A 228942-nucleotide genomic window follows, 5' to 3' on the forward strand; every position below is an offset into this window, starting at 1 on the left:
GGTGCGCGAGAACACGCCATTGTTCCCGACGGTCCCGGTGGCCTGGACCGCCTGGCCGGCGAGGTTGCCGGCCAGGAGCTGTGCGCCGGCATTGATGACCCAGTCCGCGTCGAGCTTATGCTCGACGCGCAACTGGCCGAGCGCGTTGTCGTTGCGGAACGGCGGCAGGCCCGGCTCGCCGATGTAGCGGCTGCGCGGCACCGCCCGCAGGTCGCCGCGCAACGGCACGATGCCGCGGTCGAAGATCTGGCTGCCGCTGATGAACTCGCCTTCCAGCGTCACCGTGGTGTCGGCATTCGGCTTCCAAGCGATGACGGGGGCGAGGTAGGTGCGGTCGCCGTGGACGAAATCGCGGAAGCTGCCGTTGTCCTCGACCGCGCCGGTGAGGCGGGCGAGCACCGTGCCGCCCTCGTCGAGGGCGCCGGTGGCGTCGAAGGTGCTGCGCTTGGCGTTGTAGCTGCCGAATTGCGTGCCGATCGTGAGCGAGCGCTCAGGCGTCGGCTGCTTCGTCACGATGTTGAAGGTGCCGCCGGGATCGCCGCGGCCATAGAGGAAGGCCGAGGGGCCTTTCAGCACCTCGATCCGCTCGATCGACACGATGTCGGGCGAGTTCGGGTAGCCGCGGTTGATCGGGAAGCCGTTGCGGTAATACTCGCCGGTGGCAAAGCCCCGGATGGTGAACTCGGTGAGGCCGAGGCCGCCGAAATTGTTCGCGCGGCCGACGCCGGCGAGATCGAGCGCGGTGTCGATCCGCGTCGCCGCCGCATCCTCGAGAACCTGCCGCGGCACCGGCACGACGGTCTGGGGCACCTCGCGCAGCGGCGTGTCGGTGCGGGTCGCGCTGACCGTGTTGCGGGCGAGATACCCTTCGGTTTTCAAAGGGCGGCCGCCGCTGCCGGCGACCGAGATCTCGTCGAGCTGGATTTCGGGCGAGACGTCGGCGGCAGCCTGTGCCCGCGCCGCCTGGGGCATCAGGGACAGGCTCTGCATGGCACAGGTCATCGACAGGGCGGCCGCAACGGCGGCACCGCCCCGGAAAGCTTTCACAGTCACGGTCGGGATCTACACGAATAGCTACGCTTGGGCTGGCCCTACGGCATGAGACACCGACCGTCAACGTTCAGACACGATGAGACAGATACTCCACTTGTGGAGAAACAAATCTTCATTTGAATAAATACAAACACATCCGGGCACCCGGTCAGGCGAGCGCCCGCTCCGCCGCCGCGGCCAGCGCCTGCACGCCGAGCACCAGGTCCTCTTCCTTCGTGTCCTCGGCCCAGTGATGGCTGATGCCGCCGATCGAGGGCACGAACAGCATCGCGGCGGGCATCATCTTGGCGACGTTCTGGGCGTCGTGGCCGGCGCCCGAGGGCATCGTCTGCCAGTTGCCCGGGCACAGGGCCTCGGCCGCCTCCGAGAGCGCGCCCATCAGGCCGGGATCGCACAGGGCCGGGCTGTTGCGGGAGATCGCGTGCAGGGTCGCGGTGCAGCGCTCGCGCCGGTTGCTCTCGCGGATCAGCGCCCGCAGGGTCGCCTCCATCCGCTCCAGCACCGCCACCGACACGTCGCGGAACTGGAACAGGATCTCGGCCCGGCCCGGGATGATGCTCGGCGCGCCGGGATCGAGGGTGATCCGGCCGGTGGTCCAGGTGCTGCGCTCGCCGCAGACCTGCGGGAAGGCGTCGTCGATGGCGGCGAGCAGGCGCACGGCGGTGAGGCCCGCATCCCGGCGCTCCGCCATGGTCGTGCCGCCGGCATGGTCCTGCGCGCCCTCGATCACGATCCGCCACTGCCAGATCGCCACGATGCCGGTGACGATGCCGAGGCGCCGGCCGACCGCTTCGAGCTGGGTGCCCTGCTCGATATGCATCTCCAGGAAGCCGCGGTAGCGCCCCGGCTCCAGCTGCATCCGTGGCAGGCCGGCGAGACCGGCCGCTTCAAGCGCCTCGCGCAAGGGGGTACCGTCGGTGCGGTTGCGGCTGCCGTCGATCTCGGCCTCGGTGACCTCGCCGATGGCGGAGCGGCTGCCGAGAAAGCCGACGTCGAAATGCCCCTCCTCGTCGGCGAAGGCGCAGACATCGACCGGCAGCCCGGCCCGGGCGAGGGCGATCCCCGCCACCACGCCGAGCGCCCCGTCGAGCCAGCCGGCCTCGTTCTGGCTCTCGATGTGGCTGCCGACGAGGAGATGCGGCCCCGCCCCCGGATGACGGCCGAGCACGGTGCCGACGCCGTCGATCGCGGGTCGAAGGCCGCATTCCTCCAGGCGCCGCATCAGCCAGCGCCGGGATTCCATGTCCTGCGGGGAATAGGTCGGACGGTGCACGCCGGTGCGGAAGCGGCCGATGGCCCGCAGGTCGTGGAGATCCGTGAGGAAGGCCTGCGTGTCGATCGTCCGCATGTGTCTCGCAGCCATGGGTTACCGCGCCAGAGGCCCGGGGCTCTGCACGGATCGCGTGAGGCACGATCCGTACCATGACACCGGCGAGCCAAGCCATAACAAGCAGGACGGTCCGGTGCGCGCCTCCCTCGCCACCCGTCGGGCCCGGGGATCGGCGTGCCTGCACGGCCGATGAACGAGGCGGAGCCTCGCCATTCAGCCGTCCTCCGTCATGGGGACGCGGGGGGACTTCTCGAGAGGTCCAAACGCGATGAACACGTCTTTCGGTCTCGTAGCGGCGACAGCCCTCGTGCTCGGCGCCATCTCGATCTCGCCGGCATCGGCTCATGGCGGGCATCATCATGGCGGGCATCATCATGGCGGCCCGCACGGCCACCACCATCGCGGCCATGGTGGGCATCACCATCATGGCGGCGGCGGTCACCACCCTCACCGCGGCGGCGGCTGGCACGGTTCGCACTGGCATGGACCGCACTGGAGCGGGCGCCCGATCATCGCGCGGGGTGGTCCCCGGCGCGTCCTTGTGGCGGGGTCCTATCCCGTCTACGGCCGGCCCGTGGGCTATGGACCCGGCTGCACGACCACCCGGCGCGTCGGGCCGACACCGTGGGGATGGCACAAGGTCGTGACAACCCGGACCTGCCTCGTCCCGTAGGGCAGCGTCCGATCGCAGCGCGATCGGACGAGGCTCACGCCGCGCCGATCACGGCAAAAAGAAGGCCCGCCGAGGCGGACCTTGGTCTCAGTTCACGCCCGGGAACCACGCGGCAGCGGACCGGGTTTGTCCTGTGCAGGGCGGTGGCGATGCCGCTGCGCTGCTCGCGCCCTCCTCGGGCGTTTCCTCCCTAGACTCGGGCCGCCTTCTCGCAGGGCGGCCTTTTTTCGTCCAGGATTGTTAACCTAACTCGAATCAGAGCCTTGGGTTGCATCCTCCATTGGCGGCCTGCCCTCAGCCGAAAGGCGTTCCGCCCGGGAAGCGCGAGGCCTTACGCCGTCGCCCACTCGTCCTTCGCCTCGGCCTTCGTGCGGTTGAGGCGCACCTGCCCATCCTCGATGCCGGCGATCGAATCCACATGGATGAAGTGGTGGTGGCCGCCGGCCTCCGGGTCGGTCTTCGTCAGCTTGATCCGCTGCCCGTCAAGGTGATCGATGGTGCCGACATGACCGCCGTCGGAACCGACGACCGGCATGTGCTCCTTGATGCGGCTCGTATCGATCATCGCGGCTTTCCTTCTGGTGCGGCGATCAACGAGGATACAGGGGGCGGGTTCCGGCCGTCCCGGGAGGCGGCGAGGCCTCCCGGGACGGCGCGGGATCAGGCGCCCGGCGCCACGGCCTTCCCGTCCTGCCGCCGCCACAGCTTGAGCGGGTTGGCATCCTTCAGGGCGGCGGGCAGCAGGGACTCGGGCAGGTCCTGGTAGCTCACCGGGCGCAGGAAGCGATGGATCGCCAGGCTGCCGACCGAGGTGGTGCGGCCGTCCGAGGTCGCCGGGTACGGCCCGCCATGCACCATGGCATGGCCGACCTCGACGCCGGTGCCGAAGCCGTTGACCAGGATGCGCCCGACCCGGCGCTCCAGCACCGGCAGCAGCGCCCGGGCCGCGTCGTGGTCGGCCTCGTCGAGGTGGATTGCCGCCGTCAGCTGGCCCTCCAGCCGCTCCAGGACCGCCTTGATCGTCGCGAGGTCGGGGCAGCGCACCACCAGCGAGGCGGCGCCGAACACCTCCTCGGCCAGGGTATGGTCGGCGAGGAAAGCGTCCGCGGTCGTCGAGAACAAGGCCGCCTGGCCCTGGTGGGTGCCTCCGGCAAGCCCCCGGGCGAGCGTGGCCACGGCCGGGTTGGCCTCGAGCGCCGCGACGCCGGCGCAATAGGCCTTGTGGATGCCGGGCGTCAGCATCGTGGCGGCCTGGACTTCCTTGAGGGCGGCGGAGGCCGCCTCGACGAAGCCGTCGAGACCGGCACCCTCGACCGCCAGGATCAGGCCCGGATTGGTGCAGAACTGGCCCGAACCGAGGGTGAGCGAGCCGACGAAGGCGCGGCCGATGTCGCGGCCCCGTGCCTCCAGAGCCGCCGGCAGCAGGACGACCGGGTTGATGCTGCTCATCTCGGCATAGACCGGGATCGGCACCGGGCGAGCGGCGGCGGCCTGCATCAGCGCGACGCCGCCGCGGCGCGAGCCGGTGAAGCCGACCGCCGCGATGCGCGGATCGGCGACCAGCGCCTGGCCGACCGCGATGCCGGCATCGAGGAGAAGCGAGAACACGCCCTCGGGCAACCCGCATTGCTTGACCGCCGCCTGCACCGCGCGGCCGACCAGCTCCGAGGTGCCCGGATGGGCCGGATGGGCCTTGGCCACCACCGGGCAGCCGGCGGCGAGCGCGGAGGCCGTGTCGCCGCCCGCGACCGAGAAGGCGAGCGGGAAGTTCGAGGCGCCGAACACCGCGACCGGGCCGACGGCGATCTGGCGCAGGCGCAGGTCCGGGCGCGGCAGCGGCTTGCGCTCGGGTTGCGCCGGGTCGACCCTGGCCTCCAGGAAGCCGCCGTCGCGCACCACGCCGGCGAACATCTTCAGCTGCCCGACGGTGCGCCCGCGCTCGCCCTCCAACCGGGCGCGGGGCAGGCCGCTCTCGGCCATGCAGCGCACGATCAAGTCGTCGCCGACGCCCAGGATGGCCTCGGCCACCGCTTCGAGGAAGCGGGCGCGGTCCTCCAGCGACGTCTCGCGGTAGGTGTCGAAGGCCGCGGCGGCGAGTACGCAGGCCCGCTCCACGTCGGCCGGGGTCGCCGAGGCGAAGGCCGGCTCCAGGCTGTTGCCGGTGGCGGCCTCGACGGCCCGGAAGGTCTCGCCCTCGCCCCGGCGGGCGGCGGCGCCGATCAGGTTCTCTCCGGTGATGGGCATGGGTCGCGTCCTCTCCTGTATTTGCGGTGTTGAGCGGGCTTATGCCCCGGCGGGCGGCGGGTGATCCACCGGGCAGGCTGGAAAAACCGGTCTCGTGAGGAGATTCCGCGAGAAAAATCCGCGTCGTCCGCGCTGCGACCGTCTGTCCGGGGCGCTTGCCGTCGGCCCCTGCGGGCCGATGTGCCCCCGACCGGCATCCGGTCGATGCCGGGACGAAGGACGCGATGCAGATTCATCTCGACGCCGTCGGCGGAGTGGCCGGCGACATGTTCGCGGCGGCGCTCCTCGACGCCTTTCCGGAGCACGAGGCGGGGGTGCGCGAGAGCGTGGCGCGGGCAAGCCGCGGCCGCACGACTTGCGCGCTCCTCGCCCATGGCGACGGCGTGCTCCAGGGCCGGCGCTTCGCGGTCACCGTCCCCGAGGGCGAGGCGCCCGACCGGCCGGCGGACGCGGACGATCACGGCCATCGTCACGGCGACCATCACCACGATCACCCTCATCACCCCGACGACCATCACGGCCATCACCATCACGGCCATCACCATCACGGCGGCCACCCCGCGCACCGGCACTGGTCCGCGATCCGCCGCGACCTGGAGGCGAGCGGGCTGTCTCCGGCATCACTCGCCCACGCTCTCGCGATCTTCGGGCACCTGGCCGAGGCCGAGGCGCGGGTGCATGGCATCCCGGTCGAGGACGTGGCGTTCCACGAGGTCGGGGCCTGGGATTCGATCGCCGACATCGTGGCGGCGGCGCACCTGATCGACGCGATCGGCGCCACCCGCTGGTCGGTCTCGGCGCTGCCGCTCGGCTCCGGCCGGGTGCGGACCCAGCACGGGCCCCTGCCGGTCCCGGCGCCCGCCACCGCGCTCCTGCTCGAAGGCTTCCTCACCCTCGACGACGGCGTGCCGGGCGAGCGCGTGACCCCGACGGGGGCGGCGATCCTGCGCCATCTCTGCGAAGGCCAGCCCAGGACGAGCGGCCCGCGCCGGCTCCTGCGCAGCGGGCTCGGCTTCGGCACCAAGGTGCTGCCGGGCCTGAGCAACGTGCTGCGGGTGCTCGCCTTCGAGGAACAGGGCGAGACGGGTTCTTCCGGTCACCGGGAGCTCGGCATCATCGAGTTCGAGGTCGACGACCAGTCGGCGGAAGACCTCGCCATGGGACTCGACCGGCTGCGGGCGCACGACAAAATCTTCGACGTCGTGCAGATGCCGGTCTTCGGCAAGAAGGGCCGGATGATGACCCATATCCGGGCGCTCGCCCGGGCCGACGCGATCGAGGAGGCGATCGAGGCCTGCTTTCGCGAGACCACGACGATCGGGCTACGCCATCACACCGTCTCGGGCACCGCGCTCAGGCGGCGCCTCGACAGCGTCGAGGTTGGGGGCAAGACGGTCAGGGTGAAGAGCGTCGCGCGGCCGGGCGGGCGCACCGCCAAGGCGGAATCCGACGATGCCTTGGCGACGGAGGGCCACGCAGCCCGCCAGTCCCTGCGCCGCGAGGCCGAGCGTCGGGCCTTGTCGCTGCCGGAGGACGAGCGATGAGCCCGCCCCTCGAAACCGTCCTGTCCGGCCTCGGGCCCATCGCCGTCGCGGTGAGCGGCGGGGTCGACAGCCTGACGCTGGCGACGATCGCGCATCGCACCAGCCCTGAGCCGCCCCTGATGGTCCATGCCGTCTCCCCCGCCGTGCCGGGCGAGGCGACCGCGCGGGTGCGGGCGGAGGCCGCCCGCGAGGGCTGGGCCTTGCGGGTGATCGAGGCCGGCGAGTTCGCCGACCCGGCCTATCGCGAGAATCCGGTGAACCGCTGTTTCTTCTGCAAGACCAATCTCTACGGGGCGATCCGGCGCGTCACCGAGCGCCAGATCGTGTCCGGCGCCAATCTCGACGATCTCGGCGAGTACCGCCCCGGCCTCGACGCCGCCCGGGAGCACGGGGTGCGCCACCCCTTCGTCGAAGCCGGGTTCAGCAAGGCGATGGTGCGGGCGCTCGCCCGCGACCTGGGCCTCGGCGCGGTGGCGGAACTGCCCGCCGCCCCCTGCCTGTCGAGCCGGGTCGAGACCGGCATCCGCATCGAACCCGAGACCCTGGCCTTCATCCACGCCGTCGAGCGGCTGGTGGGCGAAGACCTGACGGTCACGGGGGCGAAGAGCGCCGTGCGCTGCCGGGTGCGCGCCGCGGGCATCGTGGTGGAACTCGACGCGCAGAGCCTCGCCGGCCTGACCGAGCCGGCACGAAGCGATCTCGGCCGCCGCATCGCCGCCCGCGCCCCGGCTCGGCTCGCCGCGGCGCCGATCTCCTTCGCACCCTACCGCACCGGCAGCGCCTTTCTGGTCGGAGGGCCGGCGCGGTGAACCTGAGCGACGAATTCACCCTCGACTTCGCCCGCAACGAACGGATCGGCCTCGACGAGGCGGTCTTCGCCGCCGGCAAGTCGCCGGCCCAGATCGACGCCATCCTGGCCGCCGCCGACGAGCGCGGCGCGCGCTTTCTCGTCACCCGCCTCGACCCGGAGCGCCATGTGGCGCTGACCTACCGCGACCGGCTCGATTACTGCCCGGTCTCGCGCACCGCCTTCTTCGGCGCGGCGAGGCCCGTCGTGGGCCCTTCCCGCATCGCCATCGTGGCGGCCGGCACCTCGGACGTGCCGGTGGCCCGCGAGGCCGAGCGGACGCTGGCCTATCAGGGCCATGCCACCACGCTGATCGCCGATGTCGGCGTCGCCGGCTTGTGGCGGCTGACCCGGCGGATCGAGGAGATCCGGGCCCATCCGGTCGTCATCTGCGCCGCCGGCATGGATGCGGCCCTGCCGAGCGTGCTCGGCGGCCTCGTCGCCGGGGCGGTGATCGCGGTGCCGACCTCGGTCGGCTACGGCGTGGCGCAAGGCGGGCGCGCCGCCCTCGACGCGGTGCTGGCGAGCTGCGCCCCCGGCATCGCGGTCGTCAACATCGACAACGGCTACGGCGCGGCCTGCGCGGCGATGCGCCTGCTCCACGCGGCACACCGGCTCGCGGAGGCCTCCCGATGACCCTTATCTCAGGAGAATCGCCATGGAACGTCGCAGCTTCCTGCAAGGCGCCGCCCTCGGGGCCGGTCTCGCCGTCTCCGGCAGCGCGGGGGCGGCTGTGAACAACGCCCCGCCCCCTCCCCTGCCGGGCACCCGGCCCGCCGACCCGGCCGATCTGCCGCTGGTCACCGATCCGGGCGAGCGCCGGGGCGAGATGCTCTACCGTCCCTTCGGACGCACGGGCGAAACGATCTCCGCCATCGGCATGGGCGGCTTCCATCTCGGCAAGAGCGCGGTGACCGATGCCGAGGCGACGCGGCTGATGCATGAGGGCATCGACCGCGGCATCACCTTCATGGACAATTGCTGGGACTACAACGAGGGCCGCTCGGAGGAGCGGATGGGCATCGCCCTCGAGCAGGACGGGTATCGCAACAAGGTCTTCCTGATGTCCAAGATGGACGGGCGGACCAAGCAGGAAGCCATGAAGCAGATCGACCAGTCGCTGCGCCGCCTGCGCACCGACCGGATCGACCTCGTCCAGCATCACGAGATCCTGCGCTACGACGACCCCGATCGGGTCTTCGCCGAGGGCGGCGCCATGGAGGCGTTCGTCGAGGCCAAAAAAGCCGGCAAGCTGCGCTATATCGGCTTCACCGGCCACAAGGACCCGCGCATCCACCTCCAGATGCTCGAAGTGGCGGCCGAGCGCGGCTTCCACTTCGATTCCGTGCAGATGCCGCTCAACGTGATGGACGCGCATTTCCGCAGCTTCGGCCACCTCGTGCTGCCCTATCTGGTGCAGAACGGCATCGCGGCGCTCGCCATGAAGACCTTCGGCGACGGGGTGATCCTGAAGAGCGATGCGCCGATCAAGCCGATCGAGTACCTGCACTTCTCGCTGAATCTGCAGACCTCGGTGGTCATCACCGGCATCCAGAACCAGCGCGACCTCGACCAGGCCTTCGAGGCGGTGAAGACCTTCACGCCGATGGACAAGGCGACGGTGGCGGAACTCCTGTCCCGCAGCCGCCCCTACGCGCTCGAGGGCAAGTACGAGCTGTTCAAGACGAGCGCCACCTTCGACGGCACCGCCAAGAACGCCGCCTGGCTCGGCGAGGACGTGCCGGGGGTGAAGACGCTGGCGCCCACCATGGAGTGAGTTCAGGCGCCGGGATGACGCAACCATGACGGCGGCTGGTGCGTTGCACTTGGCATTTTCCCCAGCGGCGAGACCTTGCCCGAGCGCAAGGCCTTGCCGGCCAGAGGCTGCGTCATGAGCGGCTGTCCCGCCCCCCGCCGAACTCCACGCCCTCGACGGCGGCCAGTGACTCGCCGATCGAGTGGTCCGCGGCGACGGGCTATGCGGGGCATGACCGATTGTGAGATGAATCGAATCGGCGTTGCATCACCCGCCGACATAGACGATATTGGTGTTCGTTGCACAGAAAAATAAAATCGCGATAACCATTATGTCGTCAATTATTCACACAAAAGTCGATTGACCACAACAATATGTATATACTATTTTACTTCGTTAAATTTTTTTACAGGCATTATGCAATGTAGCGCATAGTCCATGTTCCCATAAACAAGTAATCGCGACTTAAATCTTGCCCTTCATCTCGGAGCATGTCATCAGATGCGCTACGCAGCTGCACTCGCGTGCCTTCTATCGATGCCGCTTACAGGTTGCGACAAAATTTCGGCTCTGCTTGGGAAAAAGATCGATCCAGGCTGGAAAACGATTGATAAGGCCGATCTCCGCAAAAAATTTGACGCCAAGCTGGTCGAAGATTTTGACTCTATAAAAGATTTCAATGCCGCGGCAGTCGTACCGACATCTCTCATCGTACCTACTTTAGAAGAACAAATCAATTCGATGAAAGGCGTCAAATCTGCTCGTGTCGTCGTGGAAAAAGATTTGATTACATCAAAATTTCATTTCGAACTGAAATCCTCCAATTCGGAGATCGAAGCATCCGGCCTGGATATCATCAAAAGCTATCGCGTCGAGGGCAATGCAGAACTGGCTGCAACTCCAATCTTGGATGTCAAAAACAATCAAGTAAGACTCGCATTCGCGTTCACCGCATTCGATATTCGCGCCGCGGAACTCGGCACTTTCGGAGTTCCGGACCGATTCAATGCGGCACTCCAAACCCTGGTAAGACGCTACCTGACAAAAATTAATGGAATTTTGAACGCCGATTGCGCTGAATCAACAGCCAAAAAGGTGATCGAGGGCCCAAAATGTATCACGATCTTTAATCCGGTTATCGTAAGCGAAATAGATCTTGAAGAAGCTGTCAAGAGCGATAAAAATTTGCAGAACGTGTCATCATCGAAAGTTGATTTGTCCGTCATCGCCAAGGCAGGCCTCGCTACCATGACCGAGAACGGACTGTTTGTGCTTGCAACGCTATCTGGAAGAAATTTCGACACCAGTCACAAAATCACAACGCCTCCCCGTATCCGCGATGCGACTGACGCCAAATCGTTTATTTTCGATCAAGCGAAAACTCTTACCGATCAAAGCGGCACGCTTCGTCCGGCGATCGGCATCAAGACATATTTGCTCGCTCGTGCCATCGATCGTCTATCGTCAGCATCTCACGCCAGTTTTCAAGCGACATTTGAAATGCCGACACAAAAATTCGGGACTGAAATTCGCCTCGCCAAGAAACCGGAATTCGCCTGCGATCGTCTGGATTGCAGTCAGAAAAGATGCACCAAGCCGAATTGCCATAACAAAACCGAAAAAACATGCATAAATGCAGGGGGTGACATTGCCAAAGCTCTCAATAAAACTTGCAAAGAAGTCGTAAACGTTGTTTGTGATGGTGGAAGAGCAGCATCAGATCTAATATGCAATACGATACAGGTACTCGATAAGGCGTCTTGTGATATGGGCGAGGTTCTCAAAAAGGCTGGATGTGAAACCAACAAAATATTTGTCGACAAGGCACTCGGGAGCATCGGCAGGATTTCCGGAGACTATCGTGTGAACGGGCAATACATGGTTGCACTGAACAATAGCGTCACCGATCAGGATCTTTCGACCATCAACACACTCATCGTCGCGAAAGCAAACGGCCAAGCGTCAGGATCACTCAAATTTGCCCCGACAGGCTCCGGCCACCTGCTCGTCTGCATCTCACAATGGAAAGAGGCTTACAAGGTCAATGTAAACATACCAGAGACGAAACAATCGATCCTGTCTCATCGCGAATCCGTCTCATATGTCAATGGTAAAGGTCTGGTGATGAGATATTCAGTCGATCCCTTCGAGATAGTTGGCAAAGTCAGTCCGTCGCCATTTGATGCCGTATTCAACCAGCACCCACATCTGCGCCTCAACTGTCAGCTGCCGTCGACAATCGGAGATTTGGCAAAGGTTGTGAAAATCGTTGATCCGGACAGCAAATTGATTCCAGATGAACTCAATCAAGCCGTGACCGGCAATATCACGCGAAAAATCGAAAAAATAAAAATCGACATACCCATTCCGGACCAAAATTTGAGATTATTTGGGAAAGATATCCGCTTGCAAGCCAGCATGCCAAAAAATTATCTTGTTTTCACCGCCGCGACGCGATAAATCGATCCATAATTATATCTCGATCAGGCAGCATTGCCGTGCCTTGACACAGACGGAATCACTGTGGCGATCCAAGTCCTGTATTCGCTTTCACGAAACCACCTCAGAAGGCAGCTATGACAATTCCTCGTTTCACACGCAATCAGTGGATTGCGATCGGTGTTTTACTGATCGTCGGCGTGCTCGCATCGTTGAAATTCACGGATTGGTGGGAAGGCCACGCCGTAGAAATATCACTATCGAACGAAGGAGATAAAACTATTTTTGCTTATATAGACAATACAGGGCGCCATGGTACCACGACCAAGGTCGAACGAATCCAAACCAGTAAGGGTCAACAGACACCAGAGGGGCTTATGATCAGGCCACACCAGACACGGTCCTTCGGCACTGCCGTCGGGTTGGGCGATTCGCCCACTCTTCACATTCTTCCAGTAGGCGAGGCTTCTGTCGCCGATAGTGACCGGATCAACGATTGCGCTTTCGATACATTGCGCCTGGATAAAATCAAGATCCCCGATCGGCATATCAAAATAAGATGGAACGGCAAGGAGTGTGAGCCCCAGCAATAGTAGACGATCGGCATCGTGCAAGTTTCACGACATTCATGACGTTCGAACAACATCATCCTTGTCTGAAAAAAATTGCAACGATCGACGAAGTACGACTAGAAGGAGAGTATAGGTTGCGGCGGCGGCCATCAGGATGGCCGCCGCCGTGAGGCAGGAGATGGCCTCGGCCGCCCCGCCTCACCCCGCCCGCACCCCCGCCGCGATCTCCCGCACCGCGTCCCACGCCATCATCACGTCCGCCCGCGTCGTCGTGGTCTGGCCGACCTGGAAGCGGATGACGAAGCGGTTCGCGTGGCGGGTCTGGGTCAGATAGGTGCGGCCGTCGTCGTTGATCCGCTCCAGGAGGCGGGCGTTCAGCGCGTCGAGGTCATCGGCCCAAGCCGGCGCGTAGCGGAAGCTGAACAGCGACAGGACCGGGGCCGAGGTCAGCTCGAAGTCGGGATCGGCGTCGATGATCTCCGCCAGCTCCCGCGCCCAGGCGACATGGGCGCGGATCATGTCCTGCAACGCCTCGACGCCGTAGGAGCGGATCACGAACCACAGCTTCAGGGCCCGGAAGCGGCGCCCGAGGGGAATCGACCACTCATTGTAATCGACGACGCCGTCGCGGCCGAGCGTGCGCAGATAGGAGGGGCGAAGGCCCAGCGTGTCGGTGAGCGCCTTCGGGTCACGCACGAAATGGGCCGAGCAGTCGAAATGGGTGAACAGCCACTTGTGCGGGTTGAACACCAGACTGTCGGCCAGCTCCGCGCCGCGCATCAGGTCGCGGAATTCGGGGCAGATCATCGCGCTGCCGGCCCAGGCGGCATCGACGTGGAGAAACACCCCATGCCGGCGCGCCACCGCGGCGACCGCCTCGATCGGATCGCAGGCGCCGATGCCGGTGCCGCCGAGACACGCGACGATGGCGGCAGGCCTCAGCCCCGCCTCGCGGTCGGCTCGGATCGCCGCGTCGAGGGCGTCCGGGTCCATGCCGTGGAGGGCCCCCGAGACCGGGATCCGCACCAGGTTGGCGTCGCCGATGCCGGCGATGCGCACCGCCTTGTCGACCGAGGAATGCACCTGCTCGGAGGCGTAGACCCGCAACACCGGCCCGCCGGCGAGGCCGTTCGCGTTGCCGGTGAAGTCCAGCGCCCGCTCCCGGGCGGTGAGGAGGGCGGCGAGCGTCGCGCCCGATGCCGAATCCTGGATCACGCCGGAGAAGGCTTCCGGCAGGCCGATCATCTGGCGCAGCCAGTCCATCACCCGGGTCTCGAGCTCGGTCGCCGCCGGCGAGGTCTGCCAGAGCATGCATTGCGCGGCGAGCGCCGCGGTGACGAACTCCGCCACCAGGGAGGGCGGGCTGGCATTGGCCGGGAAATAGGCGAAGAAGCGCGGATGCTGCCAATGGGTCATGCCCGGCATCACCACCCGGTCGAGGTCGGAAAAGATCGCCTTCATCGGCTCGCCCGCCTTGGGCGGGGCCTCGGGCAGCTGGCGGAAGATCTCGCCCGGCGCCACTTGGGCCCGCACCGGCCGCTCGCCGACGCCTGACAGGTAATCCACCGACCAGTCGGCGGCCCGGCGCGCCCAGGCTCGAAACGTCTCGTCGTCCATGGCGTCGGCACTCCCTCCCGCCGGCCCGGTCTTCCGGTGCCCGGCCGGCTGTCTAGCAGCTTTCGGCCGGAGCGCCTTCCCGTCCAGGCCGGCCATCGCGGACTGGGCCATGGGGCGGTGGACATCGGATCCGACAATCGATCCCAGCCTCTGGGACACTTGAGGGCACGGTCGAAGCATGTCACGATCAATCGAGACCATACTATTTGCGGTTGTTTAACCAATTTCAGGTTGCGCGAGGTGCGGCACATCTTTTGAATGCAGGATCATGGTGAATCGCGCGGAACAATTCTTCGGTATAGGGAATTGCCGGCATTCGCGTCGATATCTCCCAAGCCGTCATGTCAGCTCACAGCGGGAAGAATCCAGAGGAGCACGATGTTCGGGCGAGGCACCCAGACGAGACCGGCCGGCACGCTGACGAAGCGCCATCTCCGCGTGCAGAGCGACGGGCTCGATCAGGATGGCTGCCTGATCTATCTCGGCGATCAGTTGGTCTCGCTGCTGATCCGCCTGCAGCCCGGCACCGCCGCCGCGCCGGAGCAGCGCCACAAGTGGCGCGTGGCGGAGACCTACGGCCCCGGCGAGGCGCTGGCCCGCGCGCCGCTCTTCGACACACCCGACGCGGTGATCGACTGGATCGCCCGCCGTCTGCCGCACCCGGCCCCAGCTCCCTGGCTGGACGCGCATCTGCTGCCGTGAGGCTCGCGCCCGGGAGCACCGATTCTGTTGCAGGACTTGCTCTGTCGCAGGACTTGCTCTGTCGCAGGACTTGGCAGCCCGACGGCGGACGCCCCGCCGAAAACTGTCATCCGGGCGCCATGGTCCCTAAGGTAAGCGTCCGGTTTGATTCGTGATGTGCGCCGAGGATGCCCGATGACACAGCCGTCGCTGAACCGATCGCAGCAGGCCGAGGCATCCGAGGATGCCGGCTCGAACCCGAGCGCCAACCCGACCCTCGGCGCGATCGTGGCCCGGCGCTTCGACCGGCGCGAGATTCTTCGCGGGGGGGTGACGGGAGGTTTGGCCGCGAGTCTCGCCGTCTCGGCGATCTCCGCGACCCTGGCACCCCGGGCGGTCGCGGCGGCAGCCTCCGAGACCTTCCCGTTCCGCGAATTGCCGGCCGGCGCCGACGAGCGCCACCACGTGGCGGACGGCCACGACGCCGAGGTGCTGATCCGCTGGGGCGATCCGGTCCTGCCCGGCGCGCCGGCCTTCGACCCGCACAGGCAGTCGGCCGCCGCGCAAGGCATGCAATTCGGCTACAACAACGACTTCCTGGGGTTCTTCCCGCTGCCGGGCGCGGGCGATCCCGCCGGCCACGGCCTCCTCGTCGTCAACCACGAATACACCAACGAGGAGCTGATGTTCCCCGGCCTCGGCCGGCAGGACGGCAAGGCGGCGTTCGCCGGCATGAACCGCGACCTCGTCGACATCGAGATGGCGGCCCATGGCGGCTCGGTGATCGAGGTCAAGCGCGAGGACGGGCGCTGGCGCGTGGTGCCGAACTCCCGCTACGCCCGCCGCATCACCGCCATGACCCCGATGCGGCTCGCCGGCCCAGCCGCCGGCTCGGCCCGCCTGCGCACCGGCGCCGACCCGGAGGGGAAGACGGTCTTGGGCATGCTCAACAACTGTGCCGGCGGCGTCACGCCCTGGGGCACGTGGCTGACCTGCGAGGAGAACATCAACTACTACTTCCAGGGCCGCCTGCCGGAGGGCTCGGCGGAAGCCAAGATCGAGGCCAGGAACCACAAGCGCCTCGGGATGCCGGGCAACCTCTACGGCTGGGCCCGCTTCCACGACCGGTTCGACCTGGGCAAGGAGCCCAACGAGCCGAACCGCTTCGGCTGGGTGGTCGAGATCGATCCGTTCGATCCGACGAGCGTGCCGGTGAAGCGCACCGCCATGGGCCGCTTCAAGCACGAGGGCGCCGCCGGGGCCTTGGCCAGGGACGGCCGCTACGTCGTGTTCCAGGGCGACGACGAGCGCTTCGACTACGTCTACCGCTTCGTCACGACGGACGCGGTGGATACGGCGAACAAGGCGGCCAACCGCGACATCCTCGACCACGGCACGCTGTCGGTCGCCCGCTTCGACGCGGATGGGCGCGGCACCTGGCTGCCGATCGTGTTCGGCGAGGGCCCGCTGACGCCGGAGAACGGGTTTCGCGACCAGGCCGACGTGCTGATCGAGACCCGCCGGGCCGCCGATCTGCTCGGCGCCACCAAGATGGACCGGCCGGAGGACGTCGAGGCGAACGTCAAGACCGGCAAGGTCTACGTGATGCTGACCAACAACACCCGCCGCAAGGCCGACCAGGTCGACGCGGCCAATCCGCGGCCGGACAACCGCTTCGGCCACATCGTCGAATTGTCGCCCGAGGGCGGCGACTTCGGGGCGAAGGACTTCGCCTGGGAGGTGCTGGTGCGCTGCGGCGACCCGTCGGTCGCGGCAATCGGCGCCACCTTCTCGTCGGCGACGACGAAGGACGGCTGGTTCGGTATGCCGGACAATTGCGCCGTCGACGGAGAGGGCCGCCTCTGGGTCGCCACGGACGGCAACTCGCCGTCGAAGACCGGTCGCGCCGACGGCATCTGGGCGATGGAAACGGACGGAGCCCGCCGCGGCACCGCCAAGCACTTCTTCCAGGTGCCGCTGGGGGCCGAGATGTGCGGCCCCTACTTCACCCCCGACGACACCACCTTCTTCGTCGCCGTGCAGCATCCCGGCGAGGCCGACGAGGAGGACCCGACCGCGCAGCCGGCCACTTTCGAGAACCCGGCGACCCGCTGGCCCGATTTCGACCCCGCCCTGCCGCCGCGCCCGGCCGTGGTGGCGATCACGAAAAGGGGTGGGGGACGCGTGGGGACTTAAACCCCCTCCCCCTCGGCGGCTCGGCAGAACTGCATGGCGCAGTTCTGCTGAGCTTCCAGCTTTGGCATCATTTTTGTTGCCGAACCGGTGACCACTTCGGCGAACGATGCCTATGCCACCACCAGGCCCCGCCCCGACCGGGCCCGCATCACCGCGAGCCCGCCCAGGCTCACCACCAGGACCGCCGCCGCGTAGAGGTCGGCGGTGGCGGCAAAGCCGAGGGTGCGGGCGAGGAATCCGGCGCCGACCGCCGGCAGGCTGAAGGCGAGGTAGCTCTGGACGTAGAAGGCGGCGAGCAGCCCGGCGCGCTCGTCGGGCTCGGCGAGCGGCATGATCGTGCCGAGGCAGCCGAGGAAGCTGGCGCCGAAGCCGCTTCCGGTGACGAGGGTCGCGAGGATCAGCACCGGCACGCTCGCCGCGTGGATGCCGGCGACGACCCCGACGACGCCGAGAGCCGTGGTGAGCACCCCGAAGGTCAGGTTGGCCTGCGGCGCCGCCGTGCGGCGCAGGAGCACCGAGACCGCGCCGGCCACCATCAGGGCGGTGACGACCGAACCGCCGGTGAGCGGCGCGCCGCTGCCGGTGGCCGCCGCGACCACCGAGGGCACCAGCGAGAGGTAGAAGCCGCCGAGCGTCCAGTTGGCGAGGTTGATCGGCGTCACCAGCACCAAGGGCCGCCGGATCCGGGACGGGACGGCCATGCGGGGCTTGAGCGAGGCGAGGGCGCCGGGCCGCGTCGCGGCGCTCTCAGGGATGGACCACACCGCCAGCGCCAGCCCGGCGAAGATGCAGAGCAGGAGGCCGTAGACGAGGTGCAGCGGCAGCGGCGCATACTGGATCAGCGCGCTGGTGCCGATCGCGCCCACAGCCATGCCGGCGAGCGGCGCCACGGCATTGACGATCGGCCCGCGGGTGCGGTCCACATCGACGAGGGCGGCGCCCAGCGACGCGGCGGCGATGCCGGTGGCGAGCCCCTGGGTGATCCGGGCGACGACGAGCCAGCCGGCCCCGTTCCCGACCAGCAGGAACAGGCCCATCGCTGCCGCCTCGAGCCAGAGCGCCCCGGCAATCACCGGGCGGCGCCCGAGATGGTCGGAGAGCGAGCCGGCGACGAGAAGCGCCTTCAGCAGGGCGACCGCGTAGACCGCGAAGACCAGGGTGACGAAGACCGGCGAGAGCGCCAGGGTCTCCTGGTAGATCCGGTAGAGCGGCGTCGGGGCCGCCGCGGCGGCGAAGAACGCGCCCAGCGTCATGGCGTGGACCGTGAGCGGGTCGACCCGCCGGGATCCTTGACCTTCGCGCATCGTCATGCCCCTAAAGCAAATCCGTTGCGTTAAGAGTTAGCGCTCCGGCGGGCTAAAAGCAAATTCTTTGCGTTTGGAGGGTGGGATGGCGGAGCGGGAGGGAGGGCCGCGCCCGGGCGGGCGCAGCGCACGGGTCCAAGCCTCGGTCCATCGTGCCACGCGGGATCTCCTTGCCCGGATGGACCGCGCCGCGGTGACGATCCCGCTGGTCGCCGCGGAGGCCGGCGTCACGCCCTCGACGATCTACCGGCGCTGGGGCGAGTTGAACGACCTGCTCGCCGACGTGGCGGTCGAGCGGCTGCGGCCGGACATGGTGCCGGTCGAGACCGGCAGCGGCCGCGGCGACCTCCTGGCCTGGGCCGAGCAATATGCCGAGGAGATGGCCTCGCAGCTCGGCCGCGAGATGATCCGCGACGTGCTCGCCGCCGATGGCGAGGCCGGCCCCCGGCGCTGCTGCGGCTATGCCCGGCAGCAGATCGCCGTCATCGCCGAGCGCGCGGCGGCGCGGGGCGAGGCGTTTCCGGATCTCGACAGGGTGCTGGACCGGGTCATCGCGCCGATTCTCTTCCGCATCCTGTTCGACGAGGCGCTGGTGGCGGATCGGGTGGGGGCGTTGGTGGAGAATGCGTTTTCCGCCGGTGCCTGGACGGATATGGCGCGTATTTCTCCTCTCCCCGCGGGCGGGGAGAGGGCTGCTGACCCCTCGTCGGGTCAGCAGCAAGCGCAGGCGCAGCCGGAGCGAGGGTGAGGGGGTGTTTCCGGAGGAGCCACATTCGGCACTTCCCCCTCACCCCCGCCCTGCGGGCTCGCTGCGAACCCGACAAGGGGTTCGCAGCCCTCTCCCCGCCCGCGGGGAGAGGAGGGCACCTGCGCTTTACTCGTATCGAATCACATCACGCCGACCGCGCCTCATCCCCGCCCACCCGCCCCGGCCACATCCGCCCCATCACCTCGTCGCGGCGGATCCAGGCGTGCCAGGCCACGGCGAGGACATGAAGGCCGAGCACGATCCCGAGCCCCCAGGCGATCCAGTAATGCGCGCCGTAGCCCGCCTGCGACAAAGCCTTGTCGACCGGCACGAGGCGCGGGAACGAGAAGACGCCGAACCACGGCAGGCCGTAGCCGCCCGCCGCCGAATAGACGTAGCCGCTGACGGGCAAGAGCAGCATCAGGGCGTAGAGGGTCAGATGCGCCAGCGTCGCGGCGATGTGGGCGTGGCGCGACGGCGGCGCACGATAGGCCGGCTCGCCGGCGACGAGCCGCCAGACGAAGCGGAGCGGCAGGAGCAGCAGCACCGTCAGGCCGATCGACTTGTGGATGTCGAGGATCTCGCGCCGCGGCGAGGTGCCGGGCACCTGCCAGGCGGCGTAGATGCCAAGCCCGAGCGCCACCACGATCAGCGCCGCCATGAGCCAGTGGAAGCCGCGCTGGACGCGGTCGTAGTGGTAAGGTCGACCGGTCCGGGCCATCATCCGCATCCATCGTCACGATAAGGCCTGGCTTTCGCCGGGGATTGGGACGCGAGCGCGGCGGGTTCGTGTCTGAACGGTCGCTGGCGCGCGGTTGCAACGGCGTGCCCCTCGGGACATATCAGGAACACACCCAGGAGGCCGGCGCGCGGCCTTCAGCCCCGGAGATCAGCCGCCGATGGCGAAGAACCACCAGACCTTCGCCTGCCAGTCCTGCGGCGCGGTCTACAATCGCTGGCGCGGCCGCTGCGAGGCCTGCAACGGCTGGAACACGATCGTCGAGGAGACCGGCGCGGCAAGCCCGGTCTCCGGCCCGGTCGCGACCCGGCCGAGCCGGGCGCGGGGACGCATCTTCCCGCTCGAAGGGCTGACCGGCGAGGTCAAGGAGGCGCCGCGCACCTCGTCGGGCATCGCCGAGCTCGACCGGGTGACGGGCGGCGGCTTCGTGCGCGGCTCGGTGATCCTGCTCGGCGGCGATCCCGGCATCGGCAAGTCGACGCTGCTGATGCAGGCTTCCGCCGCGCTGGCGAAACGGGGTGAGCGCGTCGCCTACATCTCGGGCGAGGAGGCGGTGGGCCAGGTGCGCCTGCGGGCCGAGCGGCTGGGTCTCGCGAGCGCCCCCGTCGAACTCGCCGCCGAGACCAATGTCGAGGACATCGTCGCCACCTTGAGCCAGGGCAAGCCGCCGGCGCTGGCGATCATCGACTCGATCCAGACGATGTGGACCGAGACGGTCGAATCGGCCCCCGGCACGGTGACCCAGGTGCGCGGCTCGGCCCAGAGCCTGATCCGCTTCGCCAAGACCTCCGGCACCGCCGTGATCCTGGTCGGCCACGTCACCAAGGACGGGCAGATCGCCGGCCCCCGCGTCGTCGAGCACATGGTCGATGCGGTGGCCTCGTTCGAAGGCGACCAGGGCCACCATTTCCGCATCCTGCGCGCGGTCAAGAACCGCTTCGGCCCCACCGACGAGATCGGGGTGTTCGAGATGACCGACGGGGGCTTGGCCGAGGTGCCGAACCCCTCCGCCCTCTTTCTCGCCGGGCGCGACCTTGCGGCGCCGGGCACCGCGGTCTTCGCCGGGATGGAGGGCACGCGGCCGCTCCTCGTCGAGATCCAGGCCCTGGTGGCGCCGTCCGCACTCGGCATGCCGCGGCGCGCGGTGGTCGGCTGGGACCCGAACCGCCTGTCGATGGTGCTGGCGGTGCTGGAGGCCCATGGCGGCATCCGCTTGGGTGGCCACGACGTCTATCTCAACGTCGCGGGGGGGTTACGCATCAGCGAACCCGCCGCCGACCTCGCGGTGGCCGCCGCCCTGGTCTCCTCGCTCTCGGGCTCGGCCCTGCCGTCGGACGCGGTGTATTTCGGCGAGGTCGGCTTGTCGGGGGCGATCCGGCCGGTGGCGCAGGCGCCCGCGCGGCTGAAGGAGGCGCAGAAGCTGGGCTTTGCCAAGGCGCTGATGCCACAAGGTCGAGAGGGAATCGGCCGCGACGGCACCGGCCGCGACGGATCGGGAACAGGGTTTCCGGCGGAATCCTTGCGCCACATCGCCGACCTCGTGGCGGGCGTCGCCGCCAGCGGCAAGCCGGTCCGGGGCGGGCGGCGCCAGCAGCAGCGCATGCCGGCCTATGACGACGAGGATGTTTGAGAACCTGCCCATTGCCGAGATGAGGTCGCGGGTGGAAGAACCGGTCGATCGGTCCGAACGGGCCCCGCCTCGCGTCACGGCACAGGCCCTGCCGAGGGCAGGGTGACGGATCGGCTCGGGCAGCGTATACAACCCCGGCGGTGAAGGGCAGCCGCGACCCGAGCCAACGCGCACGCCCCCGAACCTGTTCCTGCCGATGCCGTTCTCCGTTCTCGATCTCGTCGTGCTGGGTGTCGTCGTCATCTCCGCGTTGCTCGCGGCGGTGCGGGGCTTCACGCGCGAGGTGCTGGCGATCGTGGCCTGGGTCGCGGCGGCCGGCCTCGCCTGGTACCTGCACCCGCTGCTGCTGCCGACCGTGAAGCAGCATGTCTCCAGCGACACCGTCTCGCTGGTGGCATCGATCGCCGCGATCTTCCTCGTCACCCTGCTGGTGGTCTCGGTGATCACCGTGAAGATCTCGGACCTGATCCTCGATTCGCGCATCGGCGCGGTCGACCGCAGCCTCGGCCTCGCCTTCGGGGCGGCCCGCGGCTTCCTGATCTGCGTCATCGGCTGGGTGTTCCTGGCCTGGCTGGTCCAGGGCAAGGTGCCGGACTGGGCCCAGCAGGCCCGCAGCCGCGAGATCCTGGAGAATAGCGGCCAGAAGCTGGTGGCGATGCTGCCGGACAATCCGGAAGGCCTGCTCAAGCAGTTCCGCAAGCCCAAGCCCGAGACCGATCCGGGCACCGACGCGCCGGCCGAGGCCGATGCCCCGCCCCAGCGCCGGACCGATGCCAGCCCGCGCCGCTGAAGCCGGGCCACGGACCGTTCACCAGGATGTTGCAAGGGCGCCCGACCGGCGCCCTTTGCATGTGAGGTAGGCCGCGCAACGCAGGTTTGACGCCTTGGTTCCGCCGAAGGCAGCGTTTACATAGCCGGCGGTGAGGCAAACGATCGGACGCGACGCTTCGGATGCGGGCGGCCCGAAACCTGCCTCCCGGGGTGAATCAGGCCCGCGCGCGGATGGTGTCGGTGCGCGGGGTCGGCGAGGCGAGGCCGTGCGGTGACCGGCCACCAGGGGCTTCTCATCATGTCAGCACGCAGCGAAACCTTCCGGGGTGCTCCCGGGGCGAACGAGGCGTTCGGCGGCGATCTCGACCTCGACGGCGATACCTTACGCGAGGAATGCGGGGTCTTCGGCATCTACGGCCATCCCGATGCCTCGGCGATCGTCGCGCTCGGTCTGCACGCCCTGCAGCATCGCGGCCAGGAGGCGGCCGGCATCGTGTCGTTCGACGGCCGGGTGTTCCATTCCGAGCGCCGCATGGGCCTCGTCGGCGATTCGTTCTCCGACCTCGCCACGATCGAGCGCCTGAAGGGCGAGACCGCGATCGGCCACGTCCGCTACTCGACCACCGGCGAGACGATCCTGCGCAACGTGCAGCCGCTCTTCGCCGAGCTCGAGACCGGCGGGCTCTCGGTCGCCCATAACGGCAACCTGACCAACGGCCTCTTGCTGCGCCGGCAACTCGTGCGCGACGGCGCCATCTGCCAGTCGACCTCCGATACGGAAGCGATCCTCCACCTCGTCGCCCGCTCGCGCCATGTCCGCATCGTCGACCGGGTGATGGATGCCCTGCGCCAGATCGAGGGCGCCTACGCCCTCGTGATGATGACCAACAAGAAGCTGATCGGCGCCCGCGATCCCCTCGGCATCCGCCCGCTGGTGCTCGGCGAACTCGACGGCCGCTACATCCTGGCCTCCGAGACCTGTGCCCTCGACATCATTGGCGCCCGCTTCGTGCGCGACGTCGAGAACGGCGAGATGGTGGTGATCTCGGAAGAGGGCATCGAGTCGATCCGCTTCGCCCGGGCGCAACCCTTGCGTCCCTGTATCTTCGAGTACATCTACTTCGCCCGTCCCGATTCGGTCGTCAACGGCAAGAACGTCTACTCGGTGCGCAAGAACATCGGCGTCGAGCTGGCGAAGGAATCGCCGGCCGAGGCCGATATCATCATCCCGGTGCCGGATTCCGGCGTGCCGGCGGCGCTCGGCTACGCCCAGCAGACCGGGCTGCCCTACGAGCTCGGGATCATCCGCAACCACTATGTCGGCCGCACCTTCATCCAGCCGACCCAGTCGGTGCGCGAGCTCGGCGTGCGGATGAAGCACTCGGCCAACCGCGCGGCGGTCGAGGGCAAGCGGATCGTGCTCGTCGACGACAGCCTGGTGCGCGGCACCACCTCGGTGAAGATCGTCCGGATGATGCGCGAGGCCGGCGCCCGCGAGGTGCATTTCCGCATCGCCTCGCCGCCGATCACCCATCCCGACTTCTACGGCATCGACACGCCGGAGAAGGAGAAGCTGCTCGCTGCCACCCACGACCTGGAGAGCATGCGCCAGTATATCGGCGCCGACTCGCTCGCCTTCCTGTCGATCGAGGGGCTGTACCGGGCGATGGGCGAGGAGGGCCGCAACGCCTCCTGCCCGCAATACACCGACCATTGCTTCACTGGCGATTACCCAACGGCGCTGACCGACCTCGCGGTCGCCTCGCCGCGCCGGATGGCGATCCTCGCCGAGGCCGACTGAGCCCAAGGCCCGCTGACCCGATGTCCGACACCCTCCTCCCCCCAAAACCCCTCGCCGACCGCATCGCGGTCGTTACCGGGGCCTCGCGCGGCATCGGCCGCGCGGCGGCCCTGGCGCTGGCCGCGGCCGGCGCCCACGTGATCGCGGTCGCCCGCACGCAAGGCGCCCTCGAGGATCTCGACGATGCCGTGCGGGCGGCGGGCGGCTCCGCCACCCTCGTCCCCCTGGACCTGTGCGACTACGACGCCATCGACCGCCTCGGCGCCGCGATCCACGAGCGCTGGGGCCGGCTCGACGTGCTCGTCGGCAATGCCGGCGTGCTCGGCAAGCTGATGCCGCTCGGGCACGTCGACCCGAAGGTCTGGTCGAGCGTCATGGACGTGAACGTCACGGCGAACTGGCGCCTGATCCGCTCCCTCGACCCGCTGCTGCGCCGCTCCGATGCCGGGCGGGCGGTGTTCGTCACCTCCGGCGCGGCCTCGTCGTGCCGGGCCTATTGGGGCCCCTACGCGGTGTCGAAGGCGGCGCTGGAAGCCCTGGTGCGGACCTACGCGGCTGAGACCGAGACGACGCCGGTGCGGGCGATGCTGCTCAATCCCGGCCCCCTGCGCACCGCGATGCGCAAGGCCGCGATGCCGGGCGAGGATCCGGAGACCCTGCGCACCCCGGAGGACCTGGCGCCCCACATCGTGCGGCTCGCGAGCCCGGACTGGACCGAGAGCGGGACGATCTTCGACTTCCCGACCGGCCGGGTGCTGACGCCGCAGAAGCCGGCCTGAGCCAAAAGCCGCCGCGTGTCGTCACGACCGGCATCGCCGTCCGGGACGACACTCCCTCGGCGGTCGGGCGCGCGCCTGTCCCGTCGGGCGGGCCCGCCTCGTCTCGACACGGACAGGCCTGCGGCGGGATTGCGCATTTTATGCTCGCCGCAGAAGCATCAAGGATCGTCTGAACATTCATCGCTCATTGCAAAATTCGAGATGCGGACTCTCGTGCTGTCTCGGCCGTTTCGGTCGTTGCGGCAGCGAAATTTAACACTGAATTAGGGGCCCTCCGCCCAACTCGGATACTGGGAAAACCTCATCACACTGGGCCCATCGGGGCCCGGCCGCAGACGGGACGGCCAGCCGTGACCGCAAGCACCGACGTCATGTACCGGCTGCTCGTCCAGGGCGTGACGGATTACGCGATCTTCATGCTCGATCCGGATGGGATCGTGGCGAACTGGAACGCCGGGGCGGAACGCACCAAGGGGTATACCGGCGACGAGATCGTCGGACGGCACTTCGCATGCCTCTACACCCCGGAGGATCGGGCGGCGGGATTGCCCGAGGCCGGCCTGCACGAGGCCCGGGAGACCGGACGCTTCGAGACCGAGGGCTGGCGCCTGCGCCGCGACGGCACCCGGTTCTGGGCCTTCGTCGTCATCGACGCGATCCGCGACGAGGACGGTCGCCTCCTCGGCTTCGCCAAGATCACCCGCGACCGCACCGACAAGCGGGCGCAGGAACTGCAACTCCTGGAGGCCAAGGAAGTCGCCGAGCGCCACCGCGACCACCTGGCCGCGACGACGGCCTTCCTCGACAGCGTGGTCGCCACCATCCCGTCGAGCGTCGTCGTGCAGGACGCGGCGACGGGACTGATCCGGCTCGCCAACCGCCAGGCGGAGCTTCTGCTCTGCGGCTGCACCGGCGAGCTGGTCGGCCGGCCGGCGGAGGCGGTGCTGCCGGCCACCCTCGCCGCACTGCTGAAGACCGCCCTCGCGGCCGCCGGCAGCCCGTCCGCCTCCGCCGTCACCCTCGAGGCGCCGGTCACGACCGCCTGGGGCTCGCGCACGCTCCGGATGCGCGCCCTGGCGATCGCCGGGACCGGCGAGCAGCCGCTCCACGGCCTGCTCATCGCCGAGGACGTCAGCGAGGCGCATGCCGCGAGCGTGCGGATCCACCATCTCGCCCATCACGACGCGCTGACCGGCCTGCCCAACCGCGAGCTGTTCCGGCAGCGGCTCGACGAGGCCCTGGCCGCCTACGGCGCAGCGGGCAAGGACGCGGCGGGAACCGGCACGGCGGTGCTGTGCCTCGACCTCGACGACCTCAAGTGCATCAACGACACCCTCGGCCATCCGGTCGGCGACCAGCTGCTGCGCGCCGTCGCCAGGCGCATCCAGGAGGCCTTGCGCCCGGGCGACACCCTGGCGCGCCTCGGCGGCGATGAGTTCGCGGTCGTCGCCCCACTCCTCGCGGCGGAAGCGGAGGCGGAGGCCCTGGCCGAGCGCCTGATCGCGGCGATGCGCGAGCCGATCGAGATCGACGGCCAGCGGATCGAGGCCGGCCTCAGCATCGGCCTCGCCCTCGCGCCTGCCGACGCCGACGGCGCCGACGGGCTCCTGCGCAGCGCCGACCTCGCGCTCGACGAGGCGAAGCGCACGGGCGGCGGCCGGTCCGTGCGCTTCCACGGTGCGCTCGCGGCCGCGGCCCGCTACCGCCGCCTGATCGAGACCGACCTGCGGGGGGCGATCACCCGGCGCGAGCTCGGCCTTCACTACCAGCCGATCGTCCGGGCGGAGGACGGCGCGACCGTCGGGTACGAGGCACTCCTGCGCTGGCACCACCCGTTACGCGGCCCGATCTCGCCCCTCGACTTCATCCCGGTCGCCGAGGAGACCGGGATGATCCACGAGATCGGTGCCTTCGTGCTGCACGAGGCGTGCCGGGAGGCGAGCTGCTGGACGAGCGGCCGCAGCGTCGCCGTCAACCTGTCGCCGGTGCAGTTCCGAAACGCGGCGCTGGCGGCGCAGGTCGCCTCGGCGCTCGCCGCCTCCGGCCTGCCCGCCGCCCGGCTCGAGCTGGAGATCACCGAATCGGTCCTGCTCGACGCCTCGTCGAACAACCTGGCGCTGCTGGGACAGCTCAAGCAGCTCGGGACGCGGATCGCGCTCGACGATTTCGGTACCGGCTATTCGTCCCTGAGCTACCTGTGCGCGTTCCGGTTCGACAAGATCAAGATCGACCGGACCTTCGTGCGCGAGCTCTGCGACAGCCGCGAGGCCCTGGCGGTGGTGCAGGCGATCACCGGGCTCAGCCGCAGCCTCGGCATCGCCACCACGGCGGAGGGCGTCGAGACGCCCGAGCAGGCCGCCTGCCTGCACCGGGAGGGCTGCACCCAGCTCCAGGGCTACCTGTACGGCAAGCCGATGCCGGCGAGCGCGCTGCCGGAGGGCGCGGAGGCCGGCATTCCCTGATCGTGAGCCCCCGCCCTTCGGCCGGCTGGCCCTCCGCCCGGCGGGCGGGCTATCAGGGGGCCGGGTTGCGGGGCCGGGGAGGGTCGAGGCCGATGATCGACGTGCGGGCGATGTGCGCCATCGGGCAGCGGGGCCAGCTCGGCCTCCACGGGCGGCTGCCCTGGGAGGGCAACGCCGATCCGCTCTACGTCGAGGACGTGACGCGCTTCTTCGCCGTGACGCAGGGGCACGTGCTGATCGCCGGGCCGAAGACCATCGAGGCGGTGCCGGACTTCGCCTACCAGGACCGCACCATCGCGATCATCCGCTCGCACGAGGACCCGCGGGCGGTGCTGGCGCGCTATCCCGGCCGGCGCATCTATGTCGGCGGCGGCATCGCGGTCTGGAACGTCTATGCGCCGTTCATCCAGCAATGGGACATCACCCGCCTGCCCTATGACGGCGAGGCCGACCGCTGGTTCGATCCGGCCTGGTTGGTGGGGCGGGGGCGGGACTGAGCCGGGAGCCGCCGGTCGGCGCGGGCATGGTGGGCGGAGGGAGAGGTCGGATGAGCGTCTGGCGCCCCGAGGCGCGGATCCGGTTCAAGGCTCTGGGCCTGCCCCGGCGCGGCGACCGCCTGCTCGCCGCGGAAGTCTCGAACGACGACGGCAGCCTCAAGGGCGTCCGGCCGCTCGGCGGCGGCGTCGCGTTCGGGGAGACGGCGCAGGCCGCCGTCATCCGGGAATTCCGGGAAGAGCTCGGCCTCGACGTGGAGACCGTCGGGCCGCCCGTCTTCCTGGAGAGCATCTACACCCATCACGGGCATGTCGGCCACGAGATCGTCGCCCTGTTCGAGATCCGCCTGCCCGAGGGATGCTTGTCCGACATGGAGCCCATCGCGTTTCGCGAAGACGACGGCGAGCCGTGCCGCGCCGCGTGGTTCGCCATCGATGCGCTCGATCGTCCGGGCGGCCTGCCCTTGTATCCGGCGGGATTGAAGGAGCGGCTGATCCGCATGCGGTAGCCCCGATCGCGCGCTACGGCTTTCCCCGGACAGCCCCGCCCATCCCGGGCCATCAGGCCATGAAGGCCGCCGCCTCGTCGCGCGTGCACAGGTGGACCTTCGTGCCGGCAAAGGCATCATGAATCCGCCGGTGGCCGGTGAACGACGAGGAGGTGGTCCGGGCCCAATAGTCCTGCGCCCAGGCCAGCAGGTCCCTCTGGTCGTCCAGTGTCATGCCGCGCCGCAGGCCGCGGGCGAGCAGGCCGTCCCGGCACGCCTCCCACGGGAGATCGAGCCAGACCAGCGTCGTCGCCCGCGCCAGGGCGACCTGGGACAGCCAGCCGTAGACGCCCTCGACGATCCAGGCCTCGGTCGCCGCGATCCCGGCGACGCGCGCCCTGGCCTCGTCCTCGTCGCGCTTGCCTCCGTCGGGATGCCAGTGGACGAGATCGAGGTCGTGGACCGGCACGGACAGGGCCGTGCCCAGGCGCGCGGCCAGAGTGCTCTTGCCCGAGCCGCTATTGCCGATGACGACCCACCGGACGGGGAGAGGAGGAACCATTCCCCACTCTCGCACCGCCATATCCGGGTTTCCACCGTCGCCCGCCGACGGGCGAGGTCAGGCGGCGGCCGCGACGGCGGCGGCGAAGTCGCGGTAGCCGTGCAGCGGGCGCCCCAGCAGCGCGGTCAGGCGCTCGCGGTCGCCCGCCTCCGGAATCATCCCGTCGGCCTGGAAGCGCTCGGCCATCAGGCGCATGTCGAAGGCCATCCAGGGCGGCATGACGGCCCGCAGGTTCCGCTCGAACCCGGCCGTGTCGTCGCCGCCATAGGCGATCGGGCGGCCGAGCACCTCCGACCAGAGTCCCGCGACGTTCGGCCCGGTCAGCGTCTCGGGCCCGACGAGGGTGAGGCGGTCGAGCGGCCCCGCACCCTGCTCGCGGCGGATCAGCGCCAGGGCCGCGATCTCGCCGATGTCGCGCGCGTCGATCATCGCCAGGCCCTTGTGGCCGAGCGGCATCGGGTAGACCCCGTGCTGCAGCACCATGTCGGCCACCGTGCGGTCGTTGTCGATGAAGTAGGCCGGGCGCAGGATGGTGGCCTCGAACCCCCGTCCCTCGGACACCATGCCCTCGATCATCCGCTCGACGGCGAACTTGCCGGCGAAATGGGGCACGTTCACGAACCGATCGCTGTGGATGACCGACAGGTAGACCACCCGCCGGATGCCCGCCTCGCGGGCGAGGTTGAGGGCGACCAGCGCCTGCGTGACCTCGTCGGGCACCACCGCGTTGAGCAGGAACAGGGTGGAGACGCCCGACAGCGCGCTGCGCATCGCATCGATGTCGAGGAAGTCACCCTTCGCCACCGCGACGCCGGGCGGGAGATCGGCCTTCGCGGGGTCGCGGACGAGGGCGCGGACATCGGCGCCGCGTTGCGCCAGTTGCCGGACCACGTGGCGGCCGACCGTGCCGGTGGCGCCCGTCACCAGGATCGTCATGGGATTGCTCCGCATTCGTCGTTGAACACCGCCGGAGGATGAGCGATCCGTATCCGAGCCGATAGGCGTCCGATCTGGACGCACCGTCTCGCTGGTGGAACGGATGGACCTGCTCGCCCTTGCCGACTTCACCCTCGTCGCCCGCCATGGCGGATTCGGGCGGGCCGCCCGCGCCTCCGGCCGGCCGAAGGCGACCCTGTCGCGCCGGGTCGCGGAGCTGGAGGCCGACCTCGCCTTGCGCCTGTTCGAGCGCGGCGCCCGGGTGCTGACGCTGACCGAGGAGGGGCGCGCCCTCCACGAGCGAGCCGGCGCCCTCCTGACCGAAATCGACGAGGCCGCGGCGGCGATCGCGGCCGGCGGGGCCCGGGCCCGGGGCCGGCTGCGGATCAGCGCGCCGCTGCTGTTCTCGCAGATCGCCATGGGCAAGGTGGCGGCGGGCTTCGCGCTGAAATACCCGGAGGTCCGCCTCAGCGTGACGACCGAGGACCGAGCCGTCGACATGGTCGAGGAGGGCTACGACCTGGTGATCCGGGTCAACCCGGTCCCGGAGGAGGCCCTGGTCGGCCGGATCTTCCTGCGCGACCGGATGGTGGTGGCGGCGAGCCCCGGCCTTACCCGCCCGGCGCAAGGGGACTACGCCCCGGCGGTGGTGCGGTCGGAGGAGCGGGCCGTCTGGACCCTGGCGGATGGCGCATCGCTCGCCGTCGCGCCCGTGCTGGTCCTGTCGTCGCTGGTGATGATCCGCGACGCGGTTCGCACCGGCCTCGGCGCGGCGCGCCTGCCGGTCTCCCTCGTCGCCCACGACCTCGCCGCCGGCCGGCTGGTCTCCTGGGGCGACGTGGCGGGATCGGACATCGCGCTCTGGGCGCTCTACCCGTCGCGCCGGCTCCTCAGCGCCCGGGTCTGCGCCTTCCTGGATCACCTGCGGGAGACGTTTCCGACCGGGGAGCCGGAGGAGCTGGCGGCGTACGTGGCGGAATGAGTCGCCCTCGCGCCGCCTGCTTCCGCCGGGGTTCGAACCTCGTCAGCGTGACCTTGCGGCGGGCTGTCGAGGGCAGGAAGCGGGTATGATACGCTTTCCGATTGATCGCTTCGCGATGCGGAAAGCGGCTTCGCTCAGGCGCCGCGCGGGCTGATGATACGAAATCCGGAAGTGATCTTCCGGATTTCGTATGATACCTACGGTCGTTGGAAACGACCTTTGGTTCCGTTCTCGAATTCTCGCCAAGCCTTTGCCTTGGTGTCGAAAATTCGAGATGGGTCAATGGCCCCGTCGATCTCGGGCTTGCCCGAGATCGAATCGATGCGTCAGCGTCTTGGGCCATTGGTATGAGGGCATTGGCCACGCTCGCAACGTGTGACCTACGAGCGTCGCGCCTTCCCGGCTGGAGCCGCTTCGACCGGCTGCTGTTTGCTCGACTGTTCCACCCGGCGCGGCAGATCGCGCAGGAGCGCGGTACGCCGATACGGCGTGAGCTTCCGCCACGCCTTGATCTCCGGCACGGTTCGGCCACAGCCCAGGCACCAGCCGGTCTTTCCATCCCACGCGCACACCCCGACGCAGGGGTCGTCCTTCTTCATGCCAGGGGCCTCCATGCCCCGGTCGCGCAATTCGTGCTCGACACGCTATAGGGTACCCCCCTATATATCCACCCAGAAGCGAAAGCTGCCCCCATGGCCCACACGATCAAGGAAAAGACCAAGCTGCTGGCGCGGGTGCGCCGCATCAAAGGACAGGCGGAGGCGGTCGAGCGCGCCCTGGAGGCCGAGCTGGGCTGCGCCGATGTGCTGATGCTGGTCGCCTCGATGCGCGGGGCTATCAATGGGCTGACTGCCGAGCTGATGGAAGACCATATCCGCCACCACGTCGTGAACCCGGACAACGAGCCGGACGCCGACCGCGCCAGGGGTGCGGCCGAGCTGATCGAGGTGGTGAAGACCTACCTCAAGTAACGAAAGCCCGTGCCATGACCCCTTTGACCGACCTGCTTCAGCAGGGGACGGCGCACGCGTGGCTGTTCGCGCCGACCGCGATCCTGCTTGGTGCGCTGCACGGCCTCGAACCCGGCCACTCCAAGACGATGATGGCTGCCTTCATCATCGCCGTGCGCGGGACGGTCATGCAGGCGGTCTTGCTGGGGTTGGCGGCAACGCTCTCGCACACGGCGGTCGTGTGGGCGATCGCGCTCGGCGGCCAGTCTTTCGGCCAGCAATATGCCGGAGAGGCGAGCGAGCCGTACTTCCAACTGGCGTCGGCCGTCTTGATCGTCGGCGTCGCCCTCTGGATGGCGTGGCGCACGTGGAGCGGGCAGCACCGCGACCATCATCACCATGACGAGAGGCACCACATCACAACCCGGGAAGGGCTGTTGACGCTGGAGGTGTTCGAGGACGGCGTGCCGCCGCGCTGGCGTCTCCGCAGCGAGCGCGGTCCACTGCCGGAGGCCGAGGCGGCGGGCATCGTCACTCGGCGCCCGGATGGAACTCGGCAGACCTTCGGCTTCGTGCGCAACGACGACTTTCTCGAAAGCCTGGAGGAAATCCCGGAGCCGCACGCCTTCACGGCCCGGCTCCACCTCGAACTACCGGCTGGAGTGGAAAACCATGAGGTTGCGTTCGAGGAGCACGACCACATGAACCTCGGCACCGAGGACGACGCCCACGCCCGCGCCCATGCCGACGACATCCGGCGTCGCTTCGCGGGCCGCACCGTGACCACCGGACAGATCGTCATGTTCGGCCTGACCGGCGGCCTGATCCCGTGCCCGGCCGCGGTCACGGTGCTGCTGTTGTGCATCCAACTCAAGCAGTTGAGCCTCGGCTTCGCCCTGGTGGCGTGCTTCAGCATCGGGCTGGCACTCACGATGGTCTCGGCGGGCGTCCTGGCGGCGCTGAGCGTCGAGCACGTCGCCTCGCGCTGGTCAGGGTTCGGCAGCTTCGCCCGACAGGCCCCCTATGCCTCGGCCGTACTGATCGTGCTGGTCGGTCTGTATACCGGCTGGACCGGCTGGCAGGGCATTCAGCACCGCTCGGTGGACCACGCAGCCCGGATCGACATCACTCACAGCCCTTAAGTATTGGAAGTGGCTTCGGCTTGAATTTATGCAACGATTTGAGTTTATTTAACGACCGAGTTGCAATCTCGAAGCTCCTTAGATTGTTGATTTTGCCGCATTTCATACGACGACACCCGGATTCTGCTGCACGGTCCTGGGATGACATCGAGGGTGTCGGCACCGCCGAGAGCAGCGATGCCGCTTCCGGCCGCCTACCGCACCGCCAGCACCTCCACCGGCGGCTCCCGCCCGTCGGTGAAGATACCGGCGGTGAGCGGGCCGCCGAACACCGCGCCCGTATCGAGGTTGGTGCGGTGGACCAGCAGTTCCGGCCGGCCGTCCCGCGTCGGGGTGTGGCCGTGCACGACGTGGCGGCCGAAATCGTGGTCCGAGGACAGGAACGGCTCGCGCATCCACAGCCGGGTCTCGCGGTCGCTCTCCTCGGCGCCCCGGGCCGGGTCGAGGCCGCCATGGACGTACCAGCGCCGCGCGTCGCCGTGCAGGGTCGGCAGGGCGGCGATCCAGGCGACGATCTCGGCCGGCAGGTCGCAGGGCTGCGTGACGCCGTAGGAGGCGAGTGTCGGGCCGGCGCCGTTGAGCCGCCACAGGTCGAGGTTCGTACCCGCGGCAGCGTCGAGCAGCATCGCCTCGTGGTTGCCCATCAGGCAGGTCACCGCCTCCGGCTCGCCGGCCTGGAGGTCACGCAGGATCGCGATGACCTCGGCGCTGTCGGGCCCGCGGTCGACGGCGTCGCCGAGGAAGACCAGGCGGCGCGGGCGCCCGGCGCGGTGCTCCTCGATCCGGGCGAGCAGGCGGGCCAGGAGATCCGCGCGGCCGTGGATGTCGCCGATCGCGTAAGTGAGCATGGCCGTCCCTCCCTCACGGGCGGCCGCTTCCCCGTCAGGCGACCGCTTGCTGGCGGGCGATCCCCTGGACCGGCCGGATCGCCCGCACCGCCTCGGAATCCAGGTAGCGCAGGGTGTCGGAGAAGCCCATCGGCCGGTGGAAATGGTAGCCCTGCATCAGCACGAAGCCGAGCCCTTCGAGCAGGCGGGCCTGCTCGGGTGTCTCGATCCCCTCCACCACACAGTCGAGCTTCAGGTTGCGGGCGAGCGCGGCGATCGACGTGACGATGTCGCGGCTGGCCGGATCGGTGGTGACCTCGCTGATGAAGCTGCGGTCGATCTTGAGCTTGTCGAGGGGCAGGCGGTGGACGTAGCTCAGGGACGAGTAGCCGGTGCCGAAATCGTCGAGCGCGATGGCGATGCCGGTGGCCTTCAGGGTCTCGAGTACGGTCTGGGCCTGCGCCACGTCCTGGATCAGCGCGGTCTCGGTCACCTCCAGGATCACCCGCTCCGGCTCCAGTCCGCTCGCCCGGATGGCCGCGACGAGGCCTGCGGCGGCCTGCGGCGAGGCGATATCCGCCATCGACAGGTTGAAGGACAGGGCGAGCCGGTCCGGCCAGGCCCGGGCGGCGGCCAGCGCCTGGCCGAACAGCACCGCGGTGATGCGGGTGATCAGGCCCGAGCGCTCGGCGATCGGCACGAACACCGCAGGCGAGACCGGGCCGAGCTCCGGGCTGGTCCAGCGCGCCAGCGCCTCGAACGCCACGGTGCGGCCGCGCCGCACGTCGACGATCGGCTGGAAGACCAGGCTCATCTCGCGGGACAGGTCGGCGTGGCGCAGCGCCTGCTCGATCACGCTCTGGGTGCGCAGGAGCCGCTCGTGCTCCTCGGTGAACAGCACGGCGGCGCCGCGGCTCTGCGCCTTGGCGTAGTACAGGGCGTAATCGGCCCGCTCGACCAGCTGGGCCGCCTTGTGGCCCGCCTCCGGATAGGCGGCAAAGCCGATCGACGCGCCGATCTGGGCGCTGCCGCCGTTCGGCAGCCGGAACGGCGCCGCGAGCGCACCGCAGATCGCCTCGCCCGTCGTCGCGAGCGCCGCGGTGCCGCGCAGGACGAGGCCGAACTCGTCGCCGCCGATGCGTGCCACCACGCCGGCCTCACCCACCACGTCCCGCACGCGCCGGGCGACCTCCTGCAGCACGGCATCACCCGCGCCGTGCCCGTGGGCGTCGTTCACCGGCTTGAACCCGTCGAGATCGATCAGGCCGACGACGAACGGCCCAGCCCCCGCCTCCGCCTCAGCCACGGCCTGGTCCAGGGAGGCGAAGAAGCTGCGGCGGTTGGGCAGCTCGGTGAGCACGTCGAGATTGGCGAGCCGCAGGTTCTCCCGGCTCAGGCGCCCGAGCTCGACCTGCTGTCCGATCAGGCGGGTGAAGTCGCGGTAATAGGTGAGGATCACGAAGGCCAGAGCGGCGCTGACGATCACCAGGTTAAGGCCGATCGCCCGCATGACCTGGTTGTCGAGGCTGCTGACGTGGAGGCAGAAGAGAATCGTGACGATCGCCGTCACCAGCAGGGCCGCCGCGCGCAGCTGCGCCAGGCAGAACACGCAGGCGATTGTGGTGGTGCCGACATAGAACAGCATGTGGGCCCGGGCGTAGGCGTCGCCGTACCCGAAGAGCGCGCAGCCCCAGGCCATGAAGCCGACCGCGAGAACGCCCGCGAGGACGACCGTGAGCCACAGCCTGGCGGCGAGCCGGGTCTCGTCGATCGGCTGCCGGGCCCGGCGCAGCCACAGCCCGAGCCGCAAGGCGCACACGGCCAGGAGGGCACCCAGCGGATAGAGGGTGAGCCGGTCCGGCGCCGCGCCGAGATAGGTGACCGCCAGGGCCGTCGAGTTGATCGCCAGGATGACGTAGAGCAGCGGAACCTGGCTGTGCAGGGCCTGCATCTGCGCCCGCATCAGGTCGGAATTCCCGGTATCGACCCGGAACAGGTCGACGATGGTCTTCATCCTGCGCACTGCGCGTCCACCCCGTCCGGTTCAGCCGATCATGGCACCGCGATCTCGCCCAAGAATCACGGCCGCTTGAATCAAAGGTTACCTTCCTGTCCCAGACCAGCAGATGACGGTTAGTCCCGGGTAAAAATCTCCGCCCTGTGGCCCGCCGGACAGGGTCGGCGCGTGTCACGGGACACGCCTCGTCCCCGAGGCTCGACTTACAACGGCGGATATTTGAGCGAATCCTATCATCGACGCCGCAGTCATGCGATGGAAGTTGCGTCAGAGCCGGCAATCTGCCTCCGGGCCGAGGGGCGCACCGCTCCGGCGGCACGGCTTCCCCCGCGACACGATGCCGTCGCGCCCGCTTCTCCCCGGCTTTGCCTCGCGGGCCCGGTTGCGGTTTAACCCCGGGATGCGGGCCGGTCGCGGCACTCTCTCGACGGCGGTCCTCGGCAGCGACGGGAGACGCGATCCCTTGACCGACAGAGCCTACGCCCTCTTCCTCGATTTCGACGGGACGCTCGTCGAGATCGCCCCCCGCCCCGACGGCGTCGTGGTCCCGCCCGCCCTGCCGCCGGGCCTGGCGCGGCTGCGCGGCCGCCTCGGCGGCGCGCTGGCGCTGGTGACCGGGCGGCCGATCGCCACCGTCGACGGTTTCCTGGACCCGGAGCGTTTCGACGTCGCCGGCCTGCACGGGGTCGAGATGCGCCGCGACGGGCAGGTGGTCGGCGGCGATCCGGCGGCGCATCCGGCTCTGCGGGCGGGCGTCGAGACCTTGCAGCGGGCGGTGGCCGATCTCGACGGCGTGCTGATCGAGGACAAGGGTTGCTCGGTCGCGGTGCATTGGCGGCTCGCGAACGAGGCCGATGCCGTCCGGGCGCAATCGGCCGCGTCCTCCATCGCGGGCATCCTCGGCGAGGCCTACCGGCTGCAGCAGGGCAAGGCGGTGGCCGAGATCCTGCCCGCCAGCGCCACCAAGGGCCACGCCATCCGGGCCTTCCTGCGCGAGGCGCCCTATGCCGGCCGCCGGGCGATCTTCATCGGCGACGACCTCACCGACGAGAAGGCCTTCGTGCCGGTGAACGAGGATGGCGGGATCACGATCCGGGTCGGGCCCGGCGACACGGTCGCCCGCCACCGGGTGGCCGATCCGGCCGCTGTGCGGGACCTGCTCATGGGCTGGGCCGAGGGCGGGACGATCGATCCCGGATCGCTGCCGCCGGCCTGACGCCCTGTCCCTCGACGCCGCAATGCCCTAACTCGAGTCCCGACGTCACGCACAGGAACGATCCCGTCGATGCGCCGTTCGCCCTTCTTCCTTGTCGGAGCCCTCACGATCGCCATGACCGCTTCAGCCTCCGCCGCTTCGTTCTCCACCACCCCGTCCGGCCTTCAGGTCAAGGACGACGTGGTCGGCACCGGCCCCCAGCCGAAGACCGGCCAGACCGTCAACGTCCACTATACCGGCTGGCTCTACCAGGACGGCAAGAAGGGCGCGAAGTTCGACAGCTCCCTCGACCGCAAGCAGCCGCTGAGCTTCGCGGTCGGCACCGGCCAGGTCATCAAGGGCTGGGACGAGGGATTGTCGACCATGAAGGTCGGCGGCAAGCGCACCCTGATCATCCCGCCCGAGCTCGGCTACGGCGCCCGCGGCGCCGGCGGCGTGATCCCGCCGAACGCCACGCTGATGTTCGACGTGGAGCTGCTCGGCGTTCGCTGACGCCTGCAAGCGTCATCCCGGGGCCGCGAAAGCGGAACCCGGGATGACAAGGACAGGATGTCGTTTTGCGGGCCAGGACACGCGTCTAGACTTCCAGCCACTCCCGCCGCACCGCCTCGTTGGCCGAGAGCGCGGCCGGCGTGCCCTCGAACACGACGTGGCCGTGACCCATCACGTAGAGGCGCTGCGACAGCTTGAGGGCGATGGTCAGCTTCTGCTCGACCAGCAGCACCGAGACGCCGCGGGCCGCGATCTCGCCGATCATCTCGGCGACGCGGGCGACCATCTGGGGCGACAGCCCTTCCGTCGGCTCGTCGATCATGATGAGATCCGGATCGCCCATCAGGGTGCGGCAGATCGTGAGCATCTGCTGCTCGCCGCCCGAGAGCACGCCGCCGGGCGTGTCGATCCGCTCCTCCAGCCGCGGAAACAGCCGGAAGATGTCGGCATAGGACCAGCGCCCGCCGCGCTTACCGCCCTTCTCGCCGAGCGCCAGGTTCTGCCGCACCGTGAGCTTGGGGAAGATCGCCCGCTCCTCCGGCACGTAGCCGAGACCCCTTCGGGCGACCGCGTAGGGCTTGAGACCCGCGATGGCTTGCCCCTTGAAGCGGATCTGGCCGCGGGGCGGCACGTCGCCCATGATCGCCTTGAGGGTGGTGGAGCGCCCGACGCCGTTGCGGCCGAGAATCGACACGATCTCGCCGGCCCCGACCGAAAAACTCACCCCCTGGAGGATGTGGCTCTTGCCGTAATAGGCGTGCAGGTCCTCGACCTCGAGGAGGGCGGGAGCGGCCCCGACGGCGGGCATCGCGAGGGCGGCGCTCACGCGGCCTCCTCCCCGGTGGCGACGCCGAGATAGGCTTCCTGCACGGCGCGGTTCTCCCTGATGCGGGCGGGCGTGTCGGTGGCGATGATCCGGCCGTAGACCAGGACCGAGATGCGGTCGGCGAGCCCGAACACCACCGCCATGTCGTGCTCGACCATCAGGAGCGTGCGGCCCGTCGTGACCTCGCGGATCAGCTGGGTCGCGTGCTCGCTCTCGCTGTGGCTCATTCCGGCCATCGGCTCGTCGAGGAGGATGACCTTGGCGTCGCTGGCGATCGCGATGCCGATCTCGAGCGCCCGCTGGTCGGCGTAAGCCAGCAATCCCGCCGCCACGGCGGCGCGGTGGCCGAGGCGGATGCGCGAGAGGATCTCCTCCGTGCGCTCGGCGACGCCCGGCAGCCCCTCGACCCCGCGCCAGAAGGACGGGCCGTGGCCCATCGCCCTCAAGACCGCGCAGCGCACGTTCTCCCACACGCTGAGCTTGGGGAAGATGTTGGTGACCTGGAAGCTGCGGGCGAGGCCGGCCCGGTTGATCGCCGCCGGGCGCCAGCCGGTGATGTCGCGGCCCTCCAGCTTGATCGTGCCGCTCGTCGGCGCGAAGCGGCCGCTGATCAGGTGGAACAGGGTCGACTTGCCGGCGCCGTTCGGCCCGATGATGGCGTGGCGCTCGCCCACCGGCACCGAGAGGTCGACGCCGTTGATGATCTTGGCCGGGCCGAAGCTCTTGTGGAGGCCGGACAACTCGATCGCGGGGGCGCTCATGCGAGTTTCTCCTTCGCGGCATCGGAGGCCTCGTGCCAGGCCGCATTCACCCGCGGCAGCACGGCCCGCAAGGCGAGGCCGCCGCCGACCGCCATCGCGCCGGCGACGATCCAGGGCAGGATGTGGGCGGCGTCGAAGGAGATGCCGATGAGGCTCATCTCGGTGCCGTCGCTCGCCTTGACCAGTATCCGGAACGCCATCTCGATCAGCGCGATCGACCCCGCGAGCAGGAGCAGGAAGGGCCCGAGGGCCAGGAGGTAGGCCGGCAGGAGGCGATGCGCGGTGCCGGCGCGGATCAGCGGACCGTGCATCAGGGCGAGGCCCGCGATGCCGCCGGGGGCGAACATCACGATGGCGATGAACAGGAGCCCGAAATAGAGCTGCCAGACCTCCGTCAGGTCGCTGAGCGAGACCTGGAGCAGCGTCACCACCACGGCACCGACGACCGGGCCGATGAAGGTACCGATGCCGCCGATGAAGGTCGCGAGCAAGACCACGCCCGATTGGTGCACGCCGAGATAGGCCGAGTTGGCGATCTCGAAATTGATCGCCGCGAGCGCCCCCGCCACGCCCGCGAACATTGCCGAGAGGCAGAAGGCGGTGATGCGGATCGCCTGCGGCTCGTAGCCCAGGAACTCGACCCGCTCCGGGTTCTCCCGCACGGCGTTGCACAGGCGCCCGAGCGGCGTGCGGGTGATGGCGTACATCGCGAGCGCGCAGATCAGGCACCAGGCGGCGATCAGGTAATAGACCTGGATCTGCGGCCCGAAGCTGAGGTCGAACAGCCGTAGCATCTTGGTGCGGTTGGCGGTGATGCCCTCCTCGCCGCCGAAGAAGCTGTGCAGGATGTGCGAGCCCGACGAGACCAGTTCGGCGATGCCGAGCGAGATCATGGCGAACACGGTGCCGGCGCGCTTCGTCGAGATCGCCCCGAACAGGATCCCGAAGGCGAGGCCGGCGAGCCCGCCCACCACCGGCATCAGCGGCAGGGGCACCGGCAGGCGTAAACCGGCGACGAGGTTCATCGCGTGGACGGTGAAGAAGGCGCCTAAGCCGTAATAGACCGCGTGCCCGAAGGACAGGAGCCCGGTCTGGCCGAGCAGCATGTTGTAGGATAGCGAGAACACCACCATGATGCCCATCAGGCTCATCATGGTCAGCGCGGTGCCGCTGGTGAAGACGAGCGGTGCGGCGACCAGGATCGCTCCGGCGAGGAGCCAGGGCAGCCCTTGCGCGGCGAGGCTCAGGCCCTTGGGGCGGATCGACGGGCGGCGGCCGGCCTGCGTCCAGTCGCCGGACGGCGCGATGTCGGCGAGGTCGCTCATGCTTCGCGGTTCCCGAGCAGGCCGGTCGGCCGCGCGATCAGCACGAGGACCAGCAGGAGATAGGGGATGATCGGCCCGATCTGGGCGATCGTCACGGTCCACAGATCGCCGAGCACGCCGCCGGACGGCGCGGCGTCGATGCCCAGTGATTGCAGGACGCTGGCGACCGAGACGTCGAGCGAGATCGCGAAGGTCTGGACCAGCCCGATCAGGAGCGAGGCCACGAAGGCGCCGGTCAGGGAGCCGAGGCCCCCGACCACCACGACCACGAACAGGATCGGCCCGAGCAGGCCCGCCATGTTGGCCTGGGTGACCAGGGCCGGCCCGGCGATGACGCCCGCCACCGCGGCCAAGCCCGTGCCGACGCCGAAGACCAGCATGAACACCTTCGGCACGTCGTGGCCGAGCATCGCCACCATGTTGGGATGGGTCAGCGCCGCCTGGATGATCAGCCCGACCCGGGTGCGGGTGAGCGCGACCAAGAGGGCGACGAAGATCACCACCGAGATCACCAGCATGAACAGCTTGTAGGCCGGGTAGTTGGTGCCGAACACCGTGAAGGCCGGGAAGTCGAGCACGGCCGGCACCCGGTAATCGACCGGCAGCTTGCCCCACACCATCTGCACCACCTCCTCGATCACGTAGGCGAGGCCGAAGGTGAAGAGCAGTTCCGGGACGTGGCCGTGGCGGTGGACGTTGCGCAGGCCGTAGCGCTCGACGAGCGCGCCGATCCCGCCGACCACGACCGGCGCGGCGACGAGGCCGATCCAGAACCCGGTGAACTTGCTGATCTGGTAGCCGAAGAAGGCGCCCAGCATGTAGAAGCTGGCATGCGCGAAGTTGAGCACGCCCATCATGCTGAAGATCAGGGTCAGGCCGCTCGCCATCAGGAAGAGCAGCATCCCGTAGAGCACGCCGTTCAGCGTCGAGATGATGACGAGTTCGAGCACGCGGGGTCTCCTGCCGGTGCGGGATGCCGAAAGGGCGGGTGCAGGGCGGGAGGCACCCGCCGGACTCATGCCGACGGCCCGAGATGCTGACGCATCAGGCTGCCTATTCATCTCCAATTTTCGATACCCAGCCAAGGCTTGGCGAAAACTAGCGAATGGGACCACCGTCCACGACAGCGCGGTCTGGCTGACGTACCTGTGACTCCCACCCAGAACCTCATCCTGAGGTGTCAGCCTATTGAAGATCGGCTGACCTCGAAGGAGGGCTCCAGAAGTCTCCGAGCGAACTGGAGCCCTCCTTCGAGGCCGCTACGCGGCACCTCAGGATGAGGTCGTGGCTTGGGAAAGCGTAAGTTGTACAGGGCTTTCGAGTCCCCCGCCGGATCGGGGCGCCCTGCCTTTCGCCTCAGCTCGGCCGATCCATCTTGCAGGTGGTCGGCAGCAGGGTGTCCTTCGCCTCGACCACGCCGTCGCCGGTCCAGCCCCAGCCGGTATTCTCGCTGTCGAGAACCTTCGACGTATCGACCGGGCCGAAGCGCGAGATGTAGATCGGCTGGAAGATCTGGTGGTCGTCCGGACGGATGAAGCTGTCCTTGCCGTAGAGCGTGTCGTTGTGGATCGCATCCATCGCCTTGGCGATGGCCTTGGGATCGGTCGACTTGGCGGTGAGCGTCGCCTTCGACAGCACGTTCATCAGGTTGACGACCCGCGCATAGGTCAGCTCCTGGCCGGTCTTGGCGCGGAAGGCGGTCTCGAAGTCGTGCGCGGGCTTGTAGTCGATGTTGGCGTAGCCCTCGGAGATCTGGAAGACGTGATCGGGGAGGTTCGCCTGCTTGATCGCCGTCGGCCCGCCGCTGCCGCCGCCGTAATAGGTGTAGAAGTTGGCCTGCAAGCCGGCATCGCCGGCGGCCTTCAGCAGCAGCGCCATGTCCTGCGCCCAGTTGCCGGTGATCACCGAATCGGCACCCGAGGCCTTGATCTTGGCGATGTAGGGCGAGAAGTCGTTGACCTTCTGGAGCGGCGCCACCTCGTCGCCGACGATCTGGATGTCGGGCCGCTTCTCCTTCAGCATCGCCCGGGCCGCGGCGCGCACCGCCTGGCCGTGCGAGTAGTCCTGGTTGATCAGGTAGACCTTCTTGATCTCCGGCTTGCCCTTGATGTAGTTGGTCAGGGCCGCCATCTTGATGTCGGAATTGGCGTCGAAGCGGAAGTGCCAGTAATTACACTTGGCGTTGGTCAGCGACGGATCGACCGCTGCGTAGTTGAGATACAGGATTTCCTTACCGGGATTGCGGTCGTTGTACTTGCCGACGAAGTCGATCAGCGCGGCTCCGACCGAGGAGCCGTTGCCCTGCACCACCACGCGGGCGCCGGAATCGATCGCCTTCTGGAGCTGTACGATGCTCTCCTGCGGGTTGAGCTTGTTGTCGTAGCCCATCACCTCGAGCTTGAGGTCGGAGTTCTTGGCGTTGAGCTGGTCGGCCATGAACTGGAAGGTCTTCAGCCCGGCCTCGCCGGTGCTGGCCCCGCCGCCGGAGAGCGGATCGACGAAGGCGATCTTCAGGCTCATCGGCGCGGCGAGCGCAGTCGAGGCCGCCAGGGCCATGAGGCCGGCGGCCGTGATGCGCGCGAGGGTCTTGACCAAGGCGTCCTCCTGGAATGGCGTTCCCGTGTTCTTGCAGCGCGCCGTATTCGGCGTCGCCCGGGGGCCTTCGCCCCCTTGGTCCGACAGTGCCTCCCCATCCGGGACCGGTCAAGACGCGAAATGACGATCCGCATCGCGAAACATGTTGCCGAGCCGGCGCCGGATCGTCACCCTATGGCAGCCCGGGGCGGGATCCGCAGAACAGGGCGTGGGAGGGAGGCGGCAGCATGGCACAGGCGGTGGCGGCGCGCGCCGGCGCGATCACGCAGGACACGGTCGCCGAAAATGCGATCGCCAAAAGCTCGATCGTACAGAACGCAGCGGAGCCGGAGGACGGCGACCGGCAATTCGTCACCGCGCTCGCTCGCGGGCTCCAGGTCCTGCGCGCCTTCCGGGACGCGGCCGAGATGCTGGGCAACCGCGAGATCGCCTCCCGCACCGGCCTGCCGAAGCCTACCGTCTCGCGCCTGACCCACACGCTGCTCGCCCTCGGCTACCTGGTGCACGACCCGGAGGACGAGCGCTACGGCCTCGGGCCCGCGGTGCTGGCGCTGAGCTCCGCCTTCCTGCGCCAGAATTCCTTCCCCCAGATGGTGAAGCCGTTCCTGCAGGACCTCGCCACCGCCGTGCAGGCGCACGTGGCGCTCGGCCTCCTCGACGGGCTGTCGAGCGTCTACGTCCAGCTCTGGCGCGGCGAGGGCCAGCGCATCGTGCTGTCGAGCGAGGTCGGCTACCGCCTGCCGCTCGCCCGCAGCGCCATGGGCATGGCGACCCTGTCGAGCCTCGACGAGGCGGAGCGCACCGCGCTCATGACCCGCCTGCGCCGCGACGGCGCCGAGGCGGGCAAGCTGGAGCAGACCTATCGCCGCTGCGCCGCCGAGATCGCCCAGCACGGCTTCTGCGTCGGCATCGGCATCTGGCACCAGGACATCAACGCCGTCGCCGCCCCGATCCAGGCCCCGGGCGGGCGGGGTCATTTCGCCCTCAACATCAGCGGCCCGGCCTTCCTGCTCACCGAGGAGGTGCTGCGCAAGGATACCGGGCCGAAGCTGGTGGAGACGGTCGAGCGGATGCGCGCGCTGGGCATCGTCGATTGACGGCTCACCCCTCCTCCAGCCCGGAAAACCACGCCGCGTAGGGCGTGTTGCGGGCGAGGTGCCGGGTGTAGTCCGGCGCCCCGTCGGTCCACCAGGGAGGCCCTCGCTCGCCCAGCCCATGCTTGGCCGCATCGACCGCCGCGCGGGCCGCCGCCAGGGCAGCGCCCCCCTCCCCCTTGGCGTCGCGCACCGCGCGGCGCGCCCGCATCAGGTCCTGCACCAGGGCCTCGCGGCGCTCCGCCGGCAGATCCGGGTCGGAGCGGCGCCACAGCCGCCCGCGTACCACGATGTAGCGCCCGTCCGGCGTGGTCGGGACAGTCTTGGTGGTCGGAACAGTCTTGCGCCCCGTCACGGTAAGATCGCCGCTCGCCCGGCCCCTCTTGAGGCGGCGTTAAACCTTCGCGCGCAACTTCGTCGCGGGAAGCGGGAGTCAGTCCTCCTGCCTGGGGGCGCCATGCATATCGTCGTCGTCGATCCGAGCCGGGTGGTGCTCAAGGTCATCAGCGGGCTCCTGACGCCCCGCGGCCATACCGTGGACACCTTCACGGATTCGCGCGAAGCGCTCGATTTCGTCACCGACAACGCGTCGGTCACCGCCTTGATCACCAGCCTCGAGGTCCGCCCCCTCGGCGGCCTGGAGCTGTGCTGGTCGGCCCGGCTCCTCGCGGATGCGCATCGGCCGCTCTACATCATCACCATGTCGTCGGCCCGCAACGCCCGCAACCTGTCGGAGGCGCTGGACAGCGGCTCGGACGACTTCATCGACAAGCCGCCGAGCCCGGAGGAGCTCTATGCCCGCCTGCGCGCCGCCGAGCGGATGACCGGGATGCAGCGCGAGCTGATTCGCCTCGCCGAGACCGACGCGCTGACCGGGCTCCTCAACCGCCGCGCCTTCCTGCAGCGGGTCGGCGACATGACCGACCGGGCCGGCGCCCACGGCCGGGTGGGGATGGTCGTGGTCGATATCGACCACTTCAAGACAATCAACGACCAGCACGGCCACGATGTCGGCGACACGGCGATCCGGGGCGTCGCCGCGGAGATGCTGACGGAGGCCGGCGGCATCGCCGGGCGCCTCGGCGGCGAGGAATTCGCCGTGGCCCTGCCGGGGCGCACCCTGGAGGAGGCCGAGGCCGCCGCCGGGCGCCTGCGGCTGCGCTGCACACAGCTGCGCTTCAAGGGCCAGCGCGGCCCGGTGCAGCTCACCGCGAGCTTCGGCGTCAGCGCCTGGTCCGAGGGCGAGACCGTCGGCGGGCTACTCAAGCGCGCCGACATCGCCCTCTACGAGGCCAAGAGCACCGGCCGCAACCGGGTGGTCTCGGCGGCCACCGACCTGATCCTGGCGCGGGCGGGATGAGACCGGCCCTCCGGAGATCAAGGGACAATCCGTCCTCCGCGCCCGACCAGGTCCGCACGCCTCGAAGAGGCGACGCCTCGACATACCTGGCCGGCCTGCGCGGAGGTCGATAAATCTCGACGAAGTCACCAGACACCGAATCCTGGACGATATATTATGAAATATCGTCCAGGCATTCGAGCGCGATGTCAGCCGCTATCTTGAGGTTCTTGTCGTTCGTCCGGGCCGACAAGTCTTGGAGGCGTTGCCTCGACGCCTGGACGGCATCATCAGTCGTTTCCGTGATTCGCCCGCTCTCCAGAAACACCAGCGCTTCGCCTTGCGCCTCGAGGGAGCCCTCTTCTATGATCGTCACGATCAGGTCGAGCGGAAGAATTGCTTCGATATTGTTGAGCGCGAAAAGCAGAGACCCTGACATCTTGAGCATGCCTGGCCTTTCGAGCAGTCGAATGATAATTTGATCGGCGCCCCTGCCAATCAAATCAGTCAGGAGTAGCGCCGCCGCATTGCGGACCTTGCTCGAATCCGTCCTGTTCAGGACATCCGCCACGAGATTGGCCAGATCGCTCTTGTCATCGTCACCGGCGAAGCGAGCGTTGCGCAACGCATGAACGACGAGATCGTCACCTTCAAGGCGAGGATGACCGGGCTCTCGACGTGCATTATCGATCAGGAAGGCGAGATTCATGTTCACATCTCACTTCGCTTTCGGACGACCAAGCTGCACCCATTCGTCGTATAACTCGCGCACCTCATCGACAGTGCCGAAGTCACGTCCACTGCCCCCCGTCCGGCCCTTCTCCTTGCGATGATACCAGTTCCAGAACCCTGGATCGTCGACACCGAAGAGCCGGTCACGCGCAGATTTCTTGCCGCCGCGGAAACGGGCGCTCTTGTCTTCCCCCATGACGTGCGCAACCAGCGGTTCCCCATTCACACCCGAACGGCGCTGACCCTCATTAACGTGCGTCCGGTTTCGTTTTGCGAGCCGGCCTTTCGCAACGGCCGTGCGGCGCGCGCCGGGTCGGCCCGGCGAGCGGGAAGGCCCGAAGACGCCTCCGCGTGTCGCGTCCCGGCCTGACCCATTGCGGGAAAATACCGAGGCCCGCGTTCCAAACTGGTCCGGCCCTTTCGTCCCCGCAGCCCTGGTCTCCGACCCCGTCCGGCCAGGGTTTTGCGACATCCTGACGCGGAGTCGGTCTACCTAGGCATTCCGCCCCTCGGGCGGGCCATGCCGAGGCCGGGGAGTCCATCCCCGCCCCGCTCTCCCCCCGCCGGAGTGGAACGCGGCTTGATCCGTCTCCTCCATGGGCACCGCGCCTGTATCGCGCTGGGACGGAGGCAAACGGCATGAGTGACGCCGTCAGGGTTCTGATCATCAACGAGCCGTCGGATCTCGGCGCCGCCTTCCGGGCGACGCTGGAACACAGCCCGGCCTTGCTCACGGTGGGCGAGGAAGAGCTGGAGGATGCGGGCACGACCTGCGTCGTCCTGGCCTTCGCGCCGGAATACGGCCCGGAGGCCGTGGCTTCCTTGCGCGAGCGGGCGCCGGAGGCCCGGATCCTGGTGGCGTTCAAGGCCGCGGACGCCGCCGAGATCGGCCGGCTCGCGACTGCGGGCGCCGACGCCTTCGTGGCCCGCGGCAGCACCCCGCAGGATATCTGCGCGACGATCCTGGCGCTCGCCCACGGCCTGCCGCTGCACGAGGGCGAGGCGGAAGCGCCGGCCCCGGAAGCCGCGGCCGAGAGCCTGGGCCTCACCCCGCGGGAGGCCGAGGTGCTGCGCTTCCTCTCCGCCGGCTTCAGCAACAAGGAGGTGGCGCGCCGCCTCACGGTCAGCGTGCGCACCGTCGAGACCCACCGGCTCAACCTGCGCCGCAAGACCAAGACCGGCCGGCTCAAGGACCTGGTGCAGCTCGCCCGGCAGATCGGCCTGGCGCCGGTGCTGGAGGGCGAAGCCCGGCCCCTGCGGCGCATCGCCCACGAGGCGCACCGCGTCGTCCCTCACTGAGGGGCGGCGCGGGATCGGGCGGTCCTTGAGCGACCGCCATCGTCGGACTTGTCCTGCCGGCCGGATCAGGCGGCCTTGCGGGCCCCTGCCTTGCCGGACCGGGTCTTTTCGAATCGCCGGGACTTTTCGGATGGCGATGAGCCGCCCTTGATCGAACGCCCGGTCGCGGGTTCCGCTTTCCTCGTGCCGGCCTTGGCGCGCCCCTTCTTCGCCTCCCGCTCAACCCGGGCCAGGCGGCCCTGGAGCAGGCCGAGCACCGCCGTCTCTTCCGGCCGCAAGGAGGCGATCTCGTCGCGGAGCGCCGCCTGGACCTCGTCCTTGACCTGGAGCAGCAGCTCGCCGTCGAGGTAGCAGCCGAGGATCTCGGGGTGGACGTAGCACTTGCGGCAGATGGTCGGCGTGTTGCCGAGCCGCTCCGCCACCCGCTCGATCGCCGCGCGCACGTTGCGCTTGGCCTTGGCCTCGCTGTCGAAGGCCTCGAACTCGCGCAGAGCCATGGCGGCGAGCACCGTGCCGGACCAAGTCCGAAAGTCCTTGGCGGTGATGTCGCGCCCGGTGATCTCGCGCAGGTAGGCGTTCACGTCGGCCGAAGTCACGTCCCGCTGCACCCCGTCCTCGTCGAGATACTGGAACAGCTCCTGGCCCGGCAGGTCCTGGCAGGCCTTCACGATCTTCGCCACCCTTCGGTCGTGGACGGCGAGTTCCCAGACCTTGTTGCTCTTGCCCTTGAAGCGGAACGTGAGTTCCTTGCCCTCCACCTTGACGTGCGGGTCGCGCAGGGTGGTGAGGCCGTAGCTCTTGTTCTGCTTGGCGTAGTCATCGTTGCCGACCCGGATCAAGGTGGTCTCCAGCAGGTGAACCACCGTGGCCAGCACCTTCTCGCGCGGCAGCCCGCGCCGGCCCATATGCTCCTGCACCGTCGCGCGGATGCCGGGCAGCACCTCCGCGAAGGTCATCATGTGGGCGAACTTGGTGCTGTCCCGCGCCTGGCGGAACTCGGGATGGTAGCGGTACTGCTTGCGGCCGCGAGCGTCACGCCCGGTCGCCTGGATGTGGCCGTTGGCGTGGCGGCAGATCCACACGTCGGTATAGGCCGGCGGGATCGCCAGGGCCTTGATGCGCGCCAGCGCCTTCTGGTCCTGCACCTTCGCGCCCTTGGCATCGACGTAGGTGAAGCCGCGCCCGTTGCGCTTGCGGCGATAGCCGGGCTCCTCGTCGCTCACGTAGCGCAGGCCCGCCTCGCGGGCGGCGTCGCGGGTGTCGACGCGATCCTCGGCGGCCGATTCCGCCCTCTCGGCATCCGACAGCATGGGTATCACGACCTCGCGCGGTTCAAGTCGATCTCAACTGGCGCTCGGCCGTCCCGGTTCCTGCCGTCACGGGGCATGACAGGCCGCGGTATCCCGGCGCGGCGCCAGCCTGTAGGGAGGGGGCTCGACGAGCGGGAGGGACCGGGTGCAGCCACAGGACGCGAGCCGGGAGAACAAGCGGGCGCACATCGCCTTCGTGGTCACCGAGGACTGGTTCTTCGCCTCGCACTTCCTGCCGATGGCCCGCGCGGCGGTGGCGGCCGGCCACCCGGTCTCAGTCGTTACCCGGGTGCGGGCGCATCGCGACGTCATTGCGGCGACGGGCGCCCGGGTGGTGGAACTCGAGGCCGAGCGATCGAGCCTGAACCCGATGGCGGCGGGCTATGCCGCCGGCCAGCTCGCCGCGATCCTGAAGGCCCTCCAGGCCGACATCGTCCATTGCATCGCGTTGCGCGGCATCCTGGTCGGCGGCGCGGCGGCCGTGCTCGCCGGCATCCCGTCCCGGGTCTACGCGCTCACCGGCCTCGGGCTGATCGGGGCCCGGCAGGATCGGACCGGGCGCCTCGCCCGCGCCGCCCTGCGGCTCCTGATCCGCGGTCCCCTGGAGACGGCGCGCACCCGCTACCTGTTCGAGAATCCGGACGATGCGCGGCTGCTCGGCCTCGATCCCGAAAGCCCTCGCGTGATGATCATCGGCGGGGCCGGGATCGACCCGGAGGCGTGGGTGCCGAAACCCCTGCCGCCGCAAGGCCCGTTGCGGATCGTGCTGACCGCCCGGATGCTGTGGTCGAAGGGGGTCGATACCGCGGTGGAAGCCGCCCGCCTCGCGAGGGCGAAGGGCGCAAACCTGGACTTGTCGCTCTATGGCGCCCCCGACCCGTCGAACCGCCGCGCGATCCCCGAGGCGACCCTGCGCGACTGGTCGCGGGACGGGATCACCTGGCACGGCGCCACCGGCGACGTCGCCGCAGCCTTGAGCCAGGCCCACGTCGCCTGCCTGCCGTCCCGCGGCGGCGAGGGGCTGCCGCGGGCGCTCCTCGAAGCTGCGGCGAGCGGCCGGGCGATCCTCACCACCGACGTGCCGGGCTGCCGGACCCTGGTGCGGGACGGGATCGAGGGGCTGGTCGTGCCGCCGGACGATCCACACGCGCTCGCCGCCGCCATGGTGCGGCTTGCCGCCGATCCCGCTCTCGTCGCCCGGATGGGCGCGGCGGCACGGACCCGCATCGTCGAGGGCGGCTTCACCGAGGCGGCGGTGACGGGGCGGGTGTTGCGGCTCTACGCGGACCTCGCCTGATGGACCCCCTCGCCTTCATCCGCACTCACACGGCGCTGCGCCCGGTGCCGCACGCCCCGGCGATCCGCCTGCACGTCGCCGACGAGGCGACGGAATTGTGGGGCCGGACCGAGGAGGAACTGGGCGAGATCGGCCTGCCGCCGCCGTTCTGGGCCTTCGCCTGGGCCGGAGGCCAGGCGCTCGCGGCCTACGTGCTGGAGCACCCCGAGACGGTCGCGGGCGCCCGGGTGCTCGATTTCGCTTCCGGCTCCGGCCTCGTCGCCATCGCGGCCGCCATGGCGGGCGCAACATCCATCGCGGCGAGCGACCTCGATCCCTTCGCCCTGGCGGCGATCGGCCTCAACGCGGCCGAGAACGGCGTCGCGGATCGGATCACCGCGATAAGCGCCGACCTGATCGGCCGCGACGACGGCTGGGATTGCGTGCTCGCCGCCGACATCTTCTACGAACGCGACCTCGCCGCGCGGGTCGGCGACTGGCTCTCGGGACTTCACGCCCGCGGCGCCCGGGTGCTGCTCGGCGATCCCGGCCGGGCCTACCTGCCGAAGGACCGGCTGGAGAACGTGGCGACCTATGAAGTGCCGGTGACGCGGGCGCTGGAGGATTCCGAGATCAAGCGGACGGGGGTGTGGCGGTTCCGGGGGTGAAGGTGGCGTGACCCCGCCGATCCCCGGTTGTCCCGCTCGGCTAGGGCAGCGCCCGATCGCGCTGCGACGCGGTACACGACACTGGCGCAAAGTCCGCGATCGTCAGGCTTTTCCCATCTGCAACCTCATCCTGAGGTGTCAGTCCATCCTTGATGGACTGACCTCGAAGGAGGGCTCCATAAGTCTGTGCGATCCCTGGAGCCCTCCTTCGAGGTCAGCCGATTTTCAATCGGCTAACACCTCAGGATGAGGTCGTGGGCGGGAAGGGCATGCGACGCTGGGAGCAGATTCTATCGCGTAGTGTGGCGCCGCAATCGTAGTTCTGCCCCAGATCTTTGAGCGTGCCGCATTTTCTGCGATACGCCGGTATTTACTTCGTCGAAAAATGCATCAAGCCGCCCGGACCTCGCCCAGGAAGCCGCGGACGGCACGGCTGAGCCCGTCGGACCGTACCGCGAGGGTGCGCGCGGCGCCGAGAACCTGCGCAGCGGCCGATCCGGTCTCGCTGGCGCCGGCCCGCACCGATTCGATATGGCCCGTGACCTGCCGGGTCCCCTGCGCGGCCTCCTGGACGTTCCGGGCGATCTCGCGCGTGGCCGCACCCTGCTCCTCGATCGCCGAGGCGATGTGGGTGGCGATGCCGGACATGTCGTCGATCGTGCCGCTCACGCCCTGGACGGCCTCCACCGCGCCGCGGGTGGCGGACTGGATCGCCCCGATCCGGGCGGTGATCTCCTGGGTCGCCCGGGCCGTCTGCTCGGCCAGCGTCTTGACCTCGGCGGCCACCACCGCGAATCCGCGCCCGGCTTCGCCGGCCCGGGCCGCCTCGATGGTGGCGTTGAGCGCCAGCAGGTTGGTCTGGCTTGCCACCCCCGAGATCAGGCCCGCCGCCGCGCCGATCCGGTCGGCGCTGTCCGACAGTTCCCGGATGATGGTGCCCGTCTCCCGTGCGCGCGCAATGGCGGAGGCGGCGATCCCGACCGAATGCGTCACCTGCCCGCTGATCTCCTGCACGGAGGCCGCCATCTCCTCGGTCGCACCCGCGACCTGCTGCACGTTGCCCGACGTCTGCTCGGCGGCCACCGCGACATGGGCCGCGAGCGTGTTGGTCTGCGCGGCGATCTCCGTCATCGATGCCGCGGTGGCCTCCATCTCGGTCGCGGCGGCCGCCAGTTCCTCGGTGAGCGCGCCGGCCTCGGCCTCGAAGCCGCGGGTGATCCGATCGAGGATCTCGGCCCGGCGCATCTTGAGGGCATCGGCCTCGGCCTGCAGGGCGGCCAGCCGCCGGGCCTCGATGCTCGACTCCTTGAACACCTGCACGGCATCGGCGATCTGGCCGATCTCGTTCGGCTCGCCCTGATGCGGTATCGTGACTGCAAGATCACCGGCCGCGAGTTGCCGCATCGGCTCCAGGATGGCGCGGACGCTGGCCGAGATGCTGCGCACGATCAGCGTCCCCAGCGAGGCGGCGAGCACCAAGGCAACGACACCGATCGCCAACATCATCCGCTCGGCGCCGGATGCGGTGACCTCTCCTTGGGCGACCGCCTTCTCGCCGTTGTCGTTGTTGAGGGCGACGATCTTCTCGAGCGCCTCCGAGGCCGCCTTGATGTGAGGACGGACGTTGGTGAGGTTCTCGCGCAACGCCAGATCCTTGCGCCCCGTCCGCGAATGTTCCAGCACGGCCGGGATGGCCGCGAGATAGTTCTTCCATTCGCGATCGAACACCGCGAAGAGCTCACGCTCCTTCGGGCCGTCGATCAGCGGCTCGTAGTGGCGCATCGCTGCGACCACGGCCTCGGTCTTCTTCGACAGGGCCTCTTCCTCGGTCCGCATCCGCGCGGCTTCGGCGTAGAGGATGTGGTTGACGACGCTGACGCGCGCATCGATCACGTTGCCGCGCAGCTCGCCGGCATACCGCACGCTGGGCAGCGTGTTCTTGCCGAGACGGCTCTGCTCGCCGGCAAGCGTGCCGACGGCATGCAGGCCCACGCCGCTCACGACGAGCAGGCAGACGATGAGCAGGGCGAGGGCGCCGGCAATCCGGTGCTTGATCGAGAGTGTCGCGAACCAGGAGGCCATTGACCGAGCGCAGCTCCGGGGAGGAGCCGCGAGAATGAATGGCCGGCTATAAATTTTCGCTAAGCCGCAGCTTATCGGCGAAGACCGTGAGACATCGGCGAAGCAACCCACGATTGTCTCAACGTCAGACGCACCGCGATGAGTCGCGAAATCCGCTGTCGCGTGCGCACCAATTCATCGTGGGCTGTCGAGTCGAGCGGGATTGGATCCCGATGTCCACGCCCGGGCGGAGGGCCCGTGTCGTCTCCCCGCCCCCTTCCGGCCCCTCGCACCGGGTCACACCGATCGGGGTCTGGCCCGACGTCCCACCTCGTCCTGCGCCGACACGGCGGCGCAGGGTGAAGACCGTCAATGGGCCGCCGGCTGCTTTGCCCTCGCGACGATCTGCGTCGGGTTGACGAAGCGCAAAGCGATCACCAGCCAGACCAGCGTCACCGCCATGTAGACCACCGCCATGGCGTCGATCGACTGCCCGGCCCGCACGCCGGCGGCGAAGACCGCGTAGTAGAGCGCCACCACCAGCGTCTGGCTCGTCGGCCCGGCGACCAGGAAGGTGAGTTCGAACATCGCGATCGTGCGGACCAGCACCAGCAGCAGGGCGGCGAGGATGCCGGGGATGAGGAGCGGCAGCAGCACCCGCAGGAAGAGCTGGCCCGTGCCGGCGCCGAAGACCCGGGCCGCCGCCTCGATGCGCGGGTCGATCTGCTCGATGAACGGGATCATCACCAGCACCACGAAGGGCACGCTCGGCACGAGGTTGGCCAGGACCACGCCCCAGAGCGTGCCGGCGAGCCCCGCCCGGTAGAGCACGGTGGCGAGCGGGATGCCGTAGGTGATCGGCGGGACCAGCAGCGGCAGCAGGAAGACCAGCATCACCAGCCGCTTGCCCGGAAAGTCGCGCCGCGCCAGCGCGTAGGCCGCCGTGACCCCGAGGAGCCCGGAGAGACAAACCACCAGGAACACCACCTGGAGGGTCACCACCAGCACGTCGCCGAGCTGGAACTCGTCCCAGGCCGAGGCGTACCAGCGGGTGGTGAGGCCGAGCGGCAGCCAGGTTCCGAGCCAGCGCGTGGCGAAGGAGTTGAGCACGACCGCGGCGATCATCGCCATGAGGTTGAGGCAGAACAGCAGCGTGACGGCCCAGACCGCCATCCGCCACAGGCGCGAGACGAGGCCGGTGTCGCGGATCATCCCTTGGTGCCTCCGACCGGGCCGGTATAGAGGAGCGTGCGGCCCCAGAGCAGCAGGCCGACGATGGCGAGCTGCACCGCCGCCATGACCATCGCGATCGCCGAGGCGAGCGAATAATCGTATTCCTCGAACGCCGCCTGGTAGGCTGCGATCGAGATCACCCGCGTCGCGCCCGCCGGCGCCCCGAGCAGCACCGCGGACGGGAAGACGGAGAAGGCCTGGACGAAGGACAGGCAGAAGGTCACGGCAAGTCCCGGCAGGATCAGCGGCAGGATCACCGTCCGGAAGCGCTGCCAGGCATTGGCGCCGTGGGTCGCCGCGGCCTGCTCCAGCGCCGGATCGATGCCGGTGACGGAGGAGAGCGTCAGCAGGAAGGCGAACGGGAAGCCGGTGATGAGGAGCGAGGCGAACACGCCCCAGTAATTGTTGGTGAGCTTGAGCGGGCTCCCGATCACCCCGAGCCAGACGAGGCTGCGGTTGAACCAGCCCTGCGGCCCGAGGAAGTTGAGCAGGCCCTCCGCCACCAGCACGGTGCCGAGCGTGATCGGCAGGACCAGGATGGTGGTGAGGAGCCGCTGGCTGCGCATCAGCCGCACGCGCAAGGCGATGGGCACCGCGAGCACGAGATTGAGCACAGTGACAGGGATCGCGAGGCGCAAGGTGGCGCCGATCGTGTCGTAGAGGAACGGGTCGGAGAAGAAGCGGGCATAGTTCGCCCACCACGCCCCGGCCTTCGGCTGCAACGACAGCACCAGCCCATAGGCGAAGGGATAGACGAACAGGCCGAGGATCGTCAGCAGCGCCGGCAGCACCAGGAGCGTGGTGCCGTCGAGGCCGCGGGCGGCCAGCCGCACCGAGAGCGGCGGCGCCTCCTCGCGGGCCGGCGCGGTCTTGGGAAGCGAGGTTTTGGGAAGCGAGGCCGAGGTCACGCCGCCTCCCCGGGAAAGACCAGGACCCGCGGCGAGGCGGCGGCAAAGCACAGGGTCTCGTCCTGCGACACCAATCGGTCGGAGCGGAAGAACAGCTCGGTCCCGTCCTGCGCCACGGCGGTGCCGAAGAAGGCCCGCCCGCGATATTCGACGCTGGCGACACGGGCCGGCAGGCCGTCGGCCGCGATCGTCAGGTCCTCCGGGCGGATCGCCGCGACCGCGGGGGCGCCGGGGCTCAAAGCGTCCCGCAGGGTACCGGCGAGGCGGGTGCCGCAGATCTCGACCTCGGCCCGGTCGCCGCTGACCGCGACCGCGCGCCCGCGCAGGCGATTGCGAAAACCCATGAAGTCGGCGACGTCCGGGTGGCTCGGCCGCTCGTAGAGGTCTTCCGGCGTGCCGACCTGGCGGATGCGCCCGTCGCGCATCACCACGACCCGGTCGGCCATCGACAGGGCCTCGTCCTGGTCGTGGGTGACGTAGATCGTGGTCGAGCCGATGGCGTCGTGGATGCGGCGGATCTCGGCCCGCATCTCCAGTCGCAGCTTGGCATCGAGATTCGACAGCGGCTCGTCCATCAGCACCACCGGCGGCTCGATCACGATCGCCCGGGCGATGGCGACGCGCTGCTGCTGGCCGCCGGACATCTGGCCCGGGAGCTTGGCGGCCTGCGATTGCAGCCGCACCAGGGCCAGCGCATCCTCGACCCGGCGCGCGGCCTCTTGGCCCTTGATGCCCCGCATGGCGAGGCCAAAGCCGACATTCTTCGCCACGGTCATGTGCGGGAACAGCGCGTAGCTCTGGAACACCATGCCGAAGCCGCGCTCCTCGGGCTTCAGCCGGTCGATGCGGCGCTCGCCGAGATGGATCGACCCGCCGGTGAGCGGCAGGAGCCCGGCGATGCAGTTGAGCGCCGTCGACTTGCCGCAGCCCGACGGGCCGAGGAGCGCGATGAACTCGCCGCCCCGGATCGTCAGGTCGAGCCCGTCGAGGGCGGTCATCGCGCCGAACCGGCGGCTCAGGCCGCTCAAGCACAGGTCCTGCGGCGCCTCGTGATGGCGTGCCATCGGTGTCCTCTCCTGCCGCGTCGCCTCTTTGCGGGCGACCATTGCGGCGTTAGAGCATTTCCCGACGAAGCGGAGACTGGCTCGTCATAGAAAATGCGGCAAAATAGAATATATAGAGTAGCGACCAATCGCAACGCCACTGTACACGACGGGACGGTTCATGTGCGGCACCGGCCTTATCCCACCCGCAACCTCATCCTGAGGTGTTAGTCGATCTTCGATCGACTGACCTCGAAGGAGGGCTCCAGAAGTCTCCGAGCCAACTGGAGCCCTCCTTCGAGGTCAGTCCATCTCTGATGGACTGACACCTCAGGATGAGGTTGCGGGTGGCATAAGGCCGGACGCTGTCGTGTATCGGGCATGGCTCACCGCTTCTTGCCGGAGCCGACCTGCTCGTCCCAGCGGCGGAAGGCCACCACCATCCTGTCGGCGTCGAGCGGCATCTCGATCGGGTGGTCGGCGATCATCCGGTCGTATTCGGGCCGGCCGAAGTCCTTGATCGCCGCGCGGCTCTCCGGCGGGGCCATGTCGAGGGTGACGCCCTTCACGGCAGGGCCCGGATAGAAGTAGCCCTCGTCGTAGGTATAGGCCTGCTGCGCCGGCTGGAGCAGGAAGGCCATCAGGTCGAGGATGACCGCGAGCTTCTCCTCGGGCACGCCCTTCGGCACCGCCATGTAATGGGCGTCCGCCACCCAGCGGAAATCCTTCAGCGTCCCGACCTTGGCCTCGGCCGGCACCACGCCGAGCACGCGGGGGTTGATGTCCCAGCCGGTGGTCGACACGATGATGTCGCGGCTGCCCTCGCCCAGTTCCTTCATCGTCTGCGAGGTGCCGCCCGGGTAGTAGTCGACCGTCTCGCCGATCGCCTTCAGGTAGTCCCAGGTCTTGTCCCAGCCCTTGTCCGGGTCCTTGGGGTCCTTGTCGCCGAGGATGTAGGGCAGGCCCATGATCCAGGTGCGACCGGGACCGGAATTGGCCGGACGGGCATACATGAACTTGCCCTTGTTCTGGCGCGCCCAGGCCAGAAGCTCCTCGGCGCTCGTCGGCACCGTCTTCACCCGCTCGGGCATGTACTCGATCAGCGGGCCCGACGGGTACCAGGCGACGCACAGGCCCTGGCCCTGCGCCAGGCCGTTCAGCCTGAGCGCGGCGGGCTGATAGATGTCGGCGGGCTTCGGCAACTGGCCGGCATAGGGCTTCAGGTCGATCCACAGCGTCTGCTCGATGCCGGCGGCGATGCCGTCGGTGCCGGTGAGCACGAGGTCGATGTCGACCCGGCCGGCGGCCTGCTGGGCCTTCAGCTTCGAGGGCAGTTCCGGCGCCGGTGCCTTGGTGAAGGCGAAGCGCGAGACGATGCCGGGCTTTGCCCGGCGATAGGCCTCGATCGCCTTCTGGGTGAGCGCCAGGTTGCCCGCGACATCCACCACCGTGACGACGACGGGCGAGGTCGGCAGGGCGAGGTTCGCCCAGGCGCGCCCGCCGAGGACGAGCCCCGCCCCGGCCGCGAGCCCCGCGACCGCATTGCGGCGTGTGATCGTCATGTTTCCCCCGTTTTGCTGCCTGCGGGCTCTGCCGGCCCTTGAGCGACGACGGATCGCTCCATACTTTCATCCATTGGTGCACTAATATTTTAGGGCGTCAAGTCTGCCGTTGCGACAGGTCGCCGGGCTCCGCGCCGCGTTGCGCCATCGACCGGGGGGACAGTGGACCGGATCGCCACTGCGCGGGCGGCCCATCCGGCGAGGCGCCGCGCATCGCCCCCGTGAGCGACCGCGCGATCACCATTGCTCCTTCGTAACCGAATCGCTAAGCTTGCCTCCGACGGTTCCCTCCGGGGATCAAAAGGGAACGCGGTGAGGGTGACGAGCCCGAAGCCGCGGCTGCCCCCGCAACTGTAAGCGGCGAGCCTTCCATCACCTTACGTCACTGGGGATCCTCGACGCTCCCTGGGAAGACGATGGCAGGCGCTGACCCGTGAGCCAGGAGACCTGCCGTCAGCCGTGGTCACACGCGAGCACGTCGGGCGGGGTGTCCTGATGGGTGTCGAGGCGAGAGGCGAGGAGCCTTCGCCCCGCTGTCGTTCGCGGTGACGTGCCACAGCCTCGCGCCGTCCCGCCATGCTCGCTCCCCTCCCCTCCCGATCCGCCGACAGGACGCGCGCAATGCGTCCTGCAGATCGTCCGGGAGAGTGGAAATGTAACTTTATAACGTTACATTTTTTGCGAGACCGGCTACGGACGGGGCGCCATCCTGCCCTGGACTCTTCCATGCCCGCGCTCCGCGCCCGTCGCTCCACCGCCCTCGCCGCCACCGTCCTGCTCGTTGCCGCCCCTGCTTGCGCCGAGGAGATCAGCCTCGACCGCATCGACGTCGCGGGGGGCCGCAACCGCGAGGAGGCCGCGCCCGGCCTCAACCTCGCGACGCCGTCGCGCTCGGGGTCCCGCCTCGGCCTCACCCCGCTCGAGACCCCGGCGAGCCTCGACATCATCAGCGGCGAGACCGTCCGGGCCCGGGGCCAGAACACCGTCGAGGAGGCGGTGACCCAGAACGCCGTCGGCATCACCAGCATCGCGGCGCCCGGCAACGGCAACCTCGCCTTCACGGCGAGGGGCTTCGCCGGGGCCGGCTCGGTGCAGCAGCTCTACGACGGCACGCGGCTCTATGTCGGGGCCGGTACGGTCACCTTCCCGTTCGACACCTGGTCGGCGGAGCGGATCGAGGTCCTGCGCGGCCCGGCCTCGGTGCTCTACGGCGAGGGCGCGATCGGCGGCATCATCAACGTGGTGCCGAAGAAGCCGGTCTTCACGCCCATCGGCGAGGCGCGGGCGGCGATCGGCTCGGACGGCCTGGCACGCCTCGCCCTCGACAGCGGCGGGCCGGTCGGCGAGAACCTGGCCTACCGGTTCAATCTCAGCGGCAACTGGGCCGACGGCTGGGTGAAGCCCGACGGCGATTTCCGCAATCTCGCCCTCTCGGCCGCGGTGACCTGGCGGGCGGCGCCCGACCTGAGCGTCACGCTCTCGCACGACCTCGGTTATAACGAGCCGACCCGCTACTGGGGCTCGCCGCTCGTCGGCGGCCGGGTACCCGACCGCTTGCGCTTCACCAACTACAACATCCGGGATTCGCAGATCGCCTGGTTCGACAACTGGACGCAGTTGCGCACCGAGTGGAACCCGACTCCCGACATCACGATCCGCAACACCGCCTACCGCCTCTCGACCGAGCGGCATTGGCGCGACGTCGAGCAATATACCTACCAGCCGGCGACCGGCCTGATCCAGCGCAGCGACTATATCGAGATCTTCCATCACGAGGAGCAGATCGGCAACCGCCTCGATGCCACGTTCCGCGGCAGCCTGTTCGGGTTCAAGACGTCGACGGTCCTGGGCTTCGACGTCAACCACGTCGATTTCCGCCGCGACAGCAACTCCCCCTTCGACGGCGAGAGCGTCGTCGATCCGTACAATTTCGCCCAAGGGCGCTTCATCAACCTCACGGGCACCCGCACCGACATCGTCTCGCGCACCCGCCAGGCCTCGGTCTTCGCCGAGAACCGGCTGGAGCTGACGCCACAATTCGCCCTGGTCACGGGGGTCCGCTACGACGCCCCCCGGGTGGCGGTGAACCGGCCGCTCGCGTCGACCGCCTTCGAGAAGACCTTCGATTCCGTCAGCACCCGCGTCGCCGCCGTCTACAATCCGACGCCCGACCTCGCCCTCTACGCGCAATACGCCACCGCCGCCGATCCCCTCGGCAGCCTGATCACCACCAGCGTGGCGCAATCGCAGTTCCAGCTCGCCACCGGCGAACAGGTCGAGGCCGGCGCCAAGGGCCTGTTCGACAATGGCCGCGGCGAGTGGACCTTCGCCGCCTACCACATCCGCAAGGACAACCTGCTGACCCCGATCCCCGACCGGCCGACGGAGGTGGCCCAGGTCGGCAGCCAGTCGTCCCGCGGCGTCGAGGTCGCCTTCGCCTACCAATTGTCCGATGCGTGGCGCATCGAGGCCAACACCGCCCTGCTGCGGGCCCGCTACGACAACTTCGCCCAGACGATCAACGGCGCCGCGGTGTCGTTTACCGGCAACGTCCCGGTCGACGTGCCCCAGCGCGTCACCAATGTCTGGCTGGCCTACGCCTTCGCGCCGGGCTGGGTGGCGCGGCTCGGCGTCAACGATGTCGGGCCGGTCTTCAGCGACTTCGCCAATACGGTGAAGCGGCCGGGCTACACGCTCCTCAACGCCACCCTCGACTGGCAGGTGACGCCGACCTCGCGCCTGTCGCTGCGCGGCTACAACCTCACCGACCAGCTCTACGCGATCTCGGGCAACACCAATTCCTGGCTGCTCGGCCGCCCGCGCTCGGTCGAGCTCGCCTATCACGTCACGTTCTGATGAAAGGTGTCGTCAAGCGCCTGAAGCGATGGCTGCATCTCGGCCATCGCTGGCTCGGCATCGCGACCGCGCTCTTCATCGTCACCTGGTTCGTCTCCGGGCTGGTGATGCTGGCCGTCGGCTTCCCCACCCTCACCGAGGCGGAGCGGGTCGCGGCCTTGGGGACGCTCCGCCTCGACGCCGTGCGGCTGACGCCGCAGGGTGCGCTGGAGCGGTCGGGGAGCCCGCGCTTTCCCGCCCGCCTCACCCTGGCGATGCGGGGATCCGAGCCCGCCTACTGGATCACGCAAGGAGACGGGCGGCGCCAGGCGCTCTCGGCGGTGACCGGCGAACCGTTCCCGCCCCTCACCGGGGAGGCTGCGGCGGCGCTCGCCGCCACCCATCCGGCTTCCCGCCACACGGTCGATCTCGGCCTCGTCACCCGCGACCAGTGGACGGTGACGGCGCGCTTCGATCCGCTGCGGCCGTTCCGCCTCGTGGGCTTAAGCGACGCGGCCGGGACCGAGCTGTACCTCTCCGCGGCCACGGGGGAGCTCGCCCTCGACACCACCCGGACCGAGCGGGTGTGGAACTGGGCCGGCGCCGTGACCCACTGGATCTACCTCACGCCGCTGCGGGCGCGGGCGGGGCTGTGGCAGGACGTGGTGCTGTGGGTCTCAGGCATCGCCCTCGCCGGGGGAGTGAGCGGCTACGTGCTGGGCTTCGTCCGGCTGATGCGCGGCCGACTCACGCCGTATCGCGGCTGGGCCGCCTGGCACCACCTCGTCGGCGTGGCGGGCGGCCTCGTCGTCGTCACCTTCCTGCTCAGCGGCTGGCTGTCGATGAACCCGCGCGGCTGGTTCGGGCCCCGCGCGCCCGACGCCGCCATGCTGGCGGCCTATGCAGGGCAGACGGCCCCCGTCTTCCCCGCTCGGACCGACGCCCTCGCGGGAGCGCCCGCCGGCACCGCCGCGCTCGATTTCGCCTGGATCGGCGGAAAACCCATCGTCGTCGCCACCGGCCCGGGCGGCGCGGCCCCGTGCTGCGGCACCGCCCCGACGCCGGACGCGATCGTGGCGGCGGCCCGCGCGATGCTGCCGGGGGCGGCGTTGCGCTCCGTGACCCGGCTCGAGGCGCCGGATGCCTACTGGTACGACCGCCACGGCGCCCCGCCCCTGCCGGTCCTGCGGCTCGCCTTCGACGATCCGGCCGGAACCTGGTTCCACATCGATCCCGCCACCGGCACGATCCTGGGGCGGACCGACCGCAGCGGGCGGACGAACCGCTGGCTGTTCGATGCCCTCCACACCCTCGATGCCGGCCCCCTGGCGCAACACCCGGCCCTGCGGCTGACGGTGATCGTCGCCTTCAGCGCCCTCGGCCTGGTGGTGTCGGGAAGCGGCGCGGTTCTCGGCTGGCGCCGCCTGCGCCGCGGTTGAGCAGGACAGGTTTTCCCGTCGGTCCGTCGTGAGTGGAAACAAAAAATCTCGTGTCCGGCACGAGACCGGCGGCAACACCGCCCCAATTCGGCCGCGTCGGCTCGACCCGAGATCGCCTCGCGACGCCGGTTTCACTGACATGTCGTTCTGAAGTTCATCGAATACGTTGCCTCATCTCGCGGCGGCGTCCGCGAAGACGGAACCGGGACGGAAAGCGGCGGCGTCGCGGATCAGCAGGACGCCCCGGCGGCCCCGATGATCGAATTGAGCACGATTGACTACGTTAACCGAGTGACGTTTAGGTATGGTCGCGCTGGAACCGCCACGACTCGACCTGCAACGCCGACGGAAAAACTGCAACTTAAACCACCTCCGGTTGTGATTTCGTGGGTCGTCTTCCACCGATCTCGATCTCCGGACATTTCGACATGCAGGCCGTGCATCCGTCACGCTCATAGGCCATGCTGTCATTCGGATTATACGGCAGGAAAACGAGACGATCTGACAAGCAATCCGGTAGTCGATGCGCTTTCCATTGAAGCTATACCATTGCGGCGGCGCGCAAAAGAGTCGGAATGGCAGCCCGTGATTTAGATACCGATAACTTTCGGGTTGCATAGTGCCAGGGACCGAAGCCGCTGGACGAGCCGGGATGGCCCTGCACCTCAAGCAATTTCCCAGATTCCTGGCGGAGCGCCGCGGGCCGGTGATCATCGGCCTGATCGTGGTGGTGGTGCTGTGGATCGGCGTGGCGGCCAAGCACGAGAACGACGTCAGGGGCGCGCTGCAGGATTCCGAGCGCACCACGCACAATTTCGCGATGGTGTTCGAGGAGAACGTGCTGCGCTCGATCGGCGAGATCGACAAGTCGCTGCTCTACATGCGCCGCAGCATCGAGAACCGCGCCGGCAAGGAGGATTATGCGACGATCGTCAACACGACCGATCTCCTGAGCGAGATCATCGTGCAGGTGGCGATCATCGGGCCGGACGGGGTGATGCGGGCGTCCAATGCCGGGCCGCAGCCGCCGCCGGCGACCGATCTCAGCGACCGCGAGCATTTCCGCATCCACGTCGAGACCTCCGACGACGTGCTCTACATCAGCCGCCCGGTGATCGGGCGGGCGAGCGGCCGGGTCTCGGTGCAGATCAGCCGCCGCTTCCGCGGGCCGGACGGGGAGTTCGGCGGCGTGGTGGTGGCCTCGCTCAACCCGAGCCACCTGACCCGGTTCTACGACAAGATCGACCTCGGCACCCCGGCCTCGATCTCGCTCATCGGCAGCGACGGGGTGGTGCGCTCCAGCGGCGGCGTCGGCGGCGGCTTCGGGGTCGGCGCCGACCTGACGCGGACCGAGACCTACCGCAAGATCCGCTCCGGCCGGTCCGGCACCTTCACCCTCACCATGCCGGACGGTGCCGAGAGCCGGCTGGTGACGATCCGCAAGGTGCGCGAGCATCCCCTCTGGGTGAGCGTCAGCGTGCCGGAGAGCGAGATCTACAAGGATTCCCGCGCCACCCTGCGGATGGACGCCCTGACGGCGGCCATTCTGACGCTGCTCGTCGGGATCGCGGTCGAGAAGCTCCTGCGCATCGAGGCCAAGCGCTCCGAGGCCGAGGCCCGGGTGGTGCGGCTCGCCTCCCTCGATCCCCTGACCGACCTGCCGAACCGCCGGGTGTTCCGCGCCTCCCTCGAGGCGATGGCGGAGACGGCGCGGGCGACGCCGGAGGCGACCTTCGCGGTGATGTTCCTCGACCTCGACCGCTTCAAGATCGTCAACGACACCCTCGGCCACAAGGTCGGCGATCACCTGCTCCAGGCGGTGGGCGACCGGCTCGCCGCCGTGCTCGCCCCCGGCCAGCTTCTCGCCCGCCTCGGCGGCGACGAGTTCGCCCTGCTGGTGCCCCGCGCCGGCGGCCGGGACGCGATCGAGGCTCTGGCGCGGCGCATCGCTGCGGCGGTGCTGCCGCCCTTCGAGATCGGCAGTCACCAGATCCGCTCCAGCGTCAGCATCGGCATCGCGGTCGGGCCCGCGGATGGCGGATCCGCCGACGACCTCCTGATCGCCGCCGACCTCGCGCTCTACGCCGTGAAGGGGGGCAAGCGCGGCACCTTCCGGTTCTACGACCGGCAGATGAGCGAGGGGCTGGAGGAACGGCGCCAGATCGAGGCCGACCTGCGCCGGGCGATCGAGCGGGGGGAGCTGGAGCTGCACTACCAGCCCTCCGTCACCCTCAAGAGCGGCGAGATCGCCGGGTTCGAGGCGCTGGCGCGCTGGCGCCATCCGGAGCGGGGCAACGTGCCGCCCTCGCTGTTCATCGCGATCGCCGAGGAATGCGGCCTGATCCACGCGCTCGGCGAGTGGTCCCTGGAGGAGGCCTGCCGCCAGGCCGCGACCTGGCCCGAGCGGCTGAAGATCGCCGTCAACCTGTCGCCGGTGCAGTTCTCGGGGCCGGACCTCGTCGGGATGGTGCGCGGGGTGCTGGAGCGGACCGGCCTGCCGGCCCACCGCCTCGAACTCGAGATCACCGAGCAGATGCTGCTCGACAGCGGCGAGGCGACGCTCGCCATCCTGCGCGAGCTCAAGGCGCTGGGCCTGCACGTGGCGATGGACGATTTCGGCACCGGTTATTCCTCGCTCAACTACCTGCGGAGCTTCCCCTTCGACCGCATCAAGGTCGACCGCAGCTTCGTCACCGGGCTCGGCACGGCTGCGCAGAACGCCGCGATCGTCCGCGCCGTCATCGACATCGCCCGGGTGCTCGGCATGCGCACCACCGCCGAGGGCATCGAGACCGCCGACCAGCAGCGGGTCCTGGCGCTGCTGGGCTGCGACGAGGTCCAGGGCTACCTGTTCAGCCGCCCGGTGCCCGCCGCGGAGGTGCGTACACTGATCGGCCGCTGGTGCCCCGAGAACCGAAAGGCCAAGACGTTGGCGGCGTGATCGGCCGCGCCTCGGCAGACTTGCGTTGGCAAGCCGACGCGTCGTCCGCTTGGAGTCTGTTTGAGCGGGATTTTCTACTCAAGGCTTGAGACGATCGAGGCTGTCCTAACCTCCCACCTCATCCTGAGGTGCGACCAACGGGAGCCTCGAAGGAGGGCTCCAGGGATCGCGAGACTTCGGGAGCCCTCCTTCGAGGTCAGTCGATCTTCGATCGACCAACTCCTCAGGATGAGGTGATCGGGCAGGATATCCCGTGTCATACGAAATCCGGAAGATCACTTCCGGATTTCGTATCACCAGCCCGCGCGGCGCGTGAGCGAAGCCGATTTCCGCATCGCGAAGCGATCAGTCGGAAATCGTATCAGTTCGTCACCGGCTTCGCGGTCCCTTGCGGATGAAACATATGGCAGAGTGGACTTGCCGTCGGCGGAGAGATCGGTTCGTCTTTGGTGTGCCAGACCCCGCGTATCAGTTGGATCCGGGCTCCTCTTCAGTCCCCTCGCTTGCGTCACGGGCCGGTCCTCGGGCCAGCCCCGGAGCGCGTCATTTAGATTTGATCTCACGGGAGCCTGCGCCGGCGGCCTGACGGCAAGGAGATCGTGATGGAGGTCCTCTACCCCCGCTGCGCCGCCCTCGATGTTCACAAGGACACCGTCGTCGCAGCCATCCGTCTGGCCGAGAGCAGCGAGGTTCAGCGTGAGGTGCGTACGTTTGCCACCACCACGCCCGCTCTGCTCGACCTCTCCGCCTGGCTCGACGAGCACGCCTGCACCCATGTCGCCATGGAGGCGACCGGCATCTACTGGCGCCCGGTCTGGCAGGTCCTCGACGCCGACAGCCGCACCCTGATCCTGGCCAATGCCGCCCATGTCAAGAACGTGCCCGGCCGCAAGACCGACGTCGCCGACGCGGTTTGGCTCTCCGACCTGCTCGCCCACGGCCTGATCCGCGCCAGCTTCGTGCCCGAGGCCCAGACCCAGGCGATGCGCGACCTGCTGCGCACCCGCAAGCAACTGGTCCGCGAGCAGGCCAGCCACGTCCAGCGCATCCAGAAGACCCTCGAGGAGGCCAACCTCAAGCTCGCCTCGGTGCTCACCGATATCATGGGCCAGTCCGGTCGCGCCGTGCTCGACGCGCTGGTCAAGGGCGAGCGCGATCCGGCTGGGCTGCAGGCGCTGGTCAGCCCACGGGTGAAGGCGGCGCCCGAGGCGATCCGGGCCGCGCTCACGGGCCGGATCGGGGATCACCACCGTTTCCTGCTCGGTGTGCATCTACGCCAGTACGACGGGTTGGGGCGAGCGATCGCGGAGATCGACGCGCAGGTGGAGCGCGACCTCGGCCCTTTCCGGGAAGCGGTGAAGCTGCTGGTGACGATCCCGGGCATCAGTGACCTCACCGCGCAGGTGATCCTCTCCGAGATCGGCCCCGACATGAGCCGCTTCCCGACCGCCGGCCATCTGATCTCCTGGGCCGGGCTGTGCCCGAGGAACGACGAGAGCGCGGGCAAGCGGCGCTCGACGCGGCTGCGCAAGGGCGCGCCCTGGCTCAAGACGGCCTTGGTGCAGGCCGCCTGGGCCGGAGTGCGCAAGAAGGCGAGCTACATCAGGGCGCAGTTCCAGCGCTTGCGCGGCCGGCGCGGCCCCAAGAAGGCGATCTGCGCGGTCGCCGCTTCGATGTTGACCGCGATCTATCACATGCTCAAGGCCGGCACGGCTTACGTCGATCCCGGGCCTGATCACGGCCGCAAGGCGGCCCCGACCATCCGCGCCAAGGCGCTCGTGCGGCAGATCGAGCGCCTCGGATTTGCGTGCGAAATCAAACCCGTAGAGCCAGTTTCTATTTAGCTATCGGTTTCACGAAGCAAAATCTGATCCGGTAGGCTCTTAGGTTTTTGCCGTGGCAAAGATTTTTGTCGCAAAACCGGCCACCACTTTTGCGAAGTCTGCTCAGGCGGCGACCGTCACCAGGGTCGCCGCATCGAGGTCGAAGCTCCCGTCCGGGCCGATGGCGAAATACGCCCTGACGATGTCGGGTGCGCGATCCTGCAGCGAGCGGATCGCCTCGGCGTGGAGCACGGGCGTCCGCGTCCGGGCCGTCCACATCGAAAACTCCATCCGCAGCCGCCGCATCGTGACGCCCTCGACGGCCAGGCCGGCGCGCGCCAGGGCCGAGATCAGCTCGGCCGTGGTGGCGTTGCGGACATGCGAGGCGTCCCGCAAGAGTTCGATCGCCTGCAGGTGGCTGTCGAGGACGCGGTCGGCGGGCGCGACCGTGTCGATCAGCACGGCCCGGCCGCCGGGCTTGAGGACGCGGCGCGCCTCCCGCAAACCGGCCTCCAGATCCTGCCAGTGATGCGCGCTGAAGCGGCTCAGGACGAGGTCGAACGAGGCCGCCTCGAAGGGCAGCGCCTCCGCCGCGGCCTGCCGGACGGCGATGTTGGCCAGGCCGCGCTCCGCCGCCGTGGCGGCGACGGCGTCCAGCATGGCCCGGGTGATGTCGCACGCGACCACCTCGGCGACGTGGGGCGCCGCGCGGTAGCTGACATGGCCGCCGCCGCAGCCCAGATCGAGCACCCGTGCGGTGCTGAGGCCCCGGACGATCTCCTCCACCTGGTCGAGGTCGGCCCCGGCTTTGTGAACCGCGCTGGCGACGTAGTCCGAGGCCCGGACACCATATTCCTGTGCGACGAAGGCGTGCTGCGTTGTCATCGATGGGCTCCGCTGGGTGTGCTCCGCTGTGGCGCCGTCACCCTGATCCCACTGCCATGCTGGTACAAGTTGGCTGGATATCCTGGTATGTCCGGCACCCGCATGACCCTGCCCGTCGACCAGCGGCGCCTCCTCGGTGCCTTCCTGCGCGCCCGCCGCGAGGCGCTGGCGCCCGCCGCGATCGGGCAGCCGACCGGCCGTCGGCGCACGCCCGGCCTGCGGCGCGAGGAGGTGGCGCAGCTCAGCGGGCTGAGCACGACCTGGTACACCTGGGTCGAGCAGGGGCGCGACATCGCCCTGTCGGCTCAAGCGCTCGCCCGGCTGGCGGAGGCGCTTCGCCTCAACCCGGCGGAGCGCGCCTACCTGTTCGAGCTGACCCGGCGGCGCGACCCCGCCGCGCCCGTCGCCGCGCCGGTGCCGGACGCCGCGCCGCCCGAGTTGCTGGATGCGCTTCATGCCCTGTCGGCGCCGGCCTATCTCCTCGACCGGCTCTGGCAGGCGCGCGGCTGGAACGCGGCCGCAGGCCGCCTGTTCGCCCCCTGGTTCGACAGCGGCGAGCCCTGCCTGCTGCGGTTCGTGTTCCTGCACGCGGCGGCGCGCCGCTTCATCGAGGACTGGGAGAACCGCGCCCGCCGTCTGCTCGCCGAGTTCCGGGCCGATACCGGGCACAACCCGGACGATCCCGCGATGGACGCCCTCGTCCGCGACCTGCGCCGGCGCAGTGCCGAGTTCACGACGTTCTGGAACGAGCATGCGGTGCTGGCGCGGGAAGGGGGTCTGCGGACATTCGACCACCCGCAGGACGGCATCCTGCGCTACGAACAGGTCACCTTCGTTCCCGCGAGCCAGCCGGATCACAAGCTGGTCGTGCTGTTACCGCGGTAGCCCGAGAACCGCTGAGGCGCGCGGCCGATTGATATGCCGGGGACAAAACCCGACCAGCATGACCAAGCGGAAGACCGTGTGCACCCCCCAGTGGACGGCGGATGATGATTGCGTTCTGCGAAGATTTCCCCTAGCGGGGCCGCATGAGTCTTACCCGTCCGACGATGATCGTTCGACGCCGACGCCGCCTTAGAGTCTGTCCGGGAAGAATTTGTTTTTTCGGAGCGCGTTGCGGTTCGCGCCGACAGGCGTATGCTTGAGCGATGTGGACGCCTGAGAACCGCCAGCGGTACGACCGCAGCAAGCTTCGCTATCCCACTGATTTGACGGATGAGGAATGGGCGCTTGTTGCTCCCCTTCTCCCACCGGCTCGACGCGGGGGAAACAAACGAACGGTTGATCTGCGCGAGGTGGTCAACGGCTTGATGTATGTCCTTGGAACGGGGTGCCAATGGCGCGCTATCCCAAAAGATCTACCGCCTCGCTCGACGGTGCATGGCTACTTCGATTTATGGGATTACGACGGAACTCTCCTGCGCATCCATCACACCCTCTACGTTCTCTGCCGCGAACAGGCAGGACGTGAGGCCAGCCCAACGGCAGCGATCATTGACAGCCAGAGCGTCAAGAGCGCGGAAAAAGGGGGCGCACGATCGACCCGTCCGGCTATGATGCGGGCAAGAAGATCAAAGGCAAGAAGCGCCATCTCCTCGTCGATACGCAAGGTCTGCTGATGCATGCTCTGGTGCATCCGGCCGACGTGCAGGATCGTGATGGCGGCGTATGGGTCATGGCGACGCTGTTTAGTCTCTACCCGTTCCTGCTGAAGCTGTATGCAGATGGCGGCTACCAGGGGCCGGTGTTCCGGGAGGCGTTGGAACGGGTCTGCCGGTCTGTGACGGTGGAAATCGTCAAGCGGTCGGATCAGGCGGTCGGGTTCGAGGTCCTGCCCAAGCGCTGGATCGTGGAGCGGACGATTGGTTGGCTCAATCGCTGCCGGCGGCTGGCGAAGGATTGGGAGTGCCGCACCCGCAAGGCGCTGGCTTTCCTGCGCCTTGCTTCCATCCGCATCATGCTCAGAAAACTCTGCCAACAATCAGCATGATCCCGGACAGACACTTAGGCCCTAGGCGGGCCCTCACGCGCGGATGGCCCGCCACCACATACCGTTGTTGATTGGATCACGAATGATCAACCATATTGTCCGTGAGCGCAATGCCATGATCGCCGCCATGAAGCCTGAGCTTGACGAAGGCACCTACTTCTTCTGCTCGACCAGAGATAGCCTTATCATCGAGAGATGCGCAGGAAAGGCCCTCATGATCTTCGTCGAGAAGGAGGGAGTGACGCTTCTTCTCAAACGAACCGACGCCGAGGCGCATGGGTTCGGCACCCATCTACCGATGAGCCGAATCGTGCTTGAAGTTTTTTCCGCTTTGGACGGCGTTGGGCTGACCGCGGCAGTGGCCTCAACGCTCGCCGACGAGGGTATTTCTTGCAACGTCGTAGCGGCCTATCACCACGATCATGTCTTTGTCCCTCAAGAGAGCGCGGAAGCAGCGCTCAACGCACTCAAGTCGAGGCAGCAACAGGCCAAGAACGAAGTCGACTAGACAACATTTGTGAACCACCCCCAACAGCCCTTTACCCAGTCAAGCTGTGGGCTCTACCCTTTAAGGGCAGAGCCCCCTCAACCCGCAAAATCCCGTGACAGCCCCAGCGCCACCGGCCTGTGCAACCGATGGACCTCCGGGCGGGCAAGCCGCACCGGCCCCCCATCGCGCCCGCGCATCCAGGCCCCGACCCAGGCCGGCATCCGCGTCGCGTGCCCCCGCCGCATCAAGGTCTCGTGCCACAGGAGCAGGGCGCCGGCCGCCACCACGATCACGCCGCCGATGACGAGGTGCGAATTCGGGACCTCGCCGAAGGCGAGGTAGCCGAGCCCCATGCCCCAGACCAGCATCAGGTAGTAGAACGGCGACACCGCGGTGGCCGGCGCCGCGGCGAGGGCCCGGGTCCAGAGATATTGCGCGCCGACATTCGAGGCGCCGAGCAGCCCGAACAGGACGGCGTCCGTCCCGCCCGGCCAGCGGAAGCCGAAGACCAGCAGCAGCGAATGGGCCGCCGCCATCACGGCCATCTGCCAGATCAGCAGGGTCGAGGCCTTCTCGGTCTTGGCCATGCCGCGCACCGCCACCGTGACGGTGCCGTACATCACGGCGTTGCCCAGCGCGAACAACGCCCCGACCTGGAGCGAATCGGCGCCCGGATTGGTCACCACCAGCACGCCGAGGAAGCCCACCAGCAGCACGCCCCAGCGCACCGGGTCCGACGCCTCCTTGTGCCAGAGGATCGCGACCACGGCCGCGAAGAGCGGCGCCGAGAAGCCGATCGCCGTGACGCCGGCGAGCGGCATCAGCCCGAGGGCGAGCACCGTCAGCGTCTGGGAGATCGCCTGCGACAGCCCGCGGCCGAGATGGGCGCCGGGCCGCTTCGTGCGGAACACCCCGAGCCCCGTCACCGGCAGCATCACGGCGCCGACCAGCCCGAAGGCGATCGAGGAGCGCAGGAACATCACCTCGCCGACCGGGTAATGGGCGACGAGGTGCTTGGAGAACGCGTTCGACAGGGTCAGCAGCACAGTCGCGCCGATCATCAGCGCGATGCCGAGAGGGATGTTGTCGGCCGGGCGTGCGGCCTCCACCGGCGGCCGAACGGCCGCCGACGCGCGAGCGGCGCTCTGCATGACGATCTCCGGGGCAGTCAGGCGGGTCAGGCGGCCGGTCCGGCCTCCGGCGCGGCGGTGATGAACCAGGGCTTCACCCCGACGCCGCGCCGCAACGAGTACATGTAGAAGATCGGCATGGTCGCCGGGAACAGGTCGCGGAACTCGCTGCCGTTGAAGGTGACGAACACCGCTTCCGGGAAGGCCGCCGCCACGGCGCGCTTCTCGACCATGTTCATGCGGTGATAGTCGAGGGCGCCCTGCTCGGTGGAGCCCTCGCCGCGATACCACTTGGCCGCGCAGGCGATCAGGCTCGCCAGGATCGCGCCGGAGGGCTCCTCCTCGGGCGTGTCCGCCCCGATCTCCCGGGCGAAGGCGACGACGTCGCTGAGCCGGGTGCTGGCGAAGCCGCGGGCTTGCGCTGCGGCATCGATGGCGCCGAAATAGGCATCCGCCGCCTCGGCCGGGTGCCCGTTCAGCGCCGCATGGGTGTCGGTGAAGATCAGCCGGAAGATTGCGCCCGGCGCATGGGCCTGGCGCACCCGCTCGGCGAGCTGGCCGAGATAGTCGAGGCAGGCGAGATCCGGCGCGGCGATCTCGGTCCGCGGGCCCTTGCCCCAGTACAGCACGAATTCGAGCGGCCGCCCGTCCCGCATCGCCGCCTCGACCGCCGGCACCAGCCGCTCGGGATTGCCGGGTTGCTCACGCTTGAACGCCCAGGTGTTGAACGACTTGATGATCAACTCTGGATTGATTTTTCCGGCGGATTTTCCGCCTTTCTGGATTTTATTCCGCGCCGACCCGAAGTCGAGCGGCAGCGGCGCAGCTTCAAGAACGCCAACGTCGCTGGGATAGGCCGATTGCATGTCCTTCACCCCTGTCTCGCTTCGCAACGTAAAGCCGCAAGTAAACTTTTCTAGCTTCCACGCGACGACGACCCGCTCATCGTCCCGTGGCGCGCGATAAAGGGGTTAACGACTTACTAAAGTCAATCGAGAATCAACGGCGAGTTAATTCGATCACAGCGAAATTCAGCATTTTACGCGCGCGGCGGATCGGGGCGGGATAGCCCATGCGGGAGAGGCGGAGAGGGGCTCCGCGCGCCTTGCGCCGCCGCCGCTTTGGACGCGATCTTGCCTTGATGGAGCGGCGTCCCCGTCCGGGGCGCGCAGGCGGGAGGCGCGCGAGACGGCTCATGGACCTCGACAGCATCACGGAGGTGGTGGCGCCCCGCAGCCGCGCCGCCCTGCCGGCCTGGCGGCCCGGAGATTCCTGGCTCGCCGGCGGGACCTGGCTCTTCTCCGAGCCGCAGGAGGGGATAGGCCGGCTGGTCGATCTGCCGTCCCTCGGCTGGGAGCCCCATGCGGTGACGGAGCAGGGCCTCACGCTCGCCGCGACCTGCACCATCGCGGCCCTCGACCGGATCGAACTGCCGGCCCCTTACGCCGCAGCACCCCTGATCGGCCTTTGCTGCCGGGCGCTCCTCGGCTCGTTCAAGGTCTGGAACGCCGCGACCGTCGGCGGCAACGTCTGCCTGGCGCTCCCCGCCGGGCCGATGATCGCGCTCGCGGTCGCCCTCGACGGCATCGGCCTGATCTGGACGCCGGAAGGCGGCGAGAGAACCTTGCCCATCCGCGACCTGGTGCGCGGGCCGCAAGACACGGCGCTCGAAACCGGCGAGATCCTGCGGGAGATCACCCTGCCGGCGGCGGCCTTGTGCCGTCGCGCTGCCTTCCGGCGCCTGTCCTTGAGCCCCAACGGCCGCTCCGGGGCGCTGACCATCGCCACCCTGGACGCCTCGGGCGCCTTCGCCCTCACGGTGACGGCGGCGACGCGGCGCCCGGTCAGGATCGACCTGGGCAGCCTGCCGGAGGCCGGGGAACTGGCGGCGGCCCTCGCCGCCGCGATCCCGGACGGGCTCTGGTACGACGACGTCCACGGTGCGCCGGACTGGCGCCGCCACGTCACCGGGCTTCTGGCCGAGGAGGCCCGGGCCGAGCTCGCGGGAGGCGGCGCATGAAACCGGCGAGCGTGAGATTGACGGTCAACGGAACGGTCCACGAGGCCGCGCCCCGCGCCGGGCAGTGCCTGCGCACGTTCTTGCGCGAACTCGGCTGGTTCGGGGTCAAGAAGGGCTGCGACGCCGGCGATTGCGGCGCCTGCACGGTGCATGTCGACGGCGAGCCGCTGCATGCCTGCCTGGTGCCGGCCTTCCGGGCGGCGGACCGGAGCATCACCACGATCGAGGGGCTGGCCGGCCCCTGCGCGCCGGGGGACGGCGTGCCCGGCACCCTCCACCCGGTCCAGGCGGCCTTCGTCGCCGCGCAAGGCTTCCAGTGCGGCTTCTGCACCTCCGGGATGGTGATGACGGCCGCCGCCCTCGACCAGGGCCAGCGGCGGGACCTGCCGGCGGCGCTGAAGGGCAATCTCTGCCGCTGCACCGGCTACCGGTCGATCGCCGACGCGATCGAAGGCCTCGACGGCCAAGTCCCGGCGCCCTGCCCGGCCCCCCGCGAGCACAGCCCGCCGGCTCCCGCCAGCGCCGCCATCGTCAGCGGCCGGGCGCGCTACACCCTCGACCTCACTGTTGCCGGCGCCCTGCATCTCAAGGTGCTGCGCTCGCCCCACGCCCATGCGCGGGTGCTGCGCATCGACGCGGCGGCCGCGCTCGCCCTGCCCGGGGTGGTGCGGGTGCTGACCCACGCGGACGCACCGGACCGGCTCTTCTCCACCGCCCGGCACCAGAACCCCGCCGACGATGCCAGCGACACGCGGGTGCTCGATTCGGTGATGCGCTTCGTCGGCCAGCGCGTCGCGGCGGTGGTCGCCGAGAGCGAGGCGGCGGCGGAGGCCGGCTGCCGGGCGCTCGTCGTCGACTACGAGGTGCTGCCGGCCTGCCTCGATCCCGAGCAGGCGCTGGAGCCCGACGCACCGCTCGTCCACGGCCTGCGCCCCACAGGCGAGGACGCGCCGCCGCTCCATCCCCATCCCAACCTCGCCGCCGAGGCGCATGGCGAGATCGGCGACGTGGCGGCCGGCCTTGCCGCGGCGGACGTGGTGCACGAGGGCACCTACCGCTCGCAGCGGATCCAGCACGCGCATCTGGAAACCCATGCGGCGATCGGCTGGCGCGATCCCGATGGACGCCTCGTCATCCGCTCCAGCACCCAGGTGCCGTTCCTCACCCGCGACGCGCTCTGCGCCTTGTTCGATCTCCCGCGCGATGCGGTCCGGGTCGAGTGCGGCCGCGTCGGCGGCGGCTTCGGCGGCAAGCAGGAGATGCTGACCGAGGATCTGGTGGCGCTCGCGGTGCTCGCCACCGGCCGGCCGGTGCGCTGGGAATTGACCCGCACCGAGCAGTTCACCGCCACCACCACCCGCCACCCGATGCGGGTGCGGGTGCGCCTCGGCGCGCGGGCCGACGGCACCCTGACGGCGATCGACCTCCAGGTGCTGTCGAATACCGGCGCCTACGGCAACCATGCCGGCGGCGTGCTGCATCACGGCTGCAACGAGGTGATCGCGGTCTATCGCTGCGCCAACAAGCGGGTCGCGGGCTATGCCGTCCACACTCACACCCTGCCGGCGGGGGCATTCCGCGGCTACGGGTTGAGCCAGACCATCTTCGCGGTCGAATCCGCCATGGACGAGCTCGCTCGCGCCTTGACGCTCGATCCGTTCGAGCTGCGGCGGCGCAACGTGGTGCGGCCCGGCGACCCGATGGTCTCGACGAGCCTCGAACCGCACGACGTGCAATACGGCAGCTACGGCCTCGACCAATGCCTCGACGCGGTGTCGGCGGCCCTGGCCGAGCCCCCTCCCCCCGCCCCGCCGGGCTGGCGCACGGGCTCCGGCATGGCGCTGTCGATGATCGACACCATCCCGCCGCGGGGCCACTTCGCCGAGGCCCGGATCGCGCTCGGCGAGGACGGGGCCTACGCCTTGCGCGTCGGCACGGTCGAGTTCGGCAACGGCACCTCGACGGTTCATGGCCAGATCGCCGCCGAGGCCTTGAGCACCACCCCGGACCGGATCGCCCTGCGCCAGGGCGACAGCGACGCGGTCGGGCACGATACCGGCGCCTATGGCAGCACCGGCATCGTGGTGGCGGGCCAGGCGACCTTGCGGGCCGCGCAAGGCCTGGCCGACATCCTGCGCCGGCGCGCCGCCGCCCGGTTCGGGCTCGATCCCGCCGCCTGCCGCCTCGACGGCGACGCGGTCACGGCGGGAGAGGCGCGGGTCCCCCTCGCCGATCTCGGCCCGGCGGAGGCGATCGGCCATGCCGACGGCAGCCCGCGCTCGGTGGCGTTCAACGTCCAGGGCTTCCAGGTCGCGGTGCATCCGGGAACCGGCGAACTGCGCATCCTGCGGAGCGTCCACGCCGCCGATGCGGGCCGGGTGATGAACCCGGCGCAGTGCCGCGGCCAGGTCGAGGGCGGCGTCGCCCAGGCGCTCGGCGCGGCGCTCTACGAGGACCTGGCGATCGACGGCGAGGGCCGGGTCGCGACCCCGTCCTTCCGCACCTACCACATCCCGGCCATCGCCGACGTGCCCCGCACCGAGGTGATCTTCGCCGCCACCCACGACGCGGTCGGGCCGCTCGGCGCCAAGTCGATGAGCGAGAGCCCGTTCAACCCCGTCGCGGCGGCTCTGGCCAACGCCATCCGGGACGCGACCGGCGCGCGGCTGACCGCGACGCCCTTCGCGCCCGACCGGATCTACCGACAGATCAGAGAGAGCGACGAGGAGCAGCGATGGACATGAAGCGCGACGCCGGCCTGACCCGGCCCCCGGGTTTCCTGGAGCGCACCTTCGCGCTCTCGGCCCACGGCACCACCGTGCGCACGGAGCTGCTCGCCGGGCTCACCACCTTCCTGACGATGGCCTACATCGTCTTCGTCAATCCCAACATCCTGGGCGATGCCGGGATGCCCAAGGGGGCGGTGTTCGTCGCGACCTGCCTCGTCGCGGCGATCGGCTCCCTGGTGATGGCGTTCTACGCCAACTACCCGATCGCGCTGGCGCCGGGCATGGGGCTCAACGCCTACTTCGCCTATGTGGTGGTGCTCCAGATGGGCTACACCTGGCAGGCGGCGCTCGGCGCGGTGTTCATCTCCGGCCTGTGCTTCATGGTCGTCACGCTGACGGGGCTGCGACGGATCATCGTCGAGGGCATTCCCCGCTCGATGCGCATCGCGATCACGGTCGGCATCGGGCTCTTCCTCGCGATCATCGCGCTGAAGAGCGCCGGCGTGGTGACGGCGAGCCCCGCGACCTTCGTGACGCTGGGCGACCTGCACAAGCCGAGCACGGTGCTGGCGGTGCTGGGCTTCCTGATCGTCGCGGTGCTCTCGGTGCGCAAGGTGCGCGGCGCGCTGCTTGCCGGCATCCTGACCGTGACGGCGTTGAGCTTCATCGTCGCCGACAACACCTTCCAGGGTGTGGCCTCGCTGCCGCCCTCGATCGCCCCGACCCTGTTCGCCCTCGACATCAAGGGCGCGCTGTCGGGCGGCCTGCTCAACGTGATCCTGGTGTTCTTCCTCGTCGAATTGTTCGATGCCACCGGCACGCTGATGGGCGTCGCCAACCGGGCGGGGCTGCTGACCGAGGGCAAGATGGAGCGCCTCGACAAGGCGTTGATGGCGGATTCCTCGTCGATCTTCGTCGGCTCGCTGCTCGGCACGTCGAGCACGACCGCCTATCTCGAGAGCGCGTCCGGCGTCGAGGAGGGCGGGCGCACCGGGCTCACCGCCGCCACGGTGGCGGTTTTGTTCCTGGCCTGCCTGTTCTTCGCGCCCCTCGCCGGCTCGGTCCCGGCCTATGCCACGGCGCCGGCCCTGTTCTACGTCGCCTGCCTGATGCTGCACGAGCTGGTCGATCTCGACTGGGACGACCTGACCGAGGTGCTGCCGGCCTGCGTCACGGCGCTGCTGATGCCCTTCACCTACTCGATCGCCAACGGCGTCGCCTTCGGCTTCATCACCTACGCGGTGATCAAGCTGCTCACCGGGCGGTTCCGGGACGTGAAGCCGGTGGTGTGGGTGATCGCCGCGGTGTTCCTGTTCAAGTTCGTGGCGACCGGCAGCGCGCACTGACGAGCGCGACGCCCTGAACCCTCCCCCCTCTGCGGGGGAGGGTGGCCTGCGGAGCAGGCCGGGAGAGGGGAACCACGCTTCCGGAGAGGTCGCGACCATAGTGACGGACGCCACCTGGATCAGCGTCGCGCTGCCCCTCTCGGCGGGACTTCGTCCCGCTGCGCTCACTCCGTTCGCCACCCTCCCCCGCAGAGGGGGGGAGGGTTCCCGCGCTTGACTGAAAGCCCCTTCAGTACTTCCGGACCAGGCTCACCAGCCGGCCCTGGATCCGCACCCGGTCGGGCCCGAGCACGCGGGTCTCGTAGGCCGGGTTGGCGGCCTCGAGCGCGATCGAGGAGCCGCGGCGGCGCAGGCGCTTGAGCGTGGCCTCCTCGTCGTCGATCAGCGCGACGATGATGTCGCCGGTATTGGCGGTCTCCTGGCGGCGGATCACCACCAGGTCGCCGTCGAGGATGCCGGCCTCGATCATCGAATCGCCGCGCACCTCCAGGGCGTAATGCTCGCCGCTGGCCAGGAAGTCCGGCGACATCGCCACCGTGCGGCTCTGGCTCTGGATCGCCGAGATCGGCGTACCGGCGGCGATCCGGCCCATCACCGGCACGCTGACCGAGTGGCCGTTCTCGTCCGACGCCGTCGCCATCGCGGGGATACCGGCCTGCCGCTTCGGCTCGTGAGCGCGCCCGCCCTCGACCACGCTGGGATTGAACCGCACCACCTCGGCCCCGGCGGCCGGTGCGGCCTGCGCCGGTCCCGTCACCGTGTCGGGCAGGCGGATCACCTCGATCGCCCGGGCCCGGTTCGGCAGGCGGCGCAGGAAGCCCCGCTCCTCCAGGGCCGTGATCAGGCGGTGGATGCCCGATTTCGACTTGAGATCGAGGGCGTCCTTCATCTCGTCGAAGGACGGGGGCACGCCCGTCTCGCGCATTCTCTGCTGAATGAAGCGGAGCAGGTCCAACTGCTTACGCGTGAGCATGTGACACTCTCATCCCCGCGCTGCCGCGCTCCGGAAACAAATCGCGAACATGGTAAGCGTTCCGCAAGTGTTCCGCAAGCGGCTTCGAAAAAGCGGCGCGAGGGCGCAGCAACCGGGGTGATAGACGGGGATGTCACGGGTCGATCGGACGATGAGGCACGTTCCGCGCGGGGTTCGACCGGCGCGGGACTGTCCGCCGCGCCGGTCCGGGCCTGCGCCTCAGCCCCGCCCCTTGCGGCCCTTGTATTTCGGCTTCTGACCAGGAAACCCTTGCGTCGAGCGGCCGGTCGGGCGCTCGGCGTAGGTGAACGGCACCTCGCGGTCGGTGCCCGGGCCCATGTCGTCGAGGTCGGGCTGGCGGATGCGGGTGCCTTCGTCCGAGACGCCCTTGCCGCCCGGACCGTAGCCGAGCGGTTCCGCACCCCGGCGCTTGCGCTTGGCGCCGAAGCGGCCGGCCTCGCGCTCGACATCGGCCTGCTCGGCCATCGGGTCGTCGGCGATGGCGAGTTCGGTCGCCTGGAGGCGCTTGAGCTCGTCGCGAAGCCGCGCCGCCTCCTCGAAGTCGAGATCGGCGGCGGCCGCCCGCATCCTTTTCTCGAGGTCGGCCATCACCGCCTTGAGGTTGTGGCCGACCGTGACGGCGGATTTCGCCAGCCCCGTATCGACCTGGACGTGGTCGCGCTCGTAGACGCTCTCCAGGATGTCGGAGATGTTGCGCTTCACGCTCTGGGGCGTGATGCCGTGCTCCTCGTTATAGGCGAGCTGCTTCTTGCGCCGGCGCTCGGTCTCGGCCATCGCCCGCTCCATCGAGCCGGTGATGTGGTCGGCGTAGAGGATGCAGCGGGCGTCGGCGTTGCGGGCGGCCCGCCCGATGGTCTGGATCAGCGAGGTCTCGGAGCGCAGGAAGCCTTCCTTGTCGGCGTCGAGGATGCCGACGAGGGCGCATTCCGGGATGTCGAGGCCCTCGCGCAGGAGGTTGATGCCGATCAGAACGTCGAAGGCGCCGAGCCGCAGGTCGCGGATGATCTCGATCCGCTCCAGCGTGTCGATGTCGGAATGCATGTAGCGCACCCGCACGCCGTTCTCGTGCAGGTACTCGGTCAGGTCCTCGGCCATGCGCTTGGTCAGCGTCGTCACCAGCGTGCGGTAGCCGGCGGCCGCCACCTCCTTCACCTCGCCGAGCAGGTCGTCGACCTGCGAGCGGGCCGGGCGTACCTCGATCACCGGATCGACGAGGCCGGTCGGGCGGATGACCTGCTCGGCGAAGACGCCGCCGGTCTGCTCCAGCTCCCACTTCGCCGGCGTCGCCGAGACGTGGATCGATTGCGGGCGCATCGCGTCCCATTCCTCGAACCGCAAGGGGCGGTTGTCGAGGCAGGAGGGCAGCCGGAAGCCGTACTCGGCGAGCGTCGCCTTGCGGCGGAAGTCGCCCCGGTACATGCCGCCGATCTGCGAGACCGTGACGTGGCTCTCGTCGGTGAAGACCAGGGCGTTGTCGGGCAGGTACTCGAACAGGGTCGGTGGCGGCTCGCCGGGCTTGCGGCCGGTGAGGTAGCGCGAATAGTTCTCGATGCCGTTGCAGGCGCCGGTTGCCTCGATCATCTCGAGGTCGAAGGTGCAGCGCTGCTCCAGGCGCTGGGCCTCGATCAGCCGGCCCATCCGGGTCAGCTCCTCGACCCGCCACTTCAGCTCGTCCTTGATGCCCTTGACCGCCTGCTGGAGGGTCGGGCGCGGCGTCACGTAGTGGCTGTTGGCGTAGACCTTGACGAACTTGAGCGTGTTGAGGGTCTTGCCGGTGAGCGGATCGAACTCGGAGATCGACTCGATCTCGTCGCCGAACAGGCCGATGCGCCAGCCGCGATCCTCCAAGTGGGCCGGCCACAGCTCGATCACGTCGCCCCGCACCCGGAAGGTGCCGCGCGCGAAGTCGGACTGGATGCGCTTGTATTGCAGGGCCACGAGGTCGGCGACGAGCTGGCGCTGCTCGATCTTCTCGCCGAGGCTGACGGTGAACGACATCGCCGTATAGGTCTCGACCGAGCCGATGCCGTAGATGCACGAGACCGAGGCGACGATGATGACGTCGTCGCGCTCCAGCAGCGCCCGGGTCGCCGAGTGGCGCATCCGGTCGATCTGCTCGTTGATCGACGATTCCTTCTCGATGAAGGTGTCGGAGCGCGCGACGTAGGCCTCGGGCTGGTAATAGTCGTAGTAGGAAACGAAATATTCGACGGCGTTGTCGGGGAAGAAGCTCTTGAACTCGCCGTAGAGCTGCGCCGCCAGGGTCTTGTTGGGGGCGAGGATCAGGGCCGGGCGCTGGGTCTCCTCGATGACCTTGGCCATCGTGAAGGTTTTTCCCGAGCCCGTCACGCCGAGGAGCACCTGGTCGCGCTCCTGGCCCTGGATGCCGGCCACCAGCTCGGCGATGGCGCGGGGCTGGTCGCCGGCCGGGGTGAACTCGGAATTCAGCCGGAACGGGACGCCGCCCTCGGATTTCTGCGGCCGCTCGGGCCGGTGAGGGCGCCACAGCTCGCCGTTCTTGAACAGCGGGTTGCCCTCGGTGAGGAGCTTGGTCAGGGCGTCGACCGTCGCCGAGACGCCCTCGGCGGCAAGCGACCCGCGCTCCTCCACCGCCTCGCCGTCCGGCTCGCGCAGGCCCAGCGCCTGGGCCAGCGCCGGCTCGACGTCGGCGGCGTCGCCATGGGCGAAGGCGGCCTGCGGCGCCTCGCCGAAGCCCTCCGGGGTCGCCCCCTCTCGCTGCCTGGCCTTGTGCCCGGCCTTGCGGGCGGGCTCCGGAGAGGGCTCGGTCGCGACCGCGGCTTTGCGCGGGCGGCCGCGCTTCGGCGGTTCGGGCGGCGGCGGCGGCGCGACGGCGGGCAGGCGGTCGCGGTTCAGCGCCGGGTTCAGCAGCTCGGCGAGGAACGGGTCGAGCGGCTTCAACTCGGGCTTCGAGGCCTTGCCGGTCGACAGGCGGGGCTTCTTCGGGGCGGGCATACCCCCGATATGGCAAGCCATGCCGGGGCCGGAAAGGGCCCGCATCACCGCAGCCCGCGCACCGCCCCTCGAATCGGAGGAGCCTGGATCACCGCACCTTGGCGACCGCGATCGTGTCGCCCTCGACGAGCAGGAAGCCGATACCGGCCCGGCGCAGGGCCTCGACCGCGGCGTGGCGGCTGCGGGCCGCCGGCCCCTCGCTCCCGTCCTCCAGGCGCCGGATGGTCGAGAGCGAGAGGCCGCTGGCCTCGGCGAGGTCGGCCATCGACCAGTCGAGCAGGCCGCGGGCGGCGCGCAGATGCGCGCCCTGGACGGCCTGTTCCAGGCCGCGCCGCGCCAGCCCGGTCGGCACCGGCCGGATCCCGTCGACCCGCGAATTCAGGCTGGCCCAGGTCTCGATCCGCCCTTCGGCGTCGCGCACCGGGACGAACACGCCCCGGAACCAGCCGCTCTCGCCGTCGGCCAGGGCCAGGGGGTTCTCGGCCACGAAGGGCAGCCCGGTCCGGATCCGCGCCAGGATGGTGTCGTAGGCTCTCGAGCGCTCCTGCGGCACCAGGATCCGGGTCCAGTCGTCGTGGAAGTCCTGCTGGGTCAGGCCGGTGAGGGTCAGGAGTTCGCGCGAGGCGATGCGGAACGTGTCCGAGTAGGGCGAGGCGTGCATCCAGGCCTGCGCCTGCTCGAACAGGGCCCGTCGGCGACGCTGCTCCTCGCGGTGCAGCAGGGCCAGGCGCTCGGTATCGGTCACGTCCAGCACCACCCCGGCCACCGCGCGCGGTCGCCCGTCCGGGGTGAAATAGGCCGTGCCGCGATTGGCCAGCACCCGCAGCGACCCGTCCGGCCGGATCACCCGGACCGTGTGGTCGTTGAAGGCCCCATCCCGCATCACCTGGGCGTTGTTCTCGATCGCCGGCCGGTCCTCCGGATGGACGAGGCTCAGGAACAGGTCGTAATCCGGCCGCACCGCACCGGGCTCGAAGCCGAGCAGCCGGAACAGGCCCGGGGACCAGCAATGCTCGTCCGTGGCGAAGGTCCAGGTCCAGCTGCCGGTCAGTCCGTGCGCCTCGACGAGGCGGAGGAAATCCTGGTCCGGGACGGTCGGCGGGCAGGCCGGGACGGGACCGGCCGGCAGGCCGTGCGGCGGCACGCGCCGGCTCATGACAGCCTCGCGGGCACCGGGCCGGCCTCCGGCCACGGGGTGTCGCACATCCCGGGCAGCGGATCGTCGGCTCCGAGCGGGGCGGGCAGGTCGCGGTCCCAGGGCGGATCGGCGAAACGGGCCGCCACGAACGCGACCAGGGCCCGGACCTTGGCGGGCGGGCGGCGCCGCGAGGGCATGACCGCGTGGATCGGCAGGGATGGGATGGCACCGAGATCGAGCGCCAGCAGGCTGCCGCAGCGGAGCGCCTCGCCGACCAGGAAGGTCGGCTGGTAGATCACCCCGAGCCCGGCGGCGGCGGCGGCCACCAGGGCGGCACCGTTCGAGGCGCGCAAGCTCCCCGCGACCGCGACCGTGGCGCCCTCGAAGCGCCAGCCGTCGCTGCTCGCCAGGGTGTAGCCGAGGCAGTTATGGGCGGAGAGGTCCTCGGGGCGCCGTGGCCGGCCTCTTGCCGCCAGGTAGGACGGCGCGGCGCAGACCCGCATCCGGCACGGGGCGAGCGCCCGGGCGACCAGGCTCGAATCGCGCAGGTGGCCGATCCGCAGGGCGAGATCCCAGCCCTCCTCGATCAGGTCGACCGGCCGGTCGTTGAGGCCGAGCTCGACGGTCAGCGACGGGTGGGCCTGCCCGAACTCCGCGAGGGCGGGGGCGACCTGCAGCACCCCGAACGAGACCGGCACGTTGAGCCGTAGGGTGCCGCGGGGCTCCGCCGCCTCGGCCCCGGCCGCCGCCTCGGCCTCGTCGATCTCGGCGAGGATGCGCTCGCAGGCCTCCAGGTAGTGCCGGCCGGCCTCGGTCAGGGTCAGGCGGCGGGTGGTGCGGTGCAGAAGCCGGGCACCGAGCCGGTCCTCGAGGGCGGCGACGTGCTTGGTCACCCCGCTCTGCGACAGGCCGAGCGCCCGCGCGGCGGCCGAGAAGCTGCCGGCGGCGGCGACGCGCACGAAGATCTGCATTCCGGTCAGCCGGTCGGGCACGGCTCGGTCTCACTCTGGACGTGTGAAGTGATGCTACGGGATGCCGGATTTCCGGACATTCTCAAAGGGTGCAATCTGCGCAAGCCGCACGGACGGCCTGCAAGTGGCGGACCGCACGGGGCGGGCCGCCGGAGGAGTGGAGCATGACCGGACCGATCGACCCGCGCACCCGCATCGGGCACGTCCACCTGCGGGTGGCCGACCTCGACCGGGCCCTCGGCTTCTATTGCGGGGTGCTCGGCTTCACGCTGATGCAGCGCTACGGCACCCAGGCGGCCTTCGTGTCGGCGGGAGGCTACCACCACCATATCGGGCTCAACACCTGGGACAGCGCCGGCGGCTTGCCCCCGCCGGCCGGCAGCACCGGACTCTACCACGTGGCGATCCTCTACCCGACCCGGGCGGCCCTCGCCGACGCCCTCGCGCGGCTCGACGCCGCCGGCATCCCGCTCACCGGCGCCAGCGACCACGGCGTCAGCGAGGCGCTCTACCTCGACGATCCGGACCGCAACGGGGTGGAACTGTACCGCGACCGGCCCGAGGGCGAGTGGCCGCGGGACGCGGCGGGGGGCCTGCAGATGGTCACCCGCCGCCTCGACCTCGCCTCCCTGCGGGAGGAGGCGACGCGAGCCCGCTGACGGCCCGCCCGGCATCGCGCGGCCGGGCGGGATCGGGCGCGAGGAGCCGGGGCGCCGGGTGTCCGCCCCGGCGGCTACTCGGCGTCGGCCGTGCCGGCCTCTTGAGTGCCGCCCTCTTGGGTGCGGAAATAGGGCTCGACCGGGCCCTTCAGCTTCACGGTCATCGGGTTGCCGAAGCGATCCTTGGCGTTGCCGGCGGCGAGCCGCACCCAGCCCTCGCTCACGCAATATTCCTCGACATTGGTCTTCTCGACGCCCTTGAAGCGGACGCCGACGCCGCGCTCGAGCAGGGCGGCATCGTGGAAGGGGCTGCGCGGATCGGTGCTGAGGCGGTCGGGCGGAGTATCGGTCATCGGTCTGGAGCCTTCGGGACTTGCTGCCTGTGGGAACGTGCCGGCGCCCCGATAGCCGCTCCGGGCGCCGCTGCCAATCCGCCTCCCGTCCCGGACGCAGTTTGGAATTTTCATAATTCATGTGATAGTATATGCCTCGGTTCGCAAAATAGAAAATCTCCAATATTTCAAACCAATCTTGCGCAGAGCGGTGATGTCCTGCATTCAGGGCGGGCCGAACCCCGGCACGATCCCGAGATGGAGGCCGCGATGGCGCGAGCGCTGATCCTGATTCACGGCTGTGCCGGCCTGATCCGGGAGGGATGGCCTCCGGTCGGCCTGCCCTGGGAGCGGCTGGTCGGCCTCTTCAGCGACGCGAGGAGCGCGCGATGACCCTGCACCATCACCAACGCCGGCTCGCCGAGGCCGAGGCGCAGACCGAGAGCCGGCGGCAGGCCGCCCTGGAACAGGCCCTGACGCTCGCCTTCTGGGACGCCCTGGAGCGCGGCCCGCTGCCGCCGATGGCGGCGCTCGAAGCCGCCGCCCGCACGGTCGGCACGCTCTACCGACAGATCGCCTCCCTGCACGGCCCGGCGCCCCGCTGCGGCTGCGGCTGGCAGCCGGAGCCCGACGAGGACCTGATCCGCCTCGAAGCGATGCTCGCCGCCGCCCTGATCGAGCGGCCGCGGCCGAGTCTCGCCGACCTGCCGGTGGCGGGGCGGGCGTGAGGAGTTGTCGCGCACTGATTCTTCAGGAGCCATCCTCAACCCACGACCTCATCCTGAGGTGTCATACGCTTTCCGATTGATCGCTTCGCGATGCGGAAAGCGGCTTCGCTCAGGCGCCGCGCGGGCTGATGATACGAAATCCGGAAGTGATCTTCCGGATTTCGTATCAGTCCATCGTCGATGGACTGACCTCGAAGGAGGGCTCCAGATGCCACTGAGATTCCTGGAGCCCTCCTTCGAGGTCAGTCGATTTTCAATCGGCTAACACCTCAGGACGAGGTTAGAGAATAGGATGATTTCGCCTGCCTCAAGCTTGAGTAGAAAATTCTGCTCAAACAGGCTGTCAGGTGTTTCAAAATAAAGCAGGATGGTCTCCGAATTACCTTGCACCATCCGCGGTTCTGGATTCCGAGCTCCGCTTCGCGGCCCTGGAACGACCAGGAGGGTGTCGATTCCGTCGAGAGAAGCCATCGGGCTCTCAACGATCCCCTCACCCGAACCGCCCCGCCCGCAACGCCTCGACCGCCACGGCCGGCGCCCGCCCCGCCAGCAGGTCCGCCACGATCCGCCCCGTCCCGGCGCTCTGCGTCAGGCCGAGATGGCCGTGGCCGAAGGCGTAGATCACGCGCGGGCTCGCCCGCGACGGGCCGATCACCGGCAGGCTGTCGGGAAGCGAGGGCCTGAACCCCATCCATTGCCGGCCGCCTGCGGTGTCGAGGCCCGGCAGGAAGGCGGCGGCCTTCGTCAGCATCGCGTCGGCGCGGGCGAAGTTGGGCGGGCGGTGGAGACCGCCGAACTCGACGGCGCCGCCGACCCGGATGCCGGTGGCGAGCGGCGTGACCACGAAGCCGTGGCCGCCGAAGGTGAGCTGGCGGCGCAACGGGAAGGCGCCGGGCGGCAACGTGGTGTTGTAGCCGCGCTCGGTGTCCAGCGGCACCCGGTCGCCGAGGCGGCGGGCGAGGTCCCGCGACCAGGCCCCAGTAGCGAGCACGCAGGCATCGGCCGTCAGCACCGTGCCGTCGGCGAAGGTCAGGCGCACGCCCTCCCCCGCGGGCGCGATGTCCCGCACCTCGCCCCTGGTGAGCGTGGCACCCCTCGCCATGGTGTCGGCGTGGAGCGCCAGGGCGAAACGGTGCGGATCGTCCACCGTCATCCAGTTCGGCGTGAAGGTGCCGGCGACGAAGCGGGGCGACAGGCCGGGCTGCAACTCCGCGAGGCGGTCAGCCCGGACATGCTCGAAGGCGATGCCCTCCCGCTCCCGCGCCGCCCAGCCGGGCCCGGCGGCGGCGAGTTCCGCCTCGCTCTCGTAGAGTTCGAGGTTGCCGTCGTGGCGAAGGCGCCCGGCGAGGCCGGCCGAATCCACCATCGCCGCCATGGCCTGCGCGGCGAGCCGCATCAGGCCGGACTGGACCCGCGTCGCGTGCCGGTGCCGATCGGGCAGGCTGGCGCGCCAGAAGCGCAGCAGCCAGGGCGCGATCCGCGGCAGGTAGGCCGGCGGCAAGGCCAGCGGCCCGAGGGGATCGAGCATCCAGCGCGGCGCCTTGCGGAGGATCCCCGGCGAGGCGAGCGGCAGCACGTCGGTGAAGGCGAGCGCCCCGGCATTACCGAAGCTCGCCCCCTCGGCGATCCCGCCGCGCTCGATCAGCCGCACCCGCCAGCCCTCGGCCAGCAGGTGATGGGCGGTGGCGAGGCCGACGATGCCGGCCCCGACGATCGCGACCTCGCGGGTCATGAGCCCTTACGCCGCCAGCTTCAGGGAGGGGCGGCGCTCCAGAGCGGTGCGGATGATCGCCTCGACGGCGGCCCGGCGCTCGCCCGAGAGGGGCTTCCTCGGCATCCGGACGTGCTCGGTCGAGCCGATCGCCAGCGCCTCGGCGAGCTTGATGTTCTGGACCAGGAAGGTCGAGACGTCGAGGTCGAGGAGCGGGCGGAACCAGCGGTAGATCTCGAGCGCCTCGGCGGTGCGGCCGGCCTTCATCAGCCGGTAGATCGCCACGGTCTCGTCGGGGAAGGCGACGACGAGGCCCGCGACCCAGCCGACCGCGCCGACGCTCAGCGCCTCGAAGGCGAGGTTGTCGACGCCGGTCAGCACCGCGAAGCGGTCGCCGAAGTGGTTGATGATCTCGGTGGTGCGGCGGATGTCGTCGGAGGATTCCTTGATGGCGACGAAGTGCTTGTCGCCGGCCAGGCGCTCCATGATCCGGGGCGTCACGTCGACCCGGTAGGCGACGCGGTTGGAATAGATCATCACCGGCAGGTCGCCCGCCGCCGCAACGGCGCTCAGGGTCGCGACGGTCTCGTCCTCGTCGGTGTGGTAGATCGGGCTCGGCACCACCATCAGGCCCGACGCACCGGCCTTGGCGGCACGCGCGGCGAGCGCGCAGGCCTCGCGGGTGCCGGCCTCCGAGACGGTCATCAGCACCGGATGGGGACCGGCGACCGACAGGGCGGTCTTCAGCACCTCGAGTCGCTCGTCGGGCGACAGCATCGGGCCCTCGCCGAGCGAGCCGCAGACGATCAGGCCGTCGCAGCCGGCCTGCATCTGGAGGGCGAAGCAGCGCTCCATCTCGGCATGGTCGAGGCTGCCCTCGGCGGTGAACTTGGTGGTGACGGCGGGAATGACGCCTGTCCACATGGTCGTATCTCCTTGAAAGATTGAGGTGAAGGAATCAGGCCGCCTCGGCGACCGGGGACGACCGGGGGCTCGGCGGCGCGGTCCGGGCGGCCCGGCGGTGGCGCCAGTGCAGCCACTCGCCGACGACGCCGCGGCGGAAGAACGAGACGCAGAGGATGAAGATCAGGCCGATCACCACCGTGACGAGGTCGCCGATGGTGGCGAGGTAGTTCTGCAACCCGACCACCAGGGCGGCGCCGACGAGCGGCCCGACCAGGGTGCCGACGCCGCCGAGCAGGGTCATCAGCACCACCTCGGTCGAGGTGTGGAGCGACACGTCGTTGAGCGAGACGAGGCCGAAGACCAGGGCCTTGAGGGCGCCGGCATAGCCCGCGACCGCCGCCGAGAGCACGAAGGCGAGGAGCTGGAACCGGGAGGCGTCGTAGCCGAGCGACACTGCCCGCGCCTCGTTGTCGCGCACCGCCTGGAGGATCTGGCCGAAGGGCGAATGCACCACCCGGTGGATGAACAGGAAGCCGGCGACGAAGAGCGCGAGCGCCACGTAGTACATCGCCGTGTCGCTGGAGAGGTCGACGAGGCCGAGAAGCGTGCCCCGCGGGATGCCTTGCAAGCCGTCCTCGCCGCCGGTCCAGCGGAACTGGACCGCCAGGAAGTAGACGATCTGCGACAAAGCGAGCGTGATCATCGCGAAGTAGATGCCGCGCCGCCGGATCGCCAGGCCGCCGATGGCGAACCCGACGAGCACCGCCGCGGCCACTCCCGCCGCGAAGGACACCGGCACCCCGAGCGGATGGGCGCCGAGCCGGATCATCAGCGCGCCCGTCACGTAGCCGGCGGTGCCGAGGAAGGCGGCGTGGGCGAAGGAGACGAGGCCGGTGAAGCCGAGCAAGAGGTTGAACGCGCAGGCGAACAGCCCGTAGGCCATCACCTTCATGACGAAGATCGGGTAGATCAGCCCCGGCACCAGCGGCACCACCAGCAGCAGGGCCACGAGGCCGGCAAACAGGTGTCTGGAGTTCATCTCACGCCTCCCGCCCGAACAGGCCGGCCGGGCGCAGGAGCAGCGCCAGGGCCATGATGACGAAGACCACCACGGTCGAGGCCTCCGGATAGACCACCTTGGTCAAGCCTTCGATCAGCCCGAGGCCGAGCCCGGTCAGCATGGCGCCGAGGATCGAGCCGAGGCCGCCGATCACCACCACGGCGAAGACGATGTTGAGCAGGCTCCCGCCCATCAGCGGGGTGATCTGCATGATGGGAGCCGCCAGCACCCCGGCGATGCCGGCGAGCGCCACCCCGAAGCCGTAGGTGAGCGTGATCATCACCGGCACGTTGATGCCGAAGGCCTGGAGCAGGCGCGGATTCTCGGTGCCGGCGCGAAGATAGGCGCCGAGCTTGGTGCGCTCGAACAGGTACCAGGTGGCCAGGCAGATCAGCAGCGAGGCGACGACCACGAAGACCCGGTACTTGGGCAGCAGCATGAAGCCGACATCGACCGGACCTTGAAGAATCTCCGGCGGCTCGTAGCCCTGGCCCGACACGCCGAAGACGTAGCGAAAGCCGCCCTCCATCACCAAGGCCACCCCGAAGGTGAGGAGCAGGCCGTAGAGGTGATCGAGGTGGTAGAGCCGGCGCAGCAGGGTCCGCTCGATCGCCATGCCGAACACTGCGACGAGGGCGGGCGCCAGGACCAAAGCGAGCCAGAAATTCACCTGGAGGTCCGGCTGGCCGAGCCAGGGCCCTCCTTGAGTCAGCCCGATCCAGGCCAGGAACGCCGCCATCATGAACTGGGCGCCGTGGGTGAAGTTGATGATGTTCAAGAGGCCGAAGATGATCGCCAGCCCCATGCTCAGCATGGCGTAGAAGCAGCCGCCGATGAGCCCGATGGTGAGCTGGGCCATGAAGGCCTGGAGGGTGATGTCCGACATGGGGGCACCGGGGAGGATGAGGCGGGACGGTTCGGGTTTTCCCTCCCCCCTCTGAGCAGAGCTTTCAGGGGAAGAGAGAATGGCGCGGGTTTCCCCCTCTCCCCGCGGGCGGGGAGAGGGCCGTGTCGACGTTCAGGAGACACGGCAAGCGGAGGCGAAGCCGGAGCGAGGGTGAGGGGGTCTCGACGCGTGAGGCTCCTCCGGAACCACCCCCTCACCCTCGCGGCGAACCTGCGGTTCGCTGCTCCCTGAGCCCCTTCGGAGCTCAGGCCTCTCCCCGCCCGCGGGGAGAGGGGAAACCTGCGCCTCGTCTTTCCTCGGACGGCCCTGCGCAGAGGGGGGAGGGTTCAGAGTAGTGGCTCACCCCTTGGCGTTCAGCGGGCAGGCGTCGCTCGGCTTCGGGTAGACGTCGTCGCCCTTGAGCACCGCCTTGACGTGGTAGAAGTCCCAGTCGCGCTTCGATTCCGCCGGCTTCTTCACCTGGAGCAGCAGCAGGTCGTGCACCAGCGCCCCGTCGGCGCGCAGGTGACCGTTGCGGATCACCGCGTCGTCGATGGTCATGGCGCGCAGTTGCTTCATCACCGCCCCGGCCTCGTCGGTACCCGCCGCCTGAATCGCCTTCAGGTAGCTCAGGACGGCCGAGTAGATCGCGGCCTGCGAGGCGCTCGGCATCCGCTTCATCTTGGAAAAATATTTTTCCGCGAAGGCGCGCGAGCGGTCGTCGTAATCCCAGTAGAACGCTTCCGTGAGGTACATGTCCTGGGCCTTGGCGAGGCCGAGGCTCTTCACGTCGGTGATGTAGGTCAGCAGCGGCGCGATCACCTGCTTGTCGCTGCGGCCGATGCCGTATTCGGCGGCCTGCTTGACGGCGTTGACGGTGTCGCTGCCGGCATTGGCCAGCGCGATCACCTGGGCGCCGGTGCTCTGCGCCTTCAGCATGTAGGAGGAGAAATCGCCGCCCGGGAAGGGATGGCGCGAGACCCCTAGGACCTTGCCGCCCTCGGCCTCGACCACCGCGGCGGCGTCCTTCTCCAGGGAATGGCCGAAGGTGTAATCGGCGGTGACGAAGTACCAGCTCTTACGCCCCGCCTTCATCAAAGCCTTGGCGGTGCCGGCGGCGAGCGCGTAGGTGTTGACCATCCATTGCGCGCTCAAGGGCGAGCACTTGTCGGTGATCGCCGCCATGGCGACACCGGCCGAGAGCATCGTCACCCGGTTCTTCTGACGCGCGATCTCCATCACGGCGAGCGCCGTCGAGGAGGTCGGGAAGTCGGCGATCATGTCGACCTTGCCCTGGTCGAACCACTCGCGGGCGAGGTTCGCGGCGATGTCGGGCTTGTTCTGGTGGTCGGCGGCGACGAGCTCGACCGGGGCACCCAGCACCTTGCCCCCCATCTCGTCGATGGCGATCTGCGCCGCGACCGCCGAGCCGCGGCCGGTGAAGTCGGAATAGATTCCCGACAGGTCGTTGAGGATGCCGACCTTGACCACCCCGTCGCTGACCGCGTCGGCCGCGCGGGCGCCCGATGCCAGGGCGGCGAGCGACAGACCGAGGGCATAGCCGATGACACGCGACCGCATGATTTTTAGCCTCCTTGTGATCGCCTGAACGGCGCGCCTGCTGTCTCAGAGCATCTTTGACGTGATTGCCGATCCCACCTTCGACCTCATCCTGAGGTGTCAGTCGATCGAAGATCGACTGACCTCGAAGGAGGGCTCCAGTGAGCATGAAGACTTCTGGAGCCCTCCTTCGAGGCTCCTTTCAGTCGCACCTCAGGATGAGGTGGTGGATGGGATGAACCATTATGAGTTACTGACGCTGCAAAGAAAAAAGGGCACTGAGGACATCACACCCCCAGCAACCGCCCGACCTCCTCCTCCCGCGCTTCAACCTCGTGCGCCGCGATCTCCGCGGCGATGCGGCCGTGCTCGACGACGTAGTGGCGGTCGGCGAGGTGGCGGGCGAAGTGGAAGTTCTGCTCGACCAGCACGATGGTGAAGCCGCGGCTCTTCAGCATCGCCACGGCGCGGCCCAGAGCCTCGACGATGACCGGCGCCAGCCCCTCGGTGATCTCGTCGAGGAGCAGGATGCGGGCGCCGGTGGTGAGGATGCGGCCGAGCGCCAGCATCTGCTGTTCGCCGCCGGAGAGCCGGCCGCCATAGCTGTCGGCCCGCTCGGCGAGGTTGGGAAACAGCGCCAGCACCTCGTCGAGCGGCAGCCCGCCCTCGCCGAGGCGCGGGAGCAGGGTCAGGTTCTCGCGGGTGGTAAGCGTGCGGTAGACGCCGCGCTCCTCCGGGCAGTAGCCGACGCCGAGCCGCGCGATGCGGTGGGGCGGCAGCCGGATCGCCTCGGCGCCCCGCACCCGCACCGAGCCGGCGCGCCGGTCGGTGAGGCCGAGGATGGCGCGCAACGTCGTGGTGCGGCCGGCGCCGTTGCGGCCGATGAGCGTCACGCACTCGCCCTCGCGCACCGTGAGGTCGATGCCGTGGAGCACGTGGCTCTCGCCGTACCAGGCCTGGAGGCCGCGCGTCTCGAGGACGATCTCAGGCATGCCCGCCCCCGAGATAGGCCGCCTTCACCGCCGGATCGGCCGAGACGGCGGCGTAAGGCCCCTCCGCCAGGATCTCGCCCCGTTGCAGCACCGTGATGGTGTCGCAGAGATCGGCCACCACCGACATGTTGTGCTCCACCATCAGGATGGTGCGGCCCTTGGCGATGCGCCGGATCAGCCGCTTGATGCGGTCGACATCCTCGATCGCCATGCCCTGCGTCGGCTCGTCGAGGAGCAGGAACGGCGGATCGAGGGCGAGCGTCGTGGCGATCTCGAGGGTGCGCTTGCGGCCGTAGGACAGGTCGGCGGCGCGGGACTCCGCGGCTTCCGCCAGCCCGACCTCGGCGAGGAGCCGCATCGCCTCGTCGTCGAGCACCTGAAGCGAGCGGCCCGAGCGCCAGAACCGGTACTGCGTGCCGAGCCGGCGCTGGAGCGCCACCCGGACGTTGTCGCGCACCGAGAGGTTCGGGAAGATCGCCGAGATCTGGAACGAGCGTACCACCCCGCGCCGGGCGATCGCCGCCGAGGACTCGCGAGTGATGTCCTGGCCCTCGTAGAGGATCTGCCCGTCCGTCGGCACGTGGACCTTGGTGAGCAGGTTGAACACCGTCGTCTTGCCGGCGCCGTTCGGCCCGATCAGCGCGTGGATCGTGTGCCGCCGGACCTTGAGGTCGAGCCCCCGCACCGCCCGGAAGCCGCCGAACGCCTTGGTCAGCCCCCTGGTCTCGAGTGCGGTGTCGGGCACGGCGTGGTCCTCTGCGCGTCGTAATTCGTAGATTGTATAAAATATGCGATGAGGTCAAGCGACGCGTCGGCACGGGGGACGGGCGATCCGCGGCCTCGCCGGGCTGGCAACCGGTCCCACGTCGGTGTAACCGCGCCCTAGCGGGCGCTCTTGCCCTTACGCGCCCAGGGACCCGCCATGCGCTTCCTCGTGACAGGCACGGCCGGCTTCATCGGCTTCCACCTCGCCCGGCGCCTGCTGCAGGCCGGCCACGAGGTCGTGGGGGTCGACGGGCTGACCGACTACTACGACGTCGCCCTGAAGCGGGCGCGGCTGGCGCAGCTCGACGCGCTGCCGGGCTTCTCGGCGCACGAGTTCCTGCTGGAGGAGCCCGGCGCCTTCATGCGCCTGATGGGCGAGGCGCGCCCCGACGTGGTAGTGCATCTCGCCGCGCAGGCCGGGGTGCGCTACAGCCTGGAGCACCCGGAGGCCTACGTATCGGGCAACGTGGTCGGGACCTTCCAGGTGCTGGAGGGCTGCCGGGCGCATCCGGTGCGCCACCTGCTCTTCGCCTCGACCTCCTCGGCCTATGGCGGCAACCGGGATGTGCCGTTCCGCGAGACCGACCGGGCGGTCTGGCCGCTCACCATCTACGCCGCCTCGAAGATCGCCGGCGAGGCGATGGCGCATTCCTACGCTCATCTGTGGAAGATCCCGACGACCGCGTTCCGGTTCTTCACCGTCTACGGGCCGTGGGGCCGGCCCGACATGGCTTTGTTCCTGTTCACCCGGAAGATCCTGGCGGGGGAGCCGATCGAGGTCTACGACCACGGCCGCGCGGTTCGGGACTTCACCTATATCGACGACCTCGTCGAGAGCATCGCCCGGCTGATCGACGCGCCCCCTCCCCTGCCGGGCGCGAATCCCGTCTCGGCGGCCGATACGTTGAGCCCGGTCGCGCCCTACCGGATGGTCAATATCGGCGGCGGCCGGCCGGTGAGCGTGGCGGTGATGCTCGATGCCCTGGAGGCGGCCCTGGGGGCGCGCGCCGTGCGCCACCTGCGCGACCTGCCGCCCGGCGACGTCGAGCGGACGGAAGCGAGCACCGAGCTCCTGCGCGACCTCGTCGGCTACGTGCCGGCGACGCCGCTCTCTTCCGGCATTCCGGCCTTCGTCGCCTGGTACCGGGAGCATTACGGCACCGGGGCCTGACGAGGCCCGTGAAATCACCGGCTTGTCATGGAGGCCATGACAGTGCTCAATCCCCCCATGCCCCGCAGCCTCGATCCCGAGACCGTGCCCGCCCCCGAGGCGGCGCCGCGCCAGACCCGGCGCTACGCCCAGAAGCGCGACGCGATCCTCCACGCCGCCGCCGCCCTGATCAACGAGGCCGGGGTGAAGGGCACGACGCTGGCCGACGTCGCCCGCAGCGTCGGGCTGATGACGAACAGCGTCACCTACTATTACCGCCGCAAGGAGGACCTGGCGGCGGCCTGCTTCCTGCACACGATCGGGGTGCTCGACGGGCTGGTGGCGCAGGCGGAAGGCGCCCCCGACGGGCCGGCGCGGCTCGCTCGCCTCCTCGACCTCGCGGCCGCCCACCGGGCCGCGATGGCGATGGGCGAGGAGCCGGACATCGCCGTGCTCAACGACGTGCGGGCCCTGCCCGCCCCCCAGGCCGAGAGCGTGTTTGCCGCCTACAACGCGCTGTTTCGCCGCCTGCGCGGCCTGTTCGACGGGGACGGCCTCGACCGGCGGGACCGCAACGCCCGCACCCACCTGCTGCTCTCGGTGATCCACTCGACCCGGCTGTGGATCGGCCGCTACGAGCCGCGGGACTATGCCCGGGCCGGCGCCCGGATGACCGACCTGCTCACCCGCGGCATGGCGGCGGCAGGCTCCGAGTGGCGCCCGGCCCTGCTGCCCGAACAGGCGCCGCAGGAGGAGAGCGAGGTGTCGCCGGAGGCCTTCCTGCGCGCCGCCACCATCCTCATCAACCAGCAGGGCTATCGCGGCGCCTCGGTGGAGAAGATTTCGGGGCTCCTCAAGGTCACCAAGGGCTCGTTCTACCACCACAACGACAACAAGGACGACCTCGTCGCCAATTGCTTTTCCCGCAGCTTCGCGCAGATCCGGGCGGTGCAGGACGCGGCGGATGCGCGGGGCGGCAGCGGCTGGGACCGGATCTGCACCGCCTCGGCGACGCTGGTGCGCAGCCAGCTCGGCCCCGGCGGTCCCTTGCTGCGCGTCACCGCCTTCAGCGCCCTGCCGGAGGCCCTGCGCACCGAGACCCGGCGTACCATGAACCGCCTGACCGAGCGCTTCGGCTTCTGCCTCGTCGACGGCATGGCCGACGGCTCGGTGCGCCCGCTCGATGCCGGCATCGCGGCGCAACTCGTCTCCAGCATGGTCAACGCCGCCGCCGAGCTGCCGGCCTGGGTGCCGGGCGTGACGCCGGAGAATGCGGCCGACCTCTACGCCCGGCCGCTGTTCCTGGGGCTGTTCGCGCCGGCGGCGCGCTGACCTACCCCGCCGCCAGCAAACAGATCCGCCGCGTCACCCGCCACGAGGCCGCGAAGGCCGAGACCGGCAGGAACTCGAACCGCGAGTGGAAATTGTGCGCCCCGGTGAAGTAGTTCGGCGTCGGGAGCCCACGCGCCGAGAGGGCCGCGCCGTCGGTGCCGCCGCGCATCGGGATCTGCTTCGGGGTGATCCCCTCGGCTTTGAGCGCGGCGAACAGGAGGTCGACCGACCGGCGATCGTCGCCGAGGCTGTCGTGGATGTTGCCGTAGGTGTCGGTGATCCGGCAGTCCACCCGGCCGGTCGGGTAGAGGGCGGCGATCTCCTCCGTCACCGCGTGCAGGCGCGCCTTGCGGGCGGCGAAGTTCGTCTTGTCGAAGTCGCGGATCATCGCCTGGAGGCGGGCCTCGCCGGAATGGGCCTGGAGGCCGTTGAACCAGATATAGCCCTCGCGCCCCTCGGTGTTCTCCGGCGTCTCGGCCCGGTCGAACCGGCTGATGAAGTCGTGCGCCATCAGGAGCGGGTTCACCATCACGCCCTTGGCCGACATCGGATGCGCGGCCACACCGGTGAACACGATCTCGGCGCCGGCCGCGTTGAAGGTCTCGATCACCACCTCGCCGAGGCCGCAGGCATCGATCGTATAGGCGAAGTCGCAGGGAAACCGCGCGAGGTCGAGGGCCTTGGCGCCGCGCAGCCCGATCTCCTCGTCGGGCACGAAGGCCACCCAGATGTCGCCATGCGGGTCCTGCGGCGTCAGGGTCGTCAGCAGGGTCATCAGGACCGCGATCGCCGCCTTGTTGTCGGCCCCGAGCACGCTGGTGCCGTCGCCGACGATCACGTCCTCGCCTCGATAGGGCACGATCTCCGGATGCTCGGCGACGCGCAGCCAGATGTCCCGGTCGCGGTCGAGGCAGAGGTCGGCGCCGTCGAAAAGCAGCACCTGCGGGCGGATCTTAGGGGAGAGCCCGACATCGACGGTGTCGAGATGAGCAACGAAGCCGATCGGCGGCGCGCCGGGCCGGGTACCGGGTTTGCGGGCGGTCAGGATCGCGTGGTCGTCGAGCACCACATCGGTCAGGCTTAAGCCGCGCAGCTCATCCGCCAGCAATTCGGCCAGGGCGCGCTGGCCCGGCGTGCTCGGCAGGGTGGTGGCGCTGGCATCGCTCTGGCTCGCCACCGCGAGGTAGCGAAAAAACCGCTCGACCAGTTGCGCCCGCAGGGCCGTCTCGTCCGCCATGGCGTGTCGTTCCCTCAGAGCCTGCTCGCCGTCGTCAATCCATTTTTCTCCCACACGCGACCTCATCCTGAGGTGCGACCGAAGGGAGCCTCGAAGGAGGGCTCCAGAGACCACAGCGATCCCTGGAGCCCACCTTCGAGGTCGGTCCATCTTCGATGGACTAACACCTCAGGATGAGGTCACGGGTGGGATGGAAAAACACCAGTGATGCCGTCAGACCAGACTCTCATCAGGCGCATCAGGTGAGCGCCACCGAAAAGCCGCGCTGCACCGCCGGCCGCGCCATCAGCGCCTCGTACCAGCGCTGCACGTTCGGATAGTCCGCGAGATCGACGCGGTGCCGGGCGTGGCGCCAGGCCCAACCGAGAATCGCGAAATCGGCGATCGACAGGGCGCCGGCGACGAACTCCCCCTCCCCCAGCCGCCTGTCGAGCACGCCGTAGAGCCGGCGCGTTTCCTTCTGGTAGCGCTCGAGCCCGTAGGCGCGATCCTTTTCGTCGACGCCGAGGAAGTGGTGGACCTGGCCCGGCATCGGCCCGAAACCGCCCATCTGCCACATCAGCCACTCCATGACCTGAACCCGGCCGCGCCCGGAGGCGGGCAGGAACAGCCCGGTCTTCTCGGCGAGGTAGACGAGGATCGCGCCGGATTCGAAGACCGAGATCGGCGCCCCGTCCGGCCCCTCCGAATCGACGATCGCCGGGATGCGGTTGTTCGGGCTCAAGCGCAGGAAGGCCGGCTCGAATTGCCGGCCCTTGGTGATGTCCACCGGCTCGACCCGGTAGGTCAGGCCCATCTCCTCCAGGGCCACGCTGATCTTGCGGCCGTTCGGCGTGTCCCAGGCATAGAGCTGGATCATGCTGCGCTCCCTCCGGCGGCAGCCCGCGCGGCCGCGAGCCATCCGGCAAATCCTAACACCCGGTTACCAGGGCGCAGGGCCCGACGACAAGCGCGCCCACGACCAGAGCGGTAATCCGGATTCGACGTTAACCGCGATTGAAGAGGATCGGGGACGGCATCGAAAAACCCTGTTGTGTCCACGATTTGGAAGGAGAGCGGGGCCTAGCCTCGGACCCATGAGACGGATTCGGGACGGCAGGGCGACAGGGGGCGGCACGGCGCGGCGGGCGCCGTCCATGGGCCCGATACGGACGTGACGATGAGCCATCGGCGCAACGACCAGATCGATATGGTGGTGCCCTTCGTGCACTTCCGCGACCAGCGGGAGACGATGGAGCGTCCGTTCTTCTCGATCGCCAAGCAGAAGCGCCTGAAGGAGATCGACTATACCAGCCCCGACGGCTCGGTCTGGGTGCGGGTGCTGCCGAACCAGGCCTACGGCATGGCGACGATCTGGGACGCCGACATCCTGATCTGGGCCGCCTCGACGATCTGCGAGATGAAGAAGCGCGGCCGCAACGACATCCCGCGCAAGCTCAACTTCATGCCCTACGACCTTCTGAAGGGGATCGGCCGCGAGACCGGCGGGCGGCAATACAAGCTGTTGCGCGACGCGCTGTTTCGCCTGCAATCGACCTCGGTGCGCACCAACATCCGGGCCGAGAAGGCCAAGCGCAAGGAACGCCAGTTCAGCTGGATCGACGCCTTCGACGACACGATCGACGAGGAGACCAATGCCAGCCGGGGCATGTCGATCACTCTGTCGGACTGGTTCTACGAGGGCGTGCTGATGGATGGCGGCGTGCTCGCCATCGACCCCGCCTATTTCGGCATCACCGGTGGGCGCGAGCGCTGGCTCTACCGCATCGCGCGCAAGCATGCCGGGGGCGCGGGCGAAGGGGGTTTCGCCATCAGCCTGCCGACCCTGTTCGACAAGTCGGGCGCGGAAGGGACCTATCGCCGGTTCAAGTTCGAGATTGCCAAGATCGCCAAGGCCGACGAGCTGCCCGGCTTCGTCCTGCGGATCGAGGACAAGGAGCGCGGCGAGCCGCATCTGCGGATGATCCGCCGCGACCTCGTCACCGAGGAAGGGCTGATCGTCGCCGCGCCGAAGCCGAAGCGTACCCGCAAGCCGAAGGCGTCGGCCGAGCTGCCGCTCTTCCGCCACCTGTCCGACGAGACGATCGCCCTCTGCCGCAAGGCCCATCCCGGCTGGGACGTGTACGGGCTGAAGACCGAGTTCGACCACTGGCTCGAAGGCGACGCGACCCGCGAGCCGAAGAACTACGAGAGCGCCTTCCTGGGGTTTGCCGAGCGCTTCGTGCGCGACGCACACTGATCCACAGGGACCCCGTTCCCGATGTACGAGGGGAGCGGGGCAGGAGAGCGGCGGTCCCGAGGGGAAATCCCCGGAATCCCTGTGAACGAGTCGGGTGGACTCGGCACTTCGGGAACGCCCTGGGGGCGGATCGGCACTTCGGGAACGCACACCGTGCGATCGGGAACGCCGGCACGGTACTTCGGGGACAGGACGACCGGTACAACGGGGACGAATCCCCGGTACAACGGGAACGGTCCACCTGCATTAAACATTTGGGCGGGTTTCAGGAATCGCCGCCACCCAAGCGCCTAAATCGATAAAGATTCCTGTAACACTCTAAGCGGTGCATTCTGGGGAAAAGCCGGACAGGGAGTCGGCCCCCGAGTCGTTGATGGCAATCGCGAGTCGAGGCGCGATCCACACGGCACCCACAGGAGTCCACGGGACTCACCGGAACGACCCAGTCGGCTACGGCATCTGTCCAACTGGGAGGGTCAAACTGGACTCGACTCGAGAAAGCTTTCCTGTGGGACTCTCCGGGATGGAGGATCACGATCTCGACTCATCGGACCTCGGCATCGTACGAGCGGATTCAGGGCAGCGATGGGGACGGATGGCGATGCGCGAGGGCGGACAACAGGAGGTTCGCGCCATGGCGAACCGTTCGTGAAGTACGCCCGGACGGTGGGTGATGGGATGGAAGGGTGATCCGGAACGCCAAAAAGGAGCGGGAGGGTACCGGTCGCGGTCACGAAACCCCGACAGCGTCGTGACATCCCGGACGCGGACCAGCTGCGGCGGCGCAAGGACGTACATCGGGGACAGCGGGGAGAAGCGACCGATCGGAGTGCCGGTCCTGCACGGTTTCCCCGCAATCCAGAACCCCGCCTCGGTGGACAGGGCAGGCGCGGGAGGGCGGCCCTGGGGATCAGGGGCTGCACATCGAGGGCAAGGCGGTTTTGCAGTCTCCAAGGCTTCTCGCCGACATCATGGCCGTAAAGGCGAAGTTCCCGAAATACGTCGAGCGGTCTCGGGACAGTTCCACGTGCGACTCCGGCCCTTCCCACCCGCGACCTCATGCTGAGGTGCTGGCGATCGAAGATCGCGACTGAAAGGAGCCTCGACGGAGGGCTCCAGAAGTCGCTGCGATCCCTGGAGCCCTCTTTCGAGGTCAGTCGATCTCCGATCGCCAACACCTCAGGATGAGGTGAGAGGGTAGGATTTTACGCCAATAACCCCTCACCCGAGGGACGGCAGGTCCAGCCCATGCTCCCGGGCGCAGGCCTCGGCCTCCTCGTAGCCGGCATCGGCGTGGCGCATCACGCCGGTGGCGGGGTCGTTCCACAAAACCCGCTCCAGGCGCCGGTCGGCGGCCTCGCTGCCGTCGCAGACGATCACCATGCCGGCATGCTGCGAGAATCCCATCCCGACGCCGCCGCCGTGATGCAGCGAGACCCAGGTGGCGCCCGACGCGGTGTTGAGGAGCGCATTCAGGAGCGGCCAGTCGGAGACCGCGTCCGACCCGTCGCGCATGGCTTCCGTCTCGCGGTTCGGCGAGGCGACCGAGCCGGAATCGAGGTGGTCGCGGCCGATGACGATCGGGGCCTTCAATTCGCCCTTGCGCACCATCTCGTTGAAGGCCAGCCCGAGGCGGTGGCGGTCGCCGAGGCCTACCCAGCAGATCCGCGCCGGCAGGCCCTGGAACCTGATCTTGTCCCGCGCCATGTCGAGCCAGCGGTGGAGGTGGTGGTTGTCGGGCAGAAGCTCCTTCACCTTGGCGTCGGTGCGATAGATGTCCTCGGGGTCGCCCGAGAGGGCGCACCAGCGGAACGGCCCGATTCCGCGGCAGAAGAGCGGGCGAATGTAGGCCGGCACGAAGCCCGGAAAGGCGAAGGCGTCCTCGACCCCCTCTTCCAGCGCCATCTGGCGGATGTTGTTGCCGTAATCGACCACCGGCACGCCGGCGCGGTGGAAATCGAGCATCGCCCGGACATGCACCGCCATCGAGCGTTTCGCCGCCGCCGCCACCGCGGCCGGATCGGTCTCGCGCTTCGCTTCCCATTCGGCCACCGTCCAGCCCGCCGGCAGGTAGCCGTTGACCGGATCGTGGGCCGAGGTCTGGTCGGTGACGCAATCGGGGCGCACGCCGCGGGCGTAGAGTTCGCCGAAGATCTCGGCCGCGTTGCCGAGCAACGCCACCGAGCGCGGGGTCTTGTTGCGGCAGGATTCCTCGATCAGTTCGAGGGCGTGGTCGAGGTCGCGGGCCTGGACGTCGACGTAACCGGTGCGCAACCGGAACTCGATGCGCGAGGCCTGCGCCTCGACGGCGAGGCAGGAGGCCCCCGCCATGGTGGCGGCCAGCGTCTGCGCGCCGCCCATGCCGCCGAGACCCGCGGTGAGAATCCAGCGGCCGGAGAGATCGCCGGCATAATGCTGGCGGCCCATCTCGACGAAGGTCTCGTAGGTGCCCTGAACGATGCCCTGGCTGCCGATATAGATCCAGGACCCGGCCGTCATCTGGCCGTACATCATCAGGCCCTTGCGATCGAGCTCGTGGAAATGCTCCCAGGTCGCCCAGTGCGGCACCAGGTTCGAGTTGGCGATCAGCACGCGGGGGGCATCCGCATGGGTGCGGAAGACCCCGACCGGCTTGCCGGACTGGACCAGCAGGGTCTGATCGTCGTCGAGGTCGCGCAGGGCCGCCACGATGCGGTCGAAGCTCGCCCAGTCCCGCGCCGCGCGGCCGATGCCGCCATAGACCACCAGCTCGCCCGGCCGCTCGGCCACGTCGGGATCGAGGTTGTTCATCAGCATCCGCAGCGGCGCCTCGGTCAGCCAGCTCTTGGCGGTGAGGGTGGTGCCGTGGGGCGCGCGGACGATGCGGGCGTTGTCGATGCGGGTCATGGGTGGCTCCGGGCAGGAGGATGGCGTTCGAATGTCGTCCAATTCATCCCACCCACAACCTCATCCTGAGGTGTGAGCGAAGCGAGCCTCGAAGGAGGGCTCCAGTGATCTTGGAGACTTCTGGAGACCTCCTTCGAGGTCAGTCCATCAATGTGATGGACTGACACCTCAGGATGAGATCGCGGATGGGAGAGAATGATTTTGAGTTCAGCGCGCTCCGCAGATACGGGCATGAAGCGGGTTGAACCCCATGCGGTAGACGAGCTCGGCTGGCCGCTCGACCGACCACACCGCGAGGTCGGAGCGTTTGCCGGCTTCGAGTGTGCCGACCTCGGACAGGATTCCGAGCGCGCGGGCGGCCTCGCGGGTGGTGCCGGCGAGGCACTCGTCGACGGTGAGGCGAAACAGCGTGGCGGCCATGTTCATGGCCAGCAGCAGCGAGGTGAGCGGCGAGGTGCCGGGATTGGCATCCGTCGCGACCGCCATCGGGACGCCATGCTGCCGGAACAGGGCCACCGGCGGCAGCTTGGTCTCGCGGATGAAGTAATAGGCGCCGGGCAGGAGCACCGCGACGGTGCCGCTCGCCGCCATGGCGGCGGCGCCGGCCTCGTCGGTATGTTCGAGGTGGTCGGCCGACAGCGCGTGATGGCGCGCGGCCAAGGCGGCGCCGCCGAGATTCGAGAGCTGGTCGGCATGGAGCTTCACCGGCAGCCTGAGAGACTCGGCGCGCTCGAACACCCGCGCGACCTGCTCGGGCGAGAAGGCGATACCCTCGCAGAACGCATCGACCGCATCGACCAAGCCGTCCGCGGCGAGTGCCGGCAGCATCGTGTCGGCGACCTCCGCGATATACGCGTCCTTGTCGCCCCCGGCCTCCGGCGGCAGGGCATGGGCGCCGAGGAAGGTGGTGCGGATGCCGACCGGGCGCAGCTCTGCGAGCCGGCGGGCGGCGCGCAGCGCCTTGCGCTCGCTTGGCAGGTCGAGGCCGTAGCCGGACTTCACCTCGACGGTGGTGACGCCCTCGGCGATCAGCGCGTCGAGCCGTTTCAGGGTCTGGCGCACCAGGTCGTCCTCGCTCGCCGCCCGCAGGGCGCCGACCGAGGAGACGATGCCGCCGCCGGCCCGCGCCACCTCCTCGTAGGAGGCGCCGCCCAAGCGCAATTCGAATTCGTGCGCCCGGTCGCCGGCCCAGACGAGATGGGTGTGGCAGTCGATCAGGCCCGGCGTGATCCAGCGGCCCTCGCCGTCGATCGTCTCGGCCCCCGCCAAGGCCGCCCCCGGCAGCTCGGCCGCGGGCCCGGCATACAGGATGCGCCCGTCGCGGATCGCGAGCGCGCCGTCTTCGACCGCGCCGATTCCTGCGAGCCCTGGCGCGAAGGTGGCGAGCCGGACGTTGCGCCAGACCTGTGGCACGCCTTCACTCCCGCTCATGCGCGTTTCCTCCGATTCGCCTATATGTATAGACATGAGCGATCCGCTTTGTATAGACATGAATGGCGGCGCGCGGGAGCGCACCGCCTGATGCAGGAGACGCGCCGATGCAGGGGATGCTCCGATGACCGTGCTGCACGCCGCTCAAGGTCTTACGCCCACGGGCTGGCAGGCCGATCTCCGGCTGACCGTGACCGAGGGCCGGTTCTCGACGCTCGAGGCGGGCGCCGCGCCGCAGCCCGGCGATACCCGGGTCGCCGTGCTGGTGCCGGGCCTGCCCAACCTCCACAGCCACGCCTTCCAGCGCGGCATGGCGGGGCTCGCCGAGCGGCGGGGGCCCGCCTCCGACACGTTCTGGACCTGGCGCGAGACGATGTACCGCTTCGCCCTGCGGATGAGCCCGGACGAGGCCGAGGCGGTGGCGGCCCAGGCCTATGTCGAGATGCTCGAATCCGGCTTCACCCGGGTCGGCGAGTTCCACTACCTGCACCACGCCCCGGACGGGCGCCCCTACGGCAACGTCGCCGAGATGGCGGAGCGGATCGCCGCCGCGGCGGCGCTGACGGGCCTGCGCCTCTCCCTGCTGCCGGTGCTCTACCGCTGGTCGAATTTCGGCGGTGCGGCGCCGAATGAGGGTCAGCGCCGCTTCGTCAGCGATCTCGACCTGTTCGGGCGCCTCGTCGCGGAATCCCGCGCCGCCCTGGCGGCCCTCCCCGGCGCCACGCTCGGCGTCGCGCCCCACAGCCTGCGGGCGGTGACGCCGGACGATCTGTCCACTGCCGTCGCCCTTGCGGAAGGCGGGCCGGTCCATATCCACGCCGCCGAGCAGGTGCGGGAGGTGGAGGAGTGCCTGGCCTGGTCCGGCGCGCGGCCGGTGCAATGGCTCCTCGACAACGCCGGGCTCGACCCGCGCTGGTGCCTGATCCACGCCACCCACATGACCCCGGACGAGACGACGCGGTTCGCGGGAAGCGGCGCCGTCGCGGGCCTGTGCCCGGTGACCGAGGCGAGCCTCGGCGACGGTATCTTTCCGGCCCCCGGCTTCGTCGCGGCGGGCGGACGCTACGGGATCGGCACCGATTCGAACGTGCTGGTGGGGGCGGCCGACGAGCTGCGCCAGCTCGAATACGCCCAGCGCCTCGGGCAGCGCCAGCGCAACGTGCTCGCCGCCCCCGGCGCCTCGACCGGGCGCGCCCTGTTCGAGGCGGCGCTCGCCGGCGGCACGCAGGCGCTGGCAGCGGAGGGTGATGGGCTCCGCGCCGGGGCCCCGGCCGATTGCGTCGCTCTCGACGGGATGGATCCGGCGCTGCTCGAACGGCACGGCGACGCCCTCCTCGACGGCTGGATCTTCGCGGCCGGATCGCGGGCCGTGGAGTCGGTGTGGGTGGCGGGCCGCCAGGTCGTCACGGGCGGGCGGCACGTCGCCCGGGAGGCGGTGGGGGCGCGGTATGCGGGGGTGCTGCGTCGGTTGATGGCGGAGTGACGGACGGGGTCTTCGCGCGTCGCACCGTCAGCGGATCGACATAACGGCCCTGGCCCTCGCAGGGCCGATCGGCTATCAGCCCCGCCGCCCCGGCAGCGGCCGGGCCCGGCCGGGCGCTCGCACCAGCGTCGCCCGGGCGCCCTGTGGCCGCGAGGCGGGGCACGAACGGTCGAGGGCGATGCGGTACGAGGTCGAGCGGAAGTTCCTGGTCGCCCATGCGGGCTGGCGCGAGGGGGCGGTGAGCCGGCAGCGGCTCACGGACGGGCTCGTGGGCGAGTTCGCCACCGGCAAGGTACGGGTGCGGCTCGACGACGAGCGGGCTTGGCTCACCGTCAAGGGCCGGCGCGACGGCCTGTCCCGGCCGGAATTCGAGTACGAGATCCCGCGGGACGAGGCCGAGGCGATGCTGCGCCTCGTCTGCGAGACCTGCCTCATCGAGAAGACCCGCCATTCCGTGCCCCATGACGGGCTGGTCTGGACGGTCGACGAATATGGCGGCTCGCTCGCCGGAATGGTCCTGGCGGAGATCGAGCTGGAGCACGAGGCGCAGGTCGTCGGCCTGCCCGACTGGCTCGGCCGCGAGGTCACGGCGGATGCCCGCTTCCGCCAGTCGACGCTGCTGCGCCTCGCCCGGGAGGCCGGCCGGCCGGTGACCCTGACCGAGGTGATCGCCGCGGCGCTGTGACGGCCGGACCCCCCGCTTCATCCGCGTGCGCGGCAACTCATGGACCGGCAGCAGCAGGACAGGCATTATAGTTCTCAGGCACCGCCGTTGAGGAAGTGTCAGCAAAGTCCGGAACTGCTCTCACTCGACGATGATGGGCACGGCGGGAGCGGCGGTCGCGGGGCGATTGTCCTTCCGGTTCACATCGGCTATGAGCCGACCGCAAGATCATCGAGCCGAACCGGCCAGCGTCTTCCCCGCCCCCGAGGTCGGTCCGCGGTCTTGTCCGCGCCGTGCCGCCTCTTCATCCCCGGCGGAAGGGACGCCCCCGCGATCCCGGACCGGGAGCGGGACCCGCGTCGCGAGGGACCGGCCGATCGCGGCCGGGTGCCGCGACCGATACGAGGAAACCCACCCGAATGGTCTTTGGGACGCGCGGGCCCTCCCGTCGTCGCGATCTGACGCCTGTCACGGCCGGGGGTGCCTCGCGCATCCGCCGGCCCGCACGAGAACGGGATCTGGCCATGCGTGCCGACGACAAGACCACCTCCCTGAAGGCCGCCTGCTTGACCGGCGTGAGCCGCCGCCAGATCCTCGGCGGTGCGGCCGCCGGCCTCGCGGCCTCGGCGCTGCCCGAGTCGCTCGCCTTCGCGCAGAGTGCCGACAAGGTCGACGTGCTGCTGATCGGCGGCGGCATCATGAGCGCGACGCTCGGCGTGTGGCTCAACGAGCTGGAGCCCGGCTGGTCGATCCGGATGATCGAGCGCCTCGACCAGGTGGCGCTGGAGAGCTCGAACGGCTGGAACAACGCCGGCACCGGCCATTCGGCTTTGGCCGAGCTGAACTATACCCCCGAGAAGAAGGGCAAGATCGAGATCGCCAAGGCGGTTGAGATCAACGAGGCGTTCCAGGTCACACGCCAGTTCCTGGCCTGGCAGGTGAAGAACGGTGTCCTGAAGGACCCCAAGTCCTTCATCAACTACACGCCCCATATGAGCTTCGTCTGGGGTGACGACAACATCGCGTACCTGAAGAAGCGCTACGAGGCGCTGAAGGCGAGCCCGCTGTTTGCCGGGATGGAGTTCTCGACCGATCCCGAGAAGCTCAAGACCTGGGTCCCCCTGATGATGGAGGGACGCGACCCGAACCAGAAGGTCGCCGCCACCTGGTCGCCGCTCGGCACCGACGTCGAGTGGGGCGAGGTCACCCGTCAATACGTCGCCCACCTGAAGAACCAGAAGACATTCCGCCTCGATGTCTCGACCGAGGTCCAGGGCATCGAGAAGAATCCGGACGGCTCCTGGCGCGTGACCTCGCGCAATCTCAAGGACGGGTCGCGCCAGGCCATCGACGCCAAGTTCGTGTTCATCGGCGCCGGCGGCGGGGCGCTGCACCTGCTCCAGGCCTCCGGCATCCCGGAGGGCCAGGATTATGCCGGCTTCCCCGTCGGCGGCTCGTTCCTGATCAACGAGAATCCGGACGTCGCGACGCTCCACCTCGCCAAGGCCTACGGCAAGGCCTCGGTCGGCTCGCCGCCGATGTCGGTGCCGCATCTCGACACCCGCGTGCTCGGGGGCAAGCGCGTCATCCTGTTCGGCCCGTTCGCGACCTTCTCGACCAAGTTCCTGAAGGAGGGGTCGTATTTCGACCTCTTGACCTCGACCACGACCAGCAACGTCTGGCCGATGATGAAGGTCGGCATGGACGAGTACCCGCTGGTCGAATATCTCGCCGGCCAGCTGATGCTCTCCGACGACGACCGCCTGGCGGCGCTCCGGGAGTACTTCCCCAAGGCCAAGAAGGGCGAGTGGCGCCTGTGGCAGGCCGGCCAGCGCGTGCAGATCATCAAGCGCGACAAAGACAAGGGTGGCGTGCTGAAGCTCGGCACCGAGATCGTCAATGCCAAGGACGGCAGCATCGCGGCTCTGCTCGGCGCCTCCCCGGGCGCCTCGACGGCGGCGCCGATCATGCTGGAGGTGCTGCAGAAGGTCTTCGCCAAGAACGTCGCCACACCCGAATGGCAGGAGAAGATCCGCCGGATCGTCCCGAGCTACGGCCAGCGCCTGAACGACGACCCGGAGAAGGTGGCGCAAGCCTGGGCCTATACCAGCGAGCAGCTGCAATTGCCGGCCCCGCCGGCGATCGATCGCGGACCGCTCAAGCCCACTCCGGTGAGCGACACCGTGCTCAACAGCAGCGACACGCCGGTCAAGGGACCGGTCGGCGATCTGGCGCCCTGAGGCGGAACCCGCGCGGGTGGGACGATTGTCTCCGGCAGTCGCGCCACCCGCGCGAGCGGGATGCGGTGCGACGGGGTCGTGGGCCCCTCCCCTTCCTGCCCACAGGGCGCAGGGCTGTCCGGGGAAAATCCCCTTTAAGATCAAGCGCGGGATCCCCTCTCCCGTGTGGGAGAGGGGTAGGGGTGAGGGTGACACGGCTCAGAATGAAACTGAATCGTTGAGCTGCCGGCACGATAGTTCGAGCTTCACACTGAAGCGTGTCACCCTCACGCGGGATCTTCGATCCCCAGGCCCCTCTCCCACACGGGAGAAGGGAGGCGCGCTTTTTTCTCTCCCCGGACAGCTCCTTGCACAAGGGGAGAGCGGCGCGCGTCGGTCCGGCAAGGACCGGGAACCGGCCCCGCATCCCCACCGTTCTCCCGATACGGCCAAGCTCCCGGCCGGTCCCGAGACACCGCCCGAGATACGACTCATGACCATCGCCCTGCGCCTCGCCACCACGGCCCTCCTCCTCGGCTTCGGGATCGGTGCCGCCCAGGCGCAAGGGGCGTCCCGCGGGGCCCAGGACGGCGCGGCCCGGGGCGAGGCGATCGCCGGGCCGGTGGGCGCGGTGGTGGGCGGGGCCATCGGGGCCGCCGTCGGCACCGCCAACAGCATCCTGGGCATCGACCGGCGCGAGCGCTTCCGCATCTATGCCGCGGGCGAGCACCGGCGGTCCTTCCGCCATGAGGGGCCGCTGCGCGTCGGCACGGTGCTGCCGCCCGAGGGCGTGATCTACTACGACGTGCCGCCGGAATTCGCCCTCAAGGGACTGAACTACACCATCGTCAACGATCACCCGGTGCTGGTCGAGCCCGGCACGCGCCGGGTCGTCGAGGTGATCGATTGAGGGGGGCGGGTGACGCAAGAGCCGTGACCTTCGGGCCGTCCTCGCGTTAAGAGCCGGGACAGAAAGCCCCGGCCACGCATGTCACTCCCTCCCGATCCGCCGATTGCCGTGTGCGATCCCGACCGCCTCGCCGCGCTCGATTCGTATGCCATCCTCGACACCTTGCCCGAGCAGGGCTTCGACGACGTGGTGCGCCTGGCCAGCCGCCTGTGCGATACGCCGATCGCGCTGGTGAGCCTGGTCGCCGGCACCCGGCAATGGTTCAAGGCCCGCACGGGCTTTCCCCTGCCCCAGACCGATCTCGGCCGCTCGGTCTGCGCCCACGCCCTGGCGCAGCCGGACGCGCTCCTCGTCATCCCCGACCTGAGCCGGGATCCCCGCACCCGCGACAACCCGCTCGTCACCGCCTCGCCCGGCATCCGGTTCTATGCCGGGGCGCTGCTGCGCACGCCCGACGGGCTGGTTCTCGGCACGCTCTGCGTGATCGACTACGTCTCGCGGCCGGAGGGCTTGAGCGATGCCGAGGCCGGGGACCTGCGGGCGCTGGCGCGCCAGGTGATGGGCCAGCTCGCCCTGCGCCGGGCGAATGCCGAGCAGGAGGCGGCCTTGAGCGCGGCACAGGCCACCGAGGAGCGCTACCGCCGGGCGGCCCAGGCCACCCGGGACGCCATCTGGGACTGGGATTTCGCCACCGACCACGTGCTCTGGAACGAGGCGCTGGAGGCGGCCTACGGCCACGTCCTCGTCGATGTCGCGCCGACCGGGGCGTGGTGGATCGACCACATCCATCCCGACGACCGCGCCCGGATCGACGCCTCGATCCATGCCGTCATCGACGGGACCGGGACGGTGTGGAGCGACGAGTACCGCTTCCGCCGCGCCGACGGCTCCTACGCGGACGTCTTCGATCGCGGTTCCGTGATCCGCGACGAGGCCGGCCGCGCGGTGCGGATGATCGGCGCGATGCTCGACCTCACCGAGCGCAAGCGCGCCGAGGCGGAACGGCGCGACTCGGAACGCCGGCTCGACCTCGAACGCGGATTGCTCGAAGCGGTGTTTCGGCAGGCGCCGGTCGGCATCTCGGTCGCCGGGATCGGGCCGGGCGCGCCGAACCTGATCAATGCCCAGGCCGAAGCGATCCTCGGCCACGGCATCGACGGTCCCGCCCTCTCCCGCTACGCCTCCTTCCGCGCCGAGCACGCCGACGGCCGTCCCTACGCGCCCGACGAGTACCCGTCCTTACGCGCGCTGCGGGACGGCGCGGTGGTGACCGGGGAGGCGATGCGCTACCGCAACGCCGCGACCGGGGCGCTGCGCCTGCTCGAGGTCTCGAGCAGCCCGGTGCGGGACGAGGACGGGGCGATCCGGGCCGCGGTCACGGTGTTCCTCGACGTGACCGAGCAGCGCGAGGCGGAAGCCGCCCTGCGCCGGCTCGCCCTCGTGGCCGAGCAGTCGAGCGACTTCATCGCCATCGCGGATGCCGAAGGCCGGATCGACTACGTTAACCCGGCCGGCCGGGCCCTGGTGGGTCTCGGCGAGGACGCGACGCAGGATGTGCGCCTGACCGACGTCTTCACCCCCGAGGACCTGCCGTTTGCCGAAGACACGATCCTGCCCGCCATCCGGTCCGGCGGGTGCTGGAGCGGCGAGTTCCGCTTGCGCAACCGCATCACCGGGGCGGTGGTGCCGGTGCGCTACAACCTCTTCGCCCTGCGGGGGCCGAAGGGCTCCTCGTCGCTCGGGGCGTTCGAGGGTTTCGCGGCGGTCAGCCACGACATCTCGGCCCGCAAGGCGGCGGAGGCGCAGCAGGAGATCCTCAACCGCGAGCTGAGCCACCGGCTCAAGAACACCCTGGCGATGGTCCAGGCCATCGCCGTGCAGACCCTGCGCAACGCCACCGACCCTGCTGCGGCCCGCGAGGCGCTGGTGGCCCGGCTGGTGGCGCTCGGCAAGGCGCACGACCTCCTGCTGACCGGCGAGGGCGAGAGCGCCTCCTTACGGGCGGTGCTCGGCGGTGCGCTCGCCATCCACGACGACGGCCGGCCCGGACGGTTCCGCCTCGACGGCCCGCCGGTGCCGTGCGGGGCGCCGGCCGCGCTCTCCCTCGCCCTGATGGCGCACGAACTCGCCACCAACGCGGTCAAGTACGGCGCTCTTCGCACCCCCAACGGTTACGTCACCCTCGACTGGACGATCACCGACCCCGCCGCCCCCGTCCTGGCCCTGCGCTGGCAGGAGCATGGCGGTCCCCGTGTGACGCCGCCCACCCGCAAGGGTTTCGGCTCGCGGCTGATCGAACGGGGGCTGGCCGGCACCGTCGACGGCGAGGTCACCATGCATTACCCGCCCGAGGGGGTGGTGTGCACGCTGACGGCGCCGCTGGTGGAGCTGCGGCGGGGGGAGTGAGGCGACGTCTCCGTGATGAGTTCGTGTAGAGCTGGAGCACATCCCCCCTCTCCCGTGTGGGAGAGGGGCCTGGGGATCGAAAATCCCGCGTGAGGGTGACACGCTTCAGTATAAAGCGCTGAGCGTGGTGCTGGCAGCTTTACACGGAGCCGTAGCACCCTCGCGCGATCTTCGATCGCCCCTACCCCTCTCCCACACGGGAGAGGGGATCCTGCGTCTCATCTTGATATGACGTGGGGCAGCCCTTCAGAACCGCACCACCTCGCTCCCGTTCACCGCCCGCACCGTCCCGCTCGGGCGCCCCTCCGTCCCGGTGAATGCGAGGCGTCGCTCTCCTCCCGGCGCAAGCGGGAACCAGGTGTCGGACGGGCGCCCCTCGCCGTCGAGCACGACATGCACCCCGAGGGCGTGCCGCTCCGTCGCGACCCGCAGCCCGACGCCGTCGCGATCCTCGACGAGGGCGGCGGAGAGGCCGATCTCCCGCGGGGTCGCGTCCCGGCCGGCCGGATAATGGAACGCCTCGGCGAGGAACGTCCCATCGGCGCAGGTGAGCCGCAGGTGTGCCAGGTCGTGCGCCGCCGGGCCGAAGCGGTAGGCGGCGGTCGCGTCGAAGAAGCGGCCGAGCAGAGCGGCCGAGGACAGCACGAGCGCACTGCGCGGTGCGAGCGTCAGGGCGCGCTCCGCCTTGGCGGCGACCTTGCCGGCGGCGGTGGCGAAGGTGAGCGTGACGGTCGCCTCGATCGAATCGGCGGTCTCGTTCAGCAGGTGCGCGTGGAGGCCGTTCAGCCCCTCGTCCGTGAGCACGGCCTGAACCGGCCGGAAGGCGCGCTTGAGGGCGTACCAGGCCGATTTCGGCCGCCCGGCGACGTCGACCACGCCCCAGCCCGCCCCCGGCGCGAGATCGTGGTAGAGCCAGACCAGACCGCCGGCTGTGATCGAGCCGGCGCGCCGCCACTCCGAGAAGGTCGCCTCCATCACCTCGGCGACCGCGGCCCGGCCGAGGGTCAGGTAGCGCTCCGGATCGTCGCGGCGCAGGGCCTGCGGGTCCACCCCATAGAGCGACCCGACATAGTGGTCGCGCACGCCCTCGAAGTCCCAGTCGGCGCCGCGGTCGCGCGGCACGCCGAGGGCCCAGGCGGGATCGCGCGGATCGGTCAGGCCGGCTTCCGCGAGCGAGACCGGCTCCGGCACGTTGGCGAAGGCCAGGCATTCGGAGGCGAAGCGCACGTCGGCCCGGCGCGCATCCTCGAACGGGCGGCCATAGGCGCCGACGCCGTAATAGTGGGTCACGCCCGCATTGGTGGAGAACGGCAGGTCGCCGCCCGAGGGCGAGTTCGGCACCACGACGAGGTCCGGCCGGATCTCCGCCGCGGCCTCGCGCAGCATCGCCTCCACGGCCTTTGCGCGCCAGACCGATTCCGGAAAGCCGAGCATCGCCGCCTGCTGCTCGACCTCGCTGCCGCCGCCGACGATGCAGAGCGAGGGCGAGGCCTGGACCCGGTCGAGGAGCTGCGCGATCTCGGTCTGGAGTGCCGAGCGGAAGGCCGGATCGTCGGTCGGATAATCGAAATTGGCCAGCATCAGGTCCTGCCAGACCAGGAGGCCGAGTTCGTCGCAGAGATCGTGGAAGGCGTTTGCCTCGTACAGCATCGTGCCGCCGACCCGGATCATGGTCATGCCGGCCTCCACCGCGAGGCTCAAGGAGGGGGCATAAGACGCGCGGTCGCCCGGCAGCCCGACGAGATCGGGCGGGGTCCAGCAGGCGCCGCGGCAGAAGACCGGCACCCCGTTGACCGCGAGGCTCAGGCCCTCGGCGAAGGGGCGGGTCTGCGTGATGGTGCGGAATCCGACCCGGCCGAGATCGAACGCCTCGCCCCCGGCCTCGACCGTGACGGCATGCAGCCGCGGCTCGCCATGGGTGTGCGGCCACCACAGGGCGACGCCCGGCAGTTCGAGCCGGCCCTCGAACCGGCCGGGCGTGGTCTCGGCGAGCCCCCTCTCGCGGCCATCGCAGCTCAGGGTGACGGGGCCGCGGGCTTTCGGAAAGCTGAAGCCGACAGCGAGAATCCCGGCCCCCTCCTCGACGCTCGCCCGCAGGTCGATGTCGGTGGGTCGAGCCCCCTCCCCTCTCCGGGTGACCGGCCGGTACGGCCCGACGGCGTCGACGCTCGGGCACCAGCCCGGCATGAAGCCGAGCAAGGTGGTGCGGGCATGGCGCAAGGATCCGGGGGTGGCGAGCTGGGGCCGCCAGCGGCCGCGCTTGTGCGGCCGGGCGAGATCCTGCGCCAGGGAACGGAAGGCGAGCGCGAGGGTGTGAGTGCCGTCGAGATCGACCGCGACCTCGTGGGCGAGGAACATCGAGCGGGAGGAGAGCACGAGTTGCCCGTCCAGCCAGATTTCGCAGAGCGTCGCCAGGCCCTCGAAGCGCAGGATCTCGCGGCCCCGGCCTTCGATCTGCGTGCGGTACCAGATGTCGGAGCCGTGCAGCGGCGTCGGCTCCCGATCCGACCAGCGGCCGGCTGCGCGCAGAGCGCCCGCGGCGGTACCGGGCACCGGGGCGGGGATGAAGCCGGTGAGACCTTTCAGCTCCTCCGGCCCGGCGCAGGCGCCGGGCTCGATCACGATCATGTCCCAAGGCCCGTCGAGGGGCCGGTCGACGGTGCGCGGAAGGGCCATGCTGTCGGTCAGAGCCTGCTCGATGGGGTAAGTCGATAGGATCCCGCCCACGACCTCATCCTGAGGTGCGAGCATTGCTCGCCTCGAAGGAGGGTTCCGGAGATCTCGGAGACTTCCGGAACCCTCCTTCGATGCCAACCGATCTTCGATCGGCCGGCACCTCAGGGTCAGGTCGTGGATGGGATCGACACAGACATCGGCGAGGCTGGTCCTCGCCGATCATGCTGGCTCTCACTCCGCCGGAAGCGCCCGGTCGAGCGCCGCGAACACGGCCGCGTAGGTCGCCTCGGCGGCCGACAGGCGCTCCGGGAGACCGGCGAGCTTGCCGCGGGCGAAGGCGCGGGCGAGCTGGAACTGGAACGCCTTGGCCTCCTGCGCCAGCCGCGTCGCCGCCTCCGCCGCCTCACTGAGCGACCCTGCCCCCGCTGCCGTCAGCCAGGCGAGATGGCTGCCCAGAAGCTCGAAATTGGCCCCGAGCTGCCGGGTGGTGTTGAAGGCGTAGGCGTGGAAGGCGGTGAGCGGACGCTGCACGAAGGAATCCGCCTTGCCCGCCAGGCACGCGCGGAAGGCAGTGACCGGGTTGGCCGCCGGTGCGTGGGCGCGGTGCCGGCGCAGCAAGGCGAGGGCGGCGCCGGGCAGTTCGGCCGGGCTCAAGGGTAAGCCGCACGGCTTCACGAACTCGGCATAGGGCAGGAGCCGCCCCTTCGCGAAGATCCCGTCGTAATCGGCGACTTCGAGCGTGAAGCGCCCGGCATTGTGGACGTAGTCGAGGACGCGCCGCGCCGGATCGAGGGCCAGGATCGCGATCGTGGTCTTCGAGGCCTCGCGGCCATAGGTGGTGCCGGCGGTGTCGGGGAGGAAGAAGGCATCGACCTCGACCAGCACCGGGAATCCCCGCGCCGCCTGGACCAGGCTGTGGCTCTCCAGATCCTCGTAGAGCGCCAGTTCCAGGATCTCCAGGCCGTAGAGCGCCTCGATGTCGGCGGCCTTCGGCTTGAAGAAGGTGAACTGGTCGCCCTCGAAATCCTGCCGCAGGGTGAAGCCCAGCATCGCCTCGGGGCTAAGACCCCGCAGGTGCAGGAGCTCGATCCAGAGATCGACGTAGCAATTCGTCTCCGGCCAGGTCCGGTCGGGGGCGTGGAGCGCGTGCGGCGTGTGCACGGGACGGGGAAGAATCGGGGCCGCGGACGTCTCCGTCCGCGGCGCGATGGCGTGAGCGAGGGCGGCCGACATCGCGGCCTCAGCCGAACAGCTGGGCGCGGACCTCCGCCGGCCAGGCGTCGAGGTCGAGGCCGTGGTGGCGCAGGAGCGCAAGCGTGATCCGCTCCAGGCCGAAGCCGACGCAGGCCGTGTGGGCGGTGGAGCCGTCGGCCTGGGCGATACCCCAGGTCGTGCCGAAATGGTCCTGGTGGTAGTTGAAGCTGAGGCAGGCGGTCGGCTTGTCCTCGCTGTTGACCGGCACGTTCAGCTCGAACTTCAGCGCCTGGGCGCGCTGGTTGTTGGCCAGCATCTTGCCGGCGCGGCCGAAGAACGGATCGTTGGCCGGGTCGATGGCGAGCGGCAGGCCGAGATCGCTCATCATCTTGGTGCCGCGCGTCAGCCACAGTTCGCGGAAGGCCAGAACCTGCTCCGGCGTGCCCATGCGGACGTATTCGCGCATGCGGAACAGCTGCATCCGGGTCGGCTCCAGCGAGGGTTCGTGCCGGAAGCAGTAGGATTGCAGGTCGAACAGCAGCCCACCCTCGGGCAGCCGGCCGCGGGCGGCGGCGACCGGATAGAGCGGGTAGCAGGCGGCCGGGGTCAGGACGATGTCGGTGGCGGCCTGCTTGGCGGTCCAGTCCTCGCCGGCGTCCAGGCAGGCGAGGAGCCGGGCATGGTCCGCCTCGTTGCCGCAGAAGCTGTGCACCGTGCCGGCGAGGTGCGGGAAGCCCTTGAGGTAGCCGCTGCGCTCGAAGCTGGAGCGGGCCATGCCGGGCGGGAAGCGTAAGGTTTCGGCGCCGTCGGCGCCGCCGATGCGCGAGACCAGCCGGTCGAGGGCTTCGACCACGCTCTCGAAGGCGCCGGAGCGGCCGTAGAGACCGTCGACCCCGGTGCGGATCAGGAGGCCGCGATCGAACAGGCGGTCGAGGAACGAGCGCGGCGCGGGCGCCTCGGCATCGTCGAAGGCGGGCAGGAGATCGGAGGGGGAGAGGCTCTGGTCCATCACGCGCTCAGGAGCTTGCCGCTGCCCTTCTGCACCAGCAGGAGGTTGGCGGTGTTGGAGAGGATGCGATCGTTGTTGATCATCAGCGGCGCCGAGAGGACGTCGCGCAGCTGCCGGCCGAGGCTGAACGGGGTGCCGTTCTTGTAGCCCATGATGCCGACGACGCTGAGCGCCCGCTGCACGATGTCGACGGCCTGGACCGAGACGGTGGTCTTGACGTTGTTGAGCATGATCGAGAAGCCGATCGCGCTCAACGCATCGGGGTCGCCCTTGGCGGCCTCGTAGCGGGCGAGCCCGGCGACGACCGTGCTCTTCATCGCCTGGAGTTCGTTGGCGGCTTCCGCCAGGCGCAGGGCGCCTGGAGGCACCTGGCCCGGCTTCTTGCGCGCCTCGGCCTGCACGAAGGCGCGGGCACGGTCGACCGCGTAGCTGCTGATGCCGAACCACACGCTGCCCCAGAGCAGGTGCGAGGCGGCGAGCATCGATTGCGCGGCGATCTCCGCGAAGGGTTTCTGGAGCACCTGGGCCACGGGCAGGCCCTCGGCCTTGAGCAGGAAGCCGTCGCTGCAGGTGCCGCGCATGCCGAGCGTGTCCCACACGCTGGTGCGCTCGAGCGTGATCTGGTCGGCGAGCAGCGCCACCAGCACCTGGTCGGAGGTCGCGGCCTCCTTGTGGCGGCGGGCGGTGGCGAGGATCAGGTCGGCCTGCGCGCCGTAGGAGATGACGCTCGCCTCCTTGGTCAGGCGGAAGGTGTCGCCCTCCACCTCGACGGCGCAGAGGCTGTTGCGCAGATCGCCCCCGATGCCGGCCTCGGTGGTCGAGGAGGCGATCAGCATCTGTTCGGCGGCGATCCGCTCCATCAGCGTGCAGTGCCAGGCGCTGTCGAGGCCGTGGGTGACGAGGCTCGCGAGCTTGATGTGGTGCATCGCGAATACCATCGCGGCGGCCGAGCAGGCGCGCCCGAGAACCGCGCAAAGCTCGGCGATCTCGCTCATCGAGGCCCCCTCCCCGCCCAGGGAGCGCGGGACCTGGATGCCGAAGAGGCGCTCGGCCTTGAGCGCGGCGACCGCCTCGGCCGGGAAGCGGCCCTCGCGGTCGACGGCGTCGGCGTGGCGGGCGGCTTGTTCCGCGACGCGCTTGGCCCGCGCGTCGAGGTCGCCCGCCGGGGCCGGCGTCGCGGCGGGCAGAGCCGCCGCGACCTCGACGTGCATGTTCATGCGGCCTCCTGCTGGGCCAGGCCCGAGACGGTGTCCCGGATGATGCGGATGGTCGAGAACGAGCGCCGGCCGAGCGCCGAATCGGGGAACTCGATGTCGAATCGCTCCTCGAGGGCCAGCATCAGCTGCACCGAACCGAAGGAATCCAGTCCCTTCTCGAACAGGTCGTCGTCGTCCGACAGCCCATCGACGACGGCCTTCAGCGATTCCAGCGACTTCAGCACGTCGCGGATGTCAGAGATTTCGACCATGAGGCACCACCTTCCTGTGTGAGACGAGCATCCCATTCGGCAGATGAGATTGCAATCTCCGGGCCACTTCTTGGTAAATTTTCACATGTCTATTTTAGGGAATTTTCTGTTCCACTGCGGGGCGACCCGGTCGATCCGAGTGGATGCGGGACACTAAACTCTGAACAGCTTAACGGCCGGCAAACCGCCGGAGCGCCCTTGAGATGGAATTCCGTCAAGCTTACGGATTTCACCGAGAGGACTAAGCCTGGTGCGCGTCGCGCGCTCTTGGGGTGCCACCCTCTGGCGGCCTGCCGCTTCGGGTTGAGCTTGGTCGATGGGTCTCGGCGCCGATCCGGACCCTAGCGCCGGGCGAAGGCGCGATGAAGCGGTCGTGGCCGCCTCACTTCGAGGTAGGTCCTATGCCGTCCGGAGGGGCTGCCCCGCTCCGGGTGGAGGGGCTCGGAGCCGGAAAGCCCCCTCTCCTTCCCGGCCCCCTGGCGTCGGGAGCTTGCGCCGGGCTTGCGGGGCGGCGCGGCGGCGATTGCGAATCGGGGTAAAAACAGGCCAATTGCAGTTCGAACGCCGAACCGGCGAATTTTCTGCAAACAGGGCCTGCGAGGATGAATCAGCACACGCCGCCGCAACCCCCCGCCCCGGTGGCACCCGCCGCGACGATCGGCGCCCATGCGGCGACGCTTCGCGCGCAGCTCCAGGCGATCTCGTCGGGCCTCTTCCCGCCCACCGCCGCCAAGGGCCTGCGCCGCTTCACCTCGACCGAGGCCGCCCGGATCATCGGCGTGACGGTGTCGCGGCTCCAGCAGCTCGCCGCCGACGGGCTCGGGCCGCAGCCGGAGGTCTCGGCCAATGGCCGCCGCTCCTACACGCTCGCCGACATCCACGGCCTGCGCGCCTATCTCGACGAGAATACCCGGGGCGGCCGACGCTACCAGCCGCGGCGTTCGGGCTCCGAACACCTGCAGGTGGTGGCGGTGGCGAACTTCAAGGGCGGGTCGGGCAAGACCACCACCACCGCCCACCTCGCCCAGTCCCTGGTGCTGCGCGGCTACCGGGTGCTCGCCATCGACCTCGACCCGCAGGCCAGCCTCTCGGCGCTGCTGGGCGTGCAGCCGGAACTCGATGTCGGGGCCGACGAGACGCTCTACGGCGCGATCCGGTACGACGATTCCAGGCCGCTTCGCGACGTGGTGCGCCCGACCTACTTCACCGGCCTCGACCTGGTGCCGGCCAATCTCGAACTGATGGAGTTCGAGCACGAGACGCCGCGGGCGCTCACCCGCCGCCGGGCCGGCGAGCCGCTGTTCTTCGATCGGGTCGCCCACGCCATCGACTCGGTGGCCTCGTCCTACGACATCGTCGTGATCGATTGCCCGCCGCAACTCGGCTACCTGACCCTCTCGGCACTCTGCGCCGCGACCTCGCTGCTCATCACCGTGCATCCGCAGATGCTCGACGTCGCCTCGATGAGCCAGTTCCTGGCGATGACCGAGGACCTGCTCGGCGTGGTGGCCGAATCCGGCGGGCGCCTGCAATACGACTGGCTGCGCTATCTGGTGACCCGCTACGAGCAGCAGGATGCGCCCCAGACCCGCATCGTCGGCATGCTGCGCACCCTGTTCGAGGATGCGGTGCTGACCGCGCCGATGCTCAAATCCTCTGCCGTGTCCGATGCCGGCCTGTCGAAGCAGACCCTCTACGAGATCGGCCGCGAGAGCGTGACCCGCTCGACCTACGACCGGGCGCTCGAATCGCTCGAGGCCGTCAACGGCGAGATCGAGGGTCTGATCCGCCGCGCCTGGGGCCGGTCATGAGCCGCAAGTCGAACCTCGACGCGCTGTTCGGCGCCAAGCCGACGGCCAAACCGGCTGTCCCCGAGGCCCCGCCGACGCCGGAGCCGGAGGCGTTTGCAGCTGCAAACCCGAGCCCACCCGAGCCCGAGTTTGCAGCTGCAAACCCCCGCGCCCCGGAGCGCAGCCGCAGCGGCGCGGTCCGGGCGATGAGCAGCACCCTGCGCGGGCTCGCCGCCCGGGCCGATGCCGCGGCGGAGATCGAGGCCGGCACCGTCGTCGTCGAGATCGAGCCTGAGCGCATCGACGATTCCTTCATCGCCGACCGGGTGACTGACGCCAACGATCCGGGCCTCGCCGCCCTGGTCGAGAGCATCCGCGAGAGCGGCCAGCAGGTGCCGATCCTGGTACGGCCGCATCCGGACAGCCCGGAGCGCTACCAGGTCGCCTATGGCAGGCGGCGGATCCAGGCGGCGCGGCGTCTCGCGCAAGCCGTCCGCGCGGTGGTGCGCCCGCTCTCGGACGCCGAGTTGGTGGTGGCCCAGGGCAAGGAGAACCTGGAGCGGCAGGACCTGAGCTATATCGAGCGGGCCTTCTTCGCGCTCCGGCTCGAGGAGCACGGCTTCCCGCGCGCGACGATCACCGCCGCGATGGGTGTCGGCAAGGGCGACCTCTCGACCCTGATCTCCGTGGCCCGCACCGTGCCGGCGGAGATCGTCCGGGCGATCGGCCCGGCGCCGTCCGCCGGGCGGCCGCGCTGGATGCTGCTCGCCGAGCGGATTAGGACGGCCCCGGCCCGCCGGATCGACGGCCTGCTCGCCGATCCCGGCTTCCGGGAGAAGCCGACCAACGAGCGCTTCGCCGCGGTGCTGAACGCGCTCTCGCCGCCTGCGCCGAAGCGGCCGGCGCCGCAGGTCTGGAGCGACGAGGCCGGCCGTGGCATCGCCCGGATCGAGCGCCTGCCCGATCGGGTCGCCCTGTCCTTCGACGAGAGCCTGGAGCCCGGCCTCGCCGATTACGTTCTCGACCGGCTGCCGGAGATCCTGGCCTCCTATCGGGCCGGACGGGGGAAGCCCTGACGCCGTCTCACTCCGGCTCGAAGGCGGTGATGATCGGGCATGGCCCGCGCGTCGTGGCGCCGCAGGCCGCGGCGAGGCGCGTGAGCGCGTCGCGGGCCGCGCTCAGCTCGGCGATCCGGGCCTCCAGGGCCTCGATGCGCAGGCGGGCGAGCTCCCGCGCCCGGGCCCGGTCCTCGCCGGCATCGAGTGCCAGGAGCTCGGCGATCTCCTCCAGGGTGAAGCCGGCGCCTTGCGCCGAGCGGATGAATCGCAGGCGCCGGATCTCCTCGCGGCCGTAGCGCCGGATGGCGCCGGCTCGTGCCGGCACCGGCAGCAACCCGCGCCGCTGATAGTAGCGGATCGTCTCGACCCCGACGCCGCCGGCCCGGGCGAGTCCGGCGATGGTCAGGTCGGCGGTCTTCGAGAGGGGCATGGCTTGACTCCGTAGCATGGTACGGATGCTACGCCATCGGCCCATCCGCGACACCAGACGAGGTTGCCCGATGAGCACCGCTTCCGCCCGCAACGCCACCCTGTACCGCATGGCGACCGACAGCCATGTCTGCCCCTACGGGCTGAAGGCCCGCCACCTGCTCGCCCGAGCCGGCTACGCGGTCGAGGACCGCCCCCTGACCACCCGGGAGGAGACCGACCGCTTCAAGGCCGAGCACGGGGTGAAGACCACGCCGCAGGTCTTCATCGCCGGCGAGCGCGTCGGCGGCTACGACGACCTGCGCCGCCGCCTCGGCAAGCCGGTGGGCGACCCGAACGCGGTGAGCTATCGCCCGGTCGTTGCGTTGTTCAGCATGACGGCCCTGATGGCGCTGGCGGTCAGCCAGGCCGCCTACGGCACGCCGCTCACGATGCGGGCAGGCGAGTGGTTCATCGCCTTCAGCATGTGCGTGCTGGCGATCCTCAAGCTCTCGAACGTCGAGACCTTCTCCAGCATGTTCCTCGGCTACGATCTGCTTGCCCAGAGATGGGTCCCGTACGCCACGATCTACCCCTATGCCGAGGCGCTCGCCGGCCTGCTGATGGCCGCCGGAATGCTCACATGGCTGTCGGTGCCCGTGGCCTTCGTCATCGGAGGAATCGGCGCGGTCTCGGTGTTCAAGGCGGTCTATCTCGACCGGCGCGAGCTGAAATGCGCCTGCGTCGGCGGCGGCAGCAACGTCCCGCTCGGCTTCGTGTCGCTGACCGAGAACCTGATGATGGTGGCGATGGCGATCTGGATGGCCGCGACGGCCCTTTGAGCCCGCGTGGGGAGCCATCGGGCGGGACCGGCGCTGGACCGGGACGAACCACCTGCCGATCGAGGCCCGTCATGCGCCACGCCCTCCTGATTCTCGCCCTTCTGTCACCCGCCGCCGCGTCTGCTCAGGCCGCTCCCGATCCGGCTCCGGCGGAGGGACGCCGGGCCTGCGAGGCCAAGGCCGACCAAGCCGGAATCACCGACGACAACCGGGCGACCTACCTGCGCGAATGCGAGGCGGGCGAGCGCCTGGTGCGGGGTGCCGCGCCGCGCTGAGGCGAACGGCGGCAGGCCTGGCGCGTTAGTCTTGGCGCGTTGACCCGGGCACAGGCAATGACCGTGGAGCACCCGATGACCGATTGGAGGCCCATCGATCGCGCGCCCCGGGACGGGCGCTGGATCATCGCCATCCACCGGGACGAGCCGGACCGGCGCGCCGTGATCCGCTGGGATCCCGGGCGGCTCGGGGACGGCCGGCCCTGGCACGTCGCCACCACCGATTACGGCTACGAGGTCGACGCCTTCACCGACTGGACGCCGTTTCCGGAGCCGCCGGGGCAAGGAGAAGGGCAGGGGGCCTGATGCCGGCCGACGCGACGGCCTTCCCCTCGGGGAGAGCGTTGCGTCGCTCGGTACGGTGAGCAGGTTGCAGCCCATCGGCACGGTGGCCGCGCGGCTTGTCCCTTTGGCCGGATTGCGCGGCCCGGTTGCGTGTGGGACAACATGGAAGCACCGCCGCGATGGCGTCGCGGCGGTGCTTGCCCTCGTTGAGGGCCTTCCTCCCCAGACTTCGGGCCGCTCTCGAGGGCGGCATGTTTCGTGTCTGTGATCACAGTGGTACCCGGCGATTCACGCCCGCACAAGCACAATTGTGCGTCATTCCCGGGCACCTGGCATTTTCCTGCGCAGATCCCGGGGCAGGGCAAATCTCATGACAGGGGAGGGGGCGCGCGACACCCCGCCCCGACGATGTCGGCCTCCGTCAGATCGGATGCGCCGCGTGCCCGGTCGGCTCAAGCCGGTCGGTCTTCGCGCCGCCGGCCTCCGGCCGGATCCGCACCGGCACCGATTTCGCCGCCGGCGTTCCCGACTGGATGTCGTGGTGCGAGAGCGCCATCAGGGGGTTCATCTCGGGGTAATAGGCCCCCAGGCATCCGTCCGGCAGGGAGAACGGCGTCACGGTGAGGCCGGTCACCTCGCGGGTGATCCCGTCGCCGGCATCGCTGACGAGGGAGACGACCTGGCCCTCGCGCAAGCCGGCCCGGCGGATCTCGCCGGGGTTCATCAACAGCACGTCGCGGGTCCCCTCGATCCCGCGCAGGCGGTCGCTGTAGCCGTAGATCGTGGTGTTGAATTGGTCGTTCGACCGCATGGTGATCAGCCGGTAGCGGCCGGGCTCGTCCTCGAATCCGGTTGCCGACATCACCTCGGGCGCGGTGAACTCCGCCTTGCCGCTCTCGGTCTTCCAGATCCGCTCACGGGCCGAGTTGCCGCGATAGAAACCGCCGGGGATCCAGAGCCGGTCGTTGAAGTCGTGGAACTCCTCCCGATAGGTCTTGGCGATCTCGTCGCGGATCAGGCCGTAATCGCCGACCCACTCGTCCCACCGAACCTTCGGGTTTTCCGCCAGCGTCGCCTTGGCGAGGCCCGCCACGATCGCGACCTCCGACTTCAGGAAGTCGCTCGCCGGGGTGCGGCGCCCTTGCGAGCCGTAGATGCAGCTGAACGTGTCCTCGATGCTCACCGCCTGCGGTCCGGCGGCCTGCTTGTCCTCCTCGGTGCGGCCGAGGCAGGGCAGGAGGTAGGCGATCTCGCCGTTGACGAGGTGCGAGCGGTTGAGCTTGGTCGCGACCTGCACGGTGAGGCGCATGCCGGTCCAGGCCTTCTCCATCCGGTCCTGATCGGGAATCGCCCGCACGAAGTTGCCCCCGAGCCCGATGAAGGCCTTGATCGAGCCCTCGAGGATGCCCTCGCAGGCCTCCACCGTGTTGACGCCCTTCTCCCGCGGCGGCTCGAACTCGAATTGCTCGGCGATCCGGTCGAGCGGCACCAGTTCCGGCTTCTCCGAGATACCGACGGTGCGCTGGCCCTGGACGTTGGAATGGCCCCGCACCGGCGACACCCCGCTGCCCTCGCGCCCGATATTGCCCTTGAGCAACAGCAGGTTGACGACCATCGCGACGTTCTCGAAGCCGTGGACGTGCTGCGTCAGCCCCATGCCGTAGAAGGCGCAAGTTCGCTCGGCCTCGACATAGACCTGGGCCGCCGCCTCGATATCGGCGCGCGGGATCCCGGATTCGCGCTCGATCTCCTCCCAGGGGGTCGCCCGGACCTTCGCCTCGAAGGCGTCCAGCCCGGTCGTGTGCTGGGCGATGAAGTCGACGTCGAGGATTCGGGTGCCCCGCGCCTTGGCGGCGTCGTCGGCGTTGAATACGTGCTTGCACAGGCCGAGCATCACCGCGATGTCGCCGCCGGGCCGGACCTGATGGTACTGCGCGCTGATCTGCGTCGAGGAGCGGGTCAGCATCTCGACCGGGCTCTGCGGGTTGGTGAAGCTCTCCAGCCCCCGCTCGCGCACGGGATTGAAGGTGATGATCTTCACCCCGCGCTTGGCCGCCTCCTGGAGCGGGTGCAGGAATCGCGGCGAGTTGGTGCCGGTGTTCTGGCCGAAGAAGAACATCGCGTCGCATTTGGACAGGTCGTCGAACACGACCGTGCCGACGCTGGCACCGATCACCTTCTTCAAGGCCACCGAGGTCGTCTCGTGGCACATGTTGGAGGAATCGGGCAGGTTGTTGTTGCCGTAGAGCCGGGCGAACAGGGCGTAGAGATACGAGGTCTCGAGGCTGGCCCTACCGGACGAGTAGAACACCACCGATTTCGGAGCGAGCTGGCGCAACTCCGTGCCGATCGCCTTGAAGGCCTCGTCCCAGCCGCAAGGAACGTAGCGGTCGCTGGCGCGGTCGTAGCGCATCGGGTGGGTGAGGCGGCCGAGCTGCTCGAGATCGTAGTCGCTCCAGCCCCGCAACTCGGTCAGCGTATGCTTGGCGAGGACGTCTGGCGTGCAGCGCCGGGTGGTCAGCTCCCACAGGGTCGCCTTGGCGCCGTTCTCGCAGAACTCGAAGGGGTGGTAGTTCGCGGGCTTCGCCCAGGAGCACGAGACGCACATGAAGCCTTTCGGCTTGTTCTGGCGAAACAAGGTCTCTGTGGCGAGCGGCGTCGCCCATTCCTTGCCGAACACCTCGGCAATGCCGCGCACCGAGCCCCAGCCGCCGGCCGGGCTGTCGTAATGGACCGTGTTCTCCTCGACCGACATGCTGGCTCTCCCGGCGGCGAAAGGCAGCCGCCGACAAGGAACCCGCAGGGATTGGGTAAGTTCGCGGGAAGCGGGCTCAGCCGCCCTGGGCGTTGCGCCGCAGCCGCACCAGCGCCCGGTCGAGGGCGTCGAGGAAGGCGGAGCGGTCCTTCGCTGAGAACGGCTTCGGCCCGCCGGTCACCGCGCCGGCCTCGCGTAAGGACTGCATCAGGTCGCGGGTCGCGAGCGCCATGCCGACCGAGGAATCGGTGAAGGCCTTGCCGGTCGGGCCGAGCACGCTGGCGCCGGCCTTCACGCAGCGGCTGGCCAGCGGCACGTCGGCGGTGACGACGACCGTCTCCGGCCCGGCCCGCTCGGCGATCCAGTCGTCGGCGGCGTCGAACTTGTCCGACACGATGACGCGCTCGATCCACGGCTCGCGGGGCACGTTCAGAAACGCATTCGCGACCACGACCACGTGGGCGCCATGCCGGCCGGCGACGCGATAGATCTCGTCCTTGACCGGGCAGGCATCGGCATCGACGAGGATGGTGATCGCCGCCATGGTGTCAGCGGCCGGGATTGAGGAACAGGCTGTCGAATTCCGGCGGCGCGTAGTCCCGGCCGGTGATGTCGGTGATGACGACGTGGTCGTGGCCCTCGGCCTCGAGTTCCTGCGCCTTCTCCAGGGCATCCTCCGGCGAGGTGCGCTGGTGCGACAGCGGGCCGTTGGCGGTGTGGGCGGTCACGACGAGGTGCATTGTCATCCTGTTGCGGGCGGGTCCCGCACGCTTATCGCATGAGGACTTGCGACGCGGCGAGCCCTGGCAGGGGAGGGGAGGGCAACGGCATCCGTCGCCGCGGCCCGGCCAGGGTCGCGGATGAGGGTTAACGGTGTGTTGACGGAGCGCGGCCAAGCCCTCCCCCCCTCTGCGCGGCAGGAGACGGGCAGAGCGACGCCGAAAGATGTGGCGCCCTTCATGCTGCGCGTGACCTCTCGGGAATCGGCGTCCCCTCTCCCGGGCCGCCTCCGGGGGCCACCCTGACCCGCAGAAGGGGGCAGGCTCGCAGACCTTTTGGCCCAGATCCCCTCACGCCGCCGTGGCGGCCACCACCGGCCCGGTCCCGGCGAGCGCCGCCTCGTAGGCCGCGACGTAGCGCGCCGCGACGCTCGACCAGCGGTACTCCGACAGGTCTTCCGACCCGGGCACGATCGCACCCCGCTCCAGGCGGTCGTAGGCGCCGCGGATCGCCGCGGCGGCGCCCGGCGCATCGGCGAAATCCGTCAGGGTGATCGAGGGGTGGTGCCGCCCGAGCCAGGCAAAGGCGTCGTTGGGATGGGCCACCGGGACGAGCCCGGCGCTCAGCGCCTCGATCAAGGCGATCCCGAACCCCTCGTATTGCGAGGCCGAGACGAACAGGCTCGACTGCCCGATCAGGTCGCGGACCGCGGGAGCGTCGAGGCCGGTATGCAGGGTGACGGCGCCGGTCAGCCCCAGCCGGTCGATCTCGGCGGTGAGCGCGGCTTCGGTCCAATCGGAGGGGACCCCGACGATCCGCAGCCGCCAGCCGGCGCCGCCGGTGGTCAGCGCCTGCATCGCCGCGAGCAGGCGGTCGAGGCGCTTGTTGTGGGCGAAGCGGCCGAGGGTCAGGAGCGCGCGGCGGGGCTCGCGGGAGGCGGCGTCCGCGAACTTGTCGAGGTCGACGCCGTTCTGGATCACCGTGACGTCGCCGGGTGTGATGGCTGAGAACAGCCGGGCGTCGCTCTCGCTGCAGGCGATGATCGCCTCGTAGGCGCGCGCGCTCATTCGGGTCGGGCCCTGGAACCAGAGCTGCTTCAGCCGCGAATGCGCCTTGGTGTGAAAGAAGCCGCCATGGGTCGTCGCCACCATCGGCCGGCGATGCAGGGGTCTGGCCAGCGCGAAGGCGTCGAAGAAGAAGTCGATGGCGTGGACGTGGACGAGGTCGGCGTCGCCGAGATGCCGGAACACGGACGGCGCGACGGGATAGCGGTGCGAGCCGACGAACGGGATCCGCTCGATGTCGATCCCCTCCAGCCGCTCCCGCGCCGGCAGCCGGGCGTCGGGCTGCGAGAACAGCCGGTCGAGGGTCAGCACCCGGACCCGGTGGCCGAGGCGGGCCTGCTCGCGGGCGAGGTTGGCGACGAAATCCTCCAGCCCGCCGCGATTGGGCAGGAATTGGCGGACCACGTGCAGGATCGAGAGGGGGGCGGGGTTCGGCATGGCGATTGTCAACCTGGCGCTCACGGCTCGCAGGACGGCTTGGCTTGGGCGGCGGCCTGGATCGCGGCCACGACCGGGGCGGTGGCCCCGGCGGGATCGAGCCTCAAGGGATAATCCGGCGCCCACAGGTCGCCCGCGGCCCAGGCGGTCCAGCCGACCCAGGCCTGCGGATTCGCGTTGAGATGGGCCAGCAAAGCCGCCAGCTTCTCCGGGCAGCCGCTTTTGCCGGAGGCGCCGATCTCGCCCAGGAAGGCGCGGCGCTTGTTCTGCACCAGCCAGCCGGTCAGGCGTTCCACCGCCTTGAGGGCGTCGGCGCCGCGGCTGCACTCGGCATGGGTGCCGGAGAAATCGGCGTCGAGGTACTGGTGCACCTCGTAGGCGTAGTTCTCTCCCGGATCGACCGTACCGAGCATGATCGCGGCGTTGTTGCCGGTCGGCAGGTCGGCGGTCCAGCTATGCGCGCCGGTCCAGCCCGAGCCCGGCACCAGCACCAGCTGCCTGGCCCCGGCCTCCCGGATCGCCGCGATGGCGGCGTTGGCGGCGGTGAGCCAGCGATCGGCCGGGATGTCGTGCGGCTCGTTCATCAGCCCGAACACCACCGAGGCGTCGCCCCGGAAGTGCTGCGCCAGGCGTCGCCAGACATCGGCGAAGGCCTCCGGCGTCACCATCTCGGTGCCGATCCGCGCCTTGCCGTGATAGGCGTAGTTGTGCAGGTCGATCACCGTGCGCAGGCCCGCCCGTGTCCCGGCCGCGACCGCGGCTTCGAGGCGGGCGAGTTCGTCCGGATCGAGGGGCTGGCGCAGGGTCGGTTGCAGCCGCTCCCAGCGGATCGGCAGCCGCATCGCGCTGAGGCCCAAACCCGCGAACCGGCCGATCGTCGCGGCCGAGGGGTAGAGGTAATCGAAGCCGTAACGTCCCGGCACGGTGCCGAACTCGGCCCCGCTGATGTTGACGCCGCGCAGGCAGGCGGGTGCGGGTGCGGGTGCGGCGGCGGCAGGCGCGGGCGGGAGCGCCAGGAACAGGCAGGCGAGGGCGAGGAGGCGGCGCATGTCACTCGGCCGCCTGGGCGGCGGGCTGCAAGGGGGCGGATTGAGAGGGGGCTGGTTGCGAGGGGGCGGGCGCCCGGCGGCGGGTGAAGAAGGCGGTCGCGCGGCTGTCGACGTTCCAGTTCGCCCGCACCCAGCGGGCGAGCACCAGGTTGATGACGATCGTCCAGCACACATTCGCCACCGCGACGCCGAGGATGCCGAACGGTACCGCCACGAGGCAGAGCAGGACCGCGTAGACCGAGAACAGGACGGCGTTGCTGATCAGGATGTAGCGCTCGCCGCCGCCGATCGTCAGCAGCGAGGCCCCCGGCCCGAAGAACGCGGTGACGACCGACGAGAGGCTGAGCACCATCAGCACGTCGGTATGGGCGGCGAAATCCGGCTTGAACAAGGTCAGCGCGAAAGGAGCGCCGACCGCCATCGCCACCGCGCCTGCCGACGAGATCGCGAAGCTCGCGAGCGACAGCCGGCCGACCAGGCGCTGCGCGCCCTCCCGGTCGCCGGCCTGGAAATGGCCCGCGATCATCGGCATGCTGACGGTGTCGATCGCCGCGCTCGGCAGGTTGACGAGCGTCGCGTAGCGGAGGGCCACGAAGTAGAACGCCGCCTGCTCCATGCCGAGCAGCGCCCCGACGATCACGGTCTCGAGGAAGGCCGTGACCGCCACCATCACGTTGTTGGCGGTGAACAGCAGGCTCTCGCTGCGCCAGGCCGGCGCCTTCTGCGGATGACCGAAGCCCCCGCGCCAGGAATCCCAGCCGTGAAGGCTCGCGAGGTGACCGATCTGGTAGAGCGTCATCGCCAGCAGCAGCCCGAGCACGATCCCCATCGCCGCGGTGGCGCCGGTGAGGAGGCCGGCGAGCGAGGCACCCCAGAGCAGCACCGAGCAGGCGCCGCGCCAGACCACCTCCCGCGGCAGCAGCGCCAGCCAGATCCGGCCGTGAACGCGAAAATAGCTCTGGAGATATTCCGACAGCGCGAACACGGCCGCGAAGGCGCAGGCGAGGTGGAGCCGGTGATACGGGTCGGGCAGGGATTCCTCGGCGACGAAGACCACCGCGCTCACACCCACCATCAGGGTGATCGCGATCCCGAGCCAGCCGAGATTGTAGCGCACCAGCCCGTCATTGTGCGGCGTGACGCCGTCCTGCGCGCGGTAATGCTTCAGCACCAGGTTCTGCTGGCCGAAGGCCGCGATCAGGCCGAGCCCGCTGCCGAGCGAGAACAGGAAGACGTAGACGCCGTACTCGTAGGTGGTGAGGACCCGGCTCGCGACGAGCAGCATCACGAAGCCGAGCACCGCGCTGGCGATCCGGGCGACGAAGGCCGAGGCGAATTGCTGCGAGCGGGCCGATCGGCGCAGCCGCGCGACGAGTGTCAGCATCGTGTCCGTCGCCTCTCGATGGGGCGGGGTCTTCGCGCCCGCCGCTCATCCCTCGGACTTAGCAGCGATCCCCTATCGGGACTTTAACGCGATCCCGCGCGTGCGCCCCGACCATCGGGATATCGTCGCGACGTCGTAACAAGACGACAAGCTTATCCATTCGTAACGGCTCCGATACGGACTTGCCGGTATTCGTCCAACGCGCCGTTAACCCTGCACTGAATTAAGGCTGCATCTCGGGTGCGGGTGGCTGCATTCATCGTGAGGCGGGTGCGGACCGCCGGCAATTCTTCACCGATCGCCGCGATGGTCTTGCCTCGACACGGATCACCGCAACCCCCAATCGGAAGCGTCCCATGCCTGACCGCGCCCCCGACACGGCGCCCGGAGCTGCGAGCGTCGACCGGCTCGAACTCGAAGGCGTCAGCATCAGCGACCTCACCCGCGACGAGGTGTTTTCCCGCCTGCGCGATGCCCTCGACCGGCGTGCACAGGTCTGCCTCGGCTTCTGCAACGCCAACATGCTGCTGAAGGCGCTCGGCCTGCCTGCCTATGCCGCCGCCCTGCGCGGCTTCCTGCTCGTCAGCGACGGGCTCGGGATCGACCTGTGCTCGGGGCTGTTCCGCGGCCGGTTCTTCCGCCAGAACCTCAACGGCACCGACCTGGTCCCGGCCTTCCTGGCCGCCGAGACGGTGCCGCGCACCCTGTTCCTGCTCGGGGCCAAGCCCGGCATCGCCGAGGCGGCGGCGCGCAACCTGGCGCTCCTCCATCCCCAGCACCGGGTGGTCGGCGTGCGGGACGGCTACTTCGCGCCCGAGGAGACCGGCGCCGTCATCGCCGCGATCAACGCCGCCTCGCCGGACATCCTCCTCGTCGCCCTCGGCAATCCGGGCCAGGAGATGTTCATCGCCGAGCACGCGCACCGGATCGACGCGCGCGTGCTGATGGGAGTCGGCGCGCTCCTCGACTACACCGCCGGCGCCTCCCTCCGCGCGCCCGCGGCGCTTCGCCTCGTGCGGCTCGAATGGCTGTTCCGTCTCCTGCGCGAGCCGCGCCGCCTCGGACGACGCTACACCGTCGACATCGTGGTCTTCCTGGTCGCGATCCTGCGCCTGCGGCTGGCGAGCCTGATGCGCGACCGGCCGGTCCGGGTGGCGCGGTCGTGAGGGGACACAGCTAGGCTTTGGGGGAGAAGGAGTGGCGCGGGTTTCTCCCTCCCCCCTCTGCGGGGGAGGGGGAAACCCGCGCCACTCCTTCCGCAGCCAGCCCATCACCGCGAAAACCCTTTCGTGACGGATCACGAGGCATGATCCGTCACGGCCGGCGCCTCCCCGACCCCGCTCGTCTTAGACGAATCAGAAAAATTCAAGCGCTAAAACAATCCAGGCCGGCCCCAGGGTCGAGGATTGTTCCGATCGAACGAGAAGGAACTGTGCAGATGCTGACCGACGGCACGGGCGAGAGGCCCGCCGCGACGGAGCCGGTCCCGGTCGCCCTCGGCGATGCGTTCGGCTGGTACAGCCCCGGCGCGCGCCGGCGCGGCGTGCTGCTCTGCGGCACCTTCGGGTTCGAGCAATGGTGCGCCTATCGCTCCTGGCGCGAACTCGCCGTGATGATCGCCGGGGCCGGCTGCCCGACCCTGCGCTTCGACTATCCGGGCCAGGGCGATTCGCGCGACCCGGCGGGGCCCGAGATCCCGGCGGCGCTCGATGCGATCCGCGCCGGCCTCGCCTTCCTGCGCGAGCGGGGCGCCGAGGAGATCGCCGTGGTGGGCCTGCGGCTCGGCGCCACCCTGGCGGCGCTCACCGGCGAGGACATCGACCGGCTGGTGATGCTGAGCCCGTTCCCGAGCGGCAAGGCCTATCGGCGCGAGATGGCGATGCAGGCCCGGCTCATCGACGTGATGCCCGACCGCACGCCGATGCCGCAGGAGCCCGATTCGCTGATGATCGGCAGCTTCCTCCTCGGGTCCCAGACCCTCGCCGACCTCGCGCGGCTCGACCTCGCGGCGGCGGAACGCCCCCCGGCACCCCGGATCCTGATGCTCGGCCCGAAGGTCGATGCCATCGCCGAGCGCTACCGGGCGCTCGGGAGCCAGGTCGAGACCGGGCCGTTCCCCGACCTGACGCAGCTCGTCTCCGATCCGCTCTTCTCCCGCACCCCCGACCAGACCTTCGCGCTGGTGCGCGACTTCGCGGCGGCGGAGGCGCCGGCCGCAATCGAGCCGGTTACCATGCCCCCCTTGCCGCCCTGCCGGCTGGAGGACGAGGACTGGCGCGAGGAGGTGTCGCGCTTCGGCCCCGGCCTCGTCGGCATCCTGTGCCGGCCGGCCGCGGCCTGGAGCGGCGATACCGTGCTGGTGGTCAATTCCGGGCGCAACCCGCGGGCCGGGCACGGGCGCCAGACGACGCGGCTCGCCCGGCGCCTGGCGGCCTCCGGCATCGCCTCGTTCCGCTTCGACCTGCGCGGCATCGGCGACAGTCCCGACCGGCCGGACGGCTCGCTGCCGCTCTACGCCGCCGATTCGGTCGCCGACGTCACGGCGGCCATCGATCACCTGGCGGCGTCTGGCCACACCCCCGGCGTGGTCCTGGGCAATTGCAGCGGCGCCTACCAGGCGTTCCAGGCCCTCGTCCGCGATGCCCGCCTGCGGGCGGCGGTGCTGGTCAACCTGTACTGCTTCGACCTGAAAGCCGGCACCGACGTCGAGACCATGGTGCGGGACACGTTTCGCCACAGCCAGAGCTACGGCGAGCGGGCGCGGCAGGGCCGGTTCTGGCACCGGATCCTCACCGGCGACCTCAGCCTGATGAAGATCGCCCGCGCGCTCCTGCGCGACGGCGCCGCCCGCCTCGACCGTGCGACCGCCCGGATGCCGTGGCGGACGCTCTCCGCCGCGAGCGTCGCCGGCCGGGTGGCCTCCTTGCGCCGCCGCGGCGCCCGGATCTGCATGGTCTACAGCGCCGACGACCTCGGCATCCCGACGGTGCGGGCGCATTTCGGCGAGTCGGAGACCCGGATCGCCCGCCGCCTCGGCTACCCGGTCCAGATCCTCGAGGGTACCGACCACAACCTGAGCCGCGCGGTCGACCAGGACCGGATCTTCGCCATCCTCGAACGGGTGGTGCGCGACACGCGGCCCGAGACCCGGCCGGGTGCCGCCCCCGAGCCGGCGGCCCCGCGGCAGGCCCAGGGTCCGGGCGACCTGTTCCTGCAGGCGTCACCCCTGCAGGCGTCGCCCCTGCAAGTGTCACCCCTGCAAGTGTCACGCGGCGGCTGAGGATCAAGACGATGAGCACCGAGCACGCCCCCTCCGCTCCCCCGCCGCTCGTCTCCCTGCTGGTCTGCACCAAGGGCCGCTCGGCGCAGCTCGAACGGCTGTTCGAGTCCCTGCTGCTCCAGACCTGCCGGGATTTCGAGGTGGTGCTGGTCGACCAGAACGAGCCCGGCACCCTGGAGCCGATCGTAGGCCGCTACCGCGACCGGCTCAGCATCGACCATGCCCGTTCGGCGCCGGGCCTGTCCCGGGCCCGCAATGTCGGGCTCGCCCGCTGCCGCGGCGACCTGATCGCCTTCCCGGACGACGATTGCTGGTATCCGCCCGGCCTCGTTGCCGCGGTGGTGCGGCTGTTCGCCGAGCACCCGGGGGCCGATGCCGTGACCGGGCGCACGCTCGACGCGGCCGGCCGCGAGTCCCTCGGCGCGTTCCTGGCCGCCGACCAGGCGGTCGACCGGCGCAACGTGTGGTTCTCCGGCAATTCCAACGGCCTGTTCGTGCGCCGCGCCGCCGCCCGCGCGGTCGGCGGCTTCGACGAGAGCCTGGGCGTCGGCGCCCCGACCCCGTTCCGCTCCGGCGAGGAGACCGACTTCCTGCTGCGCCTCCTCGCGCAGGGGAGGGGGGTGGTGTTCCGCCACGGCCTCGTCGTCCACCACGACCAGGTGGCTGAGGCCGGCCGCCACACCCGCGCCGCCGATTATGCCCGCGGCTTCGGCCGGGTGCTGCGGCTGCACCGCTACGGCCTCGTCTATCTCGGCTTTCGCCTCGCCCGCTTCACCGCCAGCGGCACCCGCGCGCTCCTGCGACGGGACACCGGCACGGCGCGCGACAAGGCGTTGTGGGCGATCGGGACGGTGGCGGGCTACTGCGCCGCGCGGCGAGGAGCGGGAGAGACGGTCGCGGGAGGGCAGGGCGCCTTCGGTCGCTGAGGATTGCGCTCCCGGTCGCAATCCTGTCGGAAGGAGCGGGTTTTCCCCGCGAGACAAGGATGCGGCCGCCATGAAAGCGATGATCGTCGAGCGTTTCGACAGGGTCCCGGAAATCCGCGACGTGCCGGACCCGACGCCCGCGCCCGACGGCGTGGTGATCGACGTCAAGGCGACGGGGCTCTGCCGTAGCGACTGGCACGGCTGGAAGGGGCACGACCCCGATATCCGCCTGCCCCACGTGCCGGGACACGAATTCGCCGGGGTGGTCTCGGCGACGGGATCGGCGGTGCGCCGGTTCCGGGTCGGCGACCGGGTCACGGTTCCGTTCATCGCGGCCTGCGGCCATTGCCGGGAATGCCATGCCGGCCACCAGCAGGTCTGCGAGGCGCAGTTCCAGCCCGGCTTCACCCATTGGGGCTCGTTCGCCGAGTTCGTGGCGATCGACCGGGCCGACCACAACCTCGTGCGCCTGCCCGACGACATGACCTTTCCGACGGCCGCGAGCCTCGGCTGCCGCTTCGCGACGTCGTTCCGGGCGGTCGTCGACCAGGGCCGGGTGCGCGGCGGCGAGTGGGTCGCCGTCCACGGCGCCGGCGGGGTCGGCCTCTCGGCGATCATGATCGCGTCCGCCCTCGGCGCCCAGGTCGTCGCGGTGGACATCGCCGCGTCCAAGCTCGCGCTGGCCCGGGCCATGGGGGCCGATGCGACGGTCAACGGCCGCGACGTGCCGGACGTGGTCGAGGCGGTCCGGGAGATCACCGGCGGCGGCGCGCACGTGTCGATCGACGCGCTCGGCAACCCTGAGACCTGCTTCAACTCCATCGCCAACCTGCGGCGGCGCGGCCGCCACGTGCAGGTCGGCCTGATGCTGGCCGACCACGCGCGGGCGCCAATTCCCATGGCGCAGGTCATCGCGCACGAACTCGAGATCTACGGCAGCCACGGCATGCAGGCCTGGCGCTACGACGCCATGCTGGACATGATCCGGGCCGGCCGGCTCAAGCCGGAGCGGCTCCTGGGCGAGACGCTCTCCCTTGCCGAGGCGATTCCGGCGCTCGTCGCGATGGGCGGCAGGGCGCCCGACGGCATCGCGATCATCGATCCGCGGGCTTGATACCGTTGCGCTGTCGCCTCGACACGTCGATGCGACAGCGTCCGGCGCATGGGCGCCGATGCCCGTTGGGGCTTGGCCAGCCCCTTCGAACAGGTCCGTTCGAAGGGGCGGCGGTACGAGTCGTGCTCAGGACGCCACGGCCGCGACGGCGCGGCTCAGGCCCTGCCAGACCTCCAGGCCGTACATGACCTCGCTTCCCGGCGGCGGCCGCGAGAAGTCGTAGGTCGGGGCCGGCCTGAAACGCTCCGGGCCGAACCCGAACAGACCGAGATTGCCGGTCTGGCTGCGGTGGCAGGCGAAGGCCGCCTCCTTGCGCCGCGCCGCTTCCGGCGTCAGCGGCACGACGATCTCCGGGAGGCCCGGATCGTCGAGGAAGCGCCCGGTGCGCAACTGGCCGTGCCGCCGGTGGTAGCTGGTGAATTCGAGCCGCGCCGGGGCGTGGCTGCCCTGGCGCACGAGGCGCGCGCAGGCCTCCTGCACCGCGAAGGCCGCCGCGTCGTGGTCGAAATGACCGCCCTCGTAGGGGTGGGTCAGGACCGCATCGACCCAGATCAGGTCCTCGACCAGCCGCTCGACCGCCACCGCCAGGTGGTCGGCCAGCCGCCCGTCCGGAATCTCGTAGAAGGCCTGGCGGGTGAAGCGGCCCTCGACCAGCACGGCGAGGGCGTCGACGAGCTCGCCGCGCCGGGCCGCCGCATAGGCCTGGCGGGTCGCGAAGCCGGCATTCGCCGCGATGGCGGGATCGAGCGGCGCCCCGTCGGTGAGCTGCAGCAGGGTCAGGTCGCGCAGGTGGGCCATCACCCCGCCGAGGCCGATCGTCTCGTCGTCCGGATGCGCCGTGACCACGGCCACCGCCAGGTCCAGGGGCTGGCGGGCCGCCAGGGCGCCCAGCACCCGCTCCGTCGCCGGCATCGTCATCGCGGTCTCGTTCCTCGCGGTCGCGTCCCTCGTGGTAGCGTCCCTCTCGGTCATGCGCCCTCCGCGCGGGGTGGAGACACGCCGTCGAGGCGGTAGCGGGCGAGGTCGGCGAGGCCCGGGCGGGTCGCCTTGCCGGACCACGCATCCGCGATCGACCCGATATCGACGGCGACGCCGCCGCGGGCGGCGATCTCGTGGCAGTAGAGCTTGCCCAGGTAGCCGGCGGCGATGAGCCAGAGCATTCCGGTCCAGTCCCGGCTCCGCAGGCGCGCCGTCACCCGCGCGAAGGCGTCCGGATAATGGGTGCCCGGCATCCCGGTCGCGCCGATGACGCGGGTGAACCGCTTCTCCTCCGGCACCAGCAGCGCGGCGGCGACCCGGGTGCCGGGCCGGCGCGCGAGCGTGGCGGCCAAGGCCGGGTGGCAGGAGATCAGGCCGACCGGGTGGCCCGCTCCCATGAGCCGGTGCAGGGCGCCCGAGAGGTGCAGGTCGAGGTGGATGTCGTGGGTGCAGAAGGACGGACCCCCGGACCCCAGGAGGGCTGCGACGTGGCGCAGCACGTTGGTGCAGCACGGCACGCCGTCGGGACTGGCGATGGCGTATTCGTGCCGCACCCGCTCCGGATAGGTCACGCCGACGACCGAGGCGGCCGGGATCGTCGCCAGGATGCGTTGGCGCAGGTCGAGGAAGTCCCGGCGGTCGATCAGGGCGTCGCTGCCGAACCAGGTCCGCAGGATGCGCTTGCGGTTGCGGCGATAGAGATCGCGAAAACGCCCGCCCTCCTCGTCGGGATCGCTGATCCAGGCGCCCTCGCCGTCGCCGAGCCGGATCAGCGAGAAGGGCTCCCGTCCGGAGAGGGCGGCCCCGATGCGCGCCTCCACGGCGGCGGTGCCGAGATGGCGCTGAGAGGTGCGGACCGCCATGGCGAGACGCATCGCCTCCGCCTCGGGATGCCGCCGCATGAAGGCGAGCAGCTGATCGAGCCGGGCCACCCGGCCGGCTTGCGCGGGCGTCGCCGAAAAGGCCGACAGGCACCCTTGCGCCTCGTCGAGCCGCCCGGAGCCGGCGAGCTGGCGCACCGACTGGACCAGGGTGAGGATGTCGCCCGGGTCGGCCGCCCGCGCCCGCGCGAAGTCCTGCGCGGCTCCCGCGGCGTCGCCCGCCCGCCGGCGCAGGATCGCGCGCTCGCGCCAGCCATAGGGCAGGTGGGGAAACAGCCGGCACAGTTCGGCGAGGATCGCGGCCGCGCCGAGGATGTCGCCGCGGTCCCGCAGGGCCTCGGCCGCCCGCACCGCCGCGACGGGATCGGCGCCGGCCTGTGCCCAGCCGGGGCGGGGCGTCTCCCGCCGCTCCGGGCCGGCGGGCGGGGGATGGCCCGGCACGGCGCCGATCACGACGCCTCGCCCGGGATCTTCTCGATCTCGAACACCACATGCGTGCAGAACAGGATCCGGAGCAGGTTGATGGTCCGGATGTCGAGGCCGAGCCGGTGCCCGGTCTCGATCAGGGACCGGTGGACGAAGCCCCCCGGCCCCATCATGGCGTTGAACGGGGTGTCGTCGCTCGCCGTCAGGGTGATCAGCAGGCGGCGCAGCAGGAACACGAAGGCATCGTGCTTCGGCTCGACCCGGGTCAGCCGCAGGCCCGCTTCCTGCGCCGCCACCTTCAGGCCGTAGGGCGTGAAGTTGAAGGTGCCGTAATCCTGCATCTGCTCCAGATACGCCACCTGCCCGATCAGCTTGCCGCCGGGCCGCAGCACGCGGGCGATCTCGCCGAAGCTGAGATCGATGTGCTGCACGTGGTGGAGCACCACCATCGCCCAGACCACGTCGAATTCGCCGTCGGCGAAGGGCAGCACGCGCCCGTCGTAGAAACGCACGGCGTCGCCGAGGCGCGCCACCTCGTCCCGGACCGTGCCCGAGACGCTGTCGAGATGGTCGACCCCCTGCCAGGCATAGCCGAGAGATTCGATGAACGGCCGGCTGTGCATCGACCCGCAGCCGAAATCGAGCAGGCGGGCTCCTGGCTGGAAGGCGGCGGCGAGCAGGTCCTCGGCCGACGCCGCCTCCAGGCTGTCGCCGTTCACCGCCGGGCCGACCTCGTGGTAGAAGGATCCGTCCATGGCAAGCGTCGTCGCCCGGGCGGCGATCGCGCCGATCAGGCGTTCGAGCTGCGCGTCCAGGGTCTCGGGCGGGGTCTCTGCCGCCGGCTTCGGGGCTGCCTCCGAAATGGGCGCCGGCGCGGGCCTCCCGCGATCGGGATCGAGGAGCCGCGCGAGGGTGCGGCGCAGGGCCGTGAGGCTGAGGCGGTTCGGGGCGTTCATCGCGGCCGTCGGCTCCGGAGGGCGTCGATCATCGTACGGTAATCCGCAGCCGCCGCCTCGGGTGCGTGGGCTGTGCGCAGGCGTTGCGCCGCCGCCGCACCCAAAGCCGCGCGCCGGTCCGGCGCGGCGACGAGGTCGCCGAGCGCGGCGATCCACGCCGCCGCCCCGGCGGCGAGGCGGATCTCGACCCCGTCCCGCAGGGTCTCGCGGAGGGCGAGGGTGTCGCCCGCCAGGGTCGGGATCCCGAAACGCGCGGCGGAAAGCCAGCCGGTCGGGCCCAAGCAGGATTCGGCCTCGCTTCCGTCCACCGGCACGAGGTTCAGATCGCTGTCCCGCACCGCCTCCTCCCCGTCCGGGACGGGCCCGCGCCGGGTGATGCGGTCGGCGAAGGGCGCGAAGGCGTCGTCGAGCAGGACGAAGCCGGCCGTCGTCAGCCTGACCCGCTTCTCCCGCTCCAGAACATGCAGCAGGGCCGCGCCGACGGGATCCGCCGGGCCCACGATCCGCGATTGCGGCGTGGAGAGGAACAGGCGGATCGCGTCCCCCGCCGCGCCCGACCGCTCGCCCGGCTCGGCCGCGTCCCGCACGACGAAGCTGCGTCCCGTCGCGACGATCCGGTCGAGATGGCCGGCGAGCGCCCGGGTCGGCGCGAGGCCGTGATCGCACAAGGCCGCCGCCCCGCGATAGAGCGCCACCCCGAAGACGAGGTCCTCGTAGGCCCGCTCGCCGATCCGGCCCTCGAAGGCCGCCCGCGGCGGCGGCGCGTGGCGCGGGTCGAACGTCATCTCGTCGGTCTCGTACAGGGTCGGGACGCCGAGACGCCGGGCGCGCACCAGCGCCTGGACGACGGTGGGCCAGGCCGGCATCCGCACCAGGATCGCCGCGGTGGCGGCGGGGAGCGCGTCCTCGAAGGCACGGACGGTGGCGAGGTCGAAGACGCGCACCGCGTAACCGATGCGGCCGAGAAGCTCGACCGAGCGGCCGAGCCGGCGCCGCGCCCGCTCCGGAAGGCCGTCGGCCAGCACGGCGACGAACGGTTCGGGCGACGGGGCCCGCGCCCCGGCGGGCAGGCACGCGGCCGACAGCTCCGCCACGTCCCGCACGGCTTGGGCGAGGAGCGCATCGCCCTCCTCCCGTCGCCCGTCGCCGTAGAGCGACCGCGCCGCCCGGCCGCGCTCGGCGAAGAAATGCTCGGTTGCGTCGCGGACCAGGGCGTCGCCGGCGGGTGTCGGGACTCGCGAGGCGAGGCCCCGAAGGCGGCCGAACAGGCGCGGCCACGCGCCACGCGCCACCGCCGCGGCCACGAAGCCGCGCAGCGCCGCGTCGTCGCCCGCGCCGTCCGCCGACAGATCGTCCAGGAGCGTATCGTAGAGATCGAGGGCGGCGCTCCAGGCGCCGGCGCGGCCATAGGCCTCGGCGAGCCTGACCTGCGTGGAGGCGGAGGGCTCCAGCGCGGCGGCCAGCTCGTAGGCGCGGATCGCTTCCTGCCGGCCGAGCCGCGTGAAACGATCGCCGACCGCGATCAGGAACGACGCCGCATCCTCGCCATAGGGAAGCCGCTCGCCGGCCGCGGCGAAGCCCTCGCGCAGGAAATCGGCGAGGGCCGCCCACCGGTGCACGGCGGTGCGCGGGTAGAGGCGCGTATAGAAGCGCCACGGGAAAGCGGCGGGGTAGGCCTGCAGGGCGAGGCCGAGGCACTGGAGATGCGCGGCCTGCGTCCCTGGGGCGCCGTCCGGACCGCCCTGGGCCTGCCATGCGTCCTGGCAGGTCGCATCGTCGGCATGGGCGAAGGCAGGATGCGTTTCGCGAAAATGATCCGGATCGAAGCCTGGAATCTGATCGGGGCGATAGGCGAGTCCTAGCGACTTGCCGACCGTGCAATAGTGGAGGCGGGCATCCTGGTCGCTCAGGTTCTCGGCTTCAGGATTGATCTTGCGGTATTCGACCGGACTGAAATCGTGCGGCAGCTTTGCGAGCGCTTCATTCAGCCGCGTCGCGTTCGGGAAACGTCCTTCGCGTCGGCCATGCTTGACGTAGTGATGGCTCAGGGAGTCCGTGCTGTTGAAATGACTGAGATCCGCATAGAAATTTTTGTAGAATACAACATCGAGTTCTACAGGAAGCGCCGACGCGATCGGAAATGCGGGTTGTGTTGCCGTTTTGTTTCTGTGAATGTTTGCAAGCGAAAGAGTCTTCTTGATTTTATAAATCGCCATTATACTTTCCTGCAGCTCGATACTCAGGTCTGCGATTTTTCATTCATCCATGAAGCCCGGCGCTCGACACGACGATATATATAATCGTTTTCCGAATTTAGTCTTTATCCTGATGTCCAATTTTTTTGTCAAGGCATCTCATGATGCGCCTCGGAGTTGAGTGAGCCCGAGTTGATTGCATCCGGCAGTGTCATGTACTGAACGGGCGCCGAATGTCGCAGGACCGGCCGGCGCTGCCGGCCTGCTGGACTCGACGCGGTCATCGGATCAGGTCACAGGATCAGGTCATAGGCTCGCTCGCCGCCACAGTCTCGAGCAGGCTTGCCCTGGCAGGCCACACGCTCGGCGGCGTGGCGATTCATCTGCGGGGCATGTCCGGATTGCAGGCGCGGCAAGGGCCTTCGCAAGCACGGGACTGTCCCCGATCGCCCGGCGCGATGGCTCCCCCGGAGGAGGCCTGTACCGTCCCCGAGGGCAGCGCCCGATCACGTTGCCACGGGACACGACAGCGACCTGAAGCCTGCCGGCCATGGGGCGGTCCAACCCTCAACCTCATCCTGAGAGCCTGTTTGAGCGGATTTGACTGCCGAAATCTGACGGTGAGCATGAGATGTCCTACCCATCCACCTCATCCTGAGGTTTCAGTCGATCGAAGATCGACTAACCTCGAAGGAGGGCTCCAGGGATCGCGGAGGCTTCTGGAGCCCTCCTTCGAGGCTCCTTTCAGTCGCACCTCAGGATGAGGTGGTGGGTAGGATATCCCCCCAATAATCTCAAGTATTTTTCAGAAATTGCTGCTCAAACAGGCTCTGAGGTGTCGGCGATCGGAGATCGCACACGATCGGAGATCGACTGACCTCAACTTAGGTCTTTGGTTTGCCGCATTGTCTGCGACGAACCGGTCTCCACGTCGTCGGAAAATGCCCTAAGCAGACTTGCGTTGGCAAGCCAACGCTTCGTCCGCTTAGGTTGTTGAATTATCGCAGATTTTTGTCGCAAAACCGGCCGCCACTTTTGCGAAATCTGCTTAGCCCACCTGCGAGAGGCGGCCGGTCTCGCCGGCCGGCCGGTTCCGCAGCAGGAAGTCCGGGATCGCCTCGCCGAACACCGCGTCGGCCGCCGCCCGGTCGTCCGCCGCCACCGCTTCGGCCAGGCGGTCGAGCCAGGCTTGCAACTGGGCGCGGTCGGCGAAGATGGGTTTCGCTGCCATCACCCCGTCGATGCCGGCGAGGTTCACCATCGGCTCGTCGCGGGCAAAGAGAATCTCGTTCAGGCGCTCGCCCGGGCGGGCGCCGGTGACTACCACGTCGATGTCCTCGCCCGGCTCGAAGCCGGCGAGCCGAATCATCCGCTCGGCGAGGTCGCGGATGCGCACCGGCTGGCCCATCTTGAGCACGTAGACGGCGGCACGCTGGTCGCCGGCCGCCGGGTCGCGGGCCTCGCGGTCGGCGTGGGAGGCGGCGGTGAGGACGAGGTCGGCGGCCTCGCGCACCGTCATGAAGTAGCGCACCATGTCCGGGTGCGTCAGCGTGACGGGGCCGCCGCGGGCGATCTGCGCCTTGAACACCGGCACCACCGAGCCGACCGAGCCGAGCACGTTGCCGAACCGCACCGCGACGAGGCGGGTCTCGCCCGCTGTGCGCCCGGCATCGAGGGCCTGGGCGTACATCTCGGCGAAGCGCTTGGTGACGCCGAGCTGCGACACCGGCTCGATCGCCTTGTCGGTCGAGATCATCACCAGCGCCTTGGCTCCGGCCGCCAGCGTCGCGTCGGCGACGTTGACCGAGCCGAAGACGTTGGTCTTGATGCCCTCGCTCCAGTCCCGCTCCAGGTAGGGCACCTGCTTCAGCGCAGCGGCGTGGAAGACGTAGTCGGGCCGGAACTCCGCCAGCACACGACACAGCCGGTCGCGGTCGCGGATATCGGCGATGACGCCGCTCACCCCCTCCCGGCCGGAGAGCCCGGGGCGGCTCAAGACCCCGTGCAGGGCGGGCTCGGAACTTTCCAGCACCAGGACGGCGCTCGCCCCGAAGGCGACGGCGCGGGCGCAAATCTCCGAGCCGATCGAGCCGCCCCCGCCGGTGACGACGATCCGCTGGCCGGTCAGGAAGTGCTCCAGCCGCGGCCGGTCGATGGCGACGGTCGGGCGTAAGAGCAGGTCCTCGATCTCGATCGGGGCGAGTTCCGCCCCGCGTCCGGCATCGCCGAGGCTCGTGACGCGCGCGAGCGGCAGGCCGAGGCGGCGCGCCCGGGCGATCAACGCCTCGGGCTCGGCCTCGGGGGCGAGCGCGCTCGGCGTCGCGACGAGGCGGCGGATCGGCACGCCGCGGGCGGCCAGGCCGGCCACCACCGCGTCGAGATCCGAGACGGAGCCCAGCACCGGCACCCCGCGCATGGTCTGGCCCTGCTCCTCGGCCCGGGGCGAGAGGATGCCCTTCGGGTCGAGCTTGCGCACGGCGCCCGATTCGATCGCGCGGAGCACCACCTCGATGTCGTGGCCGCGCCCGATCAGCAGGGTGGGCGTGCTGGCGGCCCGCGCCGCGCTCTGGCGCGAGCGGCTGTATTTCAGGTAGCGGAACGCCAGCCGCGGCCCGCCGAGCAGGAAGATCTGCAGGACGAAGTAGAGCCCGATGGCGATCTTGCCGAAGAAGTAAATGCCGAACAGGGCCGGTGAGACCAGCACGTAGTCGAGCACCAGCAGCAGCAGCGTCAGCAAAGCCACGGCCCGCACGATGTTGGCGAGATCCGGCAGCGAGGCGAAGCGCCACTTGGTCCGGTAGAGCCCGAAGGCGCGATAGACCAGCCCGGCGCAGGCCACGAAGGGCGGCAGGAGCACCGGCAAATGGGCGAGCCGCTCGGCCAGCAGCGGGCCGTCGAAGCGGATCGCGAAGGTGAGGAGCACGGCGAGGGCCGTCGCCACGAGGTCGTGGACGATGATCGTCGCGGTCTTGAGGATCTGTCTGCGCATCGGGAGCCGGGCGCGGTATCGGCCGGGGCTTCCGCGGTGTCAACGCGGGGCGGCGGCCCCGGTGCCGTGCGCGGGGGGATTTGCCGAGCGCCGACGCTCCGCCATCTGGCATACCGTCAGGGAGCATCGCGGGTGCGCGACGCGCAAGAGGGAGACTCCCGCGCTGCATGCCCAGCCTCGTCTTCTAAGGCTCCAGCCTGCTCTCCGCCTCGGTGGGTCGTCCCGGAGTGGGATGGTGCATCCTCCGCCTGACGCCCAGGCGGAGGATGCACGATGGCCGGAGGTCTTCGCGGCAGCGCCCGCACGACGCCGCGCCGCCGGGTTCCTGGGCTGGGTGCCGCGTGTGCCGATGGAGCAAGCCTGCGCGCCACGGTGATGCGGTTCTCCGGCGAGGCCGAGGACGGGCCGCGCGCCGCCGACTCGGCCGGGGCTCGCCGCGCCGGCGGCCCTGGCCTGAGGCACGGCGCCGCCCCGCTTTCGGGCGCCGCCGTCCTACATGGCGGGCATGCCCCATCCTCCCGTCATGACCCGTGCGGCCGGCCTCGACCTGCTGGCCGCGTTCCTCGCCGGCCCCGGCGCCGATTACGCCGCCGCCCGCAACACCGATCGCGGCCGCGGCGTGGCGCCGACGACCTCCGCCCTCTCGCCTTACCTGCGCCGCCGGCTCCTGACCGAGGAGGAGGTCGCCCGGGCAGGCGTGCGGGCCTACGGCGAGCGCGGAGCGGAAAATTTCGTCACGGAGGTCTTCTGGCGCACCTACTTCAAGGGCCATCTCGAGACCCATCCCGAGGTGTGGGCGCGCTACCTCGCCGGGCGCGAGGCCGCCCAGGGCCGCCTCGCCGCCGAGCCCGGCCTGCGCCGGACCTACGAGCGGGCGATCACCGGTGAGACCGGGATCGACGGCTTCGATACCTGGGCGGTGCAACTGATCGAGGAGAACTGGTTGCACAACCACGCTCGGATGTGGTTCGCCTCGATCTGGATTTTTTCCCTGCGGCTGCCCTGGGAACTCGGTGCCGCGTTCTTCCTGCGCCACCTTCTCGACGGCGATCCGGCGAGCAACACCCTGTCCTGGCGCTGGGTCGCGGGCCTGCACACGCGGGGCAAACACTATCTCGCGCGGCGCGACAACATCCGGGAGTTCACGGAAGGCCGCCACGACCCCGACGACCTCGACGAGCACGCCGCCTCGCTGGAGGAGGAGACGCCGCCGCGCGAGGTTCGGCCGGCGCCGGCCGATGCGCCGCCCGACGGTCCGGTCGCCCTGCTCCTGCATCTCGACGACCTGCACCCGGAGAGCCTGCCCCTCGGCGGCGCCCGGGTGGTGCGGGTCGGCGGCCTGACCGCCTCGATCGAGGGGGCGACCGAGCGGGTCCGCGCGGCGGATGCGGCGGCGATGGCGGATGCGCTGGCCCGCGCGGGCGAGCATTTCGGCTGCCCGGCCGGGCCGGCGGAGGAAGGGTGGGCCGGCGCCCTGCCGGTCGTGACGCCGTTCGCTCCCGTCGGCCCCTCGGCGGAGGCGCTGCCGGCGGGCTGTTCGCGGATCAGGCGGGAGTGGGACGAGCGAGCCTGGCCGCTGTCGAATCGCGGGTTCTCGCGGCTGCGGGGGAAGATTCCGACGGTGATGGGGGCGTGGGGAGGGTGATGCCGGCGCAGGCGTGACCTGCACCGGCAACGAGTGGACGCGGGTTTCCCCCTCCCCCGCAACAGGGGGGAGGGGAGAAACCCGCGCCATTCCTTCCCCCGGATGCCACTGCCACAGGCGGGGAAAGGAGGGCGCTGCGCTATGCCGGCGAGGCGTTGTCCCTCACGCCGCCGTGGTCATTCCGGCCTCGTTGCGCTTCACGTCGAAGCGATCGAGCATCATCAGCTTGTGCCAGACCTTGACGAAGTCGCGCACGAACCGTGCCTGGCCGTCGCTGCCGGCATAGATCTCGACCACCGCCCGCAGCTGGGCGTTCGACCCGAAGACGAGGTCGCAGCGCGTCGCCGTGAACGTCGTCGCGCCGGTCTGCCGGTCGTCGAGGGTGAAGGTCATGCCGCCGTCGTCCGCCTTCTTCCACTCGTAGTCCATGCTGGTCAGCACGGTGAAGAAGTCGTTGGTCAGCACGCCGACGCGGTCGGTGAAGATGCCGTGCCGCGACCCGTCGTAGTTGAGGTCGAGCGCCCGCAGCCCCCCGGTCAGCACCACCCATTCCGGCGCGGTGAGCGCCAGCAGGTTGGCCTTGTCGAGGAAGACCTCCTCGGGCGAGACGCGGCCCTTGGTGATCTCGGCAAAGGACGGATCGACGTAATTGCGAAAACCGTCGACCAGGGGCTTCAGCCACTCGAAGCTCTCGGCGTCGGTCAGCGCGTCGGTGGTGTCCATCCGGCCGGGCACGAACGGCACCGTGGTCGCGGCGCCTGCCGCCTTCGCCGCCTCCTCGACCGCAGCGCAGCCGCCGAGCACGATGAGATCGGCCAGCGACACCTTCTTGCCCCCGGACGCCTTGCCGTTGAACCCGGCCATGATGCCGCGCAGTTTCTCGATTACCGGCAGGGTGCGCCGGTTGACGGTCCAGCCCGATTGCGGCGCGAGCGCCAGGCGGGCGCCGTTGGCGCCGCCGCGCTTGTCGCTGTTGCGGTAGGTGGCGACCGACGAGAAGGCCGTGAAGGCGAGGTCGGAGACCGACAGGCCGCTGCCCAGAACCTCCGCCTTCAGGGCGGCGATGTCGGCCTCGTCGACGAGCGGGTGATCGACCGGCGGGATCGGGTCCTGCCACAGAAGATCAGGCTCGATCTTCGTCTCCGGCCCGACATAGCGCTCCTTCGGGCCCATGTCGCGGTGGGTCAGCTTGTACCACGCCTTGGAGAATTGCAGCGTGAAGTAGTCGAAGTCGGATAGGAACTTCTCGCAGATCGCGCGGTAGACCGGATCGGTCTTGAGCGCGATGTCGCTGGTCATCATCATCAGCGGGTGCGACTGGCCCGGGATATGGGCGTCGGGGGTGCGCGGCGCGTTCGGGTCGGTCGGCTCCCATTGCAGGGCGCCGGCGGGGCTGCGGGTCTGCTTCCACTCGAACTTGAACAGGTTCTCGAGGTAGCTGTTGTCCCAGGTGGTCGGATCGGGCGTCCACGAGCCCTCGATGCCGTTGGTCATCGTGTATTGGGCAAAGCCCGTGCCCTCCGGGTTATGCCAGCCGAGGCCCATCGCCTCCATCGGGGCGATCTCCGGCGGCGGCCCGACCTTGTCGGCCTTGACCATGCCGTGGCTCTTGCCGAAGGCGTGGCCGCCGGCGATCAGCGCGACGGTCTCCTCGTCGTTCATCGCCATGCGGGTGAAGGTGATGCGGATGTCACGGGCCGAGCCCATCGGATCGCCGTTGGCGTAGGGACCCTCCGGGTTGACGTAGATCAGCGCCTGGTGTGAGGCCGCGAGCGGGTTCTCGAGGTCGTACTCGGCCTCGCCGTTCTTGCCCCGCCAGCGCTTGTCGCGCTGCACCATCCCGTCGAAGGCCTCGACGTTGGTCGGGTCCCACAGTTCCGGGCCCCAATAGGTCGCGTTGTCGGCCTCCCAGGCATCCTCGCGACCGCCGGCGAAGCCGTAGGTCGGGAAGTTCATGATCTCAAGAGCGCACGTCCCGGTCAGCACCATCAGGTCGGCCCAGGACAGGGCGCTGCCGTATTTCTGCTTGATCGGCCAGAGCAGGCGGCGCGACTTGTCGGTGTTGCCGTTGTCCCACCAGCTGCTGATCGGCGCGAAGCGCTGCAGGCCCTGGCCGGCGCCGCCGCGCCCGTCGGCGATGCGGTAGGTGCCGGCGGAGTGCCAGGCCATGCGGATCATCTGCGGGCCGTAATTGCCGTAATCGGACGGCCACCACGACACCGAGCTGGTCAGGAACTGCTTGATGTCGCGCTTCAGCCCCTCGTAATCGAGCGAGGCGAAGGCCGCCCGGTAATCGAAGGCCTCGCCGAGCGGGTTCGCCTGCGGCCCGTTCTGGTGCAGCATCTCGACGCGCAGGCGGTCGGGATACCAATTCTCCAGGGTGGGCGGCGTCGCGAAGGCGCCGCCGACGCGGTCGCCGCCGAAGGGGCACTTGCCCGACAGGACGTCAGTATAGGTTTCCACGCCGTGGCTCCTTCCGTGCCGATCGCGCGGCGATCGGGATGCACGAGCGACGGGCCTCGACCGCGCGAGGCACGCCGCTCAGAAGTTCTGGTTCGATCCCGGAGGATGCATTATACTGGTGCCGAGTATATGGATGTGGCCATGCCCCTGGGCGATGGGCGGTTCCGCCCCTGGCGCCGACTTGAGGACACAGCTCTTCATCCCGGACCCGACACGATCAGACCATGCGCCGGGGCAGATAGGCGCCGATCCCGTTGCGGCCACTAAATTCCCGTTCATCGCGGCCCGGGGGCTTGCGAGCGGGCATCGTGCCGGGGCCGCGGCGCCGGCACGGCGCGGATGGGTGAGCCGATCCGCCGGGACCGCCGGCCTTCAGCCCTTCGCCACCGTGAACCCGGCCCGCGGGAAGTGCAGGTGCAGCGCGCCCACCTGCGTATCGTCGCGGCGGATGACGATGCGCTCCGCATCGACCGCGACGAGCCTCCCTGCGACCGGCACGCGGGCGAAATCGTCCGGCGTCACCGTCACGGGCTCGCCGGGGGCCGCCGCGATCAGGTCCGGCACCGCGTTCGCGGCCTCGACCGGTGCCGGCTCGGCAGCCTTCGCCACTTCCAGGGCCGCCTCGGCGGTCATCGCTTGCGGCCGGCCGTGGCCGAGGCCGGCGACCCGGTCGATCCAGCCGAGGAGGGGTTTGAGCCCGAGTAGCCGGTCGACCGAGCCGGCCCGGCCGCCGCCGCGCATCAGCCAGAGCAGGTGGTAATGCGCCAGGTCCGCCACCCCCGGCCGGTCGCCGCCGAGGAACCGGCGGCCATCCGACAGGGAAGCGGCGAGCCAGGCGGTCCAGGCCGCGACCCGCTGCGCGTTGCGGGCGAAATCCGGCTCCATGGCGGCGTGGCTGATGTCGACGTAGAGGTAATCGTCCTTGCGGTCGCGCAGGAACGCCTCGGGCAGGTCGCCGGCGAAATGCACCGTAACACCGATGACCGCGAGCCACAGATCGCGTTCCAGGCCGTAGGTCAGGCCCTCGGCCAGCGCCGGGGTGAAACCCGGAGACAGGCCGGGCTCGGGGTGCAGCCGCGCCAGGGCGGGCAGGATCGCGTGGGTGTCGCAATAGATGTCGGCGCCGACCTGCATCACCGGGATGCGGCGATAGCCGCCGGTGAGCGGATCGAGGAGCGGGCGCGGCGGCATCATCGCGACCTCGACCGAGCCCCAGTCGAGCCCCTTGATCCCGAGGGCGAGGCGGACCTTCTCGGCGTAAGGCGAGAAGGCGTAGTGGTGCAGGACGATCTGCGGCGTGGACATGCGGAGGCTCCCGGCTGACGGGTGGTGAGGGATGGGGATCAGGCCGGGAGGGCGCCGACCTGCTTCAGCATCCCGAGATTGTCCAGCAGCGCCCAATGCTCGACGAGGCGCCCGTCGACGATGCGAAACAGGTCCATCACCGCGATGTCGATACTGCGGCCGCTGGCGGGCAGTCCCATCAGGTCGCCGGTATGGCGGCCCCGGAAGCGCAGGCGCACCAGCACCCGGTCGCCCTCGGCGATCACCTCGTCGATCGGCAACGTCATCTCGGTGACGCCGCCATGCAGCACCTCGCCGAGCCGGGCCACGCCCTCGGGGCCGCGCACCGTGAAGTTCAGCCCGGGATCGTGCCGCACGAAGTCCGGCGCGATGTGCCGCTGCCACCAGGCCTCGTCGCGGTCGAGGAAGGCGGTGAAGTAGGCGCGGGCGAGATCCTTGTTGGCGTCGATCGGCATGGCGTTCTCCCGGGGCGCGCGCCCTCTTCCGGGGCGCGCAGCTACCCTATTGTTTTGCGCACAACCGATCGACTTGCAATCCGTCTGTGCGACGCGGAAGGATGACCGCCGCACGCGAACCCTCCCTCTGCGGGCTAGAGCGTGTTATGAACTGTTTACGATGCGTCCAAGCTTGCTGAGCATGTCGCAGACGAAGGCGATCATGTAGATGCCTGCCAACGTGGTGGCATAGCGCTCGTAGTCCTTGACCAGCCGGCGGCAGCGCGCCGCCCAGGCCAGCGAGCGCTCCACCACCCACCGGCGTGGCAGCAGCACGAAGCCGCGCTTGGCCTCGGGCGCCTTGACTACCTCCAACGCGATGCCGTTCGCGTCGGCGGCCTTCGCCGGCTTCTCGCCCGTGTAGCCTTGATCGACGAACGCCGTCTCCACGCTCCCGTCCGTCTCCGCTTGCACCGCACACGTCAGCGCCCCAACCTGGCTGCGGTCGTCCACGTTCGCCGGCGTGACGTGCAGCGCCACCACATGCCCGGGCGTGTCCACCGCCAGGTGCACCTTCGAGCCGCGCTTGCGCTTGGCCCCGTCGTAGCCCGCCCGCTCACCGCTCTCGGGCGAGGAGCGTTGGGTCCGGCTGTCCAGGATCACCGCAGACGGCTCCGGCTCGCGCCCCGCCGCTTCCCGCAACACAGCACGCAGGTCGCCCGCCACCGCGCCAAAGCAATCGGCGGAAAGCCAGCGTTGGGTCTGCTGGTAGACCGCCGCCCACGGCGGCAGGTCGTGGGGCATGAACCGCCACGGCGCACCGGTCTTCACGATGTAGCGCAGCCCGTTGAACACCTCGCGCAACTCGTGGTCGCGTTGACCCGAGTCCTCGCGCAGCAGCGCCAGATAGGGGGCAACCAGCGCCCATTCTTCATCGGACACGTCGGACGGATAGGCGGGGCGATCAGCACTCATGCCCCTCAACGCTCACGCTACGTCATAGGTTCATAACACGCTCTAGTGGCTTCATGCTTCTCTCTTGAGAGCTAACTCACTGTAAATATGCGCGCTTTCCCCTCCCCCCGGCGATCCCGGGCTTGCCCGGTATCGCTGCAAGTTGTGGGGAGGAGAAGCGCGCTATTCTCAAATGGAGAGGCGCTCAAATCGAGATGTGTGAATACGATAGCTCGCAGAGGGGGGAGGGGTTCGAGTACGCTTCCGGCCGACGCCCCGTCAGGGCCGCCCCGCCAGGAACTCCAGCACGCCGGCCTTGTGCACCTTGTCGCCGACCGCGAGGTTGTGGTCGCGGTTGGGGATGTCGAGGGCCTTGGCCTCCGGGATCAGGGCGGCGAGGGCCGGGCCCGACCCCGCCACCGTGTCGGTGGTACCCACCGCCACCAGCACCGGCACCTCGATCTGCGCGACTTCGGCCCGGGACAGGGTCTGGCGCGAGCCGCGCATGCAGGCGGCGAGCGCCCGCAGGTCGCTGCCGGTCGATTCGGCGAAGACCCGGAACATCCGCGCCGTCGGGTCGGTGACCGCGTCGCGCGACGGCGCCTCCATCGCGTCCGAGATGCCGGCGGGCAGCCCGCGCCCCTCGACCAGGTGGATGCCGAGACCCCCGAGCACGGCCGAGCGGACGCGATCCGGGTGGCCGAGCGCCAGAAAGGCGGTGATCCGCGCGCCCATCGAGTACCCCATCACGTCGGCGCGGGGGATCTCCAGGTGGTCGAGGAGCCGGCGGGCATCCTCCGCCATCAGGTCGGAGCCGTAGGCCTCCGGCTCGTAGAGCTTGCCGCTGCGGCCGTGGCCGCGATTGTCCAGCGCGATCACCCGCCGCCCGGCTCCGGTCAGGCTGCGCACCCAGGAGGTGTTCACCCAGTTGACGGCGTGGTTCGACGCGAAGCCGTGGATCAGCAGGATCGGCTCGGCCGCGCCCTCGGCCGGGGCGACGTCGAGATAGGCGATCGGCACGCCGTCCGAGTCGAAGGTCTGCATGGCGTTTGTGCTCCCGCGCGAGGTCCGGGCCGGCTTTAGCCACGGGCGGGCGGGCCCGCAACGCAGGGAGCGGGGAGGGGAGGTGGAGCCCGGCGCGCGGTCGCACGTTGATGCGGGACTTGAAAGGTCCGGCCCGGAATCCCGCATGAGCTTCGCCTTCCTCACCCGCGCCTTCGGCGGCGGCGATCCGGCCGAGGAGGTGCAAGGCCCGGCGCAAGACCCGGCCGCTCCGGTCCGGGCCTCGCGGCGCGACCGGCGGGCCGGCCGGGCGGATGCGGTGGTGACCGAGGCCCTGAGCCAGAAGGTGCTGCACGCCTTCCTGCAGAACCGCCACCAGACCCTGGTGCCGCTGACCCTGAACCTCAGGGTGCTGGAGCCCGCGCAGCGCGACCTCGTCATCCAGGCGATGGCGGCGGCGTTCCTGGCGCAGGGGCGGCGGCAGGACCCGGCCCCGGTGCGCGACGCGCTGGCCCGGATCAGCGCCGCGGAGGCCGAGCGCCAGCGCCTCGACAAGGCGCTCGCCGCGCCGCTGGCGCTCGGCGACCTCCTCGACGCGATCCTGGACGCCGATCTCGGCGCCTACGCCTATGTCGCCTCGCTGCTCGCCGTCGACCAGCGCCGCAGGGTCAACCAACTGTATCTCGCCTATCTCGCCGAGCGGCTGGGGCTGGCGGAGGATGTGGTGTCGAGCCTGCACCGGCGCTACAGGGTCTGACGACTGCGGCTCCAAGGCGCCGGAGCGGGGCTTCTCCTGGCGCCGACCGGCCGCTACCCTGGAGGGATCGTCGCGCCGTCGATCCTGACTGTATTTCGAGTTCCATGCCCCGCAGCCGCCCCGGCGCCCAGACCCGCGACGAGACGCATCCGGCGGACCCGCCGTTCTCAACGGGCCCGAACTATCCCGGCTCAAGCTCCCCCGGCCCGAACGCCCGCGCCCGGCCGGTGCCACCCTCGGCGGACGCGCGGCTGCTTGCCATCGCGGCCGACCACCTGCGCCGGCTCGGCCACCGGCAGGTCACGGTGGTGGGGGTCGCGGCCGAGGCAGGCATGACGCATGCCAACGTCTACCGCTACTTCCCGTCGAAGACCGCCCTCGTCGATGCGGTGGCGGGCCGCTGGCTGCGCGAGGTCGAGGCCGAACTCGGCGCCATCGCGGATGCGCCGGACCCCGCCGACGACAAGCTCGAACGCTTGCTGCTGGCGCTCGCCTCGATGCAGCGCGAGGTGCTGGCGCGGGACCCGCACCTGTTCGCCGTCCACCGCGACGCCACGGTCGAGTCCCGGCCGATCGCCCGGCGCCATCGCGGCCGCCTGCGCCAGCTGGTCGAGCGGGTGATCGAGGAGGGGATGAATGCCGGCACATTCTCCTTGCGCGACCGCGAGCGCGGCATCGCCTTCATCTTTGACACCAGCCACCGCTTCCTGCACCCGGTCTCGATCCAGCTCGACGCCGAGATGCCCCGCGACCTGATCGAGACCCGCCTCGGCGCAGTCATCCGGGCGATGCTGCGAATCCTGCGCATCGGCACGCTGTAGCGGCGCTGACAAACTATCGAAAATGTAACAATCGGTCGGAGTTCAGGGCAAAGCATTGATCAGAAAGGAAGTTTCTGGTCGTGTGACGGCCCCTGAACGCGGCCGCGGCGGCGCCTTGGCGCCTCGTGCCGGGCCCTCGGGTTGTCGGCCCCGGCTTTTTTCGCCAAAGAGGCACCCGCCGGCGCGGGCTCCTCGCGAGCGGACCCCGGCCCACGACGGTTCCACCACACCGCGAAGGATCGGTTCTGACATGGCACGCAAGAAGATCGCGCTCATCGGCGCTGGACAGATCGGCGGCACGCTCGCGCACCTCGCCGGCCTCAAGGAGCTGGGCGACGTCGTGCTGTTCGACATCGCCGACGGCGTGCCGCAGGGCAAGGGCCTCGACATCGCCGAGTCGGCCCCGGTCGACGGCTTCGACGCCAAGTATTCCGGCGCCAGCGACTACAGCGCCATCGCCGGGGCCGACGTGGTGATCGTGACCGCCGGCGTGCCGCGCAAGCCCGGCATGAGCCGCGACGACCTGATCGGCATCAACCTGAAGGTGATGGAAGCGGTCGGCACCGGCATCAAGACCCACGCCCCGAACGCCTTCGTGATCTGCATCACCAACCCGCTCGACGCGATGGTGTGGGCGCTGCAGAAGTTCTCCGGCCTCGACCCGAAGAAGATCGTCGGCATGGCCGGCGTGCTCGACTCGGCCCGCTTCCGCCACTTCCTGGCCGAGGAGTTCCAGGTCTCGGTCGAGGATGTCACCGCCTTCGTGCTCGGCGGCCACGGCGACGACATGGTGCCGCTGGTGCGCTACTCGACGGTGGCCGGCGTGCCGCTGCCCGACCTCGTCAAGCTGGGCTGGACCACCCAGGAGAAGCTCGACGCGATGGTCGAGCGGACCCGCAAGGGCGGCGGCGAGATCGTCAACCTGCTCAAGACCGGCTCGGCCTTCTACGCGCCCGCCGCCTCGGCGATCGCGATGGCCGAGAGCTACCTCAAGGACAAGAAGCGGGTCCTGCCCTGCGCGGCCCACCTCACCGGCCAGTACGGCGTCGACGGCCTGTTCATCGGCGTGCCGATCGTGATCGGCGAGAACGGCGTCGAGCGCATCGTCGAGGTCGAGTTCACGGCTGAGGAGAAGGCGATGTTCGAGAAGTCGGTCGCTTCCGTGAAGGGCCTGGTCGAGGCATGCAAGGGCATCAACGGCGCGCTGGCGTAACGCTTGACACGGGCGGCGCGGGGGCCTTCCCCGCGCCGCCTCTGCACGCACGCCCCGCCTGACTTTCAGAAAGCTTGTCGCCCCATGAACATCCACGAGTATCAAGCCAAGGCCGTCCTCAAGGAGTTCGGCCTGCCGGTCTCGAACGGCCGCGCCATCTTCAAGGCCTCCGAGGCCGAGGCCGCCGCCAACGAGCTGGGTGGCCCGCTCTGGGTCGTGAAGTCCCAGATCCATGCCGGCGGGCGCGGCAAGGGCAAGTTCAAGGAGGCCGAGGCCGGCGAGAAGGGCGGCGTGCGCCTCGCCAAGTCGGTCGAGGAGGTCAAGGCCTTCTCCGAGCAGATGCTCGGCCGCACCCTCGTGACGGTGCAGACCGGCGAGGCCGGCAAGCAGGTCAACCGCCTCTACATCGAGGACGGCTCGGACATCGAGACCGAGTTCTACCTGTCGATGCTCGTCGACCGCGAGACCGGCAAGGTCGCCTTCGTGGTCTCGACCGAGGGCGGCATGGACATCGAGCAGGTCGCCCACGACACGCCCGAGAAGATCATCACCTTCTCGGTCGACCCGGCCACCGGCGTGATGCCGCATCACGGCCGCGCGGTCGCCAAGGCGCTCGGCCTCACCGGCCCGCTCGCCAAGGAGGCGGAGGACCTCACCACCAAGCTCTACCGGGCGTTCACCGCCAAGGACATGAGCATGCTGGAGATCAACCCGCTCATCGTCACCAAGGACGGGCACCTGAAGTGCCTGGACGCCAAGATCTCGTTCGACTCGAACAGCCTCTACCGCCACCCGGAGATCGTGCAGCTGCGCGACATCACCGAGGAGGACGAGAAGGAGATCGAGGCCTCGAAGTACGACCTGGCCTACATCGCGCTCGACGGCACGATCGGCTGCATGGTGAACGGCGCGGGTCTCGCCATGGCGACGCTCGACATCATCAAGCTCTACGGCGAGGAGCCGGCGAACTTCCTCGATGTCGGCGGCGGCGCCTCGGAGGAGAAGGTCACCGCGGCCTTCAAGATCATCACCGCCGACCCGAACGTGAAGGGCATCCTAGTCAACATCTTCGGCGGCATCATGAAGTGCGACGTGATCGCCAACGGGGTGATCGCGGCCGTGAAGACCGTGGGCCTGCAAGTTCCGCTGGTGGTGCGCCTCGAGGGCACCAACGTCGAGAAGGGCAAGGAGATCATCCGCTCCTCGGGCCTCAACGTGATCCCGGCCGACGACCTCGACGACGCGGCGCAGAAGATCGTCGCGGCGGTGCGCAAGGGCTGAGGAGGGCAGGGCGCCCGCGAGGGCGCCCTTCTCGTGAGCGGGGCTCGGCTATCGGGCTCTCCCTCGGCGCAGTTTCTCAGGCGCGGTGCATCCCCTGAGGCTCGGTTCGCCTGAGCCGCACCGCCCATCCCAGAATGCAGATCTCCGGAGATCGCACGTGTCCATCCTCATCGACAAGAACACCAAGGTCATCTGCCAGGGCTTCACCGGCAAGAACGGGACCTTCCACTCCGAGCAGGCGATCGCCTACGGCACCAAGATGGTCGGCGGCACCTCGCCGGGGAAGGGCGGCGCGACCCATCTCGGCCTGCCGGTGTTCGACACCGTGAAGGAAGCCCGTCACGCCACCGGCGCCGACGCCTCGGTGGTCTACGTGCCGCCGCCGGGCGCCGCCGACGCGATCTGCGAGGCGATCGACGCCGAGATCCCGCTGATCGTCTGCATCACCGAAGGCATCCCGGTCCTCGACATGGTGCGCGTCAAGCGCTCGCTCGAAGGCTCGAAGTCGCGCCTGATCGGCCCGAACTGCCCCGGCATCGTGACGGCCGGCGAGTCGAAGATCGGCATCATGCCGGCCAACATCTTCCGTCCGGGCTCGGTCGGCATCGTGTCGCGCTCCGGCACGCTGACCTACGAGGCGGTGTTCCAGACCACCAACGAGGGCCTCGGCCAGACCACGGCGGTCGGCATCGGCGGCGACCCGGTCAAGGGCACCGAGTTCATCGACATGCTGGAGATGTTCTTAGGTGACGACAAGACCGAGTCGATCGTGATGATCGGCGAGATCGGCGGCTCGGCCGAGGAAGAGGCGGCGCAGTTCATCCGTGACGAGGCCAAGCGCGGCCGCAAGAAGCCGATGGTCGGCTTCATCGCCGGCCGCACCGCCCCTCCCGGCCGCCGCATGGGCCATGCCGGCGCGATCATCTCGGGCGGCAAGGGCGGCGCCGAGGACAAGATCGCCGCGATGGAGGAGGCCGGCATCCGCGTCTCGCCGTCGCCGGCCCGTCTCGGCAAGACCCTGGTCGAGGTCCTGAAGGGCTAAAAAGCCCTTCGCCTCGCGCATGGCAGGCGTGGCGTGCGGAATTCCGGTTCCGCACCCATATCGCAAGCAAACGTCAACTCTCTTGAGTGCGTAAGACATCCTCGCGTCCGGTGAGACCGGACGCCCCCACCGTCGATCCCCCGCCATCCTCCCGCCTCAACTGAGGGAGAGAAGCCGGCCCCCGATCGACCAGCGCGGATAGACAGATCGCCATGGCACGCCAGGACGCGAACGACGCCCTCCTCGGAACCTCGTTCCTCTACGGAGGCAACGCCGACTACATCGAGGAGCTCTACGCGACCTACACCCGGGACCCCAACGCGGTCGATCCCGAGTGGCGCAGCTTCTTCTCCGGATTGAAGGAGGAGAGCGCGATCGTCGTCAAGAACGCCGAGGGCGCGTCCTGGGCGAAGCCGAACTGGCCGATCGCCGCCAACGGCGAGATCGTCTCGGCGCTCGACGGCAACTGGGCGCAGGTCGAGAAGGCGGTCGGCGAGAAGATCAAGGCGAAGCAGGAGGCCAAGGGCCAGCCCGTCGCCCCGGCCGACGTGCTCCAGGCCACCAAGGATTCGGTCCGCGCGATCATGCTGATCCGCGCCTACCGCATGCGCGGCCATCTCCACGCCAAGCTCGATCCGCTCGGCCTCCAGCCGCGCGGCGACCACGAGGAACTGCACCCGCAGCATTACGGCTTCGCCGAGTCCGATTGGGACCGCCCGATCTTCCTCGACAACGTGCTCGGCCTCGAATTCGGCACCATCCGGGAGATCGTCGCGATCCTGGAGCGGACCTACTGCCAGACGCTCGGCGTCGAGTTCATGCACATCTCGGATCCGGAGGAGAAGGCCTGGATCCAGGAGCGCATCGAGGGCAAGGACAAGGAGATCTCGTTCACCGAGCAGGGCCGGCGGGCGATCCTCAACAAGATGATCGAGGCCGAAGGCTTCGAGAAGTTTTTGGACCTCAAGTATACCGGCACCAAGCGCTTCGGCCTCGACGGCTCGGAGGCGATGGTCCCGGCGCTCGAGCAGATCATCAAGCGCGGCGGCGCGCTCGGCGTCACCGACATCGTGCTCGGCATGGCCCATCGCGGCCGCCTCAACGTGCTCGCCAACGTGATGTCGAAGCCCTTCCGGGCGATCTTCCACGAGTTCAAGGGCGGCTCGTCCTCCCCGGCCGAGGTCGAGGGCTCGGGTGACGTGAAGTACCACCTCGGTGCCTCGAGCGACCGGGCCTTCGACGGCAACACCGTCCACCTGTCGCTGACCGCCAACCCCTCGCATCTCGAGATCGTCGATCCGGTGGTGCTCGGCAAGGTGCGCGCCAAGCAGGACCAGACCGGCGACGAGCAGCGCACCACCGTGCTGCCGCTCCTCATCCACGGCGACGCCGCCTTCGCCGGCCAGGGCGTGGTGGCGGAGTGCCTGGGCCTGTCGGGCCTGAAGGGCCACCGCACCGGCGGCTCGATCCACTTCATCATCAACAACCAGATCGGCTTCACCACCGATCCGCGCTTCTCGCGCTCCTCGCCCTATCCGTCCGACGTGGCGAAGATGGTCGAGGCGCCGATCTTCCACTGCAACGGCGACGACCCCGAGGCCGTCACCTTCGCGGCCAAGATCGCCACCGAGTACCGGCAGAAGTTCCACAAGCCTGTCGTGATCGACATGCTCTGCTACCGCCGCTTCGGCCACAACGAGGGCGACGAGCCCGCGTTCACCCAGCCGAAGATGTACCAGATCATCCGCAAGCATCCCTCGACGCTGGAGACCTACGGCAAGCGGCTGACCGAGAGCGGCGTGCTGAGCCAGAAGGAGCTGGAGGACCGCAAGGCCGAGTTCCGCGCCACCCTCGACAGCGAGTTCGACATCGCCACCGCCTACAAGGCCAACAAGGCCGACTGGCTCGACGGCCGCTGGTCGGGCCTGAAGGCGGTGCGCGAGGACGAGGACGACCCGCGCCGCGGCCGCACCGGCGTGCCGGCCGACACCCTGCGGGAGATCGGGCACGCCATCACCACGGTGCCGCAGGATTTCCACCTGCACCGCACCATCCGGCGCTTCCTCGACAACCGCGCCAAGGCGATCGAGACCGGCGAGGGCCTGGACTGGGCGACCGCCGAGGCGCTCGCCTTCGGCTCGCTCCTCACGGAAGGCCATCGGGTCCGCCTGTCGGGCCAGGATGTCGAGCGCGGCACCTTCTCGCAGCGCCACTCGGTGGTGATCGACCAGGAGAACGAGGAGCGCTACACGCCCCTCAACCACATCAAGGACGGCCAGAGCCGCTACGAGGTCATCAACTCGATGCTCTCGGAGGAGGCGGTGCTCGGCTTCGAGTACGGCTACTCGCTCGCCGAGCCGAACTCCCTGGTGCTGTGGGAGGCGCAGTTCGGCGACTTCGCCAACGGCGCGCAGGTCGTGGTCGACCAGTTCATCAGCAGCGGCGAGCGCAAGTGGCTGCGCATGTCGGGCCTGGTGATGCTGCTGCCGCACGGCTACGAGGGCCAGGGTCCGGAGCACTCGTCGGCGCGTCTTGAGCGCTACCTGCAGATGTGCGCCGAGGACAACATGCAGGTCGCCAACTGCACGACGCCCTCGAACTACTTCCACATCCTGCGCCGCCAGCTGAAGCGGGACTTCCGCAAGCCGCTGGTGCTGATGACCCCGAAGTCGCTGCTGCGCCACAAGCGGGCGGTCTCGGCGCTCGCCGACATCGCCGAGGGCTCGACCTTCCACCGGGTGCTGTGGGACGACGCCGAGAAGGCGCAGGACGGCGTGAAGCTCGTCAAGGACGACAAGGTCCGGCGCGTCGTGCTCTGCTCGGGCAAGGTCTATTACGACCTCTACGAGGAGCGTGAGAAGCGCGGCATCTCCGACGTGTACCTGATGCGCGTCGAGCAGCTCTACCCGTTCCCGCTGAAGTCGCTCGCCACCGAGATCTCCCGGTTCCGCAACGCCGAGGTGGTGTGGTGCCAGGAGGAGCCCAAGAACATGGGCTCGTGGGCCTTCGTCGACCCCTACCTCGAATGGGTCCTCAACCAGGCCGGCTCCGCCTCCAAGCGCCCGCGCTACGTCGGCCGCCCGGCCTCGGCCTCGACCGCCGTCGGCCTGATGTCGAAGCACCTCGACCAGCTCCAGGCCTTCCTCAACGAGGCCCTGGCGGTCTGATCCCTCGTCACCGGCGCCCCTTCCGGGGCGCCGCCTGATCCTTTTCCGGGCACCCCACCGCCCCAACCCTGACGGAAGACATGGCCACCGAAATCCGCGTCCCGACGCTCGGCGAGTCCGTGAGCGAGGCCACGATCGGCCGCTGGTTCAAGAAGCCCGGCGACACCGTGAAGGCCGACGAGCCGCTGGTCGAGCTCGAGACCGACAAGGTCACCCTCGAGGTCAACGCCCCGGCCTCCGGCCAGCTCGGCGACATCGTCGCCAAGGACGGCGAGACGGTCGAGCCCGGCGCGCTGCTGGGCTCGATCGTCGAGGGCGGCGCCTCCGCCGGCAACGGCGCGGCTCCGAAGGCCGAGGCTCCCAAGGAGGCCCCGAAGGCTGCCGCCGAGGCGCCCGCCAAGTCCTCGTCCGCCTCGTACGGCAGCCACGGCGACGCCGCCCCGAAGGGTCACTCGGCCGGCGACAACGGCCCGGCCGTCGGGCGTCTGGCCCAGGAATCCGGCGTCGATCCGTCGTCGGTGAAGGGCAGCGGCAAGGACGGCCGCGTCACCAAGGGCGACATGCTCTCGGCGATCTCGTCCGGCGCCTCGGCTCCCGCCCCGGCCCCGGCCCCGCAGGTCGCCCGCGCCCCGTCCGCGCCGGACGATGCCTCCCGCGAGGAGCGGGTGCGCATGACCAAGCTGCGCCAGACCATCGCCCGGCGCCTCAAGGACGCGCAGAACACCGCCGCGATGCTGACGACGTTCAACGACGTCGACATGGGCGCGGTGATGGCCCTGCGCCAGCAATACAAGGACGTGTTCGAGAAGAAGCACGGCGCCAAGCTCGGCTTCATGGGCTTCTTCACCAAGGCGGTGATCGGCGCCCTGAAGGACGTGCCGGCGGTGAACGCCGAGATCGACGGCCAGGACATCGTCTACAAGAACTACTACCACGTCGGCATCGCGGTCGGCACCGACAAGGGTCTCGTCGTGCCGGTGGTGCGCGACGCCGACCGGCTGTCGATCTCGGGCATCGAGAAGGCCATCACCAGCTTCGGCCGCAAGGCCCGCGACGGCAAGCTGTCGATCGAGGACATGCAGGGCGGCACGTTCACGATCACCAACGGCGGCATCTACGGCTCGCTGATGTCGACCCCGATCCTCAACGCGCCGCAATCCGGCATCCTCGGCATGCACCGCATCGAGGAGCGCCCGGTCGTGCGCAACGGCAAGATCGAGGCGCGGCCGATGATGTACCTCGCCCTGTCCTACGATCACCGGATCGTCGACGGGAAGGAGGCCGTGACCTTCCTGGTGCGGGTCAAGGAGGCCCTGGAGGACCCGGCGCGCCTCGTGCTCGACCTCTGAGGTTCGGCTGAAACCAGAGCCCCTGCCCCACCCGGGGGAGGGGCCTTCGGAAAACTTGCGTGACGAGAGTGGCGCGGGTTTCCTCCTCTCCCCGCGGGCGGGGAGAGGGCTCCGGCGACCTTGTCGTCGACGGAGCGAGCTGCGAACCGCAGGTTCGCCGCGAGGGTGAGGGGGTATATCCGGAGGAGCCACATCCGGAGATACCCCCTCACCCTCGCTCCGGCTGCGCCTGCGCTTGCTGTATTCCCTGAACGGGAACACAGCCCTCTCCCCGCCCACGGGGAGAGGGGAAGCCCGCGCCTCTTTTTTCCTCCCGGATAGCTTCGTCGCCTGGGGGAGGGGTCTCTCGTCATCGGGGAGCACGGCAATGACGGACAAGGTCCTGGTGGTCACCGGCGGCAGCCGCGGCATCGGCCGGGCGGTCGCCCTGCGCGCCGCGCGGGCCGGCTGGCGGGTCTGCTTCTCCTACGTCGCGGCCAAGGACGCCGCCGACGCCCTGGTGCGGGAGATCGAGGAAGCCGGCGGCACCGCTCTCGCCGTCAGGAGCGACGTCGCGGTCGAGGCCGACATCCCGGCGCTCTTCAAGGCCGCCGACGGCCTCGGCACGCTCGGCGGCCTCGTCAACAATGCCGGCGTGGTCGACTACGCCGCCCGGGTCGACGAGATGACGTTCGCCCGGCTCCACCGGATGATGACCACCAACGTCATCGGCTCGTTCCTGTGCGCCGGCGAGGCGGTGCGGCGGATGTCGACCCGGCATGGCGGCCAGGGCGGCGTCATCGTCAACCTCTCCTCGGTGGCCGCCCGCCTCGGCGCGCCGAACCAGTACGTCGATTACGCGGCGTCCAAGGGCGCCATCGACACCTTCACCACCGGGCTCGCCGGCGAGGTCGCCGAGGAGGGGATCCGGGTCACCGGCGTCGCCCCCGGGCTGATCGAGACCGAAATCCATGCCAGCGGCGGCCAGCCCGACCGGCTGGCGCGCTTGAGCCCGCTCGTGCCGATGAAGCGCGCCGGCACCGCCGACGAGGTCGCCGCGGCGATCATGTGGCTTCTCTCGGACGAGGCCTCCTACGCCACCGGCACGACGCTCACGATCTCGGGCGGCCGCTAACTCTCCTCACCCCATCCACGTCATCGGCGGCTTTGCCCGTGAGGCCCGCCGCTCCCAACCTCGCGAGTCCAGAATGTCCTCCTACGATCTCGTCGTCATCGGCACCGGCCCCGGCGGCTATGTCTGCGCCCTGCGCGCCGCCCAGCTCGGGCTGAAGACTGCCGTGGTCGAGAAGCGCCCGACCCATGGCGGCACCTGCCTCAATGTCGGCTGCATCCCCTCGAAGGCCCTGCTCCACGCCTCCGAGGCGTTCGAGGAGGTGACCAAGCACTTGCCCGTGCTGGGCATCACCGTCGGCGAGCCGAAGCTCGACCTGCCTAAGATGATGGCGTTCAAGCAGGAGGGCGTCGACGGCAACACCAAGGGCGTCGCGTTCCTGCTCAAGAAGAACGGCATCGACGCCTTCCAGGGCACCGGGCGGCTGGCCGGCGCTGGCCGGGTCGAGGTCACCTCGGAGGATGGCAGCAACCAGATCCTGGAAGCCAAGAACGTCGTCATCGCGACGGGCTCGGACGTCGCCAACCTGCCGGGCGTGACGATCGACGAGGAGGTCGTGGTCTCCTCGACCGGCGCCCTCGACCTGACCAAGGTCCCGGGCAAGCTCGTGGTCATCGGCGCCGGCGTGATCGGCCTCGAACTCGGCTCGGTCTGGCGGCGTCTCGGTTCCGAGGTCACCGTCGTCGAGTACCTCGACCGGATCCTGCCGGGCATGGACGGCGAGGTCGGCAAGCAGTTCCAGCGCATCCTGCAGAAGCAGGGCATCCAGTTCCGCCTGTCGCAGAAGGTCACCGGCGTCGAGCGCAGCGGCGAGGGTGCCAAGGTCACCGTCGAGCCGGCCGCGGGCGGTGCCGCCGAGACCCTGGAGGCCGACGTGGTCCTCGTCGCCATCGGCCGCACGCCCTACACCGCGGGTCTCGGCCTCGATACGGTCGGCATCCAGCTCGACAACAAGGGCCGGATCCAGACCGACGACCGCTACGCCACCAACGTCACCGGCCTCTACGCCATCGGCGACGTGATCGCCGGCCCGATGCTCGCCCACAAGGCCGAGGACGAGGGCGTCGCGGTCGCCGAGATCCTGGCCGGCAAGGCGGGCCACGTGAATTACGGCGTGATCCCGAACGTGGTCTACACCACCCCGGAGGTCGCCTCGGTCGGCAAGTCCGAGGAGGAGCTGAAGAAGGACGGGATCACCTACAATATCGGCAAGTTCCCGTTCACGGCGAACGGCCGCGCCAAGGTGAACCACACCACCGACGGCTTCGTGAAGGTGCTGGCGGATGCGTCCACCGACCGTGTGCTCGGCGTCCACATCGTCGGGCCCGATGCCGGCAACCTCATCATGGAGGTCGCGGTGGCGATGGAGTTCGGCGCCTCCTCCGAGGACATCGCCCGCACCTGCCACGCCCACCCGACCCTGACCGAGGCGGTGAAGGAAGCCGCCCTCGCGGTGGAAAAGCGCGCTCTGCATATGTGAGCGCGACGGCTATACCCCTCCCCCCTCTGCGGGGGAGGGTGCACCGCGGATGCGGGGCGGGAGAGGGGACGCCGTTTCCGGAGAGGTCGCGACCGCGATGAAGGACGCCACGTCCTGCATCGTCGCGCTGCCCCTCTCTCGGCTTGCTCCGCTCGCCACCCTCCCCCACCCCAAGCCGGGCTTGCCCGACTTGGGCATAGGGATGCGGAACTCGGGCAAGCCCGCGTTCCGTGGGGGGAGGGTTGGGCGCCGAGCGCCGCATCGTCTACTTGAGAATGACAAAGAAAACGGGAGGACACGCCACGATGGACAATGCCGCAGGCAATCCGACCCCTCCCGCGGTCGTCGTGGTCATGGGCGTGTCGGGCTCCGGCAAGAGCACGGTGGCGAGCCTGCTCGCCGGCCGGCTCGGCTGGGAGTTCGAGGATGGCGACGATTTCCATCCCCCGGCCAATGTCGAGAAGATGCAGGCCGGCCACCCCCTCACCGACGAGGATCGCTGGCCCTGGCTCGCCGCCATCGCGGCCTGGATCGACCGGCTCCGGGCCGAGGGGCGGCACGGGGTGGTGACCTGCTCGGCGCTCAAGCGGGCCTATCGCGAGATCCTGGTCGGCGACCGTCCGGACGTGCGCCTCGTCTACCTCAAGGGCGACCGCGAGCTGATCGGCCGGCGCATGGCCGCCCGCCACGGCCATTTCATGCCGACGAGCCTGCTCGACAGCCAGTTCCGCACCCTGGAGGAGCCGACGCCCGACGAGAACCCGCTCGTGGTCTCGATCGGTGCCCCCCCGCAGGCGATCGTGGCCGAGATCGGCGGGGCCCTGACCGGCCGGCCGGCGCAAGGCGCCTGATTCCGCGCAGGACGAACCGCACCCGGCGGGCCGGACGCCCCGGTCGGTCGGAGTTCTTCCAGAAAATACGCTCGTCCGGCCCGTCGAGTCAGAATTCCTTTATGCCTGGTTTTTGACACTCCGCGGCGCCCGTGCCATCGCGGGGGCATGCTGGACGATACTCATGCCCGGTAATCGGCCGAACGCGTACGAGACCCTGTTTCCCGGCGGCGGCGAGATGGGCGCCCGCCTGCGCGCCCACGACTGGGCGGCGACGTCCCTCGGGCCGATCGAGGCCTGGCCGCCATCGCTGACCATGGCGGTGCGGATCATGCTCGGCTCCCGCTTCGCGATGTGGATGGCCTGGGGGCCCGACCTCGCGTTCTTCTACAACGACGCGTACGGGCCGACGCTGGGCGTCAAGGAATCCTGGGCGCTGGGCTCGCGCTCGGACGTGGTCTGGGCGGAGATCTGGCCCGATATCGAGCCGCGCATCGCCCAGGTGCTGCGCACCGGCGAGGCGACCTGGGACGAGGCTTTGCTGCTCTTCCTCGAGCGGCGCGGCTTTGCCGAGGAGAGCTACCACACCTTCTCCTACAGCCCGCTCGCCGACGATGCCGGCACCGTCAACGGCCTGCTCTGCGTCGTCTCGGAGGAGACCGAGCGGGTCATCGGCGAGCGGCGCCTGCGGTCCTTGCGCGACCTCGGCGCCGGCATGGCGGCGGCCCGCACCGCGGCGGAGGTCGGCACCGTCGTCGCTGCCTGCCTCGGGGAGGGGACCGGCGACCTGCCGGTGGCGCTCGCCTATCTCGCGGGCGACGCGCCGGCCCTGCTGGCCCGCGCGGGAATCGGGCCGGACCACCCGGCCGCCGAACGGGCGGCCGAGGCCGCCGCCGCCGCGATGGGTCACCTCGATCCTGCCGATCCCATCGGCCAAACCTCGGTGCTGCTGCCGGTCGAGGCGCTGGGCCCGTTGTTTGCCGCCCTGCCGTCCGGCCCCTGGGACCGGCCCCCCACTCACGCCCTGGTCGTGCCGATCGCCCAGCAGGGCCAGAGCCGCCCCGCCGGGGTGTTCGTCGCCGGCTTGAACCCCTACCGACCCGTCGACGAGGCGTATCGCGGCTTCGTCGAGCTGTTCGTCGGCCAGATCGCCACGGGGCTCGCCAACGCTAACGCCTACGAGGCCGAGCGGCGCCGGGCCGAGGCCTTCGCCGAGCTCGACCGGCAGAAGACCGTGTTCTTCTCCAACGTCAGCCACGAGTTCCGCACGCCCCTGACCCTGATGCTGGGACCGCTGACCGAGGTGCTGGAGGCGCCGCCCACCGCGCTCGATCCCGATACGCGCCGCCTGGTGGAACTGGCCCACCGCAACGGCCTGCGGCTCCTGAAGCTCGTCAACGCGCTGCTCGATTTCTCGCGCATCGAGGCCGGCCGGGCCCAGGCCGCCTTCCAGCCCCTCGACCTCGCCCGCTTCACCGCGGAACTCGCCTCCAGCTTCCGCTCGGCCACCGACAAGGCCGGCCTCGTCCTCGACGTCGATTGCGCGAGCCTGCCCGGACCACCCTTTGCGGAGCCCGCCTTCGTCGACCCGGAGATGTGGGAGAAGGTCGTCCTCAACCTCGTCTCCAACGCCTTCAAGTTCACCCTCGACGGCACGATCACCGTGCGGCTGCGGGCGCAAGGCGGCCGGGCGGTGCTGTCGGTGGCGGATACCGGCCTCGGCATCCCGGAGGCCGAGCTGCCGCGGCTGTTCGAGCGCTTCCACCGGGTCGAGGGCGCGCAGGGTCGCAGCTTCGAGGGATCGGGCATCGGGCTCGCCCTGGTCCAGGAGCTGGTCCGGCTCCATGGCGGCACGGTCGGGGTCGAGAGCACGCTGGGCAAGGGCAGCACCTTCACGGTGAGCCTGCCCCTCGGCCGGGCCCATCTGCCGCAGGATCGCATCCGCGCCGCCCGGGCCGGCATCTCGACCGCCACCCGCTCCCACGTCTTCGTCGAGGAGGCGACCCGCTGGCTCGACGAGGAGGCGGCGGGCCCGCCCGATCTCGGCGAGGTGCCGAGCCCCGCCGGCCTCACCGGCCGGGTGCTGCTCGCCGACGACAACGGCGACATGCGCGCTTATGTCGGGCGCCTGCTCGGCGACAGCGGCCACGTCGTCGAGGCGGTGGGCGACGGGCAGGCGGCTCTGGCGGCGGCCCGCCGCCACGCCCCGGACCTCGTCCTTTCCGACGTGATGATGCCCGGCCTCGACGGGTTCGGCCTGCTCGCCGCCCTGCGGGACGATCCCGCGCTCCGGGGCATCCCCGTGATCCTGCTCTCGGCCCGGGCCGGCGAGGAGGCCCGCATCGAGGGACTGGCCGCGGGCGCCGACGACTACCTGATCAAGCCGTTCTCGGCCCGCGAGCTGCTGGCTCGCGTCGAGACCAACCTGCGCCTCGCCCGGGTCCGGCGGGAGGCGGCGGATGCCCTGCGGCGGGTCAACGAGACCCTGGAGGCCCAGGTCGCCGAGCGCACCCGCGAGCGCGACCGGATGTGGCGCCTGTCGAAGGACGTGATGCTGGTCGCGCGCTTCGACGGCACGATCGCGGCGCTCAACCCCGCCTGGCACGCGGTGCTCGGCTGGACCGCCGAGGATCTCATCGGCCGCCCGTTCCTCGACCTCGTCCACCCGGACGACCGGGAGCGCACGCTGGCGGAGACCAGGCGCCTCGCCGACGGCCACGCGACGCTGCTCTTCGAGAACCGCTACCGCCACGCCGACGGCTCCTACCGCATCCTGTCCTGGACCGCGGTGCCGGGGGAAGAGCACCTGCACGCGGTCGGGCGCGACGTGACCGAGCAGCGCGAGCTGGAGGAGGCCTTCCGCCAGTCGCAGAAGATGGAGGCGGTGGGCCAGCTCACCGGCGGCATCGCCCACGACTTCAACAACCTGCTCACCGGCATCGTCGGCTCCCTCGACCTCCTGTCGACGCGCCTGGCCCAGGGCCGCACCGACGTGGCCGCGCGCTACATCGAGGCGGCCCTGACCTCGGCCCACCGGGCCGCGGCGCTGACCCATCGGCTGCTCGCCTTCGCCCGGCGCCAGCCCCTCGACCCGCGCCCCGTCGATGCCAACGCCCTCGTCGCCTCCCTGGAGGATCTTGTGCGCCGGACGCTCGGCGAGACCGTCACCCTGGAGACGCGCCTCACGGAGGGCCTGTGGCCGACGCTCTGCGACGCCAACCAGCTCGAGAGCGCGATCCTCAACCTCGCCATCAACGCCCGCGACGCGATGCCCGACGGCGGGCACCTCACCATCGAGACCCGCAACGTCACCCTCGACGGGGTCTTCGCCGCCGCCCACGGCGACGTGGCGCCGGGCGCCTATATCCGCCTCGCCGTCACCGATACCGGCACCGGCATGCCGCCCGAGGTGGTGCGCCGCGCCTTCGACCCGTTCTTCACCACGAAGCCCATCGGCCAGGGCACCGGCCTGGGGCTCTCGATGATCTACGGCTTCGCCCGCCAGTCCGAGGGCCACGCGGTCATCGCCTCGGAGGTCGGCCGCGGCACCACCGTGGCGCTCTACCTGCCCCGTCACGACGGTCCCCTCGGCGAGGCGGAGGGCCCGGCCCCCGGCCCGGCCGCGCCGCCCGCCGGCAGCGGCGAGACCGTGCTGGTGGTGGAGGACGAGCCGGCGGTGCGCAGCCTCATCGTCGACGTGCTGCGCGACCTCGGCTACCGGGCGCTGGAGGCCCAGGACGGCCCGGCCGGCCTCGCGGCCCTGCGGGGTGCCGCCCGCATCGACCTTCTCGTCACCGATGTCGGCCTGCCGGGCCTCAACGGCCGCCAACTCGCCGACGCCGCCCGCGAGCATCGCCCGGGGCTCAAGGTGCTGTTCATCACCGGCTATGCCGAGAACGCCGCCATGGCGGGGTTTCTCGCCCCCGGGATGCAGATGGTCACGAAGCCCTTCCCGGTCGACCTGCTGGCGCGGCGGATCCGGGCGATCATCGAGGGGTGATCCCCGAGAATCATCCCGCCGAGAATCATCCCGTCCGGGGCATCCCTTGAGGAGGTGCCACCCATGCGGGGTGCGGGGTGGACCTCCGGCCCCAACCCCTGTAATGGCTGCCTCCTCCACGAAAAGACCGTAGGGATTCCCCGCGCGCCGCGAGCGCCCGCCGCCATGCGGCCGGCCCTCTGATGAGGCCATGTGCTACCAAGCCTTGGGCCTCCGGAGCCGATTCGATCCCCGCGCGTCGCCATTACCTGGGATCGAATCCACGTGCCTTTTCCTGTTCTACCCGCCCCCCTCGCCAAGGCCCTCGCCGACCGCGGCTACGAAGACCCGACGCCGGTCCAGGCCGCCGTCCTCGAGCCCGAGACCGAGGGGCGCGACCTCGTCGTCTCGGCCCAGACCGGCTCCGGCAAGACCGTCGCCTACGGCCTCGCTCTCGCCCGCACCCTCCTCGGCGACGCCGAGATGCTGCCCGCGCCCGGCGCGCCGCTCGCGCTGGTGATCGCGCCGACCCGCGAGCTGGCGCTCCAAGTCCACCGCGAGCTGTCCTGGCTCTACGGCCCGGCCGGCGCCCGCGTCGTCTCCTGCGTCGGCGGCATGGACCCGCGGCGCGAGAGCCGCTGGCTCGCCGACGGCGTCCACATCGTGGTCGGCACGCCCGGCCGCTTGCGCGACCATCTCGAGCGCCGCAACCTCGACCCGTCGGCCTTGCGCGCCGTGGTGCTCGACGAGGCCGACGAGATGCTCGACCTCGGCTTCCGCGAGGATCTGGAATTCATCCTCGGCACCACCCCGGCCGAGCGGCGCACCCTGCTGTTCTCCGCCACCCTGCCGAAGGGCATCGTGGCGCTCGCCGAGTCCTATCAGCGCGACGCCATGCGCATCGCGGTCGTCGGCGAGACCAAGGCGCATGCCGACATCGAGTACCGCGCCTTCCGCATCCTGCCGCGGGAGACCGAGCTCGTGGTGGTCAACACCCTGCGCCAGATCGAGGCGCGCACCGCGATCGTGTTCTGCAACACCCGCAATTCCGTGCGCCACCTCCAGGCGGTGCTGACCGAGCGCGGCTTCCAGGCCGTGGCGCTCTCGGGCGAGCTCGGCCAGGGCGAGCGCAACGCCGCCCTCCAGGCCCTGCGCGACGGCCGCGCGCGGGTCTGCGTCGCCACCGACGTCGCCGCCCGCGGCATCGACCTGCCGGGTCTCGGCCTCGTCATCCATGCCGAGCTGCCCAACGATGCGGAAGTGATGCAGCACCGCTCCGGCCGCACCGGCCGGGCCGGGCGCAAGGGCATCAGCGTGCTCCTGGTGCCGCCGTCGCGCCGCCGCCGGGCCGAGGAGCTGATGGTGCGGGCGAACGTGGTGCCGGTCTGGTCCGGCCCGCCGCCGGCCGACGAGATCCGCGCCCTCGACCAGGAGCGCCTGCTCCAGGACCCGCTCGTCACCGACGAGGTGAGCGACGAGGACCGCGCCATGGCCCAGTCGCTGCTCGCCCAGCGCTCGGCCGAGGACCTCGCCGCCGCCCTGGTGCGGGCCTACCGCTCGCGCCTGCCGGCGCCCGAGGAGGTCACCGATCCGGGCTTCACCACCGGCCGCGGCGCGACGACCAAGCGCGAGACCACCCCGCGGGACGGCCCGCGCGCCCCGTTCGGGTCGAGCGTGTGGTTCCGCCTCAATGTCGGCCGGCGCGACAACGCCGATCCGCGCCGCCTGCTGCCGATGCTGTGCCGCCGCGGCGACGTGACCCGCGAGGAGATCGGCGCGATCCGCATCTTCGACCGCGAGACCAAGTTCGAGGTCCGCGGCGGCGCCGCCGAGCGTTTCGCCCACACCTTCCCGCGCACCGGCCCGGCCGACCTCCAGGTCGAGGCCCTGGCCGGGGGCGAGGCCGAGGTCCCGCCGCGTCCCCGCCAGCCCCGGCGCAGCAACAACGCCCGGCGGGGGTAAAGGGAGCGGGCTCTTCTGGCTCGCGCACCCGAAATCGGCATTGCCGCAACGGCGCCCCCTCGAACCCTCCCCCCTCTGCGGGGGAGGGTGCCCCACGGAGTGGGGCGGGAGAGGGGACGCCGTTTCCGGATAAAGCGGAGCCGTTCTGACGGGCGCCAACTGGATCAACGTCGCGCTGCCCCTCTCCCGGCTCACTGCGTTCGCCACCCTCCCCCGCAGAGGGGGGAGGGTTCACGCGCGGGCCTTCTGACAGCCCGCCGCTGCATGAGGCCCCGATGACCGACATCGTCGAGATCCGCCACCGCGCCACCGCCGCCCGCCTCGCCCTCGCCGGCGCCGAGCCGGTCTCCTGGCGGGTCGGCGGCACCGAGTACCTGTGGTCGGGCGATCCGGCGCACTGGAACCGGCACGCGCCCTGGCTCTTCCCGGTCGTCGGTGCCTCCGCCGGGGGCGCCGTCACGGTGGCGGGCCACAGCTACCCGATGGCGCAGCACGGCTTTGCCCGCGACAGCCGCTTCACGGTGGTGGCGCAGGCCGAGGACAGCGTGACCCTGCGCCTGACCGACACGCCAGAATCCCGTCAGTCCTATCCGTTCGCCTTCCGCCTCGACGTCACCGCCACGGTGACCGACGGGGCACTGACCTTCGCCTGCGAGGTCCATAATCCCGGCTCCGAGCCGCTGCCCTACGGCCTCGGCTTCCACCCGGCCTTTCCCTGGCCCTTCGCCGGCGGCGAACGGGTGGCCGGGGGCGGCTACGCGGTGCACTTCGCGCATCCCGAGCGGCCGGCGGTGCCGGAGGTCGGGCCCGGCGGGCTGCTGGTGCGCAGCGAGCGGGCCCTGCCCCTCGCCGGCGACACCCTGCCCCTCGATCCCGAGATGTTCACCGAGGCGCTGGTATTCCTGAACGCCCGCAGCCGGGCGATGCGCTTCACGGCGCCTTCGGGCGCGACCATCGCCCTGGAGGTCGAGGACTTCCCGCATCTCGCGGTCTGGACCAAGCCGACTGCGCCGTTCCTGTCCCTCGAATGCTGGACCGGCCACGCCGACTGGATGGGTTTCTCCGGCGAGCTGGCGGAGCGCGATTCGCAACGCCTGCTGGCGCCGGGCGCGAGCGCCCGCCACGGCGTCACCTTGCGCTTCACCCCCGCCTGACCGGGGGCGTCAACCCACCATAAACCCGATCCGGGGCCTACTCGTCTCCCCCCAACCGGAGCCCGGCCCCCGATGTCCGACGCAGACCCCGTCGACCTGCTGCTGCCCGGCGCCCCCGACGTGCGGGCGGCGGCCATTACCTGGCTCGAAGGAATGGCCTCGGAGCGGCGCCTGTCGCCCAATACCGTCGAGGCCTATCGGCGCGATCTGCGCCAGTTCCTCGCCCACCTGGCCAAGGGGGGCCGGAATCCCGACATCCCGACCCTGATCGGGCTCAAGCCCCGGGACGTGCGCGGCTTCATGGCGTCGCGGCGCCAGGACGGCGTCGGCGGGCGCAGCCTGATGCGGGCACTCGCCGGCTTGCGCTCGTTTGCCCGCCACCTCGACCGGGAGGGCCATGGCAGCGTCGCGGCTCTGTCGGCGGTGCGCTCGCCCAAGGTCGAGCGGCGCCTGCCCCGTCCGCTTCCCGTCGCCGCCGCGGTCGCGATGGCGAGTCCCGACATCCGCGCCGGCGAGGACCGCCCGGCCTGGGTGCTGGCCCGCGACGCCGCGGTGCTGGCGCTCCTCTACGGCTCGGGCCTGCGCATCTCGGAGGCGCTCGGCCTCACGCGGCGCGATGCGCCCATCGATGGGGTCGACGCCGTGACGGTGGTCGGCAAGGGCCAGAAGACCCGCAGCGTGCCGGCCATCGCCCAGGTCCAGGCCGCGGTGGAGGATTACCTGAAACTCTGCCCCTACGCCCTGCCGCCGGAGGGTCCGCTCTTCGTCGGTGCCAAGGGCGGTCCGCTCTCGCCGCGCATCGTGCAACTCGCCGTCGCGTCGATGCGGGGCGCGCTGGGGCTGCCTTCGACCGCGACGCCGCACGCGCTACGCCACTCCTTCGCCAGCCACCTGCTCGCCCGCCAGGGCGACCTCAGGGCGATCCAGGAACTCCTGGGCCACGCCTCCCTGGCGACGACGCAGGTCTACACCAAGGTCGATGCCGCCCGCCTGCTCGACGCCTTCGACGCCGCCCATCCGCGGGCGCGGGCTTCTTGAGAGAGGCCTACTCCGCCGGCACCTCACGCGCCCGCCCGAGGGCCACGTGCGGCACCAGGAGCGCGGTGGCGAAGGCCGCCGCGGAGATGATCAGCACCGCCCAGAAGGTCTGGTGCAGGGCGTGCTGGAGCACGAGCCGCACGGTCTCGGCCTCGCCCGGCAGGCCGCCCGCCGCCAGGGCCTGCTGGAGGCTGTCCGCCGTGACGGTGCTGCCCGCCGCCGAGAGCCCGTGATTGAGCACCGCACCGAACACCGTGGCGCCGAGCGTGCTGCCGAGGTTGCGCGAGAAGATGTTCGAGGCGGTGGCGCTGCCGCGCTGGGTCCAGGGCACGATCTCCTGGATCAGCATCAGGGAAGCGTTGCTGACCAGCCCCATGCCGAAGCCCATGATCAGCGAGCCGGCCCCGGCCTGGACCGGGTGGCTGCCGGGCTGGAGCGTCACGACGGCGATGGCGCCGAGCGGCAGCATCAGGCTGCCGGTGACCAGGATGCGGCGCAGGCTGAAGCGGTGGATGGAGCGCGCCGCCAGCGTCGCGCCCATCGGCCAGCCGAGCACCATCACGGTGAGCGCCATGCCGGCGACGATCGGCGTCTGCCCGAGCACGCCCTGGACGTACATCGGCAGGAAGGTGGTGAGCCCGATCAGCGCCATGCCGGCCAGCAGCGAGGTGGCATTGGCGGCGGCGATCGGCCGGCGGCGCCAGAGCGCGGCGTCGATCACCGGCTCCCGCGCCCGCCGCTCCTGGAACGCCAGCAGCATGGCCGCCACGATCCCGAGCCCGGCGGCGATGCCGACGATCGTCCAGCGTGCCTCGCCGGCCTCGGTCAGGGCCACCATCAGGGCCGCCACCGTGACGGTGAACAGGGCGGCGCCCGCCGCATCGACCGGCCGGCGCTCGCGCCGCTCGCCCTCGTGCAGGAAGGCGATGAACAGCGCGCTCGCGACGAGGCCGACCGGCAGGTTGATCCAGAAGATCCACGACCATGAGGCGTGCGCGATGATGAAGCCGCCCGCCACCGGCCCGACCACCGCCGAGATCGCCCAGACGCTGGCGAGGAAGCCCTGGATCCGCCCGCGCTCCTGCGCGGAGTAGAGGTCGCCCACGATGGTGAGCGAGACCGGCTGGATCGCGCCCGCGCCGATGCCCTGGATCAGCCGGAAGGCGATCATCGCCGGCATCGACCAGGCGAAGCCGCACATGACCGAGGCCGCCAGGAACACCGCGATGCCGGTGAGCAGCACGGGCTTGCGCCCATGGATGTCGGCGAGCTTGCCGAACACGATGGTGGCGGCGGTCTGGGTCAGGAGGAAGCCGGAAAACACCCAGGCATAGAGCGACAGCCCGCCGAGCTCGCCGACGATGCCCGGCATCGCCGTCGAGATGATGGTCGCCTCGATCGCCACCATGGCCATCGCCGCCATGACGGCGGCGATCACGAGGGGACGGCGCGTCGTCCGGGAGGTGGTCATGGTCGCGGGCTTCGTCGGGCAGGGGAGGGGACGAGGGCGGCAGCTAAACCGATCGGCCCGGAAAGCAACCGGCGCCCGGCGCAGGCCAGACCCGCGCCATCATGATTGGACCTGGTCTTACTCAGCGTAAGTCACCGGCAGGGCGGTGGTGTACTTGATTCGCTCCATCGCGAAGGCCGAACTGACGTCGTAGAGTTCGACCGACTGGATCAGCCGCTTGTAGACCCGGTCATAAGCCGCGATGTCGGGCACGACGATGCGCAGCAAGTAGTCGATCTCGCCGCTCATGCGGTAGAACTCGACCACTTCGGGGATCTGCGCCACGGCGGCGCAGAAACGTTCGGCCCAGTCGGCATTGTGCCGGTTGGTCCGCACCGAGACGAAGACCGTGACGCCGACCCGCATCCGGTCGGGATCGAGGAGCGCCACCCGGCGCTGGATCACCCCTTGCGCCTCCAGCTTCTGGATCCGCCGCCAGCACGGCGAGGCCGACAGGCCGACCCGGGCGGCGATCGCCTCGAGCGACTCGGCCGCGTTCTCCTGGAGGCACAACAGGATTTTCCGGTCGAACTCGTCCACGCGAAATTTTCCCAACCGATCGCGTTCTGGCGCAACCTGATTGCGCGATCATGCGAAAACGGAGGAAAATTCGCAATCCGCCTTCGCGGGGTCCGTGCGATCCTCAGCCTGCCTTTCGAGACCACCGAGACCCTTGGAAATCCCCATGTCGAAGCTGTCCTTCTCCGAGCACCCGGCCGCCGTCGGCGAGACCTATGTCGAGCATATGGGCGTCGCCACCAGCTTCGGGCTCAGCATGATCGCCGGCGGGCTCGCCTGCCTCGTCCACGGCATCCTGCCCTTCGCCTTCACCTCGACCGGCTCGCGCACGATCGTCCGTCTGCACGACCGCATGGTGGCGAATCGCAGCCGCGCCGCCCATCATCGGACCGAGACCTCCTCCGCCGTCTCGGCCTGACGCCTGCTTCTTTCGTCGCGGGTTGACGTGTCCGGGACATTTCCGGACCCTGGCTCCCTGAACGGCCCCGGCGGGCGCTCGATCGAAGCGTCCGGACAGGGGCCGAGACCAGGGAGCATTCGCCCATGCCGTTCCTCAGGCGCGCCGTCGGCGCGCTGGCCGTCGCGCTCGGCCTCGCCACCTCCGCCGCGCACGCCGAGACCGGCGAGGTGCGCTTCACCCGCCAGCCCGGCCTGATCTACATGCCGATGGTGCTGGCCGAGCAGCAGCGCCTGGTCGAGAAGCACGTCGCGTCGGCCGGCCTCGGCGACGTGAAGGTGAGCTGGGTCACGCTGACCAGCGGCGGCGCCTCGGTCGATGCGCTGATCTCCGGCAACGTCGATTTCGTCACCAGCGGCGCCACCAACCTGCTGCTCGCCTGGGACCGCACCCGCGGCGAGGTGAAGGGTCTCGCCGCCTCGGCCGGCGCCCCGATGATGCTCGTCACCCGCAACCCGGCGGTGAAGACGCTGGCCGACTTCTCGGCGAAGGACCGGATCGCGGTGCCGACCGTGAAGGTCTCCGCGCAAGCGGTGATGCTCCAGATCGCCGCCGAGCGCCAGTTCGGCGAGGCCGGCCGCAACAAGCTCGACGCGCTCACCGTGCAGCTCGGCCATCCCGACGCGGTCGGCGCGCTGCTGGGGGGCACCAGCGAGGTCAACAGCCACTTCTCGCTGCCGCCCTACCAGCAGATCGAGCTGAAGGACCCGAAGATCCACGTCGTGCTCAATTCCTACGACGTGGTCGGCGGGCCGTTGAGCAACGCCATCGTGTTCGGCCGCGGCAAGTTCATGGACCAGAACCCGAAGACCACCGCCGCGGTGCTGGCCGCCATCGACGAGGCCAACGCGCTGATCCGCGACGACCCGAACAAGGCCGCCGAGATCTACCTGGCGGCGACCAAGGAGAAGTTCACGCCCGACGAACTCGTCGCGATGATGAAGCAGCCCGGCGTCGTCTTCTCGGCCACGCCCTACGGCACGATGCTCCAGGCCGACCACCTGGCCAAGGCCGGCGTGCTGAAGAACCGGCCGAAGGCATGGACCGACTTCTTCGCCAAGGCGGTGCACGACCGGCCGGGCACCTGAAAGTCTGTTTGAGCGGATTTGACAGCCAAAATCCGACGGTGAGCATGAGATGTCCTACCCATCCACCTCATCCTGAGGTGTCAGTCGATCGAAGATCGACTGACCTCGAAGGAGGGCTCCAGGGATCGCGGAGGCTTCTGGAGCCCTCCTTCGAGGCTCCTTTCAGTCGCACCTCAGGATGAGGTGGTGGGTAGGATATCCCCCCAATAATCTCATGTATTTTTCAGAAATTGCTGCTCAAACAGGCTCTGAGAGTCTGTTTGAGCAGTTGCGTCGATCGATTGCGCACGCATGTCTTCCCGTCATCCCGGGTTCCGCTTTCGCGGCCCCGGGATGACATCGAGGGTTTCAACTCGGTCGGCCCACTCGAACAGACTGCCGAGCCGGGCCTTTCAGCGCGGCAGGATGTCGAGGCCGGTGCGGCCGAAGGTCAGCTCGCCGATGTCGCACTCCGCCGCGCTGTCGGCCGGAAACGCGACGGCACCGGAGGCCGAGGCACCGCCGGTGCCGTAGCCGTAGGCGGTGCCGCCCCAGCCGCTCGCGGCCCGCACCGGCCGGGCGCCCGGGCGGGCGTAGGGCCCGACGGCGTCGTGGTCGAAGGGGGTCCACATCCGGCAATCGTAGCCGGGCAGGCCGGGGACGACGGCCGCGCGAGGCCGCGGCGCCGCGACGGCGAGGGTCGGCAGCAGGGCCGTGGCGACGATGACGAGGCTTCGGATCATGCCCTGCGTTCCCGGCTGCCGCTTCCTGCGGCGCATAGGGCCCGAGATAGGCGGATCTGCGCGGCGCGCCAGCGGGGCATGCGCGATCCGGCGAAGCGGGTGTCGCATGCAGGGCAGGCCGCGCGGCCTGCCAGACTACCCGTTGAGATCTGAATATTGATCCCACTCTCGACCTCATCCTGAGGTGCGACTGAAAGGAGCCTCGAAGGAGGGCTCCAGGGATCGTGGAGGTGTCTGGAGCCCTCCTTCGAGGTCAGTCCATCTCCGATGGACTGACACCTCAGGATGAGGTCCAGGATTGGATGAAGCGGATGCTGCCCTGCTATCGAGCAGACAGCTCCCTCCTCAGAAACCGATCAATCCCGGCAGGTGATCCGGATCGGGCGCTCCGAGGTCTTCACGGCGGGAGCCGCCTCGATCGCGCCGGTATACTCGTCCTGGGCGGCGATGCCGTAGGAGGCCGACTTGGCGTAGCCTTGCGACTCGCACCAGGCATCCGCCACCACCTGGCCGCACTCGCCGCCGGTGGTCAGGCACTCGGCGACGCCGTAGCCGTCGCTGGAGGGGATCAGGAAGGTCTTCTCCACGCCGGTTCCCTGGCCGGTTCCCTGCGAGGCGGCCAGCGCCGGGGCGGTGGCGGAGGCCAGGACACCGAGGGCGCTGAGGACGGCGAGGGTGCGACGCATGGGGCAAACCTTCTGATCGGAGCCGTCGGCATCCGGCTCCGGCCCGACACTGGGCGTGGGTGGTAAACAATCTCTCTACGCATCGTGCGAGCGGGGCGATTACGCAGGGTCCGGCAGGGCTTTGCACCCGGCGGCGTCTGCCTTCTCGAATTGCTCACGGATTTGAGCTAACCCGGATCGGCTCGTTCGGGCGTCTCACCCGTGCAACAGGCGGCCGCCTCGGTCGCCGGCACGGGCGCCGCTCGGGCCTTCCGCCGGACGGGACCGAGCCCGATCCGGCAACGACTTAGAACCTCGGCCGGTGCCCCGCGCGGCGCCCCGGCCCGACCCCGTCCCGCAGGTGTTTCATGGCCTCGCTGTTGCGCCTCTACAACACGCTCTCCCGGGCCAAGGAGCCGCTCCGGCCGATCGATTCGGGCCGGGTGCGGATGTATGCCTGCGGCCCGACCGTCTACGACGCCGCCCATATCGGCAACGCCCGGCCGCTGATCGTCTTCGACCTGCTGTTCCGGCTGCTGCGCCACCTCTACGGGGCGGAGGCGGTGACCTATGCCCGCAACGTCACCGACGTGGACGACAAGATCAACGCAAGGGCGGCCGAGCGCGGGATCACCATCCGCGAACTCACCGACGGCACGCTGGCGCAGTTCCACGACGACATCCGCCGCCTCGGCATCCTGATGCCGGGGGACGTGAACGTGGCCGGCAAGCCTCCGGCGATGATCGAGCCGCGGGCGACCGACCACATCGTCGAGATGACGACGCTGATCGACCGCCTCGTCGCCGCTGGGCACGCCTACGTGGCCGAGGACCACGTCCTGTTCGACGTGCCCTCGATGCCCGATTACGGCGCCCTGTCGCGCCGCCCCCTCGACGAGATGGAGGCCGGGGCCCGGGTCGACGTGGCGCCCTACAAGCGCTCACCCCTCGATTTCGTGCTGTGGAAGCCGTCCAAGCCCGGCGAGCCGTCCTGGCCCTCGCCCGGCGGGATCACGGTCCCGGGGCGTCCGGGCTGGCATATCGAGTGCTCGGCCATGGCCTGGAAGCATCTCGGCGAGACCTTCGACATCCATGCCGGCGGCATCGACCTGGTGTTTCCCCACCACGAGAACGAGGTGGCCCAGTCCCGCTGCTGCTTCGGCACGCCGGTGATGGCCAACATCTGGCTCCATAACGGCTTCCTGCAGGTCGAGGGGGAGAAGATGTCGAAGTCGCTCGGCAACTTCGTCACCTTGCGCGAGGTGCTGGCGGATTGGCCGGGCGAGGTCGTGCGCCTCGCCATGCTGCGCACCCATTACCGCCAGCCGATCGACTGGACGCTCCGCGGCCTGGAGGAGGCGAGCCGCACCCTCGACCGCTGGTACGACGCCGTCGGCGACGCAGAGCCCGGTCCGGCGCCCGACAGCGTGCTCGAGCCGCTGCTCGACGACCTCAACACCCCGGCGGCCCTCGGCGAGGTGCACCGCCTCGACGACCCGGCGGCGCTGAAGGCGGGCGCCGGCCTGCTCGGCCTGCTCGGTCAGACCAAGTCCGAGCGCGAGCGGGCGGCGGTGGCGGCCTCCGGTGTCGATGCGGCGGCGGTGGAGCGGCTGATCGCCGAGCGCAAGGACGCCCGCGCCCGCAAGGACTGGGCCGAATCCGACCGGATCCGCGGCGCGCTCACGGCGCTGGGGGTGACGGTGAAGGATAACAAGGACGGCACCACTACCTGGACGGTGGGCTCGTAGAACCATGGGCCGAGGGGCGGCGTACCGCCCCTCGTGCCGCCCTCACTCCTTGACCACCGACGGCCAGACGATGGCCTGCGCCACGATCACATCCGTGCCGTTGAAGGTGCAGGAGGGCGAGCCGTACAGCCGGTAGCCGAGTGCCAGCGCCTCCGAGATACGGCGACAGAAATGGGCGTCGTCCTTACCCGTGATCAGGCGGTAGGGCAGCATGTCGTTCGGGGGCTTCGAGTCCGGGGCCGTGGTCAAGATGGGCTCCTGGTGGCGTTATGTGCTTATCCATCCACAACCTCGGGATGAGGTTGAGGGTAGGCGAGAGTGCGGAGCCTGCCACCGCCGGCTCCTGAATGTGCCGGAGGTGGCAGGCCTTCTCATGAGCCGCTGCAGGCTCAGAACTTCTCCTCGATCAGCGCCTCGGCCTCAGGCCGCGGCACCGTCTTGGCGATCGCCTCCCGCAGCATCGGCACCACCTGGTCCGGCTCCTCGGCGACGAGGTAGCTGAGATCCAGCCCCTCGCGGATGAAGCCGGTGCGGCGCATGTGGTCGAGGAGGCCGAGGAACGGCGCCCAGAACCCGGCCACCGAGAGCAGCAGGATCGGCTTGGCGTGCTGGCCGAGCTGCGACCAGGTCATCTGCTCGACCAGTTCCTCCAGGGTGCCGATGCCGCCGGGCAGGGCCACGAAGGCGTCGGAGCGGTCGAACATCAGCTTCTTGCGGGTGTGCATGTCGGAGACCACGATGGTCTCCTGCACGTCGTCGAGCATGCGCTCGCGCGACTTCAGGAAGTCCGGGATGATGCCGGTGACGTGGCCGCCATGGTCGAGCACCGCCCGTGCCACCGTGCCCATCAGCCCGACATTGCCGCCGCCATAGACCAGGGCGATGCCGGCCTCGGCCAGCTGGCGCCCCAGCGCCCGCGCCGCCGCCTCGAAGACCGGATCGGTGCCGAACCCCGAGCCGCAATACACGCAAACCGTCCGCATCGAGTCTCCGCACCGTTCGCAGCCGATACCCGGCCGTCGCCACGCAAGTTTCCGGCCGCGCCGCGCTTGTGAGCGCCGCGTGGTCTCGCCCCGCCAGTCCTGTTAATATGAGGGTGATGGCGCGGGCGTGTCGACCGGAGGCGAAAGGTCGCGCGGTCGTGCGTGGGCCATCGGCGGGAGGACCCGTGAGCGGGAGTGTTGCGCCATGACGACCGAGTTGCGGACGACCGAGTTGCGCAGGGGCATCGTCCTCGCAGGCGTCGGCCTCGTCGCCGGGTTCGTGCTCATCGGCGTCGCAGCGAGTGGAACGCGGCTGTTCTCGCTCGTCTCGCCGGAAGCCGAGCCGGCAGCGACGACCGCGACGCAGGCGCCCGCCCCGGCCGTCAAACCGCTCGCCGCCCTGCCGGCCGAGTCCCCAGCCAATGCCCCCGCCAATGCCCCCGCCAAGCCAGAGGCGGACGAGGCGCCGGCCTTCGACGTCATCCGGGTCGAGCCCGACGGGGCGAGCGTGGTCGCCGGGCGCAGCCGCCCCGGGGCCGAGGTCGAGATGCTGCGCGACGGCCAGCCCTTCGCCCGCACCAAGGCCGACGAATCCGGCAACTTCGCCCTGGTGCCGCCGGTCCTGCCGCCGGGCAGCCACGAGATCACCCTGCGCAGCACCGCATCGGACGGCGCCAAAGCCGCCGGCCGGGCCAGCGCCGTGGTGGTGGTGGCGCAGGACCGCCGCACCAGGCCCCTCGTCGCCGTGACGGCGCCCGGCCGGCCGACCGCCGTGCTCTCCCTGCCGGACACCGCGCCCAAGGCCGAGCCCGGCAAGATCGAATCCGGCAAGGCGGAGGCCAAGGCCGAGATCAAGCCCGAGACCAGGTCCCTTGCCGGTTCCCCGCCGGTCAAGGTCGTCGGCGTCGATGCCGAGCCGGGTGGGCGGCTCTACGTCACCGCGCAGGGCGCGCCCAAGGCGGACCTGCGCCTCTACCTCAACGACACGCTGGTGGCGCCGGGCCAGGCGGGACCCGATGGCCGCGTCGCCTTCACCATCGGGAGCGGGGTCAAGCCGGGCGATTACCGGGTGCGGATCGACCAGGTCGATCCCGCCTCCGGCGCGGTCAAGACCCGGGCCGAGACCGCCTTCGCGGTGCCGCCCGGCCTCGACCGGCCGGCCCCCGCCGAAGCCCCTTCCCGCCAGACCCTGCTGCGCGGCGCGCCTGCCACCACCGGCCCCGCAGCCGCCCCCTCGGCAGCCGCACCGTCCGCGGGCGGAACGGTCGCGGCTTCACCGCCATCGTCGGTCGCCGAGGCATCGCCGAATCCGGTCGATCCCGGCACGGTATTCGTGCCCGGTGTCAGCACCGCGAAGGTCATCCGCGGCGACAACCTGTGGAGCATCAGCCGCCGGGCCTACGGCCGGGGTCTGCGCTACACCGTGATCTTCGACGCCAACCAGGGCCAGATCCGCGATCCCAACCGGATCTATCCCGGCCAGGTCTTCGTGCTGCCGGGCGAGGGGCCGCAAGCGCGGGAGCCGGAAAGCCGCGGCTGACCCGATCGCGCCCGATCGCGCGAGGTGTCTCAGGTCGACCGCCGCGCGGGTGCGCCCCGCCGCAGGTCCGGGCCGCGTCGGGCGCGCTGTCTCCCCGTCGCGTCCTGGCCTATATGCGGCGCCGATCCCGTCCGGAACCGGTCCCTTGTCCACCACCCAGATCCCCCCGGCCGAGCCCGAGCGGCCCGGCCTCGTCGCGACCTACCGCCGCCTGTGGCCCTATCTCTGGCCCCACGGCCGGCCCGACCTGCAGCGCCGCGTCTTCACCGCCTTCGGGCTGCTGCTCGTCGCCAAGGTGGTCACCCTGGCGATGCCGTTCACCTTCAAATGGGCGACCGACGCCCTGGTGGCGGTGGTGGGCGGCAAGGAGGAGAGCGTCCCGACCGGGATCTGGGCCGCGCCGGCCCTGATGATCCTGCTCTACGGCGCCGCCCGGATCGCCATGGCGCTGCTGACGCAGGTGCGCGACGGGCTGTTCGCCAAGGTGGCGATGCACGCGGTGCGGCGCCTGGCGCTCCAGACCTTCCGGCACATGCACCAATTGTCCCTGCGCTTCCACCTGGAGCGCAAGACCGGCGGCCTGACCCGGGTGCTGGAGCGCGGCCGCAACGGCATCGAGGAATTGTCGCGCCTGATGGTGCTGACGCTGGTGCCGACCATCGTCGAGTTCCTGCTGGTGCTCGGCACGCTCGCCTACGAGTTCAGCCTGTCCTATTCACTGGTCGTGCTGGTGATGGTGGCGGCCTATCTCGGCTACACCTACAAGGCCACGGAGTGGCGCATCGCCATCCGCCGGCGGATGAACGATTCCGACACCGATGCCAACACCAAGGCGGTGGATTCGCTGCTCAACTACGAGACGGTGAAGTACTTCGGTGCGGAAACCCGCGAGACCGCCCGCTACGACCAGTCGATGGCCCGCTACGAGAAGGCCTCGACGCAGACCTACGTCTCGCTTGCGGTGCTGAATGCCGGCCAGGCGGTGATCTTCACGATCGGCATGAGCGTGGTGATGTGGCTGGCTGCCCGCGACATCATGGCCGGGCGGGCGACGATCGGCGGCTTCGTGCTGGTCAACACCATGCTGGTGCAGCTCTCGATGCCGCTCAACTTCATGGGCATGATCTATCGCGAGATCAAGCAGGCCCTGATCGACATCGACGACATGTTCAGGATCCTGCACCGCAACCCGGAGATCGCCGACCGGCCGGCTGCCGCTCCGCTCGCGATCGGCGAGGCGGTGGTGCGGTTCGAGGACGTGCATTTCGCCTACGTGCCGGAGCGGCCGATCCTGCGCGGCATCAGCTTCACGGTGCCGGCAGGCCGCACCGTCGCGATCGTCGGCCCCTCGGGCGCCGGCAAGTCGACCCTGTCGCGCCTGCTGTTCCGGTTCTACGAGCCGCAAGCCGGCCGCATCACGATCGACGGGCAGGACATCGCGTCGGTGCAGCAGGATAGTTTGCGCGCCGCGATCGGGATGGTGCCGCAGGATACCGTGCTGTTCAACGACACGATCGGCTACAACATCCGCTATGGCCGCTGGGAGGCGAGCGAGGAGGAGGTGAGGGAGGCAGCGACGCTCGCCCAGATCGACCGGTTCATCGCCGCCCTGCCGGAGGGCTACGACACCCCGGTGGGCGAGCGCGGCCTGAAGCTCTCGGGCGGCGAGAAGCAGCGCGTCGCCATCGCCCGCACGATCCTGAAGGGTCCGCCGATCCTGGTCCTCGACGAGGCGACCTCGGCGCTCGATTCCTTCACCGAGCGCGAGATCCAGGACGCCCTCGACCGGGTGAGCCGGGGCCGCACGACGCTCGTCATCGCCCACCGCCTCTCGACCGTGGTCGGTGCCGACGAGATCATCGTCCTCGACCAGGGCCGCATCGCCGAGCGCGGCACCCATCTGGCGCTGCTGGACCAGGGCGGCACCTATGCGGCGATGTGGAACCGCCAGCGCGAGGCGGAGGCCGCCCGCGAGGCCTTGAAGCGGGCGGAAGCGGAGGAGGGCGCGAGCCTGCGCACCCATCTGGAGCCGGGGGAGATTCCGGGGCCGGTGGCGAAGGCGCCGGAGCCGGCCTCGGTGTCGTGAGGCGCGGCTGGCCGCGTGACCCGGACCGAGATGCGTGATTGCGACAGCCCGTGCGAGAGCGGGGGAGAGATGAAACCCGTGCCCGATCCCGTCTCCCGATCGCTCTCCCACACGGCATCTTAAATCGCGGGCGGCTATGACGGGACCCGTCGCCGCCGGACCGATCCCATGCCGACCACCACGCTCCGCACGGCCCCCCGCCTCGGCCCGGCCCTCGCCCGCGCGCAGGTCCCGGCCGCCGCCGCGGCCTTGCTCCTGTCGGCGTTCCTGCTGTTCTCGGTCCAGCCGATGTTCACCAAGATGGTGCTGCCGCGCCTCGGGGGCAGCTCCGCGACGTGGTCGGTCGCCCTGGTGGTGTTCCAGGCCCTGCTGCTCGGCGGCTACCTCTATGCCCATCTGCTGGCCCGGCGGCTCGGCATCCGGGCGGCGCTCGCCCTGCATCTCGGGCTGATGCTGGTCGCGGGGCTCGCCCTGCCCATCGGCCTGCCGGCGGGCTTCGGCCCTCCGCCGGTGGAGAACCAGGCGCTCTGGCTCGTCGGGCTGTTCGCGACCGCGGTCGGGCTGCCGTTCTTCGCCCTCTCGGCGAACGGCCCGCTGCTCCAGGCGTGGTTCGCCCGATCTGGCCATCCGCGGGCCCGCGATCCGTATTTCCTCTACGCCGCCTCCAACATCGGCTCCTTCGCCGCCCTCGTCGCCTATCCGGTCCTGATCGAGCCGGTGCTGCCGCTGCGGGCCCAGGCCGAGGCCTGGTGCGGCGGGTTCGTGCTGCTGGGCCTCCTCGTCCTGGCATCGGGCCTGGCCGCGAGCGCGGGCGCGGCGGGCGCGGACGAGGCGCGGGTCGCATCGGCCTCGGCGGCGCCCGGCTGGCGCCGGCGCGGCGCCTGGATCGGCCTCGCCCTGGTGCCCTCGGCGCTCCTGGTCTCGGTCACCGCCCACATCTCGACCGACATCGCGGCGACGCCCCTGCTGTGGGTGGTCCCGCTCGCGCTCTTCCTCCTCACCTTCGCGATCGCGTTCCGGGACGGGACGGCCCTGCCCGGCCGCAGGCTGCTGCGCCTCCAGGTCTGGGGGACGGCGCTGGCGCTGGCGAGCTTCCCGATCGGGTTCGGGCTCTGGGGCGGGCTCGCGCTCCATCTCGGCCTGTTCTTCGTCAGCGCCCTGATCGCCCACGCCACGCTCTACCATGTGCGGCCGGCGCCCGACCGGCTGACCGAGTTCTACGTCTGCGTCTCCCTCGGCGGGGTGCTGGGCGGCATCGCCTGCGGGCTCGTCGCGCCGCTCGTGGTCTCGCGGGTGGTCGAGTACCCGGTGCTGCTCGTCGCCGCCCTAGCCTGCCGGCCCGGCTTCTTCTCCGGCAGCGCGCGCGCCTGGCTCGCCGAGGCGGGGCCCAGCGCGCTGGCGGGCGCGGGCGCGGCGGCCATCATGGTCCTGGCCGGAACGCTCCTGGGGGCGGCCGCCATGCCGCAGCTCCTCGTGCTGGCGGGCGCGGGCCTGCTGGCGGCGAGCTGGCGCGACCCGCACCGCGTCGCCGTGGCCGGCCTGCTCGCCGTCTCCGCCTGCCTGGCGATGATGCAGGCGGAGGCCGCGGTGAGCCTGCGCTCGTTCTTCGGCATCCATCGGATCGTCGAGACGCCGGACGGGCCGATGCGCCTGCTCATGCACGGCACCACCGTGCACGGGGCGATGCGGCTCGCGAAACCCGACGGCTCCCCGGAGCCCCTGGTCTACTACACGCCGGAAGGACCCCTCGGCACGGCGATCCGGGAGGTCCGCGCGGCGCGGGGCGGCTCCCTCGGCCGGGTCGCGGTGGTCGGGCTCGGCACCGGCAGCCTCGCCTGCCACCGGGCCGGGGACGAGGCCTGGCGCTTCTACGAGATCGACCCGGTCGTGGCCCGCATCGCCCGCGATCCGAAGAAATTCCGCTTCCTCGCGGCCTGCGGTCCCGACATGCCGGTGGTGCTGGGCGATGCCCGCCTGACCCTCGCCGAAGCGCCGGGCGGGCTCGGCGCCCTCGTCGTCGACGCCTTCTCGTCCGACGCGATCCCGGCCCACCTCCTCACCCGCGAGGCCCTGGCCCTCTACCTCGCCAAGCTCGCGCCGGACGGCGTGCTGGCGATGCACATCACCAACCGCCACCTCGATCTCGGCCGCATCCTGGCCCGGGTCGGGGCGGAGTTCGGCCTGTCGACCCACGTCGCCCGCGAATCGTTCCCCTTCGATCCGGTGCGGTTCCGCGCCGCGAGCACGGTCGCGGTGCTCGCCCGCGATCCCGCCCATCTCGGCGCGCTCGCGACCGATCCGGCCTGGGAGCGGATCGCCCCGGACCTGGCGCGGCGTCCCTGGACCGACGATTTCTCCAACATTCTCCAGGCGATGGCCGACAAGCGGGCCCTCCCGCGTCGATCGGATGATTGACGTGGCGCCACGCGCCTGCCATCCGCGGGCGCTGGACCGGCCGCGCGCGGCCGGCACAAGGCCCGAGGACCGACCCCGAGGACTCATGACCGACCTGTTCGAGACGATCCGCCGCGTGCTGGTGCCGATCCACAAGGAGGGCTACCCCTTCATCGCGATCGGCATCGTGCTGACGGTGCTCGCCGGCACCTTCGTGCAGTTCCTCGGCTGGATCTTCCTGCTGCTGACGCTGTGGGTCTGCTACTTCTTCCGCGACCCCGAGCGGGTCGTGCCGGTCGGCGACGGCCTGATCGTCTCGCCGGCCGACGGGCGGGTGAACCTGATCAGCACCGTGCTGCCGCCCTCCGAACTCGACCTGCCCTCGGTGCCGATGCTGCGCATCTCGGTGTTCATGAACGTGTTCGACTGCCACGTGAACCGGGTGCCGGTCACCGGCCGGATCGACCAGGTCCACTACACCCCGGGCCTCTTCCTCAATGCCGAGCTCGACAAGGCGAGCGAGGACAACGAGCGCAACGGCCTCGTGATCGAGACCCGGCAGGACGGCGAGCCGGTGCGGATCGGCGTGGTGCAGATCGCCGGCCTCGTGGCGCGGCGCATCGTCGACTGGGTCAAGCCCGGCGACGACCTCACCGTCGGCGACCGCTTCGGCCTGATCCGCTTCGGCTCGCGGGTCGACGTCTACCTGCCGGCGGGCACGCGGGTGCTGGTCGGCCTCGGCCAGAAGGCGGTGGCCGGCGAGACCGTGCTCGCCGACCTGCGCGGGACCGGCCCGGTGCGGCAGTTCCGCCGCACCTGACCGGGGAGGCCTCACCATGGACGATCTCTTCCCGCCCTTCGCGCCGGAACCGAACGAGCCCAAACCCCGCCGGTTCAAGCCGGTGCCGGTGCGGATGATCATCCCCAACATGATCACCCTGATGGCGGTCTGCCTCGGGCTGACCGCCGTGCGCTTCGGCTTCGAGGGCAAGTTCGAGCCGGCGGTGATCGCCATCATCGCCGCCGCGGTGCTCGACGGCGTCGACGGGCGGGTGGCGCGCCTGCTCAAGGGCACCTCGCGCTTCGGCGCCGAGCTCGATTCGCTGGCCGATTTCGTCAATTTCGGCTGCGCCCCGGCGCTGATCCTCTACACCTTCGTGCTGCACAACCTGAAGTCGGTCGGCTGGATCGTCGCCTTGATCTTCGCCATCGCGATGGCCCTGCGGCTCGCCCGCTTCAACGTGATGCTGGACGATCCCAACCGGCCGGAATGGAAGAAGGACTTCTTCGTCGGCATGCCGGCCCCGGCCGGCGCGCTGACGGTGATGCTGCCGCTCTACCTGCACTTCCTCGGCTTCGAGATGTCGCCGGCCCTGGCCCCGGTGGCGCTGATCTACATGCTGGTGATCGCCCTGATGGTGATCTCCACCGTGCCGACCTTCTCGGGCAAGACCGTCGGCAAGCGCGTGCCGCGGGAATACGTGCTGCCGATCTTCGTCGTGACGGTGGCGGCGTTCGGGCTCCTGATCAGCTTCCCGTTCGAGATCCTGGCGCTGTTGAGCCTCGGCTATCTCTGCGCGATCCCGATCGGCGCCGCCCAGTACCGGCGCAAGCTCAAGGCCGAGGTACTGCAGGCCCCCTCGGCCCCGGGCGACGACGCGTCGGCGGCCTGAGCGCTCGACCGGTTGGACAAGGAAAGACTCGTAGGCACTCTCTCCATCCAATCGACGACCTCATCCTGAGGTGCTGGCGATCGAAAATCGCATTCGACCCGTAGGAAGCCTCGAAGGAGGGCTCCAGAAGCCTCTGTGCTCTCTGGAGGCCCTCCGTCGAGGTCAGTCGATCTTCGATCGCGTGCGATCTCCGATCGCCGACACCTCAGGATGAGGTCGCGGGTAGGATCGGAAGAGCGATCGGATCGACCGGGCTGTGATGACCGTCGCTCACACCCGCCGCGCCACGATGAACAGCCGCGGGAACGGCAGCAGCACCCGCCCGTCCTCCTGCATCGGATAGGCCCGGCGCAAGGCATCCTCGTAGCGGGCGAGATAGGCCGCCCGGGTCCCCGGATCGAGCGGCGCCAGGAACGGCCGCAAGCCGGTGGAGCGCACCCACTCGACGATGCCGCGGTGCCCTTGCAGCGGGTGGACGTAGGTGGTGCGCCACAAATCGACGGTGCAGCCCGCCCGCGCCAGCCAGGTGTCGTAATCCTGGAACGTCCCGAGCGGGGTGCGGGCGCCCGCGGCACCGGCCAGGGCCTCGCCGAACGGCGCCTCCTCCGCCACCTCGCGCATCAGCCGGTGCGACGGCTCGTCGAGATTGTCCGGCACCTGCACGGCGAGGCAGCCGCCCGGCGCCAGGAAGCCGGCGAGGCGCGGCAGCAGGGCGGCGTGGTCCGGCAGCCATTGCAGCACGGCATTGGCGAAGATCAGGTCGGGGGCTGTGTCCGGCTCCCAGGCGGCGAGGTCGGCCTCGACGAAGGTGACGGCGGGCAGCGTCCGACGCGCCTCCTCCAGCATGGCGGGGGAGGAATCGAGCCCGGTAATCCGGGCTTCGGGAAAGCGCGCGGCGAGCAGCGCGGTGCTGTTGCCCGGCCCGCAGCCGAGATCGACCGCCCGGGCGGGCGCTTCGAGCGGCACCCGGGCCAGCAGGTCGGCGGCCGGCCGCGTGCGCTCGTCGGCGAATTTCAGGTACTGGCCCGCATCCCAATCCGCCATCGGACGACTCCCCGTCGCGCGTCTCCGCCCCAGCTTAACCGGACGGGTGCGGCCCGCGCGACGTCGGCCTGCGCGGGGCAGAATTGCCCGCACGGAAAGCCCCTCCGCGGAGATTCAAGGCATGATCGAGGAATTCAAGAAATTCGCCCTGCGCGGCAACGTGGTCGATCTGGCGATCGGCGTGGTGATCGGCGCGGCCTTCGGCGCCATCGTCACCTCGCTGGTGCAGGATGTGATCATGCCGACGGTCGGCGCGATCACCGGCGGGCTCGACTTCTCGAACTACTATCTGCCGCTGTCCTCGAAGGTGCAGAGCGGGCTGGCCTATGCCGAGGCCAAGAAGCAGGGCGCGGTGCTCGGCTACGGCCAGTTCGTGACCGTGGCGCTCAACTTCCTGATCGTCGCCTTCGTGCTGTTCCTGGTGATCCGCGGCATGAACCAGCTGGTGCGGCGCGAGGAGGTGAAGAAGGACGATCCGGCCGACGTGAAGCTGCTGACCGAGATCCGCGACCTGCTGGCGGCGCGGCGGTGACGCTCACCGTTTCGCCGGTAACTCGCGCAGGATGTCGTTGAGCGCATCCTCCACCGCCTCGCGGCCGGTGTCGTGGGCCTTCAGGCGGCCTTCGAGGCGGCGCAGCTGCGGGGTGAATTCCGGCGGCAGGCTCGGATCGCCGAGATAGTCGGGCTTCTCGGCCTCGGCATTGTAGGCCGAGCGGAGCTGCTGCCCGAGGTGCTCGCGCACCGGCTGCGGCAGCGCGGCGTCGTGGTTCCCGTGCGGGTCGGAAGGCATTGGGATTCGTCTCGTCGAGTGTCCGTGGCGCAGGTGTCAATCCGCCTGCCCCGATCATCAACAAGAACGACGATCAAGCCGGATTTGTTGCAGGTTCCGACGCAACGGCCGACACGATTTCACGCGACCGGACAGCAAAAAGCCCCGGTGCAAGACCGGGGCTTCCTGTACGCCAGGTTTGCGCCGCCCGAAGGCGGCGCCCGTAACGGTTAGTCGATCACCTGCACGATGCGGCGGGTGCCCGGATCGACCAGCACGACGCGGTCGTTGACCACGGTGTAGCGGCGGCCGCGGATGCCGTAATCGGACGGGACCTCGTAGTAGCTCACGCCCGAGGAGGGCAGCACGGTGCCGACGGCGACATCGCCGTCCCAGTCGTAGGAGCGGTGCTGGCGCACGGCGTAGGAGCGGAAGCGCGGGCGATCGTCGACGCCGAGCAGGCCGCCGACCGCGCCCGTCGCGGCGCCGACCGCACCACCGACGATCGCGCCGACCGGGCCGGCCGCCGCCGCACCGTCCTCGGCGCCGCGCTGGGCGCCGGGCAGCAGGCCCTGGGCCTGGGCGGCCATCGGCAGGGTCAGGGCGAGGGCAGCGGCAGCCAGGAGGGTCTTCTTCATCGGGTCGATCTCCGTTTCGTCCAGTCTACCCCGGTCGAGCGGGGCAGCTCTTCGGGGGGAGTAACGTCGCCCCCGGCGAAACGGTTCAATCGTTCGGCCGAAAAAATCGCCCCGAACCCCGCAGGAGTACTCCGGGCCGAATCAGGCGTCTTTCGGCATCGCCGACTGGATCAGCCGATCGGTGCCGAGATCTTCCTCGTCGTAGCCCAGCAATTCCGCCAGCCGGCCGCGGGCGCGGCTGACGCGGCTCTTCACCGTGCCGACCTTGCAGCCCATGATCGCCGCCGCCTCCTCGTAGGAGACGCCCTCGGCGCCGACGAGCACCAGGGCCTCGCGCTGGTCCGGCGGCAGCTTGGCGAGCGCGCTCTGCAGATCCTCGACGTCGAGCCGGTCGCCCTGGTGCGGCGCGGTGGCCAGCCGCGCGGCGTAGGAGCCGTCCTGGTCCTCGACCTCGCGCACCCGCTTGCGGTGATCGGAATAGAAGATGTTGCGCAGGATCGTGAACAGCCAGGCATTCAGGTTGGTGCCGGCCTGGAACCGGGCCCGGTGCTGCCAGCCCTTCAGGAGGGTGTCCTGCACCAGGTCGTCGGCCCGGGCCGGGTTGCTGGTGAGCGACAGCGCGAAGGCGCGCAAGGACGGCACCGCCTGCAGCAGCCCGTCGCGGAATTCCGGCAGGACGATCTCGCCCTGCGCCTTGAGCGCCGCTTCGAGGCGCGCGATGAGGTCGGCGAACCGGTTGTCCGGATCGGCCTCGCCCAGGGCCTCGTAGGTGGCCCGGAGATGGGTGCCGAGATGCGACCGGATGCTGGCCGACAGCCCGGGGCGGTCCTCCGCCGGCGAAGTCCGGGTCGACGGGTCGTTGGCCGACTGATTCGGGACGATGTCTCGCGTCATGGCTCTCGCGTCTGCCTGTCATTCAGGAAGATGGGCCCGGGGGCCGCGACCGGAAAGGGAGAGCTTAGCGAGAAACCGGCCGGAACCGATAGGGGCGGCAAGACACGAATATCGTCACGACCATCGTCACCACCGGCGCAGGCTCAGCCCCCGGCGCCGGCCGCATTCTCGTCCCCGTCCGGCACGCCGAGGCGGAAGGCCAGCACCTCGCCGGGGGCGAGGTCGGTCCAGTTCTCGTCGCGGGTCAGCGGCCGGGTCGCCACCACGGTCACGATGTCGTCGGGCGTGGTCTCCTGCGCGAAATCCACCCGCCAATCCTCGTCGATCAGCGTGGCGGTGCCGAACGGCGCCCGCCGGGTCAGGGTGCAGAGGCGCTTGCCGCAATGGGCATAGAGGGTGCGGCTGTCGGAGAGCAGCATGTTGAACACCCCGAGGCCGTGCAACTCGGCGCAGAGCTCCCGCACCGCCCCGTCGAGGCGGGTGGGCTTCGGCAGGCTGCCCCAGCGTTCCTCGAGCCTGCCCAGCATCCAGCAGAAGGCGTGCTCGCTGTCGGTGGTGCCGACGGGCTTGAAGCGGCCGAGCTTCAGGCGCTTCACGCCCTTCAACTGGCCGTTATGCGCGAAGGTGAAGGTGCGGCCCCACAATTCGCGGCTGAACGGATGGGTGTTCTCGAGCGACACCCGGCCGCGATTGGCCCGGCGGACATGGGCGATCACGATCCGGCTCTTGATCGGGTATTGCCGCAAGAGCCGGGCGATCTCCGAGCGGGCGCTCGGCTCCGGGTCGTGGAAGCTGCGGCTCCCACGGCCTTCGTAGAATGAGATGCCCCAGCCGTCCTGATGCGGCCCGGTCTCGCCGCCGCGGCGCGCCAGGCCCGCGAAGCTGAAGCGGATATCGGTCGGGACGTTGGCGCTCATGCCGAGCAATTCGCACATGGCGACGGTTATAGGGCCCGATCGGTGAGCGGGGAGTGAACGGGCTTACCCTCGGGAGAGGTAATCCACCAGCGTCATCGTGAACAGGATCCCGACCCAGAAGAAGCCGATGCCGGCAAACAGCTTCACCAGCGGCGGCTCGTGGCGGACCTCCATGGAGAACAGCAGGATCGTCACCACCATGGCACTCGCCACCAGAAGCTCGACGATCCAGACATGCGGGAAGGGGAGGGTGGCGCCCAATCCCACGTTGACGCCGAGCATCGCCAGGAGCGCGCACGCCGTCAGGACCGGCTCGCGCATGTGCCGCCAGAGGATGCGGCGCTCGTCGCTCGTGCCGAACATGGGGGCGCCTCCTACCGGTTGACCACGTAGAGGATCGGGAAGGCGAGGATCCAGATCAGGTCGATGAAGTGCCAGTAGAGCCCGAAGATCTCGATCCGGTTCTGATGCACGCTCAGGAAACCCGGCCGGCTCGCCTGCCAGGTCATCACCAGCAGGATGGTGATGCCGGTCATCAGGTGCAGGCCGTGCAGCGAGGTCGCGACGTAGTAGAGGTTCACGAACAGCCGCGAGGGCGGTGAATCTTTCAGTTCGTAGGGCCGGTCGGACAGGAACGGCATCATGTGTTCCTGGTAATCGGCGTAGTACTCGTAGCCCTTGAGCAGCAGGAACAGCGTGCCGAGCGCCGCGGTCGCGAGCATGAACCGCACCATGCCGCGCTGCCAGCCGAGCCGCGAGAGCTGGATCGCCCCCGACATGGTCAGGCTGGAGCCGATCAGCACCACGGTGTTGGTGGCGCCGATCCAGAACTTCAGGTGGCGCGCCGCCGCCTGCACCGCCTCGGGGTGGAGGATGCGCAGGATCAGCGCGGTGAGGAACAGCCCGGCGAAGAGCAGGAGCTCGGTCAGCAGCCAGGCCCACATGCCGAGCACGGCGGCGCGCTTCTGCTGCTCGACGGTCGCGAAATGCGAGACGAGCTTGACGCCCACCGCGGTGTCGGTCGCGCCTGCGCTCACGAGTGCTGCCTCCCGGTCTCGCGGGCCTGGAGCGGGTAGTCGTAGGGCACCTTCGGGGCCACCGGCTCGGTGAGGAAGTTGTGGGCCGGGGGCGGCGAGGGCACGGTCCATTCCAGGCCCTTGGCGTCCCAAGGGTTGGCCGGCGCCCGCTTCCCGAACCAGATCGAGTAGACGAGATAGACCATCGGGAAGAGGTAGCCGACCGCCAGGATGGTCGATCCCGCCGAGGACAGGATGTTGAGGAATTGGAATTCCGGCGGATAGACGTGGTAGCGCCGCGGCATTCCGAGATAGCCGAGGATGAATTGCGGGAAGAAGGTGACGTTGAAGCCGATGAAGATCAGGAAGGCGGAGATCCGGCCCCAGGCCTCGATATACATCCGCCCGGTGATCTTCGGCCACCAGAAATGCAATCCGCCGAGGAACGCCAGCACCGTGCCGCCGACCATGATGTAGTGGAAATGCGCCACGACGAAGTAGGTGGCGTGGACATGCTGGTTGATGGCGAGCGTCGCCAGATAGAGACCCGTCAGGCCGCCGAGCACGAACAGCCCGATATAGCCCATGGCGTAGAGCATCGGCGTGTCGAGCTTGAGCGAGCCCTTGTGGATCGTCGCGGTCCAGTTGTAGACCTTGACCGCGGACGGCACCGCCACCGCGAAGCTGAGCACCGAGAACGCCACGCTGGCGAAATCGCTCTGCCCGTTGACGAACATGTGGTGGCCCCAGACGAAGAAGGTCACCGAGGCGAGCCCGATCGCCGCGTAGGCGACGAACTTGTAGCCGAACAGCTTCTTCTGGGCGAAGGCCGGGACGATCTCGGAGATCACCCCCATCCCCGGCAGGACCATGATGTAGACCGCCGGGTGCGAGTAGAACCAGAACAGGTGCTGGAACAGCACCGGATCGCCGCCATAGGCCGGATCGAACACCCCGATATGGAAGGCCCGCTCGGCGATGAGCAGGATCAGCGCCACGGTGATGACCGGGGTGGCGAGCAAAAAAATCAGGCTGGTGGCGTAGTGGGTCCAGACGAAGATCGGCAGCCGGAACCAGGTCATGCCCGGTGCCCGCATGGTGTGGATCGTCACCACGAAGTTGAGGCCGGTCAGGATCGACGAGAAGCCGACGATCGTGACGCCGATGAGGGCGGGCACCACCCAGGTGTTCGAGAAGGCGGTGGAGAGCGGGGTGTAGAAGGTCCAGCCGGTATCGACGCCGCCCAAGACCACGCTCGCCAGCGTGAACAGGGCGCCGGTCATGAACACGTACCAGGAGGCGAGGTTCAGCTTCGGGAAGGCGAGGTCCCGCGCCCCGATCATCAGCGGGATCAGGAAGTTGCCGAAGGTGGCGGGGATCGAGGGGATCAGGAAGAACCACACCATCACGACCCCGTGGATCGTGAACAGCTTGTTGTAGGTGTCGTTGGTGAAGACCTGCCCGTCGGGGACGACGAGGGCCAGGCGCACCAGCCCCGCCGTCACCGCGCCGATGACGAAGAACGCGGTGATGCTGGCGAGATACAAAAGCGCGATGCGCTTGTGGTCGGTGGTGAAGAACCACGAGCGCAGGGTGTGCTCGGCATGCAGGTAATCGGCCCCGTGGCCGATGCGGGAATCCGGGGTGTGGGGGTCGCGCAGGGCCGGCCCGTCGGTGATGGTGCCGCTCGTCATTGAACCGGACCTCTTGGGCTCGTTTCCTGCTGGGCCGTCGCCCCCGTGCTCTTCAGGTACGAGACGAGACGGTCGAGGTCGTCGGGCGGGATCACGTTGCGGAAGGCCGGCATGACCTGCTTGTAGTCGGCGGCGAGCTTCTGCCGGTTCGGGTTCAGGATCTTGTCGCGAAGATACGTCTCGTCGGCGGTGACCGTGCGGCCGTCCGCGAGCCTGACCTCGCGCCCGTAGAGGCCGGCGAGCGACGGCGCCCGCACCTTGGCGCCGGGATCGTGGCAGGCGCCGCAGCCATAGGATTCGTAGACGACGCGGCCGGCTCCGGCCTGGCCGCCCTGCTGGGCGCCGGCATTCTGGAGCCAGGCGGCGTAGTCGGCCTGGGTCATTAGGGTCAGCGTCCCGTCCATCTTCGAATGGTCGGTGCCGCAATATTCCGAGCAGTACAGCCGGTAGCTGCCGGTGCGGTCGGCCTTGAACCACAATTCGGTGTAGCGGTCGGGCAGGGTCGCCATTTGCATCCGCAGGGCCGGCAGGTAGAGGTTGTGGATCACGTCCTGGCTGATCATCCGGATCTTGATCGGCTGGCCGATCGGCAGGTGCAGGTCGTTGATCTCGGATTGGCCAGTCGGGTGCTGGAACTTCCACATCCATTGCCGGCCGATCGCCTCGACCACCATGGCATCGCCCGGCACCTGCTTCGAGATGAAGAACAGCCGGGCGCCCCAGACGAAGAAGATCAGGGTGAGCAGGAACGGGATCAGCATCCAGCTGATCTCGATGAGCACGCTGCGGACATTGCCGTGGCTGCGGTCGGCCTCCTCGCCCTGGCGGTAGCGGATCGCAAACCAGGTGATGGCGACGAAGACCGGCACCGTGAGCAGCAGGGTCAGGACCGTGAAGGCGAGGATCAGCCAGTCGGTCTCGACCGCGGTGGCGGAGGCCGCGGCCGGCCAGAGCTGGAGCGCGAGGTCGGTCGGGTTCATCGAACGGGGGCTCCGCCGGCGGGCGGGACCGGATCGAGGGGGGACGGATCGAGGGATTTGCCGGCGATCAGCTGCATCGCCCGCGCGACCGGGATGCGGGCCCGCCCATCGGGCAGGGCCGCGTAGGTGGTGAGCTGCGCCTTGTCCCGCGCCTCCTGGCGGGCGAGGTCCTCGTAGGGAGCCCCCTGGAGGTTCGGTGGCGGCGGCTGCACCTTCGCGGTCTGCTGCGGCGTGAGACGCGGGGTGTCGGCGACGTGCCAGGCGCCGAACAGGTGCATCATCAGCCCGACCGCGCCGATCGCGAGGGCGACCGAGCCGGCGAGCCCCGCCACCACGACGGTGGTGCGGCGGACGTCGACATCCTCCTCCTCGAACCCTTCCGGGTTGTGCGGGCCCTGATCGGGCTCGGGCGGCGCGGCGGGCTTCATGCCGGAGAGGCGCAGGATCCCCGCCGCCGCGACGGCCGAGAGCAGGGCGAAGGGGCCGGGCCGGGTGATGCCGCTCACGAGACCTGCCCCCGCAGGCGGCGATCGACCGGGCCGTAGAGGCCGCCGGCGACGCCCACCACCCCGACGAGCGCCAGCGCGTCGGCCCAGGTGAAGCGGAAGGCGCCGCGAAAGCCCGGCGTGACGAGCCAGAAGATCTCGGCACCGTGGAGCAGCAGGATCAGCAGGGCGATGCCGGCGAGGAGCGCCGGGCGGCCGGCGGTCCGGCGCGGGATCAGGACCAGGACCGCCAGCACCATCACGCCGATCCCGGCCCAGACGCCGAGGCGGCCGAGCGCCCCGTCCCGGGCGAGGTACCAGCGCGCCTCGTCGGGGAGGTTCGCCGACCACACGGTGAGGTACTGGCACGCATGGACGAAGCCCCAGATCGCCAGCAGCACCAGGATCGGGTCGGCGAAGGCGGCGGCGGTGCGCTGGTCGCGGCCGGGCCGGCCGGAGGAATCGCGTGCCGCGATCAGGGCCGCCGCCGAGAGGGCGAGCCCCGCCTGGATCGTCATCACCAGGAGGCCGAAGGCGGTCGAGGCCAGGCCCGGATCGGCCGATTGCACCCAATCCTCCGCCGCCAGCGTGCCGGTGATCGTGGTGAGGATCAGGCCGAGGATGGCGCGGCTCCGGCGCTTGTCTGCCGCGGGGCTCCCGGGCTCGGCGGCCGGGCGGCGGAAGGTGTTGGCTAGCCAGAGCCAGACCGCCAGATAGGCGAGGCTGCGCAGGATGAAGAGGAGCGGCGTGAACCAGACGGCCGCGAACGGCGTGCGCGGCGGCACGCCGCGGTCCCAGGGGTAGAGGCCGTTGAGGCTCAAGAGCACCGGCAGCAGCAGCAGGCCGGCGATGGGGAGGAGCCCGAGCAGGCGGCGTAACGACGCGGCCATGGGGCCGGCGGCGAAGCCCGCGAGTTCGAGCCCCATGAGCAGCGGCAGCGCGCCGACCGGCAGGGCCACCAGCACCAGCCAGGCGGCGAGATAGGACGGCATCACCGGGCTGCCGGCGGCACCGGCGAATGCGCAGGCCGCGAGCGCCGCGATGCCGAGGGCGAGGGAGATCGGGCGACGGTTCATCGTGTGCCCCCCGGGCTGGTCCGGCTCGCCGCGGCGAGAGCGGCCTGGTCCTCCGCCGGCAGGCTCGCCGGCGTCGCGCCCTGGCTCAGTTGCAGGGCGCGGATATACGCCACGATCGCCCAGCGGTCGGCCGACGGCACCTGCGGCCCATAAGGCAGCATGGTGCCCTTACCGTTCGTGATCACGTCATAAAAATGTTGGGCCGGGGCCGCCCGCAGGCGGGCCTCGTCGAAGGCGGGCGGGCGCGGATAGCCGCGCTGCACGATCAGCCCGTCGCCGTGGCCGGCCCCACCGTGGCAGGGGGTGCAGAACACGTCGTAGCGTTCCTGGCCCCGCGCCAGCAGGGCGGGCGTCGCGGCGGCTGGCTGCGGCACCGGCCGGTCCGGGCTGTTGCGCGGCACGGTGCCGGGCACCGGCTGGCGCATCGTCTGGTTCTGCGGGAAGAACGGGTTCGCGTCCCAGGTCCTGGATTTGGGCTGGCTCACCATGTCGGCCTGATCGCAGGATACGAGCGCCAGCGGAAGAAGGAGCGCGAGACGCTTCACAGCGGCACCCTCCGGACCATCAGTGGCCGGCCCTGCGGCAGCCGCGCCAGGGCCTGCTCGATCCGGGCCGGATCGAAGCGCGGGCCCGCCGCCTCCAGCGCGAGGAAGAAGCGGTCCTCGCTGGCGCGGGAAAACCCCGGGATCGCGAAGGCCGGGTGGTTGAGCCGCGGCAGGCGGTTCTGGAACAGCAGCGCCAGCAACGCCGTCAGCCCGCCGCACAGGGTGCCGAACGACACGCTCGGCACCAAAAAGGCCTGCCAGGAGAAGCGGGGACGGCCGCCGACATCGAACACGTAGTCGAAGCCGGTGGCGTAGAGGCACATGGCCATGAAGGCGATGCCCCCGCCCAGCGCCGCGCCGAGGGCGAGGAGCGGCAGGATCCCGGCCGGTCGCCCCAGAGTCTCGGCGGCGCGGCGCATCGGCACCGGCCCGTAGGTCTCGACCCGGGCGCCGAAATCGCGCTGCTTCAGGGCCTCGATCGCCGCCGCGAGGGCACCAGAATCGTCGAATTCGGCGCTGACGCCCCAGAGCCGTGCGCTGTCCGTCTCCGCGAGGGTCGGTGCCCGCTCGCCGCTCGGGCGCCCGTCCGGGTGGCTCTCGGCGAAGCGCCGCGTCTCGGCGATCGAGACCATCGGCAGGGTGCGTAAAGCCAGCAGCAGCAGGGCGAGGAACAGCCCGATCGTGCCGGCGAGCGTGGCGAGGCCCCAGGCGCCGATGGAATAGGGATGGGCCGAGGAGGGCAGGAAATCGTGGCTCAGCGTCACGATCAGCAGCATGAAATGATCGCCGAAGCTGCCGATGGCCGCCGCCACGCCGACCAGCGCCACGACGAGGCCGGAGCGGCGAAAACCGGAGAACCAGAACAGCTGCACCGGCATGAGGGCGAGGACCACGATGATCCAGAACGCCCAGGCATGCGAGCCCGAGAGCCGGCGGACCAGCACCGCCCGGTCGTAGGCATCGCCGTGGAGCAGGCTCGAGAAGATCTCGGTGGCATAGCAATAGGCCGAGGCGAGGCCGAGACCCAGCATCAGGCGGGCCATGAGCGCGACGTGCCGTTCGGTGATGAGCGCGTCGAGGTGGAGCGCCCGGCGCACCAGCACGGAGAGGGCCGCGGTGACCCCGACGCCCGCGAGCAAGGAGGCGGCGAGGAAGCTCACCGGCAGCAGCGTGTCGTGCCAGCCCGGCAGCACGGTGCCGGAGAGCATCACCGAGGCCCCGGTCTGGAGCGAGACGACGAGGACGAGGGCCAGCGCCGACAGGGTGCGGGTGGCCATCAGCCAGCGCTCCCAATGGGTCGAGGCCCCGCGCCAGCCGAGCGCTAGGATGCCGTAGGCCTGCGCCTTCAGGAGCGTCAGCCGCCGGGTTCGGCCGCGCTCGTCGGATTCCGTGAGCGCCGCCTCAAAGGCGCGGTCACGGAGCGTGGCGAAGTCGGGCAGGAGGCCGACATACCAGAGCGAGAGGCAGACCCCGAGAAAACTGATGATGTCGACCGCGTCCCAGACCAGCGGTGAGCGGAATTGCGGCCACAGCGCCAGGGTGTTGGGGTAGGGCAGGGTCCAGTAGAACACCCAGGGGCGCCCGAGATGGATGATCGGGTAGAGGGCTGCCGCCGCCGCCGCCAGGATCGCCGTGGTCTCGGCGATGCGGTCCAGCCCTGAGCGCCACGCCGCGCCGGTGAGCCGCAGGGTGGCGGAGGTGAGGAGCGCCCCGCAGGCGATGCCGATCCACCAATCGTAGGCGACGATGTCGAGCGCCCAGACGACCGGGTTGTTGTTGTGCCAGATGCCGACGCCGTTGATGAGCAGCCAGGCGAGGGTGACGGCGAAGACGCCGAGAAGCCCGCAGGCCCCCGCGAAGGCGATCCACCAGGCCCGCGAGCGGGTGCGGGCCGGGGCGCCGGTGACGGCGCGGCCGATCGAGGCGAAATCCTCGCCCTTGCCGAGGAGGCCGGCCCGGGCCGGCAGGGATGTGACCGTCCCGCTCACAGGGCGCTCCCGGGCTTGACGGCGGCGTCCTCGACCAACCGGGCGAGGTAGGTGGTGCGCGGCTTGGTGTTGAGTTCGGCGAGCAGCCCGTAATTGCGCGGATCGGCGGCGGCCGCGGCGACCCGGCTGCCGGAATCGCGCAAATCCCCGAAGGTGATGGCCCGGGTCGGGCAAGCGCCCTGACAGGCGGTCTCGACCGCGCCGTCGGGGATCGGGGCGTGGTCGCTCTTCGTCGAGTCGATCCGCGCCGCGGCGATGCGCTGGACGCAGTAGGTGCATTTCTCCATCACGCCGCGGGCTCGGACGGTGACCTCCGGGTTGCGCTGCTGCTGCTGCACCGGCGCCACGTCGCCGGAATAGTCGAGGTAGTTGAACCGCCGGACCTTGTAGGGGCAGTAGCTGGAGCAGGCCCGCGTTCCGACGCAGCGATTGTAGACCATGAGGTTCAAGCCCTCGCGGTCGTGGATTGTCGCCTCCACCGGGCAGCCGACCTCGCAGGGCGCCTGCTCGCAATGCATGCAGGGCACCGGCATGAAGTGGGTTTTGGGGGCGTCGAGCCCGCCCTCGTAGTAGCGGTCGATCCTGAGCCAGTGCAGCCAGCGGCCTAAGCCCACCTGCTCCTTGCCGACGACCGGGATGTTGTTCTCGGACTGGCAGGCGGTGACGCAGGCATTGCAGCCGATGCAGGCATCGAGGTCGATCACCATGCCCCAGGCGCGCTCGTGATCGTAGCGCCCTCCGGCTGAGGTCGGGGCCGGGGGATAGAGCGAGGGCAGGGCCGCGCGGGAGGCGACGGGAGTGGTGCTGCCCACGGCCTGGACGCGGACGAAGTCGTGCCCCTCCATCGTGCCGTGATCCTGCGTCGTCACCGGCGGCGCCCTGCGGCCGGTCTTCGCCAGGGTCGCCTCGGCGAGACGCCAGGGCGTGGCGCTGGCGCGCAGGGGCGAGGCGTCGTAGCCGATCCCGTCCGCCAGCTGCTCGGGGATCCGCCGGCCGTAGCCGAGGAAGACCGTGACGGCGTCGTCGGCCTGGCCCGGCTGGATCCAGGCCGGCCCCTCGATCCGCCGCCCCTCGGCCTCCAGGGTCACGACGTCGCCCTGGCGAAGTTCCTCGCGCTCGGCGAGGGCGGGACTCACCGCGATCACGTTGCCCCACACCACCTTGGTCAGGGGCTTGGGCAGCTCCTGCAGCCAGGCGAGATTGGCGAGGCTCCCGTCCCACACCGTCGCGTCGGGCCGGAACAGCACCTCGACCCGCCTTGCCGGGCCGGCGGGGGAGGGGGCGGGGCGGGGCGCCGCCGCGGTGGCGGGCAGCGGCGCCCCGACGGTCTCGGGCGGGAGCGCGCTGTTCTCCAAGAAGCCCGCCTGCAGGAAGGCCTCGCGCCGGGCGGTCCAGGCGGCCTCGGACTCGCCGGACGAGCGCCAATGGGCGTCGAACAGGGCGGCGCCGTCCTTCGCCTCGGCATCGGTCAGGATCGACAGGATCTCCGGACCCGAGCGGCCGTCATAGAGCGGCCGGATCGTCGGCTGGATCAGCGTCACCGTCCCGTCGAGGGAGCGGGCGTCGCCCCAGGCTTCGAGCGGATGGGCGAGCGGCAGGTTCCAGTCGCAGTGGAACGCGGTCTCGTCCTGGTAGAGCCCGGCATGGATCTTGAGCGGCACCCGCGCCATGGCGTCGAGGAAGCCGAGATCGCCCGGCGCCTCGTAGACTGGGTTGACGTCGAGCATCACCAGGATCCGCACCTCGCCCCGGCCCATCGCCTCGGTGAGGGCCGACAGGGGCTCCGGATCGAGAACCGGCACCGGCGCGGTGTGGAACACGGTCCGGCCGGTATTGCCCAAAGTCGCGTTGAGGCGATGGACCTGGGCCAGCAGTTCCGGCCCGGCCTGTGCTCCGGCGAGCACGATTCCGTTGCCGCGGGCCGCGTTCAGCGCCGCGAAGGCCTTTTGGCGCCATGCGGCGGCCGGGCCGCCGCGATCCTCCGCCGTGCCGCCCCCGGCCTCGGCGAGGAGGTCGCGGACGAGGGCGTCGAGGCCGTCGGAGCCGATGACGAGGGGGGCATCGGCCTTGGCCGAGGTCAGGTTCGGGCTCGGGCCGGCATGGTGGAGGGCGACGAGCCGCCCCTCGCCGGCGGCCTTGCGGCGGGCCTCGATCCAGTCCCGCGCCTGCCCGACCTGGCCCGGCCCGGGATCGAGCACGTCGCCGTCGAGCGAGACGACGACCCTCGCCTGGTCGAAGCGCCAGCGGGCCTCGAGCGGCCGGCCATAGGCCCGGCGCGTGCCCTCGTAGAGCGCGTCCCGCCCGACCGGGGCCGAGACGTGCCAGCGCATCGCCGGAAAATCCCGGCGCATCGCGGCGATCTGGGCTGCCAGCGAGGGCGAGGTCACCGGCCCGGTGACGAGGTGGAGGCCGCGCCCGCCCTCACTGGCCTTGAGCGCCGCGAAGCGCCCGGTCATGGCGGCGCGGAAGGCCTGCCAGGAACTCGGCCGGCCGAGATGCTGCGGGGTCTGGAGCCGGAACGGATCGTAGAGCCCGAGCACCGAGGATTGGGCGAACACGTCGGTGCCGCCGCGGCTCCAGGGATGCTCGGCATTGCCCTCGATCTTGAGCGGCCGGCCGTTGCGGGTGGTGACGGTGATGCCGTTGGCGAAGCCGTCGATCAGCGCCGCCGAGGCATAGGCGAGGGGCGCGCCCGGGATGATCCGCTCGGGCTGGCGGACATACGGAATCTCCTTGGTGCGCCCGTCCGGCTGGCCGCAGGCGGCCAATCCGCTCATCGCGAAGGAGGCGGCCATCAGCTTGAGGAAGCCGCGCCGGTCGGGAGCGGCGGCGAGCCGCGCGGCGGCCGGGTACTCGGTGTCGAGGAAGGCCCGGAACTCGGGCGAATCCGCCACCGCGTCGAGGCTGCGCCAGAAGGCCGGGCCGTCGCCGGCGGCGAGGCGGGCGCGGAGCGCGCCGATGTCGTCTGTCATCGGTGGCAGATCCCGCATTCGGTCAGGCGCTCGCCGCCGCGGATATGGTACTGGCGCACCAGATCCGGCCCGAGCGTGGCCTGGTTCGCCGGCGGGCTCCAGGTCATGTTGAGGATCTGGTCCTTCGGCCGCACGTATTTCTCGGGGTTGCGGTGGCAATCGAGGCAGAAGCTCATCTCGAAGGCGTTGGCCCGGTAGGTGAGCTGCATGTCGGTGACGCTGCCGTGGCAGGTCGAACAGCCGATGCCGTTGGTCACGTGGACGGCGTGGTTGTAGTAGACGTAGCCCGGCAGCTTGTTCAGGCGGGTCCAGACCAGGGGCTGATCCTTGGCGTAGCTCGCCCGCACCGGTTCCAGCATGTCCGAGCCGGACCAGATCTGGCTGTGGCAGGTCATGCAGGTCTGGGTCGGCGGCAGGCCGGCGGTGGCCTGGGTTTCCACGGTCGTGTGGCAGTAGCGGCAGTCGATCTTCAATTCGCCCGCATGGTGCTTGTGGCTGAACGGCACCGGCTGGGCCGGCGCCACCCCCACGCCGGTGACGTAGGACGAGCGCACCAGCCCCGCCCCCACCACCGGCAAAGCCGCCAGGCAGGCGGCCCCGGTGAGAAGCGCAAGGCGCAGGAGGGCATCCGCGCCCGGCGCGAAGAGCTGGCGCACGACGTCAGGCTCCAGTCCGGGGGGAGGCCGACGCGTCATGACTTGAGGCGGGAATCACGCTCTGCACGCCGTCCTCGTCATGCCGTCGCGGCTCAGTTCGGAACGATGCGAGACTAGGTGGCGCAGCGCCCGGCCTCGGCCAGATGCCGCGGGTGCGAGAAAGGCCGAATGTCACAGTTCTGCAACCGGCGCGCCCGCCCGCCTCATGCCGAGGTGGCCAAGTTGTCATGCGATTGTCGATTGATCTGTTCAGTAAACAATGGAACGCGTCTCCCCTCTCCCGTGTGGGAGAGGGGCCGGGGGTGAGGGTGACACGCTTCCACGATAAAAATCGGACCGTAGTGCGGGCAGCGTGACGCCTTGAGATTTACATTGAAGCGTATCACCCTCACCCCTACCCCTCTCCGACACGGGAGAGGGGACCCCGCGCTTCATTGGTTCGGGGGCGGATCGGCGGAATTTATATTACACGTCCCGCACCATCAGGGCCGCACCCGCACCGTAGCCGGGGGGCGGCGCCTCCGGGATTGGCCGGAAGCCGTGGCGGTGCCAGAAGCCGGCGGCGTTCCCGACCGCGACAAGCACCATTCCGGGCAAGGCGCGCCGCCGGGCTTCCTCCCGCATCAGCCCGACGAGGTCGGAGGCGGCGCCGCGGCCCCTGGCCTCGGGCAGCAGCGCCACGTCGTGGATGCACCAGGCGCCCGCCGGCTCGGGCAGGGCACCGAGGAGCGTGTCGAGGTCCGGCACCGAGTGCGCCCGCCAGGGATGGCCGACGGCGTAGCCCAGCAATCGATCCCCGGCGGCCAGCGCGAAGCAGCCCTCCGGGCACAGGCGCAGGCGCTCGACCATCACCGCGTCGTCCTCCGGGTAATCCGGATGGATGCGGGCGGCGATGGACGAGGCGGCGGCGAGGTCCGGCACCCGTAAAGGGCGCCAGCGTAAGGACGGCGTGCTCAGCGGGCGGCCTCGTACTTGAAGGCCGGCGCGGCCTGGAGTTCGGCCTTCGTCAGCCGCACCTCGGCCTCGGCCACCGTGCCGTCGGGCCCGGTCGCCAGCACCGTGGCGCGGCCCCGCGGTGCGGGCGCCGCGACCGAGCCGGTGGCGTCGTCGACGGTGCCGCTGCGCTTCTCCGGCACGGCGGCCAAAGCCCGGTCGGTCACCTTGGCACCCGGCATCGTCTCCGGACCGGCGGTATTGGCAGCCGCGTCGCTCGGCGCGCGGCCGGGCGTGGTGAAGGAGGGCGGGGCCTCGGCGGCGGCGGCGCCGGTGTTCCAGGCCATCGTGTCGAACGGCACCGCCACGGATTTCTGGCCGATGCCGAGGAAGCCGCCGACGCCGATCACCACCGCCCGCACCCGCCCGTCCTCGGTGAGGAGCACGTCCTCGATCTCGCCGACCCGGACGTGGTCCATGCCGATCACCTTGACGCCGACGAGCTTTGAGGCCCGCACGAAGCCGGGCTCCGGCCGGGTTAGGAATCCCGCCGCCGGATCGGGGGCGGCCGGACGCTGCTGCTGCTGCTGCTGCTGCTGCTGCTGCTGCTGCTGCTGCGCGAGCGCGGGCACGGCCATCAGCACGAGGGCGAGAGGCAGGGCGCCGAGAAGCGTGCGTGGGGCGGTCGTCATGTCGGGTCTCCTGGCTGTCATGGTCTCCAACGGGACGGAAGCGCCACGGTTCACCAGCGCAGACGGTCCATCACCCCGCCAAGGGCCGCCCGCGCCGAGCCCGCCGCGCCGATCGCCCAGTCCCGCGCCCGGGCGACGACGCTGCGGGTCGTGCGCGCCCGCGCCTCGGCCTCCTGGGCCGCCAGCATCGCGCGGACATAGGCGTCCTCGTGCGGCTTGCAGGCGGCGAGCGCGGCCCTCTGCGCCGCCCGCCGCTCCATCCCGAAGGCCTGGCCGCCGAAGGCCTGCCGCACGCAATCGTGCCAGCGGGTCTCCAGCGCAGCGAGCCCGGCCTCCTCGGCCGGGGCCGGCCCGCCCGCCAGGGCCAGGAGCACGAAGGACAGGGGCAGCGGCAAGACACTAAGCAGATTTCGCAAAAGTGGCGGCCGGTTTTGCGACAAAAATCTGCGATAATTCAACAACCTAAGCGGACGAAGCGTTGGCTTGCCAACGCAAGTCTGCTTAGGCCGCAGCCGCCGCAGCGTCGCCGCGGCGATCTCTGCGAAAGGCTTCATGGTCGCACTCACGATCGAAGGCTCCCGCAGCGGCGCCTCCTTGAACGCAAGATCTCGGGCGGATTCGAGGCCGGAACGACTTTGTGCGCTGGCGCACATCGGGCGACGCACACGGAGCGGTGGCGAGTGACGAATGTTGACATTCATCACTCCTCCGGTAGGTTCTGGGCATGCGGCCGGGCCGGCCGCGACTTCGGGTTGAGCTCCGCCCCCTCGCTCCGCTCGAAGCCGTGAACGGCCCGGCCGTACCCGTTTCCGCCGCCCCGGCTTTACGCGCGGCGGCGTTTCTGGCACCGCCCGCCGATGTTGCTGCGCGCCTGCCTCGTCCTCGCCCTGCTCACCGGCCTTGCGGGCCTCTCCTTGCGCCTCGCCGTGCCGGTCACGCCGGTCGACCAGGATTACCGCGACGTGGTCGCGTTCTACCGCGCCCTGCCGGCGGGGAGCGGGCATTGAGCCTGCAGGGGCCGATCCCGTCCCCGGAGAGCTGACGGCATGACCGACTGGGCCGCCCTGCACCGGACCGCCCGCGAGGCCGTGGGGCGAGCGGCGCGGCGCCTCGGCATCGGCACCCTGGCGGGCCTCGGCGATCCCGGCACGCCCGAGGACCATGACGGCGGGCGTCAGAACCTCCTGCTCCTGGTGCAACTGCGCTGGATCGCGGTGGCGGGCCAGGTCGTCACCATCGCGGTGGCGCAAGCGGGCCTCGGCATCGCGCTGCCGCTCGGGCCCATGGCGGTGGTGCTGGCCGGGCTCGTCATCCTCAACCTCGTCAGCCTGGCCTGGATCGCCCGCAGCGGCACCGTGAGCGAGGGCGCGCTGTTCGTCGCCCTCCTCCTCGACGTCGTGGCGCTCACGGTGCAGCTCTCCTTGAGCGGTGGTGCCACCAACCCGTTCACCTCGCTGTTCCTGCTCCAGCTCACGCTCGCGGCGGTGCTGCTTAGCAGCCGGGCGACGATCGGCCTCGTCGCCGTCACCACCGCGGCGCTCGGCCTGCTGATGCTGGCCTACCGGCCGCTGGTTCTGCCGCCGGACGACGACAGCGGCGAGCTGTTCCGGCTCTACCTCGTCGGCATGCTGGTGGCGTTCGTCATCGATGCCGCCCTGATCGCGGTCTTCGTCACCCGGATCTCGCGCAACCTGCGCCGGCAGGATGCGCGACTCGCCTCCTTACGCCAGCGCGCGGCGGAGGAGGACCACATCGTCCGCATGGGACTCCTCGCCTCGGGCGCGGCGCACGAGCTCGGCACGCCGCTCTCCTCGCTCTCGGTGATCCTCGGCGACTGGCGCCGGATGCCGGACCTCACCGCCTCGCCCGACATCGCCCGCGAGATCGAGGAGATGCAGGAGGCGGTGGGGCGCTGCAAGGCGATCGTCACCGGCATCCTGCTCGCCGCCGGCGCCGCCCGCGGGGAGGCGCCGCACCTCACCACCGTGCGCGGCTTCGTGACTGAGCTCGTCGGCGACTGGCGCCGGATGCGATCCTGCTTCTGCCTGGAGGTCCGCGACGAGTTCGGCGAGGACCAGGAGATCGTCTCCGACACCGCGCTCAAGCAGGTGCTGTTCAACGTCCTCGACAACGCGCTGGAGCTGTCGCCCAACTTCGTCGAGCTGGCCGCCTGGCGCGACGGCGACACCCTGCGGCTCTCCGTCACCGATCGCGGCCCGGGTTTCGCGCCCGAGATGCTGGCGCGGCTCGGCCAGCCCTATACATCGAGCAAGGGCCGCCTCGGCGGCGGGCTCGGGCTGTTTCTCGTCGTCAACGTCGTGCGCAAGCTCGGCGGCACGGTGGAGGCCCGCAACCGCAGCTATGGAGGCGCCGTCGTGACCATCAGCCTGCCGCTCTCCGGCCTGACGGTGTGAGATGAGCCCATTCGACTACTTCGACAGTCTATCCCGCCCGCAACCTCATCCTGAGGTGTTAGCCGATAGAAGATCGGCTGACCTCGAAGGAGGGTTCCAGAAGTCTTGGAGCTAACTGGAGCCCTCCTTCGAGGTCAGTCCATCAAGGATGGACTGACGCCTCAGGATGAGGTTGTGGGTGGGATGAAGCAGAAACCTTGACACTCCGATTTCACGTTCAACAGGCCCTGAGATGTCCGACGAAGACCGCCTGCTCGTCATCGTCGAGGACGACGAACGCTTCGCCGCCACCCTGACCCGCTCCCTCGAGCGGCGCGGCTATACCGTCGTGAGCCTCACCGGCCTCAGCGCCCTGGAAGCGCTGCTCGCTGAGCGAACCCCGGCCTACGCCGTCGTCGACCTGAAGCTCAACGGCGAATCGGGGCTCGCCTGCGTCAAGGCGCTCCACGACCACGATCCCGGCATCCTGACGGTGGTGCTGACCGGCTATGCCAGCATCGCCACCGCCGTCGAGGCGATCAAGCTCGGCGCCTGCCACTATCTCGCCAAGCCCGCCAACACCGACGACATCGAGGCGGCCTTCTCCAAGGCGGCGGGCGACGTCGACGTGTCCCTCGACGGCCGGCCGACCTCGATCAAGACGCTCGAATGGGAGCGCATCCACCAGACCCTGGTCGAGACCGACTTCAACATCTCGGAGACGGCGCGCAGGCTCGGGATGCATCGGCGGACGCTCGCCCGCAAGCTCGACAAGCAGCCGATCAAGTAGCGCGCTTCCCGCGGCGTCTGCCGCCTGCATGGCTGGCGCGTGCGGAATGCGATTTCGCATCCTGGCGAAGCCGGCACGCCCGGGGTAACGTCCCGGCCGAAATGCAAGGAGGAAATGCATGAACGCCCCGTCCGCCGCGGTCGCCACCCAGACCAACCTCAGCCCGGTGAAGCCCCATGAAGGGACCCGCGGCGCGTTCCGGTGGGACGACCCCTTCCTGCTCGACGACCAGCTCACCGACGACGAGCGCCTGATCCGCGACTCGGCCCGCAGCTTCGCCCAGGAGCGCCTGCTGCCCGGCATCGTCGAGGCCTATGCCGAGGAGAAGACCGACCGTTCGCTGTTCAACGCCATGGGCGAGCTGGGCCTCCTCGGCGTCACCCTGCCGGAGGAATACGGCTGCGCCGGCGCGTCTTACGTCGCCTACGGCCTCGTCGCCCGCGAGGTCGAGCGGATCGATTCCGGCTACCGCTCGATGATGAGCGTGCAGTCGTCGCTCGTCATGTACCCGATCTACGCCTATGGCGACGAGAACCAGCGCAAGAAGTACCTGCCGAAGCTCGCCTCCGGAGAGTTCGTCGGCTGCTTCGGCCTGACCGAGCCGGATGCCGGTTCCGATCCGGCCGGCATGAAGACCCGGGCCGACAAGATCGACGGCGGCTACCGCCTGTCGGGCGCCAAGACCTGGATCTCGAACGCTCCCATCGCCGACGTGTTCGTGGTCTGGGCGAAGTCGCCCGCCCACGACAACCAGATCCGCGGCTTCATCCTGGAGAAGGGGATGAAGGGGCTCTCGGCGCCGCAGATCAAGGGCAAGCTCTCGTTGCGCGCCTCGATCACCGGCGAGATCGTGATGGACGGCGTCGAGGTGCCGGAGAGCGCGCTCCTGCCCAACGTCTCGGGGCTCAAAGGTCCGTTCGGCTGCCTCAACCGGGCGCGCTACGGCATCTCCTGGGGCGCGCTCGGCGCGGCCGAGGATTGCTGGCACCGGGCGCGGCAATACACGCTCGACCGCAAGCAGTTCAACCGGCCGCTGGCCCAGACCCAGCTGGTGCAGAAGAAGCTCGCCGACATGCAGACCGAGATCGCGCTGGGCCTCCAGGGCTCGTTGCGGGTGGGGCGGCTGTTCGACGAGGGCCGGATGGCGCCGGAGATGATCTCGCTGGTCAAGCGCAACAATTGCGGCAAGGCGCTGGCGATCGCCCGCGAGGCGCGCGACATGCACGGCGGCAACGGTATCATGGGCGAGTACCACGTGATGCGCCACGCCCAGAACCTCGAGACGGTGAACACCTACGAGGGCACCCACGACGTCCACGCCCTGATCCTGGGCCGGGCGCAGACCGGGCTGCAGGCGTTCTTCTAACCTTCCACCGCTTTCCGCCAATATTCGAGGCTCTCCGGGTTCACCGGGGAGCCTGCCAGCCGGTCGAGGGTGAGAACATCCTCGTAGAAAGCCCTGGCTTCACCCGGCCCGACGAGGTCGCGCAGGGATGTGAGGATGCGGGTGATGCGCAGGTGGTTGTGGTCGAAGGCCGTCAGCCATCCCTTGGTCTGAACATAGAAGCGCACCATCCGGACCCTGGCGGCAAGCAGGCCGGACTGAGCCAGGGAATCGCTCCGGATTGCCGTGGCCTCCGCGTCCCCGAGCACCGGCGACCCTGGGACTGCCCGGCTCGGCTCGCGCAGCGGGAACAGCCACTGGATGAAATCGTGCTCGCGATCCAGGCGCGCATCATCGAAAGCCAGCACGTCCGACAGAGTGCGTCCGCTCCCGTCCTGACCCTGACAGGCGAGGAAGGCGTGGATCGGTCCGGCGCTCGTCCAGGTCCATTCCTTCTTCGTCGATTGCTTCTTCGCGACCTCCTTCCGCGCCTTCGTCATGCCCGGCCTCCTCGCGTCATCTCTCCCGATCTATGGCGAGGCGCAGCGGCGGACAGGCGGGGCGATCGCGCAATCGAGGCTGCATTGCTGGCGCGCGCCGCAGAACCACGACAGGCTACCGCTCTTGAGGCAGGCGCCTCCGCACTGGCGATAGGTCCCGTAGATCGGCCGGACATAGACCGGCTCGGTCAGCGTCCGCGTCCGGCCCATCTCCCCCGCGAGGGCCTGCACGGCGGCGAGGGAGACAAGAAGCGCCGTCGTGCAGGAGCGAAGAAGGGTCATGGTCTCGGCAGCCGTGGCGTGGGCTGCCATGATCAGGTCATCGACGCACCGGGTCGATTAAATTGCGATTCATCCGGGGGCCTGGTCGCGCGCGTCAGGCCGCCTCCTTGCGCTCGGCCCGCGCCGCCTCCAGTGCCCGCACCCGCGGGATCACCTGTTCGCCGAAATACTTCACCTCCTCCTGGAAATGCAGGAAGCCGAGCAGCGCGAGGTCGGCGCCCGCATCCTTGAGCGCGAGGATGCGCTCGGCGATCTGGTCGGGCGTGCCGATCAGGTCGGTGCGGAAGCCGTCATTGTACTGCACCAGGTCCTCGAAGGTGGAATTCGCCCAGTTGCCCTGGCGCTCCGGCGAGGCCGCGCCGGCATTCTTCACCTCTTGGCCGAAGGCGCGCACCGCGTCCGGATCGGCCTGGTCGATGATGTCCTTCAGGACGGCGCGGGCCTCCGCCTCGGTGTCGCGGGCGATCACGAAGGCGTTGACGCCGATCTTGACGTGCCGCCCCTCGGCTTCAGCCTTGTGGCGGATATCGTCGACCTGGAGGCGGATGTTCTCCGGCGTGTTGCCGTTGGTGAAGTACCAGTCGGAGACCCGGGCCGCCATGTCCCGCGCCGCCCGCGAGGAGCCGCCCTGGAAGATCTCCGGCAGGGGCTCGGCCGGTTTCGGCTTCAGGGTGTAGTTGCTGTAGCGGTAGAAGTCGCCCCGGAAGGTGAAGTTGTCCTCCGTCCAGATCCCGCGCAAGCTGCGGATGAATTCCTCCGAGCGGCGGTAGCGCTCGTCGTGGTCGAGCCAGGGCTCGCCGATCGCCCGGAATTCGCCCGAGAACCAGCCGCTGACGATGTTGACGGCGATGCGCCCACCGGTGAGCTGCGAGATCGTCGCCACTTGCTTGGCCGCCAGCGTCGGGTTCCACGGCCCGGGCAGGAGCGCCGCGATGACGTTCAGCTTGGTCGTGGCGGCGAGCAGAGCGTGGCTGAAGGCGACCGATTCGTGCTGGTACTCGGCGCCGTAGCCGGCGGTGAAACGGATTTGCGTCAGCGCGTAATCGAAGCCCGCCCGCTCGGCGATCCGCGCCAGGTCGCGGTTGTAATCGGCGTCCCAGGACGTGCGCTGGGGGATCTTGCTGACGACGAGGCCGCCGGAGACGTTCGGCACCCAATAGGCGAAGCGGATCGGCTCTGCGGTTTGCTGCGTCATGGCGGGTCCTCGCTCATCGATTGTCGAGAAGAACCGGCGCCGTGATAGTCGAACGGCGCGGTTGACCTTCAGTATCGAAGGCTCTATCCGCGCCGTCAAAAGCATCGTCGTGCTTTTTTGCTGCCTGCGCGAAAAACCCGTTCTCCCGAACGGGCCGCCCGCGCTGACGATCTTCCGAATCGCCGCTCAGGCCTTCGACCGCTCGCGGTTGCCGTATTGCGCGAGTTCCAGCCGGGCGATCGAGCGGTTATGGACCTCGTCCGGCCCGTCGGCGAGGCGCAGCGTGCGGATGCGGGCATAGGAATAGGCCAGCCCGGCATCGCTGCTGACCCCGGCGCCGCCATGGGCCTGGATCGCGTCGTCGATGATCTTCAGCGCCATGCGCGGGGCCGCGACCTTGATCATCGCGATCTCGAGCTTGGCGCCCTTGTTGCCGACCTTGTCCATCATGTCCGCCGCCTTGAGGCAGAGGAGGCGCGTCATCTCGATATCGGTGCGGGCCTCGCCGATGCGCTGCTCCCAGACCGAGTGGTCGGCGATGCGCTTGCCGAAGGCGACGCGGGACAGCAGGCGCTTGGCCATCTTCTCCAGCGCCTCTTCGGCCACCCCGATGGTGCGCATGCAATGGTGGATGCGCCCCGGCCCGAGGCGCCCTTGCGCGATCTCGAAGCCGCGGCCCTCGCCGAGCAGCAGGTTCTCGGCTGGCACCCGCACGTCATGCAGGATCACCTCGGCATGGCCGTGCGGCGCGTCGTCGTAGCCGAAGACCGGCAGCATCCGCACCACCTCGATCCCGGGCGTGTCGAGCGGCACGAGGATCTGCGATTGCTGCTGGTGCAGGGGGGCGCTGGTGTCGGTCTTGCCCATCACGATCGCGACGGCGCAGCGCGGGTCGCCGACGCCCGACGACCACCACTTGCGGCCGCTGATCACGTAATGGTCGCCGTCGCGGCGGATCTTCGTCTCGATGTTGGTGGCGTCCGAGGACGCGACGTCCGGCTCGGTCATCAGGAAGGCCGAGCGGATCTCGCCCGCCATCAGAGGGGTGAGCCAGCGCTCCTTCTGGGCCTTGGTGCCGTAGCGGTGCAGCACCTCCATGTTGCCGGTATCGGGCGCCGAGCAGTTGAACACCTCGGAGGCCCAGGAGATCCGGCCCATCTCCTCGGCGCAGAGCGCGTAATCGAGGTTGGTGAGACCCGCGCCGCGAAAATCGCCGTCGTCGTGCTGGGGGGAGGGGGGCAGGAACAGGTTCCACAGCCCGGCCTCGCGGGCCTTGGGCTTCAATCGCTCGATCACCGGCACCGGCTGCCAGCGATCGGTGCCGAAGGCCTCCATCTCGGCCTTGTAGGTCGGCACCATGGGGCGGACATGCTCGTCCATGAAGGCCCGGACCCGGTCGCGCCAGTGGCGCTGCCGCTCGGAGAGGGTGAAGTCCATGCGCGAATCCTCCCGTCGCCAGGGTCTCTCGCGCCCCGGCCTTGCCGGAGGTGAGCCTAGCGCCAACCGCGCTCGAGCAAAACCGCCTTTTCGAAAGGGGTGGAGGCGATGGGCTGCACCGGGGCCGTACCGGGTTTTCGAAGGCTCTGTCGCTCGCTCGACGCGGTTCATACCCTCAGTGTCATCCCGGGGCCGCGCAGCGGAACCCGGGATCCATGAACGCCGACGATTCAGGATGAGGCGGGACGGTTTTCGTCCATTTTTCCACGTCAGCGGTTATCGATCCCGGGTTCTCGGCTGCGCCGAGCCCCAGGATGACACGGAGGGCGGCAGTCCTGTCCGGCCAGAACGATCCGGAGCGATCTTTCAGCCCCGATACACCCGCTCGTAGCGTCGCCCGAGCCCGGTCAGGATCTCGTAGCCGATCGTCCCGGCACTGCGCCCGACCGCGTCGACGTCGAGGCCGTCGCCGATGAGCGTCGCGGGTGCGCCGCGAAACAGGGCCCCGGGCGGCGCTTCGGTCACGTCGAGGATGATGAGGTCCATCGAGACGTTGCCGGCAAACGGGCAGCGCACGCCGCCGACCACAGCCTCGCCGCGGCCGGTCGAGGCGCGGGGAAAGCCGTCGGCATAGCCCAGCGACAGGGTGGCGAGGCGGCGCGGCCCCGGGGCGACCCAGCGAGCATTGTAGCCGGCGGTCTCGCCGGAGGCGACCTCGCGGACCTGGAGGATACCGGCCTCGAGCCGCACCACCGGGCGCATCGGATTATCGCGCCCGGGCCGCGGGTTGCCGCCGTAGAGGGCATAGCCCGGCCGCGCCAGGTCGGCGCGGCAGGAGGGCAGGAAGTCGCCGGAGGAGTTCGCCAGTGAGGCTCGGATTCCCGGATAGGCGGCGCGCACCCGCGCGAACTCCGCCGCCTGGTGGTCGGTGAGCGGATCGTGCTCGACCTCGGCGCTGACGAGATGGCTCATCAGGAGGTCGATGCCGGCTTGCTGCACGATCGGGTCTCCGGCGAGCGCCAGTCCCTCCGGCACCGACAGGCCGAGGCGATTCATGCCGGTATCGACGTGGAGGGCCGCCGGGCGCGTCACGCCCTCCTGACGGTTCGCCGCCGCCCACTCGGCGACCTCCTCGCGCGAGCCGAGCACGGGGTGCAAGCCCGCGGCGCGGTAGGCCGCCGCGCTGCCCGGCGGAAATCCGTTGAGCACGTAGATCGCCGCCTCCGGTACTGCCACTCGCGCAGCGAGCGCTTCCGACAGGTGGGCGACGAAGAAGGTGCGGCAGCCCTCCGCCCACAGGGCGGGCGCGGCCCGGGCGATCCCGCAGCCATAGGCATCGGCCTTGATGACCGCGGCGGTCTCGGGGCACTCCGCGGCTTTCGCGAGAATCCGCCAGTTCGCCCGCAGGGCCGACAGGTCGATGGTGAGGCGGCCGCCATGGCCGATGGGTGTGGGCTCGGTCATGATCTCGCTCCTCGGCCCCGGTCTACCCTCTGACGAGGGGGCAAGGCCAGGGCCGAGGAGGGGGGCGCCTGCCCGAAAGTCAGGCGAGGCGGTGCCTCACATCGTATCGGGCAGCCGGTCGCCCTGCGCCAGGTTCGAGAACCGGGTGATCTCGGCGTCGAACTGGAGCTCGACCGTGCCGGTGGGACCGTGGCGCTGCTTGCCGAGGATCACCTCGGCCTTGCCGTAGACGCGGTTCATCTCGGCTTCCCAGGTGAAGAACTCTTCCGTGCCCTCGCGCGGCTTCTTGTTCTTGACGTAGTATTCCTCGCGGAACACGAACATCACCACGTCGGCGTCCTGCTCGATCGAGCCCGATTCGCGCAGGTCCGAGAGCTGCGGCCGCTTGTCGTCGCGGGCTTCGACCTGGCGCGAGAGCTGCGACAGGGCGACGATCGGCACCGCCAGTTCCTTGGCGAGCGCCTTCATGCCGGTGGTGATCTCGGTCATCTCCTGCACCCGGTTCTCGCCCTTCTTCGACGAGCCGGAGAGCAGCTGGAGGTAGTCGACGACGAGCAGGTCGAGGCCGCGCTGGCGTTTCAGCCGGCGGGCCCGCGCCGCGAGCTGGGCGATCGAGATGCCGCCGGTCTGGTCGATGTAGAACGGGATCGTCTGCATGTCCCGGGCGGCGTCGGTGATCTTGTAGAATTCCTCCGGCCGGATGTCGCCGCGGCGGATCTTGTAGGAGGCGACGCCCGATTGCTCGGCGATGATGCGGGTGGCGAGCTGCTCGGCCGACATTTCGAGCGAGAAGAAGCCGACGATGCCGCCGTTCTTGGTCGCGATCGAGCCGTCGGGCTGCTTCTCGCCGACATAGGCCTTGGCGATGTTGAACGCGATGTTGGTGGCGAGCGAGGTCTTGCCCATGCCGGGGCGGCCGGCCAGGATGATCAGGTCCGAGGCTTGCAGGCCGCCCATCTTGGCGTCGAGGTCGGACAGGCCGGTGGCGATGCCCGACAGCCGGCCCTCGCGCTGATAGGCCTTGGCCGCCATGTCGACCGCCGCCGTCAGGGCGTCGGAGAACTTCTGGAAGCCGCCGTCGTACTTGCCGGTCTCGGCGAGTTCGTAGAGCCGGCGCTCGGTCGCCTCGATCTGCTCGCGCGGCGAGGTCTCGACCGGGGCCTCGTAGGCGCCGTTGACCAAGTCCTCGCCGATGGTGATCAGGCGCCGGCGGAGCGCCAGGTCGTAGATCGTGCGGCCGTAATGCTCCGAGTTGATGACCGTCGTCGCCTCGGCGGCGAGCCGGGCGAGGTACTGGCCGACCGTGAGGCCGCCGAGATCGGCGTCGCCCAGATAGGTCTTGAGGGTGATCGGGCTCGCGAGCTTGCCGGCCTTGATCAGCGTGATCGACACCTCGTAGATCCGCCGGTGCACCTCCTCCATGAAGTGCTCGGGCAGCAGGAAGTCCGAGACCCGGTAGAACGCGTCGTTGTTCACCAGGATCGCGCCGAGCAGCGCCTGCTCCGCGTCGATGTTATGCGGCGCGACGCGGTATTCCTGCTGCACGGGTTCGAGATTCGCCGTCAGGGTGCTGGGAATGGCCATCCGGCGGGGCTCCGGCTCAATCGAGGGGGCGGCACGGGTCGGGGCGACCGCGTGTCGGAACAAACGCTGCGGCGACCATCGCACCACCATCGTTGACCAAACCTTGACCGAAGGGTGGCGAACGGCGGTTCGAAACGACAGCGGGGCCCGCGACTCACGCCGCGGACCCCGCCATGCTGGAACAAAATGGGAACAAGTCAAGCCCGGATCCCGGGCTTGTCCCCGCTGTCCCGGCTATCCCGCCCCGGAGGACAGGACAGCGTGTGGATCATCAGCGGTCGAGGCTGGCGTCCGGGCCGGCCTCGGCCAGGGCAGCGCCGACCTCGAGGCCGAGATCGTCGAGGTTGAACTCCTCGCGGGTGGTGGTCGACTCGCCGCGGGCCTGGCGCTCGGCCTCCTCGGGGCTGCGGGCGATGTTGACGGTCACGGTGACCTCGACCTCGGGGTGCAGCACCACCGGGACGGTGTGCAGGCCGAGCGTCTTGATCGGCTGCGCGATGTTGAACTGGTCGCGGTTGATGGTGAAGCCGTCCTGGGTCACCACCTCGGCGAGGTCGCGCGGGGAGACCGAGCCGTAGAGCACGCCGGTCTCGCCGGCCTGGCGGATCAGCACGAAGCTCTTGCCGTTCAGGGTCTCGCCGACCTTCTCGGCCTCGGCGCGACGCTCGAGGTTGCGGGCCTCGAGCTGGGCGCGCTGGTCCTCGAAGCGCTTCTTGTTGCCTTCCGTGGCGCGCAGGGCCTTGCCGCGGGCGAGCAGGAAGTTGCGGGCGAAGCCCGCCTTCACCTTCACGGTCTCACCCATCTGGCCGAGCTTGGCCACGCGCTCGAGCAGGATCACTTCCATGGTCGTCGTCCTTACGTTGGTGAGGCTTTTCGGGCCTCGGGGTGTGATGGCGGAGCGTGCCCGCCGTCGGGGATCCGGATCGCCTCGCAGCGGCCCGGGGATTCAGGTCAGGCCACCGGCGGAACTTGCGCCGGCCGGCGCCGCCCGGTCAGGGCGTCGACGAGGCCGAACAGGGCGAGTGCGGCGAGCGCCAGCCCCTGCGTCAGGAAGACCAGCACGTAGAGGCCGATCAGCATCGGCACGCGGCCGGGCTTGCCGCGGCTGCGGTCGTGGAGCGCCGCCAGGCCCTGCAGGGCGAGCGCCGTCGAGAGGGCGCCGAGCAGCGCGACGCCGAAGGCGCCGGCATAGCCCGGCGCGACCGACAGCGCGGCACCGATCGCCAATCCCCACAACGCCCGGCGCGGCAGGGCGGTGGCGGCGAGATCCGGCCAGGGCCGGGCCAGGCGGCCGGAGATCTGCACCACCCGGGCGCCGGCCCAGAGGTAGAAGGTCAGGAGCAGGGTGAACGTCGTCGCCATGATGGCGGGGGCAAGGCCCGCGACCCGCTCGGCGATGCGGGCGAGGTCGTCCTCCTCCAGCCCGGCGCCCCGGGACGGGGCCTCCTGGATCTGGAGCTGGAGCATCGCCCGGGCGAGGCGGCGGACCCGGTCCTGGTAGGCGGCGTGGTCGCCCGACGACAGCATCACCACGACGACGAGGGCGATGGACGCGGTGACGGCGACCCAGGCGAGCAGCCGGCCGGTCGGGTACCATTCCATCTCGCCGGACGTCGTCCCACCGGAGACTTTGGGACGGCCCAGCAGCGCGAGATAGCCGAGCCACCACGCGGGAAGGGCGGTCGAGACCAGGAAGGCGAGGCCGCGCAACGGCGAGGCGGCGAGGGCGAGGGCGAGCGTGCCGGCGGCGGCGGCGACGAGGCCGGTCCGGTGGCTCCAGCCCATCGCCACGATCAGGATCGGCAGCGGGGCGAGCAGGTAGAGGGCGAGAGCGAGCGGCGTCGCCTGGACGACGACCCCGATCAGGAGTGCCGAGGCGAGGCCGGCGATGACGCCGATGCCGGTGTGACGAACCATGGAAACCTTATGCCCGCTGTCCCGCCGCCCGGTCCGGGTGCGGTTAGAGGCGATGCAAGACCGCCCCAGCGACCCGGCGGCGCGCTGCCGCCGGGTTGTTGATCAGACGATTAGCGGATCACGTAGGGCAGGAAGCCCAGGAAGCGGGCGCGCTTGATCGCCTGGGCGAGCTCGCGCTGCTTCTTGGCCGACACCGCGGTGATGCGCGAGGGCACGATCTTGCCGCGCTCGGAGACGTAGCGCGAGAGCAGCTTCACGTCCTTGAAGTCGATCTTCGGGGCATTGGGGCCCGAGAACGGGCAGGTCTTGCGCCGACGGAAGAACGGACGACGGCCACCGCCGCCGCCACCAGCACCGAAAGCCATGGCTTACTGCTCCTCGTTCGTGTTGCGCTCGGCGCGCTCAGGCCGCTCCGGACGATCGCCGCGATCCGGACGGTCGCCGCGCTCGGGGCGGTCACCGCCGCCGAAGCCGCCGCCGAAGCCGTCATCGTCGCGGCGACGGCCGCGCTCGCGGTCCTTGCGCTCGTCGCGGTCGCGCTTCTGCATCATCGCGGACGGCTCGGACTCGAGCTCCTCGACGCGCACGGTCATGAAGCGCAGCACGTCCTCGGAGATGCGCATCTGGCGCTCCATCTCGGCGAGGGCCGCCGGGGGAGCGTCGATGTTGAGGAGGGTGAAATGCGCCTTGCGGTTCTTCCGGATGCGGTACGCGAGGGACTTCACGCCCCACATCTCGGTCTTCTCGACCTTGCCGCCGTTCTGCTCGATGACGGACTTGTAGGTCTCGACCATCGTTTCGACCTGCTGCGAGGTCACGTCCTGGCGAGCCAGGAACACATGCTCATAGAGAGCCATGATGGGCCTTTCTCAGGGAGACTAAGGCCCGCTGCACGACAACGCGGGTAAGCGGTTTCGGGCGTCGGGCCGGTTCGTCCTCGCGTCGCACGGCGCCAAGCCCTTCGAGCCTGCAAAGGCCCGAGCGGTTGTTCGAAGGCGGAGACACGGGACGACGGGGCGAACCCCTATGGCGAGTCGTTCGAGATCCGCCACCGTCCGTTCAGCCCCCGGCCGGAGCGAACGCGAGGCGCGGCCTATAGCAGGTTTTCACGAGAGGGCAAGAGGCAGGGCGACGGATGTGTCCGGACCGCGTGCTCGCCATACGGTCCGCGCGGCCGCGAGCCGGGCACCGTCCACGCTCGTTTCTGCCCGGTTCCGGGTCCCGCCCGGCCGGCGTCCCGGGTTGACACGGGCCGGCCCCTCCGCCAAGCCTCCGCGCCGCCCGGTCCCCGATGGGCCGCCCCGACCCGCAGGCGCTCCACACCCGCAGGGCTCGCAACAGGCCCCGGCCTCCCGCCTCGATCTCCGCGACGCCGGCCCGACACAGCATAGGTCCCGATGCGCTCCTACCTCGACTTCGAAAAGCCCGTCGCCGAGCTCGAGGCGAAGCTTGAGGAGCTGAAGGCCCTCGGCGACCGCGACGGCGCGGTGGCGATCAGCGAGGACGTGGCGCGGTTGGAGGCCAAGGCCGCGGCGGCGCTCGCCGAACTCTATGCCGGCCTCACCCCCTGGCAGAAGACGCAGGTGGCCCGCCACCCCCAGCGGCCGCATTTCGTCGATTACTGCGCCGGGCTGATCGAGGAGTTCCAGCCGCTCGCCGGTGATCGCGTCTTCGGCGAGGACGAGGCGGTGGTCGGCGGCTTCGGCCGCTTCCGCGGCCGCCCGGTCTGCGTCATCGGCCAGGAGAAGGGCGCCAACACCGAGGCGCGCATCCGGCACAATTTCGGCATGGCCAAGCCCGAGGGCTACCGCAAGGCGGTGCGCCTGATGGGGCTCGCCGGCCGCTTCGGCCTGCCGGTCCTCACCTTCGTCGACACGGCCGGCGCCTATCCGGGCATCGAGGCGGAGGAGCGCGGCCAGGCCGAGGCCATCGCCCGCTCGACGGAAGCCTGCCTCGGCCTGCCGACCCCGAACGTCACGGTGGTGATCGGCGAGGGCGGCTCTGGCGGCGCCATCGCGCTCGCCACCGCCAACACCGTGCTGATGCTGGAGCATTCCATCTACAGCGTGATCTCGCCGGAGGGCGCCGCCTCGATCCTGTGGCGCGATGCCGGCCGGGCCCAGGACGCCGCCACCGCGATGAAGATCACCGCCCAGGACCTGCTGCGGCTCGGCGTGATCGACGGCATCATCCCCGAGCCGACCGGCGGCGCCCACCGCGACGGCGAGGCCGCCATCCGGGCCGCCGGCGACGCGATCGCGAACGCCCTGGAGCTGCTCTCGGCCCTCGACGCGGAGGCCTTGCGCGACCGCCGGGCGCAGAAGTTCCTGGAGATCGGCCGGAGCCTCTGATCTCAATCCCCGTCTTCCACAGCCCCGCACAACCCACACGGCTCAGACACAACCCGGCCTTGGTTTTGCCGAAGACCGGGCGGATGTCTTCGCGGGTGAACCCCGTGATGCGTGACGTCGGCGTCTTGGCCGGTCCATCGTTGAGCGAATTCCCGCAACCTTGACCGTTCTTGCGGTAAGAGCCGGGTAAGTTTAACGAAGCTATGGGGTTGGGGAGACCGGTCCGCGGCGTCAGTGTGCCGGCGGTCCGATGGCGAGAAGGCGGGGTTCCCATGGTGGGTCTGGCGAGGCGTCTGGCGATGCGTCCGGTGCTGGCGGCGAGCGGGCTCGTCGTCGCCCTGTCCCTCGGGGCGTGCCAGGATGCCGGCTTCTCGGCCGCCGGCTCGGCCCGGGCCCGCGAGCCGATCCCGCAAAAGACCGTCGCCCTGATGGCGACGAAGAACATGTCGCCCCGCGACCCGATCCTGATCCGCGCCTTCAAGAAGGAATCGGAGATGGAGGTGTGGAAGCGCGGGACGGACGGCCAGTACGCGCTGCTCAAGACCTTCCCGATCTGCCGCTGGTCGGGCCAGCTCGGGCCGAAGGTGCGCGAGGGCGACCGGCAGGCGCCGGAGGGGTTCTATCCCATCAGTATGGGCCAGATGAACCCGAACTCATCCTATTACCTGTCCTTCGACACCGGCTACCCGAACGCCTTCGACCGCGCCAACGGCCGTACCGGCAGCTACCTGATGGTGCACGGCACCTGCTCGTCCGCCGGCTGCTTCGCGATGACCGACGAGTCGATCGCCGAGATCTACGCCATCGCCCGCGAGGCCTTCGTCGGCGGGCAGCGGGCGTTCCAGTTCCAGTCCTATCCGTTCCGGATGACGGCGCAGAACCTCGCCAAGTTCCGCAACGACCCGAATATCGGATTCTGGCGCAACCTGAAGGAGGGCTCGGATTACTTCGAGGCCCTGCACGAGGAGCCGCGGGTCGGCGTCTGCGGCACCCGCTACGTCTTCGGCGGCTCGGACGCGGCGGCGGGCGCCTGCAAGCCGAAGGTCGATCCGCTCGTCGCCGCCAAGCACGAGAAGGACGAGGTCGAGGTGGCCGAGCTCGTCGCCAAGGGCACCCCGGCGACCCGCCTCGTCTACCAGGATGGCGGCCAGCACCCGTTCTTCCGCGAATCCTCGCCGAGCACCCAGCTCTTCGCCGAGCAGGCGCAGCCGCGGCCCAACATGGGGACGATCAGCCGGCCCGAGGCCCTGGCGGCGGCGCCCGAGGAGATCACGATCGAGCCGAAGGTGAAGCCGGTCCTGCTCGCCAAGATGGACCCGAAGTTCGACGCGAAGCACGAGAAGGGCAAGCACGGGGCGGTGAGACCGACCGCGCTCGCCTTCGCGGCCCCGGCGACGAACCCGGCCCCGATCCCGACCCGCGAGGCCGCTCAGGCCGCCGCCCCGGCGGCGCCGATCACCGTGGCGAGCGCCGACGGCGACCCGGCGACCTACCGCAAGCTCCTCGGCAACCTGTTCGGCGGCGCCCCGGCGGCGCCTCCGGTCGCCCCCGCCGCCCCGCCGGCGGCCGACACCACCCCGGTCGCGGCGATCTCGCCGGCCGCGCCCCTGCCGAAGAAGGTCACCGCCCGGTTCCACCCGGCCGCCCACACGGCGTCGGTGAAGGTCGACGGGCTCAACCCTGCAGCCGCGACGAAGGCCGACGGCAAGCCCGCCGACGCCAAGCATGCGGCCGAGACGAAGCCCGCCGCCAAGCCGGCGGAGAAGGTACCCGAGGCCGGCAAGCGCACCGAGGCGCCGAACCGCAACCGCGTCGCGGCGTCGCAGCCCGCGAACTGAGGACGCTGTACGGAGGGGAGCGCGGTCTGTCGCTCTCCGCAACCGCGCCGTGATCCGTGACCTTTGGATATCCGCAGAGCCTGTTCGAGCGGCTGCGCCGATCGATCAGACCCATGCGCCGACATCTCTCCGCGACATCCCGGGGCTCGTCGAAGACGAGAACCCGGGATCCATGAACGCCGACGGTGCTGGATGAAGCGGAACGCCGGCCGCCTCATTCTCCACAGTCAGCGGTTATGGATCCCGGGCTCCGCTGCGCGGACCCGGGATGACACGGCGGGTTTGAACTCTGTCGAGACGGGTTCGGGTCCGGATACGGTCTACGTCGCGCGGAGCAACTTTTGCGCATCTCTCGTTCTTGCATCATCGTTGGCGCCGAGCCGGTAACCGGCCCGGCGAATGCTGGTTACCGGAACAGGATCAGCGCCTTCGCCAGCGTGATCCAGACGCCCCACAGGATCGGCAAACCGACCGCCGCCCAGGCCAGGATCGCCGCAGGCGTCAGGCCGCCCCGGCCGATCCCGTCGGCACCGCCCTGGCTCTCGACCGCGGCCGGCGCGGCGGGCAGCTCGGACGCCTTCATGAACCAGCGCTCGGCGAGCGGCCGCACCAGGAGGTTGGCCACGAAGCCGGCCGCCAGGAAGCCGGCCAGGATCAGCAGCGTCCGCCCGTAGAGCGCCGCGCCCTGCACCCCCGCATCGACCTGCGCCTGCCGGATCGCCGTGACGACGAGCGGCCCGACCACGCCCGCCGTCGACCAGGCGGTGAGCAGCCGGCCGTGGATCGCGCCGACGAACTGGGTGCCGAACACGTCGGCCAGGTAGGCGGGTATCGTCGCGAAGCCGCCGCCATACATCGACAGGATCACGCAGAAGAACAGCACGAACAGCGCCTTCGAGCCGATGCCGGCCGCCCAGGGTGCCGCCGCGTAGAGCACGCAGCCGAGCGCGAAGAAGGTCGCGTAGGTCAGTTTGCGGCCGATGCGGTCGGACAGCGTCGCCCAGAAGAACCGGCCCAGGATGTTGAACAGTGACAGCAGCCCGACGAAGCCGGCGGCGATCGCGGCGACCTGCGCCCTCGCCCCGGGATCGAGCTGCCCGAACCCGACCTGAGGCTGCCCGATCAGCGCGCCGCCGAAAATCTCCTGGAGCATCGGCGAGGCCAGCGCCAGCACGCCGATCCCGGCCGAGACGTTCAGGCACAGCATCGCCCAGAGCAGCCAGAACTGGGGCGTCCTGTGGGCGTCGCGCAGGTGGACGTGCCCGCTGGTGATCATCCGGTTGCGGGCGGCGGGCGGCGTCCAGCCGTCGGGGCGCCAGCCCGCCGGGGGCACGCGGTAGCCGAAGGCGCCGCAGAGCATGACGACGAGGTAGCCCGCGCCCATCACGGCGAGGGTCTGCCACACGCCGGCGGAATCCGGCCCCTTGAAGCGGGTGATGAGCAGGTCGGCGAGCGGCGAGCCGATCATCGCGCCGCCGCCGAAGCCCATGATCGCCATGCCGGTCGCCATGCCGCGCCGGTCCGGGAACCACTTCACCAGGGTCGAGACCGGCGAGATGTAGCCGAGCCCCAGCCCGATGCCGCCGATCAGCCCCATGCCGAGCCAGATCAGCCAGAGCTGATGCAGATACACCCCCAGCGCCCCGATGAGGAAGCCGCCGCTCCAGCACAGGGCGGCGGCGAGCCCGGCCTTGCGCGGCCCGGCGCGCTCGAGCCAGCCGCCGAACAGGGCGGCTGAGAGGCCCAGCATCACGATGCCGATCGAGAAGGTGAGGACGAGGTCGCTGACGCGCCAGTCGCAGGTCGTGGTGACGAGGGCGGTGGCGAGCCCCATGTCGGGGCAGGCCGCCGGAGCGGGCCGGCCCACGCTGAGCGCCCGCGACAGCGGCAGCCAGAACACCGACAGGCCGTAGGACATGCCGATGCAGAGATGGATGGCGAGCGCCGCCGGCGGCACGAGCCAGCGGTTGAAGCCGGCCCGGGCGACGATGCGCTCGCGGGTCAGGAATCCGGGCGCGGATGCCCCCTTGGTGTCTCGATCGACGACGCGCGCGTCCACGCTGCCCTCCTTGCGTCCGGTCCCCAAGGCACCGGTTCCCAGGTCCCGGTCCTTGCCGGCCGGTTCACCGGTCACGTTTTAGGCCGGCGGTTTCATCCATGGGAGTCGTCGGAACCGCGAATTCAACCTCTGCGCGTCATTAATTTCGGGTATGACACTCTGCCGCATCTCGCGCGGCGATCCGTAGGGCTCCGTCAGCGCCGCACCCGCAGCCCGCTCGCGACCGAGCCGGCCAGCGCCAGGGCACTCGCCAGCCAGAGCACCGTCACGGTGCCGCCGGTGTGGAGGTAGCCGAAGATCACCGCCACCATCGCGGCGCCGAGGGACTGGCCCAGTAGCCGGGCGGTCGATTGCATGCCGCTGGCGCCGCCGCTGCGCTCCCGCGGCGCGCTGGTGATGATGACCTTGTTGTTGGGCGACTGGAACAGCCCGAAGCCGAGGCCGCACAAGGTCAGCCGCAGGGCGATCGCCAGCGGCGAGGCATCCGGCCCTAAGCTCGCCATCAGGGCGAGGCCGGCCGAGAGGGCGACGAGGCCGATGCCGCCGAGCAGCCCCGGCGGGTAGCGGTCGGCCAGCCGCCCGGCGAAGGGAGCGATCACCGCGATGGCGATCGGCCAGGGCGTCATCAGCACCCCGGTCTGGGTGCTGGTGAGGTGGAGCACGTCCTGGAAGTAGAAGGGCAGCGCCACGTAGGCCATCATCTGGGCCGAGAACGAGCAGACCGAGCTCACCATCGACAAGGCGAAGACCGGGATGCGCAGGAGGTCGATCGGCAGGAGCGGGGCCGGCAGGCGGGCCTGCATCCACACGAAGGCGGTGCCGACGATCGCCGCCCCGGCCAGCAGGGCGAGCGCCGTGCCGCTGCGGCCCGGCTCGCCGAGCCCGTCGACGCCGGTGATCAGCAGGCAGAAGAACACCGCGTTGAGGAGCGCGCTCAGGGCATCGAAGCGGGCACCGCTGCGGGGTGTGACCGGCAGCATCCGGGTGGCGAGCGTCAGCGCCGCGAGGCCGAGCGGCACGTTGACGAGGAACAGCCACGGCCAGGTCGCCACCGACAGCACGGCGGCCGCGACGCTCGGGCCCGCCGCCGAGGCGATCGCCACGATGAGCGCCATGGTGCCGACGCCGCGCCCGATCATCCGGTGCGGATAGATGAAGCGCACGAGCGCGATGTTGACGCTCATGATGCCGGCGGCGCCGAGCCCCTGGACGATGCGGGCCGCGACCAGCACCGGCAGCGAGCCGGCGAGCGCGCAGGCGAGCGAGGCGGCGGCGAACAGAGCGAGCCCCGTGCAATAGACCCGCTTGTAGCCGAGGATGTCGCCGAGCGAGGCCAGCGGCAGCAGGGAGGCGGTGACGGCGAGCTGGTAGCCGTTGGTGACGAAGATCGCGGCGCCCGGGCTGACCTGGAGATCCCGGGCCATCACCGGCAGGGCGACGTTGACGATGGCGCCGTCGAGCACCGCCATCGACATGGCGATGCCGATCGCCAGCATCGCCCACAGCCTCTCCCGGGTCGGCAGGCCGTCGGCCACCTCCGCCGTCACCGGCCCCGCCGCTCCCGTCATCCGTCCCGCGCTCCTTGTCGGACTCCTGGCGCCCGCCCGAGCCGTAGCGGAAAGCCGCCCCCGCCGCACCTGCTCCGGCCTCATCCCCACCCTGCGCGGGGAGCGCGCCGCGCCTGCGCGGTACGTGCGAATCCCTCCATTCGGACGGCCGGCAAAAGCGTGTTGACACGTCGGCCCGGAGGCGTATGGAGCCGCGGTGGCCCGGCCGGATTCCTCGCGCCCCGCCACCTCCATCCAGGACCCGTCAACCCCATGCCGAGCGACAGTCACAGTCGATCGACCGCGCCGTTCGTGCCGGCCGCCACTCGCAGGGACGCCTGATCGGGCGCTCTCTCGTGGGCGCCGGCCGCGCGGACGGCCGCCCCCCGAGAGGTGCATCATGACCATCACCATCCTGCCCTTCGCGCCGAAGGGCGCCGTCCGCCTGCCCGCGGCCCCCGCCGTGGCGGCGAAGGCCGTCCTGCGCGCCACCTGGTCGCTCGATCCGGAGACCGGTCGCCCGGTCTGCCGCTGGAGCACGGACGACGAAGGGGCCCCGGACCGCTGCCCGGTGATGCATCGCCAGGCGGCGTGAGGCCCGTCACGAGACGCGCGCCCTGAACCCTCCCCCCTTCTGCGAGGGAGGGTGGACCTCGCGTCAGCAGGGGCCGGGAGAGGAGCAGCGCGACGCTGATCCAGAGGGCACCCGTCAAAACGCTTCCGCCTTGTCCGGAGGCGTCGTCCCCTCTCCCGCCCCGCTCCGCGGGGCACCCTCCCCCGCAGAGGGGGGAGGGTTCGGGTGCGAGCGTGTTCGCAGGGAAAGAGCCTGCGATATTCTCAAGTCAAACCGATCGATCTCGCAAAAAACGCAGAAGGGGCGCGGCTCGCGCCGCGCCCCCGTCTTGTTGACGTCGCGTTGGATCAGAACCGGTAGGTGAAGGTCCCCTTCACCGCGTGGTCCTCGGCTCGCGAACCCACCTGGCCGGTATACGACACCCCGATCGTCGCCGCCCGCGACACCCGCAGATCCATCCCCGCCGAGGCCACCAGCGCGTCCCGGGTGATCGGGATCCCCGCCGTCACGAAGCTCGGGCCCGTCCCGAAGGCCAGCAACGCCGTCGGGATCACGTCCCCGAAGGCGCGGCGGTAGCCGACCAGCCCGTGCAGCGACACCGGGGCGCCGAAGCCCAGATCGACCTCCGTCTGCCCGCGCACGCCCGCCGTCAGCGTCGGGATCTCCGACAACCGCGAGGCGCCGCTCAGGGCCGCGACGCCACCCGTCTCGGCGAACCGGTCGCGATCGATGCCGACATAGGCCCCGCCCACGAACGGCTCGAGATAGGTGACCGGCGAGGCCTTCCCGGGCACGCCTGCTCCGAGCGCGATCCGGTAGCCGATCTCGCCGAAGCCCTGGAACGTCGAGCCGCCGTAGCGGGCGCTCTCCGTCTCGGAGAAGCCCGGGAACACCACCGAGCGGCGCAGGCGCAGGCTGTTGTCGGCATAGACCGCCCCCAGGCGCAGGGCGAAGGGACCGGCCTCGTAGCCGCCGTAGATACCGCCGAACCCACTCTCGATCGTACCGCTCGCCGTCTGGCCGGGCGCGTCGAGGTTGGTGCGGGTGTAGCCGCCAGCGACGCCGAGCGTGATGCCGCTCTCCAGCCGCAGATCGGCGCCGAGCACGAAGCCGGCGGTGTCGCGGTTGAGGGTGACGGCGTTACCGTCGCTGTGGGCCTGGCCGAAGCTGCCGAAGCCCTGGCCCCACAGGCCGAACACGCGGGGATCGAGCACCCGCACCGGCACCGGGGCGACCGGGGCGGCGCGGCCGGGCAGGTCGGCGGTGTAGGTGGCGGGCAGGCTGCCGTAGTCGCGGGTGGCCTCGCCCGACCCGCGCAGCCGGTCGAGGATCGCCTCGCGGACGAAGAACGCGGTCTCGTAAGCGGCCGAGACCGAGCTGGCGTGGATGTCGCCGGTGAGCGCCTGGAAGGCGGTGACGGTCTCCGGCGTGGTGAGGCCGACGGTCCGGTTGTAGAGGCCCGCGCCCGACCCGGCACCCTGGACGGCGTTGGCGACCGCCGCCTGGTTGCGGGACCGGGCGATGGTGGCGAAGGCGACGTCGTTGCGGGTGAGCGTGAGGTCGACTTGCGCCGGCTGGTAGCGGAGCGTCGGGGTGAGGAACGCGAGGTTGGAGGAGACGCCCGCGAAGGTGCCGGTGACCCCACCGTTGGCCGACAGGATGGTGTAGCCGGTGCGGGGGTTGTAGCTGCCGTTTTGCGCCAGCACCTGGACGGTACCGCCCTGGATCGTGGCGGTCCCGGTGACGGCGAGGCGGTCGGACTGGCCGCTCGCATTGGCCTCGACCTGGAACGTGGAGCCGGGTGCGAAGGCGGCGTTGCCGGCGACCGACAGGGTGCCGATGGAGTTGCCGGGGGCGACCGTGGCGCCGGATTGCGCCATGATCCCGCCGACCGTGCCGGTGCCGCCGAGGCGGGCGCCCGGGCCGACCGTGACGGCCGAGCCGGCAAGCGACCCGTTCACCGCCAGCCCGCCGCCGAGAACGGCGGTCGCGCCGGTGAAGCCGCTCTGGCCGGTCAGCGTCAGGGTGCCGGCATTGAGCTTGGTCAGGCTGCCGGCGCCGGAGATCGCGTTGGCCATGGCGGCGTCGCTCGCCTGATCGAGGACCAGGCTGGCATCGTTGCGGATCGCCCCGGAGCCGAAGGCCTGGGCGTGGCCGACGAGGGTGCCGCCCGACACGGTGGTGCCGCCGGCATAGGTGTTGGTGCCGGTGAGCACCAGGGTGCCGGTGCCGGCCTTGGTGAGCGAGCCCTGGCCGGAGATGTCGTTGCGCCAGGTATCGAAGGCCGAGGTGCCGCCTTGCGCAGCGTCCATCGTCACCGTGACGGCGCGGGTGAAGGCGCCGTAGCCGTCGAAGGCGGCGTAGAGGTTCAGCCGGCCCCAGCCGTCATAGGTGTTGCCGCTCAGGATGGGATAGCCGGAGGGCAGGCCGGTGCTCGCCAGCACCTCGGTGCGCTGCGCGTCGGTGAGGTAGGGGAAGCGGGTCAGCAGCAGCACCTGCGCCTGGAGCGGCACGTCGGCACTGGTCATCGGCGTGACGGTGCCGGTGGGCTGGAAGCCGTAGGTCAGGCGGGCGGTGTAGTCCGCCTTGTTCTGTGCCGCGTTGCCGAAGGCGTCCTGGCTGCCGGAGGCGGTGTTCAGGCAGGCGGCGACGCTCGCCGCGCCGCAGGAGGAGGCGAGGTAGGACTGCGTCTGGCGGTAGGCCTGGTAGACCCCGTAGGCGGCGGTGTTGGCCGGGTTGGTCCAGTCGACCCGGTTGCCGCTGGCGTCGTAGAGCGCCCCGTAGATGTTGGTGGCGACGATCGCCGTCGATTCCATCCGGCCGCCGATCACGTCGGCGGGCGAGTGCATGCCGGCGAGGATGCGGTTGTAGCCGAGTTCCGAGGCCCGGGTCAGGAGCTGCTGGGCCCGCTCCGGCACCAGGAAGGCGGTGGCCAGCGCCTGCATCGAGCCGGAATTGGTGTGGCCGCTCGGATAGGCGCCGTCGGCGTAAGGATTGGTGCTGTTGATGATCTGCCGCAGCGGCACCGGCACGTTCACGTCGGTCGAGACGCGGTAGGGGCGCGGCGAGGTCCCGATGCCCGGCACGTAATCGCCGACCCCGAAGGTCGCCGCGGTGAAGACGCCGCCCGAGAAGGTGCCGACATTCGGCACGGTGAGCGGCCGGCCGCCATTGGCGTCGATCATCGCTTGCGTGACCGTGAAGCCGCGCAC

General features: G+C 69.9%; 191 protein-coding genes and 1 riboswitch (2 of these 192 cut by a window edge). Of the genes, 87 read left to right on the forward strand and 104 right to left on the reverse strand.

Going from position 1 to position 228942, the window contains the following annotated elements; genetic code table 11:
• The 4 genes from AC3AOF_RS05405 to AC3AOF_RS05420 all read right to left on the reverse strand — a co-directional run.
• A protein-coding gene (locus tag AC3AOF_RS05405) for a TonB-dependent siderophore receptor (RefSeq protein WP_488347887.1) crosses the window boundary here: on the reverse strand, positions 1-990 show its 5' end (the start). It extends 1104 nt beyond the left edge of the window; only the first 990 of its 2094 coding nucleotides appear in the window; the start codon lies at positions 988-990; its stop codon lies beyond the left edge, outside the window.
• Between the two features lie 211 nt (positions 991-1201).
• Positions 1202-2401, reverse strand: coding sequence for a hydantoinase/carbamoylase family amidase (locus AC3AOF_RS05410; protein WP_488347888.1), 1200 nt, complete (start codon positions 2399-2401; stop codon positions 1202-1204).
• A gap of 986 nt (positions 2402-3387) precedes the next feature.
• Positions 3388-3621, reverse strand: a complete 234-nt coding sequence (locus AC3AOF_RS05415; protein ID WP_236991746.1) for a DUF2171 domain-containing protein — start codon at positions 3619-3621, stop codon at positions 3388-3390.
• 95 nt (positions 3622-3716) lie between these two features.
• Positions 3717-5300, reverse strand: a complete 1584-nt coding sequence (locus AC3AOF_RS05420; RefSeq protein ID WP_236991745.1) for an aldehyde dehydrogenase (NADP(+)) — start codon at positions 5298-5300, stop codon at positions 3717-3719.
• Positions 5301-5524: 224 nt separating this feature from the next.
• Here AC3AOF_RS05420 and larC point away from each other — a divergent pair, with 224 nt between their 5' ends.
• The 6 genes from larC (at position 5525) to AC3AOF_RS05450 (ending at position 12479) form a co-directional block, all read left to right on the forward strand.
• Positions 5525-6844: a nickel pincer cofactor biosynthesis protein LarC gene (gene larC, locus AC3AOF_RS05425; protein ID WP_488347889.1), complete on the forward strand. Its 1320-nt coding sequence runs from the start codon at positions 5525-5527 to the stop codon at positions 6842-6844.
• Positions 6841-7653 (forward strand): ATP-dependent sacrificial sulfur transferase LarE, encoded by an 813-nt coding sequence (larE, locus tag AC3AOF_RS05430; protein ID WP_488347890.1) that lies wholly within the window; start codon positions 6841-6843, stop codon positions 7651-7653. The genes larC and larE overlap by 4 nt, the downstream gene beginning before the upstream one ends.
• A complete protein-coding gene (larB, locus tag AC3AOF_RS05435) occupies positions 7650-8327 on the forward strand; it encodes a nickel pincer cofactor biosynthesis protein LarB (protein WP_236991742.1) in 678 nt (225 codons plus the stop codon). The genes larE and larB overlap by 4 nt, the downstream gene beginning before the upstream one ends.
• A 22-nt stretch (positions 8328-8349) precedes the next feature.
• Positions 8350-9468 carry an aldo/keto reductase gene (locus AC3AOF_RS05440; protein ID WP_236991741.1) on the forward strand — a complete coding sequence of 373 codons (1119 nt, stop codon included), beginning with the start codon at positions 8350-8352 and terminating at the stop codon, positions 9466-9468.
• A gap of 480 nt (positions 9469-9948) precedes the next feature.
• Positions 9949-11907, forward strand: a complete 1959-nt coding sequence (locus AC3AOF_RS05445) for a hypothetical protein (RefSeq protein ID WP_488347891.1) — start codon at positions 9949-9951, stop codon at positions 11905-11907.
• Positions 11908-12023: 116 nt separating this feature from the next.
• On the forward strand, positions 12024-12479 hold the full coding sequence (locus AC3AOF_RS05450; protein WP_488347892.1) for a hypothetical protein: 456 nt from the start codon (positions 12024-12026) through the stop codon (positions 12477-12479).
• Positions 12480-12656: 177 nt separating this feature from the next.
• Here AC3AOF_RS05450 and AC3AOF_RS05455 read toward each other — a convergent pair whose 3' ends face one another.
• Positions 12657-14075 carry a pyridoxal phosphate-dependent decarboxylase family protein gene (locus tag AC3AOF_RS05455; protein WP_488347893.1) on the reverse strand — a complete coding sequence of 473 codons (1419 nt, stop codon included), beginning with the start codon at positions 14073-14075 and terminating at the stop codon, positions 12657-12659.
• A gap of 378 nt (positions 14076-14453) precedes the next feature.
• On the opposite strand from AC3AOF_RS05455, the gene AC3AOF_RS05460 reads away from it, so the two are divergent.
• Together AC3AOF_RS05460 and AC3AOF_RS05465 are read left to right on the forward strand one after the other, a co-directional pair.
• Positions 14454-14777: a hypothetical protein gene (locus AC3AOF_RS05460; protein ID WP_236991736.1), complete on the forward strand. Its 324-nt coding sequence runs from the start codon at positions 14454-14456 to the stop codon at positions 14775-14777.
• 174 nt (positions 14778-14951) lie between these two features.
• Positions 14952-16952: a PhoX family protein gene (locus tag AC3AOF_RS05465; RefSeq protein ID WP_488347894.1), complete on the forward strand. Its 2001-nt coding sequence runs from the start codon at positions 14952-14954 to the stop codon at positions 16950-16952.
• Between the two features lie 110 nt (positions 16953-17062).
• Here AC3AOF_RS05465 and AC3AOF_RS05470 read toward each other — a convergent pair whose 3' ends face one another.
• A complete protein-coding gene (locus AC3AOF_RS05470; protein ID WP_488347895.1) occupies positions 17063-18262 on the reverse strand; it encodes an MFS transporter in 1200 nt (399 codons plus the stop codon).
• A gap of 79 nt (positions 18263-18341) precedes the next feature.
• Between AC3AOF_RS05470 and AC3AOF_RS05475 the strand changes: the two genes are divergently transcribed.
• The gene (locus AC3AOF_RS05475; RefSeq protein WP_442919313.1) at positions 18342-19004 is read left to right on the forward strand and encodes a TetR/AcrR family transcriptional regulator; all 663 of its coding nucleotides are present in this window, start codon (positions 18342-18344) and stop codon (positions 19002-19004) included.
• A gap of 145 nt (positions 19005-19149) precedes the next feature.
• Here the strand turns inward: AC3AOF_RS05475 and AC3AOF_RS05480 are convergent, their stop codons facing one another.
• Positions 19150-19728: a cytochrome b gene (locus AC3AOF_RS05480; RefSeq protein WP_236991733.1), complete on the reverse strand. Its 579-nt coding sequence runs from the start codon at positions 19726-19728 to the stop codon at positions 19150-19152.
• Between the two features lie 175 nt (positions 19729-19903).
• On the opposite strand from AC3AOF_RS05480, the gene radA reads away from it, so the two are divergent.
• From radA to AC3AOF_RS05515, 7 genes are all read left to right on the forward strand, one after another.
• A complete protein-coding gene (gene radA, locus AC3AOF_RS05485) occupies positions 19904-21373 on the forward strand; it encodes a DNA repair protein RadA (protein ID WP_488347896.1) in 1470 nt (489 codons plus the stop codon).
• 196 nt (positions 21374-21569) lie between these two features.
• Positions 21570-22163: a CvpA family protein gene (locus AC3AOF_RS05490; RefSeq protein WP_488347897.1), complete on the forward strand. Its 594-nt coding sequence runs from the start codon at positions 21570-21572 to the stop codon at positions 22161-22163.
• Between the two features lie 279 nt (positions 22164-22442).
• A complete protein-coding gene (gene purF / locus AC3AOF_RS05495) occupies positions 22443-23945 on the forward strand; it encodes an amidophosphoribosyltransferase (RefSeq protein WP_488347898.1) in 1503 nt (500 codons plus the stop codon).
• Positions 23946-23965: 20 nt separating this feature from the next.
• The gene (locus AC3AOF_RS05500) at positions 23966-24724 is read left to right on the forward strand and encodes an SDR family NAD(P)-dependent oxidoreductase (RefSeq protein WP_236991729.1); all 759 of its coding nucleotides are present in this window, start codon (positions 23966-23968) and stop codon (positions 24722-24724) included.
• Between the two features lie 350 nt (positions 24725-25074).
• Entirely contained in the window at positions 25075-27186 is a 2112-nt protein-coding gene (locus AC3AOF_RS05505; RefSeq protein WP_488347899.1) for a sensor domain-containing protein, read from the forward strand.
• Positions 27187-27278: 92 nt separating this feature from the next.
• The gene (locus AC3AOF_RS05510; RefSeq protein ID WP_236991727.1) at positions 27279-27683 is read left to right on the forward strand and encodes a dihydrofolate reductase family protein; all 405 of its coding nucleotides are present in this window, start codon (positions 27279-27281) and stop codon (positions 27681-27683) included.
• 50 nt (positions 27684-27733) lie between these two features.
• Positions 27734-28189 carry an NUDIX hydrolase gene (locus AC3AOF_RS05515; protein WP_236991726.1) on the forward strand — a complete coding sequence of 152 codons (456 nt, stop codon included), beginning with the start codon at positions 27734-27736 and terminating at the stop codon, positions 28187-28189.
• Positions 28190-28241: 52 nt separating this feature from the next.
• Here AC3AOF_RS05515 and AC3AOF_RS05520 read toward each other — a convergent pair whose 3' ends face one another.
• Together AC3AOF_RS05520 and AC3AOF_RS05525 are read right to left on the reverse strand one after the other, a co-directional pair.
• Positions 28242-28730: a P-loop NTPase family protein gene (locus AC3AOF_RS05520; protein ID WP_488347900.1), complete on the reverse strand. Its 489-nt coding sequence runs from the start codon at positions 28728-28730 to the stop codon at positions 28242-28244.
• 57 nt (positions 28731-28787) lie between these two features.
• Positions 28788-29666, reverse strand: coding sequence for an SDR family oxidoreductase (locus AC3AOF_RS05525; protein ID WP_236991724.1), 879 nt, complete (start codon positions 29664-29666; stop codon positions 28788-28790).
• A 103-nt stretch (positions 29667-29769) separates the two neighbouring features.
• Between AC3AOF_RS05525 and AC3AOF_RS05530 the strand changes: the two genes are divergently transcribed.
• Entirely contained in the window at positions 29770-30648 is an 879-nt protein-coding gene (locus AC3AOF_RS05530) for a LysR family transcriptional regulator (RefSeq protein WP_236991723.1), read from the forward strand.
• A 380-nt stretch (positions 30649-31028) separates the two neighbouring features.
• Here AC3AOF_RS05530 and AC3AOF_RS05535 read toward each other — a convergent pair whose 3' ends face one another.
• Positions 31029-31247, reverse strand: coding sequence for a DUF1289 domain-containing protein (locus AC3AOF_RS05535; RefSeq protein ID WP_488347901.1), 219 nt, complete (start codon positions 31245-31247; stop codon positions 31029-31031).
• A 93-nt stretch (positions 31248-31340) separates the two neighbouring features.
• Between AC3AOF_RS05535 and AC3AOF_RS05540 the strand changes: the two genes are divergently transcribed.
• Both AC3AOF_RS05540 and AC3AOF_RS05545 read left to right on the forward strand, forming a co-directional pair.
• Positions 31341-31619 carry a metal/formaldehyde-sensitive transcriptional repressor gene (locus AC3AOF_RS05540; protein ID WP_236991721.1) on the forward strand — a complete coding sequence of 93 codons (279 nt, stop codon included), beginning with the start codon at positions 31341-31343 and terminating at the stop codon, positions 31617-31619.
• Between the two features lie 14 nt (positions 31620-31633).
• Complete coding sequence (locus AC3AOF_RS05545; RefSeq protein WP_488347902.1) at positions 31634-32740, forward strand: nickel/cobalt efflux transporter; 1107 nt, start codon at positions 31634-31636, stop codon at positions 32738-32740.
• 194 nt (positions 32741-32934) lie between these two features.
• Here the strand turns inward: AC3AOF_RS05545 and AC3AOF_RS05550 are convergent, their stop codons facing one another.
• Together AC3AOF_RS05550 and AC3AOF_RS05555 are read right to left on the reverse strand one after the other, a co-directional pair.
• A complete protein-coding gene (locus AC3AOF_RS05550) occupies positions 32935-33588 on the reverse strand; it encodes a metallophosphoesterase family protein (protein ID WP_488347903.1) in 654 nt (217 codons plus the stop codon).
• 34 nt (positions 33589-33622) lie between these two features.
• A complete protein-coding gene (locus AC3AOF_RS05555) occupies positions 33623-35581 on the reverse strand; it encodes a putative bifunctional diguanylate cyclase/phosphodiesterase (RefSeq protein ID WP_488347904.1) in 1959 nt (652 codons plus the stop codon).
• 466 nt (positions 35582-36047) lie between these two features.
• Between AC3AOF_RS05555 and otsB the strand changes: the two genes are divergently transcribed.
• Positions 36048-36800 carry a trehalose-phosphatase gene (gene otsB / locus AC3AOF_RS05560; protein WP_488347905.1) on the forward strand — a complete coding sequence of 251 codons (753 nt, stop codon included), beginning with the start codon at positions 36048-36050 and terminating at the stop codon, positions 36798-36800.
• A 69-nt stretch (positions 36801-36869) separates the two neighbouring features.
• The gene (locus AC3AOF_RS05565; protein ID WP_236991716.1) at positions 36870-37292 is read left to right on the forward strand and encodes an FKBP-type peptidyl-prolyl cis-trans isomerase; all 423 of its coding nucleotides are present in this window, start codon (positions 36870-36872) and stop codon (positions 37290-37292) included.
• Between the two features lie 85 nt (positions 37293-37377).
• Here the strand turns inward: AC3AOF_RS05565 and AC3AOF_RS05570 are convergent, their stop codons facing one another.
• The 5 genes from AC3AOF_RS05570 to AC3AOF_RS05590 form a co-directional block, all read right to left on the reverse strand.
• Positions 37378-38100 (reverse strand): ABC transporter ATP-binding protein, encoded by a 723-nt coding sequence (locus tag AC3AOF_RS05570; protein ID WP_236992877.1) that lies wholly within the window; start codon positions 38098-38100, stop codon positions 37378-37380.
• Positions 38101-38114: 14 nt separating this feature from the next.
• Positions 38115-38879: an ABC transporter ATP-binding protein gene (locus AC3AOF_RS05575; protein WP_488347906.1), complete on the reverse strand. Its 765-nt coding sequence runs from the start codon at positions 38877-38879 to the stop codon at positions 38115-38117.
• Positions 38876-40204 carry a branched-chain amino acid ABC transporter permease gene (locus AC3AOF_RS05580; protein ID WP_488347907.1) on the reverse strand — a complete coding sequence of 443 codons (1329 nt, stop codon included), beginning with the start codon at positions 40202-40204 and terminating at the stop codon, positions 38876-38878. Before AC3AOF_RS05580 ends, AC3AOF_RS05575 begins: the two co-directional genes overlap by 4 nt.
• Positions 40201-41154 (reverse strand): branched-chain amino acid ABC transporter permease, encoded by a 954-nt coding sequence (locus tag AC3AOF_RS05585; protein ID WP_236991713.1) that lies wholly within the window; start codon positions 41152-41154, stop codon positions 40201-40203. Before AC3AOF_RS05585 ends, AC3AOF_RS05580 begins: the two co-directional genes overlap by 4 nt.
• 406 nt (positions 41155-41560) lie before the next feature.
• Positions 41561-42760: a branched-chain amino acid ABC transporter substrate-binding protein gene (locus tag AC3AOF_RS05590; protein WP_488348962.1), complete on the reverse strand. Its 1200-nt coding sequence runs from the start codon at positions 42758-42760 to the stop codon at positions 41561-41563.
• 266 nt (positions 42761-43026) lie between these two features.
• On the opposite strand from AC3AOF_RS05590, the gene AC3AOF_RS05595 reads away from it, so the two are divergent.
• The gene (locus AC3AOF_RS05595) at positions 43027-43896 is read left to right on the forward strand and encodes an IclR family transcriptional regulator (RefSeq protein ID WP_236991712.1); all 870 of its coding nucleotides are present in this window, start codon (positions 43027-43029) and stop codon (positions 43894-43896) included.
• 4 nt (positions 43897-43900) lie between these two features.
• Here AC3AOF_RS05595 and AC3AOF_RS05600 read toward each other — a convergent pair whose 3' ends face one another.
• Positions 43901-44248, reverse strand: coding sequence for a hypothetical protein (locus tag AC3AOF_RS05600; RefSeq protein WP_488347908.1), 348 nt, complete (start codon positions 44246-44248; stop codon positions 43901-43903).
• A 102-nt stretch (positions 44249-44350) separates the two neighbouring features.
• On the opposite strand from AC3AOF_RS05600, the gene AC3AOF_RS05605 reads away from it, so the two are divergent.
• Positions 44351-45253 carry a GGDEF domain-containing response regulator gene (locus AC3AOF_RS05605; RefSeq protein ID WP_236991710.1) on the forward strand — a complete coding sequence of 301 codons (903 nt, stop codon included), beginning with the start codon at positions 44351-44353 and terminating at the stop codon, positions 45251-45253.
• A gap of 154 nt (positions 45254-45407) precedes the next feature.
• Here AC3AOF_RS05605 and AC3AOF_RS05610 read toward each other — a convergent pair whose 3' ends face one another.
• Positions 45408-45941: a hypothetical protein gene (locus tag AC3AOF_RS05610; protein WP_488347909.1), complete on the reverse strand. Its 534-nt coding sequence runs from the start codon at positions 45939-45941 to the stop codon at positions 45408-45410.
• A gap of 9 nt (positions 45942-45950) precedes the next feature.
• On the reverse strand, positions 45951-46160 hold the full coding sequence (locus AC3AOF_RS05615; protein ID WP_236991708.1) for a hypothetical protein: 210 nt from the start codon (positions 46158-46160) through the stop codon (positions 45951-45953).
• Positions 46161-46603: 443 nt separating this feature from the next.
• On the opposite strand from AC3AOF_RS05615, the gene AC3AOF_RS05620 reads away from it, so the two are divergent.
• A complete protein-coding gene (locus AC3AOF_RS05620; RefSeq protein WP_488347910.1) occupies positions 46604-47263 on the forward strand; it encodes a LuxR C-terminal-related transcriptional regulator in 660 nt (219 codons plus the stop codon).
• A gap of 65 nt (positions 47264-47328) precedes the next feature.
• Here the strand turns inward: AC3AOF_RS05620 and AC3AOF_RS05625 are convergent, their stop codons facing one another.
• Positions 47329-48573: a DNA topoisomerase IB gene (locus AC3AOF_RS05625; RefSeq protein WP_488347911.1), complete on the reverse strand. Its 1245-nt coding sequence runs from the start codon at positions 48571-48573 to the stop codon at positions 47329-47331.
• A gap of 145 nt (positions 48574-48718) precedes the next feature.
• Here AC3AOF_RS05625 and AC3AOF_RS05630 point away from each other — a divergent pair, with 145 nt between their 5' ends.
• Positions 48719-49870 (forward strand): glycosyltransferase family 4 protein, encoded by a 1152-nt coding sequence (locus AC3AOF_RS05630; protein ID WP_488347912.1) that lies wholly within the window; start codon positions 48719-48721, stop codon positions 49868-49870.
• Positions 49870-50517: a class I SAM-dependent methyltransferase gene (locus AC3AOF_RS05635; RefSeq protein ID WP_236991704.1), complete on the forward strand. Its 648-nt coding sequence runs from the start codon at positions 49870-49872 to the stop codon at positions 50515-50517. The genes AC3AOF_RS05630 and AC3AOF_RS05635 overlap by 1 nt, the downstream gene beginning before the upstream one ends.
• A gap of 390 nt (positions 50518-50907) precedes the next feature.
• On the opposite strand, the gene AC3AOF_RS05640 is transcribed toward AC3AOF_RS05635, so the two are convergent.
• From AC3AOF_RS05640 to AC3AOF_RS05660, 5 genes are all read right to left on the reverse strand, one after another.
• Positions 50908-52710, reverse strand: a complete 1803-nt coding sequence (locus AC3AOF_RS05640; RefSeq protein WP_488347913.1) for a methyl-accepting chemotaxis protein — start codon at positions 52708-52710, stop codon at positions 50908-50910.
• A gap of 237 nt (positions 52711-52947) precedes the next feature.
• The gene (locus AC3AOF_RS05645) at positions 52948-53790 is read right to left on the reverse strand and encodes an ABC transporter permease (protein ID WP_236991702.1); all 843 of its coding nucleotides are present in this window, start codon (positions 53788-53790) and stop codon (positions 52948-52950) included.
• The gene (locus AC3AOF_RS05650; RefSeq protein ID WP_236992875.1) at positions 53787-54644 is read right to left on the reverse strand and encodes an ABC transporter permease; all 858 of its coding nucleotides are present in this window, start codon (positions 54642-54644) and stop codon (positions 53787-53789) included. The genes AC3AOF_RS05645 and AC3AOF_RS05650 overlap by 4 nt, the downstream gene beginning before the upstream one ends.
• Before the next feature lie 71 nt (positions 54645-54715).
• Positions 54716-55783, reverse strand: coding sequence for an ABC transporter ATP-binding protein (locus AC3AOF_RS05655; RefSeq protein WP_488347914.1), 1068 nt, complete (start codon positions 55781-55783; stop codon positions 54716-54718).
• Positions 55784-56148: 365 nt separating this feature from the next.
• Complete coding sequence (locus AC3AOF_RS05660) at positions 56149-57324, reverse strand: extracellular solute-binding protein (RefSeq protein WP_488347915.1); 1176 nt, start codon at positions 57322-57324, stop codon at positions 56149-56151.
• A 264-nt stretch (positions 57325-57588) separates the two neighbouring features.
• Positions 57589-57793, forward strand: a riboswitch (cobalamin riboswitch).
• Positions 57794-58050: 257 nt separating this feature from the next.
• Here AC3AOF_RS05660 and AC3AOF_RS05665 point away from each other — a divergent pair.
• The 4 genes from AC3AOF_RS05665 (at position 58051) to AC3AOF_RS05680 (ending at position 66383) form a co-directional block, all read left to right on the forward strand.
• Positions 58051-60180 carry a TonB-dependent receptor gene (locus AC3AOF_RS05665; RefSeq protein WP_488347916.1) on the forward strand — a complete coding sequence of 710 codons (2130 nt, stop codon included), beginning with the start codon at positions 58051-58053 and terminating at the stop codon, positions 60178-60180.
• Positions 60180-61598 carry a PepSY domain-containing protein gene (locus tag AC3AOF_RS05670; protein ID WP_488347917.1) on the forward strand — a complete coding sequence of 473 codons (1419 nt, stop codon included), beginning with the start codon at positions 60180-60182 and terminating at the stop codon, positions 61596-61598. Before AC3AOF_RS05665 ends, AC3AOF_RS05670 begins: the two co-directional genes overlap by 1 nt.
• Before the next feature lie 652 nt (positions 61599-62250).
• Positions 62251-64539, forward strand: coding sequence for a putative bifunctional diguanylate cyclase/phosphodiesterase (locus tag AC3AOF_RS05675; protein WP_236991697.1), 2289 nt, complete (start codon positions 62251-62253; stop codon positions 64537-64539).
• Positions 64540-65141: 602 nt separating this feature from the next.
• Positions 65142-66383, forward strand: a complete 1242-nt coding sequence (locus AC3AOF_RS05680; protein WP_236987753.1) for an IS110 family RNA-guided transposase — start codon at positions 65142-65144, stop codon at positions 66381-66383.
• A gap of 102 nt (positions 66384-66485) precedes the next feature.
• Here the strand turns inward: AC3AOF_RS05680 and AC3AOF_RS05685 are convergent, their stop codons facing one another.
• Positions 66486-67247: a class I SAM-dependent methyltransferase gene (locus tag AC3AOF_RS05685; RefSeq protein ID WP_236991696.1), complete on the reverse strand. Its 762-nt coding sequence runs from the start codon at positions 67245-67247 to the stop codon at positions 66486-66488.
• A gap of 87 nt (positions 67248-67334) precedes the next feature.
• Here AC3AOF_RS05685 and AC3AOF_RS05690 point away from each other — a divergent pair, with 87 nt between their 5' ends.
• The 3 genes from AC3AOF_RS05690 to AC3AOF_RS05700 all read left to right on the forward strand — a co-directional run bounded on the left by AC3AOF_RS05690 (position 67335) and on the right by AC3AOF_RS05700 (position 69745).
• Entirely contained in the window at positions 67335-68132 is a 798-nt protein-coding gene (locus AC3AOF_RS05690; RefSeq protein ID WP_236991695.1) for a helix-turn-helix transcriptional regulator, read from the forward strand.
• A gap of 263 nt (positions 68133-68395) precedes the next feature.
• A protein-coding gene (locus AC3AOF_RS05695; protein WP_442919232.1) for an IS5 family transposase occupies positions 68396-69237 on the forward strand; the annotation gives its coding sequence in 2 pieces (ribosomal slippage) (positions 68396-68786 and positions 68786-69237; 843 coding nt in all).
• An 82-nt stretch (positions 69238-69319) separates the two neighbouring features.
• Positions 69320-69745, forward strand: coding sequence for an ACT domain-containing protein (locus tag AC3AOF_RS05700; RefSeq protein WP_236991693.1), 426 nt, complete (start codon positions 69320-69322; stop codon positions 69743-69745).
• A 77-nt stretch (positions 69746-69822) separates the two neighbouring features.
• On the opposite strand, the gene AC3AOF_RS05705 is transcribed toward AC3AOF_RS05700, so the two are convergent.
• A complete protein-coding gene (locus AC3AOF_RS05705; protein ID WP_488347918.1) occupies positions 69823-70878 on the reverse strand; it encodes a DMT family transporter in 1056 nt (351 codons plus the stop codon).
• Between the two features lie 26 nt (positions 70879-70904).
• Positions 70905-71600: a hypothetical protein gene (locus AC3AOF_RS05710; protein WP_488347919.1), complete on the reverse strand. Its 696-nt coding sequence runs from the start codon at positions 71598-71600 to the stop codon at positions 70905-70907.
• Between the two features lie 452 nt (positions 71601-72052).
• On the opposite strand from AC3AOF_RS05710, the gene AC3AOF_RS05715 reads away from it, so the two are divergent.
• From AC3AOF_RS05715 to AC3AOF_RS05725, 3 genes are read left to right on the forward strand one after another with little or no spacing between them, the layout of a single operon-like run.
• Positions 72053-72877 carry an FAD binding domain-containing protein gene (locus AC3AOF_RS05715; RefSeq protein ID WP_488347920.1) on the forward strand — a complete coding sequence of 275 codons (825 nt, stop codon included), beginning with the start codon at positions 72053-72055 and terminating at the stop codon, positions 72875-72877.
• An 11-nt stretch (positions 72878-72888) separates the two neighbouring features.
• On the forward strand, positions 72889-75621 hold the full coding sequence (locus tag AC3AOF_RS05720; protein ID WP_488348963.1) for a molybdopterin-dependent oxidoreductase: 2733 nt from the start codon (positions 72889-72891) through the stop codon (positions 75619-75621).
• Positions 75612-76952, forward strand: a complete 1341-nt coding sequence (locus AC3AOF_RS05725) for an NCS2 family permease (RefSeq protein ID WP_236991688.1) — start codon at positions 75612-75614, stop codon at positions 76950-76952. The genes AC3AOF_RS05720 and AC3AOF_RS05725 overlap by 10 nt, the downstream gene beginning before the upstream one ends.
• A 229-nt stretch (positions 76953-77181) precedes the next feature.
• Here the strand turns inward: AC3AOF_RS05725 and lexA are convergent, their stop codons facing one another.
• The 4 genes from lexA to AC3AOF_RS05745 form a co-directional block, all read right to left on the reverse strand.
• The gene (gene lexA / locus AC3AOF_RS05730) at positions 77182-77925 is read right to left on the reverse strand and encodes a transcriptional repressor LexA (RefSeq protein ID WP_488347921.1); all 744 of its coding nucleotides are present in this window, start codon (positions 77923-77925) and stop codon (positions 77182-77184) included.
• Between the two features lie 219 nt (positions 77926-78144).
• Positions 78145-80919 (reverse strand): excinuclease ABC subunit UvrB, encoded by a 2775-nt coding sequence (uvrB, locus tag AC3AOF_RS05735; protein ID WP_488347922.1) that lies wholly within the window; start codon positions 80917-80919, stop codon positions 78145-78147.
• An 88-nt stretch (positions 80920-81007) separates the two neighbouring features.
• Positions 81008-82075, reverse strand: coding sequence for a PAS domain-containing protein (locus tag AC3AOF_RS05740; RefSeq protein WP_236991685.1), 1068 nt, complete (start codon positions 82073-82075; stop codon positions 81008-81010).
• A complete protein-coding gene (locus tag AC3AOF_RS05745; RefSeq protein WP_236991684.1) occupies positions 82072-83049 on the reverse strand; it encodes a LysR family transcriptional regulator in 978 nt (325 codons plus the stop codon). The genes AC3AOF_RS05740 and AC3AOF_RS05745 overlap by 4 nt, the downstream gene beginning before the upstream one ends.
• A gap of 143 nt (positions 83050-83192) precedes the next feature.
• Here AC3AOF_RS05745 and AC3AOF_RS05750 point away from each other — a divergent pair, with 143 nt between their 5' ends.
• On the forward strand, positions 83193-83687 hold the full coding sequence (locus AC3AOF_RS05750) for a VOC family protein (protein ID WP_236991683.1): 495 nt from the start codon (positions 83193-83195) through the stop codon (positions 83685-83687).
• Between the two features lie 74 nt (positions 83688-83761).
• Here the strand turns inward: AC3AOF_RS05750 and AC3AOF_RS05755 are convergent, their stop codons facing one another.
• Positions 83762-84040 (reverse strand): DUF3297 family protein, encoded by a 279-nt coding sequence (locus AC3AOF_RS05755; protein WP_236991682.1) that lies wholly within the window; start codon positions 84038-84040, stop codon positions 83762-83764.
• 368 nt (positions 84041-84408) lie between these two features.
• Here AC3AOF_RS05755 and AC3AOF_RS05760 point away from each other — a divergent pair, with 368 nt between their 5' ends.
• Positions 84409-84747, forward strand: coding sequence for a hypothetical protein (locus AC3AOF_RS05760; protein ID WP_236991681.1), 339 nt, complete (start codon positions 84409-84411; stop codon positions 84745-84747).
• 490 nt (positions 84748-85237) lie between these two features.
• Here the strand turns inward: AC3AOF_RS05760 and AC3AOF_RS05765 are convergent, their stop codons facing one another.
• The 7 genes from AC3AOF_RS05765 to AC3AOF_RS05795 all read right to left on the reverse strand — a co-directional run bounded on the left by AC3AOF_RS05765 (position 85238) and on the right by AC3AOF_RS05795 (position 92607).
• The gene (locus tag AC3AOF_RS05765; protein WP_488347923.1) at positions 85238-86479 is read right to left on the reverse strand and encodes an NAD(P)/FAD-dependent oxidoreductase; all 1242 of its coding nucleotides are present in this window, start codon (positions 86477-86479) and stop codon (positions 85238-85240) included.
• 6 nt (positions 86480-86485) lie between these two features.
• Positions 86486-87382 (reverse strand): dihydrodipicolinate synthase family protein, encoded by an 897-nt coding sequence (locus tag AC3AOF_RS05770; RefSeq protein WP_236991679.1) that lies wholly within the window; start codon positions 87380-87382, stop codon positions 86486-86488.
• Positions 87383-87416: 34 nt separating this feature from the next.
• Positions 87417-88403, reverse strand: a complete 987-nt coding sequence (locus AC3AOF_RS05775; RefSeq protein WP_488347924.1) for a branched-chain amino acid ABC transporter permease — start codon at positions 88401-88403, stop codon at positions 87417-87419.
• Position 88404: 1 nt separating this feature from the next.
• On the reverse strand, positions 88405-89310 hold the full coding sequence (locus AC3AOF_RS05780; RefSeq protein ID WP_236991677.1) for a branched-chain amino acid ABC transporter permease: 906 nt from the start codon (positions 89308-89310) through the stop codon (positions 88405-88407).
• A 360-nt stretch (positions 89311-89670) separates the two neighbouring features.
• Entirely contained in the window at positions 89671-90891 is a 1221-nt protein-coding gene (locus tag AC3AOF_RS05785) for an ABC transporter substrate-binding protein (protein ID WP_488347925.1), read from the reverse strand.
• A gap of 266 nt (positions 90892-91157) precedes the next feature.
• Positions 91158-91862 (reverse strand): ABC transporter ATP-binding protein, encoded by a 705-nt coding sequence (locus tag AC3AOF_RS05790; RefSeq protein WP_488347926.1) that lies wholly within the window; start codon positions 91860-91862, stop codon positions 91158-91160.
• Positions 91855-92607: an ABC transporter ATP-binding protein gene (locus AC3AOF_RS05795; protein WP_488347927.1), complete on the reverse strand. Its 753-nt coding sequence runs from the start codon at positions 92605-92607 to the stop codon at positions 91855-91857. Before AC3AOF_RS05795 ends, AC3AOF_RS05790 begins: the two co-directional genes overlap by 8 nt.
• Positions 92608-92784: 177 nt before the next feature.
• On the opposite strand from AC3AOF_RS05795, the gene AC3AOF_RS05800 reads away from it, so the two are divergent.
• Positions 92785-93798, forward strand: a complete 1014-nt coding sequence (locus tag AC3AOF_RS05800; protein ID WP_488347928.1) for an NAD-dependent epimerase/dehydratase family protein — start codon at positions 92785-92787, stop codon at positions 93796-93798.
• A gap of 42 nt (positions 93799-93840) precedes the next feature.
• The gene (locus AC3AOF_RS05805) at positions 93841-95109 is read left to right on the forward strand and encodes a TetR/AcrR family transcriptional regulator (RefSeq protein WP_236991672.1); all 1269 of its coding nucleotides are present in this window, start codon (positions 93841-93843) and stop codon (positions 95107-95109) included.
• Between the two features lies 1 nt (position 95110).
• Here the strand turns inward: AC3AOF_RS05805 and pepT are convergent, their stop codons facing one another.
• Together pepT and AC3AOF_RS05815 are read right to left on the reverse strand one after the other, a co-directional pair.
• Positions 95111-96346, reverse strand: coding sequence for a peptidase T (pepT, locus tag AC3AOF_RS05810; RefSeq protein ID WP_488347929.1), 1236 nt, complete (start codon positions 96344-96346; stop codon positions 95111-95113).
• A gap of 238 nt (positions 96347-96584) precedes the next feature.
• Positions 96585-97205, reverse strand: coding sequence for a glutathione binding-like protein (locus tag AC3AOF_RS05815; RefSeq protein WP_488347930.1), 621 nt, complete (start codon positions 97203-97205; stop codon positions 96585-96587).
• Positions 97206-97505: 300 nt separating this feature from the next.
• Here AC3AOF_RS05815 and AC3AOF_RS05820 point away from each other — a divergent pair, with 300 nt between their 5' ends.
• Positions 97506-98585, forward strand: coding sequence for a replication initiator protein A (locus AC3AOF_RS05820; protein WP_236991669.1), 1080 nt, complete (start codon positions 97506-97508; stop codon positions 98583-98585).
• A gap of 1221 nt (positions 98586-99806) precedes the next feature.
• On the opposite strand, the gene hutU is transcribed toward AC3AOF_RS05820, so the two are convergent.
• On the reverse strand, positions 99807-101471 hold the full coding sequence (gene hutU, locus AC3AOF_RS05825) for a urocanate hydratase (RefSeq protein WP_488347931.1): 1665 nt from the start codon (positions 101469-101471) through the stop codon (positions 99807-99809).
• 207 nt (positions 101472-101678) lie between these two features.
• Positions 101679-102902 (reverse strand): imidazolonepropionase, encoded by a 1224-nt coding sequence (hutI, locus tag AC3AOF_RS05830; RefSeq protein WP_488347932.1) that lies wholly within the window; start codon positions 102900-102902, stop codon positions 101679-101681.
• A 124-nt stretch (positions 102903-103026) separates the two neighbouring features.
• On the opposite strand from hutI, the gene AC3AOF_RS05835 reads away from it, so the two are divergent.
• The 5 genes from AC3AOF_RS05835 (at position 103027) to AC3AOF_RS05855 (ending at position 110584) form a co-directional block, all read left to right on the forward strand.
• Positions 103027-104385 carry a formimidoylglutamate deiminase gene (locus AC3AOF_RS05835; RefSeq protein WP_236991666.1) on the forward strand — a complete coding sequence of 453 codons (1359 nt, stop codon included), beginning with the start codon at positions 103027-103029 and terminating at the stop codon, positions 104383-104385.
• Positions 104386-104563: 178 nt separating this feature from the next.
• Positions 104564-105070 carry a CYTH domain-containing protein gene (locus AC3AOF_RS05840; RefSeq protein ID WP_236991665.1) on the forward strand — a complete coding sequence of 169 codons (507 nt, stop codon included), beginning with the start codon at positions 104564-104566 and terminating at the stop codon, positions 105068-105070.
• A gap of 503 nt (positions 105071-105573) precedes the next feature.
• Positions 105574-107289, forward strand: coding sequence for a malate dehydrogenase (quinone) (gene mqo, locus AC3AOF_RS05845; protein ID WP_236991664.1), 1716 nt, complete (start codon positions 105574-105576; stop codon positions 107287-107289).
• Positions 107290-107767: 478 nt separating this feature from the next.
• Complete coding sequence (locus AC3AOF_RS05850) at positions 107768-108178, forward strand: DUF1236 domain-containing protein (protein WP_236992874.1); 411 nt, start codon at positions 107768-107770, stop codon at positions 108176-108178.
• A gap of 78 nt (positions 108179-108256) precedes the next feature.
• Positions 108257-110584, forward strand: coding sequence for a PAS domain S-box protein (locus AC3AOF_RS05855; RefSeq protein ID WP_488347933.1), 2328 nt, complete (start codon positions 108257-108259; stop codon positions 110582-110584).
• 246 nt (positions 110585-110830) lie between these two features.
• Here AC3AOF_RS05855 and AC3AOF_RS05860 read toward each other — a convergent pair whose 3' ends face one another.
• The 5 genes from AC3AOF_RS05860 to AC3AOF_RS05880 all read right to left on the reverse strand — a co-directional run bounded on the left by AC3AOF_RS05860 (position 110831) and on the right by AC3AOF_RS05880 (position 116931).
• A complete protein-coding gene (locus tag AC3AOF_RS05860) occupies positions 110831-113260 on the reverse strand; it encodes a glycosyl hydrolase 2 galactose-binding domain-containing protein (RefSeq protein WP_236991662.1) in 2430 nt (809 codons plus the stop codon).
• A gap of 231 nt (positions 113261-113491) precedes the next feature.
• On the reverse strand, positions 113492-114421 hold the full coding sequence (locus AC3AOF_RS05865; protein ID WP_488347934.1) for a DUF1839 family protein: 930 nt from the start codon (positions 114419-114421) through the stop codon (positions 113492-113494).
• Positions 114422-114500: 79 nt separating this feature from the next.
• On the reverse strand, positions 114501-115463 hold the full coding sequence (locus AC3AOF_RS05870) for an amino acid--[acyl-carrier-protein] ligase (RefSeq protein WP_236991660.1): 963 nt from the start codon (positions 115461-115463) through the stop codon (positions 114501-114503).
• On the reverse strand, positions 115463-116674 hold the full coding sequence (locus AC3AOF_RS05875) for an acyl-CoA dehydrogenase family protein (protein ID WP_236992873.1): 1212 nt from the start codon (positions 116672-116674) through the stop codon (positions 115463-115465). Before AC3AOF_RS05875 ends, AC3AOF_RS05870 begins: the two co-directional genes overlap by 1 nt.
• A gap of 2 nt (positions 116675-116676) precedes the next feature.
• Positions 116677-116931, reverse strand: coding sequence for an acyl carrier protein (locus AC3AOF_RS05880; protein WP_236991659.1), 255 nt, complete (start codon positions 116929-116931; stop codon positions 116677-116679).
• A gap of 602 nt (positions 116932-117533) precedes the next feature.
• Here AC3AOF_RS05880 and repA point away from each other — a divergent pair.
• Together repA and repB are read left to right on the forward strand one after the other, a co-directional pair.
• A complete protein-coding gene (gene repA / locus AC3AOF_RS05885) occupies positions 117534-118742 on the forward strand; it encodes a plasmid partitioning protein RepA (protein ID WP_236991658.1) in 1209 nt (402 codons plus the stop codon).
• Complete coding sequence (gene repB / locus AC3AOF_RS05890; RefSeq protein WP_488347935.1) at positions 118739-119797, forward strand: plasmid partitioning protein RepB; 1059 nt, start codon at positions 118739-118741, stop codon at positions 119795-119797. The genes repA and repB overlap by 4 nt, the downstream gene beginning before the upstream one ends.
• Positions 119798-119804: 7 nt before the next feature.
• Here the strand turns inward: repB and AC3AOF_RS05895 are convergent, their stop codons facing one another.
• Entirely contained in the window at positions 119805-120209 is a 405-nt protein-coding gene (locus tag AC3AOF_RS05895) for a MerR family transcriptional regulator (protein WP_488347936.1), read from the reverse strand.
• Positions 120210-120279: 70 nt separating this feature from the next.
• Here AC3AOF_RS05895 and AC3AOF_RS05900 point away from each other — a divergent pair, with 70 nt between their 5' ends.
• From AC3AOF_RS05900 to AC3AOF_RS05910, 3 genes are all read left to right on the forward strand, one after another.
• Complete coding sequence (locus AC3AOF_RS05900) at positions 120280-121029, forward strand: MauE/DoxX family redox-associated membrane protein (RefSeq protein ID WP_488347937.1); 750 nt, start codon at positions 120280-120282, stop codon at positions 121027-121029.
• A 71-nt stretch (positions 121030-121100) separates the two neighbouring features.
• Positions 121101-121304, forward strand: coding sequence for a hypothetical protein (locus AC3AOF_RS05905; protein ID WP_488347938.1), 204 nt, complete (start codon positions 121101-121103; stop codon positions 121302-121304).
• Positions 121305-121379: 75 nt separating this feature from the next.
• Positions 121380-121610, forward strand: coding sequence for a hypothetical protein (locus tag AC3AOF_RS05910; protein WP_236991653.1), 231 nt, complete (start codon positions 121380-121382; stop codon positions 121608-121610).
• A gap of 400 nt (positions 121611-122010) precedes the next feature.
• Here AC3AOF_RS05910 and AC3AOF_RS05915 read toward each other — a convergent pair whose 3' ends face one another.
• From AC3AOF_RS05915 to AC3AOF_RS05940, 6 genes are all read right to left on the reverse strand, one after another.
• Entirely contained in the window at positions 122011-124344 is a 2334-nt protein-coding gene (locus AC3AOF_RS05915) for an FdhF/YdeP family oxidoreductase (RefSeq protein WP_488347939.1), read from the reverse strand.
• Positions 124345-124420: 76 nt separating this feature from the next.
• On the reverse strand, positions 124421-124888 hold the full coding sequence (locus tag AC3AOF_RS05920) for a YaiI/YqxD family protein (protein ID WP_236991651.1): 468 nt from the start codon (positions 124886-124888) through the stop codon (positions 124421-124423).
• 4 nt (positions 124889-124892) lie between these two features.
• Positions 124893-125084: a hypothetical protein gene (locus AC3AOF_RS05925; RefSeq protein WP_099954190.1), complete on the reverse strand. Its 192-nt coding sequence runs from the start codon at positions 125082-125084 to the stop codon at positions 124893-124895.
• A 330-nt stretch (positions 125085-125414) separates the two neighbouring features.
• A complete protein-coding gene (locus AC3AOF_RS05930) occupies positions 125415-126566 on the reverse strand; it encodes a glycosyltransferase family 4 protein (RefSeq protein WP_236991650.1) in 1152 nt (383 codons plus the stop codon).
• A gap of 20 nt (positions 126567-126586) precedes the next feature.
• Entirely contained in the window at positions 126587-127615 is a 1029-nt protein-coding gene (locus AC3AOF_RS05935) for a glycoside hydrolase family 5 protein (protein WP_488347940.1), read from the reverse strand.
• A gap of 1 nt (position 127616) precedes the next feature.
• The gene (locus tag AC3AOF_RS05940) at positions 127617-128999 is read right to left on the reverse strand and encodes a lipopolysaccharide biosynthesis protein (protein ID WP_488347941.1); all 1383 of its coding nucleotides are present in this window, start codon (positions 128997-128999) and stop codon (positions 127617-127619) included.
• A 356-nt stretch (positions 129000-129355) separates the two neighbouring features.
• Here AC3AOF_RS05940 and AC3AOF_RS05945 point away from each other — a divergent pair, with 356 nt between their 5' ends.
• The 4 genes from AC3AOF_RS05945 to AC3AOF_RS05960 all read left to right on the forward strand — a co-directional run bounded on the left by AC3AOF_RS05945 (position 129356) and on the right by AC3AOF_RS05960 (position 134319).
• Positions 129356-130165, forward strand: coding sequence for a WecB/TagA/CpsF family glycosyltransferase (locus tag AC3AOF_RS05945; RefSeq protein WP_236991647.1), 810 nt, complete (start codon positions 129356-129358; stop codon positions 130163-130165).
• Positions 130166-130437: 272 nt separating this feature from the next.
• Positions 130438-132279 carry an alpha/beta hydrolase gene (locus AC3AOF_RS05950; RefSeq protein WP_488347942.1) on the forward strand — a complete coding sequence of 614 codons (1842 nt, stop codon included), beginning with the start codon at positions 130438-130440 and terminating at the stop codon, positions 132277-132279.
• A gap of 11 nt (positions 132280-132290) precedes the next feature.
• Positions 132291-133205 (forward strand): glycosyltransferase family 2 protein, encoded by a 915-nt coding sequence (locus tag AC3AOF_RS05955; protein WP_488347943.1) that lies wholly within the window; start codon positions 132291-132293, stop codon positions 133203-133205.
• A 70-nt stretch (positions 133206-133275) separates the two neighbouring features.
• A complete protein-coding gene (locus AC3AOF_RS05960; RefSeq protein WP_488347944.1) occupies positions 133276-134319 on the forward strand; it encodes a zinc-dependent alcohol dehydrogenase family protein in 1044 nt (347 codons plus the stop codon).
• Positions 134320-134445: 126 nt separating this feature from the next.
• On the opposite strand, the gene AC3AOF_RS05965 is transcribed toward AC3AOF_RS05960, so the two are convergent.
• The 4 genes from AC3AOF_RS05965 to AC3AOF_RS05980 are packed head-to-tail and all read right to left on the reverse strand — an operon-like array spanning position 134446 to position 139179.
• Positions 134446-135291, reverse strand: coding sequence for a PIG-L deacetylase family protein (locus tag AC3AOF_RS05965; RefSeq protein ID WP_488347945.1), 846 nt, complete (start codon positions 135289-135291; stop codon positions 134446-134448).
• Entirely contained in the window at positions 135288-136631 is a 1344-nt protein-coding gene (locus AC3AOF_RS05970; protein WP_488347946.1) for a GT-D fold domain-containing protein, read from the reverse strand. Before AC3AOF_RS05970 ends, AC3AOF_RS05965 begins: the two co-directional genes overlap by 4 nt.
• The gene (locus AC3AOF_RS05975) at positions 136628-137560 is read right to left on the reverse strand and encodes a class I SAM-dependent methyltransferase (RefSeq protein ID WP_488347947.1); all 933 of its coding nucleotides are present in this window, start codon (positions 137558-137560) and stop codon (positions 136628-136630) included. The genes AC3AOF_RS05970 and AC3AOF_RS05975 overlap by 4 nt, the downstream gene beginning before the upstream one ends.
• Positions 137557-139179 carry a group 1 glycosyl transferase gene (locus AC3AOF_RS05980; RefSeq protein WP_488347948.1) on the reverse strand — a complete coding sequence of 541 codons (1623 nt, stop codon included), beginning with the start codon at positions 139177-139179 and terminating at the stop codon, positions 137557-137559. Before AC3AOF_RS05980 ends, AC3AOF_RS05975 begins: the two co-directional genes overlap by 4 nt.
• 84 nt (positions 139180-139263) lie before the next feature.
• Between AC3AOF_RS05980 and AC3AOF_RS05985 the strand changes: the two genes are divergently transcribed.
• Positions 139264-139422, forward strand: coding sequence for a hypothetical protein (locus tag AC3AOF_RS05985; protein ID WP_236991639.1), 159 nt, complete (start codon positions 139264-139266; stop codon positions 139420-139422).
• Positions 139423-140803: 1381 nt separating this feature from the next.
• Here the strand turns inward: AC3AOF_RS05985 and AC3AOF_RS05990 are convergent.
• Entirely contained in the window at positions 140804-142744 is a 1941-nt protein-coding gene (locus tag AC3AOF_RS05990; protein WP_236991637.1) for an SDR family NAD(P)-dependent oxidoreductase, read from the reverse strand.
• Positions 142745-143267: 523 nt separating this feature from the next.
• Between AC3AOF_RS05990 and AC3AOF_RS05995 the strand changes: the two genes are divergently transcribed.
• Positions 143268-144389 (forward strand): FAD-binding domain-containing protein, encoded by a 1122-nt coding sequence (locus AC3AOF_RS05995; protein ID WP_488347949.1) that lies wholly within the window; start codon positions 143268-143270, stop codon positions 144387-144389.
• Positions 144390-144551: 162 nt separating this feature from the next.
• On the opposite strand, the gene katG is transcribed toward AC3AOF_RS05995, so the two are convergent.
• The 5 genes from katG to AC3AOF_RS06020 all read right to left on the reverse strand — a co-directional run bounded on the left by katG (position 144552) and on the right by AC3AOF_RS06020 (position 150589).
• Entirely contained in the window at positions 144552-146852 is a 2301-nt protein-coding gene (katG, locus tag AC3AOF_RS06000) for a catalase/peroxidase HPI (RefSeq protein WP_488347950.1), read from the reverse strand.
• A gap of 372 nt (positions 146853-147224) precedes the next feature.
• Positions 147225-148157 (reverse strand): glutathione S-transferase family protein, encoded by a 933-nt coding sequence (locus AC3AOF_RS06005; protein ID WP_488347951.1) that lies wholly within the window; start codon positions 148155-148157, stop codon positions 147225-147227.
• A 38-nt stretch (positions 148158-148195) separates the two neighbouring features.
• The gene (locus AC3AOF_RS06010; protein ID WP_236991633.1) at positions 148196-148612 is read right to left on the reverse strand and encodes an ester cyclase; all 417 of its coding nucleotides are present in this window, start codon (positions 148610-148612) and stop codon (positions 148196-148198) included.
• 144 nt (positions 148613-148756) lie between these two features.
• Complete coding sequence (locus AC3AOF_RS06015; RefSeq protein ID WP_488347240.1) at positions 148757-149566, reverse strand: IS5 family transposase; 810 nt, start codon at positions 149564-149566, stop codon at positions 148757-148759.
• Between the two features lie 258 nt (positions 149567-149824).
• Entirely contained in the window at positions 149825-150589 is a 765-nt protein-coding gene (locus AC3AOF_RS06020; RefSeq protein ID WP_236991632.1) for an alpha/beta fold hydrolase, read from the reverse strand.
• Positions 150590-150734: 145 nt separating this feature from the next.
• On the opposite strand from AC3AOF_RS06020, the gene AC3AOF_RS06025 reads away from it, so the two are divergent.
• From AC3AOF_RS06025 to AC3AOF_RS06090, 14 genes are all read left to right on the forward strand, one after another.
• A complete protein-coding gene (locus tag AC3AOF_RS06025; protein ID WP_236991631.1) occupies positions 150735-151304 on the forward strand; it encodes a DUF533 domain-containing protein in 570 nt (189 codons plus the stop codon).
• Between the two features lie 104 nt (positions 151305-151408).
• Positions 151409-152125, forward strand: coding sequence for a TetR/AcrR family transcriptional regulator (locus tag AC3AOF_RS06030; protein ID WP_236991630.1), 717 nt, complete (start codon positions 151409-151411; stop codon positions 152123-152125).
• A 250-nt stretch (positions 152126-152375) separates the two neighbouring features.
• Positions 152376-153338, forward strand: coding sequence for a malate dehydrogenase (mdh, locus tag AC3AOF_RS06035; RefSeq protein ID WP_488347952.1), 963 nt, complete (start codon positions 152376-152378; stop codon positions 153336-153338).
• Between the two features lie 84 nt (positions 153339-153422).
• Positions 153423-154619 (forward strand): ADP-forming succinate--CoA ligase subunit beta, encoded by a 1197-nt coding sequence (sucC, locus tag AC3AOF_RS06040; RefSeq protein ID WP_236991629.1) that lies wholly within the window; start codon positions 153423-153425, stop codon positions 154617-154619.
• Between the two features lie 157 nt (positions 154620-154776).
• Positions 154777-155661: a succinate--CoA ligase subunit alpha gene (gene sucD, locus AC3AOF_RS06045; RefSeq protein WP_236991626.1), complete on the forward strand. Its 885-nt coding sequence runs from the start codon at positions 154777-154779 to the stop codon at positions 155659-155661.
• A 212-nt stretch (positions 155662-155873) separates the two neighbouring features.
• Positions 155874-158828 carry a 2-oxoglutarate dehydrogenase E1 component gene (locus tag AC3AOF_RS06050; RefSeq protein ID WP_236991625.1) on the forward strand — a complete coding sequence of 985 codons (2955 nt, stop codon included), beginning with the start codon at positions 155874-155876 and terminating at the stop codon, positions 158826-158828.
• Between the two features lie 80 nt (positions 158829-158908).
• Positions 158909-160177 (forward strand): 2-oxoglutarate dehydrogenase complex dihydrolipoyllysine-residue succinyltransferase, encoded by a 1269-nt coding sequence (gene odhB / locus AC3AOF_RS06055; RefSeq protein ID WP_488347953.1) that lies wholly within the window; start codon positions 158909-158911, stop codon positions 160175-160177.
• Positions 160178-160544: 367 nt separating this feature from the next.
• Complete coding sequence (locus AC3AOF_RS06060; protein ID WP_488347954.1) at positions 160545-161291, forward strand: SDR family oxidoreductase; 747 nt, start codon at positions 160545-160547, stop codon at positions 161289-161291.
• Positions 161292-161364: 73 nt separating this feature from the next.
• The gene (lpdA, locus tag AC3AOF_RS06065) at positions 161365-162768 is read left to right on the forward strand and encodes a dihydrolipoyl dehydrogenase (RefSeq protein WP_488347955.1); all 1404 of its coding nucleotides are present in this window, start codon (positions 161365-161367) and stop codon (positions 162766-162768) included.
• Positions 162769-163073: 305 nt separating this feature from the next.
• Positions 163074-163619, forward strand: a complete 546-nt coding sequence (locus tag AC3AOF_RS06070; RefSeq protein WP_488347956.1) for a gluconokinase — start codon at positions 163074-163076, stop codon at positions 163617-163619.
• 163 nt (positions 163620-163782) lie between these two features.
• The gene (locus AC3AOF_RS06075) at positions 163783-167598 is read left to right on the forward strand and encodes an ATP-binding protein (protein ID WP_488347957.1); all 3816 of its coding nucleotides are present in this window, start codon (positions 163783-163785) and stop codon (positions 167596-167598) included.
• A 264-nt stretch (positions 167599-167862) separates the two neighbouring features.
• Complete coding sequence (locus AC3AOF_RS06080; protein WP_488347958.1) at positions 167863-169539, forward strand: DEAD/DEAH box helicase; 1677 nt, start codon at positions 167863-167865, stop codon at positions 169537-169539.
• 275 nt (positions 169540-169814) lie between these two features.
• Positions 169815-170693, forward strand: coding sequence for an aldose 1-epimerase family protein (locus AC3AOF_RS06085; RefSeq protein ID WP_488347959.1), 879 nt, complete (start codon positions 169815-169817; stop codon positions 170691-170693).
• 72 nt (positions 170694-170765) lie between these two features.
• Positions 170766-171731, forward strand: coding sequence for a tyrosine recombinase XerC (locus tag AC3AOF_RS06090; protein ID WP_488347960.1), 966 nt, complete (start codon positions 170766-170768; stop codon positions 171729-171731).
• A gap of 7 nt (positions 171732-171738) precedes the next feature.
• On the opposite strand, the gene AC3AOF_RS06095 is transcribed toward AC3AOF_RS06090, so the two are convergent.
• Both AC3AOF_RS06095 and AC3AOF_RS06100 read right to left on the reverse strand, forming a co-directional pair.
• Positions 171739-173202, reverse strand: coding sequence for an MDR family MFS transporter (locus AC3AOF_RS06095; protein ID WP_488347961.1), 1464 nt, complete (start codon positions 173200-173202; stop codon positions 171739-171741).
• A gap of 117 nt (positions 173203-173319) precedes the next feature.
• Complete coding sequence (locus tag AC3AOF_RS06100) at positions 173320-173781, reverse strand: Lrp/AsnC family transcriptional regulator (RefSeq protein WP_203156465.1); 462 nt, start codon at positions 173779-173781, stop codon at positions 173320-173322.
• Between the two features lie 145 nt (positions 173782-173926).
• On the opposite strand from AC3AOF_RS06100, the gene AC3AOF_RS06105 reads away from it, so the two are divergent.
• Together AC3AOF_RS06105 and AC3AOF_RS06110 are read left to right on the forward strand one after the other, a co-directional pair.
• Positions 173927-174178 carry a DUF6356 family protein gene (locus tag AC3AOF_RS06105; protein ID WP_488347962.1) on the forward strand — a complete coding sequence of 84 codons (252 nt, stop codon included), beginning with the start codon at positions 173927-173929 and terminating at the stop codon, positions 174176-174178.
• A 125-nt stretch (positions 174179-174303) separates the two neighbouring features.
• Positions 174304-175305 carry an ABC transporter substrate-binding protein gene (locus AC3AOF_RS06110; protein ID WP_236991613.1) on the forward strand — a complete coding sequence of 334 codons (1002 nt, stop codon included), beginning with the start codon at positions 174304-174306 and terminating at the stop codon, positions 175303-175305.
• 392 nt (positions 175306-175697) lie between these two features.
• On the opposite strand, the gene AC3AOF_RS06115 is transcribed toward AC3AOF_RS06110, so the two are convergent.
• On the reverse strand, positions 175698-176027 hold the full coding sequence (locus AC3AOF_RS06115; RefSeq protein ID WP_488347963.1) for a hypothetical protein: 330 nt from the start codon (positions 176025-176027) through the stop codon (positions 175698-175700).
• Between the two features lie 356 nt (positions 176028-176383).
• Positions 176384-176713 (reverse strand): hypothetical protein, encoded by a 330-nt coding sequence (locus AC3AOF_RS06120; RefSeq protein WP_236991611.1) that lies wholly within the window; start codon positions 176711-176713, stop codon positions 176384-176386.
• Positions 176714-177060: 347 nt separating this feature from the next.
• Here AC3AOF_RS06120 and cysS point away from each other — a divergent pair, with 347 nt between their 5' ends.
• Positions 177061-178440 carry a cysteine--tRNA ligase gene (gene cysS / locus AC3AOF_RS06125; protein WP_236991610.1) on the forward strand — a complete coding sequence of 460 codons (1380 nt, stop codon included), beginning with the start codon at positions 177061-177063 and terminating at the stop codon, positions 178438-178440.
• A gap of 42 nt (positions 178441-178482) precedes the next feature.
• Here the strand turns inward: cysS and AC3AOF_RS06130 are convergent, their stop codons facing one another.
• Together AC3AOF_RS06130 and AC3AOF_RS06135 are read right to left on the reverse strand one after the other, a co-directional pair.
• Entirely contained in the window at positions 178483-178689 is a 207-nt protein-coding gene (locus AC3AOF_RS06130; RefSeq protein ID WP_336886949.1) for a DUF1737 domain-containing protein, read from the reverse strand.
• 140 nt (positions 178690-178829) lie between these two features.
• Complete coding sequence (locus tag AC3AOF_RS06135; RefSeq protein ID WP_236991609.1) at positions 178830-179423, reverse strand: LOG family protein; 594 nt, start codon at positions 179421-179423, stop codon at positions 178830-178832.
• A gap of 205 nt (positions 179424-179628) precedes the next feature.
• Here AC3AOF_RS06135 and AC3AOF_RS06140 point away from each other — a divergent pair, with 205 nt between their 5' ends.
• The 5 genes from AC3AOF_RS06140 (at position 179629) to pssA (ending at position 187116) form a co-directional block, all read left to right on the forward strand.
• Positions 179629-180963: a LysM peptidoglycan-binding domain-containing protein gene (locus AC3AOF_RS06140; RefSeq protein WP_488347964.1), complete on the forward strand. Its 1335-nt coding sequence runs from the start codon at positions 179629-179631 to the stop codon at positions 180961-180963.
• A gap of 145 nt (positions 180964-181108) precedes the next feature.
• Positions 181109-183049: an ABCB family ABC transporter ATP-binding protein/permease gene (locus AC3AOF_RS06145; RefSeq protein WP_488347965.1), complete on the forward strand. Its 1941-nt coding sequence runs from the start codon at positions 181109-181111 to the stop codon at positions 183047-183049.
• 168 nt (positions 183050-183217) lie between these two features.
• Positions 183218-185464 carry a spermidine synthase gene (locus AC3AOF_RS06150; protein WP_488347966.1) on the forward strand — a complete coding sequence of 749 codons (2247 nt, stop codon included), beginning with the start codon at positions 183218-183220 and terminating at the stop codon, positions 185462-185464.
• Between the two features lie 85 nt (positions 185465-185549).
• A complete protein-coding gene (locus tag AC3AOF_RS06155; RefSeq protein ID WP_236991605.1) occupies positions 185550-186263 on the forward strand; it encodes a phosphatidylserine decarboxylase in 714 nt (237 codons plus the stop codon).
• A 16-nt stretch (positions 186264-186279) separates the two neighbouring features.
• Complete coding sequence (pssA, locus tag AC3AOF_RS06160) at positions 186280-187116, forward strand: CDP-diacylglycerol--serine O-phosphatidyltransferase (protein WP_236991604.1); 837 nt, start codon at positions 186280-186282, stop codon at positions 187114-187116.
• Positions 187117-187386: 270 nt separating this feature from the next.
• On the opposite strand, the gene tam is transcribed toward pssA, so the two are convergent.
• Positions 187387-188160 (reverse strand): trans-aconitate 2-methyltransferase, encoded by a 774-nt coding sequence (tam, locus tag AC3AOF_RS06165; protein ID WP_488347967.1) that lies wholly within the window; start codon positions 188158-188160, stop codon positions 187387-187389.
• Between the two features lie 121 nt (positions 188161-188281).
• On the opposite strand from tam, the gene mscL reads away from it, so the two are divergent.
• Positions 188282-188692, forward strand: a complete 411-nt coding sequence (gene mscL / locus AC3AOF_RS06170; protein ID WP_236991602.1) for a large conductance mechanosensitive channel protein MscL — start codon at positions 188282-188284, stop codon at positions 188690-188692.
• Between the two features lie 3 nt (positions 188693-188695).
• On the opposite strand, the gene AC3AOF_RS06175 is transcribed toward mscL, so the two are convergent.
• The 17 genes from AC3AOF_RS06175 to AC3AOF_RS06255 form a co-directional block, all read right to left on the reverse strand.
• Positions 188696-188950 (reverse strand): hypothetical protein, encoded by a 255-nt coding sequence (locus AC3AOF_RS06175; RefSeq protein WP_236991601.1) that lies wholly within the window; start codon positions 188948-188950, stop codon positions 188696-188698.
• 209 nt (positions 188951-189159) lie between these two features.
• On the reverse strand, positions 189160-189567 hold the full coding sequence (locus AC3AOF_RS06180) for a DUF1236 domain-containing protein (RefSeq protein WP_236991600.1): 408 nt from the start codon (positions 189565-189567) through the stop codon (positions 189160-189162).
• A 141-nt stretch (positions 189568-189708) separates the two neighbouring features.
• A complete protein-coding gene (locus AC3AOF_RS06185) occupies positions 189709-190461 on the reverse strand; it encodes a sigma-70 family RNA polymerase sigma factor (protein ID WP_488347968.1) in 753 nt (250 codons plus the stop codon).
• A 143-nt stretch (positions 190462-190604) separates the two neighbouring features.
• Positions 190605-191396 (reverse strand): class II glutamine amidotransferase, encoded by a 792-nt coding sequence (locus AC3AOF_RS06190; protein WP_488347969.1) that lies wholly within the window; start codon positions 191394-191396, stop codon positions 190605-190607.
• A gap of 45 nt (positions 191397-191441) precedes the next feature.
• Positions 191442-191741: a cytochrome C oxidase subunit IV family protein gene (locus AC3AOF_RS06195; protein WP_488347970.1), complete on the reverse strand. Its 300-nt coding sequence runs from the start codon at positions 191739-191741 to the stop codon at positions 191442-191444.
• 11 nt (positions 191742-191752) lie between these two features.
• A complete protein-coding gene (locus AC3AOF_RS06200) occupies positions 191753-192415 on the reverse strand; it encodes a cytochrome c oxidase subunit 3 (RefSeq protein ID WP_488347971.1) in 663 nt (220 codons plus the stop codon).
• A complete protein-coding gene (locus AC3AOF_RS06205) occupies positions 192412-194088 on the reverse strand; it encodes a cytochrome c oxidase subunit I (protein ID WP_236991595.1) in 1677 nt (558 codons plus the stop codon). Before AC3AOF_RS06205 ends, AC3AOF_RS06200 begins: the two co-directional genes overlap by 4 nt.
• The gene (gene coxB / locus AC3AOF_RS06210; RefSeq protein WP_488347972.1) at positions 194085-195068 is read right to left on the reverse strand and encodes a cytochrome c oxidase subunit II; all 984 of its coding nucleotides are present in this window, start codon (positions 195066-195068) and stop codon (positions 194085-194087) included. Before coxB ends, AC3AOF_RS06205 begins: the two co-directional genes overlap by 4 nt.
• Positions 195065-195574 carry a hypothetical protein gene (locus AC3AOF_RS06215; RefSeq protein WP_488347973.1) on the reverse strand — a complete coding sequence of 170 codons (510 nt, stop codon included), beginning with the start codon at positions 195572-195574 and terminating at the stop codon, positions 195065-195067. The genes coxB and AC3AOF_RS06215 overlap by 4 nt, the downstream gene beginning before the upstream one ends.
• Positions 195571-196629, reverse strand: coding sequence for a hypothetical protein (locus AC3AOF_RS06220; RefSeq protein ID WP_488347974.1), 1059 nt, complete (start codon positions 196627-196629; stop codon positions 195571-195573). The genes AC3AOF_RS06215 and AC3AOF_RS06220 overlap by 4 nt, the downstream gene beginning before the upstream one ends.
• Complete coding sequence (locus tag AC3AOF_RS06225) at positions 196626-197117, reverse strand: c-type cytochrome (protein ID WP_488348964.1); 492 nt, start codon at positions 197115-197117, stop codon at positions 196626-196628. The genes AC3AOF_RS06220 and AC3AOF_RS06225 overlap by 4 nt, the downstream gene beginning before the upstream one ends.
• A 53-nt stretch (positions 197118-197170) precedes the next feature.
• Positions 197171-199162 (reverse strand): quinol:electron acceptor oxidoreductase subunit ActD, encoded by a 1992-nt coding sequence (locus AC3AOF_RS06230; RefSeq protein ID WP_236991591.1) that lies wholly within the window; start codon positions 199160-199162, stop codon positions 197171-197173.
• Complete coding sequence (locus AC3AOF_RS06235; protein ID WP_488347975.1) at positions 199159-202134, reverse strand: TAT-variant-translocated molybdopterin oxidoreductase; 2976 nt, start codon at positions 202132-202134, stop codon at positions 199159-199161. The genes AC3AOF_RS06230 and AC3AOF_RS06235 overlap by 4 nt, the downstream gene beginning before the upstream one ends.
• Complete coding sequence (locus AC3AOF_RS06240; RefSeq protein WP_488347976.1) at positions 202131-202790, reverse strand: cytochrome c3 family protein; 660 nt, start codon at positions 202788-202790, stop codon at positions 202131-202133. Before AC3AOF_RS06240 ends, AC3AOF_RS06235 begins: the two co-directional genes overlap by 4 nt.
• A 465-nt stretch (positions 202791-203255) precedes the next feature.
• Positions 203256-203711, reverse strand: coding sequence for a GNAT family N-acetyltransferase (locus AC3AOF_RS06245; protein ID WP_488347977.1), 456 nt, complete (start codon positions 203709-203711; stop codon positions 203256-203258).
• Positions 203712-203743: 32 nt separating this feature from the next.
• On the reverse strand, positions 203744-204415 hold the full coding sequence (locus AC3AOF_RS06250) for a PRC-barrel domain-containing protein (protein WP_488347978.1): 672 nt from the start codon (positions 204413-204415) through the stop codon (positions 203744-203746).
• A 50-nt stretch (positions 204416-204465) separates the two neighbouring features.
• A complete protein-coding gene (locus tag AC3AOF_RS06255) occupies positions 204466-204810 on the reverse strand; it encodes a hypothetical protein (RefSeq protein ID WP_236991586.1) in 345 nt (114 codons plus the stop codon).
• A 462-nt stretch (positions 204811-205272) separates the two neighbouring features.
• Between AC3AOF_RS06255 and AC3AOF_RS06260 the strand changes: the two genes are divergently transcribed.
• From AC3AOF_RS06260 to AC3AOF_RS06275, 4 genes are all read left to right on the forward strand, one after another.
• Positions 205273-205422: a hypothetical protein gene (locus tag AC3AOF_RS06260; RefSeq protein ID WP_488347979.1), complete on the forward strand. Its 150-nt coding sequence runs from the start codon at positions 205273-205275 to the stop codon at positions 205420-205422.
• 39 nt (positions 205423-205461) lie between these two features.
• Positions 205462-206829, forward strand: a complete 1368-nt coding sequence (locus AC3AOF_RS06265) for an ATP-binding protein (RefSeq protein ID WP_488347980.1) — start codon at positions 205462-205464, stop codon at positions 206827-206829.
• 232 nt (positions 206830-207061) lie between these two features.
• The gene (locus AC3AOF_RS06270) at positions 207062-207598 is read left to right on the forward strand and encodes a response regulator transcription factor (RefSeq protein WP_488347981.1); all 537 of its coding nucleotides are present in this window, start codon (positions 207062-207064) and stop codon (positions 207596-207598) included.
• A 118-nt stretch (positions 207599-207716) separates the two neighbouring features.
• Positions 207717-208964, forward strand: coding sequence for an acyl-CoA dehydrogenase (locus AC3AOF_RS06275; protein ID WP_236991582.1), 1248 nt, complete (start codon positions 207717-207719; stop codon positions 208962-208964).
• On the opposite strand, the gene AC3AOF_RS06280 is transcribed toward AC3AOF_RS06275, so the two are convergent.
• The 10 genes from AC3AOF_RS06280 to rpsF all read right to left on the reverse strand — a co-directional run bounded on the left by AC3AOF_RS06280 (position 208961) and on the right by rpsF (position 218218).
• On the reverse strand, positions 208961-209482 hold the full coding sequence (locus tag AC3AOF_RS06280; protein ID WP_488347982.1) for an opioid growth factor receptor-related protein: 522 nt from the start codon (positions 209480-209482) through the stop codon (positions 208961-208963). The genes AC3AOF_RS06275 and AC3AOF_RS06280 overlap by 4 nt on opposite strands.
• Positions 209483-209512: 30 nt before the next feature.
• Complete coding sequence (locus AC3AOF_RS06285; protein WP_488347983.1) at positions 209513-209794, reverse strand: hypothetical protein; 282 nt, start codon at positions 209792-209794, stop codon at positions 209513-209515.
• Between the two features lie 64 nt (positions 209795-209858).
• On the reverse strand, positions 209859-210959 hold the full coding sequence (sfnG, locus tag AC3AOF_RS06290) for a dimethylsulfone monooxygenase SfnG (protein ID WP_488347984.1): 1101 nt from the start codon (positions 210957-210959) through the stop codon (positions 209859-209861).
• Between the two features lie 186 nt (positions 210960-211145).
• Entirely contained in the window at positions 211146-212396 is a 1251-nt protein-coding gene (locus AC3AOF_RS06295) for an acyl-CoA dehydrogenase family protein (RefSeq protein ID WP_488347985.1), read from the reverse strand.
• 366 nt (positions 212397-212762) lie between these two features.
• A complete protein-coding gene (gene alr / locus AC3AOF_RS06300) occupies positions 212763-213860 on the reverse strand; it encodes an alanine racemase (RefSeq protein WP_488347986.1) in 1098 nt (365 codons plus the stop codon).
• A gap of 96 nt (positions 213861-213956) precedes the next feature.
• The gene (locus AC3AOF_RS06305; RefSeq protein WP_236991576.1) at positions 213957-215444 is read right to left on the reverse strand and encodes a replicative DNA helicase; all 1488 of its coding nucleotides are present in this window, start codon (positions 215442-215444) and stop codon (positions 213957-213959) included.
• A gap of 271 nt (positions 215445-215715) precedes the next feature.
• Entirely contained in the window at positions 215716-216288 is a 573-nt protein-coding gene (gene rplI / locus AC3AOF_RS06310; protein ID WP_236991575.1) for a 50S ribosomal protein L9, read from the reverse strand.
• 107 nt (positions 216289-216395) lie between these two features.
• The gene (locus tag AC3AOF_RS06315; RefSeq protein WP_488347987.1) at positions 216396-217361 is read right to left on the reverse strand and encodes a DUF2232 domain-containing protein; all 966 of its coding nucleotides are present in this window, start codon (positions 217359-217361) and stop codon (positions 216396-216398) included.
• Between the two features lie 110 nt (positions 217362-217471).
• Positions 217472-217726 (reverse strand): 30S ribosomal protein S18, encoded by a 255-nt coding sequence (gene rpsR / locus AC3AOF_RS06320; protein WP_236991573.1) that lies wholly within the window; start codon positions 217724-217726, stop codon positions 217472-217474.
• Positions 217727-217729: 3 nt separating this feature from the next.
• Positions 217730-218218 (reverse strand): 30S ribosomal protein S6, encoded by a 489-nt coding sequence (gene rpsF, locus AC3AOF_RS06325; RefSeq protein ID WP_093568495.1) that lies wholly within the window; start codon positions 218216-218218, stop codon positions 217730-217732.
• Positions 218219-218758: 540 nt separating this feature from the next.
• On the opposite strand from rpsF, the gene AC3AOF_RS06330 reads away from it, so the two are divergent.
• Together AC3AOF_RS06330 and AC3AOF_RS06335 are read left to right on the forward strand one after the other, a co-directional pair.
• On the forward strand, positions 218759-219712 hold the full coding sequence (locus tag AC3AOF_RS06330) for an acetyl-CoA carboxylase carboxyltransferase subunit alpha (RefSeq protein WP_488347988.1): 954 nt from the start codon (positions 218759-218761) through the stop codon (positions 219710-219712).
• Positions 219713-220011: 299 nt separating this feature from the next.
• Complete coding sequence (locus AC3AOF_RS06335) at positions 220012-221550, forward strand: L,D-transpeptidase family protein (protein ID WP_488347989.1); 1539 nt, start codon at positions 220012-220014, stop codon at positions 221548-221550.
• A gap of 406 nt (positions 221551-221956) precedes the next feature.
• Here the strand turns inward: AC3AOF_RS06335 and AC3AOF_RS06340 are convergent, their stop codons facing one another.
• The gene (locus tag AC3AOF_RS06340) at positions 221957-223609 is read right to left on the reverse strand and encodes an OFA family MFS transporter (RefSeq protein ID WP_488347990.1); all 1653 of its coding nucleotides are present in this window, start codon (positions 223607-223609) and stop codon (positions 221957-221959) included.
• A 194-nt stretch (positions 223610-223803) separates the two neighbouring features.
• Entirely contained in the window at positions 223804-225177 is a 1374-nt protein-coding gene (locus AC3AOF_RS06345) for an MFS transporter (RefSeq protein ID WP_488347991.1), read from the reverse strand.
• Between the two features lie 379 nt (positions 225178-225556).
• Between AC3AOF_RS06345 and AC3AOF_RS06350 the strand changes: the two genes are divergently transcribed.
• A complete protein-coding gene (locus AC3AOF_RS06350; RefSeq protein ID WP_488347992.1) occupies positions 225557-225751 on the forward strand; it encodes a hypothetical protein in 195 nt (64 codons plus the stop codon).
• Between the two features lie 326 nt (positions 225752-226077).
• Here the strand turns inward: AC3AOF_RS06350 and AC3AOF_RS06355 are convergent, their stop codons facing one another.
• On the reverse strand, positions 226078-228942 hold the 3' portion of the coding sequence (locus AC3AOF_RS06355) for an autotransporter family protein (protein ID WP_488347993.1). It continues 732 nt past the right edge of the window; the window shows 2865 of its 3597 coding nt (coding positions 733-3597); its start codon lies off the right edge, out of view; its stop codon occupies positions 226078-226080.

The organism is Methylobacterium sp. 142-1Y, assembly GCF_057747795.1.

What these genes read in the sequence shown, in the direction of transcription:
- AC3AOF_RS05410 (WP_488347888.1), bottom strand. Translation starts at nt 2,401, where the DNA reads ATGCGGACGATCGACACGCAGGCCTTCCTCACGGATCTCCACGACCTG.
- AC3AOF_RS05415 (WP_236991746.1), bottom strand. Translation starts at nt 3,621, where the DNA reads ATGATCGATACGAGCCGCATCAAGGAGCACATGCCGGTCGTCGGTTCC.
- AC3AOF_RS05420 (WP_236991745.1), bottom strand. Translation starts at nt 5,300, where the DNA reads ATGCCCATCACCGGAGAGAACCTGATCGGCGCCGCCGCCCGCCGGGGC.
- larC (WP_488347889.1), top strand. Translation starts at nt 5,525, where the DNA reads ATGCAGATTCATCTCGACGCCGTCGGCGGAGTGGCCGGCGACATGTTC.
- larE (WP_488347890.1), top strand. Translation starts at nt 6,841, where the DNA reads ATGAGCCCGCCCCTCGAAACCGTCCTGTCCGGCCTCGGGCCCATCGCC.
- AC3AOF_RS05440 (WP_236991741.1), top strand. Translation starts at nt 8,350, where the DNA reads ATGGAACGTCGCAGCTTCCTGCAAGGCGCCGCCCTCGGGGCCGGTCTC.
- AC3AOF_RS05445 (WP_488347891.1), top strand. Translation starts at nt 9,949, where the DNA reads ATGCGCTACGCAGCTGCACTCGCGTGCCTTCTATCGATGCCGCTTACA.
- AC3AOF_RS05450 (WP_488347892.1), top strand. Translation starts at nt 12,024, where the DNA reads ATGACAATTCCTCGTTTCACACGCAATCAGTGGATTGCGATCGGTGTT.
- AC3AOF_RS05455 (WP_488347893.1), bottom strand. Translation starts at nt 14,075, where the DNA reads ATGGACGACGAGACGTTTCGAGCCTGGGCGCGCCGGGCCGCCGACTGG.
- AC3AOF_RS05460 (WP_236991736.1), top strand. Translation starts at nt 14,454, where the DNA reads ATGTTCGGGCGAGGCACCCAGACGAGACCGGCCGGCACGCTGACGAAG.
- AC3AOF_RS05465 (WP_488347894.1), top strand. Translation starts at nt 14,952, where the DNA reads ATGACACAGCCGTCGCTGAACCGATCGCAGCAGGCCGAGGCATCCGAG.
- AC3AOF_RS05470 (WP_488347895.1), bottom strand. Translation starts at nt 18,262, where the DNA reads ATGACGATGCGCGAAGGTCAAGGATCCCGGCGGGTCGACCCGCTCACG.
- AC3AOF_RS05475 (WP_442919313.1), top strand. Translation starts at nt 18,342, where the DNA reads ATGGCGGAGCGGGAGGGAGGGCCGCGCCCGGGCGGGCGCAGCGCACGG.
- AC3AOF_RS05480 (WP_236991733.1), bottom strand. Translation starts at nt 19,728, where the DNA reads ATGATGGCCCGGACCGGTCGACCTTACCACTACGACCGCGTCCAGCGC.
- radA (WP_488347896.1), top strand. Translation starts at nt 19,904, where the DNA reads ATGGCGAAGAACCACCAGACCTTCGCCTGCCAGTCCTGCGGCGCGGTC.
- AC3AOF_RS05490 (WP_488347897.1), top strand. Translation starts at nt 21,570, where the DNA reads ATGCCGTTCTCCGTTCTCGATCTCGTCGTGCTGGGTGTCGTCGTCATC.
- purF (WP_488347898.1), top strand. Translation starts at nt 22,443, where the DNA reads ATGTCAGCACGCAGCGAAACCTTCCGGGGTGCTCCCGGGGCGAACGAG.
- AC3AOF_RS05500 (WP_236991729.1), top strand. Translation starts at nt 23,966, where the DNA reads ATGTCCGACACCCTCCTCCCCCCAAAACCCCTCGCCGACCGCATCGCG.
- AC3AOF_RS05510 (WP_236991727.1), top strand. Translation starts at nt 27,279, where the DNA reads ATGATCGACGTGCGGGCGATGTGCGCCATCGGGCAGCGGGGCCAGCTC.
- AC3AOF_RS05515 (WP_236991726.1), top strand. Translation starts at nt 27,734, where the DNA reads ATGAGCGTCTGGCGCCCCGAGGCGCGGATCCGGTTCAAGGCTCTGGGC.
- AC3AOF_RS05520 (WP_488347900.1), bottom strand. Translation starts at nt 28,730, where the DNA reads ATGGTTCCTCCTCTCCCCGTCCGGTGGGTCGTCATCGGCAATAGCGGC.
- AC3AOF_RS05525 (WP_236991724.1), bottom strand. Translation starts at nt 29,666, where the DNA reads ATGACGATCCTGGTGACGGGCGCCACCGGCACGGTCGGCCGCCACGTG.
- AC3AOF_RS05530 (WP_236991723.1), top strand. Translation starts at nt 29,770, where the DNA reads ATGGACCTGCTCGCCCTTGCCGACTTCACCCTCGTCGCCCGCCATGGC.
- AC3AOF_RS05535 (WP_488347901.1), bottom strand. Translation starts at nt 31,247, where the DNA reads ATGAAGAAGGACGACCCCTGCGTCGGGGTGTGCGCGTGGGATGGAAAG.
- AC3AOF_RS05540 (WP_236991721.1), top strand. Translation starts at nt 31,341, where the DNA reads ATGGCCCACACGATCAAGGAAAAGACCAAGCTGCTGGCGCGGGTGCGC.
- AC3AOF_RS05545 (WP_488347902.1), top strand. Translation starts at nt 31,634, where the DNA reads ATGACCCCTTTGACCGACCTGCTTCAGCAGGGGACGGCGCACGCGTGG.
- AC3AOF_RS05550 (WP_488347903.1), bottom strand. Translation starts at nt 33,588, where the DNA reads ATGCTCACTTACGCGATCGGCGACATCCACGGCCGCGCGGATCTCCTG.
- AC3AOF_RS05555 (WP_488347904.1), bottom strand. Translation starts at nt 35,581, where the DNA reads ATGAAGACCATCGTCGACCTGTTCCGGGTCGATACCGGGAATTCCGAC.
- AC3AOF_RS05565 (WP_236991716.1), top strand. Translation starts at nt 36,870, where the DNA reads ATGCGCCGTTCGCCCTTCTTCCTTGTCGGAGCCCTCACGATCGCCATG.
- AC3AOF_RS05570 (WP_236992877.1), bottom strand. Translation starts at nt 38,100, where the DNA reads ATGCCCGCCGTCGGGGCCGCTCCCGCCCTCCTCGAGGTCGAGGACCTG.
- AC3AOF_RS05575 (WP_488347906.1), bottom strand. Translation starts at nt 38,879, where the DNA reads ATGAGCGCCCCCGCGATCGAGTTGTCCGGCCTCCACAAGAGCTTCGGC.
- AC3AOF_RS05580 (WP_488347907.1), bottom strand. Translation starts at nt 40,204, where the DNA reads ATGAGCGACCTCGCCGACATCGCGCCGTCCGGCGACTGGACGCAGGCC.
- AC3AOF_RS05590 (WP_488348962.1), bottom strand. Translation starts at nt 42,760, where the DNA reads ATGGCCCTGGCGGCCTCGACTGCGCTCGCCGCGCCGATGAGCCTGAAG.
- AC3AOF_RS05595 (WP_236991712.1), top strand. Translation starts at nt 43,027, where the DNA reads ATGGCACAGGCGGTGGCGGCGCGCGCCGGCGCGATCACGCAGGACACG.
- AC3AOF_RS05605 (WP_236991710.1), top strand. Translation starts at nt 44,351, where the DNA reads ATGCATATCGTCGTCGTCGATCCGAGCCGGGTGGTGCTCAAGGTCATC.
- AC3AOF_RS05610 (WP_488347909.1), bottom strand. Translation starts at nt 45,941, where the DNA reads ATGAATCTCGCCTTCCTGATCGATAATGCACGTCGAGAGCCCGGTCAT.
- AC3AOF_RS05615 (WP_236991708.1), bottom strand. Translation starts at nt 46,160, where the DNA reads ATGGGGGAAGACAAGAGCGCCCGTTTCCGCGGCGGCAAGAAATCTGCG.
- AC3AOF_RS05620 (WP_488347910.1), top strand. Translation starts at nt 46,604, where the DNA reads ATGAGTGACGCCGTCAGGGTTCTGATCATCAACGAGCCGTCGGATCTC.
- AC3AOF_RS05625 (WP_488347911.1), bottom strand. Translation starts at nt 48,573, where the DNA reads ATGCTGTCGGATGCCGAGAGGGCGGAATCGGCCGCCGAGGATCGCGTC.
- AC3AOF_RS05635 (WP_236991704.1), top strand. Translation starts at nt 49,870, where the DNA reads ATGGACCCCCTCGCCTTCATCCGCACTCACACGGCGCTGCGCCCGGTG.
- AC3AOF_RS05645 (WP_236991702.1), bottom strand. Translation starts at nt 53,790, where the DNA reads ATGATCCGCGACACCGGCCTCGTCTCGCGCCTGTGGCGGATGGCGGTC.
- AC3AOF_RS05655 (WP_488347914.1), bottom strand. Translation starts at nt 55,783, where the DNA reads ATGGCACGCCATCACGAGGCGCCGCAGGACCTGTGCTTGAGCGGCCTG.
- AC3AOF_RS05660 (WP_488347915.1), bottom strand. Translation starts at nt 57,324, where the DNA reads ATGACGATCACACGCCGCAATGCGGTCGCGGGGCTCGCGGCCGGGGCG.
- AC3AOF_RS05665 (WP_488347916.1), top strand. Translation starts at nt 58,051, where the DNA reads ATGCCCGCGCTCCGCGCCCGTCGCTCCACCGCCCTCGCCGCCACCGTC.
- AC3AOF_RS05670 (WP_488347917.1), top strand. Translation starts at nt 60,180, where the DNA reads ATGAAAGGTGTCGTCAAGCGCCTGAAGCGATGGCTGCATCTCGGCCAT.
- AC3AOF_RS05675 (WP_236991697.1), top strand. Translation starts at nt 62,251, where the DNA reads ATGGCCCTGCACCTCAAGCAATTTCCCAGATTCCTGGCGGAGCGCCGC.
- AC3AOF_RS05680 (WP_236987753.1), top strand. Translation starts at nt 65,142, where the DNA reads ATGGAGGTCCTCTACCCCCGCTGCGCCGCCCTCGATGTTCACAAGGAC.
- AC3AOF_RS05685 (WP_236991696.1), bottom strand. Translation starts at nt 67,247, where the DNA reads ATGACAACGCAGCACGCCTTCGTCGCACAGGAATATGGTGTCCGGGCC.
- AC3AOF_RS05690 (WP_236991695.1), top strand. Translation starts at nt 67,335, where the DNA reads ATGTCCGGCACCCGCATGACCCTGCCCGTCGACCAGCGGCGCCTCCTC.
- AC3AOF_RS05700 (WP_236991693.1), top strand. Translation starts at nt 69,320, where the DNA reads ATGATCAACCATATTGTCCGTGAGCGCAATGCCATGATCGCCGCCATG.
- AC3AOF_RS05705 (WP_488347918.1), bottom strand. Translation starts at nt 70,878, where the DNA reads ATGCAGAGCGCCGCTCGCGCGTCGGCGGCCGTTCGGCCGCCGGTGGAG.
- AC3AOF_RS05715 (WP_488347920.1), top strand. Translation starts at nt 72,053, where the DNA reads ATGGACCTCGACAGCATCACGGAGGTGGTGGCGCCCCGCAGCCGCGCC.
- AC3AOF_RS05725 (WP_236991688.1), top strand. Translation starts at nt 75,612, where the DNA reads ATGGACATGAAGCGCGACGCCGGCCTGACCCGGCCCCCGGGTTTCCTG.
- lexA (WP_488347921.1), bottom strand. Translation starts at nt 77,925, where the DNA reads ATGCTCACGCGTAAGCAGTTGGACCTGCTCCGCTTCATTCAGCAGAGA.
- uvrB (WP_488347922.1), bottom strand. Translation starts at nt 80,919, where the DNA reads ATGCCCGCCCCGAAGAAGCCCCGCCTGTCGACCGGCAAGGCCTCGAAG.
- AC3AOF_RS05740 (WP_236991685.1), bottom strand. Translation starts at nt 82,075, where the DNA reads ATGAGCCGGCGCGTGCCGCCGCACGGCCTGCCGGCCGGTCCCGTCCCG.
- AC3AOF_RS05750 (WP_236991683.1), top strand. Translation starts at nt 83,193, where the DNA reads ATGACCGGACCGATCGACCCGCGCACCCGCATCGGGCACGTCCACCTG.
- AC3AOF_RS05755 (WP_236991682.1), bottom strand. Translation starts at nt 84,040, where the DNA reads ATGACCGATACTCCGCCCGACCGCCTCAGCACCGATCCGCGCAGCCCC.
- AC3AOF_RS05760 (WP_236991681.1), top strand. Translation starts at nt 84,409, where the DNA reads ATGACCCTGCACCATCACCAACGCCGGCTCGCCGAGGCCGAGGCGCAG.
- AC3AOF_RS05765 (WP_488347923.1), bottom strand. Translation starts at nt 86,479, where the DNA reads ATGACCCGCGAGGTCGCGATCGTCGGGGCCGGCATCGTCGGCCTCGCC.
- AC3AOF_RS05770 (WP_236991679.1), bottom strand. Translation starts at nt 87,382, where the DNA reads ATGTGGACAGGCGTCATTCCCGCCGTCACCACCAAGTTCACCGCCGAG.
- AC3AOF_RS05775 (WP_488347924.1), bottom strand. Translation starts at nt 88,403, where the DNA reads ATGAACTCCAGACACCTGTTTGCCGGCCTCGTGGCCCTGCTGCTGGTG.
- AC3AOF_RS05780 (WP_236991677.1), bottom strand. Translation starts at nt 89,310, where the DNA reads ATGTCGGACATCACCCTCCAGGCCTTCATGGCCCAGCTCACCATCGGG.
- AC3AOF_RS05785 (WP_488347925.1), bottom strand. Translation starts at nt 90,891, where the DNA reads ATGCGGTCGCGTGTCATCGGCTATGCCCTCGGTCTGTCGCTCGCCGCC.
- AC3AOF_RS05790 (WP_488347926.1), bottom strand. Translation starts at nt 91,862, where the DNA reads ATGCCTGAGATCGTCCTCGAGACGCGCGGCCTCCAGGCCTGGTACGGC.
- AC3AOF_RS05800 (WP_488347928.1), top strand. Translation starts at nt 92,785, where the DNA reads ATGCGCTTCCTCGTGACAGGCACGGCCGGCTTCATCGGCTTCCACCTC.
- pepT (WP_488347929.1), bottom strand. Translation starts at nt 96,346, where the DNA reads ATGGCGGACGAGACGGCCCTGCGGGCGCAACTGGTCGAGCGGTTTTTT.
- AC3AOF_RS05815 (WP_488347930.1), bottom strand. Translation starts at nt 97,205, where the DNA reads ATGATCCAGCTCTATGCCTGGGACACGCCGAACGGCCGCAAGATCAGC.
- AC3AOF_RS05820 (WP_236991669.1), top strand. Translation starts at nt 97,506, where the DNA reads ATGAGCCATCGGCGCAACGACCAGATCGATATGGTGGTGCCCTTCGTG.
- hutU (WP_488347931.1), bottom strand. Translation starts at nt 101,471, where the DNA reads ATGACCCGCATCGACAACGCCCGCATCGTCCGCGCGCCCCACGGCACC.
- hutI (WP_488347932.1), bottom strand. Translation starts at nt 102,902, where the DNA reads ATGAGCGGGAGTGAAGGCGTGCCACAGGTCTGGCGCAACGTCCGGCTC.
- AC3AOF_RS05835 (WP_236991666.1), top strand. Translation starts at nt 103,027, where the DNA reads ATGACCGTGCTGCACGCCGCTCAAGGTCTTACGCCCACGGGCTGGCAG.
- AC3AOF_RS05840 (WP_236991665.1), top strand. Translation starts at nt 104,564, where the DNA reads ATGCGGTACGAGGTCGAGCGGAAGTTCCTGGTCGCCCATGCGGGCTGG.
- mqo (WP_236991664.1), top strand. Translation starts at nt 105,574, where the DNA reads ATGCGTGCCGACGACAAGACCACCTCCCTGAAGGCCGCCTGCTTGACC.
- AC3AOF_RS05855 (WP_488347933.1), top strand. Translation starts at nt 108,257, where the DNA reads ATGTCACTCCCTCCCGATCCGCCGATTGCCGTGTGCGATCCCGACCGC.
- AC3AOF_RS05860 (WP_236991662.1), bottom strand. Translation starts at nt 113,260, where the DNA reads ATGGCCCTTCCGCGCACCGTCGACCGGCCCCTCGACGGGCCTTGGGAC.
- AC3AOF_RS05870 (WP_236991660.1), bottom strand. Translation starts at nt 115,463, where the DNA reads ATGGACCAGAGCCTCTCCCCCTCCGATCTCCTGCCCGCCTTCGACGAT.
- AC3AOF_RS05875 (WP_236992873.1), bottom strand. Translation starts at nt 116,674, where the DNA reads ATGCACGTCGAGGTCGCGGCGGCTCTGCCCGCCGCGACGCCGGCCCCG.
- AC3AOF_RS05880 (WP_236991659.1), bottom strand. Translation starts at nt 116,931, where the DNA reads ATGGTCGAAATCTCTGACATCCGCGACGTGCTGAAGTCGCTGGAATCG.
- repA (WP_236991658.1), top strand. Translation starts at nt 117,534, where the DNA reads ATGAATCAGCACACGCCGCCGCAACCCCCCGCCCCGGTGGCACCCGCC.
- repB (WP_488347935.1), top strand. Translation starts at nt 118,739, where the DNA reads ATGAGCCGCAAGTCGAACCTCGACGCGCTGTTCGGCGCCAAGCCGACG.
- AC3AOF_RS05895 (WP_488347936.1), bottom strand. Translation starts at nt 120,209, where the DNA reads ATGCCCCTCTCGAAGACCGCCGACCTGACCATCGCCGGACTCGCCCGG.
- AC3AOF_RS05900 (WP_488347937.1), top strand. Translation starts at nt 120,280, where the DNA reads ATGAGCACCGCTTCCGCCCGCAACGCCACCCTGTACCGCATGGCGACC.
- AC3AOF_RS05905 (WP_488347938.1), top strand. Translation starts at nt 121,101, where the DNA reads ATGCGCCACGCCCTCCTGATTCTCGCCCTTCTGTCACCCGCCGCCGCG.
- AC3AOF_RS05910 (WP_236991653.1), top strand. Translation starts at nt 121,380, where the DNA reads ATGACCGATTGGAGGCCCATCGATCGCGCGCCCCGGGACGGGCGCTGG.
- AC3AOF_RS05915 (WP_488347939.1), bottom strand. Translation starts at nt 124,344, where the DNA reads ATGTCGGTCGAGGAGAACACGGTCCATTACGACAGCCCGGCCGGCGGC.
- AC3AOF_RS05920 (WP_236991651.1), bottom strand. Translation starts at nt 124,888, where the DNA reads ATGGCGGCGATCACCATCCTCGTCGATGCCGATGCCTGCCCGGTCAAG.
- AC3AOF_RS05925 (WP_099954190.1), bottom strand. Translation starts at nt 125,084, where the DNA reads ATGCACCTCGTCGTGACCGCCCACACCGCCAACGGCCCGCTGTCGCAC.
- AC3AOF_RS05930 (WP_236991650.1), bottom strand. Translation starts at nt 126,566, where the DNA reads ATGCCGAACCCCGCCCCCCTCTCGATCCTGCACGTGGTCCGCCAATTC.
- AC3AOF_RS05935 (WP_488347940.1), bottom strand. Translation starts at nt 127,615, where the DNA reads ATGCGCCGCCTCCTCGCCCTCGCCTGCCTGTTCCTGGCGCTCCCGCCC.
- AC3AOF_RS05940 (WP_488347941.1), bottom strand. Translation starts at nt 128,999, where the DNA reads ATGCTGACACTCGTCGCGCGGCTGCGCCGATCGGCCCGCTCGCAGCAA.
- AC3AOF_RS05945 (WP_236991647.1), top strand. Translation starts at nt 129,356, where the DNA reads ATGCCTGACCGCGCCCCCGACACGGCGCCCGGAGCTGCGAGCGTCGAC.
- AC3AOF_RS05950 (WP_488347942.1), top strand. Translation starts at nt 130,438, where the DNA reads ATGCTGACCGACGGCACGGGCGAGAGGCCCGCCGCGACGGAGCCGGTC.
- AC3AOF_RS05955 (WP_488347943.1), top strand. Translation starts at nt 132,291, where the DNA reads ATGAGCACCGAGCACGCCCCCTCCGCTCCCCCGCCGCTCGTCTCCCTG.
- AC3AOF_RS05960 (WP_488347944.1), top strand. Translation starts at nt 133,276, where the DNA reads ATGAAAGCGATGATCGTCGAGCGTTTCGACAGGGTCCCGGAAATCCGC.
- AC3AOF_RS05965 (WP_488347945.1), bottom strand. Translation starts at nt 135,291, where the DNA reads ATGACCGAGAGGGACGCTACCACGAGGGACGCGACCGCGAGGAACGAG.
- AC3AOF_RS05975 (WP_488347947.1), bottom strand. Translation starts at nt 137,560, where the DNA reads ATGAACGCCCCGAACCGCCTCAGCCTCACGGCCCTGCGCCGCACCCTC.
- AC3AOF_RS05985 (WP_236991639.1), top strand. Translation starts at nt 139,264, where the DNA reads ATGCGCGGCCTGCGTCCCTGGGGCGCCGTCCGGACCGCCCTGGGCCTG.
- AC3AOF_RS05990 (WP_236991637.1), bottom strand. Translation starts at nt 142,744, where the DNA reads ATGCGCAGACAGATCCTCAAGACCGCGACGATCATCGTCCACGACCTC.
- AC3AOF_RS05995 (WP_488347949.1), top strand. Translation starts at nt 143,268, where the DNA reads ATGACCCGTGCGGCCGGCCTCGACCTGCTGGCCGCGTTCCTCGCCGGC.
- AC3AOF_RS06005 (WP_488347951.1), bottom strand. Translation starts at nt 148,157, where the DNA reads ATGTCCACGCCGCAGATCGTCCTGCACCACTACGCCTTCTCGCCTTAC.
- AC3AOF_RS06010 (WP_236991633.1), bottom strand. Translation starts at nt 148,612, where the DNA reads ATGCCGATCGACGCCAACAAGGATCTCGCCCGCGCCTACTTCACCGCC.
- AC3AOF_RS06015 (WP_488347240.1), bottom strand. Translation starts at nt 149,566, where the DNA reads ATGAGTGCTGATCGCCCCGCCTATCCGTCCGACGTGTCCGATGAAGAA.
- AC3AOF_RS06020 (WP_236991632.1), bottom strand. Translation starts at nt 150,589, where the DNA reads ATGCAGACCTTCGACTCGGACGGCGTGCCGATCGCCTATCTCGACGTC.
- AC3AOF_RS06025 (WP_236991631.1), top strand. Translation starts at nt 150,735, where the DNA reads ATGAGCTTCGCCTTCCTCACCCGCGCCTTCGGCGGCGGCGATCCGGCC.
- AC3AOF_RS06030 (WP_236991630.1), top strand. Translation starts at nt 151,409, where the DNA reads ATGCCCCGCAGCCGCCCCGGCGCCCAGACCCGCGACGAGACGCATCCG.
- mdh (WP_488347952.1), top strand. Translation starts at nt 152,376, where the DNA reads ATGGCACGCAAGAAGATCGCGCTCATCGGCGCTGGACAGATCGGCGGC.
- sucC (WP_236991629.1), top strand. Translation starts at nt 153,423, where the DNA reads ATGAACATCCACGAGTATCAAGCCAAGGCCGTCCTCAAGGAGTTCGGC.
- AC3AOF_RS06050 (WP_236991625.1), top strand. Translation starts at nt 155,874, where the DNA reads ATGGCACGCCAGGACGCGAACGACGCCCTCCTCGGAACCTCGTTCCTC.
- odhB (WP_488347953.1), top strand. Translation starts at nt 158,909, where the DNA reads ATGGCCACCGAAATCCGCGTCCCGACGCTCGGCGAGTCCGTGAGCGAG.
- AC3AOF_RS06060 (WP_488347954.1), top strand. Translation starts at nt 160,545, where the DNA reads ATGACGGACAAGGTCCTGGTGGTCACCGGCGGCAGCCGCGGCATCGGC.
- lpdA (WP_488347955.1), top strand. Translation starts at nt 161,365, where the DNA reads ATGTCCTCCTACGATCTCGTCGTCATCGGCACCGGCCCCGGCGGCTAT.
- AC3AOF_RS06070 (WP_488347956.1), top strand. Translation starts at nt 163,074, where the DNA reads ATGGACAATGCCGCAGGCAATCCGACCCCTCCCGCGGTCGTCGTGGTC.
- AC3AOF_RS06075 (WP_488347957.1), top strand. Translation starts at nt 163,783, where the DNA reads ATGCCCGGTAATCGGCCGAACGCGTACGAGACCCTGTTTCCCGGCGGC.
- AC3AOF_RS06085 (WP_488347959.1), top strand. Translation starts at nt 169,815, where the DNA reads ATGACCGACATCGTCGAGATCCGCCACCGCGCCACCGCCGCCCGCCTC.
- AC3AOF_RS06090 (WP_488347960.1), top strand. Translation starts at nt 170,766, where the DNA reads ATGTCCGACGCAGACCCCGTCGACCTGCTGCTGCCCGGCGCCCCCGAC.
- AC3AOF_RS06095 (WP_488347961.1), bottom strand. Translation starts at nt 173,202, where the DNA reads ATGACCACCTCCCGGACGACGCGCCGTCCCCTCGTGATCGCCGCCGTC.
- AC3AOF_RS06105 (WP_488347962.1), top strand. Translation starts at nt 173,927, where the DNA reads ATGTCGAAGCTGTCCTTCTCCGAGCACCCGGCCGCCGTCGGCGAGACC.
- AC3AOF_RS06110 (WP_236991613.1), top strand. Translation starts at nt 174,304, where the DNA reads ATGCCGTTCCTCAGGCGCGCCGTCGGCGCGCTGGCCGTCGCGCTCGGC.
- AC3AOF_RS06115 (WP_488347963.1), bottom strand. Translation starts at nt 176,027, where the DNA reads ATGATCCGAAGCCTCGTCATCGTCGCCACGGCCCTGCTGCCGACCCTC.
- AC3AOF_RS06120 (WP_236991611.1), bottom strand. Translation starts at nt 176,713, where the DNA reads ATGCGTCGCACCCTCGCCGTCCTCAGCGCCCTCGGTGTCCTGGCCTCC.
- cysS (WP_236991610.1), top strand. Translation starts at nt 177,061, where the DNA reads ATGGCCTCGCTGTTGCGCCTCTACAACACGCTCTCCCGGGCCAAGGAG.
- AC3AOF_RS06135 (WP_236991609.1), bottom strand. Translation starts at nt 179,423, where the DNA reads ATGCGGACGGTTTGCGTGTATTGCGGCTCGGGGTTCGGCACCGATCCG.
- AC3AOF_RS06140 (WP_488347964.1), top strand. Translation starts at nt 179,629, where the DNA reads ATGACGACCGAGTTGCGGACGACCGAGTTGCGCAGGGGCATCGTCCTC.
- AC3AOF_RS06150 (WP_488347966.1), top strand. Translation starts at nt 183,218, where the DNA reads ATGCCGACCACCACGCTCCGCACGGCCCCCCGCCTCGGCCCGGCCCTC.
- AC3AOF_RS06155 (WP_236991605.1), top strand. Translation starts at nt 185,550, where the DNA reads ATGACCGACCTGTTCGAGACGATCCGCCGCGTGCTGGTGCCGATCCAC.
- pssA (WP_236991604.1), top strand. Translation starts at nt 186,280, where the DNA reads ATGGACGATCTCTTCCCGCCCTTCGCGCCGGAACCGAACGAGCCCAAA.
- tam (WP_488347967.1), bottom strand. Translation starts at nt 188,160, where the DNA reads ATGGCGGATTGGGATGCGGGCCAGTACCTGAAATTCGCCGACGAGCGC.
- mscL (WP_236991602.1), top strand. Translation starts at nt 188,282, where the DNA reads ATGATCGAGGAATTCAAGAAATTCGCCCTGCGCGGCAACGTGGTCGAT.
- AC3AOF_RS06175 (WP_236991601.1), bottom strand. Translation starts at nt 188,950, where the DNA reads ATGCCTTCCGACCCGCACGGGAACCACGACGCCGCGCTGCCGCAGCCG.
- AC3AOF_RS06180 (WP_236991600.1), bottom strand. Translation starts at nt 189,567, where the DNA reads ATGAAGAAGACCCTCCTGGCTGCCGCTGCCCTCGCCCTGACCCTGCCG.
- AC3AOF_RS06185 (WP_488347968.1), bottom strand. Translation starts at nt 190,461, where the DNA reads ATGACGCGAGACATCGTCCCGAATCAGTCGGCCAACGACCCGTCGACC.
- AC3AOF_RS06190 (WP_488347969.1), bottom strand. Translation starts at nt 191,396, where the DNA reads ATGTGCGAATTGCTCGGCATGAGCGCCAACGTCCCGACCGATATCCGC.
- AC3AOF_RS06195 (WP_488347970.1), bottom strand. Translation starts at nt 191,741, where the DNA reads ATGTTCGGCACGAGCGACGAGCGCCGCATCCTCTGGCGGCACATGCGC.
- AC3AOF_RS06205 (WP_236991595.1), bottom strand. Translation starts at nt 194,088, where the DNA reads ATGACGAGCGGCACCATCACCGACGGGCCGGCCCTGCGCGACCCCCAC.
- coxB (WP_488347972.1), bottom strand. Translation starts at nt 195,068, where the DNA reads ATGAACCCGACCGACCTCGCGCTCCAGCTCTGGCCGGCCGCGGCCTCC.
- AC3AOF_RS06220 (WP_488347974.1), bottom strand. Translation starts at nt 196,629, where the DNA reads ATGAACCGTCGCCCGATCTCCCTCGCCCTCGGCATCGCGGCGCTCGCG.
- AC3AOF_RS06225 (WP_488348964.1), bottom strand. Translation starts at nt 197,117, where the DNA reads ATGGTGAGCCAGCCCAAATCCAGGACCTGGGACGCGAACCCGTTCTTC.
- AC3AOF_RS06235 (WP_488347975.1), bottom strand. Translation starts at nt 202,134, where the DNA reads ATGACAGACGACATCGGCGCGCTCCGCGCCCGCCTCGCCGCCGGCGAC.
- AC3AOF_RS06250 (WP_488347978.1), bottom strand. Translation starts at nt 204,415, where the DNA reads ATGACGACCGCCCCACGCACGCTTCTCGGCGCCCTGCCTCTCGCCCTC.
- AC3AOF_RS06260 (WP_488347979.1), top strand. Translation starts at nt 205,273, where the DNA reads ATGTTGCTGCGCGCCTGCCTCGTCCTCGCCCTGCTCACCGGCCTTGCG.
- AC3AOF_RS06265 (WP_488347980.1), top strand. Translation starts at nt 205,462, where the DNA reads ATGACCGACTGGGCCGCCCTGCACCGGACCGCCCGCGAGGCCGTGGGG.
- AC3AOF_RS06270 (WP_488347981.1), top strand. Translation starts at nt 207,062, where the DNA reads ATGTCCGACGAAGACCGCCTGCTCGTCATCGTCGAGGACGACGAACGC.
- AC3AOF_RS06275 (WP_236991582.1), top strand. Translation starts at nt 207,717, where the DNA reads ATGAACGCCCCGTCCGCCGCGGTCGCCACCCAGACCAACCTCAGCCCG.
- AC3AOF_RS06280 (WP_488347982.1), bottom strand. Translation starts at nt 209,482, where the DNA reads ATGACGAAGGCGCGGAAGGAGGTCGCGAAGAAGCAATCGACGAAGAAG.
- AC3AOF_RS06285 (WP_488347983.1), bottom strand. Translation starts at nt 209,794, where the DNA reads ATGGCAGCCCACGCCACGGCTGCCGAGACCATGACCCTTCTTCGCTCC.
- sfnG (WP_488347984.1), bottom strand. Translation starts at nt 210,959, where the DNA reads ATGACGCAGCAAACCGCAGAGCCGATCCGCTTCGCCTATTGGGTGCCG.
- AC3AOF_RS06295 (WP_488347985.1), bottom strand. Translation starts at nt 212,396, where the DNA reads ATGGACTTCACCCTCTCCGAGCGGCAGCGCCACTGGCGCGACCGGGTC.
- alr (WP_488347986.1), bottom strand. Translation starts at nt 213,860, where the DNA reads ATGACCGAGCCCACACCCATCGGCCATGGCGGCCGCCTCACCATCGAC.
- AC3AOF_RS06305 (WP_236991576.1), bottom strand. Translation starts at nt 215,444, where the DNA reads ATGGCCATTCCCAGCACCCTGACGGCGAATCTCGAACCCGTGCAGCAG.
- rplI (WP_236991575.1), bottom strand. Translation starts at nt 216,288, where the DNA reads ATGGAAGTGATCCTGCTCGAGCGCGTGGCCAAGCTCGGCCAGATGGGT.
- AC3AOF_RS06315 (WP_488347987.1), bottom strand. Translation starts at nt 217,361, where the DNA reads ATGGTTCGTCACACCGGCATCGGCGTCATCGCCGGCCTCGCCTCGGCA.
- rpsR (WP_236991573.1), bottom strand. Translation starts at nt 217,726, where the DNA reads ATGGCTTTCGGTGCTGGTGGCGGCGGCGGTGGCCGTCGTCCGTTCTTC.
- rpsF (WP_093568495.1), bottom strand. Translation starts at nt 218,218, where the DNA reads ATGGCTCTCTATGAGCATGTGTTCCTGGCTCGCCAGGACGTGACCTCG.
- AC3AOF_RS06330 (WP_488347988.1), top strand. Translation starts at nt 218,759, where the DNA reads ATGCGCTCCTACCTCGACTTCGAAAAGCCCGTCGCCGAGCTCGAGGCG.
- AC3AOF_RS06335 (WP_488347989.1), top strand. Translation starts at nt 220,012, where the DNA reads ATGCGTCCGGTGCTGGCGGCGAGCGGGCTCGTCGTCGCCCTGTCCCTC.
- AC3AOF_RS06345 (WP_488347991.1), bottom strand. Translation starts at nt 225,177, where the DNA reads ATGACGGGAGCGGCGGGGCCGGTGACGGCGGAGGTGGCCGACGGCCTG.
- AC3AOF_RS06350 (WP_488347992.1), top strand. Translation starts at nt 225,557, where the DNA reads ATGACCATCACCATCCTGCCCTTCGCGCCGAAGGGCGCCGTCCGCCTG.